At 70.3% G+C, this 183,300-nt stretch carries 178 protein-coding genes and 6 pseudogenes; 90 read left to right on the top strand and 94 right to left on the bottom strand.

The window, feature by feature from the left end:
• From ACFC51_RS30780 to ACFC51_RS30770, 3 genes are all read left to right on the top strand, one after another.
• A partial coding sequence (locus tag ACFC51_RS30780) for a tetratricopeptide repeat protein (RefSeq protein WP_376531967.1) occupies positions 1 to 1,200 on the top strand: 1,200 nt, incomplete at its 5' end.
• Positions 1,201 to 3,207: 2,007 nt separating this feature from the next.
• Positions 3,208 to 3,597, top strand: coding sequence for an RNA polymerase sigma factor (locus ACFC51_RS30775; RefSeq protein ID WP_376531965.1), 390 nt, complete (start codon positions 3,208 to 3,210; stop codon positions 3,595 to 3,597).
• Between the two features lie 220 nt (positions 3,598 to 3,817).
• Entirely contained in the window at positions 3,818 to 3,967 is a 150-nt protein-coding gene (locus tag ACFC51_RS30770; protein WP_376377381.1) for a hypothetical protein, read from the top strand.
• Positions 3,968 to 4,386: 419 nt separating this feature from the next.
• On the opposite strand, the gene ACFC51_RS30765 is transcribed toward ACFC51_RS30770, so the two are convergent.
• Positions 4,387 to 4,803 carry a hypothetical protein gene (locus ACFC51_RS30765; protein ID WP_376377383.1) on the bottom strand — a complete coding sequence of 139 codons (417 nt, stop codon included), beginning with the start codon at positions 4,801 to 4,803 and terminating at the stop codon, positions 4,387 to 4,389.
• Between the two features lie 1,200 nt (positions 4,804 to 6,003).
• Between ACFC51_RS30765 and ACFC51_RS30760 the strand changes: the two genes are divergently transcribed.
• Complete coding sequence (locus tag ACFC51_RS30760) at positions 6,004 to 6,210, top strand: hypothetical protein (protein WP_376377385.1); 207 nt, start codon at positions 6,004 to 6,006, stop codon at positions 6,208 to 6,210.
• 230 nt (positions 6,211 to 6,440) lie between these two features.
• Here ACFC51_RS30760 and ACFC51_RS30755 read toward each other — a convergent pair.
• From ACFC51_RS30755 to ACFC51_RS30735, 5 genes and pseudogenes are all read right to left on the bottom strand, one after another.
• Positions 6,441 to 7,677: pseudogene (locus ACFC51_RS30755) on the bottom strand (IS701 family transposase).
• A gap of 139 nt (positions 7,678 to 7,816) precedes the next feature.
• Positions 7,817 to 8,317: a GNAT family N-acetyltransferase gene (locus ACFC51_RS30750; RefSeq protein ID WP_376531963.1), complete on the bottom strand. Its 501-nt coding sequence runs from the start codon at positions 8,315 to 8,317 to the stop codon at positions 7,817 to 7,819.
• A 118-nt stretch (positions 8,318 to 8,435) separates the two neighbouring features.
• A protein-coding gene (locus ACFC51_RS30745; protein WP_376531961.1) for an IS5 family transposase occupies positions 8,436 to 9,244 on the bottom strand; the annotation gives its coding sequence in 2 pieces (ribosomal slippage) (positions 8,436 to 8,924 and positions 8,927 to 9,244; 807 coding nt in all).
• Positions 9,245 to 9,387: 143 nt separating this feature from the next.
• Positions 9,388 to 9,615: pseudogene (locus tag ACFC51_RS30740) on the bottom strand (transposase); the annotation flags it as partial.
• Positions 9,590 to 10,078, bottom strand: coding sequence for a DUF4265 domain-containing protein (locus ACFC51_RS30735; RefSeq protein WP_376531959.1), 489 nt, complete (start codon positions 10,076 to 10,078; stop codon positions 9,590 to 9,592). The gene ACFC51_RS30735 and the pseudogene ACFC51_RS30740, both read right to left, overlap by 26 nt.
• Positions 10,079 to 10,236: 158 nt before the next feature.
• On the opposite strand from ACFC51_RS30735, the pseudogene ACFC51_RS30730 reads away from it, so the two are divergent.
• Positions 10,237 to 10,939, top strand: a pseudogene (locus ACFC51_RS30730) (IS5 family transposase); the annotation flags it as partial.
• A 713-nt stretch (positions 10,940 to 11,652) separates the two neighbouring features.
• Here ACFC51_RS30730 and ACFC51_RS30725 read toward each other — a convergent pair.
• Positions 11,653 to 11,787 (bottom strand): hypothetical protein, encoded by a 135-nt coding sequence (locus ACFC51_RS30725; protein ID WP_376531957.1) that lies wholly within the window; start codon positions 11,785 to 11,787, stop codon positions 11,653 to 11,655.
• 391 nt (positions 11,788 to 12,178) lie between these two features.
• Between ACFC51_RS30725 and ACFC51_RS30720 the strand changes: the two genes are divergently transcribed.
• The 3 genes from ACFC51_RS30720 to ACFC51_RS30710 all read left to right on the top strand — a co-directional run bounded on the left by ACFC51_RS30720 (position 12,179) and on the right by ACFC51_RS30710 (position 14,663).
• Positions 12,179 to 12,586: a PRC-barrel domain-containing protein gene (locus ACFC51_RS30720; protein ID WP_376531955.1), complete on the top strand. Its 408-nt coding sequence runs from the start codon at positions 12,179 to 12,181 to the stop codon at positions 12,584 to 12,586.
• A 135-nt stretch (positions 12,587 to 12,721) separates the two neighbouring features.
• Positions 12,722 to 12,988, top strand: a complete 267-nt coding sequence (locus ACFC51_RS30715) for a GlsB/YeaQ/YmgE family stress response membrane protein (RefSeq protein ID WP_376381176.1) — start codon at positions 12,722 to 12,724, stop codon at positions 12,986 to 12,988.
• 151 nt (positions 12,989 to 13,139) lie between these two features.
• Positions 13,140 to 14,663, top strand: a complete 1,524-nt coding sequence (locus ACFC51_RS30710; protein ID WP_376381179.1) for a catalase — start codon at positions 13,140 to 13,142, stop codon at positions 14,661 to 14,663.
• A gap of 877 nt (positions 14,664 to 15,540) precedes the next feature.
• Here ACFC51_RS30710 and ACFC51_RS30705 read toward each other — a convergent pair.
• Positions 15,541 to 15,957 carry an SRPBCC family protein gene (locus ACFC51_RS30705; protein ID WP_376531953.1) on the bottom strand — a complete coding sequence of 139 codons (417 nt, stop codon included), beginning with the start codon at positions 15,955 to 15,957 and terminating at the stop codon, positions 15,541 to 15,543.
• 173 nt (positions 15,958 to 16,130) lie between these two features.
• On the opposite strand from ACFC51_RS30705, the gene ACFC51_RS30700 reads away from it, so the two are divergent.
• The gene (locus ACFC51_RS30700; RefSeq protein ID WP_376381185.1) at positions 16,131 to 16,649 is read left to right on the top strand and encodes a hypothetical protein; all 519 of its coding nucleotides are present in this window, start codon (positions 16,131 to 16,133) and stop codon (positions 16,647 to 16,649) included.
• 1,000 nt (positions 16,650 to 17,649) lie between these two features.
• Here the strand turns inward: ACFC51_RS30700 and ACFC51_RS30695 are convergent.
• Positions 17,650 to 18,540 carry a LysR family transcriptional regulator gene (locus ACFC51_RS30695; protein ID WP_376531951.1) on the bottom strand — a complete coding sequence of 297 codons (891 nt, stop codon included), beginning with the start codon at positions 18,538 to 18,540 and terminating at the stop codon, positions 17,650 to 17,652.
• Positions 18,541 to 18,675: 135 nt separating this feature from the next.
• Here ACFC51_RS30695 and ACFC51_RS30690 point away from each other — a divergent pair, with 135 nt between their 5' ends.
• Together ACFC51_RS30690 and ACFC51_RS30685 are read left to right on the top strand one after the other, a co-directional pair.
• Positions 18,676 to 19,227, top strand: coding sequence for a nuclear transport factor 2 family protein (locus tag ACFC51_RS30690; protein WP_376381190.1), 552 nt, complete (start codon positions 18,676 to 18,678; stop codon positions 19,225 to 19,227).
• Complete coding sequence (locus tag ACFC51_RS30685) at positions 19,224 to 19,607, top strand: DoxX family protein (RefSeq protein ID WP_376381192.1); 384 nt, start codon at positions 19,224 to 19,226, stop codon at positions 19,605 to 19,607. The genes ACFC51_RS30690 and ACFC51_RS30685 overlap by 4 nt, the downstream gene beginning before the upstream one ends.
• A gap of 839 nt (positions 19,608 to 20,446) precedes the next feature.
• On the opposite strand, the gene ACFC51_RS30680 is transcribed toward ACFC51_RS30685, so the two are convergent.
• The 4 genes from ACFC51_RS30680 to ACFC51_RS30665 all read right to left on the bottom strand — a co-directional run bounded on the left by ACFC51_RS30680 (position 20,447) and on the right by ACFC51_RS30665 (position 24,910).
• A complete protein-coding gene (locus ACFC51_RS30680; RefSeq protein WP_376531949.1) occupies positions 20,447 to 20,881 on the bottom strand; it encodes a DUF2267 domain-containing protein in 435 nt (144 codons plus the stop codon).
• 414 nt (positions 20,882 to 21,295) lie between these two features.
• Complete coding sequence (locus ACFC51_RS30675; RefSeq protein ID WP_376531947.1) at positions 21,296 to 22,192, bottom strand: sucrase ferredoxin; 897 nt, start codon at positions 22,190 to 22,192, stop codon at positions 21,296 to 21,298.
• Entirely contained in the window at positions 22,189 to 23,397 is a 1,209-nt protein-coding gene (locus tag ACFC51_RS30670) for a cupin domain-containing protein (protein ID WP_376376787.1), read from the bottom strand. The genes ACFC51_RS30675 and ACFC51_RS30670 overlap by 4 nt, the downstream gene beginning before the upstream one ends.
• 973 nt (positions 23,398 to 24,370) lie before the next feature.
• Positions 24,371 to 24,910 carry a 2'-5' RNA ligase family protein gene (locus ACFC51_RS30665; protein ID WP_376376785.1) on the bottom strand — a complete coding sequence of 180 codons (540 nt, stop codon included), beginning with the start codon at positions 24,908 to 24,910 and terminating at the stop codon, positions 24,371 to 24,373.
• Positions 24,911 to 25,259: 349 nt separating this feature from the next.
• On the opposite strand from ACFC51_RS30665, the gene ACFC51_RS30660 reads away from it, so the two are divergent.
• The 4 genes from ACFC51_RS30660 (at position 25,260) to ACFC51_RS30645 (ending at position 28,485) form a co-directional block, all read left to right on the top strand.
• The gene (locus ACFC51_RS30660) at positions 25,260 to 25,823 is read left to right on the top strand and encodes a dihydrofolate reductase family protein (RefSeq protein WP_376531945.1); all 564 of its coding nucleotides are present in this window, start codon (positions 25,260 to 25,262) and stop codon (positions 25,821 to 25,823) included.
• Positions 25,824 to 26,926: 1,103 nt separating this feature from the next.
• Positions 26,927 to 27,154, top strand: a complete 228-nt coding sequence (locus tag ACFC51_RS30655; protein ID WP_376376781.1) for a DUF2945 domain-containing protein — start codon at positions 26,927 to 26,929, stop codon at positions 27,152 to 27,154.
• Positions 27,155 to 27,371: 217 nt separating this feature from the next.
• Positions 27,372 to 27,506 carry a hypothetical protein gene (locus tag ACFC51_RS30650; protein ID WP_376531943.1) on the top strand — a complete coding sequence of 45 codons (135 nt, stop codon included), beginning with the start codon at positions 27,372 to 27,374 and terminating at the stop codon, positions 27,504 to 27,506.
• A gap of 610 nt (positions 27,507 to 28,116) precedes the next feature.
• Entirely contained in the window at positions 28,117 to 28,485 is a 369-nt protein-coding gene (locus tag ACFC51_RS30645; RefSeq protein ID WP_376376777.1) for a VOC family protein, read from the top strand.
• Between the two features lie 154 nt (positions 28,486 to 28,639).
• Here ACFC51_RS30645 and ACFC51_RS30640 read toward each other — a convergent pair whose 3' ends face one another.
• Complete coding sequence (locus ACFC51_RS30640; RefSeq protein ID WP_376531941.1) at positions 28,640 to 29,170, bottom strand: transposase family protein; 531 nt, start codon at positions 29,168 to 29,170, stop codon at positions 28,640 to 28,642.
• Between the two features lie 242 nt (positions 29,171 to 29,412).
• Here ACFC51_RS30640 and ACFC51_RS30635 point away from each other — a divergent pair, with 242 nt between their 5' ends.
• From ACFC51_RS30635 to ACFC51_RS30620, 4 genes are all read left to right on the top strand, one after another.
• Positions 29,413 to 31,833 carry a glycoside hydrolase family 9 protein gene (locus tag ACFC51_RS30635; RefSeq protein ID WP_376531939.1) on the top strand — a complete coding sequence of 807 codons (2,421 nt, stop codon included), beginning with the start codon at positions 29,413 to 29,415 and terminating at the stop codon, positions 31,831 to 31,833.
• A gap of 668 nt (positions 31,834 to 32,501) precedes the next feature.
• Positions 32,502 to 33,041, top strand: a complete 540-nt coding sequence (locus ACFC51_RS30630) for an FABP family protein (protein WP_376376771.1) — start codon at positions 32,502 to 32,504, stop codon at positions 33,039 to 33,041.
• A 660-nt stretch (positions 33,042 to 33,701) separates the two neighbouring features.
• Positions 33,702 to 34,835: a cellulose binding domain-containing protein gene (locus ACFC51_RS30625; protein ID WP_376531937.1), complete on the top strand. Its 1,134-nt coding sequence runs from the start codon at positions 33,702 to 33,704 to the stop codon at positions 34,833 to 34,835.
• 239 nt (positions 34,836 to 35,074) lie between these two features.
• Positions 35,075 to 36,163: a lytic polysaccharide monooxygenase gene (locus ACFC51_RS30620; RefSeq protein WP_376376767.1), complete on the top strand. Its 1,089-nt coding sequence runs from the start codon at positions 35,075 to 35,077 to the stop codon at positions 36,161 to 36,163.
• A 314-nt stretch (positions 36,164 to 36,477) separates the two neighbouring features.
• Here the strand turns inward: ACFC51_RS30620 and ACFC51_RS30615 are convergent, their stop codons facing one another.
• A complete protein-coding gene (locus tag ACFC51_RS30615; RefSeq protein ID WP_376531935.1) occupies positions 36,478 to 37,050 on the bottom strand; it encodes a rhodanese-like domain-containing protein in 573 nt (190 codons plus the stop codon).
• A 69-nt stretch (positions 37,051 to 37,119) separates the two neighbouring features.
• Between ACFC51_RS30615 and ACFC51_RS30610 the strand changes: the two genes are divergently transcribed.
• A complete protein-coding gene (locus ACFC51_RS30610; RefSeq protein ID WP_376376763.1) occupies positions 37,120 to 37,398 on the top strand; it encodes a metal-sensitive transcriptional regulator in 279 nt (92 codons plus the stop codon).
• 73 nt (positions 37,399 to 37,471) lie between these two features.
• Here ACFC51_RS30610 and ACFC51_RS30605 read toward each other — a convergent pair whose 3' ends face one another.
• From ACFC51_RS30605 to ACFC51_RS30570, 8 genes are all read right to left on the bottom strand, one after another.
• Positions 37,472 to 38,221: a sulfite exporter TauE/SafE family protein gene (locus ACFC51_RS30605; RefSeq protein ID WP_376531933.1), complete on the bottom strand. Its 750-nt coding sequence runs from the start codon at positions 38,219 to 38,221 to the stop codon at positions 37,472 to 37,474.
• Positions 38,218 to 38,580, bottom strand: coding sequence for a rhodanese-like domain-containing protein (locus ACFC51_RS30600; protein ID WP_376531932.1), 363 nt, complete (start codon positions 38,578 to 38,580; stop codon positions 38,218 to 38,220). Before ACFC51_RS30600 ends, ACFC51_RS30605 begins: the two co-directional genes overlap by 4 nt.
• A 69-nt stretch (positions 38,581 to 38,649) precedes the next feature.
• Positions 38,650 to 40,023 carry a rhodanese-like domain-containing protein gene (locus tag ACFC51_RS30595; protein WP_376531930.1) on the bottom strand — a complete coding sequence of 458 codons (1,374 nt, stop codon included), beginning with the start codon at positions 40,021 to 40,023 and terminating at the stop codon, positions 38,650 to 38,652.
• A gap of 906 nt (positions 40,024 to 40,929) precedes the next feature.
• On the bottom strand, positions 40,930 to 41,394 hold the full coding sequence (locus ACFC51_RS30590) for a hypothetical protein (RefSeq protein WP_376376755.1): 465 nt from the start codon (positions 41,392 to 41,394) through the stop codon (positions 40,930 to 40,932).
• A 157-nt stretch (positions 41,395 to 41,551) separates the two neighbouring features.
• A complete protein-coding gene (locus ACFC51_RS30585; RefSeq protein WP_376376753.1) occupies positions 41,552 to 41,905 on the bottom strand; it encodes an STAS domain-containing protein in 354 nt (117 codons plus the stop codon).
• The gene (locus tag ACFC51_RS30580) at positions 41,902 to 42,987 is read right to left on the bottom strand and encodes a B12-binding domain-containing protein (RefSeq protein WP_376376751.1); all 1,086 of its coding nucleotides are present in this window, start codon (positions 42,985 to 42,987) and stop codon (positions 41,902 to 41,904) included. Before ACFC51_RS30580 ends, ACFC51_RS30585 begins: the two co-directional genes overlap by 4 nt.
• Complete coding sequence (locus ACFC51_RS30575; protein ID WP_376376749.1) at positions 42,984 to 44,651, bottom strand: PP2C family protein-serine/threonine phosphatase; 1,668 nt, start codon at positions 44,649 to 44,651, stop codon at positions 42,984 to 42,986. The genes ACFC51_RS30580 and ACFC51_RS30575 overlap by 4 nt, the downstream gene beginning before the upstream one ends.
• 181 nt (positions 44,652 to 44,832) lie before the next feature.
• Positions 44,833 to 46,032: a PP2C family protein-serine/threonine phosphatase gene (locus tag ACFC51_RS30570; protein WP_376376747.1), complete on the bottom strand. Its 1,200-nt coding sequence runs from the start codon at positions 46,030 to 46,032 to the stop codon at positions 44,833 to 44,835.
• A gap of 97 nt (positions 46,033 to 46,129) precedes the next feature.
• Here ACFC51_RS30570 and ACFC51_RS30565 point away from each other — a divergent pair, with 97 nt between their 5' ends.
• Positions 46,130 to 46,618, top strand: a complete 489-nt coding sequence (locus ACFC51_RS30565; RefSeq protein ID WP_376376745.1) for a MarR family winged helix-turn-helix transcriptional regulator — start codon at positions 46,130 to 46,132, stop codon at positions 46,616 to 46,618.
• A 307-nt stretch (positions 46,619 to 46,925) separates the two neighbouring features.
• Here the strand turns inward: ACFC51_RS30565 and ACFC51_RS30560 are convergent, their stop codons facing one another.
• Positions 46,926 to 47,918, bottom strand: a complete 993-nt coding sequence (locus tag ACFC51_RS30560) for a LacI family DNA-binding transcriptional regulator (RefSeq protein ID WP_376376743.1) — start codon at positions 47,916 to 47,918, stop codon at positions 46,926 to 46,928.
• Positions 47,919 to 48,251: 333 nt separating this feature from the next.
• On the opposite strand from ACFC51_RS30560, the gene ACFC51_RS30555 reads away from it, so the two are divergent.
• From ACFC51_RS30555 to ACFC51_RS30510, 10 genes and pseudogenes are all read left to right on the top strand, one after another.
• Positions 48,252 to 49,970 carry a discoidin domain-containing protein gene (locus ACFC51_RS30555; protein ID WP_376531928.1) on the top strand — a complete coding sequence of 573 codons (1,719 nt, stop codon included), beginning with the start codon at positions 48,252 to 48,254 and terminating at the stop codon, positions 49,968 to 49,970.
• Between the two features lie 175 nt (positions 49,971 to 50,145).
• A complete protein-coding gene (locus tag ACFC51_RS30550) occupies positions 50,146 to 51,516 on the top strand; it encodes a DUF1996 domain-containing protein (RefSeq protein ID WP_376531926.1) in 1,371 nt (456 codons plus the stop codon).
• A 76-nt stretch (positions 51,517 to 51,592) separates the two neighbouring features.
• A pseudogene (locus tag ACFC51_RS30545) lies at positions 51,593 to 51,709 on the top strand (HNH endonuclease); the annotation flags it as partial.
• 767 nt (positions 51,710 to 52,476) lie between these two features.
• On the top strand, positions 52,477 to 52,962 hold the full coding sequence (locus ACFC51_RS30540; RefSeq protein ID WP_376531924.1) for a hypothetical protein: 486 nt from the start codon (positions 52,477 to 52,479) through the stop codon (positions 52,960 to 52,962).
• Between the two features lie 358 nt (positions 52,963 to 53,320).
• Positions 53,321 to 54,259: a DUF3048 domain-containing protein gene (locus tag ACFC51_RS30535; RefSeq protein ID WP_376531922.1), complete on the top strand. Its 939-nt coding sequence runs from the start codon at positions 53,321 to 53,323 to the stop codon at positions 54,257 to 54,259.
• Positions 54,260 to 54,480: 221 nt separating this feature from the next.
• Positions 54,481 to 54,891: an NAD(+)--rifampin ADP-ribosyltransferase gene (gene arr, locus ACFC51_RS30530; RefSeq protein WP_376376734.1), complete on the top strand. Its 411-nt coding sequence runs from the start codon at positions 54,481 to 54,483 to the stop codon at positions 54,889 to 54,891.
• 329 nt (positions 54,892 to 55,220) lie between these two features.
• Positions 55,221 to 57,449 carry a telomere-associated protein Tap gene (tap, locus tag ACFC51_RS30525; RefSeq protein ID WP_376531920.1) on the top strand — a complete coding sequence of 743 codons (2,229 nt, stop codon included), beginning with the start codon at positions 55,221 to 55,223 and terminating at the stop codon, positions 57,447 to 57,449.
• Positions 57,450 to 57,456: 7 nt separating this feature from the next.
• Complete coding sequence (tpg, locus tag ACFC51_RS30520; protein WP_376531918.1) at positions 57,457 to 58,014, top strand: telomere-protecting terminal protein Tpg; 558 nt, start codon at positions 57,457 to 57,459, stop codon at positions 58,012 to 58,014.
• A 247-nt stretch (positions 58,015 to 58,261) separates the two neighbouring features.
• Positions 58,262 to 59,140: a sigma-70 family RNA polymerase sigma factor gene (locus tag ACFC51_RS30515; protein WP_376531916.1), complete on the top strand. Its 879-nt coding sequence runs from the start codon at positions 58,262 to 58,264 to the stop codon at positions 59,138 to 59,140.
• Positions 59,141 to 59,568: 428 nt separating this feature from the next.
• Positions 59,569 to 60,402, top strand: a complete 834-nt coding sequence (locus tag ACFC51_RS30510; RefSeq protein WP_376531915.1) for a PIG-L family deacetylase — start codon at positions 59,569 to 59,571, stop codon at positions 60,400 to 60,402.
• Between the two features lie 296 nt (positions 60,403 to 60,698).
• Here ACFC51_RS30510 and ACFC51_RS30505 read toward each other — a convergent pair whose 3' ends face one another.
• Together ACFC51_RS30505 and ACFC51_RS30500 are read right to left on the bottom strand one after the other, a co-directional pair.
• On the bottom strand, positions 60,699 to 61,718 hold the full coding sequence (locus ACFC51_RS30505; RefSeq protein ID WP_376531913.1) for an aldo/keto reductase: 1,020 nt from the start codon (positions 61,716 to 61,718) through the stop codon (positions 60,699 to 60,701).
• 25 nt (positions 61,719 to 61,743) lie between these two features.
• Positions 61,744 to 62,637 (bottom strand): helix-turn-helix domain-containing protein, encoded by an 894-nt coding sequence (locus tag ACFC51_RS30500; protein ID WP_376531911.1) that lies wholly within the window; start codon positions 62,635 to 62,637, stop codon positions 61,744 to 61,746.
• A 541-nt stretch (positions 62,638 to 63,178) separates the two neighbouring features.
• Here ACFC51_RS30500 and ACFC51_RS30495 point away from each other — a divergent pair.
• The 4 genes from ACFC51_RS30495 to ACFC51_RS30480 all read left to right on the top strand — a co-directional run bounded on the left by ACFC51_RS30495 (position 63,179) and on the right by ACFC51_RS30480 (position 69,480).
• Positions 63,179 to 64,063: an aldo/keto reductase gene (locus ACFC51_RS30495; protein WP_376531909.1), complete on the top strand. Its 885-nt coding sequence runs from the start codon at positions 63,179 to 63,181 to the stop codon at positions 64,061 to 64,063.
• A gap of 507 nt (positions 64,064 to 64,570) precedes the next feature.
• A complete protein-coding gene (locus tag ACFC51_RS30490; protein WP_376376718.1) occupies positions 64,571 to 66,631 on the top strand; it encodes a phosphocholine-specific phospholipase C in 2,061 nt (686 codons plus the stop codon).
• Positions 66,632 to 66,907: 276 nt separating this feature from the next.
• The gene (locus ACFC51_RS30485; protein WP_376531907.1) at positions 66,908 to 68,365 is read left to right on the top strand and encodes a Gfo/Idh/MocA family protein; all 1,458 of its coding nucleotides are present in this window, start codon (positions 66,908 to 66,910) and stop codon (positions 68,363 to 68,365) included.
• 113 nt (positions 68,366 to 68,478) lie between these two features.
• Complete coding sequence (locus ACFC51_RS30480) at positions 68,479 to 69,480, top strand: NEW3 domain-containing protein (RefSeq protein ID WP_376381039.1); 1,002 nt, start codon at positions 68,479 to 68,481, stop codon at positions 69,478 to 69,480.
• Positions 69,481 to 69,720: 240 nt separating this feature from the next.
• Here ACFC51_RS30480 and ACFC51_RS30475 read toward each other — a convergent pair whose 3' ends face one another.
• Together ACFC51_RS30475 and ACFC51_RS30470 are read right to left on the bottom strand one after the other, a co-directional pair.
• Complete coding sequence (locus tag ACFC51_RS30475) at positions 69,721 to 70,446, bottom strand: dienelactone hydrolase family protein (protein ID WP_376381036.1); 726 nt, start codon at positions 70,444 to 70,446, stop codon at positions 69,721 to 69,723.
• Between the two features lie 156 nt (positions 70,447 to 70,602).
• Positions 70,603 to 70,782 (bottom strand): hypothetical protein, encoded by a 180-nt coding sequence (locus tag ACFC51_RS30470; RefSeq protein WP_376531905.1) that lies wholly within the window; start codon positions 70,780 to 70,782, stop codon positions 70,603 to 70,605.
• A gap of 235 nt (positions 70,783 to 71,017) precedes the next feature.
• Here ACFC51_RS30470 and ACFC51_RS30465 point away from each other — a divergent pair, with 235 nt between their 5' ends.
• From ACFC51_RS30465 to ACFC51_RS30445, 5 genes are all read left to right on the top strand, one after another.
• Positions 71,018 to 72,586, top strand: coding sequence for a glycosyl hydrolase family 65 protein (locus ACFC51_RS30465; protein WP_376531903.1), 1,569 nt, complete (start codon positions 71,018 to 71,020; stop codon positions 72,584 to 72,586).
• A 265-nt stretch (positions 72,587 to 72,851) separates the two neighbouring features.
• A complete protein-coding gene (locus ACFC51_RS30460) occupies positions 72,852 to 73,298 on the top strand; it encodes a TIGR03618 family F420-dependent PPOX class oxidoreductase (protein ID WP_376531901.1) in 447 nt (148 codons plus the stop codon).
• Between the two features lie 234 nt (positions 73,299 to 73,532).
• Entirely contained in the window at positions 73,533 to 73,763 is a 231-nt protein-coding gene (locus ACFC51_RS30455) for a hypothetical protein (protein WP_376381027.1), read from the top strand.
• Positions 73,753 to 74,010, top strand: a complete 258-nt coding sequence (locus ACFC51_RS30450) for a hypothetical protein (RefSeq protein WP_376381024.1) — start codon at positions 73,753 to 73,755, stop codon at positions 74,008 to 74,010. Before ACFC51_RS30455 ends, ACFC51_RS30450 begins: the two co-directional genes overlap by 11 nt.
• Before the next feature lie 94 nt (positions 74,011 to 74,104).
• Positions 74,105 to 75,010 (top strand): NAD-dependent protein deacetylase, encoded by a 906-nt coding sequence (locus ACFC51_RS30445; protein WP_376531899.1) that lies wholly within the window; start codon positions 74,105 to 74,107, stop codon positions 75,008 to 75,010.
• Between the two features lie 261 nt (positions 75,011 to 75,271).
• Here ACFC51_RS30445 and ACFC51_RS30440 read toward each other — a convergent pair whose 3' ends face one another.
• Together ACFC51_RS30440 and ACFC51_RS30435 are read right to left on the bottom strand one after the other, a co-directional pair.
• Entirely contained in the window at positions 75,272 to 75,688 is a 417-nt protein-coding gene (locus ACFC51_RS30440; RefSeq protein WP_376531897.1) for an SRPBCC family protein, read from the bottom strand.
• 53 nt (positions 75,689 to 75,741) lie between these two features.
• Positions 75,742 to 76,755, bottom strand: coding sequence for an aldo/keto reductase (locus ACFC51_RS30435; RefSeq protein WP_376531895.1), 1,014 nt, complete (start codon positions 76,753 to 76,755; stop codon positions 75,742 to 75,744).
• Positions 76,756 to 76,910: 155 nt separating this feature from the next.
• On the opposite strand from ACFC51_RS30435, the gene ACFC51_RS30430 reads away from it, so the two are divergent.
• Positions 76,911 to 77,807, top strand: a complete 897-nt coding sequence (locus tag ACFC51_RS30430; RefSeq protein ID WP_376379168.1) for a LysR substrate-binding domain-containing protein — start codon at positions 76,911 to 76,913, stop codon at positions 77,805 to 77,807.
• Between the two features lie 132 nt (positions 77,808 to 77,939).
• Here the strand turns inward: ACFC51_RS30430 and ACFC51_RS30425 are convergent, their stop codons facing one another.
• The gene (locus ACFC51_RS30425) at positions 77,940 to 78,533 is read right to left on the bottom strand and encodes a hypothetical protein (protein WP_376379165.1); all 594 of its coding nucleotides are present in this window, start codon (positions 78,531 to 78,533) and stop codon (positions 77,940 to 77,942) included.
• 180 nt (positions 78,534 to 78,713) lie between these two features.
• On the opposite strand from ACFC51_RS30425, the gene ACFC51_RS30420 reads away from it, so the two are divergent.
• Positions 78,714 to 79,352 (top strand): hypothetical protein, encoded by a 639-nt coding sequence (locus ACFC51_RS30420; RefSeq protein WP_376531893.1) that lies wholly within the window; start codon positions 78,714 to 78,716, stop codon positions 79,350 to 79,352.
• A 328-nt stretch (positions 79,353 to 79,680) separates the two neighbouring features.
• On the opposite strand, the gene ACFC51_RS30415 is transcribed toward ACFC51_RS30420, so the two are convergent.
• Complete coding sequence (locus ACFC51_RS30415; RefSeq protein WP_376379159.1) at positions 79,681 to 80,478, bottom strand: helix-turn-helix domain-containing protein; 798 nt, start codon at positions 80,476 to 80,478, stop codon at positions 79,681 to 79,683.
• Between the two features lie 70 nt (positions 80,479 to 80,548).
• On the opposite strand from ACFC51_RS30415, the pseudogene ACFC51_RS30410 reads away from it, so the two are divergent.
• A pseudogene (locus tag ACFC51_RS30410) lies at positions 80,549 to 80,771 on the top strand (transposase); the annotation flags it as partial.
• 50 nt (positions 80,772 to 80,821) lie between these two features.
• On the opposite strand, the gene ACFC51_RS30405 reads toward ACFC51_RS30410, so the two are convergent.
• The gene (locus tag ACFC51_RS30405) at positions 80,822 to 80,941 is read right to left on the bottom strand and encodes a TipAS antibiotic-recognition domain-containing protein (protein ID WP_376531891.1); all 120 of its coding nucleotides are present in this window, start codon (positions 80,939 to 80,941) and stop codon (positions 80,822 to 80,824) included.
• Positions 80,942 to 81,488: 547 nt separating this feature from the next.
• On the opposite strand from ACFC51_RS30405, the gene ACFC51_RS30400 reads away from it, so the two are divergent.
• Together ACFC51_RS30400 and ACFC51_RS30395 are read left to right on the top strand one after the other, a co-directional pair.
• A complete protein-coding gene (locus ACFC51_RS30400) occupies positions 81,489 to 81,839 on the top strand; it encodes a nuclear transport factor 2 family protein (RefSeq protein ID WP_376379154.1) in 351 nt (116 codons plus the stop codon).
• Between the two features lie 360 nt (positions 81,840 to 82,199).
• Positions 82,200 to 82,694 carry an NUDIX hydrolase gene (locus tag ACFC51_RS30395; protein WP_376379152.1) on the top strand — a complete coding sequence of 165 codons (495 nt, stop codon included), beginning with the start codon at positions 82,200 to 82,202 and terminating at the stop codon, positions 82,692 to 82,694.
• A gap of 39 nt (positions 82,695 to 82,733) precedes the next feature.
• Here ACFC51_RS30395 and ACFC51_RS30390 read toward each other — a convergent pair whose 3' ends face one another.
• Complete coding sequence (locus tag ACFC51_RS30390) at positions 82,734 to 84,353, bottom strand: protein kinase (RefSeq protein WP_376531889.1); 1,620 nt, start codon at positions 84,351 to 84,353, stop codon at positions 82,734 to 82,736.
• Positions 84,354 to 84,783: 430 nt separating this feature from the next.
• Between ACFC51_RS30390 and ACFC51_RS30385 the strand changes: the two genes are divergently transcribed.
• Positions 84,784 to 86,841, top strand: a complete 2,058-nt coding sequence (locus ACFC51_RS30385) for a DUF4139 domain-containing protein (RefSeq protein WP_376531887.1) — start codon at positions 84,784 to 84,786, stop codon at positions 86,839 to 86,841.
• Between the two features lie 8 nt (positions 86,842 to 86,849).
• Positions 86,850 to 88,412 carry a DUF4139 domain-containing protein gene (locus ACFC51_RS30380; RefSeq protein ID WP_376531885.1) on the top strand — a complete coding sequence of 521 codons (1,563 nt, stop codon included), beginning with the start codon at positions 86,850 to 86,852 and terminating at the stop codon, positions 88,410 to 88,412.
• A gap of 32 nt (positions 88,413 to 88,444) precedes the next feature.
• Here the strand turns inward: ACFC51_RS30380 and ACFC51_RS30375 are convergent, their stop codons facing one another.
• A complete protein-coding gene (locus ACFC51_RS30375) occupies positions 88,445 to 89,221 on the bottom strand; it encodes a DUF427 domain-containing protein (RefSeq protein ID WP_376531883.1) in 777 nt (258 codons plus the stop codon).
• Positions 89,222 to 89,413: 192 nt separating this feature from the next.
• Complete coding sequence (locus tag ACFC51_RS30370; RefSeq protein ID WP_376531881.1) at positions 89,414 to 91,504, bottom strand: FUSC family protein; 2,091 nt, start codon at positions 91,502 to 91,504, stop codon at positions 89,414 to 89,416.
• Between the two features lie 319 nt (positions 91,505 to 91,823).
• Between ACFC51_RS30370 and yhfZ the strand changes: the two genes are divergently transcribed.
• The 8 genes from yhfZ to ACFC51_RS30330 all read left to right on the top strand — a co-directional run bounded on the left by yhfZ (position 91,824) and on the right by ACFC51_RS30330 (position 99,603).
• Positions 91,824 to 92,762, top strand: coding sequence for a GntR family transcriptional regulator YhfZ (gene yhfZ, locus ACFC51_RS30365; protein ID WP_376379137.1), 939 nt, complete (start codon positions 91,824 to 91,826; stop codon positions 92,760 to 92,762).
• 95 nt (positions 92,763 to 92,857) lie between these two features.
• On the top strand, positions 92,858 to 93,244 hold the full coding sequence (locus ACFC51_RS30360; protein ID WP_376531879.1) for a transcriptional antiterminator: 387 nt from the start codon (positions 92,858 to 92,860) through the stop codon (positions 93,242 to 93,244).
• Positions 93,245 to 93,326: 82 nt separating this feature from the next.
• Entirely contained in the window at positions 93,327 to 93,683 is a 357-nt protein-coding gene (locus ACFC51_RS30355; RefSeq protein WP_376379133.1) for a DUF2620 domain-containing protein, read from the top strand.
• A 42-nt stretch (positions 93,684 to 93,725) separates the two neighbouring features.
• Entirely contained in the window at positions 93,726 to 95,063 is a 1,338-nt protein-coding gene (locus ACFC51_RS30350; RefSeq protein ID WP_376379131.1) for a YhfT family protein, read from the top strand.
• 48 nt (positions 95,064 to 95,111) lie between these two features.
• The gene (locus ACFC51_RS30345) at positions 95,112 to 96,068 is read left to right on the top strand and encodes a phosphotriesterase (RefSeq protein ID WP_376531877.1); all 957 of its coding nucleotides are present in this window, start codon (positions 95,112 to 95,114) and stop codon (positions 96,066 to 96,068) included.
• Position 96,069: 1 nt separating this feature from the next.
• Entirely contained in the window at positions 96,070 to 97,185 is a 1,116-nt protein-coding gene (locus ACFC51_RS30340; RefSeq protein WP_376531875.1) for an aminotransferase class V-fold PLP-dependent enzyme, read from the top strand.
• Positions 97,186 to 97,187: 2 nt separating this feature from the next.
• On the top strand, positions 97,188 to 98,351 hold the full coding sequence (locus tag ACFC51_RS30335; protein ID WP_376531873.1) for an alanine racemase: 1,164 nt from the start codon (positions 97,188 to 97,190) through the stop codon (positions 98,349 to 98,351).
• 10 nt (positions 98,352 to 98,361) lie between these two features.
• A complete protein-coding gene (locus ACFC51_RS30330; protein ID WP_376531871.1) occupies positions 98,362 to 99,603 on the top strand; it encodes a phosphopentomutase in 1,242 nt (413 codons plus the stop codon).
• Positions 99,604 to 99,753: 150 nt separating this feature from the next.
• On the opposite strand, the gene ACFC51_RS30325 is transcribed toward ACFC51_RS30330, so the two are convergent.
• On the bottom strand, positions 99,754 to 100,203 hold the full coding sequence (locus ACFC51_RS30325) for a spore-associated protein (protein ID WP_376379861.1): 450 nt from the start codon (positions 100,201 to 100,203) through the stop codon (positions 99,754 to 99,756).
• Positions 100,204 to 100,530: 327 nt separating this feature from the next.
• Between ACFC51_RS30325 and ACFC51_RS30320 the strand changes: the two genes are divergently transcribed.
• Positions 100,531 to 101,079 carry a tellurite resistance TerB family protein gene (locus tag ACFC51_RS30320; RefSeq protein WP_376379858.1) on the top strand — a complete coding sequence of 183 codons (549 nt, stop codon included), beginning with the start codon at positions 100,531 to 100,533 and terminating at the stop codon, positions 101,077 to 101,079.
• Positions 101,080 to 101,206: 127 nt separating this feature from the next.
• On the opposite strand, the gene ACFC51_RS30315 is transcribed toward ACFC51_RS30320, so the two are convergent.
• On the bottom strand, positions 101,207 to 101,617 hold the full coding sequence (locus ACFC51_RS30315; RefSeq protein ID WP_376379855.1) for a thiol-disulfide oxidoreductase DCC family protein: 411 nt from the start codon (positions 101,615 to 101,617) through the stop codon (positions 101,207 to 101,209).
• Between the two features lie 288 nt (positions 101,618 to 101,905).
• Complete coding sequence (locus tag ACFC51_RS30310) at positions 101,906 to 102,355, bottom strand: HIT family protein (RefSeq protein ID WP_376531869.1); 450 nt, start codon at positions 102,353 to 102,355, stop codon at positions 101,906 to 101,908.
• A gap of 167 nt (positions 102,356 to 102,522) precedes the next feature.
• Here ACFC51_RS30310 and ACFC51_RS30305 point away from each other — a divergent pair, with 167 nt between their 5' ends.
• The 3 genes from ACFC51_RS30305 (at position 102,523) to bla (ending at position 106,242) form a co-directional block, all read left to right on the top strand.
• Positions 102,523 to 103,314, top strand: coding sequence for a class I SAM-dependent methyltransferase (locus ACFC51_RS30305; protein ID WP_376531867.1), 792 nt, complete (start codon positions 102,523 to 102,525; stop codon positions 103,312 to 103,314).
• Between the two features lie 513 nt (positions 103,315 to 103,827).
• Positions 103,828 to 104,943 carry a YncE family protein gene (locus ACFC51_RS30300; RefSeq protein ID WP_376531865.1) on the top strand — a complete coding sequence of 372 codons (1,116 nt, stop codon included), beginning with the start codon at positions 103,828 to 103,830 and terminating at the stop codon, positions 104,941 to 104,943.
• Between the two features lie 360 nt (positions 104,944 to 105,303).
• Complete coding sequence (gene bla / locus ACFC51_RS30295; RefSeq protein ID WP_376379864.1) at positions 105,304 to 106,242, top strand: class A beta-lactamase; 939 nt, start codon at positions 105,304 to 105,306, stop codon at positions 106,240 to 106,242.
• Here the strand turns inward: bla and ACFC51_RS30290 are convergent.
• The 3 genes from ACFC51_RS30290 to hemC form a co-directional block, all read right to left on the bottom strand.
• The gene (locus ACFC51_RS30290) at positions 106,199 to 106,585 is read right to left on the bottom strand and encodes a VOC family protein (protein WP_376379843.1); all 387 of its coding nucleotides are present in this window, start codon (positions 106,583 to 106,585) and stop codon (positions 106,199 to 106,201) included. The two genes, bla and ACFC51_RS30290, sit on opposite strands and share 44 nt — an antisense overlap.
• Before the next feature lie 66 nt (positions 106,586 to 106,651).
• Positions 106,652 to 107,095, bottom strand: a complete 444-nt coding sequence (locus tag ACFC51_RS30285) for an SRPBCC family protein (RefSeq protein WP_376379840.1) — start codon at positions 107,093 to 107,095, stop codon at positions 106,652 to 106,654.
• Positions 107,096 to 107,574: 479 nt separating this feature from the next.
• A complete protein-coding gene (hemC, locus tag ACFC51_RS30280) occupies positions 107,575 to 108,510 on the bottom strand; it encodes a hydroxymethylbilane synthase (RefSeq protein WP_376531863.1) in 936 nt (311 codons plus the stop codon).
• 399 nt (positions 108,511 to 108,909) lie between these two features.
• On the opposite strand from hemC, the gene ACFC51_RS30275 reads away from it, so the two are divergent.
• Positions 108,910 to 109,725: an SAM-dependent methyltransferase gene (locus tag ACFC51_RS30275; RefSeq protein ID WP_376531861.1), complete on the top strand. Its 816-nt coding sequence runs from the start codon at positions 108,910 to 108,912 to the stop codon at positions 109,723 to 109,725.
• Positions 109,726 to 109,768: 43 nt separating this feature from the next.
• Here ACFC51_RS30275 and ACFC51_RS30270 read toward each other — a convergent pair whose 3' ends face one another.
• Together ACFC51_RS30270 and ACFC51_RS30265 are read right to left on the bottom strand one after the other, a co-directional pair.
• Positions 109,769 to 110,677, bottom strand: a complete 909-nt coding sequence (locus tag ACFC51_RS30270; protein ID WP_376531859.1) for a helix-turn-helix domain-containing protein — start codon at positions 110,675 to 110,677, stop codon at positions 109,769 to 109,771.
• A 108-nt stretch (positions 110,678 to 110,785) separates the two neighbouring features.
• Complete coding sequence (locus ACFC51_RS30265; RefSeq protein WP_376531857.1) at positions 110,786 to 111,022, bottom strand: DUF397 domain-containing protein; 237 nt, start codon at positions 111,020 to 111,022, stop codon at positions 110,786 to 110,788.
• A 239-nt stretch (positions 111,023 to 111,261) separates the two neighbouring features.
• Between ACFC51_RS30265 and ACFC51_RS30260 the strand changes: the two genes are divergently transcribed.
• Both ACFC51_RS30260 and ACFC51_RS30255 read left to right on the top strand, forming a co-directional pair.
• Positions 111,262 to 111,468 (top strand): hypothetical protein, encoded by a 207-nt coding sequence (locus tag ACFC51_RS30260; protein ID WP_376531855.1) that lies wholly within the window; start codon positions 111,262 to 111,264, stop codon positions 111,466 to 111,468.
• Positions 111,468 to 111,635: pseudogene (locus ACFC51_RS30255) on the top strand (ATP-binding protein); the annotation flags it as partial. The gene ACFC51_RS30260 and the pseudogene ACFC51_RS30255, both read left to right, overlap by 1 nt.
• Positions 111,636 to 111,733: 98 nt before the next feature.
• On the opposite strand, the gene ACFC51_RS30250 reads toward ACFC51_RS30255, so the two are convergent.
• From ACFC51_RS30250 to ACFC51_RS30240, 3 genes are all read right to left on the bottom strand, one after another.
• The gene (locus ACFC51_RS30250; protein ID WP_376379828.1) at positions 111,734 to 112,366 is read right to left on the bottom strand and encodes an SGNH/GDSL hydrolase family protein; all 633 of its coding nucleotides are present in this window, start codon (positions 112,364 to 112,366) and stop codon (positions 111,734 to 111,736) included.
• 104 nt (positions 112,367 to 112,470) lie between these two features.
• Positions 112,471 to 112,632, bottom strand: coding sequence for a hypothetical protein (locus tag ACFC51_RS30245; protein ID WP_376379825.1), 162 nt, complete (start codon positions 112,630 to 112,632; stop codon positions 112,471 to 112,473).
• Between the two features lie 186 nt (positions 112,633 to 112,818).
• On the bottom strand, positions 112,819 to 113,229 hold the full coding sequence (locus tag ACFC51_RS30240; protein ID WP_376531853.1) for an organic hydroperoxide resistance protein: 411 nt from the start codon (positions 113,227 to 113,229) through the stop codon (positions 112,819 to 112,821).
• A 109-nt stretch (positions 113,230 to 113,338) separates the two neighbouring features.
• On the opposite strand from ACFC51_RS30240, the gene ACFC51_RS30235 reads away from it, so the two are divergent.
• The 3 genes from ACFC51_RS30235 (at position 113,339) to ACFC51_RS30225 (ending at position 115,810) form a co-directional block, all read left to right on the top strand.
• Entirely contained in the window at positions 113,339 to 113,818 is a 480-nt protein-coding gene (locus ACFC51_RS30235) for a MarR family winged helix-turn-helix transcriptional regulator (protein ID WP_376379819.1), read from the top strand.
• Positions 113,819 to 113,922: 104 nt separating this feature from the next.
• Positions 113,923 to 114,756: a PP2C family protein-serine/threonine phosphatase gene (locus tag ACFC51_RS30230; protein WP_376531851.1), complete on the top strand. Its 834-nt coding sequence runs from the start codon at positions 113,923 to 113,925 to the stop codon at positions 114,754 to 114,756.
• Between the two features lie 64 nt (positions 114,757 to 114,820).
• A complete protein-coding gene (locus ACFC51_RS30225; protein WP_376531849.1) occupies positions 114,821 to 115,810 on the top strand; it encodes an MASE1 domain-containing protein in 990 nt (329 codons plus the stop codon).
• A gap of 39 nt (positions 115,811 to 115,849) precedes the next feature.
• Here the strand turns inward: ACFC51_RS30225 and ACFC51_RS30220 are convergent, their stop codons facing one another.
• Both ACFC51_RS30220 and ACFC51_RS30215 read right to left on the bottom strand, forming a co-directional pair.
• On the bottom strand, positions 115,850 to 117,139 hold the full coding sequence (locus ACFC51_RS30220; protein WP_376531847.1) for an FAD-binding protein: 1,290 nt from the start codon (positions 117,137 to 117,139) through the stop codon (positions 115,850 to 115,852).
• Positions 117,140 to 117,172: 33 nt separating this feature from the next.
• Positions 117,173 to 117,979, bottom strand: a complete 807-nt coding sequence (locus tag ACFC51_RS30215; protein WP_376379809.1) for an SAM-dependent methyltransferase — start codon at positions 117,977 to 117,979, stop codon at positions 117,173 to 117,175.
• Positions 117,980 to 118,283: 304 nt separating this feature from the next.
• Here ACFC51_RS30215 and ACFC51_RS30210 point away from each other — a divergent pair, with 304 nt between their 5' ends.
• The 3 genes from ACFC51_RS30210 (at position 118,284) to ACFC51_RS30200 (ending at position 122,252) form a co-directional block, all read left to right on the top strand.
• On the top strand, positions 118,284 to 118,478 hold the full coding sequence (locus tag ACFC51_RS30210) for an antitoxin (protein ID WP_376379806.1): 195 nt from the start codon (positions 118,284 to 118,286) through the stop codon (positions 118,476 to 118,478).
• 208 nt (positions 118,479 to 118,686) lie between these two features.
• Positions 118,687 to 120,279 carry a sigma-70 family RNA polymerase sigma factor gene (locus tag ACFC51_RS30205; RefSeq protein ID WP_376531845.1) on the top strand — a complete coding sequence of 531 codons (1,593 nt, stop codon included), beginning with the start codon at positions 118,687 to 118,689 and terminating at the stop codon, positions 120,277 to 120,279.
• Positions 120,280 to 120,416: 137 nt separating this feature from the next.
• Positions 120,417 to 122,252, top strand: a complete 1,836-nt coding sequence (locus ACFC51_RS30200) for an FUSC family protein (RefSeq protein WP_376531843.1) — start codon at positions 120,417 to 120,419, stop codon at positions 122,250 to 122,252.
• Positions 122,253 to 122,329: 77 nt separating this feature from the next.
• Here the strand turns inward: ACFC51_RS30200 and ACFC51_RS30195 are convergent, their stop codons facing one another.
• From ACFC51_RS30195 to ACFC51_RS30185, 3 genes are all read right to left on the bottom strand, one after another.
• Complete coding sequence (locus ACFC51_RS30195) at positions 122,330 to 122,671, bottom strand: hypothetical protein (RefSeq protein WP_376374577.1); 342 nt, start codon at positions 122,669 to 122,671, stop codon at positions 122,330 to 122,332.
• A gap of 34 nt (positions 122,672 to 122,705) precedes the next feature.
• Positions 122,706 to 124,436 (bottom strand): cytochrome c oxidase subunit I, encoded by a 1,731-nt coding sequence (gene ctaD, locus ACFC51_RS30190; protein ID WP_376374574.1) that lies wholly within the window; start codon positions 124,434 to 124,436, stop codon positions 122,706 to 122,708.
• Between the two features lie 208 nt (positions 124,437 to 124,644).
• Positions 124,645 to 125,196, bottom strand: coding sequence for a glycoside hydrolase family 25 protein (locus ACFC51_RS30185; protein ID WP_376374590.1), 552 nt, complete (start codon positions 125,194 to 125,196; stop codon positions 124,645 to 124,647).
• Positions 125,197 to 125,386: 190 nt separating this feature from the next.
• On the opposite strand from ACFC51_RS30185, the gene ACFC51_RS30180 reads away from it, so the two are divergent.
• On the top strand, positions 125,387 to 126,043 hold the full coding sequence (locus ACFC51_RS30180; protein ID WP_376374571.1) for an NADPH-dependent F420 reductase: 657 nt from the start codon (positions 125,387 to 125,389) through the stop codon (positions 126,041 to 126,043).
• Between the two features lie 56 nt (positions 126,044 to 126,099).
• Here ACFC51_RS30180 and ACFC51_RS30175 read toward each other — a convergent pair whose 3' ends face one another.
• Positions 126,100 to 126,801, bottom strand: coding sequence for an SDR family oxidoreductase (locus tag ACFC51_RS30175; protein ID WP_376374568.1), 702 nt, complete (start codon positions 126,799 to 126,801; stop codon positions 126,100 to 126,102).
• 132 nt (positions 126,802 to 126,933) lie between these two features.
• Entirely contained in the window at positions 126,934 to 128,283 is a 1,350-nt protein-coding gene (locus ACFC51_RS30170; protein WP_376531841.1) for a radical SAM protein, read from the bottom strand.
• Between the two features lie 145 nt (positions 128,284 to 128,428).
• Between ACFC51_RS30170 and ACFC51_RS30165 the strand changes: the two genes are divergently transcribed.
• Together ACFC51_RS30165 and ACFC51_RS30160 are read left to right on the top strand one after the other, a co-directional pair.
• Positions 128,429 to 128,974 carry an SRPBCC family protein gene (locus tag ACFC51_RS30165; RefSeq protein ID WP_376531839.1) on the top strand — a complete coding sequence of 182 codons (546 nt, stop codon included), beginning with the start codon at positions 128,429 to 128,431 and terminating at the stop codon, positions 128,972 to 128,974.
• Positions 128,967 to 129,503, top strand: a complete 537-nt coding sequence (locus ACFC51_RS30160) for a GNAT family N-acetyltransferase (protein ID WP_376374561.1) — start codon at positions 128,967 to 128,969, stop codon at positions 129,501 to 129,503. Before ACFC51_RS30165 ends, ACFC51_RS30160 begins: the two co-directional genes overlap by 8 nt.
• 10 nt (positions 129,504 to 129,513) lie before the next feature.
• On the opposite strand, the gene ACFC51_RS30155 is transcribed toward ACFC51_RS30160, so the two are convergent.
• Complete coding sequence (locus ACFC51_RS30155; protein WP_376531837.1) at positions 129,514 to 130,377, bottom strand: pentapeptide repeat-containing protein; 864 nt, start codon at positions 130,375 to 130,377, stop codon at positions 129,514 to 129,516.
• A 196-nt stretch (positions 130,378 to 130,573) separates the two neighbouring features.
• Here ACFC51_RS30155 and ACFC51_RS30150 point away from each other — a divergent pair, with 196 nt between their 5' ends.
• Both ACFC51_RS30150 and ACFC51_RS30145 read left to right on the top strand, forming a co-directional pair.
• A complete protein-coding gene (locus tag ACFC51_RS30150) occupies positions 130,574 to 131,053 on the top strand; it encodes a hypothetical protein (RefSeq protein WP_376531835.1) in 480 nt (159 codons plus the stop codon).
• Between the two features lie 86 nt (positions 131,054 to 131,139).
• Positions 131,140 to 131,367: a hypothetical protein gene (locus ACFC51_RS30145; RefSeq protein ID WP_376374554.1), complete on the top strand. Its 228-nt coding sequence runs from the start codon at positions 131,140 to 131,142 to the stop codon at positions 131,365 to 131,367.
• 170 nt (positions 131,368 to 131,537) lie between these two features.
• Here ACFC51_RS30145 and ACFC51_RS30140 read toward each other — a convergent pair whose 3' ends face one another.
• Positions 131,538 to 132,296: an ArsR/SmtB family transcription factor gene (locus tag ACFC51_RS30140; protein ID WP_376374552.1), complete on the bottom strand. Its 759-nt coding sequence runs from the start codon at positions 132,294 to 132,296 to the stop codon at positions 131,538 to 131,540.
• Between the two features lie 213 nt (positions 132,297 to 132,509).
• Here ACFC51_RS30140 and rhaI point away from each other — a divergent pair, with 213 nt between their 5' ends.
• The 3 genes from rhaI to ACFC51_RS30125 all read left to right on the top strand — a co-directional run bounded on the left by rhaI (position 132,510) and on the right by ACFC51_RS30125 (position 137,346).
• Entirely contained in the window at positions 132,510 to 133,676 is a 1,167-nt protein-coding gene (rhaI, locus tag ACFC51_RS30135; RefSeq protein ID WP_376531833.1) for an L-rhamnose isomerase, read from the top strand.
• Positions 133,677 to 133,737: 61 nt separating this feature from the next.
• A complete protein-coding gene (locus ACFC51_RS30130) occupies positions 133,738 to 135,783 on the top strand; it encodes a bifunctional aldolase/short-chain dehydrogenase (protein ID WP_376531831.1) in 2,046 nt (681 codons plus the stop codon).
• A gap of 81 nt (positions 135,784 to 135,864) precedes the next feature.
• Entirely contained in the window at positions 135,865 to 137,346 is a 1,482-nt protein-coding gene (locus tag ACFC51_RS30125; protein ID WP_376531829.1) for a rhamnulokinase family protein, read from the top strand.
• A 155-nt stretch (positions 137,347 to 137,501) separates the two neighbouring features.
• On the opposite strand, the gene ACFC51_RS30120 is transcribed toward ACFC51_RS30125, so the two are convergent.
• Positions 137,502 to 138,560 (bottom strand): enoyl-CoA hydratase/isomerase family protein, encoded by a 1,059-nt coding sequence (locus ACFC51_RS30120; protein ID WP_376531827.1) that lies wholly within the window; start codon positions 138,558 to 138,560, stop codon positions 137,502 to 137,504.
• Positions 138,561 to 138,739: 179 nt separating this feature from the next.
• Between ACFC51_RS30120 and ACFC51_RS30115 the strand changes: the two genes are divergently transcribed.
• A complete protein-coding gene (locus ACFC51_RS30115; RefSeq protein ID WP_376374538.1) occupies positions 138,740 to 140,830 on the top strand; it encodes a SpoIIE family protein phosphatase in 2,091 nt (696 codons plus the stop codon).
• Between the two features lie 130 nt (positions 140,831 to 140,960).
• On the opposite strand, the gene ACFC51_RS30110 is transcribed toward ACFC51_RS30115, so the two are convergent.
• The 9 genes from ACFC51_RS30110 to ACFC51_RS30070 form a co-directional block, all read right to left on the bottom strand.
• Positions 140,961 to 141,602 (bottom strand): LAETG motif-containing sortase-dependent surface protein, encoded by a 642-nt coding sequence (locus ACFC51_RS30110; RefSeq protein WP_376531825.1) that lies wholly within the window; start codon positions 141,600 to 141,602, stop codon positions 140,961 to 140,963.
• A gap of 203 nt (positions 141,603 to 141,805) precedes the next feature.
• Complete coding sequence (locus ACFC51_RS30105) at positions 141,806 to 142,294, bottom strand: GNAT family N-acetyltransferase (RefSeq protein ID WP_376374532.1); 489 nt, start codon at positions 142,292 to 142,294, stop codon at positions 141,806 to 141,808.
• A 40-nt stretch (positions 142,295 to 142,334) separates the two neighbouring features.
• Entirely contained in the window at positions 142,335 to 143,324 is a 990-nt protein-coding gene (locus tag ACFC51_RS30100) for a DUF6397 family protein (RefSeq protein ID WP_376531823.1), read from the bottom strand.
• A 108-nt stretch (positions 143,325 to 143,432) separates the two neighbouring features.
• Positions 143,433 to 143,843 carry a roadblock/LC7 domain-containing protein gene (locus tag ACFC51_RS30095; protein ID WP_376374587.1) on the bottom strand — a complete coding sequence of 137 codons (411 nt, stop codon included), beginning with the start codon at positions 143,841 to 143,843 and terminating at the stop codon, positions 143,433 to 143,435.
• Positions 143,844 to 144,022: 179 nt separating this feature from the next.
• Positions 144,023 to 144,658 carry an ATP/GTP-binding protein gene (locus tag ACFC51_RS30090; RefSeq protein ID WP_376374528.1) on the bottom strand — a complete coding sequence of 212 codons (636 nt, stop codon included), beginning with the start codon at positions 144,656 to 144,658 and terminating at the stop codon, positions 144,023 to 144,025.
• A gap of 172 nt (positions 144,659 to 144,830) precedes the next feature.
• Positions 144,831 to 145,259 (bottom strand): DUF742 domain-containing protein, encoded by a 429-nt coding sequence (locus ACFC51_RS30085; RefSeq protein ID WP_376374525.1) that lies wholly within the window; start codon positions 145,257 to 145,259, stop codon positions 144,831 to 144,833.
• Between the two features lie 103 nt (positions 145,260 to 145,362).
• The gene (locus ACFC51_RS30080; protein WP_376374523.1) at positions 145,363 to 145,800 is read right to left on the bottom strand and encodes a roadblock/LC7 domain-containing protein; all 438 of its coding nucleotides are present in this window, start codon (positions 145,798 to 145,800) and stop codon (positions 145,363 to 145,365) included.
• Positions 145,797 to 148,379 carry a nitrate- and nitrite sensing domain-containing protein gene (locus ACFC51_RS30075; RefSeq protein WP_376531821.1) on the bottom strand — a complete coding sequence of 861 codons (2,583 nt, stop codon included), beginning with the start codon at positions 148,377 to 148,379 and terminating at the stop codon, positions 145,797 to 145,799. Before ACFC51_RS30075 ends, ACFC51_RS30080 begins: the two co-directional genes overlap by 4 nt.
• A gap of 74 nt (positions 148,380 to 148,453) precedes the next feature.
• Positions 148,454 to 149,251: an MHYT domain-containing protein gene (locus ACFC51_RS30070; RefSeq protein ID WP_376374517.1), complete on the bottom strand. Its 798-nt coding sequence runs from the start codon at positions 149,249 to 149,251 to the stop codon at positions 148,454 to 148,456.
• 197 nt (positions 149,252 to 149,448) lie between these two features.
• Between ACFC51_RS30070 and ACFC51_RS30065 the strand changes: the two genes are divergently transcribed.
• A complete protein-coding gene (locus ACFC51_RS30065) occupies positions 149,449 to 150,048 on the top strand; it encodes a class I SAM-dependent methyltransferase (protein ID WP_376374514.1) in 600 nt (199 codons plus the stop codon).
• Positions 150,049 to 150,072: 24 nt separating this feature from the next.
• Here ACFC51_RS30065 and ACFC51_RS30060 read toward each other — a convergent pair whose 3' ends face one another.
• Positions 150,073 to 150,978 carry an oxygenase MpaB family protein gene (locus ACFC51_RS30060; protein WP_376531819.1) on the bottom strand — a complete coding sequence of 302 codons (906 nt, stop codon included), beginning with the start codon at positions 150,976 to 150,978 and terminating at the stop codon, positions 150,073 to 150,075.
• Between the two features lie 208 nt (positions 150,979 to 151,186).
• On the opposite strand from ACFC51_RS30060, the gene ACFC51_RS30055 reads away from it, so the two are divergent.
• Entirely contained in the window at positions 151,187 to 152,065 is an 879-nt protein-coding gene (locus tag ACFC51_RS30055; protein WP_376531818.1) for a hypothetical protein, read from the top strand.
• A gap of 42 nt (positions 152,066 to 152,107) precedes the next feature.
• Here the strand turns inward: ACFC51_RS30055 and ACFC51_RS30050 are convergent, their stop codons facing one another.
• From ACFC51_RS30050 to ACFC51_RS30040, 3 genes are all read right to left on the bottom strand, one after another.
• Entirely contained in the window at positions 152,108 to 152,650 is a 543-nt protein-coding gene (locus ACFC51_RS30050) for an MOSC domain-containing protein (RefSeq protein ID WP_376374584.1), read from the bottom strand.
• Positions 152,647 to 152,829 carry a hypothetical protein gene (locus ACFC51_RS30045; protein ID WP_376374507.1) on the bottom strand — a complete coding sequence of 61 codons (183 nt, stop codon included), beginning with the start codon at positions 152,827 to 152,829 and terminating at the stop codon, positions 152,647 to 152,649. Before ACFC51_RS30045 ends, ACFC51_RS30050 begins: the two co-directional genes overlap by 4 nt.
• Positions 152,830 to 152,933: 104 nt before the next feature.
• A complete protein-coding gene (locus ACFC51_RS30040) occupies positions 152,934 to 153,998 on the bottom strand; it encodes a fatty acid desaturase family protein (RefSeq protein WP_376531816.1) in 1,065 nt (354 codons plus the stop codon).
• Between the two features lie 258 nt (positions 153,999 to 154,256).
• Between ACFC51_RS30040 and ACFC51_RS30035 the strand changes: the two genes are divergently transcribed.
• From ACFC51_RS30035 to ACFC51_RS30025, 3 genes are all read left to right on the top strand, one after another.
• Positions 154,257 to 157,133: a DEAD/DEAH box helicase gene (locus ACFC51_RS30035; RefSeq protein WP_376531814.1), complete on the top strand. Its 2,877-nt coding sequence runs from the start codon at positions 154,257 to 154,259 to the stop codon at positions 157,131 to 157,133.
• Complete coding sequence (locus ACFC51_RS30030) at positions 157,130 to 158,419, top strand: SWF or SNF family helicase (protein ID WP_376531812.1); 1,290 nt, start codon at positions 157,130 to 157,132, stop codon at positions 158,417 to 158,419. The genes ACFC51_RS30035 and ACFC51_RS30030 overlap by 4 nt, the downstream gene beginning before the upstream one ends.
• A 101-nt stretch (positions 158,420 to 158,520) precedes the next feature.
• Complete coding sequence (locus ACFC51_RS30025; protein WP_376531810.1) at positions 158,521 to 159,105, top strand: N-acetylmuramoyl-L-alanine amidase; 585 nt, start codon at positions 158,521 to 158,523, stop codon at positions 159,103 to 159,105.
• A 400-nt stretch (positions 159,106 to 159,505) separates the two neighbouring features.
• On the opposite strand, the gene ACFC51_RS30020 is transcribed toward ACFC51_RS30025, so the two are convergent.
• The 15 genes from ACFC51_RS30020 to ACFC51_RS29950 form a co-directional block, all read right to left on the bottom strand.
• On the bottom strand, positions 159,506 to 160,015 hold the full coding sequence (locus tag ACFC51_RS30020; RefSeq protein WP_376374493.1) for a hypothetical protein: 510 nt from the start codon (positions 160,013 to 160,015) through the stop codon (positions 159,506 to 159,508).
• Positions 160,016 to 160,037: 22 nt separating this feature from the next.
• Positions 160,038 to 161,108, bottom strand: coding sequence for a MerR family transcriptional regulator (locus ACFC51_RS30015; RefSeq protein ID WP_376531808.1), 1,071 nt, complete (start codon positions 161,106 to 161,108; stop codon positions 160,038 to 160,040).
• Between the two features lie 77 nt (positions 161,109 to 161,185).
• A complete protein-coding gene (locus tag ACFC51_RS30010; RefSeq protein WP_376531806.1) occupies positions 161,186 to 162,850 on the bottom strand; it encodes an MFS transporter in 1,665 nt (554 codons plus the stop codon).
• A gap of 195 nt (positions 162,851 to 163,045) precedes the next feature.
• On the bottom strand, positions 163,046 to 163,720 hold the full coding sequence (locus tag ACFC51_RS30005; RefSeq protein WP_376531804.1) for a lytic polysaccharide monooxygenase: 675 nt from the start codon (positions 163,718 to 163,720) through the stop codon (positions 163,046 to 163,048).
• Positions 163,721 to 163,827: 107 nt separating this feature from the next.
• Positions 163,828 to 163,983 carry a DUF6131 family protein gene (locus ACFC51_RS30000; RefSeq protein ID WP_376531802.1) on the bottom strand — a complete coding sequence of 52 codons (156 nt, stop codon included), beginning with the start codon at positions 163,981 to 163,983 and terminating at the stop codon, positions 163,828 to 163,830.
• A 126-nt stretch (positions 163,984 to 164,109) separates the two neighbouring features.
• Entirely contained in the window at positions 164,110 to 164,388 is a 279-nt protein-coding gene (locus ACFC51_RS29995) for a gas vesicle protein K (RefSeq protein WP_376374482.1), read from the bottom strand.
• Positions 164,385 to 164,612, bottom strand: a complete 228-nt coding sequence (locus ACFC51_RS29990) for a gas vesicle protein (protein WP_376374479.1) — start codon at positions 164,610 to 164,612, stop codon at positions 164,385 to 164,387. Before ACFC51_RS29990 ends, ACFC51_RS29995 begins: the two co-directional genes overlap by 4 nt.
• Before the next feature lie 2 nt (positions 164,613 to 164,614).
• A complete protein-coding gene (locus ACFC51_RS29985) occupies positions 164,615 to 165,433 on the bottom strand; it encodes a GvpL/GvpF family gas vesicle protein (RefSeq protein ID WP_376374476.1) in 819 nt (272 codons plus the stop codon).
• Positions 165,434 to 165,455: 22 nt separating this feature from the next.
• Positions 165,456 to 165,794 carry a gas vesicle protein gene (locus ACFC51_RS29980; RefSeq protein ID WP_376374474.1) on the bottom strand — a complete coding sequence of 113 codons (339 nt, stop codon included), beginning with the start codon at positions 165,792 to 165,794 and terminating at the stop codon, positions 165,456 to 165,458.
• A complete protein-coding gene (locus ACFC51_RS29975; RefSeq protein WP_376531800.1) occupies positions 165,791 to 166,864 on the bottom strand; it encodes an SRPBCC family protein in 1,074 nt (357 codons plus the stop codon). Before ACFC51_RS29975 ends, ACFC51_RS29980 begins: the two co-directional genes overlap by 4 nt.
• A 6-nt stretch (positions 166,865 to 166,870) precedes the next feature.
• Positions 166,871 to 167,749 (bottom strand): histone protein, encoded by an 879-nt coding sequence (locus ACFC51_RS29970; protein ID WP_376531798.1) that lies wholly within the window; start codon positions 167,747 to 167,749, stop codon positions 166,871 to 166,873.
• A 13-nt stretch (positions 167,750 to 167,762) separates the two neighbouring features.
• Positions 167,763 to 168,011: a gas vesicle protein GvpG gene (locus ACFC51_RS29965; RefSeq protein WP_376374467.1), complete on the bottom strand. Its 249-nt coding sequence runs from the start codon at positions 168,009 to 168,011 to the stop codon at positions 167,763 to 167,765.
• 1 nt (position 168,012) lies between these two features.
• Positions 168,013 to 168,762 carry a GvpL/GvpF family gas vesicle protein gene (locus ACFC51_RS29960; protein WP_376374465.1) on the bottom strand — a complete coding sequence of 250 codons (750 nt, stop codon included), beginning with the start codon at positions 168,760 to 168,762 and terminating at the stop codon, positions 168,013 to 168,015.
• A 3-nt stretch (positions 168,763 to 168,765) separates the two neighbouring features.
• Positions 168,766 to 169,218, bottom strand: a complete 453-nt coding sequence (gene gvpJ / locus ACFC51_RS29955) for a gas vesicle protein GvpJ (protein WP_376374462.1) — start codon at positions 169,216 to 169,218, stop codon at positions 168,766 to 168,768.
• 32 nt (positions 169,219 to 169,250) lie between these two features.
• Positions 169,251 to 169,571, bottom strand: a complete 321-nt coding sequence (locus tag ACFC51_RS29950) for a gas vesicle protein (protein WP_376374459.1) — start codon at positions 169,569 to 169,571, stop codon at positions 169,251 to 169,253.
• A 126-nt stretch (positions 169,572 to 169,697) separates the two neighbouring features.
• Between ACFC51_RS29950 and ACFC51_RS29945 the strand changes: the two genes are divergently transcribed.
• The 5 genes from ACFC51_RS29945 to ACFC51_RS29925 all read left to right on the top strand — a co-directional run bounded on the left by ACFC51_RS29945 (position 169,698) and on the right by ACFC51_RS29925 (position 173,146).
• Positions 169,698 to 170,141, top strand: coding sequence for a hypothetical protein (locus ACFC51_RS29945; RefSeq protein ID WP_376374456.1), 444 nt, complete (start codon positions 169,698 to 169,700; stop codon positions 170,139 to 170,141).
• Positions 170,142 to 170,143: 2 nt separating this feature from the next.
• The gene (locus tag ACFC51_RS29940) at positions 170,144 to 171,163 is read left to right on the top strand and encodes a PHP domain-containing protein (RefSeq protein ID WP_376531796.1); all 1,020 of its coding nucleotides are present in this window, start codon (positions 170,144 to 170,146) and stop codon (positions 171,161 to 171,163) included.
• A gap of 108 nt (positions 171,164 to 171,271) precedes the next feature.
• The gene (locus ACFC51_RS29935) at positions 171,272 to 172,234 is read left to right on the top strand and encodes an iron-containing redox enzyme family protein (RefSeq protein ID WP_376374451.1); all 963 of its coding nucleotides are present in this window, start codon (positions 171,272 to 171,274) and stop codon (positions 172,232 to 172,234) included.
• A 44-nt stretch (positions 172,235 to 172,278) separates the two neighbouring features.
• Positions 172,279 to 172,962 (top strand): HemK2/MTQ2 family protein methyltransferase, encoded by a 684-nt coding sequence (locus ACFC51_RS29930; protein WP_376531794.1) that lies wholly within the window; start codon positions 172,279 to 172,281, stop codon positions 172,960 to 172,962.
• The gene (locus ACFC51_RS29925) at positions 172,946 to 173,146 is read left to right on the top strand and encodes a CDGSH iron-sulfur domain-containing protein (RefSeq protein WP_376531792.1); all 201 of its coding nucleotides are present in this window, start codon (positions 172,946 to 172,948) and stop codon (positions 173,144 to 173,146) included. Before ACFC51_RS29930 ends, ACFC51_RS29925 begins: the two co-directional genes overlap by 17 nt.
• 6 nt (positions 173,147 to 173,152) lie before the next feature.
• On the opposite strand, the gene ACFC51_RS29920 is transcribed toward ACFC51_RS29925, so the two are convergent.
• Positions 173,153 to 174,391: an aromatic acid exporter family protein gene (locus tag ACFC51_RS29920; RefSeq protein ID WP_376531790.1), complete on the bottom strand. Its 1,239-nt coding sequence runs from the start codon at positions 174,389 to 174,391 to the stop codon at positions 173,153 to 173,155.
• 129 nt (positions 174,392 to 174,520) lie between these two features.
• Here ACFC51_RS29920 and ACFC51_RS29915 point away from each other — a divergent pair, with 129 nt between their 5' ends.
• Positions 174,521 to 174,703, top strand: a complete 183-nt coding sequence (locus ACFC51_RS29915; RefSeq protein ID WP_376374441.1) for a DUF6480 family protein — start codon at positions 174,521 to 174,523, stop codon at positions 174,701 to 174,703.
• The gene (locus tag ACFC51_RS29910) at positions 174,700 to 175,314 is read left to right on the top strand and encodes an endonuclease (protein WP_376531788.1); all 615 of its coding nucleotides are present in this window, start codon (positions 174,700 to 174,702) and stop codon (positions 175,312 to 175,314) included. Before ACFC51_RS29915 ends, ACFC51_RS29910 begins: the two co-directional genes overlap by 4 nt.
• A gap of 6 nt (positions 175,315 to 175,320) precedes the next feature.
• Here the strand turns inward: ACFC51_RS29910 and ACFC51_RS29905 are convergent, their stop codons facing one another.
• From ACFC51_RS29905 to ACFC51_RS29870, 8 genes are all read right to left on the bottom strand, one after another.
• Positions 175,321 to 176,070 (bottom strand): hypothetical protein, encoded by a 750-nt coding sequence (locus tag ACFC51_RS29905; protein WP_376374436.1) that lies wholly within the window; start codon positions 176,068 to 176,070, stop codon positions 175,321 to 175,323.
• Positions 176,071 to 176,231: 161 nt separating this feature from the next.
• Positions 176,232 to 176,426: a hypothetical protein gene (locus ACFC51_RS29900; RefSeq protein WP_376374433.1), complete on the bottom strand. Its 195-nt coding sequence runs from the start codon at positions 176,424 to 176,426 to the stop codon at positions 176,232 to 176,234.
• A gap of 136 nt (positions 176,427 to 176,562) precedes the next feature.
• The gene (locus ACFC51_RS29895; RefSeq protein ID WP_376374430.1) at positions 176,563 to 177,444 is read right to left on the bottom strand and encodes a phosphatidylinositol-specific phospholipase C/glycerophosphodiester phosphodiesterase family protein; all 882 of its coding nucleotides are present in this window, start codon (positions 177,442 to 177,444) and stop codon (positions 176,563 to 176,565) included.
• Positions 177,445 to 177,677: 233 nt separating this feature from the next.
• Complete coding sequence (locus tag ACFC51_RS29890; protein ID WP_376374428.1) at positions 177,678 to 178,796, bottom strand: acyl-CoA dehydrogenase family protein; 1,119 nt, start codon at positions 178,794 to 178,796, stop codon at positions 177,678 to 177,680.
• Complete coding sequence (locus ACFC51_RS29885) at positions 178,793 to 179,983, bottom strand: acyl-CoA dehydrogenase family protein (RefSeq protein WP_376374425.1); 1,191 nt, start codon at positions 179,981 to 179,983, stop codon at positions 178,793 to 178,795. Before ACFC51_RS29885 ends, ACFC51_RS29890 begins: the two co-directional genes overlap by 4 nt.
• Complete coding sequence (locus ACFC51_RS29880) at positions 179,980 to 180,948, bottom strand: NADPH:quinone oxidoreductase family protein (protein ID WP_376374423.1); 969 nt, start codon at positions 180,946 to 180,948, stop codon at positions 179,980 to 179,982. Before ACFC51_RS29880 ends, ACFC51_RS29885 begins: the two co-directional genes overlap by 4 nt.
• A gap of 102 nt (positions 180,949 to 181,050) precedes the next feature.
• Positions 181,051 to 181,650, bottom strand: coding sequence for a helix-turn-helix domain-containing protein (locus ACFC51_RS29875; protein ID WP_376374420.1), 600 nt, complete (start codon positions 181,648 to 181,650; stop codon positions 181,051 to 181,053).
• A gap of 88 nt (positions 181,651 to 181,738) precedes the next feature.
• Positions 181,739 to 182,470: a PIG-L deacetylase family protein gene (locus tag ACFC51_RS29870; protein ID WP_376374417.1), complete on the bottom strand. Its 732-nt coding sequence runs from the start codon at positions 182,468 to 182,470 to the stop codon at positions 181,739 to 181,741.
• A 212-nt stretch (positions 182,471 to 182,682) separates the two neighbouring features.
• On the opposite strand from ACFC51_RS29870, the gene ACFC51_RS29865 reads away from it, so the two are divergent.
• Positions 182,683 to 183,255 (top strand): rhodanese-like domain-containing protein, encoded by a 573-nt coding sequence (locus tag ACFC51_RS29865; protein ID WP_376414790.1) that lies wholly within the window; start codon positions 182,683 to 182,685, stop codon positions 183,253 to 183,255.
• The last annotated feature ends 45 nt before the right edge of the window (positions 183,256 to 183,300 follow it).

The following is a 183,300-nucleotide window of genomic DNA, read 5'->3' as shown; positions in this document are numbered from 1 at the left end:
GACGAAGCCCTCCACGCCCACGAAACCGCCCGCACCCTCTACCAGCAGACCAAAGACACGCGCGGCGAAGCCAGCGCCTGGAACAACCTCGGCGGGGCACTCCAGGAACTACGGCGCTTCGACGAAGCCCTCCACGCCCACGAAACCGCCGGCACCCTCTTCCAGCAGACCGGCGACGCCAACGGCCAAGCCACCGGCTGGAACAACCTCGGCGGGGCACTCCAGGAACTGCGGCGCTTCGACGAAGCCCTCCACGCCCACGAAACCGCCCGCACCCTCTACCAGCAGACCAAAGACACGCGCGGCGAAGCCAGCGCCTGGAACAACCTCGGCGGCACACTCCAGAAACTACGGCGCTTCAACGAAGCCCTCCACGCCCACGAAACCGCCCGCACCCTCTACCAGCAGACCGGCGACGCCCACAGCGAGGCCAACGCCTGGAACAACCTCGGCGGCGCACTCCAGGAACTACGGCGCTTCAACGAAGCCCTCCACGCCCACGAAACCGCCCGCACCCTCTACCAGCAGACCGGCGACGCCCACAGCGAGGCCAGCGCGTGGGACAGCCTCGGCGGCGCACTCCAGGAACTGCGCCGCTACGACGAAGCTGTCCACGCCCACGAAACCGCTCGCACCCTCTACCAGCAGACCGAAGACACGCGCGGCGAAGCCAGCGCCTGGGACAGCCTCGGCCTCACACTCCAGGAACTGCGCCGCTACGACGAAGCTGTCCACGCCCACGAAACCGCCCGCACCCTCTACCAGCAGACCGAAGACACGCGCGGCGAAGCCAACGCCTGGAACAACCTCGGCCTCACACTCCAAGAACTGCGGCGCTTCGACGACGCCCACGACGCCCACGAAACCGCCCGCGACCTCTACCAACAGATCGGCGACACCCATAGCGAAGCCATGGCCTGGAACAACCTCGGCACCGCGTGTCGAGGGCTGAGCCGTTTCGAGGAGGCTATGGCGGTCGGCCGACAGGCTGTTGAGATGCTGGTCACGGCTGAGGATTGGTTCCGGACCGGTGAGGCGTGGGGTGAACTGGCCACGACCCTGACCGCGGCAGGTGGCGATTCGGGGCAGGTGCGTGACGCGTGGAACGAATCGGCAGCCGCGTATGCGCGGGCGGGCGCGGACGAGGAAGCGGCCGCCTCCCGTGCCCATACGGATAGCCCGGAAGTCCTGGAAGAGTAGGTGCTGTCGGCCTTCTGCGTAGTCGTCGGTGGTGCTGGGAGGGCCGCCGGGTGCCCGTCTTCCAGCGGGAGGCGGCTGCTGCGAGCGGTGTGAGCCGTACGAGCGCGGCCCTCGCCACGCAGGCGGCCCGTTCGCACCACGGTGGTGGATGGACGCCACCGAGTGGAAAGCGCAGCGGCCGGCCCCGCAGCCGGAGCAGGACAACCACCACCGCCGCTTGGTCGCCGGTCCGGAGCTCCGCGACGGGCCGGGAGCCGGGCCAGCGCAGCGCCGCCCGGTTCCCCGAGACCGCGCCCAACACCAGCCACCACCCCATAGCCAGGCAGCCGGGTAGAAGAGGGGAAGTCTGAGCACTCACCGCCCAAGAACCGGGGCCTGAACTGCCCTTATGCAGAGGCCCGCTCCCGAGAGGTGTCGGCCATGTTCTCGGTCATACCGTCGGTCATGGTGTCGGGATTGCTGTCGAGCTCCACGCCGGCTGCGCTTGCAGCCGACCGACGGACCCCTCACCAGCCGATGCACTGCGCAGCGACCCGTCCGGCGCTGCAGCGGCGGTGCTCGAGGAGCAGGAGGAGCCGCTGCGCGGGGGACGCCGCGGTTGTCGTGTGCAAGGGTGTCGGGGCCTGGAGCGGGTGGCTGGTCTCTGGCACCAGCAACGGAACTCCCGCCCCGGGCACCCTGACGGTCTTTCGCTAGGCCGTCGCTTTCGGGTCTTGCCGCGGAGACCCCTGCGGGCAGGCGGGATCACATGAAGCCGAAGTACCGCGTCCACCACGTGGGCCGCGCCACGAAGTGCTCCAGGGCGGTGGGGCCCTCGTAGTCACTTTCCAGCAGTTCCTCGGGGACGCTCACGTAGCCAAGTTCGGCCAGCGCCCGCTCCACGGTCGCGAGGTCGGCAGGGTCCAGCGCGCCTTCCTCTCGGGCGTCGTCCGTGCCGAAGTAGGCCCCCGGGATTGTCGGCGCAGACCTCGGCGAGGGAGCCGAACTTGCTCACGCAGACCACGATCCGCGTCCCGCAGACGGTCGCCTCGGCCGGCACGCGGACACGCCCGTACTCACTGGAATCCTGCGTGTCCTGCTCGAACTCGCACTGGACCCCGAAGTCCGTCTCGAGCCGGCGCACCAGCCCGCCGAACGCGAGACTGACCACGGCACGGTCGTAATACAGCGGCCACTCCAGCCGCTCGGGATCGTCGAGTTCACGCAGGAGGACCAGCAGTTCCGTCTCTCCCATCGACATCCGCCCATCCTGCCGCCCGGCGGGTGAGCACAGGGAGGCGGGGGAAACCAGCGACAAGATCCGAAACACAGTAGTCCTTAATGTCGCAATCTTGTCGTGGTGAGTGGCCGCGCACGCATCTGACCTGCGGTGGTAAGTTTCTGGCCGGGAAACTCACCACGGTCCAGGGGCCTACTCACCACGGCGGAATCAAATCACCGCGAAAACTCACCACGGCTCGGCCGGACTCACCATGGAAACTCCCCATGGCAGGTCAGAGGCTTGCCAGGGTCAGTTGACGGCCTGGACCTCGTGGACGTCGGCGGTGAACTCCGTCGCGCGTGTCTCGGTGAAGGTCCCGCCGTCGTTGAGGGCGGGTGCGGTCCAAGTCGCGGTCGAGGTGGCCTGGTAGCGGCCGTCCGGCTGCCCGTAGGAGGGACGTTCGTAGAGGTGCCCGCAGTCCGGCGAGGGTGTCGCGCCCCGGGACTTCGCATACGGGGGGGGCCGCGGCAGGTGACCGTGGTGCCGTCGCCCATCGCACCCTGGTGACCTTCGCCGTGGCGGTGACGCCGCCGGCTGTGGCTGAAGCGGTCGCCGGGCCGAGCGTCGACCGGGACGGCGTGGCCCACATCCACATCGGCATCCCCACCACATAGATCCCGGCCGCCCGGGGGCTGGCCACGGCCGGGCCCTCCAGGCACATCGAGGCCGTTGCCCGCCGCGCGACGAGCTCGGGGTCGATGGTTGGCGTGGCCGGGCCGTCCTGGCCTTTCAGCACGAAAACGACGATGATGCACAACTGGGAGCGTCTTCTCGCCGACGAGGTGCCCCTGCGCCCCTACGTGTACCGCGTCGTCAAGAACATGGTCGTCACCCAGGCACGCCAGCGACAGCGCAAAGAAGCCGTACACCTCGACGTCCAGCCACTGGACAACCACACCCAGGAGTCCGCCGAGCAGAGCGTCATACGAAGCATCGACCACGACAACATCAGAGCCGCCTTCCTCTCTGCACTCACCCCGCACGAGCAGCAGGTGGCCCTCCTCGGCTACGCGGAAGACCTCAGCTCCCGGGCCGCAGCGGAACGACTCGGCATCAGCTCATCCGGGATCCGCAGAACACTCGCCCAGATCAAGCGCAAACTCACCCGCAGCCTCGGCTCCGCCATCCCCGCCTGAACCTGCCGCACCCGGCCAAGCGGCCGAGCTCGGCGTCAGCCTCACCGACGTCGGCCGCCCGTGGAGCATGACCGTGCCACGCCGAACGGCCGGGAGGGTGAGGCTGCCAGCGCAGTGTCGTGGGCTACCGGCCCGGTGGTGGTGCAGGACAACGCGCACGGCAGGTCAGCGGGACAGCCGCCGAACTCACCACGGCAGGTCAGAGCCCTGCCAGAGTCAGTTGACGACCTGGACCTCGTGCACCCTGGCGGTGAACCCGGTCGCGCGGGTCTCGGTGAACTGGCCGCCGTCGTTGAGGGCGGGCGCCGTCCAGGTGACGGTCCAGGCCGCCGTCGCGGTGCCCTGGTACCGGCCGTCCGGCTGCTCGTAGGAGGGGCGCTCTTAGAGGTCTCCGCAGTCCGGCGACAAGGTCACCTCCTGCAACTTTCTGTAGGGGGTGCCTGGGCCGCGGCAGGTGACGGTGGTGCCGTCGCCCATCGCCCACCGCCGGTCGTCACCTTCGCGGTGGCGGTGACGGTGACGCCGCCGGCCGTGGCCGTAGCGGTCGCCGGACCGATTATCGACGTCGAGGGCGTCGCCCACATCGGCATCCCGACCACATACATCCCCGCGGCCCGGGGACTGGCCACGGCCGGGCCCTCCAGGAGCATCGAAGCATCCGCCCGCCGCGCAACCAGCTCCGGGTCGATGGTCGGCGCGGCCGGGCCGTCCTGGCCGGACGGGACGAAGGTTGGACTTCACCACAGGCTGGGCCCGACCATGCCGGAGATCAATCTGCGCGACTATGAATTAGGCGTACCAGTTGCTCGTGCCGTTGACACTCAGCCGCACATTGATGGTTCCACCGCCCGACGAGGGAACGTTGACTGTCGGTGCGTAGCAGCCGCGGGTGAATCCCGGGTTGAGGGTGGAACTGTTGCACAGGGTGTTGCTGCCGAAGCTCGATATGACCTCACCAGCGATGACGGCAGCGGCAGTGCCTGAGTGCTGGACGACGAGAACGACCTGCGTGTCGTTGTTGGCATTGGTGACGACACACGGCTTGAACTTGATGTTCGCGGAGATGGTGTGCGTCTTGTAAGGGAGGCAGTTCCAGTTGCTGTTCGTGTTTACTTCCTGCCAGTTCGCTGCAGCGCTGGCAGGTGAGGCGGCGAGCGCGAGGGCACCCGCAGTGGCGGCAGCAACCGTCAGAGCTTTGAAGCGCATAGGAATTTCATCTCCTCAATCGATTTCCCGCTGCGGGATTGCGAGGCGGGGTATCTATTCCCAGACTGATTCCAGCGACCCGGAATAATCTAGTTGATCTTATAAAGACTTCTCTCGGACTGGAAAGGAATAAACCAGCCACGAAATCTTCACACATGGCTGAAAGTCGAGTTCCGGTCGATTCCTCGCGAAAATCCGCCGACTCATCCCGGAACCGCAGTTGACCGGGCCCATGGGGGCAGCGCTCGCGGATCGGAACAGATACGGGTCGTGGGCGAGTTGCGGGCGGAGAACCAGACGGGGCGGGTGCGGCGTACCCGAGCAGGACTCCCGCCTCGTCACGCCGCTCCCCGTACGCGGCGTCGCCTGCAGGCCCCTGCCGGTCACAGAGCTCTTCAGGGGCCCGTGCCGACTGTCGCCCCCTTATCCGCCTGGACAGATCCTACGCAGCGGCAGGTGGTCCCGGACTGCATGAGCAGGCGGTGTCGATGGCGAGGAGCTCCAGGCCTCGCCGCTGCTTGATGCGCCGGGCCGGGAGCGGATCTCCATCATCGACAGGTCGGCGGAGTCGTCCACGAACAACGGCGCTTATTGGATGGCCGGGGTCTGGTTGGCCATGCACGTCAGGCCCTCGGGGGTGACGATGCCGGAGCGGCCTCCGGGCAAGACGGGTTCTCGCCCACGAGCTTCGCGCGCTTGCTTACGCGTCGTTTGATGGAATTGAGGGCCTCAGGGGCGCCCGGGGTGGGGTCGTGCGCGGCTTCTTCGGGCCCGCGGACATGTTCTGGGCGTGATGTAGGGCACCTGGGCCAGTTGCTTCCCGGCAGGTTCTCACGCCCCCGCCCGCAGCTTCGCAGGCATGCCTCTGACCTGGCGATTTCCGTGACCTCGCATAGGCTGCGGAGGTCTGCCGGGCACCATGAGAGGGGTCTTCATGAGTGGGAAAAGGATGGGGTACGACACTGTCAGGATCGACGAGGAGAGGACACCGTCGATGTCACGCTGACCCACGACAGCGGCGTGCGGGTCGTCGGCAATGGACCTGATGGCCCCTTCGCGGCCGACAACAACACCGGAGGCCGGTGGCCTCTTCGCCCAGGCCGGCTCCGACGCCGTGATCACACCACCCACACCAATCTCATCCCAGTAGCCATATCATCCGATCCATAGAGATGATCACCGTTGATGGGGCCGATAGAGATGACCGCAGCACGTACGGCAGTCGCCGTGCTGGCCACATGGGCCACGCTGATCTTGCTTCTACTTGCACCGTCACCCCTGCCAGAGCGCTGGCGCTACTACATCTACTCTCCAACGAGCCTGGGCCTGTGGCTGCTGACCATGCTCGTCGCCCCAGTCGTGGTCTGCATCGTGAAATGGCCATGGATCAAGTCGGGCGGCAGGTGACCCTCTCCTTGGCGTACGAGTCCGTGGACTACCCCGTAACGCCTGGTCATCATTTACGGAACGGCCCTTACGACTTCGTGCACGATAGCGCTGACCGTCATATCGTTGCGGTCAGGGGCTCGGGCACCAAAACGCCACAAGCCCCTGACCTGCAAAAATTCTTATCGTGCACGAGGTCGTTAGTGAGGGCTCATTACTTGGCCTAATACTCCAGCCGTAGATCGTGATCTTCAAGTCTGATTCGCGGGTTGTCGGTGGTAATGGCTGGCCTGGGGATCGGGCCTGGTGACGGCGTCGCCAGGCGGACCGGCGGAGCCGGTGGAGCGCGTCGCGCATCGGCCGGACGAATGCTGTGAACAGTCGCTGGATCTCGTTGCAGGTGAGCGGGATCAGCCCGTCTGGGGCGGGGTGGCGGGCGTGTTCATCGGCGCGGACGACGGCGAGGAAGGCGTGAGCGAGCATGGCCAGGGTGACCCAGCGGGACCATGAGGTGAAGCGTCGGACCTGGTGCTCGTCCAGTCCGGCCAGGCCCTTTCCGGCCTGGAATGTCTCCTCCACCCGCCATCTCGACCCGGCGACGCGGACGAGGGTGGTCAGGGGCACCGGAGCGGGCGAGTAGCAGCGGTAGTAGGCGAGTTCACCTGTGGTGCGGTTGCGGCGGATCAGCAGCTGGTGACATCCGGGCCGCGGCTCGGCCAGGTCGATGACGGCCCAGTCGTAGAAGCGGTGGCCCTTGGCCCCGGCCCCGGCTGACAGCTTCTGCCAGGCCCGCTTCGGTAGCCTCGTGGCCAGGGCGTCCGCGCGAAGCTTCCCGGCGCCGGTGGTCACTTCGGCCGAGCAGGCGACGGCGAGCACGTAGCCCACCTGGCGCTCCTCCAGCGCGGACCGCAGCTTGGGGTTGCCGCCATAGACCTCGTCCCCCGCGACCCAGCTCACGCGGTGCCCGGCGTCCAGGAACCGGCCGATCATGCGAGCGGCCAGCTCCGGCTTGGTGGCGAAGACGGTGTCCTGGACAAGGCCCGCGGCCCGGCAGCGGTCCGGGTCGCGCGTCCAGGAGCGCGGAATGTACAGCTCCCGGTCCACCGCCGCGTGCCCGCGGCTGCCCGCATAGACGAGGTGGACGGCGACCTGCGCGTTTTCGATCCTCCCGGCGGTGCCGGTGTACTGGCGCTGGACACCGACGGTGTGCGTGCCCTTCTTCACATCCCCAGTCTCGTCGACCACCAGCACCGCATCCTCGTCGCCCAGATGCTCCAGCACATACTCACGCACGTCATCACGCACGCGGTCGGCATCCCACCTGGCTCGGGCGAGCAGGTGCTGCATGCCGTCCGGCCTCTTCTCCCCGGCCCACTCGGCGATCGACCAGCAGTTCTTGCGCGGCAGGTCCGACAGCAGCCCCAGCACCAAGTCCCTCACCCGGCGCCGGGGCTCCACCCGCGCGAACCGGCCCGCTATCCGGCCCATCAGGACCTCGAACGCCTCCTGCCAGCGGGCAGGGTCCACCCTGGGACCTGCGGCCACGGCACGATCGTTTGTCTTCACACATCGATGATCAGCGGTGGCCGCAGCCTTCCCGCAATCGGTACACCAGCAAGATCACGGTCTACTGCTGCAGTACCAAGTCGCGCTGAAACCAGGGGCCTGACTCACCACCGAGGTCGGCCGGGTTGGCCGGGCTGACCAGGACGAACCCGGCCTTGATCAGCACCCTCTGGGACGCGACATTCTCGCGGGAGGTGCCCGCCCGCAGGGTGCGCAGCCCGTGCCGCGCCACCGCCAGCCGGGACAGCTCCCGGATGGTCGCGGTCGCCACGCCGCGGCCGGCGATGTGCTGCGCGACCCGGTAACCGAGCTCAGCAGTGCCGTTCTCGAGGTCGTACAGGTTGAACCGGCCCAGAACCGAGCCGTCCTCGGCAACGAGCAGGTAGAAGGCGCAGATCCCGGCCTCCTGCTCGGCCAACAGGGCGCTGTACCGGTCAGTGAACTTGTCGAAGAAGTCGTCGCCGCGGTCGGAGACCGAGGCAGCGAAGTAGGCACGGTTCGCCAACTCGAAGGCCAGGACCGCCGGGGCATGGCCGGCATGCAGCCGCTTCAGCTTGGACACCGCCCGACCCTAACCGGATGGTGGGCTCAGATCATCTGAGTTTCCGCCAGCAGCAGACGACCCCAAGACCAGCGCACATAACGATCTACGGCTGGAGTACTAAGAGCTCGTAACACGATCATGACCGGGCCTTCTTGAGGCGTCGGTAGCAGATGAGGCTGCAGGCGAGGGAGACGAAGGCGTCGTGGAGTTCGGTGCGGCGTTCCCAGCGCACAGCGAGGCGTTTGAAGTGGTGGAGCAGGGCGAAGGTCTGCTCAACGACGTAGCGGATCTTGCCGATGCCCTTGATGTTGGGTGATCCCTTGCGGGAGATGACCGGCAGGATTCGTCGGCGACGCAGCTCGTCGCGGTTGGGGTTGGAGTCGTAGCCTTTGTCGCCGAGCAGGGCCTCTGGTCGTCGGCGGGGCTGGCCGGGGCGGCCTGCGACGGGTGGAATGCCGTCGACCAGGGCGAGGGTCTGGGTGACGTCGTTGACGTTTGCCGCGGTCGTGATGACCTCGAGCGGGGTACCGCGTCCGTCGCAGATCAGGTGGTGCTTGCTGCCCGTCTTCCGCCGGTCGACCGGCGACGGACCGGTATCGGCGCCCCCTTTTTCGCGCGCATGTGGGAACCGTCCACACACGCACGCGACCAGTCGAGTTCGCCGGCCGCGTTCAGCTCGGAGAGCAGGACCCGATGCAACTGGTCGAAGACCCCTGCCTCCTGCCACCGCTCAAGCCGGCGCCAGCACGTCTGCCCCGAGCCGAAACCCAGCTCCAGCAGCAGCAGTTGCCAGGCTATGTCGTTGTACAGGATAAACAGGATGCCCTGGAGGCAGAGCCGGTCCGACACCGGCCTCGGCCCCGGAAACCGCTCCCGCCACGGCGGCAGCAACGGCTCGACCAGCGCCCACAACTCATCGTCCACGATCCACGGTCGGGTACCCACACCCTCACGAACGGCCGAATCATCACACCGGTAACGGCCTACCAGGACGATTCAGCAAGATCGTGTTACGACCTCTAAGGGCTGTCCCGTAAATGATTCTTGCGTCGCCTCGGTCTGGGGTGGCCGCGGTGTGGCCCGCTGGTCTATCCGGCAAGTACAAGGTTGTGCACCCGGGCGATGCCGAGCATGGCATGGTGGACGCCGTCGCCTTTGAGGCGGCAGTCGCGGAGGATCTTCCAGGTTTTCATGCGGGCGAAGACGTGCTCCTTGCGGCGGCGGTGGGGCATGACGAGCCCGGTACCTGGGTAGCCGCCGTCCAGGCCGCAGGACGGGGCACCGCTGCCCTCACAGCCGCGCAGTGGCTTCCCAAGCGGTAGTGACGCACCCTTCTTCCCAGTGCCACCATTCCTTCGTCTCGCCGTGCACCAACAGCTGGCGGATTTTCAGCAGGTCTGCCTGCGGCGGGACCTGCAGGGCCACCATCCCGAACCGCTCGATGCCTTCGCCCGTCGCGCCGAGGCGATGGAATACTTCCAGCACGCTCTGCCGGGCAGCGGCAGAGCCGTCGTCCTTCAGCACAATGAGCCGGATGGTGCAGTTCTGCGAAGGCTGCACCGTTTCACCGGCCCAGAGAATACCGTCATCATCCGGTTGAACCCTGATGACGTCACCACTGGCGACTCCGCGGACAAACCAGGGAGTGTTGTATAGCCGCATCCTTTCATCACCGAGGTCGACAGCCCACAGGCTCTCGACACTCCCCGGCGGCCAGCCGTCCTGGTCCATCTCCATGCGGAAATGGACCTTCACGTGGTCGTCACTGATTTTCGTCACCGACCCATCATCCACTTCGCATCCACCAGACCAGACTACGGAGCACGGAGAGGCGTGCCCCCGGCCCCGACTGGCAGGTCGCGACGATCGCCGACCGTCGCCAGATGATGGGCTTCCAAGAAGCCATCTCATGTGAGTGACTCGGTATTCTGGGAGCCATGGTGGGGATCGTGGAGCGGCTGGTGCCAGACGAATTATGGGAGTCGTTCCAGCAGGTGATGCCGGAGGCGCCATCGCGGCCGCAGGGAGGCGGCCGAAGTCGGCACGGCGACCGGGAAGTGCTGGCCGCGATCGTCTTCGTGGCTACGTCGAGTTACCTGGCGGCAGCTGCCGTGGGCATCGTTCGGCCCGTTCGAAGCGACCGCCCACCGGCAGTTCTCGGAGTGGTCGAAGGCCAGGGTATGGGCAAGACTCCATCGCCTGGTCCTCGACGAACTCGGTACTCGCGGCGAGCTGGACTGGTACATGCGGTTCCTGAAAAGGGGGACCTGACAGGTCCGAATCCTGTCGACCGGGGCAAGTACGGCTCGAATATCCACCTGATCACGGAACAATCGAGTCTGCCCTTATCCATCAGCATTTCCGGGGCCAACCTGCACGACAGCCAGGCCCTGCTCCCACTGGTGAGGGACATACCCCCCGATCCGCTCGCGCCGAGGCCGCCGACGGCGCAAGCCCGGCAAACTCCACGCGGACAAGGGCTACGACTACGCCCACCTGCGGCGATGGTTACGCGCACGCGGCATCACCCACCGCATCGCCCGCAAGGGAGTCGAATCTTCGCAACGGCTGGGTCGCCATCGCTGGACCGTGGAAGGCACCGTGGCCTGGCTAGCCGGCTGCCGCCGCGACCTCAGGCGGCGGCCTGCCCGGGGCGGTTCGTGCTGTGGCACAGAGCCTGAGTTGACCAGGTCGGGCAGACGGTGACCGGCGCAGTCCAGCTGGCGCGCGAGCCAAGAGGGACGCACCACGCAGTCGGCGTCCGTCGTCGCAACCCAGGTGGTTCGGGACGGGCACCGCAGGAGCGCAGCCTTTTGGCGACGGCTGCAGCCCGTGCTGCTCCTGCCGTCCGATGCCCTCCCTCCACGACGTCCGCACCCCAGCGTCCGGGCATCCGAGCGAGTGATGTCGGTGCAGGAGTCGGCCGCCACCAGGAGCCGTATCGTCAGTGCACCGCGCTCCGGGACTCCAGCAGGGGCCTTTCGCGACGCCGCGAAGCCTCCACCAGCACGTCCGTCAATCCCCGCGCTGCCGCCCAGCCAGCACGCCGCGACTCCGCCACTGATGGCTCGACGGGGTGTAGGCGTTCTGCTCGGGGCCCACAGTTGCACGCACACACAGGTCACGGCCAAGACTGAGGCAGGCCGCCGGCTGTTCGCGGTCGCCACCGACGGCGCCGGGTACTCGCCGGTCCCCGGGGCCCGGCAGGCCCTGGGAAGCCCGCACCTGCGCCGTCCGGACAATTACGCGCTCTCGGGCAGGGGGCTGCCTCGTTGTGTGCAGGTACGGCAATACAAACGCCTCGACCGTGCTGTTCGTACCAGGCCCTCGGCCTTCGCAGCGGACCGAGGCGGTCAGCCGTCCGGCAGCGGGCGCGTGAAGGCGTGGAGGGCGAAGTCGGGGTCGTGGACGCCCGCTCCCGCCGCGAGTCCCGCCTCCGCGTGAAACAGCAGGGTGCGCTCGGAGCCGGTCAGGCCGTCCTCGGGCATGAGGTGATCCCGGTGTCCGCGTGGAGTACGAATCGAGGGCGGCACTGTTCAACTCAACGGTCTCGTCGTATCGGGCGCTCAGCCACCCGGGCGCAGGAGCCCCGAACTGGCCTTCGGCGTGAATCGATCCGAGGGCGAGGACGATTCCACTTCCCGCACCTTGCCGACGCCGGCACGAGCAGCACAGCCCCGCTTCGTTGCCAGATTCCCACTAATCGGTTCGAAAAACGATCGATGTCACGAGCATAGCCAGGACGCGGCGGGGCACGAGGCTGTCAGCGCTTACCGAGGTAAAAGGCCGCACAGTCGGGTGACAGAGCGCAAGGGCTCCAGCATCCCTTGGGGCCACCTCAAACAAGTTTTTCCTTTCAACGTGACAAGGGAGTTTTTCATGAGCGACAACCTGTGGGGTTACCAGCCGAGCGTCGGCCACACCGCCGGAACCGACCTGATCGGCTACAAGGTCGAGGCGACGGACGGCAGCATCGGCAAGGTCGACAAGCACTCCGACGACGTCACCTCGTCGTATCTGGTGGTCGACACCGGCGTGTGGATCTTCGGGAAGCACGTTCTGCTTCCCGCAGGCACGGTGAGCCGGATCGACACTGATGACCAGAAGGTCCACGTCGACCTTACGAAGGACCAGATCAAGAACTCCCCCGAGTTCGACAAGGACAAGCACGTGGGCGATGCGGACTTCCACCGCACGACCGGCGAGTACTACGGCCGCCCCCTGCCCATACGGTACGGAGTTCCCTCCGGTCCTGCAGTCACTGAGCCTTTTCCGATGAAAAATTGAGGCGAGCTGAAGGATAAATAACCTCACCATCTCGGTGTGGTTGATGCGGCCGCACGTGTGGGAGATTCGACTACAGGTATACGTAGAGGGTTCCTGGCGAGATGTCAGGCGCCGGCAACATAGAGGGAGATTTTCGTGGGCATCATCGCCTGGATCCTCATCGGCCTTTTCGCGGGGCTCATCGCAAAGGCGCTGACTCCCGGCAAGGATCCCGGGGGCTGTCTCGTCACCATCGTCATCGGCATCGTGGGCGGGCTGCTCGGCGGCTGGCTCGGCAAGGTGATCTTCGGCGTCGACTCGATCGACGGATTCTTCAGCCTGTCGACGTGGATCGCCGCGGTCGTCGGTTCGGTCCTCGTGCTGCTGGTCTACCGGCTGATCGCGGGACAGCGCTCCCGCTGACCCGGCCCACGCCCTCGGGCGGCCGCACAGCCGACTTCCCGGCGGGTCGATTCGGGAGTTTTTGCCTACATTGGTGTAGGTCCAGTAGGGCAGCCGTAGCAGGAGGCATCGCCGACGCGTCCGCAGAAGACAAAAAAGAGGAAACGATGACATGACTGACATCTCGCGCAAGCCGACCACCTCCGACTCCGGCGCCCCGGTGGAGAGCGACGAGCATTCCCTCACCGTCGGCCCCGGCGGGCCGATCCTGCTCCAGGACTCCTACCTGATCGAGCAGATGGCCCAGTTCAACCGCGAACGCATCCCCGAACGCCAGCCACACGCCAAGGGCAGCGGCGCCTTCGGAAAGTTCGAGGTGACCGCCGACGTCTCCGCGTACACGAAGGCCGCTCTCTTTCAGCCCGGCACCACGACCGACCTGGTCATCAGGTTCTCCACCGTCGCCGGGGAGCGGGGCAGCCCGGACACCTGGCGGGACCCGCGCGGTTTCGCGGTGAAGTTCTACACCAGCGAAGGCAACTACGACATGGTGGGCAACAACACCCCCGTGTTCTTCGTGAAGGACCCGATGAAGTTCCAGCACTTCATCCGGTCCCAGAAACGCCGGGCGGACAACAACCTCCGCGACCACGACATGCAGTGGGACTTCTGGACTCTCTCGCCCGAGTCGGCCCACCAGGTCACCTGGCTGATGGGCGACCGCGGCATCCCGCGCACCTGGCGCCACATGAACGGCTACACCTCGCACACGTACATGTGGATCAACGCGCAGGGCCAGCGGTTCTGGGTGAAGTACCACTTCAAGACCGACCAGGGCATCGAGACGTTCACCCAGCACGAGGCCGACCAGATGGCCTCCGCGGACACGGACTACCACACCCGTGATCTCTTCGAGCACATCCGCGACGGGGAGTACCCGAGCTGGACGCTGAAGGTCCAGGTCATGCCGTACGAGGACGCGAAGGACTACCGGTTCAACCCCTTCGACCTGACCAAGGTGTGGCCGCACAGCGACTACCCACTGATCGAGGTCGGCCGGATGACGCTGGACCGCAACCCGACGGACAACCACGCCGAGATCGAGCAGGCGGCCTTCCAGCCGAACAACTTCGTACCGGGCATCGGTCCGAGCCCGGACCGCATGCTCCTGGCACGGCTGTTCTCCTACGCGGACGCGCACCGTCACCGCATCGGCGGCAACTACCAGCAGATCCCCGTCAATGCCCCCGTAGTCCCGGTACACACGTACTCCAAGGACGGGGCCATGGCGTACCGGAAGACCTCCGACCCGGTCTACGCCCCGAACTCCAAGGGGGGCCCGGCAGCCGACACGGAGCGCTACGGCTCCCCGCCGAGCTGGTACGCGGACGGCGACATCACCCGGGCGGCGTACGTCGACCATGCCGAGGACGACGACTGGGGCCAGGCGGGCACGATGGTCCGCGAGGTCCTGGACGACGCGGCACGGGACCGACTGGTGGACAACGTCGTCGGCCACCTCCTCAACGGCGTGAGCGAACCGGTCCTCCAGCGGGCGTTCCAGTACTGGTCGAACATCGACAGCACGCTCGGCAAGCGCGTCGAGCAGGGCGTCCGTGCGAAGGCCGGCGAGAAGGATCCGAAGGCGGGCGAGCAGGGGAACCCGGCCCGCTCGTCGATGCAGCACAAGGCCTGAGGCCCGGCCGCCGGCCCCCGGGAGGGGGCCGGCGGCCCGTCCCTTTCAGTGCTGGACCAGACACCACCGATCGGGACGAGATCACCTGGCTGCAGACAAGCAGGGGCCGCGCCAGGTCGAGCCGATGCCCACCAGCAGGACGGGTATCTCACCGCAGACGGGCACTGCTGCTCTCGGGAGAGCTGCCCGAACATCAATGGCCTGGGCACGCTCCACCAGGTCGGCGAACGGACCTTCGCCTAGCCACAGCCTTCCGCGGCCTGTACCTGGCCAGCAGCGACACGGAACCGAGGATGCCGACCGACGGACGCCGGCCCCGCGCCGCGCTCCCATGCCTGGACCTCGAGCGCATCACGTTCGGCCGGACAGAAGCACTGGTGCTGCGCCAGTGCAGCCGGCGCCTCACCGCCGACCGCCTCCCCAGCACGTTCATCGCCGAATCCGAGCTCCTCACCGAACCCACCGGGCTCTGGGCTCGAGCCCGCCCATGCTGTGAGCCGTCCCGGACGAGACGTAGACCGGCTGGGACGACACCTTGCTCTCAATGGCTGGCCTACGCGCTCTTGGCCTCGGGGTGGGTGCTGACGACCGCGGTCGTCGCGGACGTGACCCACCCTGTAGAAGAACTGAGAACGGCTTTGCGCAGGCGCCGACCCAGCGGCGCCTGCGCAAAGCCGCTGAAGGCTGGACGTTGAGGGGAACTACAGCTCCGACCACGCATGGGGCTCCGTGCAGGCATGCCGTCCCAGGAGAATGCGATCCGCGAGGCACGGCAGCCGCTCGATGCAGGCGTCGTAGTACTCCCGCGGCTGCGGCCGTGGAAGGTGGGGTCGCTCGTCCGAGCGGGCACCTCAGTGAGAGTCCAGGACAGGATCGATCAGCGTTCCGCATCCTCGACGGCGGACTTGATGCCGCCGAGAGCTTCTTGAAGGCCTTCTTCGATGTGCTCTCCCTCAGCGCTCTCTGTATGCAGTTCGACGGTGAGCTGTGACTCGGCGTTGCTGTCGGCGCCCGGTGCTACGTGGAGTGCGCCGTGGTAATCGTGTGGGCCGGGTGCGCCCCAGGTCAGACTTTTGCCTTCTTCGAATACGCGGATCCAGGCTTCGCTGGTGACGTCCTGTTCAGGACCGTCGGGCGGGTCGATATGGGCGGTGACAGTGACCTGCTCGCCGCCGTGCGGGCGCGCGGAGGTCAGCCTCGGCATGTAGGCGGGAAGGTTCTGCACGTCGGCGAGATAGGTGAAGAGACGTGTCGGCGGCACCGCCACAGTGATCGATTTTTCGTAGTTGCCCATGCCTGTCGCTCTGCCCTTTCAGAGGTATCCGCAAAACGCACTGTCCCAGGCGTCGCCCAGGTGGGCGCAGCTGCTGTGGAGACCGTTGATCAACGCCTGTGACCCCAACACGGTGAAGCCTGGGCTCCACAGTTCCCTTCCCTCGTGCGGCAAGGGTGCTGGAGCATGCACGCATGAATCCGAAATCGAGCGGACCGACCGCAGACGCGGCGGACGCATACCTGATGGCACTACAGGAACGGCTCACCCGTGACGGCTGCACGGTGATCTCGCCGCACTGGAAGGACCGCCCGGTGGTGATCGGCCGCCGCGCCGACCGAAAGGCCCGCTGGTTCGGGACGAAAACCGAGTTGTTCGTCTTCGCGGCGGTCGTGCCCGAGATCGACCTGGTCACCCTGGCGGACTTCACCGGTTGGTCCATGAGCTACGCCAAGAGCTTACGCAGAGGGATACCGGGGGCCCGCAACGCGGCCATGGTGCTCCCCGCTCTGGTCAGCGCGCGTGTCCACACGGAGGCAGCTCAATGGGCCGCCCAGGATGCCCGAACCGTCGGCGCGACACTGATCGGCCGGCCCCTCACGGTCGAGACCTTGCCTGAGGGAGTGCGCGTCACGATGTACAGGGGCCAGGTCCCCGTAGGCGGCCTGTTTACCAACCATGTACTGGAGAAAGCGGCCCTGTACTTCCGCTGAGAAAACACGTGACCGAGCCACGTGGATCGCGGACCCCACGCCCCTGCGCCCACCGAGGCAAGCACACCCTGCCTGGCCCACTCAGCACCAGCGAGAAGGCCTTCGACATCCCTTTCGGTTGTACCGGCGACCGCTCCCCGCCGGTACAACCGCACCACAGCGCAGGGCATCTGAGCTGCCGTGGTGATGCCTCGCGCCAGCACTGACTCCCCTTGTCGGCGGCTGTCACCGGTGAGGCTTGGCCTACTCGTGATCAATGCAGGGGTAGGCAGTGAGGGCCGCGCAGGCCCACTCCTCCCAAGCTTGCGGGGACCGGCCCCGGTCGCGGACAAGGATCAGGTACAGCTCCGGGCTGAGTAGCCCGTACAGCAGATCGGCAGCGCGGGCGGTATCGACGCCGGGACGCGCGTCGGGCTAGGAGGTCAGCGCCTTCGCTGCGGCGTGCGCGACGGTGTAGCGCGGGTCGGGACCGGCGGGCCACAAGCAATGCCCCCTCATCTCGGTACGGCAGTGTTGGCCGGCTCCGCAGTCGCACTCGTAGATCCCGCTTTCAGGTACAACCTCGCCCGGCTGCCATGACCTCCGTTCTTCGCTCACGGCCCCTGTGCACGACTTCCGCCCTGAGGCACGACCGCGGGAGCGACCACGTGCTGTGACGACGTCGGGTCCGCATCCTGGAAATGAGCGCGCCGAAGTCATTCACCACCCTTCCCTACGGGGAGCCGGCAGGTCACCATCCGCGAGGGATCGCCGCGTCCTCGCCTATGACGATCCGGATGTCAGTTCCGGCATCGGGCGAGGCTGCAGGAAGCGGAGGAGTTGTTCGACCGGCCGGAAGCGGAGGGAGTGACGGGGTGGGCGGACGCATACGTGCATAGCGGCACAGGAAGGGCGCGTCGCGGTGCCTGGATGCGGCTCGCGTCTGGGCGAGGGCTTGCAAGAAATCCGGGTTGCCGCGAGCGGGGAGCGTGGCAGACGGGGCAGGTGGCCGGTGCCGCGCTCACAGGGTGATGGGGCCGATCTCGGCAGCGGTCCGGGCCAGTGCGCGGAGGGGCGGGGTGTCGGCGGTGGTGCGCCAGGTGAGTGCCCATTCAAGGACAGGGGCGTCGTCGAGCGGAAGGAAGACGATGCCCGGGGGCTTGTTGTAGCGGGCGGCGATCTCGCCCAGCACGTGGACGCACTGCCCGGAGGCGACCAGGGTCAGGATCTCGTGGAAGGTCCGCGCGGCGGGCCCGCGGGGGATGCGCCGACCGAGCGGGGTACGGGTGGGGACCATGGATGCGACCCAGTACTCGGGGGCTTCGGGGCCGAGGTCGACCACCAGGTTGTCGCCGAGGTCCTCCAGGGACGCGGAGCCGCGCCCGGCGAGCGGATGGCCGGCCGACACGGCCAGTACGCGGCCCCCGGTGAGGACGGTGGGGCCGACAGTGAGGTCCGGTTCGGCGACGGGCAGCCACAACACGTGCGCGTCGTGCTCCCCGGCACGCAGGGCGGTGAACGCGTCATGACCGTTGATCTCGCCGAACTGGATGTCGCTGCCTGGGTGGCGGGCGCGGAACGCGTCGACGAGAGGCCGGAGTTCGTGTCCGGCGTGGCCGAAGACGCCCAGCCGCAGGGTCCGGCCGGCACCTGGGCCGGCCGCCTCGGCTCGGGCGAGCCCTGCGTGGAGGAGATCGACGGCCTGTTGAAGGTCCTCGCGCAGGCGTCGGCCGACAGGAGTCAGGGCCACGCGACGGCTGGTGCGGTGGAACAGGGCTACGCCCAGGCGCCGTTCCTGCTTGCTGATCGCCTGGCTGACGCGAGCCTGGGACACATGGAGTCGCTCCGCCGTACGGCCGAAGTGCAGCTCTTCGGCCAGCGTCAGGAAGATGTCGATGTCCCGGAGCTCCATGGATAACCCTCACGTTATGGAAAGCCCCACGGACTCTCCCTTGTTCCGCCCCTGACCTGCATCGAAGCTGGATCCATCAGCCGGCGGAAAGGCGACCGACACCGTGCCGGCGGATCGATGAGGCAGGGGAATCCGATGATCACTATGCAGGCTGTCGCTGATCGCGTCGAGATCGAGGCGCTGCGCGCGGAGGTCATCGACGCGGTGATGATGCGCGATTTCGACCGCTTCACCTCGCTGTTCACACCCGACGGCGCCATGCGGTGGCCGCACATCGGCAAGGAGTTCGTCGGCCGCGAGGAGATCCGCGCAGGGATCGAGTGGGGCCAGGGGCTGTGGGATTTCTTCGTGCAGAACGTCCAGCCCGGTGCGGTCCGGCTCGACGGAGACACCGCGGACGGGCGCGTGTACATCGAGGAGTTCGGGCGGTTGCGCAACGGCAGCTCGCACCTGAACCACGCGCTGTACCACGACCGCTACCGGCGCACGGCCGACGGCTGGAGGTTCAGCGAACGCGTCTACGAGGTCAGATACGCCGATTCCGCCGCGCTCGCCGGGGCGCCGCCCCCGGCAGCCGGGACACGGACCCTGATGGAGACCGGCAGTCCGCCCTCGGCGTCCCATCGCGGGCCGGGTGGGCGCGCGCACCCGACGCCCTTCACACGAGACCAGGAGTCCCACCGATGAATCTCACCCTCTGGATCGCCACCGGACTGCTGGCCGCGGTGGCTCTGGCCGGCGGCGTCAGCAAGAGCCTGATACCCAAGGCGAGACTGGCCGCCCAGCACGGCGGGGAATGGACGCAGGGGGCGAGCCCCGCCTTCATCAGGACCCTGGGAGTCCTCGAACTCCTCGCCGCGGTCGGCCTGATCCTGCCGGCCGTGCTCGACGTCGCGCCGGTCATGGTGCCGGTGACGGCGGCCTGCTGGGTCGCCCTCATGGTCGGCGCGATGATCACACACGGCCGACTCGGCCAGTACGGACTCGTGGTGCTGAACTCCGTGTACCTCGCGCTGGCCGTCCTCATTGCCTGGGGCCGATTCGGGCCCTGGTCCTTCGTCGGCTGAGGGAGGTGCCGGGCCGTGTCTCCGTCAGGAGGTCCCAGCGGGCGGCGGACGCGTGAGCACCTGGGGTCCGGCTCCAAGGAGCCGGACCCCAGGTGCTCACGTACGTGCCCGGGCCTTGTGCGGCTGCACCGCACGGGACCTGCGAGACCCGCGCTCAGAGGAGCCGCTCGCGGCACCGGAGGATGATGTGACCGGCAACGACGGCCGCGGCCGTGGGGCCGTAGACGCTGGGCCGTAGACGTAGCGGCCGGCTTGATGCCTGCTCCGAGCTACTGCGTCGACTGCATCCAGCAGACGGGAAGGCGTCCACGGACCAGCCGACGTGTGCCGGGCGTCAGGCAGGCGGTACGCGCCCGGGCGAGGCGGAGGTGCGCAGCCGGCGGGACAACTGGCCGCCTCTGTCCGGAGCGCAGCTGCGGGCGGGGGCTCCGGGGACGACGGCGCCCGCACGTCCCACCGGGCGGCGTCGCGTGAGTTGAGCAATTCTTACTCACGACGGAGCTTCGGGCAGGCAGACTCAAGACCAAGATCACTAGCGTCTGTCCCGGCACGGATCAGCGGCTGAGTCGTCACGCCCTGTTGATCACATCGTGAGGAGAGGTCGTGACGAACGCCGCCGGCAGTGCTCCGAGGATCCTCAGCCTGTCGCTGCGGCGTTCATACGGGGCGCAGGAAACCGTCCGGCCCGGGAATCGCAGGGGAGCAAGATCCAGTCGGAGAGCGGAGGAGGTTCCGGTGCCGGGAGATGATCGAGGACTGTTCCGTTGGACACGTCGGCACGGACAGGGCCTCTTGCGGTCCGGCACCGCGGAGTCGGAGCGTGCTTCCGGACATGCGGTTCATGCAACCTGGACAAGCTCCGCTCGGCCGAAGAGCAGAGCATATCCGGAGGGCAACTGCGCCAGAATGCGTCCGAGGAGCTCGGGCCCTGCGAGTTGTCCGACAGCGGCGAGGACGGCTCCGGTGTCCCACCGTGCGGTCGCGAGTGTTCCACCGTGGCGAGCTGCGAGATCCTTGACGAACCCCCAGCCGGTGAGCAGATCGGGGACGGGGATCTGTGCGGTGAGGATCAGGGCGGCTTCGACGGGCAGACGCGCGGCAAGGTCGGCACGCTCGTCCCCTGTCAGCTGCCGACCCAGAGCGGACAGCACGGCGTGGGCGACGTCCTCGGCTCGCTCGAGCGCGGGGTACGCGCCCTCCGATCTGATCTTTTCGAGCATCTGATCGAATGTGACGCTTGTTGCGGGACGCACCGGTTCGTGGAGAGAACGCATCGGTGGAGTGCCTTTCTCGACGGCGGCTGAACGGAAAGCGTGGCTTGGCGACAGCCGCGCTGCTGATCTCGGGGAAGTTCGTTGCGTCAGGTGCCCGGGGCGACGAGGGCCAGTCCCGAGTTCGGCTGTCGTATCCGTTTCGTGACTACTCCGCTGTGAGAACGGCAGCGCAGCCCGCTCGAAGGACAGATCCGCACGGGTCTGCGCTGCGGTCGCGCCCCGCCGAAAGGAGCGCGTGGGACAGCTCAGCGCGACAAGGCCCCAGAGGGCTCGCGGAGAGCTCCGTCCGGATCCGTACCGTGGGCGCGAGAGCTGGTCAGATGTCCTGGGGTTGTGTGCGCATCCCGGACCATGCCAGGTGCCGGTGCTTCCTGGTGACATCCCCCTGGTCCAGAGTTGGAATCCGGTGCGGCGTCATCCGTCACGGACGGAGACCACTTCGTAGACGAGAGCAGAGCTGTCCTCCGGCCCGCGGCAGGTCAGCCGATTGGGGGGCGTGCGCCTGGCCCGGACCTCGACATCGAGCACTCGTCCATCCGTCCCCACTCGGCTGATCCTGACGTTCCACGCATCGTTGTCGCGAACCGTCCCGACGATTGCGTAGTCGCCCAGGCCTGCGGGACCGAAGCGATCGAGCATCGCCGCCACCGCTGCCTGCTGCGGCGGGTGCAGGGTCGTGAAGCCTCGAAGGTGGGCGGCGTGGATGCGGGCGGCCAGATGCTCCTCCACCACCGTGAGCGAGGAAGTGGCGTCGAGACCGCCGTAGTAGACGCCGTCGGGTACGACGATGACGTTGGCGGCGAACCGGTCCCCGCCCACGTGCGTGCACTCCCACACCAGATCCGGCCAGCGCTCACTGAGGACCCGGGCCACGGGCCTGCCGCGGACAGCGCAACAGGCATCGTGGACGCCGTGGGCGCAGACGAGGACGACGGGCGGTCGGCCTCGCTCCCCCGGGGTTTGCAGGGCGTGCCCGATCTGGGCCAGGTCCTGGTCCAGTCGCCAAGTGCCCCATTGCTGGCGCAGGGCGCCGGAGTCGTCGTGGCGCAGCACCGCCCAGCGGTCACCTCCGTCGGCACGGCGGCGTCCGGGACGTCTGACCAGAAGCACCCTCGCCCGGGTCGCCCGGGCCGCCGAGACGACGAGCGCCTTGATTTCAGGGTCGAGGTCGAGACCGTCGAAGCCGTTGGCAGGCCAGCTGCGTCTGTACTCGATGAGCACCCAGACCCGACTGTAGGGAGCGGTTCCCCTGAACGCATCGCCGCGTGCGCGGGCGGCATCGGAGCAGAAGAACCGCGCCCCGGAGGTCACCGTGTTCCGGGCAGCAGCATCCCGGCGCGCAGCAGCCGCCCGGCGAGGGTGAGCCCGAGGTCGCCGGCCGTGCGAATGCGGCCGTCGAGCAGTCGAACCACGGGTGCGAGGTCGGATTCCGGCAAGTCGACGTAACCCACCCGGGTCAGCAGCCGTGTCCCCGCCAGCCGTGCCTCCAATGCCTCCCGCAGCCGCACCGGTGACATCGGGTGCAGGCCGTTCACCGCAGACAACTGGGCCAGCGGTCCCAGTGGTGCTGGTCTGCCTTGAGCCCGTTGTGCGCGCTCGAACGACGGAGCGGGGTCGGCCTGCGCCACGGCAGCCAGCAGATGCTCACGGACCAGTTCCCTCTCGGCCTCAGGGCAACTGCTCCCCAGAGGGAGGGAACGGCGCATCGAAGGGTCCTCGCGCAGCACCGCGAGTGCGGCCCGGGTCAGTTCCTCGGCCACGGCGTAGCGGGTCCAGGTGTGGACGCCCAGAGTCAGATGGATCGAGACCTCTCCCTGCGCTTGTGCGGAGTGCAGCCAGCCACGCGGCAGGTAGAGCACATCGCCAGGACCCAGCAGCGTGTCCAGATGCGGCCTGCCGTGTGCTGCCTGGTCGGCGACGGCCGATCGGTGATCGGTCCAGGGTTGGTCGCGCAACGGGTCGGGCAGCACGGGCTCATGGATGGTCCACCGCTTCGACCCTTCGATCTGGAGGACGAAGACGTCGTGCACGTCGTAGTGCGCGTCGAATCCGCGGTTCTGCGGAGGCGTGACGTAGGCGTTGGCCTGCACGGGATGACCCAGTTCCGTGCTCAGAGCGGACACGAGGTCCGCGACTGGCTCCCAGGTGCGGTGCAGCGCCTGGAGAACGAGCGTGGCCCCGTCGGCGAAGGCGCGCCACAGCGCGGTGTCATCGACCTGGTCGGCGATGGTGGCGCCGACTCCCCCCGGTGCGGTGTACGACGCCGGTGGAAGTGTCGAGCCGTCCTTGGCCACACGCAGGAAGGGCGTGCGCAGTCCGCGGCGGGAAACCAACTCGTCCACGGCAGACGGGGAGAACACGTCCGAGAAGTCACTCACACTCCGGGTGAGCGCTGCGGTCCGCGCCCATACATCACGGGCGAACTCCTCCCGGCTCAGTCCGGTCAGACGAGACTCGAGGACGCCGACACCCTGCTTGGCGCCGGCGTCCTGAACTCGGGTCCGGAACACGCTCAAGAGCCGCTGCCAGCGCCACCGTCGGCACCGCCATCGGCACCACCGTCGTGAACACCAGGAGCACCCGCCGCACCACCGTCCGCAGGACCCTCAGCCCCGCCATCGGCACCACCGTCGGCACCGCCGTCGTGAACACCAGGAGCACCCGCCGCACCACCGTCCGCAGGACCCTCAGCCCCGCCATCGGCACCGCCGTCGTGAACACCAGGAGCACCCGCCGCACCACCGTCCGCAGGACCCTCGTTCTCGTTCGCGTCGCGCTCGGGGTAGGCCATCGTTCCTCCAGGGGTCGCGGCGTGCAGCGGGGCTTCCGATGCACGGAAGCCTTATCACCAGATACGTGGCTTTGTATCCATCTGGTCCTCAATCACCGTATCTCTGTAGTCAGAAAACCTCGATTCGGGCACTGGAGGTCTCGCCGACTGCCGGAATATTTGAGGCGAGCAGGCCTCGTTCGTCAGCCGGATACACGGCGGCCTGTGAGGGAGATCCTCGGCCTGCCCCGCCGACCGCGCCCGGCCGGTACTCGTTTTCGGCCGACCCGACCGGTCGAGCCGGGCGCCATCGCCCTGATGCTTCACGGACTCCACCGCATGGAGCCACTCCTGCGAACACGGGCGCCCGCGGTGGGCACAGCCGGTTGTGCGCACAAAGCTGTGTGCGGAGTCCCTGAAATTCCCATCTGGAGCGGCGGTTCGGCGGCGCGGGCGTAGGTCCTCCGAGCCGGTGGCTCAGGGCCTCACCTCCGTCGCCACGGGAGGATGGACATGCGCAGGAGACTCATCCGAACCGTCGCGGCGCCGACCTGTGGTCACCGTCGCCGATGGTGTCGCACCGGTGGCCACGCGCACAGCCTGCGCCGCACCGCGTCCACGCCCGCCGGCGGCGCATGCCGCCTGGGATCGAGGCCAGAGGGCACGGGTGGGTGGTCAGCGGTGCTGCCTGTCGCCGGACCGGGAGGACGTCCCGCTCCTCAAGGGCCCAGGCAGGCAGTGGTGCGAGCGATCGAGTCGTACGTGCGAGCGCCCACCCATCGCCCCAGCAGAACGTGCTCGGGCCCTCCGGACGCCTCGGGCAGAATATCTGCGTCGACGCCCGGCCAGTAGGCACTGCGTCCGCGGCCGAGGGTGATGTGCGGCTTCCAGCGCTCCGGGTTCTGCAGGGGATTCAATCGTCCGCAGGCCGGGGCGCAGGCCAGCGCCTCCCACACCCTCTCCTGCAGGCGCAGCAGGTCCGGGTCAGGCAGGACGGCCCACGCCAGCACGTTGATCCGGCCGGTGAATCGCACTGTTCCGCCCAGGCGCAACGGCACCGGCAGAACGGTGAAGGCATCTTGAAGCTGCACGCGTATCTCCGCTGGGCAGTCGTCGGCGGTGACGAGAGTGAGATGCGGGCGATTCGTAGGATGCCGGTGTGCGGCCTGGCTCGGGAGGCCGGCATCCAGTAGTCGACGCCAGACATTGCCGACGGCCCTCTCGGTCGCCTGGTCAGGCAGTAGCTCGATGCCTTGCACCGCACAAGCGTACGACTGCCCCTGGCGCGCGGCTCGCCAACACTGGAACGGGTGCGGCCGGCCCCCGCAGGCGGCCCTGGACTCGTACGCCACCGCGTCGGTCTCGCCGGACTCCACCTCACCGCCGATCTCATCCGGTCGGCAGGATCCCGTGACCGATTCCGAGGAGTCGGTGATCGCCGTGCAGACGGGCGCGTACACCTCCGAAGCTGCAGTGACAGATGAGCGCCGGAGGACGGGGACAGGGGCGATATCGAAGATGTGAACCTGCGCTCGGATTGTGCACCGATGACTCTGCCGCCGCGCGCCGGTCTGTACATCTGAGACCGACTCGCGGAAGGCTGACGCCATGCGGAAACTGATCTACGGCATGAACCTGAGTCTGGACGGCTACATCGCCGCGCCCGGCGACGACATCGGCTGGAGCGTGCCGAGCGACGAGCTGTTCCAGTTCTGGTCCGACCAGTTGCAGGCGACCGATCTGTCGCTGTACGGGGGCAAGCTCTGGCGGACGATGAGTTCCTACTGGCCGACCGGCGACCAGCAGCCCGAGGCAACCCCTGCGGAGATCGAGTTCGCGCGCCGCTGGCGGGACATGTCGAAGGTGGTCTTCTCCTCGACGATCGACCGCGTCGACTGGAACACCCGCTTGGTCGGCGGCGACGCGGTCGCCGAGATCAGCCGGCTCAAGGCCGAGGACGGCGGCCCGATGGACATCGGCGGCGCCACGCTGGCCGGGGCGGCCATGCGGGCCGGGCTGATCGACGAGTACGTGCTGGCCACCGCACCGGTCCTGGTGGGCGGCGGCACACCGTTCTTCACCGCGCTCGACAGCTGGGTGAACCTGCACCTGGTGGAGACGCGGACACTTCCCTGCGGCGTGATCCTGACCAGGTACGAGACGAAGCGCTGAGTACCCTTCACGCGATGCGACCGCCAGCCGAACTCGGTCCGGAATGAGGTGCAGGGCTACCTCGCGAGTGGCGGTCAGCAGCCGATGGGCGGTCTCGCGGAAGCCGGTTCCGAGAGAGGGAACCGACGATCGAGTGGCTGCGGCGCGGCCAGCACGTGCCTGAGTGACGCCGAGGCGCGGGTTCCTGCACCCGAAGGCCGGGACAGAAGGGTCTCGTCTGCCGCAGGGCATGACCATGTCGACGACGTGCTACTGAAACGGTCGGGCGAACGCCACAGCTGTGACGCGTGCCCCGGGCGCGGTGGCTCGGCGACCCGGACCGTTGATCCCCCGGTGCGAGCATGAGTAATCCGTACCGTCCGCGCGGGCGGGCCGTGCCTGTGCAGGCAGGAACGTTCGAGAAGTCGGCGGTGCGGCTCTGTCCGTTCGCGGCCAGGTTTCGGACGGGCCGCTGTCCGGTGGTGGGGCCGTACAGTGACGATCTCCTTTCTGGCGCGCACAACGCGCTCCTGTTTCAGGACACCTTCCAGCTGCCGGTGGGCCGCCGCTTTTCAGGACACCTTCCAGCTGCCGGTGGGCCGCCGCTTCCGGGCCGACGCCCTCAGTGGTGTTTGTCCATCCGGCTGGGCAGGCTGAGGCCCGAGCCGCCTCCACCTCGGCGCTGACGATCGGTTTTCGTAAGCCGCGATTGCCCCGCACACCACCGGTGGCCGACCACGAGCGAGGTGGTCGCTTGGGCGCTGCTCCCCCGCAGGCCCCGCGTCGGCAAAGCCCGGCCGCTGCCGCCGCTTCCTCCACGAGCCGGGGCGCGACAAGCTCGTGCAACGCGTTGGCGGGGGCGCGGCCACCAGCCACCTTCGTCCCGGGCGAGGACGTCACTCCGACCGCGCAGCGGCTTCCTTGTGAGCGACGTCCGGTGAGGCGCCGTATGGGGTGGTGGGGCCCGCCCGCACCGGCCGGCGGCTCATCTGCACGCCGGCGCAACGGCTCCCGCCGCCGTGCGCACCGCCCGCGCAGCCCTGATCCTGGCTGGGGCGGGCATCCGGACCACGGTCCCGTAAGTAGCTCGGCAGGCCCAACTGGCACAGGAAAGGAAGATCATCATGGCTGAAAAGGACAAGAAACTTGCCAAGGGTGACGACGTCACTTGGAAAAGTCATGGTCAGGAGGTCAAAGGCTCCGTCACCCGGAAGATCGATGAGCACACCGAGGCCGCCGGCCGGACCGTGGACGCCTCGGACGACGAACCGCAATACGAGGTGCGAAGCGACAAGACGGGCGCGAACGCCGTTCACAAGCCGGAGTCGCTGCACAAGAAGAAAGGCAGCTGACGAGTAGCGGAAGCGACGAGCGTCGTCAGACAACGCTTGACAACTTCAGCGAATCGGTCAACATGACCGCCGGTCAGCTGGATGAATGGCTCGGTAATTGCCAGCCCGCGATGCTGGGCAGAGAACCGCTCCGGGGACACCGGTCACGCCTCCGGCCGCCGGATCGTGGACTGCTGCGCACCCGGAAAACGATCTCATCGACTGCGACCTCACCCACATGCGCGTGGTCACCGGCTACGCACGGTGGCATGTCGAGCAGCGTCCCGACGGCGACGTCCACAACACCCGCCGGCGCCACTCGCTGATGAACTGGGCCATGCCTCCGAGAGTAGAGAGATCCGCTCGACGATGAGTGCCGCGTCAGCTTCGCATCCCCACAGCAGTGTCGGACGCAGCCGTTTCATCGGATCTTCTGATCGGTGACGGTGACGGTGACGAGGATGCCCGGTCCTCGCCGTCTGCTCCGTTGCCTGGATCAAGGCACCGGCTACAGGAGGAGTCGCTCCGCCTCCATCGGCGCCGAACCCTCGTCTGCGAGCGGCTGCCGAGTGGCCTCCCCCAGGCGCCCGGCCGCGCACCGGGCTCCTCGATCCAGTGGCAGCGGGGGCACGGAGGAGCGAACGCACGATGAGCCACTGGGCGCGGACGCTCCCCCGAGCCGGAGTGGATCCCGAGCCGCCCCGTCCCTGTCGCCGCAGGGTGTGGTGGCTGTGACGCAGATCCCGATCTGTGCCGCGCCGACCGTATCTGTCGAGCGCTCGTGTGTGAGGCCCAGTGAAGCATCGCCATCTTGAAGTACCTGGTCAGCGGGATGGCGTGACCTCGTTTCGGGGTGCTCGTGCTCGTGCTGGTCGTGGGCGGCAGTCTGTGGTGCAGATCGTCCGGCAGGGTGGTTTCTGCCGATGAGTTCACCGTTCGAGAACGGTCTACCCAGCGACACGACCGTTCTCGACAGGAGTGCCATGTCCACCATCCAGCCCGTGATCCTTACTGCCGACCAGGACGTTCTGCTCGGCTTCTATACGAAATTGTTCGGCGCTGAGGAGATCTTCCGGGTACCGGAGCAAGGCACCGCCTTCTACCTCGGCCTGCGTATCGGCGACACCGACCTCGGGCTGGTGGCCAAGGCGATCCCGGGCTCCGGGGCGGCGCCGCGGATCCTGCTCAGCATCGGTGTCGACGACGTCGATGAGACGCTCGCCCTGGTGGAGGCGCTCGGCGGCTCGGTCAGCGGCGGCCCCAACGACATGCCGTGGGGACAGCGCGTCGCCCACATCAAGGACCCCGACGGCAACCCGGTGAACCTCACTCAGCCGATCCCTGCCCGGTGACGCGGTTCCGGGGGCGTGAGCTGATCGTGGGCTACCTGCGGTAGAGATCAATTGTCGGTAGTGGCCTCGATGTTCGTCAGGACGAGCAGCGCGCGAAAAAGGTGGGTGGCGCGCCCTGGGGCAGTACGGGAATCGGTGAGAATCCGCCAGTTCTTCAGACGGGCAAAGCTGCGTTCAGCGGAAACGCGTCCGGCGGCAAGTGCCGGTTGGCGTCCTTCTGGCCGGGGGTCAGCTTGCGGGCGCGGGTGGCCTTGAATCCGGTGACGACTACAGGGTTGTCCGGATCGTCTTTAAGGCCGAGGAAACCCCGGTCGGCCAGGGCGCCGAGGCCGGCAGCGCGCAGGTGGGCCAGCAAGTGGCTGCGGCGGGCGGCGGTGACGTCGTGGGGGCGGCCGGGCCGGGCAGCGGACATCCAGATCAGCCGGCCTTTCTCATCGGTCAGGGTAAGGACGTGCAGGCCGTGACGGGGGTGCTTGCCGGAGCAGTTCGGCCGGTTCGCCTTCCCGGTGCGGCGCTGGATGGGGATGAGGGCGCCGTCGATCAGGACGACCTCGCCGCCTCGCCGGGCGATCTTCTTCAGTTGCGCGGTCCAGGGGTGGGGCCTTCGCGGCCAGCCCACGATGCCCTTCTTCCTACGCGCCCCGTTGACAGGGCGGGCCCGCGCTGGCTTCATGAGCACGTCCATGGAAGCGCTCCCACACCCATCGTGTCGGACGTCCTCCGGGCTGCCGACGCTTCCGCGCGGGCCGGTGTCACCCTGCACCGGCCCCGTCGTACGAGCCGCACATCTGCACCGTTCAGCACCCGCGCACGCCGCACTTCCGCTCGAGCCGCACCACCGCCCGTCGGCCCTGTCCGGCATGTCACCCGCCGGTCCGGTACGACCACGGGCACCACACGCCGCCCGCCGCACCGAAGGACGATCCGTTGCGACTGCCCTCACTCCCCCGCGCGTTCCACACATCGATGTCCCGCCCCACTCCGCCGAGCACCACCGGCCGCTCCCGCCTGGGAGTCGCCCTCGCCGGCGTGGCCGCGCTGCTCGCCGCCGGGTTCATGCCCCTGGCCGCCACTCCGGCCCAGGCAGCCCCGGCGTTCGCCTACGGCGAGGCCCTCCAGAAGTCGCTCTTCTTCTACGAGGCCCAGCGCTCGGGCAAACTTCCCCAGGACAACCGGGTCTCCTGGCGCGGCGACTCCGGCATGAGCGACGGCAAGGACGTCGGGCTCGATCTGACCGGCGGCTGGTACGACGCCGGCGACCACGTGAAGTTCGGCCTGCCCGTGGCCTACAGCGCCACGGTGCTGGCCTGGGGCGGCATCGAGCAGAAGGCCGCCTACGCCGCGTCCGGGCAGCTGGCTCGTCTGAAGGACAACCTGCGCTTCGTCAACGACTACTTCGTCAAGGCCCACCCCTCCGCCGACGTGCTCTACGGGCAGGTCGGCAACGGCGGCGACGACCACAAGTGGTGGGGCCCCGCCGAAGTGATGTCCATGGCCCGGCCCGCGTACAAGATCGACGCCTCCTGCCCCGGCACCGACCTGGCCGGTCAGACGGCCGCCGCGATGGCGTCCTCCTCGATGCTCTTCGCCGACGACGATCCGGCGTACGCGGCGAAGCTCCTCACCCACGCGAAGCAGCTCTACTCGTTCGCCGACACCTACCGCGGCAAGTACAGCGACTGCATCACCGACGCGAAGTCGTACTACAACTCCTGGAGCGGTTACCAGGACGAGCTGGTGTGGGGCGCGATCTGGCTCCACAAGGCCACCGGTGACGCCTCCTACCTGGCCAAGGCCGAGACGTATTACGACGGCCTGTCGACGGAGCCGCAGACCTCCACCCGCTCATACCGGTGGACGCTCTCCTGGGACGACACCTCGTACGGCTCGTACGTGATGCTCGCCAAGCTCACAGGGAAGCAGAGGTACATCGACGACTCCAACCGCTGGCTCGACTGGTGGACGACCGGGGTGAACGGCGCCAAGGTGGCGTACTCCCCCGGCGGCCAGGCCGTGCTGGACTCCTGGGGGTCGCTGCGTTACGCGGCGAACACAGCCTTCGCCGCGCTCTCCTACAGCGACTGGCTCTCCGGTGACACGACCCGCAAGGCCCGCTACCACGACTTCGCGGTACGCCAGATCAACTACGCTCTCGGGGACAACCCGCGCAAGGCCAGCTATGTCGTCGGCTTCGGCGCCACCCCGCCCACCAAGCCGCACCACCGGACCGCGCACGGGTCGTGGACCGATCAGATGACCAACCCCGTCGAGACGCGCCACGTCCTGTACGGCGCACTCGTCGGCGGGCCGGGCGCGGCGGACGACTCCTACACCGACGACCGGCAGAACTACGTCAACAACGAGGTCGCCACCGACTACAACGCCGCCTTCACCGGCGCCCTCGCCCGGCTGTACGCCGAGTACGGCGGTGCCCCGCTCGGCTCGTTCCCCAGGGCCGAGACACCGGACGGGCCCGAGGTGCTGGCCCAGGCGTCGGTGAACGCGTCCGGGGCGAACTTCACCGAGATCAAGGCGTACCTGGTCAACAAGTCGGCGTGGCCGGCCAGGCCGCTGGCCAAGGCCTCGCTGCGCTACTACTTCACCCTGGAGCCCGGGGTCTCGCCGGCGGACATCACGGTGACCACCAACTACAACCAGTGCGGCACGGCCTCCGGCCCCAAGCAGTACGAGGGGAACGTCTACTACATCGCCGTGGACTGCTCGAACACCGTGATCGCCCCGGCCGGGCAGTCGGCCTACCGCAAGGAGGTGCAGTTCCGGGTGGCCTCCGCGGGCGCCTGGGATCCGTCGAACGACTGGTCGTACGCGGGTCTGCCGACGACACCGGGCTCCACCCCGGTGGACGCGGCGAGGCTGGTGCTGCTGGACGGAACGTCACAGCAGTGGGGTGAGCTGCCCGACAGCGGTCCCGGTGAGTCCCCCTCCCCGACCCCGACTCCCACGCCGACCCCGACTCCCACGCCGACCCAGCCCCCCACTCCTACGCCTACGCCTACTGCGACTCCGTCCGCCGGTTCCGCCTGCTCGGTGACCTACAAGGTCGGCTCGTCGTGGGGCAGCGGGTTCACCGCCGACGTGACCGTCAAGAACACCGGCAGCACAGCTGTGGACGGCTGGCGCCTCAACTGGACCTTCAGCGGTCCCGAGAAGGTGGCCAGCGGCTGGAACGCCACCGTCACCCAGTCCGGAGCTGTCGCGACCGCCACCGACGCCGGTCACAACGGGAAGGTCCCGCCCGGCGGTTCGGCCTCGTTCGGCTTCCAGGGTTCGGGGGCACCCGGCTCCGCGCCCACCGGGTTCACCTTGAACGGCGTCAGCTGCTCCTGACGGCCTGAACAGTGCGGGGCCGGGGCCGTTCCCTCGGCCTCCGCCCCGCACGAGCGCGGTCTCAGGGCATGCGGTGCCCTGAGACCGCGCAGTTCCCTGCCCGTGACCGGGCTCCGCTCCCAGGTCTCGTAGCGTGCCTCCGGGAGGAGTCCGGCCGCGTCGCCCGCGCGGCGGACCTCGGTGCAGCAACCTCCCGGGCACAGCGGGAACCCGGCCGTGGGGGGGGGCCGGCGCCGCGGGGGGCGGGCGGGGCGCCGGGCCCCACCCCCCGCGCCGCCACGCCCCGCGGCCCGCGGGGGGGGGGGGCGGCGGTGTGTGGGGGCCCGCGGGGTCGTGCCGGCCCGCGGGCCCGGGGCGCGGCCCCGGGGGCCCCCCCCCCCCGGCCCAGGGGGGCCCCCCGCCGGCCGGGCCCCCCCGCCCGGGGGGGCCCGCGCCACGGCCGCTACCACCTCGCCCAGGCAAGCGTCCCGGCAGGGCCAGGCGGAGAGGGAACAGCCGGCGGGTGACAGCGCGCACGCTGCGCTCACCCCGGCCGGCGCAGCTGAACCGGTCTCCCGGCGGGGGCGTGGACAGGGGCCCGGGGGTGGTCACGCGCGTGTGGGCCGGTCACCCCACTCCGACGTTCTAGGCTGCCACACGGCCCCGACATCGATTCAGGAGCGTGTGTCATGTTCGACCCCGCCGGAAGTCTCCCGTACCCCGACGCTCTCCGACCGGACGCGCTCCCGGCGCCCCACGCTCTGCTCGCGCCGCTGACCGGGCTGCTCGGCACCTGGGCGGGCCGAGGGCGCGGCGGGTATCCGACGCTCGACGAGGAGTTCTCTTACGCACAGGAGATCACCTTCAGCCATGACGGGCGGCCCTTCCTCCACTACGAGGCGCGTGCCTGGCTGCTCGACGCCGAGGGTGTTCCGCTGCGTCCTTCGGCCCGGGAGAGCGGCTGGTGGCGCGTGCAGCCGGACGGTCGCGTGGAGGCACTGATCACTCAGCCCACAGGTGTGGCAGAGATCCTCACCGGCCGTGCGGGTGGCGGCGCGGCCGACCTCGCCAGTCAGCAAGTGGCCCTCGCTCCCACCGCGAAGGAGGTCGAGGCCACCCGTCGCCGGTACGCATGGACGGACGACGGCACACTCGACTTCGTCCATGATCTCGCTGCGGTCGGCCGGCCGCTGCAGCACCATCTCTCGGCGCGGCTTCGACGCCGGTGAGGCCCTGGTGCCGTAGGACAGATACGAGTTGACTCCTGAGGCCGTCGATCCGCCGACCCGGCTGGAAGATGCCCTCGGGCAGGATCACCGCCTCGCCCCGGACGACTCGCTGGGCCGCGTGATCACCCGGGAGCGCCTCGGCACCGGGTGCAGACACGCACGCCGGAGGTGGATGCCAAGATCGCTGGAAGCACGCTCGGCCACCAGCGGCGGGGCTGCATGCCGACGCACTGGGGGCACGGCAGCCCAGCCGTGCCCCCAGTGCGTGCGGCTGGCTCACGCGCTGTTCCGGGTCGCGACGGGACCGGTGACGGCGGCTCCACGTGATCCTGCTGACCCGGCTGGTGGCGCGTGAGTCGGCCTGAGCCGCCCTCGCACACCTGGCCGGTGGCCGACGGACCGCCCGGTGCAGAGGCGTCGCAGCGCCTCAGGACTCATCACACCGGGAGCGCTCCCAAAATCGCGCTGCTCAGCCCCTGTCCCTGACCTGCATCTTCGGAATTCGTCTGCCGTATTCCGTCCCAACAGGTTGTCAGGGACACACCGGCACTCCTACAGTCCCCTGAACCAGAGGGTGGGAGCGCTCCCAGATCGAGACGGCTGGGCGCTTCCCGATTCCCTGATCGCCCCACCCGGTCATCCCTCCTGGAGAGGCCCCGCATGCGAGCGTCACCGTACGGACCCAGAACCTCGCGCAGCGTGCTCGGCGCGCTGCTCCTCGCCCTCGCCACCGTGGCGGCCGTCCTGGGCGCTGCTCCAGCGGCCCACGCGGACACCCTGATCTGCGGACAGTACGGTTCGACGACCATACAGAGCCGCTACGTGGTCCAGAACAACCGCTGGGGCACCAGCGCCCCCCAGTGCGTCACCGCTACCGACAGCGGTTTCAGGGTGACCCAGGCCGACGGCTCCGTCCCCACGAACGGCGCCCCGAAGTCCTATCCTTCGGTCTTCAATGGCTGTCACTACACCAACTGTTCGCCGGGGACCAACCTCCCGGCGCAGGTCAGCGGTATCGCCAGCGCCCCCACCAGCATCTCCTACGGCTATGTCGGCGACGCGGTCTACAACGCGTCGTACGACATCTGGCTGGACCCAACGCCCAGGAAGGACGGGGTGAACCGCACCGAGATCATGATCTGGTTCAACAAGGCCGGCCCCGTCCAGCCGATCGGCTCGCAGGTCGGCACCGCCTCCGTGGGCGGGCGCACCTGGCAGGTGTGGACGGGCAGCAACGGCTCCAACGACGTCATCTCCTTCGTCGCCCCGTCGGCTGTCTCCAGCTGGAGCTTCGACGTCATGGACTTCGTCCGGAATACCGTCTCCCGCGGCATGGCCCAGAACAACTGGTATCTCACCAGTGTCCAGGCCGGCTTCGAGCCTTGGCAGAACGGCGCCGGGCTCGCGGTGAACTTCTTCTCCTCGGCCGTGAACCTCGGGGCTCCGGGCACCGGCGATCCGGGAGGGCCCGGGAGCCCGGTGACGGCCTGCAAGGTGACCTACGCGACGAACGTCTGGACCGACGGCTTCACCGCCGACGTCACGGTCGCCAACACCGGTTCGACGCCCGTCGACTCCTGGCAGCTGTCCTTCACCCTGCCCTCCGGACAACGCGTCACCAACGCGTGGAACACCACCGTCAGCGGGGTGTCCGGAGCGGTGACGGCAACGGGCCTCGCGCACAGCGCCCGGATGGCGGCCGGCGCCGTCCAGACGTTCGGTTTCCAGGGGACCTACAGCGGCACGTTCTCGCAGCCATCCGGATTCAGCCTCAACGGCGTCCGCTGCGCCTGAGTCCGGCGTACGACCTCGGCCCGCCTGTCACCCCTCCGCACGTACGGGGCGGGCACCGCTCTCCCCACCTGCCGCACCGCCTCGGGCCTACTGCCTCCCCGGTCCTTGCGCAGCACCCCCCAGATTCCTCGCCCCTCAAGGCGGCGTCCCGCCCGCAGGTCGAGGGTCCCCTCACCGGACAGTGACAGCAGGAGACAGGCGCAATCGGAAGAAGCCCCCACACAGGTACAGGAGACACCATGGCTCGACGTAAGAGACACCTTGTTTCCCTGGCAGCGGTGTTCGCGACATTACTCGGCGGTATCGCCCTGACCCTACTGGGCCAGGGCAACGCGCAGGCCCACGGCGTGACGATGACTCCGGGCTCGCGTACCTACCTCTGCTGGCTGGACGCCAAGACCAGCACCGGCTCCCTGGACCCGACCAACCCGGCGTGCAAGGCCGCACTCAGCGAGAGCGGCCCGACGGCGCTGTACAACTGGTTCGCCGTGCTCGACTCCAACGCGGGTGGACGAGGCGCCGGTTACGTCCCGGACGGAAAGCTGTGCAGCGCCGGCGACCGGTCGCCGTACAACTTCACCGGATACAACGCCGCCCGCTCCGACTGGCCTCGGACGCACCTGACGGCCGGCCGGACGATCCAGGTCAAGCACAGCAACTGGGCCGCGCACCCGGGGTCCTTCCGGGTGTACCTGTCCAAGCCCGGCTACTCGCCCGGCACCGAGCTGGGCTGGGACGACCTGGACCTGATCGAGACCGTCACCAACCCGCCCCAGACGGGCTCCCCGGGCACGGACGGCGGCCACTACTACTGGGATCTGGCGCTGCCCTCGGGACGCTCGGGTGACGCGGTGATGTTCATCCAGTGGGTGCGCTCGGACAGCCAGGAGAACTTCTTCTCCTGCTCCGACATCGTCTTCGACGGCGGCAACGGCGAGGTCACCGGCATCCGGGGCTCGGGCAGCACCCCGAACCCGACACCGACCCCGGACCCGACACCCACACCGACCGACCCGCACAGCGGGTGCATGGCCGTCTACCGCGTGACCAACGAATGGAGCGGTGGTTTCCAGGGATCCGTCGAGGTCATGAACCACGGCACGACGGCGCGTGACGGCTGGGCGGTGAAGTGGACACCCGGCGCCGGAGCCAAGATCAGCAGCGTATGGAACGGCGCACTGACCACCGGGTCCGACGGCACGGTCACGGTCAGAAGTCTCGACTACAACCGGTCCATCCCACCGGACGGCAGCGTCACCTTCGGATTCACCGCGACATCCACCGGCAACAACGTCCCGGTCGGCTCGATCGGCTGCGTCAACCCGTAGTCGCCGGCAGAGGCAGCGTCGGCTCCCGTACCTGAGGGAGCCGGCACTGCCGTACCGTCCTGCCGGCTGAGCCACCGTGGTGGCGGACGCCACCGCCGGCCAGTTGTGCGTGAAGCTCCCGGTGGCCATCAGGAGCGGGTCCCGAACAAGGCCAGCCGGTGGGAGGGCTGCTGCCCGAGCAGCAGCAGCGGCTGGACCGTCCCGGCCTGACGCCTCTGCCCGCGGCACGGCCGAGAAGACGAAGCCGGGCGGAGTTCGTCGCGTTCTGCTCCGCCGCGGACACCTCCGTGGCCGATCGGGGTGCCCCTGCGTGGTCAGGCGTCCAGGCGCAGCAGGGTTTCTTCGAGCGGGACCGTGTTCCTGGGGGGCCGGTTGTGGGGAAGCTTGGCCAGGGCGGCGGCCATGCCGCAGGTGTTGGTCATGCCGGAGAAGACGAGTCCGGCGCCTACGGCCCCGGACACCCAGTGTCCGGGACGCCGGGCGAGACCGGCCAGGAAGCCGGCGAGGACGAGGGCGCCGGCGGCGAGGCGGACCTGGCGGTCCATGGGCCAGGCCGCTCGGGCGCCGACAGAGCGTTCGACCGTGCGTCCCGAGGCGGCCCAGGCGCTGGTGCCGCCTTCGAGGGTGGCGGCGTCGATACCGTGGGCGGTCAGTTGCTCGCAGCCCTGTGCGGAGCGGGTGCCGGAGGCACAGACGATGAGGAGCGGGGACCGGTGTGCGGCCCTCTTCAGGACGGCTGCGGCTTCGTTCAGGCGGTCGAGGGGGATGTTGTGGGCGCCGGGGAGGTGGCCGGCGGCGTACTCGCCGGGAGTGCGGACGTCGATCACGGTGAACTCCCCTATTCGTGCAGCGGCCTGGGAGGGGGTGAGAGCGGTGGAAGTGGTCACGGAGCAGATGCCTTTCCGGGGAGTTCGCACCAAGGTGCGATACCCATGGGGGTATATGAGGAGGTTGGTGTGCAGCTCGACATGAGTGCCGAGGAGCTGAAGTCGGCGCTGAACCGGCTGCGACGGGCGCAGGGTCAGCTCGCCGGCGTGATCAGGATGATCGAGGAGGGCCGGGACTGCGAGGATGTCGTCACGCAGTTGTCGGCGGTCTCCAAGGCGCTGGACCGGGCGGGATTCTCGATCATCGCGACCGGCCTGCAGCAGTGCATGACCAGCGAGGATCCCGAGGTGCGGGACTCTGCCCAGATGCGGGCCCGTCTGGAGAAGCTGTTCCTTTCACTGGCCTGAGAGCTTTCGTTTCCGTGGGGCCTGCCGCGGACGCACCGAGCTCCGGGGTGTACACGACAGCCCTCACGCTGGGTCACAGCAGGGCTCCTGTGGCCATCACCGCGGCGACCGTCAGCAGCAGGGTGCCGAAGAGCCCTTGCAGCACGGCGGGCCTGACCTTCGTGGACAAGCGTTTGCCGTCCCAGGCTCCCAGGACGGCTGTCGCGATGAACGGCATGATCAGAGCCCAGTCGAGCGTGACGTCGGTGGATGCACGGGCCGCGAGAGCGACCAGGGCGTTGGCGATGATGACGAGCAGGCTGGTGCCGACGGCTGCGCCCATGGGCACGGCGAGTGCCGCCACCAGGGCAGGGACGGCGAGGAATCCGCCGCCGACCCCGAGGAATCCGGTCACGGCGCCCATGGCGGCACCCGCCCCTGCCGCGCGGGACCCTGAGGCGGTTACCGCCACGCTGTCGGGCGGTGTCCGCCGCCGCAGCATGCGCAGCCCGGCGAGCGCCGAGAGGGCAGCGAAGGCCAGGGTCAGGACGGTGGCGGGAAGCTGTGCGGACAGCAGGCCGGCCGCTGCGGCGGGCAGCAGTCCGGCTGCTGCGAACAGCAGGCCGGCCCGCCAGCGCACCGCGCCGGCCCTGGCGTGGGCCACCAGGGCGGTGAGCGAGGTGGCGATCACGATGATCAGGCTGGCGGTGGTGGCCTCGGCCGGGCTGAATCCGAGCAGGTGGATCAGGGCGGGGACGGCCAGGATGCTGCCGCCCGCCCCGAGCGAGCCCAGGGCGAGGCCGACCAGCGCCCCCGCGAGCAGGGCGAGAGCGAACGCGGTCATATGACGGTGCCTGCCGCTCCGACCGGGTCCTGCACGGGCAGACCCTCCGCGGCCCGGGCGCGCATGCCGCCGGTGACGTCGAGCGCCGTCAGACCGCGCTCGGCGGGCAGTCGGGCGGCCACGCGGGAGCGGTGTCCCGAGCGGTAGATGAGCACAAGGCGACGGCCGTCCTCGCGGCCGGGCATCGTTCCTGAGCCTTCGGCCGGCCGCGACAGCGGGATGAGGACGGCCCCGGGAGCGTGACCGGCCTGGTACTCGTCTTCCTCGCGGACATCGGCGAGGAGGACGGAGCCGTCCTCGGCGGAGTGGTGGGCCTGTGCCGGTGTGAGGCGGCCGGTGCCACATTCGGGCGTGGACATGATCGTTCCTCTGCTGCCTCTGCCCCGCCGGCCGCCGAGGTGGCCGGCCGACGGGATCAGCTGGTGCGGTCAGTGCTCGGCGGGCGTGACAAGGGCGAGGCCGGCGTCGGAGGCGGCTGCGTAGCCGTCGTCGACGGCGACGACCTCACGTCCGGCAGCGTCCAGGACGGAGGCGGCGATCGCCGCCCGCATACCGCCCGCGCAGTGCACCCATACGGTCCCGGCGGGCACCTCGCACAGGCGCTGGTGGATCTGGTGGACGGGGATGTGCGCGCTGCCGTCGATCCAGCCCGCTGCGCGCTCGCCGTCGCGGCGCACGTCCAGCACCACCAGGTCCTCGCCCCGTGCCTGCGCGGCGGCCAGGTCGGCGAACGTGGCCCGCGGGAACGACGCGAGCGGCGCTCCCTCACCGGCCCAGTCGGCCGGGGATCCCACGGCCGCAGCGGCGGGGCGGTCGATTCCCACCCGGGCGAGCTCACGCTGGGCACGCGCGATGTCCTCGGCGCTCTCCGCGAGCAGGGTGACCGGCTTCCCCCAGGGCATCATCCACGCCAGGTAGATGGCCAGCCGGCCCTCGACCTCGAAGTTGAGCGAGCCGGCCACATGACCCTGGGAGAACGCCACACGGTTGCGCAGGTCGACGACCCACTCCCCGGCCGCCAGACGCCGTGCTGTCTCTCCGGCGTCCGCACGCTCCGGTGCGGTCAGATCCACCGGCGCGGGACCGGCCGCATTGGCCGGGCCCATGTGTGTGTAGTAGGCGGGAACGTCGTCCAGGCCGGTCAGCAACTCCTGGACGAATGTCTCCACGTTCTGCAGGAGCGCCGGGTTGGTCACCTTCTCCAGCCCGATGGTGCTGTGATCGCCGTCGGCCTGACTGGCGGAGCAGAAGCTGCCGAACCCGTGCGTCGGCATCACCGCCACGTCGTCGGCCAGCTCGGAGGCGAGCCGGTGCGCGGAGGCGTGCTGCGCGCGGGCCAGCTGCCCGGTGAGCCGCGGCTCCACCAGATCAGGACGGCCCACGCTGCCGACCAGCAGCGAGCCGCCGGTGAACGCGGCGACCGCTCGCCCGTCCTCCTCCAGCACGTAGGAGGTGTGGTGCGGGGTGTGGCCGGGGGTGGCGACAGCCCTCAGCGTCAGGCCCCCGTCGATCTGCTCGACATCACCGTCGGCCACCGGGACCCGGGCGTAGGCAACCGACGCGCCGACGGGCACCAGATAGCGGGCGCCGGTCATCCGGGCCAGCTCCAGCCCACCGGTGACGTAGTCGTTGTGCACGTGCGTCTCTGCGACGGCCATGATCCTGACTCCACGCCGGGCCGCTGCGGCGATCACCCGGTCGATGTCCCGCGGCGGGTCCACGACCACCGCCGCCCGGTCCCCTCCGGCCAGATAGCTGCGGTTTCCCAGACCTTCCGTCTCAAGGACGTCGACAAAGAACACGGCTCACACTCTCCTCACGAACAATTACCCCCCGGGGTATTCAATTCCACCGTAACAGATATACCTGGGGGGGTATCTGAGCTGGTGCGCACCTCAGTCGCGAGGTTCTCGCGTCCAGGCGACTGCGCCCGCCTCAGGATTGCGGCGCGACTGGTGCATCCGGTGCAGCTCGTACAGCGATCGCCACCCCGAGGTGATCGACAGCTGGGCCCTCCGGGCGCGATTGCGCGGCGCCGGACGGGGAGACAACGGACGGCGCGGTCCACCCCGGCCACGAGGTCGGGGACGGGAATGCCGTGGTGGACGGACAGCTGGTCGACGTCCGCCCAGGAGGCCGCCGGACGCGAACACGTCGAGCAGCCGAGGGAACGGCCGACTGCCGTTCAGACGTCGACATGCCCGACCGGACACAGATGTCCCGGGGCCCGCCGTTCTCCCCCCCTGCCCGGGTTTCCACGAGTCGGATCGATTCCGGGAGCGGGCGTCCCGTCGATGTGCTGGTTGACCATGTGCACGAGGTGCCGGTGAAGGGGCGGCGGCCGCTGCCCCTCTCCGTGGAGCACGCAGCCGAGGCGATACAGGTCGGAGCAGAGTGGAGAGTGCCGTCGAGCGCTTCGGGCGCCATGCAGGCCAGGTGCCGATCAGGACACCCGGTGGTGGCCCCGTCGCACGCGTCACGGTCCAGGGGTTGTTGATCCAGATCCGCTCTTCCTCCCAGCCGTGGAAGTCGAGCGCGAGGCCGTCGAAGGCCTCGCAGCATTCGGAGGCCCACCAGTGCTCTTCGCTCCGGCCTGCGCATCCGCCATCACGAAGGGCGGCCACGGACGGCACTCGCACCGGCAGGCCTTCACGGGGTAACTCCCCCATGACATCGCAGTCATCACCGAGTGTCCGTGGCCAGCGATGTCAGGTCAGGCTACGGCGGGCAGTGGCGAGATACTCGGCTTTGAACGGCTCCAGACGTTCGGCCAGGCTCTCTTCGCCACGCTCCTGCCAGACTGCCTGATTGAGCGCGCGGGCATAGGCGGTCGTCGGTGTGCGCATGCCGGGGGCGCACAGGAGCTCGACGCCCTTTTCGGCTATACGCAGCCCGTCCATCGCCGGCCTGGCCGTCACGTACCAGTCGTCGCCGACCTCCCACTGTGACGGCCGCGCATGTGCCACCCCCTCAGCCTCCAGCGCGCACCGGATGAACTCCAGCAAGGTCGCGATCTGTTCGGCACGTCGCTCCTCCGTCAGCGCCGCGGCGCGTCGCCGTTGCTCAGCCAGGTCGGCTGTGCGCTGGGTGGTGCGTTGTGTCAGATACGTCAACGCACCACCCACAGCCACACCGGCCATCGAAATCACGGGAGTCCACACGTCTGCTGCCATGACCGACTACTACCAGCACCTGCCCACCGGCCGCTCCAGATCCTGCGCGCAGCCTCGTCCGTGGTCCTCCGAGGGGGTGCGCCCGTGGTCGTGCGCCCTCGGTCGTGCAGGTCGCTTCGACAATCGGGCCTCTCGCCCTAGTCCAAGGCCAGCACCGTCATTCGGCCTGCTGGGTGGTGTGCGGTTGGGTGAAGAGCTGCTGGAGTCCGGTGATGGCGAGGATGCGATGGAGGAACGGGGGCTGGTTGTCCAGGTGGAGGCGTACGGAGTGCGCGGTGGTCTTGCGATGGATCATCAGGAGGGAGGAGACGCCGACGGAGTCGCAGAAGGTGAGTTCACGGCAGTCGAGGCGCAGCTCGTACAGGCCGCCGGGGTGCTCGGTGAGGCAGCGCGCTGCCCGCTCGACCAGCGCGTCGCCCGTGCTGTGGTCCAGGTCGCCGGCGAGACGGAGGCATGCGCTGCCCCGGCAGGTCTCGACGGTCAGGGTGAACGAGGAGGGATGCGAAGTCATGCGGGCGCTCCGGGGTGCGATCCGGTGGTGGCGGGTGCACGGTCCAGCGCGAAGCGCGCCTGGTCGAGCAGTCGTGTGGTGCGGGGGAAGTCCTTGAGTTCGGTGGCCAGGATGTCCAGGACGGAGTACAGGGACCGGCCGGGGACGTGGCGTGCGGTGAGAATGTCCGCGGTCCAGGTGATGAACGTGGTGAACAGGTCGTCATCGTCGGTGTAGAGGGCGACGGTGAGGAATTCGACGATGTGGGCGATGTCCTCGGCGGTGCGCTCACGCTGGTGGGCGGTGTAGGCCACCATGGCGGGGAAGCGGTTCTCGAGCTGGGTGAGAATCGTTTTGATCAGCTGGGACTGGGTGCGGGCGACGAGCGTGTACTCCTGGTCGGTCAGGTGGGGAAGGTCGTCGGCCTGCTGGTGCCCGCTCGCGAGGTCGGGGGCGGGGATGCCGTCGGCGAGCCGGCGTACCGCGGTGCGCGCGTCGGGGGCCCAGGCGTTGGCACCGAGGAGGCGGGCGTATCGGCCGTCGGGGCCGAAGGCGGCACCGCCTGCAAGTACGGGGACTCCGATGGCCTGACAGGCGGTGATCGCCGCGTGGGCGGTGGGCAGCCGGGTGGGGAGGGAGGAGGAAAGGGCCACCGCGTCCGCACCGCTGTTGTGGAGGTGGGCGATGAGGTGGTGGGTGGGGACATGGGCGCCGAGGAAGTCGACCCGCCAGCCGCGCAGGGTGAGAACCTCGGCCAGCAGGCGGGCCGGCAGGGAGTGCCACTCCTGGTCCACGCAGGCCACGGTGATGTGACCGAGGGTGAGGGGGGTTCTATGGCCGGGGTGGTGGGCGAGCGCAGCGATGACCCGCTCGGTGATGGCACTGGCCGCGTGCTCCTGCGCGACGCTGAGCCGGTTGGCAGCCCATTCGGTGCCCACCTTCGCCTGAACCGGGGCGATGAGATCCAACAGGACCGTCTCCGCGTCCAGGCCGTTGTCGAGAGCGCTGAAGACGACCCCGGCAGCGCGGCCCTCGTCGCGGGACGTGACCGCCTCCCACAGCTGGTCACGCATGCCCAGGGCGTCGGCGGTTCCGGTGTTCATGCGGTGTACCTGCCTCGCGTACGGCCGTTCACGGCGCTGAGGTGGTGGGTGTGGGGTGCGCTGATGGCGATGAGGGCCATGTCGTCGTGGGGGCCGTTGCGCACCCACTGGGAGGCGAGCATCTGGATCCGGTCGACGACGGCTTCGGCCGGCATGTCGGCGCACTCGGACAGGGCCATGCGCAGGCGTTCGTCCCCGAACAGTTCGTCGCCCATGGGGCCGCCGCGGGCTTCGGTGAATCCGTCGGTGTAGAGCAGGCAGGTGTCGCCCGGCCACAGGACGGTCTCCACGGAATGGGCCTCGATCGTGGGAAGGACGCCGACCAGGGAGCCGTACGTGGGAACCTCTTCGATTCTTCCGTCTGCTCGGACCACGAGTGGGCAGGGGTGGCCCGCCGAGGTCAGGCGCAGCCGCACCTGGTTCCCCGCACGTTGCGCCGAGGCCAGTACGAGCGTGGCGAAGCGGGTGTGGTGGGAGTTCAGCAGTGCGCCGTTGAGGAGTCGCAGTACTCGTTCGTGGTCGTCGGCCATCGGCAGCAGTGCCTGCAGGGTGTTGCGGATCTTGCCGGTGAGGACTGCGGCTTCGAGTCCCTTGCCGCACACATCTCCGAGGACCACCAGAGACGCGTCCGTCCCGGTGTCGCCGGGGTGAACGTCGTAGAAGTCGCCCCCGACCTGTTCGGCGGCGCCGGCGGGCCGGTAGCCGCCGGCGATCTCCACTCCCTCCAGGCGTTGCAGGGTCGGCGGAAGCAGGTCGCGCATCAGGGTCTGGGTTATGGCGCTCTGTTCGCTGTAGAGGCGGGCGGCGGACAGCGCCGCGCCGGCCCGGGCGGCGAACAGGCGGGCGAAGACCTCTTCGTTCTCACTGAACTGAGCGCGACCGCTGCAGCGGAGCAGGATCAGCGCTCCTGCCGGAACTCCGTGGCCCGGCAGGGGGGTGACGACGACCGAATCGACCGAATCGGTGAAGTCCTGCGGGAGGGTCCAGGCGGGCAGAGCGGCGGGGTCGATCCAGCGGGACGGTACGGGCGGGAACCCTTGCAGCGCTTCCGCCAGCCCGGGGAGGCCGGACGGGTCGGCGACGAGCAGGGACCGGTCGGCCTCCTGCCCGGCGAGGGCTCGGGCGACGGGCAGTCTGCCGCTCTTCGCGGGGGCGACGACGATGGCGACGTCCGCGAGGTACTCGGCGGCAAGTTGGGCAATCGCGGCCATGCACCTGTCGGTGTTCAACGAGGACAGCAGGACATTGGACGCCTCCGAAAGGAACCTGGTGCGTTCACGCTCCGTGTCGAGCGCCTGTTCCGCGAGTCGCCGGTCGGTGTCGTCGACCAACCACCACACCACACTTCGGTCCGGCGTGGGCGTGGCGTGTGCCTCGAAGCTCTGGGCTCCGATCCGCCCCGACACCGACGTCGGCACGGCGGAATGCCCCTCGGCCCGTTCGGTGGACCCGCTGTGTGCCGCCGTCACGCGCTGGTGGGCGTCGGCCAGCCAGCCCGGAGCCACATCCCGCATGCTCGCCCCGGGCACGGCACCTCCCAGGAGATGACCGGCCACGCCGTTCAGGTCAAGCACGGTGCCGGCCGCGCCCGCCACGATGACGGGGTAGGGGGCCATGCCCCACAGACTGGTCCGGGTAGCGGTGGTTTCCCTGGTTGAGGCCATAAAGAGGGCCCGCCCTGGGCGAACCGCACCAACTTCCCCTGCTCGACGAAAAATTATTTGCCGCACGGCAAATATCCTCCAGAGCGGCCTCCGATAGCAACCCGCCCCCGCGTACCGTGCGCCCGGCAGCGTGTGCTGCACGCAAGGCACACGTCGCGGGGCCGGAACCTTCACAGATCGATCACAGGCGGATGCGCTCCTGTTCGACGGCAGGGCGTCCGTGCCAGTCCAGGCACATCACCAGGGAGTCGTCGGCGGCAGGGCCGGAGCCGCGGTGTCCGAGGAGCTCCTGCAGCATCGCCCGGGGCACCTGGGAGGCCGGGAGCAGCCGTGTGCTGGTGATCGACTTGGCCAGGGCGCGCAGACTGTACTTCTCCCCGCCGGGTGACAGGGCATCGTAGACGCCGTCGCTGATGAAGAACAGTCGATCGCCGGGTTCGACGGCGAAGGGCTGGGGGACGTAGGCCGTGTCCTCGAACATCCCCAGAGGATTCTGAGCCTCCAGTTCGATCATCTCGACCGTGCCCGCACGCAGCCGCCAGATCCGCGGCGAGCCGGCGTCGATGATCTCCACCGCTCCGGTGGGGAGGTGGAATCGGAGCAGCAGTGTCGCAAGGTACTTGGCGCCCCCGTGCTGCCCGTGGACGGCCTGGTCGGCGAGGTAGGCCTGGTCGCTCAGACTCAGTCCGGCGCGGCGGGCGTTGCGCAGGGCGTTGACGGCGAGGTTGGTCAGCAGTGCGGCGTCGATCCCCTCGCCCATGCCGTTGCTCACGGTCAGGTACAGGTCGTCGGCCGAGGCGGACCAGTCGAAGCTGTCACCGAAGATGGCATAGGCGGGCTCCAGCTGGGCTCCGAGGCTGTACTCGGGGCGGGCGCACGAGCGTCCGGGCAGCAGTTGCCACTGCATCTCGGCGGCCAGGGTCAGGCGCTCGGCCCGGCGGGCCTGGAGGAACACGTCGGTGTCGCGTTCCGCCACGACCACTTCATGCGCCAGCGCGTCCGCGCACAACTGGAGTTCCGCCACCACGTCGGTCTCCACCTTGTCCCCGGTTCGCGGCACGGTGACGCTCAGCACGCCGAGGCGGTCCCCCCGGACGCTGACCGGAAGGTGCACCGCTACCGTGGATGCAGGGGCGTCGTACACGCAGTGCGGCTCCTGGGCGCCGAACGCGCGGCCCGCGGCGCTCTCATGGACCGGCAACGGCCTCAGGGTGTGAGGCAGCACTCCGACCGGCTGCAGCCTGGTCATGGCGTAGTCGGCCATCAGCAGTTCCACCGCCCGGGCACGGAAACGGTCCTCGATCAGGGAACGAAGCACGTCGAAGATCTCGTGGGGCGCGGCCTCGCGCAGGGCGCGCTCAACCGCGCTGGGTCTGTCCACCGGTACCGGTCTCTCTTTCCTTCACATATCTTCATCTATGCGACTGCTCATATCGACCAGCCGGAACAGGCACAAACGGCCCACTCGGGAGTGTCACATGCGCGAGGCCCGCGCCTCTCACGACCAGCACACCTCCCGAGCCGTACCCGATATCAGCGAGGTGCTGGAGCACCTCGAACTGGCGTGGGAACACCACCGCGGCATGCTCAGCACCGCGCCGCTCTCCTCGGCCCAGACTCGTGTGATGTACATCATCGAACGCGAACCCGGCATCAATCTGAGCGCGCTCGGCCGTCACCTCTCCGCAGCCGCGCCGTCCGTCACTCGCCTGTGTGACCGCCTCCAGGCCGCCGGTTTCCTCCGCCGCATCCCCCACACCGAGGACCGGCGGGCCACGCAACTGGAAATCACGGAAGCTGGCAGGACCCACCTCCACGGCATCCGGGCCCGCCGGGAACAGGTCCTGCGCCAGGCAGTGGACCGTATGAGTCCCGACGCCCAGCACGCCCTCGCCACCGGCCTCAGCGCTCTGTGCGGCGCCGTAGGCGAACCCCTGCAACAATCCGAGCACCGCGAATCGGCCTGAGTCGCACCCCCTCGGACTGAGCCCGGCACCAGCGTCACCGACACGCCCGTCTTCACCGGCGTGCGAGGACCCCGGCTCGCCGGACGCGCCGCCCCCGTCGGCCGAGGACCGCTTCCTGCCCGCCACGGCACCCGTTCCCCGACGTCGACACCGACATGGAGGACGACCTCGACAGCAATCGTCACGACCACCTCGCCGAACCCACCACCACCCGACCGTGACCGGGCGGACGAGCAACTCCGGCGTGCGAGTGGAGTGCTGTCGGCGCCAGCACTCCACTCGCACCGTGAAGCAGACTGCTGAGCGATCAGGTCGACTCGCGCACGACGAGCTCGTTCGGCATGATCACCGGTCCGGTGGGGCCTCCGTCGATCAGGCCGAGGAGCAGGTGGACGGCGGCGGTCGCCTGGTCAGCCATCGGGCTGCGCACCGAGGTGAGCGCGGGACTGGTGTAGGACGCGGCTTCTATGTCGTCGAAGCCGATGACCGCCACGTCTTCGGGGACGCGTCGGCCCGCCTGATGGAGGGTGCGCAGGGCTCCGATGGCCATCAGGTCGTTGGCTGCGAACACCGCGTCGAGGTCGGGATCGTCGTCCAGGAGCTGTCGCATGGCTTCGGCGCCGGAGGCTCTGGTGAAGTCGCCGAGGGCCACGATGGAACGACGGCCGGTGTCACGCAGCGTCCGACGGTACCCATCGAGGCGCTCACGCGCCTCGTACAGTTCGAGCGGCCCGGTGATGGTGGCGATCCGACGCCGACCACGTGCCAGGAGATGACGCACGGCCAGAGCCGCTCCGCCGGCGTTGTCCAGCGCGACATACGGGACGTCCTGTGCGGAGGTGCGGTTGAAGGACACGACGGGCAGGCCCTGCCGCGCCAGTGCGGCCGGCAGCGGATCCGTACCGTGCAAGGCGACCAGGAGCACACCGTCCACATGGCCGCCCGCGATGTACTGCACGACTCTGGTCCGGCTCCGGTCCGATTCCGCGAGCATGAGCACCAGCCGTTTGCCCGCCGTCTCGAGCTCTCTGCTGACGGCGCGGACCACGGCGGAGAAGAGGGGGTCGTCGGAGACGACTCCTTGAGGCGGGTCGGACACCACCACAGCGACGGTGTCCGTGCGGCGGGTGACGAGGTTGCGTGCCGCACCGTTGGGCACGTAGCCCAACTCGTTCACGGCGCGCATGACAACGTCTCGGATCCGCGGGGCCACTGTCGTCTCGCCGTTGATGACCCGGGAGACACTCGATTTGGACACGCCTGCTCGAGCAGCCACCACATCGAGAGTGGGGCGTTTCATACCTGTCCGTCCCCTGTGCCGCCGCCCGGATCCGTGCGCAAGGCGGGTTTTCTCATCAGGGCAACCTCCGGCTCGTCGTCATGGCGATGCGAGCAGCGTATCCGCAGGCCGGGGCGACATGAGCATGCCCGGAAAGGCGCCTCCTCCCGCGCCACCGCCGCTTGTTCCGGCGTGCCCCGTGAGCCACGAGAGACCGCTCCCTTCATGTGTCGTAGGTGTTTCGTCACTGTTTTTTTCGAGGTGAAGGAGCTCTTGACAGCCTTGACCAGCCCCTCCATCCTCCCTCTCAGGGAGCGCTCCCTGACCTCCCCTCCCCCACACGAGGAGTCGCCCATGCAAGCGCCGCTGCGTCGCTTCAGCTTATTTTTGGCCCTCGCGGCCGCACTGCTCGCTCTCGTCTCTCTGCCTGTCCCTGACGCGCAGGCAGCGGAGGTACTGCTCTCTCAGGGAAAGCCCGCCACCTCCTCGAGTACCGAGGGAAACTTCAGCGCTCGTAGCGCCGTCGACGGCGACCCCGGGACGCGCTGGTCCAGCGCCTTCGCCGACCCGCAGTGGATTCAGATCGATCTCGGTGCGAGTGCCGGGATCAGTCGAGTCGTTCTCAACTGGGAAGCCGCTTACGGCACGGCGTTCAGGATCGAGGCATCGAGCGACGCGGAGAGGTGGACCGTCCTCCACCAGACGGCCGCGGGCACGGGCGGCACCCAGAACCTGACCGTTTCCGGTACCGGCCGCTATGTGCGCATGTACGGGACGCAGCGCGCCACCTCCTACGGCTACTCGCTGTGGGAGTTCCAGGTGTACGGCACCGGTGGCGCTCCCGGCGGTGACGCCTCCAGACTGCTCTCCTACGGCAGGCCGGGCGCGGCTTCCTCTTCCCAGAGTGACCAGAACTGCTGGGAGTGCACGCCGGCCAGGGCTTTCGACCGGGATCCGGCCTCCCGCTGGGCCACAAGCTCCACCACGGGATGGACCGATCCAGGCTGGATCTCCATCGACCTCGGGGCCACGGCACAGATCGACAAGGTAGTCCTGCAGTGGGATCCCGCCTACGCCAAGTCCTTCCAGATCCAGGTCTCGTCGAACGGAGCCGACTGGACACCGATCTATTCGACGACCTCCGGCACCGGCTTCAAGCAGACACTGGCCGTCTCCGGCACCGGCCGCCATGTGCGCATGTACGGGACGCAGCGCGCCACCCCTTACGGCTACTCGCTGTGGGAGTTCCAGGTGTACGGCACCGGTGGCGCTCCGATCCAGGCTCCGCCTCTGCCCAGTGACCCCGCGAACCCCCCGAGGCTGGTGTGGAGCGACGAGTTCGACGGCGCCGCAGGCGGCAAACCGGACTCCGCGAAGTGGAGGGCCGACCCGGGCACGGGGCCGAACAACGAGCTGGAGAACTACACCGACCACCGCAACGCCGCGCTGGACGGAGCGGGCCACCTGGTCATGGAAGCACGCAAGGAGGTCACGGCCGGCTCGTCGTGCCCGCGTGACCCGCTGAGCGGCAGCACCACGTGTCAGTACACCTCGGCGCGGATGAACACCGGCGCGACCTTCCAGTTCACCTACGGGCGCGTCGAAGCGCGCATCAAGGTGCCCAAGGGCAACGGTCTGTGGCCCGCCTTCTGGATGATGGGCGGCGACTTCCTGACGGGCCGGCCGTGGCCGTACAACGGCGAGGTCGACATCATGGAAATCCTCGGCAAGGACGTGAAGACCGCGTACTCGACCGTCCACGCGCCCGCCTACAACGGCGGGGGTGGAATCGGCGCGCCGTACACACTGCCCGGGAACGCCGACTTCTCCGACGACTTCCACACCTGGGTCGCCGACTGGAACAGCAAGGGCATCACCTACAGCCTGGACGGCAGGACCGTTCTGACCCTCGACAAGGAGCAGGTGGAGCAGACACGCGGCCCGTGGATCTTCGACCACCCCCACTACCTGATCCTCAACCTGGCAGTCGGAGGTGACTGGCCCGGCCCGACGGACGCCAGCACCCCCTTCCCCGCCAAGATGCTCGTCGACCACGTGCGCGTCTACCAGTGATCCCCAGAGCCGCCCGGCGACCGCGAAGGCCCCGGGCGGCAATTGCGCCCACATCCCGTGGGCGGCACTGGACACCCGGCCCCCTGCGGACACACCGCGCTGCCCGTCATCCGCCCTCCCCTCGCTCCGCTTCGGCAAGCAGACCCGTCATCCCTGAGGCCCGTAAGGAAGTGAAATGCGCAGATACTCCGTCCATCTGTACACACTCTTAGCCAGCACGCTGGCGGTCGTACTGGCCGCCGCCCTGAGCCTGACCGTATCCACCCAGCAGGCCCAGGCCGCGACGGTCACCGTCCAGGCCGAGTCCTACGCGGCCCAGTCGGGCGTCGCGTCCGAGGCAACCGGGGACATCGGGGGCGGGCAGAACGTCGCCTACCTCGCCAACGGCGACTGGATGCGCTTCGACAACGTCGATCTCGGCACAGCCGGCCGACTGACAGTGTCCGCCCGGATCGCGTCCGCCGTCGGCTCAGGCACCGTGGAATTCCGCACCGGCAGCCTGACCGGCCCCCTGCTCGCCGTCATATCGGTCTCCCCGACCGGCGGTTGGCAGACCTGGACGACCCAGACCACCGACGTCACCACCCATCCCACCGGTCCGCAGACGGTGTTCACCGTGCTCCGCAGCGCAGACGCGGGTGACTTCGTCAACATCAACTGGTTCTCCTTCGTCGGCGCGGGCGACAGCCCGGCAGCCGGATGGGTCCCCGTGGACCGAGCCAAGTGGGACGCCCAGCTGGCACAGTTCCGTGCGATGACGCCCGCCGCCGTACCTGCCGGCATCGTCCGGGTCCCGGAGTTCAACGCCACCTGCTCCTACAGCCACTCCAAGCCGGACGACCCCATCGTCCTGCCGGGTCTTCCGGGTGCGTCCCACATGCACAGCTTCTTCGGCAACAAGAGCACCGACGCGTTCTCCACACCTCAGTCACTGCTCACCAACACACCCACCAGTTGCACCCCCGCCAACGACCTCTCGGCCTACTGGATCCCGACCCTCTACGAGGGCGACAAGGCCGTCGAAGCCGAAAGCATGATCGTCTACTACGGTTCCCGGCTCATCGACCCCTCGGCGACCGTGCCCTTCCCGCAAGGGTTCCGCATGATCGCGGGCAACGCCAAGACCCAGACACCCACTCCAGCGGGCTCACCGGGCCAGTACTGGTGCGCCGGCCAGGGCGGTGAGATCGGCCGCAGCGCCGACGGCAACTGGCCTCGCTGCGCACCGCAGGCCCACCTCACCCACCAACTTGTCTTCCCCGACTGCTGGGACGGCAAGAACCTCGACAGTCCCGACCACAAGTCGCACGTGACGACCACCTACGACGGCAAGTGCAGCGGCGCCTACCCTGTCGCCATCCCCAACCTCTCCTTCGTCGTCAGCTATCCGACCAGCGGCAGCACGGCGGGATTCCGGCTGGCCTCGGGCATGGCATCGTCCATCCACGGCGACTTCTTCAACGCCTGGGACAACGCCGGTCTCGGGCACCGCGTGAAGGACTGCATCAACCAGAAGGCCAAGTGCAACTCCGCCGGCGGATTCTGATCCTGGCGGCACCGTCGACGAGACGGTGCCGCCCTGCCTGATCGCCGCCCCGGACCTCGTCTTCAACGCACTCGGCCTCGGCGCCGAGCGGTCCCTGGTGGCAGTCACCGCGAAGAGCAACCGGTCCAAGTCCGACAAGGACCCCGCCACGTGGCTGCCACCGGCCGACTCCACCCACTGCGTCCACGGAGCCGGCTGACCCTGTACCAAGGCTCCGCCAGGGCCTGACCGCCGCCGCCGGATCAGCCGCTCTGTCGGCGTGCAACTCTGCTCCTCATCAGTGCCTGACGAAGACGGTGTGCAGTGCACCGCCGAGGGCGGATTCCCCGCCGCGGCGTATGCGGCGCACACGGTCACCCGCAGCGTCGGCACTGAGCCCCACGCGTGCGCCGAGAAACACCGGACGTGCCGGCGCGGGTCTCTGGGAAGAGGACCGGAGGGCTGCACGAAAGCAGCCACGGAGGGGGCGCACCTCGGCTTGGTGCTGACGGCTTCGGCCCTCGGCGTGGTCGGGGCCGCAGGCCACCACACCGAGCCCGGTGTGCACAAGCCGACCGGGCCAGCCGTGTTGCGGCCCGTCGTCCCGGGTGTCGTCGAAGGCTTTGCCTGCTTTGATGAGCGCTCATTCCGTTGCGGCGGATCGTCCGCCTGGCGGCGCGCCAAACCCGCCCGGCCCACGCTCATCGCAACTCCCCTCAGCCGAGCCGTCCTGCGGGAAGGCATCCCGCCCGCAGACCGCGCACCGCCCGCGCCAGAACGGACCCCCACAAGGGCTCTCGACACGGGCCGCCGACGGGAGAACCTCGTGAGCCCTGACACGGTGGCAACCCTCGGCGTGCGTGCATCTGTTCGCCTGCCCGTGGTCTCCGTGATCAGTTGCTGATCGATTGCCGTTGCCGAGAGACGTCACGGTGGGCGCTGTCCCCTGTCGGACTCCGATGCAGCATGGAAGAGGACCTTGTGAAGAACGTTCGCCGTGGGGCTGCCGCCCTCGCCATCGCCTTCGCCGTCGGCACCGGCATCGTGATGCCGACCGGTGCGCAGGCAGCGACCACCTACTGGACCTTTCACAACTTCAGGTTCGGCACGTGTCTGACGGGCGGTGACAGCGGCACAGCCTTCGGCACGGTGTGCAACGGTGCCGACCGCCAGGACTGGGACTGGGTCGGAAGCGGCTCCTGGAAGCAGCTCAAGAACCGCGAAACCGGGCTCTGCCTGATGACCGACAACAAGACCGACGTCAACGCCGTCTGGACGAGCAGCTGCAACAGCTCTGCTGACGGCCAGCGGTGGTACTACACAGCCAACTTGTTCCGGCTGCAGGGCATGCTCGGCGGCGGCAACGAGTCCCTGGTGCGGACGAGTGACGTGAAGGACGCGATCTACGCCACAGATGACGGACAGGTCGCAGAGACGTACTACCAGTGGGACGGCCTTCACAACTGAAGCAGCCGGCGTACGAACCCCGGCCGAGGTCCTGAAGGCCGTCTGCCCGCGCAAGACCGGTTCGGTGTGCTGAGCGTCGTGCAGCACACCGGACACGGGTGGGAGAGCGACCGGGCCTGGACCGCGGCAAGACACTCCGCCCGGACGGGGCATCACGGTATGGTCAGCCACGTCCTGGCGACACGGGCACTCGCCGGGCCGCACCGGACGAGACATCCTCGGACGACTCCAACTGCGGCGACGCCGCGCCTGAGGCGCTCCACCCGGTCCTGTACGTGATGATCGACGCGAGAGTCATCACCGCAGCAGGGATGAGCCGGGGCCGTTCCACCGAACCGGCCCGGAAAGGGCGGCAGCCATGTCCACCTCCGGCACGAAGAGATCGGCCACCGCCGCACTGGCCGTGCTCACGCTCGTCCTCACCGCGGCCTGCGACAGCACGGGCATGGGGGAGACACGTCCCACGAGCGCGTCCACGTCCCGCGCCGACGTCCTCGCGGTGAAGATCGACAATGTGGCCGCGGCCCGTCCTCCGACCGGACTCGAGAAGGCCGACATCGTCTACGTGGAGCAGGTGGAGGCAGGACTCAGCCGCATCCTCGCCGCGTACTCCTCCCAGGTGCCGTCCGTCATCGGCCCCGTACGCAGCGCCCGCGAGACGGATCTGGAGCTCCTCCGACAGTTCGACAAGCCCACGCTCGCGTACTCGGGCGCCCAGTCCGCCCTCCGGCCGTCGATCGACACCGCCCCTCTGGAGGCCCTGCCGCCGTCGAAGGCACCACGTGCCTATTTCCGCAGCGGGGACCGCTCCGCACCGCACAACCTGTACCTGCGTCCAGAGAAGATTCCGCACCCCGCGACCGGGGTGAACGCGGCCGAGGGCCTGGGCCTCCGCTTCGCTGCGGCGCCCCCGGGCGGCACCCCCGCAAGCCGGCGCACGGCGTCCTACCCGTCGGCACGGTTCACCTTCACCTGGTCCGCGGACAAGGACAAGTGGCTGGTGGGCATGGACGGCGCCCCGGCCCGTACGTCCTCCGGCGACCAGCTCGCAGCGGCCACAGTGATCCTGCAGGAAGTGGACGTGCGGGATACACGCTTCCACGACCGAGGAGGAAACACCTCCCCGTTCAGCTCGACAGTGGGGTCCGGCCCGGCAGCCGTCCTGCGCGGAGGCAGGGCGTACGACGTGACGTGGGAACGGAGCACCGCCGGCTCGGCGACCGGCTTCACCACCGACGACGGCAAGGCGATGACGTTCGCGACCGGCCAGATCTGGATCGTGCTCGTCCCGAAGTGACACGAGGCCTGCCGAGACCCCGCCCGCAGGCGCCGGGCGCAGCCGGCAGTACCTGCTCACCGTTCCCACGCCCCGGACGTACGCCGAGTTCCGGCTGGATCGCCCAGGGCTGTCCACACCCCCCGGCCAGGCTAGATGATCTTGATCGGGCCGCTCCGGTCACGGCGTCCGAGCGTCCCGGATCACGCCGTCGCGAGAGCGTGGCTTGATAGCCTGTGCCGATGGACAAGGTGCTGGACGAGGGGCCGTTCTTTCACGGCACAAAGGTCGAGCTGCAGGTCGGCGATCACCTCACCGCAGGGTTCCGGTCCAACTACCGGCCCGAGATCGTGATGAACCACATCTACTTCACCGCGTTGCGCGACGGGGCGGGACTCGCCGCCGAGCTCGCCGCCGGCGACGGGACCCCGCGCGTGTACGTCGTCGAACCGACCGGGGCGTTCGAGAACGATCCCAACGTCACCGACAAGAAGTTCCCCGGCAATCCCACCCGCTCCTATCGCAGCAGGGAAGCGCTCCGGATCACCGGTGAGGTCACGGACTGGACGCGACAGACGCCCGAAGCACTCCAGGTGTGGCGAGACCGGCTGGACGCGATCCGGCTGGACGACCGCGCCGAGATCATCAACTGAAGGCCGCCCGGCAGAAGAGCCACACACCACACCTCCCGTCAGCAGGTCACAGCTTGCGTGGACGACGACTTCCGAACACGGTCGCCAGAGCAGAACACCCTTCGATCGGGCGTACAGGCGGTCGTCCCCGCACTACCGCACCCCTCGTCCCCCTTCTCCGAGTAGGCGCGAGCAAGATGTTCCTGCAGTCGGACATGCCGGAACTGGTACACGGCATCGGGCGCCGGCGACGACCCGGCCTTCGACTGCGTTCCATGTGCGATTCATGAGCGATTCGGTGCGCGAAACGGAGGGTGGTCGGCGTAGGCTACCTGGCGGAGGTGTCCTCGGTGTCCACGGAGAACGAACTGTTCAGTGCGGTCGACGCGCTGCTGGAGCAGGTCGCTCAGGATGAGCTTCCGGCCCCTGCGGAGCGTAGGCGTCTGCGGGAGGCGGCAGGCCTGAGCCAGGCTCAGATCGCGAGTGCGCTGGACGCGCGCCGGGAGGCGGTGGGGAACTGGGAGACGGGGCGGACCGAGCCGCGGTCACCGAAACGTTCCGCGTACGCACGGCTGCTCGAAGGCCTCGCCGCACGGTTTCCCGCCCCGGCTCCCGGCGCCGGGTCCCCGGACGTGGAATCGAGGCCCCCGGAAGGAGACGTGCTTGCCGCGAACGCACCGGTGGCCCCACCCGCCTTCACCGGCACAGCAGCGGAGTCCGCTCCGGCACCCGCCTCGGACCAGCAGCCGCGCCAGGACACTCCGGCCAGCGACGGGACCGGGCCGGCTCCCAGGTCGCGGCGTCCCGGCGCGAGGAACGCGGCTCCGGCTGCCGCCCCACCGGACACCGATCCGCGGTTCGAGAACGGGCCGCTCGCAGTCGTCGACGTCGAGGACGAACAGGCGGTGGCGTACTGCGTCGGCGGCCTGGTCCTGGACGTGCCGGCGACGTCGATCGCGGCTCTGGTGGAGTGGACCCTGCGCGAGGCGAAGCTCGGGCAGCCGAAGATGTCCGGGCCGGGCAAGGACGCCGACCCTCTGATCGTCCTCACCGGGGCGGCCTGCGAACGCTTCGGTCTGCCCACCACGCTCACGGACGAGGAGCGGATCACCGGACGGCTGCCTGAGGGCCACACGGTACTCGAGCAGCTGGCCCGCGCGGAGTGGCGGCTGACGAAGCGCGGGTTCGGTCCGTGGGCGCGGATCTACCGCCCGGCACAGGGCTCGGTGCGGGCCTGCGTCCAACTGTGCATCCCGTCCTGGAACGCCCTGGACGCCCGCCACTGGGGTGGCGCGGGGCAGCTCCCCCCGGCGGAACTCGCCCGCCTCCTGGGCACGTACGCGTCCCGGGTGATGACGCCGCGCGGCTCGACGGCGGTGACCGGCCTGGAGCTGATGACCACGCTGCACCCGGCGACACGGGCTTCCGAGCCGGACTCCGACGGCACACGGCACTCCGAGCGCAACCCTGGTTCGCTGGGGAGGGAGCCGGTGGACTGCGCGCCGTGCGAAGCCCCGGACGGCCACCCGCTGCTCCGCTCCCTGCCGCGCTTCCACGTCCGCGGCCCGGCGGAGAAGCTGTTCGAGGAGGCCTACGACTGGGCCCGCCCGCTCACGGACGCCGAATGCATGCGCCGTCACCTCGTCGGCATCGACGTGAACATGGCCTTCGCCGCCGGAGCGAACGGCCTTGCCGTCGGTCTCGGAGCGCCCACACACGTCCGGAACCCGGCCTTCGACCCCAAGCTTCCGGGAAGCTGGCTGGTGGACCTCGCGCACGTCGACCTGTCCCGGGTGAGGCTCGGCAAGGACAGGTGGACGGAGCTGGAGGGGGATCTGCTTCCCAGCCCGTTCACGCCGAAGGGCGACCGTCCCGAAGGGCCCGCCTGGTACGCGACGCCGACCGTCGCCTACGCCCAGGAGCTGGGCTACGAGGTACGCCCGTCGGAGGCGTACGTCCGGTACGAGAACGGCCGCTACCTGGACGGCTGGTACAACCGGCTGCGCGATGCCTACCTCGCCACGATGGCCGATCTCGGTGTCGGCACCGAGCTGTCGCCGGAGGAGTTCCTGACTGCGATGGACGGCTACCGCAGCCGTGACCCGGAGCTGGCGATCGTGGTGTCGGCCGTCAAGGCCACCGTGAAAGGCGGGCTGGGCAAGCTGCGCGAACGGCCACGGGGCGAGGGCTGGCGGCCCGGCGAGCCGTGGCGCGCCCTGTCCCGTCCCACCTGGCGGCCGGACATCCGTGCCGCGGTCATCTCCCGTACCCGGATCAACCTGCACCGGAAGATCGTGAAGCACGCGGCGTTCACCGGCCGGTATCCGGTCGCGGTGCTCTCCGACTGCGTCGTGTACGCGGACGACGGCGGCAGCCCGCTGGACTTCCTCCCGTACCGGGAGGGCAAGCCGCTGCCAGGCGGCTTCAAACTCGGGGTGAACCCGGGTTTGGTGAAGCACGAGGGCACCCAGACCGTCCTGTGGGGCGAGGGTGTGCGGGAACGGTTCGAGGCACCGGAGCTCAACCTCGCCCGGTACATCAAGGACGGCAGTGTGACCGACCAGGACAACGGGGAGTAGGCGGGCGATGAGCACGATCGGGGACGGCCTGGACCAGGCGGTGCAGAAGGCGTTCACCCGCCCGGTGCCGAAGTCGGCCGGCGCGCAGATGCGGTACCTCGTGAAGCAGTACAAGGGCACACGGGCCGTCGCCCAGATGCTGCGCGTGTCCCGGCGCACCGTGGAACGGTATGTGAAGGACCAGATCAGGACCCCCCGCCCGGACCTCGCGGCACGTCTGGAGCGCGAGGTGAAGGCGCGTTGGCAGCCGCAGATCCGGGCGAGGGCCAAGGAGAAGGCCGTGACCACGGGCGGCATCGTCATCGACACCAGGGCGCGGCTCGGCTACGTCGCCCCGATCGGGTCGACGGACGAGGACCGGATCCGGCACCTGACCGTCGCCCTGCCTCCGCAGCACGCCGCCCGCCTCTTCGAGGCCCAGGCCCAGGGCGCCGGGGACGACCGCTTGAGGGAGATCACCGCCGAGGCCCTCAGGGAGACCTACTTCCAGGACGGCGGCCGCCGTGCAGGCTCCCTGGAAGAAGTCCGCTTCACGAACATCGAGCACCTGGAGTTCGACCTGTAGCACCCCACGGCAGCTGTTGATCCGGCTGCTCGCGCAGGTGTACCAGCGCGAGGAGCTTCGGGTCCACGCGTTCGGCGGCGAGCGCCCTGTGGAGGTACTGGTATCGCGGTCCGCACAGCGGCGCTGTTCGCTTTCCGGTTCTCGAGTCGGTTCTCCCTGAGGAAGGTGCGCTCCTTGATCGGAGTTACGTTCCGGGGCCGGAGCCCGTCACCCCTCTGACGGAACAGTTTCGAGGAAGGCGAACACCATGGCCCAGGCACACCCCACGGATCCGGTCGTCGCTGCCTTCGAGTCCCACCGTGGTCGGCTCCGAGGAGTCGCCTACCGGGTGCTCGGTTCGCACGCCGACGCCGAGGACGTGGTCCAGGAGGCGTGGCTGCGTCTCTCCCGCCAGGACACCGGGGCCATCGACAACCTCGGCGGCTGGCTGACCACGGTGGTCGGCCGCATCAGCCTCGACGTCCTGAGGTCGGGCCGGACCAGGCCGCACGTCCCCCTGGACGACGGGTTGCCGGAGTCCACCGTGACGCTCGACGAAGCTCCGGGGCCGGAAGACCTCGTGGCACTCGGGGACTCCGTCGGCCTCGCCCTCCTCACGGTCCTTGACACGCTGCGCCCCGACGAACGGCTGGCGTTCGTGCTGCACGACGTGTTCGCCGTTCCCCATGGGGAGATAGCCGAGATCATCGGCAAGTCCGCGGACGCGACCAGGATGCTCACCAGCCGCGCCCGCAGGAAGGTGCGGACAGCGCAGCAGCCGACGGCCGGCGTGCGACAACAGCAACGCGAGGTGGTCCAAGCCTTCCTGGCCGCTGCCGGCGAGGGCCGGTTCGAACGGCTGCTGCAGGTGCTCCACCCCGAGGTGAGGTTGACCGTCCATGCTCCGGACGGTCGCTTCGTCACGCTCGGAGCCACCGAGGTCGCCACTCGCGCGCGGGTCGCCGCAAGCGCGGCGCGCGGACATGCGGCGACGGTCGACGGTCGCCCCGGCGTCATCTCCTGGAGCGAGCAGGGCACCCCTCTTTCGGTCCTCACCTTCACCGTCGCCGATGGCCGCATCACCGAGATCACCGCAGTGATCGATCCGGCCGAGCTGGCGCTCATGAGCCTGCCGGACCCTGTATGACCTCACGCAGGCGCAGGCCGATCGTCATCGACACGATCCGTGCCCGGACGTCCTGTGCTCACCCGGTGTCCCCGGCCGCTCACGGCTCCCTCCGCGGTGTGGCGTCCGGCGGGACGAGCCGGGCGGTGTCGCCCGCAGCGCCCTCACCATGCTCGCCCACATGTACCCGGCAGTCGCCGCTCATCAGGACCGGGCCGAAGCCGGCCCCGTCGGCATCCGCGGTCGCGGTGCCGGTGGCGACCGGTCCGGACCTGTGAAGGTGAAGAAGAACGGCCCGGCGCAGAACCAGCCGTCCCACCGGGAACAGCCGGTCCGGCCTGCGATGTTGCACCGACCGGGGTACCGGAGTCGCAGATCCGGGCCCCGGGATCGCGGAACACCCGCCCGCGTACTCGTACCAAGGCACATTGATGCAGGAGGACCTACTCATGACTGACCGGCCTTTGACCCTCATGGCAGTGCACGCCCACCCCGACGACGAGGCCACCGGGACCGGTGGAGTCCTCGCACGGTACGCGGCGGAGGGCATCCGCACGGTTCTCGTGACCTGTACCGACGGCGGTTGCGGCGACGGGCCGGGAGGTGTGAAGCCGGGCGAAGCCGGGCACGACCCGGCCGCCGTCGCCACGATGCGCCGTCGGGAGCTCGAGGCCAGCTGTGAGGCCCTGAAGATCAGCGACCTGGAGATGCTCGACTATGCCGACTCCGGGATGATCGGCTGGCCGAGCAACGACGCCCCGGGATCGTTCTGGCAGACCCCCGTGGAGGAAGGCGCCACCCGGTTGGCCGAAATCATGCGGCACTACCGGCCCGACGTGGTCGTCACCTACGACGAGAACGGCTTCTACGGCCACCCCGACCACATCCAGGCCCACCGCATCACCATGGCCGCCCTGGAGATGACGTCGCTGACGCCCAAGGTGTACTGGACGACCATGCCGCGCTCGATGATGCAGCGCTTCGGCGAGATCATGGGCGAGTTCCACGAGGACATGCCGGAGCCGGATCCCGCCGAGGCCGCCGCGATGGCCGAGATCGGCCTCCCCGACGACGAGATCACCACGTGGGTGGACACCACCGCGTTCAGCGGCCAGAAGTTCGACGCCCTGGCCGCGCACGCCAGCCAGGGCGAGAACATCATCTTCCTCAAGATGGGCAAGGAGCGGTTCGGCGAGTTGATGGGCGTCGAGACCTTCCTCCGTGTCCAGGACACCACCGGCGCGACCGTACCCGAGAACGATCTCTTCGCCGGCCTGCGCTGATCCAGACGTCCAGGAGGACGGGACCGGAGGCCTCATCGGCTGCACGGCACGACACCCGACCCGGCGGTCCGCGTCTGTCCGGGCGGACCGCCGACGGAACCGGAGCCACCCGGGCCGTCGCGCGAACCGGTGGAGCACGGGGGCGCCGGCTCCGTACCGGGCGCGTCGGCCCGTTCCATCGGCACCGGATCGGTCCGAAGGCCGGCCGTGACCGGACCGATCGGGCCCTCCACCGGCCTCGGCGGGGAGGGAGGGCCGGACTCACGGGGTCGCCGCAGATGCGGATACGCGCGACGTCAACGACGCCGCTGGTCCGGTCGCAGCTCGAAGTCGCCGTAGCTGTTGTCGACCGGGTTGACCGTGACTCCGGGGGCGACGATCTCGTCGACGGCGTCGAGCACGTCCGCCGGAAGCGTGACGGCGGCTGCGGGCAGGAACGCCTCCAACTGCTCCATGGTCCGGGGTCCGATGATCGCCGAGGTGACGCCGGGGTGGTTGATGACGAAGGCGACGGCGAGCTCGATCAGCGTCAGGCCGGCCTTCTCCGCCAGGACGGCGAGTTGTTCGGCGGCGTCGAGCTTGCGCTGGTTGGCGGGTACGTCCATGTCGAAACGGGCCTGGGGGCGTGCCGCCGAGGCAGGTCCCCCGGAGGCGTTCTTGCGGTAGCGGCCCGAGAGCCATCCGCCGGCGAGCGGGCTGTAGGTGAGGGTGCCCATCCCGTGGCGGCGTGCCGTGGGCAGAACGTCCTCCTCCACGCCGCGGACCAGGATCGAGTACGGCGGCTGCTCGGTCACGAACCGCTCCAGGTGACGTTCCCGGGCGGCCGACTGGGCCTCGACGATCCGGGAACCGGAGTACGAGGAGGAGCCGATGTAGCGGACCTTTCCCTGGTGCACGAGGTCGGAGAGTGCGCCGAGGGTCTCGGAGACGTCGGTGTCGGGGCTGGGGCGGTGGACCTGGTACAGGTCGATGTGATCGGTGCGCAGGCGGCGCAGGGAGTCCTCCACCGCGCGCATGATCCAGCGCCGTGAGCCTCCTCGCCGGTTGGGGTCGTCCTGGTCCATCGGCATGAAGAACTTGGTCGCCAGGAACACGTCCTCACGCCTGGCCTCGATCGCCTTTCCGACGATCTCCTCCGAGACGCCGCCGGAGTAGACGTCCGCGGTGTCGACGAAATTGATGCCCGCGTCGAGGGCGCGGGTGATGATCCGTACGGAGTCGGCCTCGTCCTCGTTGCCCCAGGGGCCGAACATCATCGCGCCCAGGCAGAGCGGGCTGACGTGGACACCGGTGCGGCCGAGCGGTCGGTACTGCATGGAGTGGTCCTCCTCGTTCGTGCGGTCAGTCGGTTCCGGACGGGACGACCGTGCCGGTGGTCGTCCAGCCGGCGAGGAGGCCGAGGGCCTCCCGCTCCGGGGAGTCGGGTTCGGGCGTGTAGAAGGTGAGCCGGAGTCCGGGGTCGTGCGGCAGGTCCATCGCCTCGCAGGGCAGGACGAGTCCGCCGACGAGAGGGTGGTGGAGGTTCTTCACCCCGGAGCGGTGGAACTTCACGTCGTGGCGTGCCCACAGGCGGGCGAAGTCACCGCTCCGGGTCGTCAGTTCTCCAGGTCGGTCAGGCCCTTGTCGTGCGGAGCCCGGCCCGTCTCGGTGCGCAGGAAGGCGACCGCGTCGTCGGCCCCCTTTGTCCCAGTCGGCCCGGAACTCCTTGCTCGCGGCGTCCAGGAACATGAAGCGGGCGCTGTCGACCGGCCCTCGCTGGGCGAACAGCGGCAACTCGAAGACCGGGGCGCACAGTGCGCGGCCCAACGTGTCTGCGGCCACGATGTCGAGCCGGGCGTTGCGTACGAACGCCGGCACGCCCGTCATCGAGTCCAGCAGCCGCAGGATCGTGGGGCGGACCCGCGAGGAGGTCACCGTGGTCCGCCGGCCGGACGGTGTCGATGCTCGGTCCAGGTCGTAGAGGTGCGTGAGCGCGGCCTCGCTGAGATGGAGGGCGTGTGCGAGGGACTCGAGCACCGGATCCGAGGCCCCGGAGAAATTTCCGCGTTCCAGACGGACGTAGTAGTCCACGCTCGTGCCCGCGAGCAGCGCGACCTCCTCACGGCGCAGACCGGCGACGCGGCGGTGTTCGCCGTAGCCCGGCAGTCCGGCCTGTACCGGGGTGATCCGTGCCCGCCGGGTGCTCAGGAACTCGCGGACCTCGGCCGCCGGCCCCTTCTTGTCAGGGCCGGGCATCGTCGGACTCCGCCGGGGTGTGCCGCGGAGCCGTGCGAGGGCATGCCGCGGGATGGACGACGGATTCGGCGAGGGCCAGGGACACCGGGACTCCTCCTGATCGGCGTGCATCGTGTGCTGGTCGTTCCACGGTAGGCCGGGGGGCCAGGGCCTGCGAGGTACTGCCGGTACCTGGAAGAGCAGTGACTCCCACGTGCGGGCCGGCACAGGGCTGCCTGAAGGGTGAGGGGAGCGGTCCGGGAAGGAGTCCGGTCACCCGCTCCCGAAGCGATCCGGCCACGGACGGTGTGGCTCAGCTGCTCCGGCACGGGGACTCCCCATCATCGGACGGGAGCGGCGCTGCCGATGGTGCTCCTCGGCGTCGGCGCGTCCTCTCCCCGAGGACGCCGGCGGTCTCCACGGCTCCGCCTCCCCGGAAAAGGGCACCGTGTCGGGCGCAGCGCGCTCAGGCACGGGACCCGACCAGCTGCACCGTACTGAACGCACCGGCTCCCCTGGCAGCCTCGGCCCCGCGTACTCCCCACCACGGAAGGACAACCTGATGCAGACTCTCACCCTCAACAACGGCGTGCAGATGCCCGCCCTCGGCCTGGGCGTGTTCCAGACCCCGCCGGAAGAGAGCCGGGCGGCCGTAGCGGCGGCCCTCGAACTCGGCTACCGGCACATCGACACCGCCGCCGCGTACGGCAATGAGCGCGAGGTCGGGCAGGGCATCCGTGACTCCGCGGTCGCCCGCGACGACATCTTCGTCGAGACGAAGATCTGGATCAGCGACTACGGCTACGACGAGACCCTGCACGGCTTCGACAAGAGCGCCGCGAAGCTGGGCGTCGACCGTATCGACCTGCTCATCCTGCACCAGGCCCTGCCGTCGGAATTCGACAGGACCCTGGCTGCCTACCGCGCTCTGGAGAAGCTCCTGGCCGACGGCAAGGTCCGGGCCATCGGGGTCAGCAACTTCATGGTCGACCATCTGACCGCGCTGCTCGACGCCACCGGCGTCGTCCCGGCCGTCAACCAGCTGGAGATCCACCCCTATTTCCAGCAGGGTGCCGTCCTCGACTTCGACGACGAGCACGGGATCCTCAACCAGGCGTGGTCGCCCATCGGCGGTATCACGTTCTACCCGGGGTACGGGGAGAACCGCAGGAGCGTCCTCGATGACGCCGTCGTCACCGGCATCGCCGAGGCCCACGGCAAGAGCCCGGCGCAGGTGCTGCTCCGCTGGGGCCTTCAGCACGGCCGATCCGTGATCCCCAAGTCGACCAAGCGCCACCGGATCGCCGAGAACATCGACGTCTTCGACTTCGAGCTCACGGCGGACGACATGGCGGCTCTCGACGCCTTGGAGACCGGTAGGCGCGGCGGCCCCGAACCGGAGGCGGTCACCCTCGCGGACTTCGGCCGCGCCATCCCGGAAGCCTGACGCCCTCCTCCCTCGCACCTGCGCGGAAGGATCGCCGTACCCTCTTCCGGCGAGCTGCTCACCCCGGGTCCCGGTGCCTGTGTCGTCCTCTGCCGGGACACGGTCGTACCTCTCGTTCCGGTGCGCGCCGGCCGCGCATCCGGACGGGTCAGGGCGGTGCGGACGGGAGAGGGCGGGCGTCCGCCGGTCCGGCCGGCCGGACCGCGGGAAGACGTCGGCGGCGGGGCGTACGGGCGGGTCGGGCTCACGGCGTCGTGGCGGGCCGGCCGGGTGGGGCGGGATCAGGCCGTCGGGCGATCTGCGTGCCGCCGGGGCCTGTTGTGCGTCGGGGTCCTGCCCTTACCCTCCCACCAGTCGCCGGCATGGGCAGGGTCCGTGACGTCCGGAAGAGCTTTCGTTCTCCAGGTGTACGGCGTGGCGTCACGGGCCCATCCCCGTCCGGTACCCCGGGACCGCTGTCCTTGGGGCCGCCCCTGACACTCCCCCACCATCCAGAGGTCGTCACCCATGACAGAGCTCGACCGTCGCAGGTTCCTGCAGATCGCCGGAGGCACCGCGGCCTTCGCGATGCTGAACGAGAGCATCGCGCGGGCCGCCGCCATTCCCGCGCAGGGCAGCACCGGAACGATCCAGGACATCGAGCACATTGTCGTCCTGATGCAGGAGAACCGTTCCTTCGACCACTACTTCGGGGCGATGAAGGGGGTGCGAGGCTTCGGGGATCCCAGGCCGCTGCTCCAGGACAACGGCAAGCCCGTCTTCCACCAGTCCGACGGGAAGAAGGACGTCCTCCCCTTCAACCCGCAGGTGAACGACCTCGGGATGCAGTTCCTGGAGGGGCTCGACCACGACTGGGCGGGCGGCCACCAGGCCTACAACAGCGGCAAGTACGACGCGTGGGTGCCGGCCAAGACGGCCACGACCATGTCGTACATGACCCGGAAGGACATCCCCTTCCACTACGCCCTCGCCGACGCCTTCACCGTCTGCGACGCCTACCACTGCTCCTTCATCGGAGCCACCGACCCCAACCGCTACTACCTCTGGTCGGGCCACACCGGCAACGACGGCACGGGCGGCGGCCCGGTACTCGGCAACCAGGAGGCCGGTTACGGCTGGAAGACCTACCCGGAGCGGCTGGAATCGGCCGGGGTCTCGTGGAAGGTCTACCAGGACATCGGCGACGGCCTGGACGCGGCCGGGTCCTGGGGGTGGATCAGCGACGCCTTCCGCGGCAACTACGGTGACAACTCGCTCCTCTACTTCAACAGCTACCGCAATGCCCGGCCCGGCAGCGCGCTGTACGAGAAGGCTCGCACCGGCACCGACGTCAAGGCGGGCGGCACGTACTTCGACCGCCTGCGCGCGGATGTGGCCGGAGGTACCCTCCCGAAGGTCTCCTGGATCGCAGCGCCCGAGGCCTTCAGCGAGCACGCGAACTGGCCCACGAACTTCGGCGCCTGGTACATCTCGCAGGTCCTCGACGCGCTGACGGCGAACCCGGCGGTGTGGGCGAAGACCGCCCTGTTCCTCACGTACGACGAGAACGACGGCTTCTTCGACCATGTGATCCCGCCGTATCCCCCGGCCTCCTCCGCCTGGGGCCTGTCCACGGCGGACGTGTCGAAGGACCTGTACCCGGGCGGCGGAGGTTACGCGGCGGGCCCGTACGGGCTCGGTCCGCGTGTGCCGATGATCGTGGTCTCCCCGTGGAGCAAGGGCGGCTACGTCTGTTCCGAGACCTTCGACCACACGTCGGTGATCCGCTTCATCGAGAAGCGCTTCGGAGTGGGGGAACCCAACATCTCACCGTGGCGTCGCGCTGTCTGCGGGGACCTGACCTCGGCCTTCGATTTCGCGAAGGCCGACGCCGCCCCCGCCGTGCTGCCTTCCACGGCGCAATACGTGCCACCGGACAAGAACCGCCACCCGTCCTACCACCCGACCCCGCCGGCCTCGGGCATCCTCCCGAAGCAGGAGGCTGGTTCCAAGCCGACCCGCGCCCTGGGCTACAGCCCCTACGTGGACGGCCGGGCCACCACATCGACCGGCCAGTTCACCCTGACCTTCTCCAGCGGCCCCACCTTGGGCGCCCACTTCCACAGCACCTCGGGCAACCGCACGGACGGCCCCTGGCCCTACACCGTCGAGGCGGGCAAGACCCTCTCGGACACCTGGAGCACCAGCAGTTCCACGGGCAACAGGATCGATCTGACGGTCTGGGGCCCGAACGGCTTCCTGCGCACCTGGCGGGGCCCGGCGAAGAAGGCCGGTCCCGAGGTCACCGCCCGGCACGTGGCAGCCGGTGGCAGCCTGAATCTCAGCATGACCAACGCGGCCTCGGCAGCGGTCAACCTGACGGTGACCAACGCCTACGGCGGCGCGGCTCAGACCTTCAAGGTCAACCCCGGTGCAACGGTCTCGCACACGGTCGATCTGCGCACGACAGCGCGCTGGTACGACGTCAAGGTCCTCTCCGACTCCGACACCACCTTCCTGCGCCGCTTCGCCGGTCACGTGGAGACCGGCGCGCCGGGCGTTTCCGACCCGGCCATCAGGACCGCCTGACGCCTTCCTCGCACCGCCTTGCGGCCGCCGTCGCCCGCACCACCAGGTCCGGGCGACGGCGGCCGTCTGCCATCGGGACGGCCGCTGCCGTCGAGGGGAGAGTCTGCCCTTCGGAGGGCTACCCCGGAAAGACAGTCAGCACGCAGCCGCACACAACTGATTGATTCAATTTGCTCGTAACACGCTTCTTTCGAGCATCTATTGACATGTGACTGGCGTCACGGCCAGAGTCGTCCCCGCCAGTGCTGCCGGTCACGCATCGAGGAGTGTCTCGCCATGCCCGAAATCCCTGCCGTCTCACGCCGCTTGTTGCTCGGAGGAACCCTGGCCACCGGAGCCGTCGCAGCCGGACTCGGATCGGCCACCGGCGCGGCAGCCGCCACTGGCACGACACCCTCGGGGGTGAACACGGAGGGGGCGGTCACTCCCCCTGCCCGCCGCTCTGGCCAGAAGTCCATGATCAACGTGCCGTTCGAGCCGTACGAGGTCGTCCGCGTCGGCGTGATCGGACTGGGCAATCGGGGTTCCGGCATGGCCACGGGCTGGTCCGTCATCCCCGGTTGCGCCGTCACCGCGGTCTGTGACATCCGCGCCGACCGCGCCAAGCGCACGGCCGACGCTCTGGTCTCCGCCGGAAAACCCCGGCCCGCGGAGTACGGCGGATCGGCCGACGCCTACGGAAAGATGCTGCGGCGCGACGACATCGACCTCGTCTACATCGCCACGCCGTGGGAATTCCACTACGAGCAGGGCAAGGCCGCGCTCCTCGCCGGCAAGCACGTCGTCGTCGAGCTGCCCATCGCGACCGAGCTCCGCGAGCTCTGGGACCTCGTGGACACCTCGGAGCGCACCCGCAGGAATCTGATGCTGTCCGAGAACTGCAGCTACGGCCGCAACGAGCTGGCCATGCTCAAGATGGCCCACGAGGGCCTGTTCGGAGACGTCACCAACGGCCACGGCGGGTACCTCCACGACCTGCGCGAGCTGCTCTTCTCCGACACGTACTACACCGACGCGTGGCGCAGGCTGTGGCACACCCGCAGCACCGCGTCCTTCTACGCCATGCACGGCTTGGCCCCGATCGCCGCCGCGATGGACATCAACCGGGGCGACCGCATGACGACGCTGAAGGCCACCGCGACGGCGCCGAAGGGGCTCGCCGACTACCGGGAGCGCTTCGTGCCCAAGTCGCACCCCTCCTGGCGCGAGACGTACGTCAACGGCGACCTGGTGAGCTGTGCGATCGAGACGGCCAAGGGCCGGACCATCAGGGCCGAGCACGATGTGAGTTCACCTCGCCCGTACAGCCGCATCAACACGCTCGCCGGCAGCCGGGGCATCTTCGAGGACTACGCCGGCACGTCGACGACCGGCGGACGCATCTACGTCGAGCCGGACCACAGCGGCCATTCCTGGAGGGACTTCGACACGTACCTCAAGGAATTCGACCACTGGCTGTGGAAGAAGATCGGCGACGACGCCGCGAACAACGGCGGCCACGGTGGCATGGACTACGTCCTCCAGTGGCGCACGGTGCAGCTGATGCGCGCGGGACTGGTGCCCGACATCGACGTGTACGACTCCGCCTCGTGGTGCGCCCCGGTCCCACTGAGTGTCATGTCCCTGGAAAAGAAGGGGCGTCCGGTCGCCTTCCCGGACTTCACGCGAGGCAGTTGGGTCAACCTGCGCTCCGGCCTCGACTCTCGCAGCACGGACATGCCGCCGGTCGCCTGACCTCGCGAGAGCCCTCAGGGCCACCCGGCCCACCCGGCCCACCCGAAGGTTCGGCCCTTCCACCCGGCAGTCACCTTTCGGCATTCGGCATTCGGCATTCGAAGGAGTACGCGTTGAGACCAGCACAGCGGATCGGTGCCCTCAGAGCCCTGGCCGTGGCACTCGCCACGGCCGGCGCGTCCGTTCTCGTCCCCGCCACGGCAGCCGGGGCTGCGTCCGCGGCTCCGGCGGCGGTGGCCGAGGTCAGCATCTCCCCCGTGGACCTCGACGGTCCGGCCATCTCCGCCGTGAAGGTCACCGTCAGGAACGGTGGTCCTCAACGGCTTCGTTCGCTCAAGGTCAGGTTCGCCGGCCCGACCGGCTGGGCGGTACAGCCGTCCGTGCAGGACGTGGGCGGCTCCCTCGCGGCCGGAAGGTCGACCGACGCGACGTTCCGGATCCAGATCCCGGAGAGGCGCCCCGGCTTCGTCATCCGGACGTTCACGGCGACCGCGACCTACCAGGGCGGGGACGGCCGGGGCACAGCCTCCGGGACCCGCACCGAGCGCTCCGGGTCTCCGCTGGAGAATCTGGAGTCGGCGTACAACAACGTCGCCGTCACCGACGAGTCGGCGACCGGTCCAGGGGACTTCGACGGTGAAGGCAACAGCTTCTCCGCGCAGCAACTGGCAGCGGTCGGCCTCCGACGCGGGGCGGCGGTCGAAGCCCTGGGTGCCAGGCTGACCTGGCCCGACGTGGCAGCCGGGACCAAGGACAACGTGGCAAGCTCGGGACAGGCGGTGAAGCTCGCCGGGAAGGGCAGCAAACTGGTCTTCCTCGGCTCGGGCGTCACGAGCGGCGCCACGGGGAGCGCCACCGTGTACTACACGGACGGTACGGCCGACACCGGCACGTTCGGGTTTCCCAACTGGTCCTTCGACCCGGCCGACGCCCACGGCGCGACGCTGGTGAAGTCGACGGACGGACGCAACCGCCCTGACGGCTACGGCAACGCCACGGTGCAGTACCGGGTCTTCGCCCATGCGATCCCGCTCGATCCGGCCAGGACGGTCGAGTTCGTGGTTCTGCCCGCGAACGCGAACATCCACATCTTCGCCATGGCGACGGCGCCGTGACTGCGTAGGGCTCGGTACGGGGCGGGCCCGCCCCGCCTCGTACCGGGGACCCGGCCCGGCACGGCTCCTCGGGTCCAGGGATCTCACCGCTCGAGCACCATGACCTGAACCTGCTCGGCCGCCACAGCTTCACCACCCGGGGGCCGGCCAGTCGGCCTTACGCCCTTGGGCGACCCGGGCGCGCCGAAGCTGGACGAGCACGAGAAGGCGGACAGGAACGAGCGCCGACGGCCGGCCGGATCACAGCATGACGGGGACGCACTCGGCGAGCAGGTCGACGACGTCGCGCCACGCTCGCTGCGCGTGCCGCGGATGGTGGCCGACACCGGGGGGCGCGGCGTGGTCCACCGGCGGGTGGTGGAAGGCGTGCAGGGCCCCGCCGTAGACCGTGAGGCGCCAGTCGACGCCTGCGGCCTGCATCTCGGCGGTGAACGCCTCCCGCTGTGCGGGCGGCATGATCGGGTCTTCCGACCCGACGCCGACCCACACCGGGCAGCGGATGCGTGCCGCCTCGTCCGGTCGTCCCGTGGTCACTGCGTTGACGGTCCCGATCGCGCGCAGGTCGACGCCGTCGCGCCCGAGTTCCAGTGCGATGGCACCCCCGGTGCCGTAACCGACAGCCGCAATGCGGTCAGGGTCGACCCGCGGTTCGGCGCGCAACACGTCGAGCGCCGCGTGGCCGATGCCTCGCATCCGGGCAGGATCGGCGAGCAGCGGCATGCAACGGGCCAGCATCTCCTCGGGATCGCTCAGATAGCGCCCGCCGTGGAGGTCGAAGGCCAATGCCACGTACCCCAACTCCGCGAGGGCCTCTGCCCGGCGGCGCTCGACGTGGCTGGGCCCCATCCCCTCGGGTCCGATCAGGACCGCGGGCCGGCGACCGGTACCGGCCGGGAGCGCGAGGTACCCGGTCATCGTCAGGTGGTCGGCTGGATACTCCACTGCACGCATGGTGACCGTCGTCATGCCTCCGGACTGTAGTGACCGTCCCGTCCGCCCGGGCGGGAGTTCGCCACTGGCAGACAGCGGTTTGTCCCTGCTGCGCCTGCAGGGCTGCGGGGCTGCGACCCGACGGTGCCGCCCCGCCTGTGGGTGGCGGGGCGGCACGAGGTGCTCAGGGTGTCACCAGTTCTTGTGCCGGACGTCTCCGAGGGTGCAGAAGGTGCAGGTGGTGCTCAGGAAGTCCTGTGCGCGCCGGAACTCCTCGTCGGCCAGGTGCCGGCGGAGCCAGGCGGTGATGACATGCTGCCCGTTGCGGGTCGCCATGATGTGGTCGGTGTCGGCGAGGACGTTGAACCACACCGGACGTCGGTGGTGCCGTAGTCACGCTCCACGGTGGGGGTGGCGAAGTCCTCGTCGCCGCGTGGGGTGGACCAGCCAGCCGTCGCCGCGGGGTCCGGAGGAACTGTCCCGGTGTCCCCGACAGCCTCCCCCGGGCCTGGGTAACAGCCTTCCCCTACCTCATTGACAGCGCTTTCCGAGGGGACGAGTATCCCTCCGAACAGTCTTGACAACGTTGTCCTAGGCGGGAGAGTTCATGCAACCGCAGGAGCACCAGGGCGGACTGCCACGGCGGAAGCTGCTTCAGGCAGGCGCCGCACTCGGTCTGGCCGCAGCCGGAACGGCCACCACCTCACCTGTCCGCGCGGCCACGCGGAGCGCGGCGGGACCTCCCGGCATCGAGCGGCCCGGCATCGAGTTCGGCGGTGCACAGGACCAACTGCTCGGCGGCGCGTACCGGTCCGCATGCAAGAACCTGTTGGACATCAACACCGTCCCGTACGACCCGGTGGAGTACAACCAGACGGGGCTCATGACGGACTCGCCCGGCACCTTCATCCGTGCGGGCGGCGGATACGAGCAGCCGTGGACCCGGGACGCGTCGGTCAACTCCTGGAACGCCGCCAGCCTTCTGACACCGGACGTGGCGCGCAACACCCTGTGGGCGGTGTGCAGGCGGCAGGACGACGGCACGCTGATCGTGCAGCAGGACAACCAGTGGTGGGACCAGATCGTGTGGACCGTCGCCGCCTGGAACCACTACCTGGTCACCGGAGACCGCGAGTTCCTCGGCAACGCCTGCCAGGCCGCCGTCAACACCCTGCGCGCCGACCGGGAGCAGCACCACAACGAGAGCTACGGGCTCTTCGAGGGCCCCGCCTTCCTCCAGGACGGGATAGCCGGCTACCCCGCCCCGCCCGCCGATCCGGACAATCCCTCCTCGTTCGTGCTCGACCATCCGGGCACCGACACGATGATGTGCCTCTCCACCAACTGCCTGTTCCACGCCGGCTACCTGGCAAGTGCCGAGATGGCGGAGGAGACCGGCGACCGGCGCACCGCACGGGAGTTCCGGTCGGCCGCTCGTCGGCTGCGCGCTGCGATCAACGCCCATCTCTGGCGGCCGGAAGCCGGTACGTACGGCTACTTCATCCACGGTGCGGGCGAGCGCGCGGGCAGGCTGGAGACGTACCAGGAGGCCAACGGCCTCGCCTTCGCCGTACTGTGCGGGGTCGCCTCACCCACCCAGGCGCGTACGGTCCTCGACCGCACCCACCACGAACCGCGCGGCGTGGTCAACGTGTGGCCGCACTTCGAGCGGTTCGACGACGCGCACCCCGGCCGCCACAACGCGATCGTGTGGCCGATGACGGTGGGCATGTGGGGGCACGCGGCAGCTGTCGGCGGCCGGACGGACCTGCTGGCCCGTGCTGTCACCGACATCGCCGCGCTGGAACACCGGGACGGCCATTTCTGGGAGATCCACAACGCCCGGACGGGTGCGGTGGACGGCGGCTGGCAGAACGCGCGGCAGTGGGGGTCCGAGCCGGACCAGACCTGGTCGGCAACGGGCTACCTCCGCCTCGTCCACCAGGGCGTGTTCGGCGTGCGGCACCAGAGGGACGGGATCCGGTTCGCCCCGCACCTGCCGCCCGGCTGGGGTCCGGTCACGCTGAACGGCGTGCCGTACCGCGGCATGACCCTGGACATCACCCTGACCGGCTCCGGCCACCGGGTGGCCGGAGCCACACTGGACGGGCGTCACTGCACCCTGGTCCCCGCCGGCCTCCGGGGCCGGCACCGGGTCCGTATCGATCTGCGCTGACCCCAGGAGACGGTTGCGGCTGAACACGCGGCCGGACATTGCCACCTGGTCGACCGTCGAGGTGTGAAGGAGCGGCGGGCAGCCACGGGCTGCCCGCCTTCTCGCAGCACGTGCGGGCACTGTTCCCCAGCGTCACCGTCGAGAGGTGCGCGAGGACGCCCACCGGGCAGCCGGCGCCGGACGACCTGTGTGCGTCCTGTGCCGGAACGTGCGCACGGACCGAGCGCCGACCGGCCCCGCCGATCGTGGTTGCTAGCCTCGCGGAATGACTGTGATCTTTGACGAAGCCGTCCGCGCCCGGTTGCTGGCCCCCCATATCTGGTACGTCGGAACCGTGTTCGCCGATGGTGCTCCGCAGGTCAGCCCGATGTGGGTGGACCTGGAAGGCGACGGGGAGCTGACCTTCAACACCTCGGTGGGCCGGGTGAAGGAGGAGAACCTGCGCGGCGACCCCCGCGTCTACCTCTCCCACGCGGACACCGCCGATCCCTTCGACCGCGTGCAGATCAGTGGTGTGGTGTCCCGCTTCATCGAAGGCGAGGAGGCGCACGCACGGATGGACCGCCTGGCCCACAAGTACCTGGGCAGCGAACGCTTCGAGTGGACCATGCCGGGCGAGCAGCGGGTCGCGGTGGTCGTGCGTCCGCTCAAGGTGCGGCACATCGTCGGCGTGGAGCGGTTCCGGCCCGGCGGTCCCGTCCCCGCTCCCTGAACGGCACGGCGCGGGCCCACCGCTCCGTCCCGACGGACTGCCACGGCCGGTAGGGCTCCCGGGCCGCGTGGCCGGAGCCGTACGGTGCCCGCCGGGCCGGCCTGGGGAGCCCGGCGCCCGCAGCACGACGGTCCTCTCTCCTGGCTGAGCCCCTGTTCGTCGTACCGGTCCCGGGAGACCCGCCCCGGCGCTACCGTGGTGGGAACGATGCCAGTTGACAGCCAGGAGCACCGGATGAGCCAGCAGCCGGCCACCTCGCCCGACCGCCAGCCGCTCGACGGGCCCGCCGCCGAATCGGTCCGCGCGTACGCCGCCGCCGAGCGGGCCAAGGCCGACCTTCTTGCCACGGTGCTCGAGGACATCGCAGCGAACGGCTATCCGGCCCCGGAGACAGGGGTCCCGTGGGAGACGGCCCGCGACGCGCACCTCGCCCGCCTCGCGGACGAGCAGCCCCGTGTCGCCTGAGCGGGGGCCGCGCCGTTCACGCGTCGTCACGGTGGAGCCCGCGCTCACCCAGTTGTCCAAACTGACCGCGTCCGAGACGCACCGCCTGGACCGTGCGATCGTCGCGATCAGCGTCAATCCCCAGCTGGGCGCACCGGTGCCCGGCACTCTGCTGCGCGACTACTCCGACGAGATCGACGGCGTCCGGATCATCTACTACGTGACCGCCCTGCAGACGATCACGATCGTCGCGTACGTGGAGGCGTGACGCCCCGCGGCCCCGGCGGGCGGGGATCCCGTCCGCCCTGGTCCGGCGTCGTCGGCGGAAGCGGGTACGGGCAGCGTTTCCGTACCCTGGGGGCATGCGTATGCGCCCTACCCTGAGCTGGACCCCCGCCGAGGACCTGCCGCCGGGCACCACGGATCTGGAGCCTCTCGCGGATGCGCTGGTCTCCCGCGGTGTGCTGGTGCTGAGCGGTGCCGGCATCTCCACGGAGTCGGGCATCCCCGACTACCGGGGCGAGGGCGGGAGCCTGAGCCGGCACACCCCGATGACCTACCAGGACTTCACCGCGGACGCCCAGGCCAGGCGTCGGTACTGGGCACGCAGCCACCTGGGCTGGCGCACGTTCGGCCGGGCCCGGCCCAACGCCGGGCACCGGGCTGTGGCCGCGTTCGAGCGGCACGGCCTGCTCTCGGGCGTCATCACTCAGAACGTGGACGGCCTGCACCAGGCTGCGGGCAGCGAGGGCGTCGTGGAGCTCCACGGAAGCCTGGACCGGGTCGTCTGCCTCACCTGCGGAACGTTCAGTCCACGCCGCGAGCTCGCACGGCGGCTCGAGGAGGCGAATGCGGGCTTCGCCCCGGTGGCCGCCGCCATGAACCCGGACGGTGACGCCGATCTCACGGATGAGCAGGTGGGGGATTTCCACGTCGTGCCCTGCACGGTCTGCGGCGGCATCCTCAAACCGGACGTGGTGTTCTTCGGCGAGGCCGTTCCGCCGTCGCGGGTGGAGCTCTGCAGGAGCCTGGTCCGTGAGGCGTCATCGCTGCTGGTTCTGGGATCCTCGCTCACCGTGATGTCCGGGCTCAGGTTCGTTCGCCAGGCGGATCAGGCCGGAACGCCGGTGCTCATCGTCAACCGGGACCCGACCAGGGGTGACCGGCACGCCCTCACCCGCATCGCGCTCCCTCTGGGCGCGGCCCTCAGCACCGTGGCCGGCCGGCTGGGCGTCCCCGTCGGCGACGGGACGGCATGCTCCCCCTGAGAGGGGGCACGCGGCCGGAGCCCATCGCGACGGCCGGTCCCGCCGTCCTGCGCGCCGGCGAGATCCCGGCTCCGCGCCTTCCTGCGGGACTCCCACGCGGTTGCGTGCACCATCGCCTCCGGCGTCGCTGCCGGTGAGCACGGCCGACGTGACGCCCTGAGCCGGTACGGACAGGGCGCCGCCCCGCCAGGTGCCCGCCCGGCGGGGCGGGTGCCCGGAGCGCGACGGGCGGGGCGGCCGCCGTCCCTGTTCCGGCGCCGGTCAGGGGGCGAGGGTGCGGTGGAGCGCCGCGAGTCCGTGGCTGTAGATGGTGTGGAACAGGGTGATCGCCTCGTCCTCGGTGATCCCGTCCGGTGTGAAGGTGCCGCTCCACTCGACGCGGGACCACGCCTCATCGGGGTCGTGGTGCACGGCGATGGTGGAGAGGTAGCCGGTGACCGGGAAGGGGGCCCTGAGTATGGAGTAGCTGTAGGTGCGGGCCCTGTCGTCGAAGGTTTCGAGGCGCTCGACGATCACGCCGCCTTCGTCGTTGGTGAGGCTGCGGACGCGGCCTCCTTCGCCGAGCTCGCTCGTGGGGATGTAGGGCAGCCAGTCGGGCAGGGTGTCGAACCCACCGATGAGCTGCCAGACCCGGTCCGGTGGTGCGGGCAGGCGGACGGATGCGGTGGTGGTGGCCATGGGAGTTCTCCTTGCGGGTGGAGCGGGAAGCAGGGTGTTCTCCGTACCGGAGGTCAGCGGGCGCTCGGTACGGGGGCGTCGGGGGCGATCAGCTGCTCGTCGCGCAGCGCATTCCAGAAGCCGTCCGGGATGCGCTCGCCCAGAGCGGCGACGTCCTCGGCGATACGGCTCGGCCTGGTGGCGCCGGGTATGACGGCGGCGGTGGCGCGGTGGGCCAGGGAGAACTGCAGCGCGGCGGCCTTGATGCCGACGCCGTGCAGTTCGGCAAGGGCCTTGATGCGCTCCACCCTGTCGATGATCTCGGCGGGCGCGTCCTGGTACTCGAAGTGTCGGCCGCCGGCCAGGATCCCCGAGCTGTAGGGCCCGCCGACGACGATGTCGACGTTCTGCTCGGCGGCGGCGGGCAGCAGGCGCTGGAGGGCGCGGCTGTGGTCGAGGAGGGTGTAGCGGCCTGCGAGGAGGAAGGCGTCGGGCGTGGGCTCGTCGAGACCGAGGGTGAGCTCGAGCGGCTCCACCCGGTTCACGCCCAGGCCCCACGCCTTGATCACGCCTTCGTCCCGCAGCTTCTCCAGGGTACGGAAGGCGCCGGTGCGGGCGGTCTCGTACTGGGCGAGCCACTCGTCGCCGTAGAAGTCCTGCGCGACGTCGTGGACCCAGACGATGTCGAGGCGGTCGGTCTTCAACCGGTCGAGGCTGTCCGCGATGGAGCGCATCGTCGCGTCGGCGGTGTAGTCGTTGACCATCTTGTTGGGGCGGCCGTGTTCGAAGAGGCCGCCCTTCTCGCCGAGGTCACGGGTGGCGGGGTCTTCGGCCTCGTCCTGGATGACGCGGCCGACCTTGGTGCTGAGCACGTACGCGTCGCGCGGGTGGGCGGCGAGGACCTCGCCCAGGCGGATCTCCGCGAGCCCCGCACCGTAGAAGGGCGCGGTGTCGAAGTAGCGGATGCCGTGGTCCCACGCCGCCTCGACCGTGGCTGCCGCCTCCTCGTCGGGAATGGCACGGAACATGTTGCCCAGGGGTGCGGTGCCGAAGCCGAGCTGTCCGGGCAGGAGGGGTGAAATGGCCATGAGTACTGCTCCTCGAGAAGAAAGAGAGAGAAGGGGGCAGACCTCGCTTTCACGAGCATTGCGAGGTCTGTCGGGTGGACGTCTTCGAGGTTAGGATCAACACTTGAGACTGTCCAAGACTCGCTTGGACTGAGTTGAGTCCCCCGAGGTCTTAGATGCTTGACCTGCGACAACTGCGCTATTTCATCGCCGTGGCCGAGACGGAGCACGTCGGCCGGGCCGCCGAGGAGCTGCACATCTCCCAGTCGCCCCTCAGCCGGCAGATCGCCCAGCTCGAGAAGAACCTGGGCCTCACCCTTTTCGAACGCACCCAGCAGCGCATCCGGCTGACCGCCGACGGGCGGGTCTTCCTCACCGAGGCGCGGGCGCTGCTACGGCACGCCGACCGGCTGGAGAACCTCGGCCGCCGCCTGGGGCGCGGAGAGGAAGGGGGGCTGTGCATCGGGTACGTCACGGACGCCATGCACACCGGCGTCCTTCCGGCGGCGCTGCGCACCCTGCAGGAGGACCGTCCCGGCATCCATGTGGCGCTCTACAGCCTGGCCCCGGAGGAACAATTCGTCGGTCTGCGGCAGCGGAGCCTGGACATCGCCCTGGTCCAGCAGCCTCCCGCGGAGAACGATCCGGATCTGCTGGCGGCTCCGCTGCTGGAGGACCCTCTCCTCCTCGCGGTGCCTGCCGGTCACGAGCTCGCGGGCCGTGACGTCGTCACCGCGCAGGATCTGGACGGCCGACCGTGGATCGCCGTCGACAGTTCCCATGAGCCGGCCACCAGGGATGCGTTCATCGCCGCGTGTGTGGAATCGGGCTTCACCCCGGACATCCGGCTCGACGCGCCGGAACCCCTGACGGCTCTGGGACTGGTCGCCTCGGGCCTGGGGCTCGCACTCGTCCAGAAGAGCATGGTCCGAGGGACCACCGAAGGCGTCGAGATCCGTGAACTGCCCTGGCACCAGGCGTCGGTACACCTGTGGGCGGCCTGGCACCGCACCGATCTGCGTCCCGTGGTCGCGTCGTTCCGCGAAACGGTCCTCAGTCATCGCACGGCGTGACCACGCGCAGGCGAGGCTCCAGGGAGCGCCTCGGCCCGTCAGCTCAGGGCCGAGCCGGGGCACGCCCCACACGGGTGCGGCGCCGGTGTGGTCGACGCCGTTCCGAGGCTGCGCGGGTGGCAGGGCCGGGTTTCAGCAGGCGCGTGACCTGTCCGGGAGGTAAGCGGTGACGGTCCACCGCCCACCGTCCCCGCGCTGCAGCTCCGCCGTGGCCCGGTGACGCACCGGCTGGTCTCCGGGGAGCGGGAGGGGCCAGCCCGTCGTGATGTCCAAGGGCTGCCACTTCGACAGATCCAGGCAGTCCTCGACCGTCGCCCGCGACCCCCGCACTCCCTCTCCTGTGTCCAGCACGGCGACCTCCGGCTCGTGACCGACCCGGCCCCGGACCACCATGCCGTCCTTCTTCAATCGGGCCAGCTCCCTCTCGAACGCCCTCAGGACGCCGGGCGCCACGTACCGCTCCAGGTCGGTCCCCTCCGCGGACGCCACCTGCAACGCCTTCATCCGCTCCGACCACATGGCCCGGTACACCTCCCGCACCGCTTCGGCCGGGTCCTTCGGGGGCTTCCCCGCGGTCGGCGCCGCCGGGCTCACCACCGCAGGCGCACCGGCAGGTGCTTTCCCGTCCTCCGTGTCCCCGCCGCAGCCTGCGACACCACCGCAGAGCAGAACCGCTCCGCACACCGCCACCGCACGCACTCCAGGCCGCACCTGTCGATCCGACACCTCAGGCTCCACGTCACTCGCAGTCCGATACAGGTCAACAAGCCAACGACCCTCGGACCGCGACGTCACCGCGCATCACCCGTCTCCCCCGGATCTTCGGCGGGGCGCCCGTCCCGGCCTGGTCCCGGGGCAGGAGACATACGGCCTCACCGCTCCACGACGAACAGTAGGCTCACCGTCATGCATGGTGCGCGGGTGGTGCTGATCGGGGGAACGTCGCATGCCGGGAAGTCGACGGTGGCCCGAGCGGTCGCGGACAGGCTCGGGTTCACCTGCCTGTCGACGGACGGCCTCGCCCGTCATCCGGGGCGCCCCTGGCGGACTCCTGAGCGGGAGGTGCCGGTGCACGTCGCCGAGCACTACGGGTCACTCGCGCTCGATGAGCTGATCACGTCCGTTCTCGACCACTACGAGCATCTCTGGCCACGCGTGGAAGAACTGATCACGTCCTACGCGTGCGCTGACGTCGGCGGGCCCGGACTGGTCCTGGAGGGCTCCGCGCTCTGGCCCCCCCGCGTCGCGGCGCTGACCCTCCCGCGCACGGCGGCCGTCTGGCTCGTCGCGGACGATGATCTCCTGCGGACCCGGATGTACGCAGCCGGCCGGTACGTGGAAGCGACGGATCAGGAGCGGCATCTGACGGACAAGTTCCTGGCCCGGTCCGTGCGCTACCAGGTGTTGATGCGGGATGCCCTCTCCGAACTCGACCTGGATCGCGTGGATGTCGGCGGCGGTCGGCCCGTCGCGGAGTTGGCCGACTCGGTGCTCTCGGCCGTGCGAGCTCAGCACGCGGTGGGGCGTTCGTCGGCCGGTGCGTGACTCCGAAGGTACGTGCAACATGTCGGCAGGGCCGGCGTCGAGGAACTGCCGGACGACGTCGGCTCCGCCGCGGAGCCGAACATCGTTGCCCTGCGCACTCTCGTGGTCCGGCCCGTGGACTCGGCGCCGATGTTGCGGACGTGCACCCTCGTGAAACAGTAGTCAAGGCCCCGGCTCCCTCCTGGAACCGTGCGCGAACGCCGGCTCACCGTGGCACCGGCCCACGCGGCGGTCCTGTCGCCTGGTGGCGCCACGCTCCCGCACCCCTCGTCGTTGGACGCTGCGTTCGTCCCCGGCCGGAGCGGCAGTTGGATCACCTGCCCGTCCGTCACTCCACAGGGCCGGTCGGCCCCTGGGCGAAGCTGTGCCGGGTCGGAGCGTCTGCCGGCAGGAACGTCTCCAGGTGCAGTCCCTCGAGGGCTGCGTCGGTGGCCGTGCTGAGCGTGGCCGAGGTGCTGAAGAAGCGCAGCGGGTGGCCGTCGACGTCGATTTCGAGAGTGACCACCGGCCCCGTCGGGGCGGTGGTGGCGTCGGGGCTGTCCACGTACCCGGCGATCTCCGCGGCGAGCTCGCTGTGGCGGCGGTCATGGGTGCGCTCGGCGCGGTGGCTCACCTGCCGGAGCAGATGGGCGCCCCACACCTCGCGATTACGGATCCGGCGGGCCAGTCCGTCCGGATGCAGGCAGACCCTGACGACGTTGACCGGAGGTTCCAGCAACTCCGGCGCGCAGCCGCTCAGCAGTCGGTCGACGGCGGCGTTGGCGTCGACGATGTCCCAGTGATCGTCCAGCAGCAGGGCCGGGTAGGGAAGGTGGGCGTCGAGAAGTCGGCGCAGGCCGTCCATCACCACGGAGATCGACGCGTCGTCCCATCCGTGGTCCTGGTAGCGCGGTGCGTAGCCTGCCGCCAGCAGGAGCCTGTTGCGCTCCCGCAGAGGTACGTCCAGGTTGTCGGACAGATGGATGATCATCTCCGGCGTGGGGTGCGCCTTGCCGGTCTCCACCCGGCTGAGGTGCCGGGTGGAGACCCGCGAGAGGTTGGACAGCTCCTGCTGGCTGAACCGGCGTCGTTCACGCCAGGTCCGCAACAGCGCTCCGACCGGCGGGGCTTCGAGTGCAACGCTCATGGGGATGAGGCTAGAGCGTGTCCGACGGGTCATGTGACCGGCGGTCGGCGAAACTGCTCCGACCGGTGCGGGGCGAGGGGATCTCCCCGACGCGCAGTGGGCTCGGTTCGGCCCCGCACCTTCCGAGGAACGGGGGGCGGGGCGGGCGGTGGAAGCGTCGTCGCCAGGTGACCGACGGCATGCTCTTCCGCCGGCGCACCGGTATCCCCTGGCGCGACCTGCCGACGCGCTTCGGTAAGGGGAAGACCTGCCACGACCGGCATCGGCGCTGGTCGGCAGACGACACCCTGGAGGAGGCCAGGCTGCGCTCATGACCCGCCGCACGGCCATCAGGAACGTGCGGTCAGCGCAGCCGGGCATCGGCGTACGCGGTCATCGCATCGCGCTGGTGGACGGCGAGACCGTCGGCGGTCCTGTCGAAGGTCGCCCGCATCCGCGGGTCGTCGACACAGGTCTGCCCCACGCCTCGGTACGCGGCCGCCTTCGGGTCCAGAACTGCCAGATCTGCCGGTAGTCGGCGTCCACCTCGGCCTGCACCGCGGGGTCGGAGACCGGCGTACCGGCCACCATGAACCGAAAAGGTTCTCCGGCTTGTTGATCTTGGCCATCTTCCCGTTGTCCCTGGCTTCTTCCAGTTCGGCGATGGTGCGGCCGACCGTGCGGGCCAACGTCTCCAGCCGGTCCCGTCCCGCGAGCAGCCGTCGGTGGTGCTCACGGAGCACGGCCACCCCGTCGAGCCTGCTGTCCAGGACCGCCTGGATCCAGCGCAGCCCCAGGTCCAGCTCCCGCAACAGCAGAATCTGCTGCAACCGCAGCAGGTCGGCCTCCTCCTAGGAGCGGTGCCCGTTGCTTCCGATCCATGCGTGCGGCAGCAGGCCGATCTCGTCGTGCCATGTTCTGGCGCATCGTGTCCGGGCAGCCATGACCTGTGAGGTCATGGATCGGCGCCCGGTCCGCGGGTCAGGATTCTCGCACCAACCGGTCGATACGAGCGAAGGAAGTCAAGAATCATGAAGGGCATCGTTCAGCAGTACCTGGCCACCTGGAACGCCACCGACGCCGAGCGGGCGGCTTTGATCTCCGAACACTGGTCGCCCGAGGTGACCTACACCGACCCGATGGCCGAGGTCTCCGGTCACGACGGGATCGCCGCGGTCATCGAGGGCGTCCACCAGCAGTTCCCGGAGTTCGTGTTCACCCAGGTCGGTGAGGAGGACGCCCACCACCGTCAGGTGCGCTTCCGCTGGGGCCTGGGCGCGGAAGGTGCCGAGCCGCTGGTGATCGGATTCGACGTCCTGGTGACGGACGACTCGGGCCGCATCCAGGACGTGCGTGGCTTTCTGGACCAGCTCCCCGTGTGACGGCGGGCTCCGGCGGTCGCCGCCGCCGGAGCCTGCCCCGTCGAACTGCGGTGGCGGGCCGACAGGGCCGGTGTCTGCCCGGCGGCCGGGCGTCAACCTCGCGCCTGTCCGGCGTGCACCCTTTTCGTGGTCATGGTCGTGTCGTCCTGGCAGTCCGTGAACGCCACCCGATCCGAGGGCTGCCCCCTGAGCGCAGGGGTCTCGTCGATCACCGGGCGCGGGACGGCCGCACGGACGGGCTCGCTCCCGGGCGAATCCTGCCGCCCGCGCCCCTACGCTGAGGTCCGAGTCACTGGACAGCTGTCGGGGGCACGGACGGGGACCGGCCATGAGCTCCGGCAGGGCGGGAAGGGGAACCGGATGACCACCTGGATGCCGCGCGAGGAGTGGGTCAAGACACTCCCTCAGGCGATCGCCGCTTCGTGTGTCGTCCTGCAGGACGACGAAGGGCGCGTGCTGCTCCTGCGGTACGGCCCGGGCGGCCCCTGCGCGGGTACGTGGTGGCTTCCGGGCGGAATGCTCGATCCGGGGGAGGACCCGCTCGCCGCCGCGCGGCGGGAGGTGTACGAGGAAACGGGAATCACGCTCGACGGCCCCCTCTCCTTCCTCGGTACGGACTACCGGTCGGACGTGGAGAACACCGGACCCGTGATCGACTTCTTCTTCGGTGCCCGTGCCCTCACGGAGCACCCGGACGTCAGGCTGAGCCCCGAACACGACCGCTTCGCCTGGATGCACCTGGATGAGCTGCAGGCGGCGATGTTCACCGCCGATCCGGACATTCTCGCGGCTCTGTGCCGTATGGCGACGAGTGGTGACAGCGCCGTCTACCTCAGTGAGGGGAAGTCGGCCTGAAAGCAGGAGCCTGCGTCGCCCGTTCACTCCGGGGCGGGGTCAGGAAGGCGCACCGAGCGCGCCGGCGAGGAAGTGCGCCTCGTTGCGTTTGAGACGGGTCGCGATCACCGCTTCGCCGCCCGTGATCGACTCGTTGACCCCGACCGAGACCAGCAGACGGTCGTCACCCTGGACGATCGCCACCGAGTCCGTGGGTGAGGGCCGGCCCGCCACATCCCCGGTGAGCTCGGCAAACGCCTTGGCGTCCTTCTCACCGAACCTGACCCGCACCGACCATCCTCCCTGCCCGCCCTCCCCCAGGTCCTCGAAGGCCGCGACCTCCTCGAACCTGTTCACCGTCATCCCGGGCTCGGTGGACACGACGACACACCGTTTGCGGTCGTCAGAGGTGAAGCCCCGCCCTGACGGAACTGCGGGCCGGGGGCTGACGGGATCGATGTCGGACGCCTTGCCGTCGGGGCAGACCCCCGGCTGTTCCTCGGAGACAGGAAGGATGCGCACCGGCTCGTCGGGGACGCCCGCCCGGGCCGCATCACCTCCGGCCCAGGGCCTGAGCACGAGCACCGTGACCAGCACACCGACCGCGACCGCTCCCGCGGCGAGCGTCCACCACTGCCGGCCGGGCCTCCGCCCCCCTGTGCGTGGTCCGGCAAGACGAGCGGTCGGGGGCACGGCGACAACTCGTGTCGGTTCGTCCGGCCCCGCCCGGCGGCCTGCGGACGTGCTGCCGTCGTCGTCACCGATGTCACGGATCGCGGCACGCAGGGCGTCCGTGCGCTCGGCCCGGTGACGCTCGATGGAGGCGGTCCAACGGGCGTCCAGCACGCTGCCGCCGGATCGGCCCGCCTCCACGCCACCGAGGTGGTCCGCACAGTGGGCGATCACCTCGGCCGGCGAGGGCCGCCTTCCAGGGTCCTGTTCGAGGCACGGCAGGACAAGGGCGTCCAGCGTCGGCGCAAGACCGGAGACATCGGTCTCGCCGTGGGCGGCCCTCAGAAGCAGCTCCAGTGGGGCGAGTTCCTCCATGTCCGTGTAGGGAGGGCGACCGGTCGCCAGATAGAAGAGAGTCGCTCCGAGGGAGAACACGTCGGACGCTTCCGTGGTCGGCTCCCCCCGGGCCTGTTCGGGCGCGGCATAGGCGACGGTGCCGAGCGCCGAGTGCGTCCGGGTCAGGTCGTGCGCCTGTGAGATACCGAAGTCGATCAGGCGCGGTCCTTCGACCGGCAGCAGCACGTTCGACGGTTTGACATCCCGGTGCACGAGGCCCGCGGTGTGGAGGGAGGCCAGCGCTTCCGCCATTCCGGCGGCCACCCAGTGCAGTGCGTCGGCTCCCAGCGGGCCGCAGTCCTCCACCAGATCCTTCAACGAAGGTGCGGGCACGTACTCCTGTGCCATCCACGGCACGGGCGCCGCAGCGTCCGCATCGACGACGCTCGCCGTGTAGACGCCACGTACCCGCTGTGCGCAATCGATTTCACGGGCGAAGCGTCTTCGGTCGTCCGCGCTGTCGGTGATCAGCGTCTTCAGCGCGACCGTGCGTCCCGCGGGCGAACGCGCCAGGTACACCCGGCCCATTCCTCCGCTCGCCAGTTCCGTCAGAACCGTGAAGCGCCCGATCCGCTGTCCCGGACGTATCGCCCCTGCTCCGCCCCACCCCATGTCCTGTGCCCCTTGTCCCGTGACGACGCGGGAGACGCCCCCCCCCCCCCCGGCGGCCGCTCCCCGTGCGGCCGCTCTGTATCGTCGCCCACCTGGCGGGGCGCCCGCATGCAGTTCACCGAGCCAGGACGAGGTCGTCGCGCAAGCACGTCACCGTCACCGCGCCCGGCCGCCGGATCACCGCACCTCCCTCCGGAGCGGCGGCAGTCCGTACGCGTGGAGAGCTCGGCCGTCGAGCGGCTGACGCCGGGCCGATGCGGCCGTGACACTGCCGCGGATGCCACGCCCCGCCGAGCGGGGTTCCGCGAAGTCGCCCTGGGGCACCGAACGGAGGGCGACGTCTCCGGATGGCGGTCGGTGGATGCCACCACCGACCGCGCGGCGGCACCCGGGCGTAAACTCGGCTCGGCGCGGATGGGGGGCGGAAGAGATGACGACCGAAACAGTGCAGAGGTGGGGCTCGACCCTCGATTCTGTGGTGGTGTACGAGCGGGGTGCGCTCTGCCGCCGACTGGCGCAGGGCTGCGTGCCACCGGACGGCAGGGTGCGGGTGACGGGGCTTCCCCGCTCTCTCGATCCGGGCTCGCTGAGGGCCCGCGTCCCGGGCGACCCCGGAGTGCGCGTCAGCGAGGCCAGGGTGGAGGTCGAGGCCGAGCCGCTCGGCAGTACCGCGCCCGACGGGCTGCGGCACGAGGTCGAGCGGTTGACCGAGGAGCTCATGGCGGCGCGGTGCCGCCGGGACCACCTGCTATGCCTGATCGGGGAGGTCGGTGCGCTGCGTCCGGTGGCGCCGCCCCGCAGACGCGACGACCCCCACCGCCGCACCCCGGTCGACGCGTGGCTGGAGCTCGCCGGATTCGTGGACGAGCGGATGACAGGCCTGCACTCCCGTCTCACCGAGGTGGAAGAGGTGTTGAGCCGGACGGAACACGAACTCGAGGTCGCCGAGGACGAGCTCGCCCGCGCCTCCACCGACTCGCCCGCGGCGCACGTGGCGACCACGGTGTCGGCGCTCCTGACCGTCGACACCTCGGGTTCCACCGCTGCGGATGGCGGCGCGGAGATCGGGATCGAGGTGGAGTACGGGGTGCCGGGGGCTGTCTGGGTGCCCACCTACCGTCTCGGTTTCCGCCACGGGGACAGCAGCGGCCGGCTGGTGCTGCGCGCCTCGGTCGCCCAGCGCACCGGTGAGGACTGGAACGGTGTGTCCGTCGGGCTGGCCACGGCCGACCTGCGGCGCGGGACCGAGCTTCCGAAGCTCCGGTCGATACGCATCGGACGCCGGCAGCCCGCTCCCGCCCCGTCCGGCTGGCGTGAACCGCCCGCAGGTCTCGCAGGCCTGTTCACCGGATACGACGCGGCGGGCGCCCGCCCTTCCACCGCGACCGCCGCGCCCGTGCCCGCCGTGGGCGGTCCGGTCCCTCCGCCGCATCCCGCCCCGCAGGGCTACGGCGCGCCGCCCGGCCCGGCCCCGGCCCCGGGCGGGCCCTCCCCCGAGTCCTTCGCCGGCGCACCCGCACCGCAGGCCCGTGCCCGTACGGGCGCCAGGCGGGGGCCCGCCGACAGGTCGTTCGCGGCGGCCCCCGCACCGATGGCCCCAGCTCCTCCCGGCGGAGCCGTTCCGCCGCCGCCGCCCGTACCACCGTCCGGGCCGCCGCAGCCGAGCGGCGCCGAGCTCGACTACACGGACCTCGTCCTGTGCGGCCCCGAGGCTCAGGGCGCTCGCCGGGGCCGGCTGTTCCCCGGCTCGCCCTTCGACGCCGTGGCGGCCGAGTTCCGGGCGCGCGCCGACGCGGTGGCCGCGCTGCCGCTGCCCGGGTACGCCGTGCGGCCCCGCGAGTCGGCGGGCTCGTTCGATCATCGCTTCGACGCAGCGGCCCGCGCCGACATACCGTCGGACGGCACCTGGCACACCGTCACCGTCGGTGAGATCGCTGTCGGCACGCACACCGAGTACCTCTGCGCGCCGTCGGTGGAGCAGACGGTGTACGCGACGTCGGTGCTGTCCAACACCACCGGCCAGGCTCTGCTCGCGGGCCCGGTGGAAGTCACCGTCGACGACGACTTCCTGCTGACCGCAGCGCTGCCGACGCTCGCCCCCGGCGCGGTCCGGCGGGTCGGGCTCGGACCGGCGGAGGGTGTCCGGGTCACCCGCCGCACGAGCGGGCGCGAGTCCACTTCGGGTCTCCGCAACAACATCACCGTGCTGGAGCACGAGGTCCACGTCGAGCTGGCCAATCATCTCGCCGGGCCCGTCACGATCGAGGTCCGTGAGCGGGTGCCCGTCAGCTCCGAGGCGGATGTGCGGATCGAGGAACGGGCCGGCTGGACCACACCCGACGAGGGCCAGGGGCCCGATCACCACGCCCCCGGCACCCGTGTCCGGCGGGTGGATCTGCCCGCGGGAGGCACCGCCGTGCTCGAAGGCGGCTACGAGATCCGCATGCCGGCCGGCAAGGCCCTCGCCGGCGGCAACCGCAGGAGCTGAGAGACATCATGAGCACACCCTCGGAGCCGATCGCGCTTCCCGTCACCTCCGTGACCTGCCTGGAGGACCGCGCGCACGTCGAGCGTGCCGTCGTACTCGATCTGGGGGCGGGGGTGCAGCGGCTGCGGCTCGGGCCGATCAGCGCGCTGGCTGTCGACCGGTCCCTCCACGCGGAACTGACCGCCGATCACCCGGCGACCGTGCTCGACGTGCGGATCACCCGCACCTGGTCCCCGCGAGGACCGTTCCCCGACGCCGACGACGACTCGGCGCTGCGTCTGCGTGCGCATGCCCTTGGGCGGGAACAACTCACCCTGGAACGGCGGCGCGACCGGCTGCACGCCCGCCGTGACCTTCTCGCCGGACTCGCCGCCGACCTGCTGCGGGAGGTCGCCGAGGGGTCCGGCTCCGGGGAGACCGACCGGTCGCGCTGGGCCACGGAGCTGGACCGGGTCGACGACGAGCGGGCGACGTGCGGCGAGGAACTGCGTTCGGTGGAGGCCGGGTTGTCCGGTCTCCACGACGAGCTCCGGCAGGTCGAGGACGCGCTCCACGACGGCGAGGAGGAGCCCGCCGAGCTCGTCGGCCACATCGAACTGACGGTGGAGGCCGCGGCAGCCGGACCGGCCGGTCTGCTTCTGAGCCATCTCGTGCCGTGCGCGCTGTGGCGCCCCGCCTACCGGGCCGCGCTCGGCGACGGCTCCCTGACGCTGGAGACCGACGCCGTGGTCTGGCAGCGCACCGGGGAGGACTGGCGCGACGTGCGACTGACGCTGTCGACGGCCCGCTCGGCGCTCGCCACGGATCCGCCCCGTCTGGAGGAGGACCGGCTGACGCTCACGGACCGCACCGTGGCGGAGCGCCGGGCGGTCGACGTCGAGATGCGCGAGGAGGAGATACAGACCCTCGGACCTGCCCCGGTGCTCGGTCTGCCGGGGGTTGACGACGGTGGTGAGGCACGGGTCCTGCGGGCTCCGGCTCAGATCTCCGTCCCGAGTGACGGCCGCGCACACCGCGTACCGCTCTCCACGTGGACCACGCCCGCACGCACCGAGTACGCCTGCTCGCCCGAACTCTCTCCCCTGGTCACCCGACTCGTCCGGTTCGACGGTCCGCCGGGCCACGCCCTGCTCGCCGGTCCGGTGGATCTGGTCCGTACCGGTGGTTTCAGCGGTCGCGGCGCCTTGGACTTCACCGCCCCCGGCGCCTCCGTCGAGCTCGCCTTCGGCAGTTGCGACGACCACCGGGTGGTGCGTCACACCGAGGAGACGCGGGAGACCGGCGGGATCACCCAAAGGACCCTCCTCACCCGCACGGTCACGGTGAGCCTGTCCCGGTTCTCCGCCCCCGGCGAGCAGGACGACCGGATCGTCACCGTGCGGGAGCGCATTCCGGTCTCCGAGGTCTCGGCTGTGGAGATACGCCTGCGGAAGGACCTCTCCTCCCCCGCCCCTGACGCGGTCGACGCCGACGGCATCGTCCGCTGGGACGTCACGCTTCCGCCGGACGGCCGGCGGACTCTCACCCTGGTCCACGAACTGTCCGCGACGGCCAAGGTGAGCGGGCTCTGAGGATTGCCGCTTCCGGGCCCGCGCCGATCGCCCTACGCGCCCATGGGCGCCGGCCTCGGCAGCAAGGCACCGTCCACGTACAGGTCGACGTGTTCGTTGTAGAACGCGACCAGGCCTGCGATGCGGTTGACGTGGACCGTCGGGAAGTCGTACGCCCAGGCGATGTCCTCGTGGGCGGCCGCATCGCTGTCGAAGGACCAGTAGCCGCTGGTCGTGCCCTTGTACGGGCAGCGGGTCACCGTGTCGGAGTGCCGCAGCCCGGCCAGGTCGACATGCACGCGGTCGAGGTAGTAGCGGGTCGGCAGGCCGGTCTCGAACAGCTTGACGCAGTGGGGCGCGTCCGCCAGCACGACGCCGTCGATCTCCACGCGGACACTGCTGGAGGAACGCAGCGCGTCCACGCGGGAGTAGGGGCTCCTCGGGTGGACGAAGACCGGCTCGTCCTCCTCGAACCAGGAGTCCAGCGCGTCCCACTCGAAGCGCACGGTGCCGTGGAGCGGAGCGGGGGCACCGTCGTCCCACACCCATGCCGCGCCTTCACGGACCTCTGAACCGACCCTCAGTGTGTGGCGCCGCGCCGGCCCGGCACCCCTCTGCTCCACATGGCCGTCGTCGGTCAGCACCCCTTCGGCCACGTCCTCGACCGGGATGCTGAACTGTGGGTAGGGAGGCCGCTCCCACACGTACAGGGCACGCCGGGTGTCGAGGACGACGCGGCCGCCGATCGTCGCCCGGACGCGGCGCGGCACCGGCTCGACGTGCCCCACCGGGACGATGAGACCCGGGTGCTGAACGCTTTCGTCCGCCATCGGTGGCCACCTCTGTCCACTCGTCGTCCGTACGCCGGGGTCTTCGGGCGGATGCCCTGTCCGGGTACCTTCACCGTTTCGTCCCGAATGCTACAGAAAGCAGGACGGTCACCACCGGGCCCGGCAACACGTGGCGCCGCGCCATGGGGTGACGGGGACTCGGACGCCCGGCCCACAGCATTCATGGCCTTGTCACTGCATCCGGTGCGACGACCGTGCCGCCGAGGCCTCGATCCGGGCGAACTGGTCACGGAGGCTCGTCATCCACACCTCAAGGTCGACGGACAGGGACGCCGGGGACCAGGCGTCCGGGGCCGGCGTGGGTGCCGGCGCGGAACCCTGCGGGCCGCCGCCCGTGAGCAGGCGGGCGATGCGGTGCGCGTCCGCGTCCAGATCGGTTGCGGCGGCGCGGGCCCAGGCTGCGGCCGGGCCCTCCGGACTGCTCGGGCGGAGGCCGAAGAGCGGCAGCCGGTGCGCGCCCTGGAGCACGTGGTTGGCGACGATGAGCACCGCGTGCCAGTCGGGCTCGGCGCCCTCCGAAGGGGTCCGTGCCTCGGTGCGGTACTGGGCATATGCAGCCTCGGCGAGGCGCATCCGGTGCAGGGTCGGCAGGGTCTGCGGCACGGCCCGCGGTCCGGGCCCGGGAGTCACCAGCACCTCCGCGGTCGGCGGGATCAGCCCCCCGCCGGCACGCAGCAACGCCGCCATGGCGCGGCGGACCTCACGACCGGCCCCGGCCGGCCAGGCCAGGAGCCCGCACAGCAGGCCGATGGCGCTGCCCGTGGCGACGTCGATGATCCGTGCCTCCGACAGCCTCCAGGTGGCGGGGGCGATCTGGGCGAACGCGGTGGCGACGACGAGGGTGAACAGCCCCTGCGTGCAGGCGATCCCCAGCATGGGTCCCACGGAGAATCCCACGAGCATCGCGGGAGCCAGGAGTGCGGCGTACGCGTCGGTGTGCGCGCCGATGCCCGTCAGGAGCGCCCCCGCCACCAGGGCACCGACCGCGTTCCCGATCACTGCCCGGCGTACCGCCTGCCAGGTCTCGCCCACGGTCGTGCGCCCGAGGGTCAGGACGGCCAGCAGCACCCAGAACCCGTGGTCCAGGTCGAGTGAGCCGGCCACCAGCCGGGCGGCCGCCAGGCCGAGTGCCGTCCGAACGGCGTTCTGGAAGAGCACCGATCCGAGCGTCACGTTTCCGAGGGCGCGCCGTGCCCACAGTCTGGGTGTGGAGAGCTCCGCGTACCAGAAGAGTTCGGCCGGGGCAGGCGGTTCCCCGGGCCGTCCGTTCGCGGCGATGTCGACGGTGATCTCGACGACCCGCGCCGATTCCGCCAGGGCCAGGACGCGTGACTGCCGTCGGAGTGTGGCCTTAGACGGAGGGGTCTCCGCCGGAGTGGGCTGCCCGGAGTACGCGCGGGTGCGTCGTTCCGTCTGGAAGTGCCGCATCGCCCGCTCCAGTCCCCCGGGTACGGGCGGGCGGCAGCCCGTGCGCAGGGAGTGCGCGCAGGCGTCGCTCGTCTCCGCGACCTTGCGGAGGAGGGTGGTGGACGCCGGATCGGGGGACGCCGGTGACGTCTCGGAGAGGGTTGCCAGCTGCTCCAGAAGGCGTCTCACCGCACGCCCCGCCTGTTCCAGTGAACGGTCCGTCCTGCCCGCACCGGCCGGGCGTTCGGCCGGCGGTACATGGGACAGGCGCATGCTCGATCCGGCCTCGCGCAGAGACCCCGGTGACACCTCGCCGGTGGCGGCCGCACGGGCCGCGACACCGAGGGCGTTCGCGAGCCGCTGCCGGTAGGAGGCGACGGACGGGTCGGGCAGCAGGACCTCGCCCGCTGCGAGGAGCAGCATTCCCAGGGCCAGGCCGGCGAGGCGTTCTCCGAGGGTCTCCGGTGCGTACGGCGGGAAGCAGGCGAGGATGTAGAAGAGCTGGAGGCCGGGAGCGGCGCCCGCCGGGCGGGGACCGGCCACGGCCGCGAAGGCCAGCAGGAACCCGACGACGAGCATGCCTCCGGTCGCCGCCCAGGTGTCCACCGCGGCCAGTGTGCCGAGCGTCGCGAGGACCAGGGCCGGGGGGAGCGCGCGGAGCGTCACGAAGGCTTGCTGACGTCCGGAGCCGGGGATGGCGGAGAGCAGGCCGATGGCGATGGGCGCGAAGAGGGCGTACAGGGCGGCGACCGGCAGCTCGGCGGCGTACCGGAGGGTGTAGAAGCCGGCGCTCGCGGCCAGGGACACCCGCAGGGATCTGCGCAGGATCGCCGCCCGGCCGGTCCCGGCGCTCACGTACGCGTTCCCGTGACGCGCCTCGCGGAGGTGGCAGCCCTCGTACGGCGGCTGCGCCGGTACTCGTCGGCCGGTGGCGGCTGGGCGTCCATGTGCCGCGCACCTCCCGCTCGACGGCGGCCGCAGGCTCCGTTCCTGCGCCTGCCGCCATTGTCGGCCGACGCCGTGCCGCCCGCTCGCGGTGGCGGCCGTCGGCAGCACGGCCCACGGGCCTGGATTCCCCCTTCCGTAGGGGCCGGATTCCCGGCCGGTGAGGTTCCCGATGTCCGCCCCACCGGACTCCTTGTCAATATCCAGAATCCTGTTTACTGTTTGATTCGTGAACGACCTGGACGACCGCTTCCTCACCCGTAACGGCCTCGCCGCACGGCAGCTCGCCGCTCTGCTCCTGCACCACGAGCCGGAGACGCGCCTGCCCCGCGTGCGGGACTTCGCCGAGCAGCTGGGCTGCGGGAACGGCACCGTCCAGGCCGCCCTTCAACTGCTGGAGCAGTCCGGGGCGATCGCCACGACCGCGCGCGGCCACCTCGGCACGTTCCTCGTCAGCTCCGACCGCACCGTCCTGTGGCGGCTCTCCGGGCTGGGCACCCTGCTCGCGGCCATGCCGCTCCCCTACTCCCGGCGTTACGAGGGCCTGGCGACGGGGCTGCGCGGCGCCTTCGAGGAGGCGGGCGCACCGTTCGCCGTGACGTTCATGCGCGGCGCGGGCGCCCGTACGGCGGCACTGCTGGAGGGCAAGGTCGATCTGGTCGTCCTGTCGCGGTTCGCCGCCGACCAGCTGATCGCCGAGCACCCGGTGGAGCTGGTGGCGGACCTCGGCCCGGCGACCTATGTCGGCGCGCACGGCATGCTCGTACGCCGCGGGACCGACCTCGACGCGCCGGGCCTGCGGGTGGCGGTCGACCACACGTCGGAGGACCTGCGGATGCTCGTGGAGCGGGTCTTCGCCGGCCGCCCGGACATCCGGTGGCGGGAGGCGTCGTACATGCAGCTGCCCGATCTGTTCGCCCGCGACGAGGTGGACGCGACCGTCTGGAACCTCGACGAGGCCCAGGACCGGATCGGGCTCGGTGTCGAGGTGCTTCCACTCGGCGACGAGGTGACCCGGGAGCTGGCGCTGCGCAACTCGAGCGCCGCGGTGATCTGCCGGACCGAGGGGGCCAGGGCGCTGGCCGCGGTCCGCGCCTCGCTCGACCTCTCCCTGGTCACGCGGCTGCAGGGTGAGGTCCTGAGGGGGGAGCGCATCCCCTCCTACTGACCCGCGGGCACGGTGACCGGGATCTCATGTCTCCGGAGCGTCGCCCGGCCTCAAAATACAGAATCCTGGTTACTGTTGTTTTCTGGAGGATCACCATGGACGACCAGCTCGCACTGCGGCTCCGGCTCTTCCGCGAGGGCGGTCAGGTCCGGCCCGAGGTGGCCGACTTCGTCACCGCCGAACTCGCTTCGCTGGAGTCCGAGGGTCTCACCGTCACCGAGGCGACGGCCGGGATGCTCACCAGCCATCTGATGATGGCACTCGGCCGGCTGGTGGACGGAGAACCGATCGAGGCGTTCCTCACCGACGACCAGGTGGCCGCGGAACTGGCGGGGCATCCCGCCGCCGTCGCCCGCGCTCGCGCCGTCTCGGCCCGCGCCGAGAAGGAGCTGGGGTCCGCGCTCCCCGAGTCCGAGGTCAACTTCCTCGGCATGCACCTGGCCGTACTGGCCCAGCAGCCCACTCCCCCACCCGCGTCCTGACCGGCCACGGCCGACGGCACGGAACCACCACTGCGGGGACGACCCGCCGCGTGGACGAACCGACACAAGGAGAAGAACAGCCATGACGAAGATCCTCACGGGCGGAGTCGGCAAGGTCGAGGTCACCCGGGCCGTCGGCGCACTCGGCCTCGACGGACTCGACATCGTCCCGTCCAGCGACATGGACGCCGCGATGAAGCTCCGGGTGGGCCAGGCCGACTACTACCTGGGCACCTGCCACACGGGCGCCGGCGCCTCCCTGGGCGTGCTCGTCGGCCTCATGGGAAGCGCCGCCTGTCACACCTTCGGGCGCGGAGTGCCCACGGAGGAGGAGGTCACCGCCCTGCTCGCCGACGGCAAGAAGGTCTTCGGATTCTCGATGGACCAGATCGACACCATCGCCCCCCTCATGGCGCGCGCCATCGCCGCCCGCGGCTGATCACAGCCTCTTCGCATCATCCCGGGCACGAAGGAGTGACTCGTGAGCACCACACTCGCCGCAGGGACCAGCCTTGACTTCACGCTGGCCCAGCAGCTGACCGTCATAGCCCTCTGTGCGCTGACGGCCTACATCTCGCACATGGCCCTGGCCGTCTTCAACGACGGAGTACGTCCCTTCCTGCTGGACTTCATCCAGGGGCGCACCACCCGCAGCGCGACGACGGCCGTCTCCTTCGGTCTCTCCGCGGGCTTCATCTTCGGGCTGGGTGCCCCGATGGCCCTGTCCACCGGCGTGCTGAACCCCTGGCTGGTCTTCCTGCCGACGGACATCCTCGGGATGCTGGCACCCAGGAAGTGGCTCGCCCCGATCCTCGGCGCCGCCTGGGGTGCCGTGGTCGTCTTCGGCCTGAACGGCGCGAACAACGTCGCCCACGACCTCCCGGTCGACTTCCTGACCGCGATGCAGCAGATGTCGACGCCGATCCTGTTCCTCTTCACCCTGTTTCCGGTGCTCGCCATCACGAAGCAGTTCGGCCGCAGGTGGGGCGGCGTCGCGGGCGTCCTCGAACTGGTCCTCGTCGTCATGACGATGAAGCTGTGGCCCAACATGTTCGCGGGAGCACTGGCCATGGCCGTCGGCGTGCTGATGCTGATCGGGCTGGCCGTCTCCAAGGACGTCAGGCAGCGCCGGGCCGACCGGGCGGCGGGCGTCACCGACGACGTCCCGCCGGACGACGACCCGATGGCATCCCTCTTCAGCGCCAGCGCCGCCCGCCTGCGCAGGTACCTCCCCCTGTTCATGGTCCTCGGCGCAGGGGTCTGTGTGCTCGCCCAGATGCACATATTCGGCGGGGGCGAGGCGACGAGCTTCCTGATCGCCAAGGGGCAGTACTCCGAGGCCGCTCAGGTCGACTTCTACCGGGTGTTCGGCTTCATCCCGCTGATCGCGACGACCGCGCTGGCCTCCGGCGCGTACGGGATCGCCGGATTCACGCTGGTGTACCCCATCGGCTACCTCATGCCGAACCCGTTCGTGGCGGCGCTGGTCGGGGCCCTCGTGTTCGCCGTGGAGGTGCTGGCCCTCTCCTGGATCGGCAAGCTGCTCGGCAAGCTGCCGAGCGTCCGGGACTCCTCCGAGCATCTGCGCAGCGCCATCGGGGACACCCTTCAACTGGCGATCCTCTTCGGGTCGCTGATGGCTGCCAACGCCATGGGCGGCGGGCTCGGGATCCTCGTCGTGGGCGGTCTCTACCTGCTGAACGAGGCGATGGGCCGGCCGGTGGTGAGGATGGCCGCCGCCCCCGCGGCCGTGATCGTCGGCGGGATCCTGCTGAACGTCCTGTACTGGCTCGACCTGTTCACTCCGGTCAAGGGCTGACCCCCTTCACCGATCGGACCGGGCCGTACGCGAAAGAAGGACCCCCACATGAACCGCCCCGCACCACACACCCTGCGCACCGTCACCGGGGAGCTGTCCGCCGGCTCCGTACGCGGCCCCGTCCTGGCCCACGAGCACCTCGTCCTCGATCTGGACCGGCGGGGCGACCGCGCGGCCGTCCTCCATCCGGAACACCACGCGGCAGCCGTGACCGCCGAGCTGGCCACCCTGCGGGAGGAGTCCGGGCTCGCCCTCGTCGTCGAGCTGACCTGCCGGGGCATGGGGCGCGACGTCCGCGCCCTGGCGGAGATCTCCCGGGACTCCGGGGTCGCCGTCGTCGCGGCGACCGGCTGGTACTACGAGCCCTTCCACACACCCGAGATCGACGCGGGCGACGTGGAGCAGCTGACCGGGGTCCTCGTCCGCGAGATCGAGGACGGTATCGCCGGGACCGGCATCCGGCCCGGGGTCCTCGGTGAGATCGGCAGTCACGGCGACGTGCCGACGGCTTCCGAGGCCAAGGTGCTCCGGGCCGGTGCACGCGCCGCACTGGCCACGGGTCTCTCCGTCGCCACCCACGCGCAGCTGGGCCGCGGCGGCCCCGCCCAGTTGGAACTGCTCACCGGTGAGGGGCTGCCCGCCCATCGGGTGAGCATCGGCCACCAGGACCTGCTCGACGACCACGGCGTCCACCGGGAACTCGCGGCGGAGGGGGCGTACGTCGCCTTCGACACCGTGGGCAAGTCGTCCTACCAGGACGACCGGACCAGGCTGGAGCTGCTGCTCGCCCTCGTGGAGGCCGGTCACGCCGACCGCGCCCTGCTCAGCTGCGACATCTCCCGCCACGGCTACCTCATGGGCGAGGGAGGCCAGGGCTACGGCCACCTCTTCCGGAGCTTCCTGCCCCGCCTCCGGGCGGCGGGCGCCGACGACGACCTGGTCGACCTGCTGACCCGCCGCAATCCGCTGCGCTTCCTGACCGGCGCGAGCGAGGAGGACCGCTGACATGGACCCCGTGCTTCCCCCCACCTTCCCCCTGGCGACGGTCGGCCTGGACGACGCCGTCGCCAAGCAGTTCCGGCTCCTGGAGGCCACCGCCGCCCACTTCGAGGGGGACCAGCTCTTCTCGGCCGACGCCGGGGTCGTCCCGGGCCTCGGCCGGCCCGGTACCACCGCCCGTGTCGAGGCCGTACTCGCCGACTTCTTCGGGGCCGAGGACGCCGCCTTCGTCCAGGGCGCGGGAACCGGTGCGATCCGGGCCGCCCTGAACGCCGCCGTCCGGACGGGCGACCCGCTGCTCATCCACCGGGCCCCCGTCTACCGCACCACGGAGGTGACCCTGCGGGGCATCGGGGTGCGGACCGTCGAAGCCGACTTCAACGATCCCTCCGAGCTACGCGAGGCGCTGGCGTCGGGGCAGTTCAGGTGGGCGTACGTCCAGCACACCAGACAGCGGCTCGCCGACTCCTACGATCCGGCCGAGGTCCTCGCGGCCTGCCGCGCCGCCGGGGTCCGCACCCTCGTCGACGACAACTACGCCGTCATGCGCACCCCGGCCGCCGGGGTGGAACTGGGCGCCGACGCCTCCTGTTTCTCCCTCTTCAAGCTGCACGGGCCCGAGGGCGTCGGACTCGTCGTCGGGGCCCGCGACCTCGTGGCGCACATCCGCCGTGACAACTACTCCGGCGGTGGACAGGTGCAGGGCCACCAGGCGCTCGATGCGCTGCGCGCGCTCACCCACGTCCCCGTCATGTGGTCCGTGCAGTCCCGGGTGGGTGCCGAGGTCGCGGAGCGCCTGGCCGCCGGGGAGGTGGACGGTGTCGCGGAGGTGCGCATCGCCAACGCCCAGGACCGCTGCCTGCTGGTCCGCCTGGACCGGCCGGTCGCCCGGGACCTGCCCTCCGCCGCCGCACGCCTCGGTGCCGCCCCGTACCCCGTCGGTTCGAACTCCCGCTACGAGATCGCCCCGCTCTTCTACCGCATGTCCAGCTCGGCGCTGGACGACTCGCCCGAGCTCGCCGACTGGACCGTCCGCATCAACCCGATGCGGGCCGGTGCCGACCTCGTCGTCGACATCCTGCGCGGCTCGCTCGCCGCTCTGGACGACCGTAAGGACGACTGACCGTGTTTCTCGACACCCTGCTCACCCGCAACCCCGGGCTCGTCGATGCCGCGGCCGCCCTGCACCGGGACGGTGTGATCCCGCCCGACACCTACGTGATGGACCTGGACGCGGTCGAGGCCAACGCCGCGCTGCTGGCGGCCGAGGCCGGACGCCTCGGCCTCGGTCTCTGGTTCGTCGTCAAGCAGCTGGGCCGCAATCCCGAGCTGATCCGGGCCATCGCCCGGCACATCCCCCGTTCCGCCGCCATCGACCCGGCCGAGGCCCGCACCCTGCACGCCGCCGGAGCGCTGCCCGGCAACGTCGGCCACCTCGTCCAGATCCCCCGGCGCACCCTGCCGGAGGTCCTGGCGCGACGCCCGGAGACCGTCACCGTCTTCGACCTGGCCAACGCACGCGCGGTCTCCGACACCGCGCGGGAACTCGGCTTCGTCCAGGACGTCCTGATCCGTCTGGAAGGTGCCGACGGCTCCGTGTATCCGGGCCAGGAGGGCGGTGTACCGCTGGACCGGCTGGACGCCTTCGCCGAAGCTGCGGAAGCGCTGGACGGGATCCGGATCGGCGGCGTCACTGCCTTCCCCTGTGTCCTGTGCGACCCGGCGACGGGCGCACCGGCCGCGACCCCCAACTTCAGGCTGGCCCTCAAGGCGCGCGAGCTCCTCGCCTCGCGCGGCCACCACGGCCTCCGGCTCAGCGCGCCGAGCGCCACCTCGATGGCCTCCCTCCCCCTGCTCGCCGAACTCGGTGCCACCCACGGCGAACCGGGGCATGCCCTCACCGGCACCACGCCGCTGCACGCCGTCGATCCGACGCAGCCCGAGACACCCGCCTACGTCTACGTCAGCGAGGTCGCCCACACCCTCGACGACGGCCGTCCCGCGGTGTTCGGCGGCGGGTTCTACGCCCGGTCCCACATCCGCAGCGCTCTCCTGCCCCGGACCGGGACGCGTCTGGGCGTGCAGGACGCACCCGCCGAGAACATCGACTACTACCGGCTGCTCGACACGCCCGCCCCGGGTGCGGACGTGGCGATCGGCGACACCGCGCTGTTCGCCTTCCGCACCCAGATCTTCGTCACCCGTTCGACCGTTGCCGTCGTCTCCGGACTCGCCTCCGGCTCTCCCCGGCTCAACGGCCTGTACGACGCCCAGGGCCGCGCCCTGTAAGGAGCACCTCATGGCCAAGACCGTCATCGTCGTCGTCGACGGATTCGGAGTCGGCGCCATGCCCGACGCGGGCACCCTGCGTCCAGGCGACCTCTCCGCCGACACCTGCGGGCATGTCCTCGACCACGCGCGCACCGCGTTCGGCCGGCCGCTGCGGCTGCCGGCGCTCGGTGCTCTGGGACTCGGGCTGGTCCATCCGCATCAGGACCTGGCGCGCCGGACCCACCTGCCCGTGGCCGCGGGAAGGGCCGCCCTCGGCTATCCGGGCGCGGACACCTTCGCCGGACATCAGACCATGATGGGCGCCGACTTCACCCGGGTGACGGTGGCCCGGCTCGGCGATCACCTCGCCGAGGTGACCGCCGCGCTGGAGACCGCCGGCCATCGGGCCGAAGTGGTCGACGGCAAGCCTCTGCTCGTCGTCGACGGCGTGGTCCTCGTCCACGACAACCTGGAGGCCGACCCCGGGATCAACTGGAACGCGTCGGGCCGCCTCGACGACGTCCCCTTCGACGGGCCCGGCGGGATCCTCGCCATCGCCCGGACCGTGCGAACCGTCGCTCCGGTCGCCCGCGTCATCGCGGTCGGGGGCCACGCGGACGGCCCCCTCGGCGCGTTCGTCCGCGACGGGGACGGCGGGACGACCGGGCTCGACACCCCGGCCAGCGGCTTCTACCGCAACGGTGGGCTCCAGGTGCAGCACCTGGGCGCCCCGCTCGACCACACCCGCCAGCTGCCCGGCCTGGCGTCCCGCGCCGGCATCCCGGTCACCCTGGTGGGCAAGGCCGCCGACATCCTGGTGTGCGAAGCGGCCGAACGCCATCCGGCCGTGGCCACCGCCGATGTCCTGTCGCACACCATGGAGGCCGTGCGGACGGAAGGGGACGCCCTCGTGGTCGCGAACGTGCAGGAGACGGATCTGGCGGGGCATCAGCAGGACGCCGGACGGTACGCACGTCTGCTGGAGCAGGTGGACGCCGGCCTCGCCGGCCTCGTCGCGCTCCTCTCGGAGCCCGGTGACCGGCTGATCGTCACCGGCGACCACGGCAACGACCCCACCATCGGCCATGCGAACCACACCCGGGAGTACGTACCGGTCCTGATCCACCGTCCCGGCTCGGACGGGGTGGAACTCCTGCCGGACGCGCACAGCCTGGCCGACGTGGGCGCCACCGCCGCGGCGTCACTGGCACTGGATCCCGAGGAGCTGGCCGGCGGCACGCCGCTGCACGCGGGCCGCCGGGCGGCCTGAGGAGCACAGGGCGGAACGTAAACGGAGGCGGGCCGGGCAGGAGATCCTGCCCGGCCCGCCTGCGGTTCGAGACACACGCCGGCCCCGGGCTGCAGCCGGAGGCAGGCGGGCCTGTCACGCGCGTGAGCGCGTCGCGGACGAAGGTGCGGCTCAGCGGATGGTGGTGACCCGCTTCTCCTTCAGGGACGCACAGTTGGAGTTCTCCACCGAGACGTACACGTTGCTGATCTGGCCGCCCCAGCTCACGCAGTAGCCCTTGCCGTAGACGTAGCCCGGTCCGGCGTACGACGTGAAATTCCCGTCGTCACCGGCCCACTCGTCGGTGGCGGGCACGTAGATGTACACCGACATGGCCTTCGCCGACCCGGGGTTGGCACGGATGGTCGCGACGCAGTTCCTGCCGTTGGCGGAGTTGTACGTCAGGTAGACGGTGCCCAGCGAGCCGACCGGCACGGAGTTCACGGTCTTGTAGGCCTTGCCGCAGACGGCCTGCGGCGTGACGTTGGGTGCGGCGGAGGCTGTCGTGCTGAAGGCGACCGTGCCGGCCACCGCGAGTGTGGTGGCCGCCCCGAGCGCCGCGACATTACGTGCGATTCTCATATTTCCCCCTTGTGTCCCTGAGAGCTGTTTGCTCCTGCTTGATGTGACCCCCGAACGGCCCCGATGGTTGCACGCACGTTACGCAGAGATGCTGAACGATCACACAGACGCGTCGGGCCTGACGGCACGGCCGGACGAGCGGTCCGTCGATCGGCGACAAACACAGCCCGGCCACCACGCGCTCGACGCGCCCGTCGGGGTCGGGCCGGCCGAGACGTCGCCGCACCGTCGGGCCACTTTGCGGAACCTTTACCCGCATCGGCCCGTTGACCGGATGAGCGCACGGGCTCGTGAACGACAACTCAGACGAAGACCGAGGTGACCTCGATGGCAGTGTGGGACCGGCTCAAGGATCAGGCCAGGACTCTCCAGCAGTCCCAGGGCGCGCGCGGGTCGGCCGCCGGCAGAAGCGGCGGGCAGGGGGCCGGGGGTGGTTCGCGCGCCCAGTTGGTCAGCACGCTGAAGTCACAGCTCGCCTCTCTCAAGACGGAGCTGAAGAGCGGGGCCTACCGGGACGCGAGCATGGCGATGTGCGCGCTGGTCGCGGCTGCGGACGGGCGGGTGGACCCTGCCGAGCGTCAGCACGTGGAGTCGATGATCCTCGGCAACGACGTACTGCAGAACTTCCCGGCCGAGCAGTTGCGTCAGCGCTTCAACAAGCACGTGGACCAGCTGAGCCTCAACTTCCAACAGGGCAAGGCGGAGGCACTGCAGGAGATCGTCAAGACGGCCAAGAAGCCGACCGAGGCGAGGGCCGTGCTCCAGACCGGCATCGTCGTCGCCGGCGCCGACGGCACCTTCTCCCAGGCAGAGCACATGATTCTCCGGGAGGCCTGCACCGCGCTGGGGCTGTCCCCTGCGGAGTTCCAGCTCTGATCCCGGGGAAGGTCCGGTCGTGCCCTTCCCCGGCTGCACCGCCGTCCCCTGTTCGGACGCGCGCGTCCGCCGGATCACATTCGGAGCAGCTCGCAGCAGCCGGCGCGCGGCCCCGGACGGCTGCGGGTCACGCCTGCGACGACGGTGGCCCGGACGCGGGCCTGCGCTCCGCGGGGAGGGCGCAGGCCGGTGTTCCGCCCGGCATCCGCTGCCGGTTGTTCGCGATCAGCCGGTACACGCCGTGGGCGATCCATCGGAGGGGTGGCAGGGTGAGCAGGACCCCGGGGACGGCCCAGCCCTTCCCCGCGCTAAGCAGCAGCTTGGCGACGGCCTGCGCACCTCCGTGGACCGCTCCGGTGGGCGTGATCCACAGCAGTTCGTACTCCGCCCGCTCGCGGGCGGTGCCGAGGGAGCCGAGATCGGCGAACTGCCAGGGCGTGATGTCGCAGCGTGGGCGGACATGGCGCTCGGCGAACAGGACGGAAGAGGTGCAGAAGGCGCAGTCTCCGTCGTAGATGAGTACAGGTCGCGTCTGCATGCCCTCATCATGCAGCAGGGGCGCATCGGACGATCGCCCCCTCGGGTGAGCACACGCGTCGCGGTGCCGCCCCGGCCATCCGCAACCTGGCTCGGGCGGCCGGGGTGGCCGGCCCTTGCTGACCCACCGGCAGCTCGTGGGGGTGCGGACGGGGGTGGCGTCGATGTACGGGGCGGGCGCACCGACGGCTGTGATCTTGTCCGGCGGGAGGTGCGTGGGACGCCACCCTCACGGCGACGTGACAGTGGCCGGCGCCTGCGCAGTCGGACCGGGAAAGCCCAGGCGCTGTCACGAATCGCGTTCTGGCTCGACTTCACGGTGAGCCTTGCGGTCGCGGTCGAGTGCGTCGGCAAGCCGGGTGCCGGGGTCACCGGTGAGATGGTGACGAGACCGCCCGGTCGGCCACGTGGAGATTCCGTCGTCCGCCCACCGGGGAACGACGTGGAAGTGCAGGTGGGGCACCGACTGTTCCGATCCGGGTCCGCTGGCGCTCAGAATGTTGACGCCTGAGGCGTCCAATTCGGTCCTCATGGCTGCCGCCACGCGCTGGACCAGCGACATCAACTCGTTCAGCACGTCGGACGGGACGTCGAAAACATCCGCGTAATGACGGGTGGGAACCACGAGGGTGTGCCCCGGCCCGAGCGGGTTCAGCGGAGTGAAAGCGCAGACCTCGGCCTCGCGGGCCGTCCAGCGTGCGGTGCCTTCATGGATGAGTTGGCAGAAGACGCAGTCCATGCACCCGACCCTGTCAGAGCACTGCGCGGTCGCAGCAGGGTGCGACAGGTCCCGCACGAGATGCGGCCCACAAAAGTCGTTGAGCCCGCACCCTGCAGTCGTGTTGTCTGGCGGCACAAGGGATTCAGTGCCGTAGGGGCCCGCTCGGCTCCAGCAGGGAGTGAGACGTGCAGGACGTCGCCGGCGACCCGGCTGCCCACAATCGGGCAGCCTGGGACAGGTATGTCCAGGAGGGCAACGAGTGGTCGAGGCCGGTGAGCGCCGAGGAGGTCGCGCGCGCCCGGAGCGGCGACTGGTCGGTCGTCCTCATCGGCCATGAGCCGGTGGACCGCTCCTGGCTTCCGGCGGACCTGGCCGGTAAGGACGTGTTGTGCCTGGCCTCCGGCGGTGGCCAGCAGGGCCCGATCCTCGCCGCCGCAGGGGCGCGGGTCACCGTGTTCGACAACTCACCGCGCCAGCTCGGCCAGGACCGGATGGTCGCGGCGCGCGACGGCCTCGACCTGCGCACCGTCCTCGGCGACATGCGCGATCTCAGCACCTTCGGCGACGCCACGTTCGACGTCGTGTTCCATCCGGTCTCCAACCTGTTCGTCCCTGACGTGGCGACGGTGTGGCGAGAGTGCTTCCGCACCCTGCGGCCAGGCGGCACTCTGCTTGCGGGCTTCCTCAACCCTGACGCGTACCTGTTCGACCACGAGGCGCTCGACGAGCGCGGCGAGCTGGTCGTCGTCCACACGCTGCCCTACAGCGATGTCACGCACTACTCCGCCGAGGAACGTGCCACAAAGTTCGGCGCGGACGCCGCGCTTGAATACAGCCACACCCTCACCGACCAGATCGGCGGGCAGCTTGCCGCGGGGTTCGTCCTGACCCGCTTCGCGGAGGCTCCGCACCAATCCAACGCATCCGCTCCCTACCTGTCGAACTACTTTGCGACCCAGGCGGTCAAGCCGGGCTGACCTCCACAGCCCACTCACCCGGCTACGGGTCTCGCACCCCTGCTCGATCGGGCACACGGTATGGGCTCCGCGTTCGACTCGCCGCACCACTGCGCCCGGCCCTCCGACCTCGACCTGACGGCCCTGCTCGCCGGCCTGGAGACGCGCGCACACCAGGCGGGCCGGGGCGAGTCGCCGCGCACCGCCACCAGAACGTCATACGTATCTGCGAGGAAGAAGCCGTCCCGTCCCGGCACACCGCCCTGGCCGGGAGGGGAGCACACAACGTCCAGGCTCCTGCAACTCCACGCTTGCCCCTTGGTCAAACATTAGCTTAGGCTTACCTAACTTTTACCGAGGGCGTGAGTCGCCGACGGTCTGCGCGCTGAAAGTACGTCACCGCGCGTGCCCGGCCGCCGGTTGCGAGCGCTTCGGGAAGCTGACCGACAGCGGACGGAAGGGCGCGGTCATCCGACCCGCGCCCCATACCTCGTGGGCCTCCCCGGAGGCACACGTCCAGGGAGAACAGCACACATGGCCCTGCTCAACCGCCGTGTCCCCCGCACAGCCGCGATCGCCGTGGCGCTCACCTCCGGTTGCGCACTCGCACTGACCGGGACCGGGACCGCCACAGCCGGCAGCGGCGATGTCACCGGTACCCGGGACGGTTCACACGTCACGTCGCTGCCGCTCGCGAAGGGGCTCTACCAGTCCGCGTACTCCGAGCGCAACGACGTACTCTGGGCCACCGCCTCCGTGGGACAGCCGCCTGCCCCCGTCACGGGATCGCAGTTGCTGCGCATCGATCCCGAGACCCTGGAGGTGGAAGCTTCCTACACGCCTCCCGCGAACGGCACGGTCGAAGCCGTCTACGGCATCGACGTGGACGACGAGCACAACACCGTCTGGGTGACCAACACCCGGGACAACTCGGTCGCCGTCTACAGCCAGAGGACCGGACGGCACATCGTCACCCTGCCCGACGTGAACCACTCACGCGAAGTCGTGGTGGACGAGAAGCGCGACGTCGTGTGGGCCAGCTCTTTCAGTGACGGCGCCCTCGTGGCCTTCGACAGCCGTACGTTCGAGGAGATCAGGCGCGTCACCGTCCAGGGGAGCGGGCCGACGGGGCTGACGGTGGACGAACGGACCGGGACGGTCTACGCCGCCGACCACACCCACAGCCGGATCATCGAAGTCGCTCCTGGTTCCCGCACGCCTCGCCTCATCCCCACGGGCGGCGGACCGCTCTCGATCGCGCTCTCCGCCGACGGGCGCAGCGCCTACACCGCCGACCAGACTTCGGGAACCTTGTCGGTCGTCGATCTGCGGAAAGGCACCGTAGCCCGGTCCGTGGAGACGGGCGGAGGTGCGAAGTCGGTCGCCGTCGAACCGTGCTCGGGCCGGGTACTCGTCGTCAACCGGCTGGCCGGAAGCCTGTCGGTGGTCGATCCCCGCGCCGGGAGGGTCGTGGAGACCGTCGCCACCCGGGCTCTGCCCAACCACGTCAAGGCAACCGGGGACGGCACCGCCTTCGTCGTCGACAAGTCCGGCTCGGGTCCCGCGGGAGAGGACGGACTCACGCGGATACGGATCAGCCCTGAGACCCCCCTCCGCCACGGCCCCACCGGCCTGCGTCCCGGATGCTGACCTGACCGGTGCCCCGGCCGGTGCGGCGGACGGGGCCGAAGGCTGACGGCTGACCGCACACCGGCGGCGGGCGGCGGGCTGCGGGCGGCCGACCCTGCTCCCCCGACTCCTCCACCTCCTGCACCGGACGCCCGCGGCGACACAGCGGCACAGCAACACGGCGACACGGCCCGGAACAGCGCAGGTCGAGGGCAGTCCCCGCCCTACCCTGGACAGGTCAGGTCGCCGACAGCCGGGTGCGCACCGACCGCCCTCGCAGTCCTGGGCGATCAGCGGACGGCTGTGCGGCAGGTACCTTCGGACCCAGGAAGTCTCCGCCCCGTGCCCACACCCCTCCCCCGCCGCGCGGCGTTCTCCGCGCTGGCCGGTCTCGCAGCCCTTCCGCTCACCGGGTGCGGCACGGCCGCACCGGCCGCCGCGCCCCCGGCCCCCTCCGGGGCAGCGTCCTCCCGGCCCCAGGGAACACCGCCGGGTACCCGACGCGCCTTCGCCGATCTGGAACAGACGTTCGACGCCCGACTGGGTGTGTATGCAGTGGACACCGGAAGCGGCGGGTTCGTCGCCCACCGCGCCGATGAACGCTTCGCCTACGCTTCGACCTGCAAGGCACTGCTGGCCGGCGCCCATCTGGACAGATACACGCTCAGGCAGCTCGGACGGCGCGTCCGGTACGGCACCGGTGACCTCGTCCCCAATTCCCCCGTCACCGAACAGCACGTGGACGACGGCCTCACACTGCGCGACCTGTGCGACGCCGCCATCCGGTACAGCGACAACACCGCGGCCAATCTGCTCTTCCGCGACCTCGGTGGCCCCCGGGGCCTGCAGGACGCGCTCGCCGCCCTCGGCGACCGCACCACGCAGTGCGACCGGTACGAGACGGAGCTCAGCGAAGCGGCGCCCGGCGACCCTCGCGACACCAGCACGCCTCGCGCCCTGGCTGCCGATCTGCGTGCCTACGCGCTCGGCGACGTCCTCGGCCGGGAGAAGCGGGCCGTGTTGACCGACTGGCTCGACCGGAACACCACCGGTGACGCCCTCATCCGCGCGGGCACCCCGGCCGGTTGGACGGTGGGCGACAAGACCGGCCTCGGTGGCTACGGCACCCGTAACGACATCGCCGTCGTCAGGCCGCCGACTTCCGCGCCGATCGTCATCGCCGTGCTGACCCGCCGCGACACCCAGGAGGCGGAACCGCAGGACGCCCTCGTCGCGCAAGCAGCCCGTCTCACCTTCGCCGCCCTCACCGAGAAGGTCAGGGACGGTAGCGCAGCGGATGGTCCGCGGGCACCTCGGTGAGGACGATGCGGTGTCCGTCAGGGTCGGCGATCCACATCTCGATCAGCCCCCACGGCTCCTGGAGGGGCGGGCGCAGGACACGCGCCCCTCGCCCCGCAATCTCTTCGTGCGCGGCCGCGCAGTCGTCGACCTGCATCCAGAGCTGAACCGTCTCGGTCGGCGGGAGATCCGAGCGCCCCGAGACCTCGAGGAAGCCCCCTCCGAGGAAGTACACCGTCCCCCGTTCGGGTCCCGTGCCGAACTCCCGGTAGATCGGCAGTCCGAGCGTCCGTCCGTAGAAGTCCCGCGAGACCTCCGGGTCGCCGGGCCTCAGCAATACCCTGCTGCTCAGTACATGCACCATGGTCCGACCCTACGCGGACCGCCACGGCGGAACGAGATCCCTCGCGCCCGTCCGGCCCCCTGCGACTCAGGACGCCTCCACCGCGGCCTTGATCCGCCGGCCGAAGTCCGGGGCGTCCTTCCGGGCGGCGGCGACGGCGAGCCCGACGAGGAGCTTGCCCACACCGTGGCCCTCCAGGTCGTTGAAGATGCGTACGCGCGTTCGACCGTCCGCCAGGGGCTCGATGTCGTAGCCACCCTCCCGCGCCGTGACGAGGTTGGTGGACAACTCGTTCCAGCGGATGCGCGTCGGGGCCACCAGTTCGCTGATCCGGAATTCGCGCCGGGTCTTCATGCCGGCGTCCTTCACCGTGCTGCGGAACACGGTGCCCACCTCGGTCGGGCCGGGCGGAGTCCTGACGATGTCCTGGACACGCGGGCTGAACTTCCGGTCGTTCTCACCGTCCGCCAGGAAGGCGAACACCTCTGCAGCAGGGCGATCGATGTCGACCGTCGCCTCGAACCGGCCCATGGGGGTCTCCTCTCCTACGACGGGCGTGGCCCGCGGCGCGGCACGCCCTTGGTGACACTGCCTCTCAGCATCCGTGTTCCGCAGCCGGTCGGCAGCCGGACGGGCGCATCGGGGAGGCAATCGGGTGCCTGCGCCCGCCCGGCGAAGCGACATCCCCGCCCTCCGCCTCGCGAGTCCCTGCCCGCGCACCACGTGTGCAGCCGGACGGCGGGGGCCGGGTGACGGCGCCCTTCTGCTCGCCTCCTCGGCCCACCGGGGCCCGCACGGTTCCGGGCCGTGCGGGCCCCGGAGTCATGGAAGCCCAAGTCGCCTACTGGACATCCGAGTTCATGGGGCAGTGATGCTCATGCTCAGCCGCAGGTAGGACACGACCGGCCGACACCGCGGACACCTGAGCACGAGGTCCGGCGGAGTCGTGCGCCGCCGGACCACTCGTCCGTCACCTCCGGGCGCGCAGATGTGCTCCCGACACCCCGGGTTCAGTGCGCGATGGAGTCGATCAGCTCACGGGCACCCTGACGCAGCAGGGTGACGGCCACGGACGTTCCGAGCGTGGCAGGGTCGAGCGGACCGGCCCACTCGTGGGCGTTGAGTACGGTCTTGCCGTCAGGGGTGAACACACAGGCGCGCAGGGAGAGGTCACCGTTGCGGTGGGCCGTCGCATAACCGGCGATCGGAGAGTTGCAGTGCCCCTGGAGGACGTGGAGGAACATGCGCTCGGCCGTGGTCTCCCGGTATGTCCCCGGGTGGTTGAGCACGCTCACGGCGTCGATCGTCGCGGTGTCCTCCTCGCGGCATTGCAGGGCCAGGACGCCCGCACCGATCGGCGGGCAGATCGTCTCGGGGCCGAGCACCTCGCTGATCACATCGGGCCGGCCGATGCGGTGGAGGCCGGCGACGGCCAGGAGGAGCGCGTCCGCCTCCCCCTCGGCAAGCTTCGCGAGACGCCGGTTGGCGTTCCCGCGGAACGGTACGCAGTTCAGGTGGGGGTGTGAGGAGGCAAGTTGAGCGACCCTGCGCACGGACGAGGTGCCGACGCGGGTTCCGTCGGGCAGCTCGTCGAGCGTGAGCCCGCCCGGATGGACCAAGGCGTCGCGGATGTCGTCGCGCTCGAGGAACGCGGCGAACGTCGTGCCTGCGGGCAGCGGCCGGTCGGCGGGGATGTCCTTGACGCAGTGGACGGCCAGGTCCGCCTCCCCGGCGAGCAGGGCGGCGTCCACCTCCTTGGTGAAGGCCCCCTTGCCCTCGACCTGGGAGAGGTCTCCCATCCACTTGTCGCCCGTCGTCCGGACGGGAACGACCTCGGTGACGGTGGCGGGGTGGTGGGCCGCCAACTCGGCGCTGACACGCGCGACTTGGGCGAGGGCCATGGGTGAGTCGCGCGAGACGATACGGATCAGCTCAGGGGCGGACATGGCACCCACGATAGACGCCCCGCCCGAGCGGCGGACGTCCGACGCGGTTCGACCGCACACTTCCTCGGCGCAGCGACTCGGGGCCACGAGGACAGCCACCGTCGAAATCCAGCCGCGTTGAATTCCTCCGCGCAGGTCATTGGACGGATGTCACACCGCCCCTCCGAGGCGGACGACATTCACCCTTCCAGCAGGCCGAGTTGACGTACAGCCATCCGGATTCCGGCATGTCGGCCCGCACAGGCGCGTACCGACCCGTCCCACCCCCACCACTCCGTGGCCAGATCGAGCCCCCACGGTCCCGACTCACTCCCCCGAGGACTGTCAGCCCTCCGGTGAGATCCATAGCATGAGCCTTCAGGACGATTGATTTCACTCTCTCCGAACCGCGAGGGCTGGATGAGCAACGGGGACACCTCCATTCCGAAGAACATCGACGTGAACGTGCCGAGCGTCGCGCGGATGTACGACTACTACCTGGGCGGCAAGGACAACTACCCCGCTGACCGGGTCGCGTGCGAGCAGCTCCTGGAGGTCGTGCCGAGCACCAAGGTCCTGGCGGTCAACAACAGGCGATTCCTCCGGCGCGTCGTCCACCACCTGGCGTCCGAGTACGGGATCCGCCAGTTCATCGACCACGGATCAGGCTTGCCGACCCAGGACAACGTCCACCAGGTCGCACAGTCGGTGGATCCCGGCGCCAGGGTCGTCTACATAGACAACGACCCCATCGTCCTGGCACACGGCAAGGCCATACTCGAGGAGAACGACAGGACCGCCGTGATCCAGGCGGACATGCGGGACACCGCCGGGATCCTCGGTCATCCGGAGACGACGCGGCTCATCGACTTCGACGAGCCGGTTGCCGCCCTGTTCGTGTCGGTGCTGCACTGCATCCCCGACGAGGACGATCCCGCGGGCCTGGTGCGCCGGGTCGCGGAGCGCCTGGCACCGGGCAGCTTCCTGGTGGTGTGCCAGCTGGTGAGCGAGGACGCGGCCACCCGCGACTTCGTCACCGGCTTCATGGCCAAGAGCACCGGGAACCAGTGGGGACGGGTACGTCGCGAGGAGGACGTGCACGGCTTCCTCGAGGGCCTCGACGTGTTGGAGCCCGGCCTGGTGGAGGTCTCGACCTGGCGGCCCGACTCGGATCTGGCACCGAAGCAGGCCACGCGGGAGTGGATCGAATACGGCGGTGTCGGCCGCAAGTGGTGACGGGGCGCCGTACCGCGGGACGTACGGCGAGGGGGGCGGGGGCTCAGCGGTACCGCTCGAGCGCCTCGCCCAGCATGCCCCGGCTCTCCGCCGGACTCGGCGACTGGGCACTGAGCGAGTCCAGGATCCAGCGGTACTCGTCCGTACTCTCCTGCTTGTTCACGGACGTGGCGTTGGTCAGGTGCTCGATGTACGCGACATCCGGAAGCCCTTCCATGGCGAACCGCAGGTACGTGATGGCGTTGCCCGGCGACGTGTGGGCGGTCACCTCGAAAGGGGCCACCTGAACGATCACATGGGGCAGCTCCGTCATGTCGAGGAGGTGGGCGAGCTGCTCCGCCATCACCCGGGCGCCGCCGGTCGGACGCATCAGAACCGCCTCGTCCAGCAGCACCCAGAGCTTGGGTGCGTCAGGGCGCTTCAGCAACTCCTGCCGTCTGAGGCGGAGTTCGACGCGGCGCCGGGTGATCTCCTCCGACTCGAGGGAATGTCCGGAACGCACCACCGCATGGGCGTAGTCGGCCGTCTGCAGAAGGCCGGGGACGTAGTGCCCCTCGTAGGTACGGATGGAGGCCGCGGCCTCCTCCAGCCCGACCAGGGGCTCGAACCAGTCCGGAAGGACATCGGCGTAGTTGCGCCACCAGCCGCGCCGCCCGGCCCTGCGTACGAGTTCGATGAACTCGGCCGTCCTGGCGGCGTCGGTCACCCCGTAGAGGGCGAGCAGATCGGAGGCGTCGCGCTCCTTGCACGGAGAGTGCCCGGTCTCCATCCGGCTGATCTTGGCCGTCGAGCACCGGATGCGGTCCGCGGCGACGTCCGGAGTGATGCCTGCTTCCCCTCGCATGCGCCGAAGTTGTGCCCCCAGGACCAGGCGCAGCGCCGTGGGACTCGCCCCTGCGGCCGGGGCGAGCGTCGGCTTCCCTGGATACTGAAGCGGTTCGATGCCAGGCATGCGGACTCCTGAGGACGGGCGTCGTGACGCCAGTGTGCCATCAGGAGCCCCATGAGGACCCGGCATATGCGGGAGTGCCGTGCCTTTTCGGCCCGCTCCGCCGTGAGTTCAGCCGGCCATGGTGTCGAAATCGCCGTCCCTGACACCCGCGAGGAACGCGCATACTTCGTCCCCGGTGTAGACGAGGGCGGGCCCTTCGGGGTGCCTGGAGTTGCGTACGGCCACATCTCCGCCGGGGAGCAGGGCCATCTCCACACAGTTTCCGCTGGGGTTGCTGTGATGGCTCTTCTTCCACACCACGCCCGTAAGGGAGTCGGCCGGTACACCGTTGTCGAACTGCTGCATGCGTTCTGTTCCTTGTCGTCGCGCTGATACATCCTGGTGCGCCACCAGGGCCCGCACCGGGTGAACAGGTGTCTCCTGCCCACACCGTCGGGTGCAATTCCGGATGCAATTGCAGCCGGTGGTCGGACGGCGGTGATACTAGTGGCCCCCGGGGTCGACGGCACCACCGACCGGCCTTCAGCAAAGGGTGACCAGGACTCGTGCCCGCGCAGAGACCGCCACCTCACGAAGTGGCAGTCATGCTTCCCGAACCGGCGGGAACAGGTGCGGATCCGCACAAGGAGCCGGCACGCGACCTCGGCATCGGGACCCCGGGATTCGCCACGCGCGAGGTGGACACGGATCCCGAGAGCCTCAGGCAGGCAAGGGCGTTCGTGCGTGAGGCGCTCGACCCGTGGGGCTGCGATCCTGCGCGGACGATGTCGTTCTGGTGGCGGATGAACTGATGAGCAACGCGGTCTGCCATGGACTGCGGGACGACGGGCGGTGCACGGCGCACCTCGGCCTGGCGCGGCAGGACGGCACGCTGGTGTGCGCGGTGAACGACCCCAGCCCCGACGTCCCCGTGCTGCGCCGGCCCGACGGGTCCCTCGAGCGGGGCCGCGGTCTGCGCATCATCGACGCACTGAGCAGCTCCTGGGGCTGGTCCCGGCCCACGGGCAGAGGCAAGACCGCCTGGCCCAGGATTCCCGTCCGGCGGCCCTCCGCGTGCTACAGCCCGGCCAGCGCGGTCCACGCCTCGGCCAGGACCGCATGCCCGAGGGGTGTGGGGTGGACGCCGTCACCCGCGATGTACTCGGCGCCGCCGGCGGCGCGCGCCGCCTGGTTCAGCAGGCCGTCCGCCGCCAGCAACGCGGCGCCGAACTCCTCGGACAGCCGCCGGACTGCGTGAATTCTGGGGTCGAGGTCCTCGCGCCAGGCCCACTGCTCGGCCCGCACCGGTACGAGGAAGGGCTCGATGAGGATCAGCTGGGCGTCCAGCTCGTCCCGCACCTGGGTGAGGATGGCGCGGTAGTCCTCTTCGTACGCACGTGCCGTGGTGACGGCCCCGGAGTCGTAGCGGCGCCAGGTGTCGTTCACGCCGATCAGGATCGAGACCACATCGGGCGCAAGATCCAAGGCGTCCTCACGCCAGCGGGCCCGCAGGTCCGAGACGCGGTCTCCAGCGATCCCCCGGTTGAAGAAGGTGATGCCGCTGTCCTGCCGCGCGGACCTGACGCGGTCGGCCGCCAGCCGGGCGTACCCGTTGCCCATGGGGCTGTCCGGTTCCACCAGCCGGCCCACATCGGTGATGCTGTCGCCCTGGAACAGGACGGTTGCCGAGGGGTTCAGGCTGATGGTCACGCGGTGCTCCGTACGGTGAGGATCCAATGGGACGCCGGGGATGATCCTGCCCACACAGACGCAGGGCATGATCCCTGCCGGGCCCGCGTCCCTTCCGGCCCTGTCTAACGGGCGGCGGCCGGGGCGTGGACCGCGCTGAAGTCCATCACGCTCTCCACCTCCAGCAGGGTCGCCTCCGCCACCCGCCGCACCTCGGCCGGAACGTCGCCCTGCTCCTCCACCAGACCGGCGTAGATCGGCGCGTCGGATGCCTCTGCGAAACTCACGTGAACTGCCTAACGATCGGTTATGCCCGCCAATCAGCGGAAACGGGAGCCGAGTGTACGCGGTCCCCTCCGGCCGCCTGGGAGCGGACCCGCAGAACCGTCCGTGGGCGCCGGAGGGCCGGCCGCCTGCCCCGCCCCCCGGCGTGATCGGTTTCCCACCCGCAGCCGGGCGGGGAACCCGGTCCGTTACTCGATGACGAGCTCGACGTCGATGTTGCCGCGCGTGGCCTTGGAGTAGGGGCAGTAGGCGTGCGTGGCCTCGACCAGACGCCGGCCCGTCTCCCCCTCGAGCTCCTCGGGAAGCTCGACGCGCATGACGACCGCGAGGCCGAAGCCGGTGTCGTCCTTGCCGATCGACACCTCGGCCGTCACGGAGACGTCCTTGGTGTCGACCTTCATCTCGCGTGCGACCGCACCCATGGCACTGGCGAAGCACGCGGCGTAACCGGCGGCGAAGAGCTGTTCCGGGTTGGTGCCCTCCCCGTTGCCCCCGAGAGCCGGCGGCATCGCGAGCGCGAGGTCGATCTGTCCGTCCGAGCTCACGGCCCGGCCTTCACGGCCGTTCGCGGTGGCGGCAGCGGTGTAGAGCGCGTCCATGGGTGACCTTCTCTCGTCGTCGGTGACCGCGGACCGGCCACACCCAAGATGGTTGCACACAAGTGAATTGCACACAACTTAATGATGGGCGGCACGCTACTCTGGACCCATGACGTCTCCAACCACCCCGGCCCCCGACCTCGCCGGCCTGCCGGACGCCGAGCTCCTCAAGCTGGACCACCAGGTCTGCTTCTCGCTGCAGGCGGCGTCCCGGGCGTTCGGCGGTGTCTACCGTGAAGCGCTGCGGGACCTCGGCCTCACCTACCCCCAGTACCTGGCGATGATGGTCCTGTGGGAGCACGGCCCGCTGCCCGTCAAGACCATCGGCGAGCGACTGCACCTGGACTCCGGGACTCTGTCCCCGCTGCTCAAGCGGCTGGAGTCGGCCGGACTCGTCAGGCGCGAGCGCAGCGTGGAGGACGAGCGGTCGGTCACCGTCCACCTCACCGACAGCGGGACCGCGCTGCGTGAGCGCGCCCTGCCCGTCCCCCGCTCGATCCTTCGGGCTACGGGCATGTCGGTCCAGGAGGTGCTCGCTCTGCAGGAGACCCTGGGGCGGCTCACCTCGTCGCTCGGGCGCGCCGGCTGACCCACCTCGCCCGCAGGGCGGCAGCCGCGTCCGGACGGTTGCGCACTCGCCGCAGCCCGGACGCCGAAATATGATGCAGGAACTATCGCAACGCGGAGCGGCCCATGAACCGGCGTCGAACTCCCCGGTCCGCGAGCGCCGAGGACCTGCTCAGCACCTTGCAGCACCTGACTGCCCGAGCCCGGCAGGAGGTGGAACTGCATCAGGCTCGCGTGGAGCTGGCCCAGGCCCTGCAGCGCAACATGCTCCCGGCGGCCCTGCCCGCCTTCCCGGGCCTGCAGACCGCCGCCCGCTACGCTCCCGCCCGCGACGGGCTGGACATCGGCGGCGACTGGTACGACGGCTTCATGCTCCCGGACGGATCACTGGGCCTGGCCATCGGCGACGTCCAGGGGCACGACGTGGAGGCCGCCGCCTTCATGGGCCAGATCCGGATCGCCATGCGCGCGATCGCCAGCTCGGCCACCGATCCCGGTGAGGTGATGGGCCGCACGAACGACCTGATCCTGTCGATGGACTCCGCCCTCTTCGCCACGTGTTCCTTCCTCCGGCTGGATCCGCTCACCCGGGAACTGCGGAGCGCCCGCGCGGGTCATGTCGCCTCCGTGTGGGCGACCACCGACGGACGCTCGGGCATCACAGCCGACGCCGGGGGTCTCCCGCTGGGCATCGAGCTTCGTCAGCACTACCCCGTCACCCACCGGGATCTGGACGTCGACGGCGCGTTCGTCCTGCTCACCGACGGAGTCATCGAAGGGCCGTCGCTCTCGATCGACGACGGACTGGACCGGATAAGGCGCCTGGTGAGCGCCCACGCCGGCGCCGACGCCGAGGAGCTCGCGGACCGGGTACTCCGTGCCGCGGTCTTCACCGGGCACGAGGACGATGCGGCCGTGCTCGTCCTGCGCCACGACGGCACCCCCTCCGGACCCGGGTGAGCACGGACCCCGGCACGCGTGTCACCCAGGGCGGGGCCACCGTGGGCGGTGTCTTATGAGACGCGTGATCCGCAGCGAGAAGACCAGACGCCGAACCGTGATCGTTCTGCAGATGCTGGGCATCGCCGCCGCCTACTACGTGTCGGGGCAGATCGGTCTCCGCAGGCAGGTCGAGGTGGAGGGGGCGATCGTCACCCCGCTCTGGCCGCCGTCCGGGATCGCCCTGGCATCGCTGTTCTACCTGGGTGCCCGCGTCTGGCCCGGCATCGCACTCGGCTCCCTGTGCACCGTCATCTCGATGAGCGACGGCTTCTCCTTCTGGGGCCTCGCTGTCGCGACGGGCAGTGCCGTGGCGCCGCTCGGCTCCTATCTGGCCCTGAGGGCGGTGGGATTCCGCATCGAACTGGACCGGCTCCGGGACGGGGTCGCCCTGGTGTTCCTGGGGGCCCTGGCCGGCATGGTCATCAGCGCCACCACGGGTGCGGGCGTCCAGTTCCTGAGCGGGGCGCTTCCCGCCGGGGACTTCTGGCAGGTGTGGTCCGCCTGGTGGGCGGGCGACGCGATGGGCGTGCTGGTGGTCACCCCGCTCCTGTTCGTGCTGCGGAGGGCGCGCCTGCCGCGGCTGGACGACCGGTGGGCGGAGGCTGGGGGACTCGCGGTCGTCACCGTGGTGGCGGCGATCGTGGCGACCAGAAGTCCGCTGTCCATGATCTATCTCGTCTTCCCGGTCCTGATCTGGGCGGCACTCCGCTTCCAGCTGGCCGGCAGCGCTCCGTGCGCTCTCTTCATGTCCGTCATGGCGATCATCGCGGGCACCGACGGGGTGGGCCCGTTCGACGGGCATTCGGTGCTCGAGGTGACGGTCAACCTGTGCATCCTCAACGGGTGCGTGGCGCTGACCGCGCTGCTGCTCGCCGCGATCGTGACCGAGCACAACAACATCCGCCACGAGACGGAGGTGGCCTGCGAGGAGCTGGCCGCCCTGGTGGAGGAGCTCGCCCCGCGGCCGTCGGCGGGGGGCTCCTCCGACGGGCCACCGGGCGCGCAGGACTGAATCCGTCCGTCCGGACCGGACCCGCCGGGCGGTTCGTCCTCAGTCCGTACGGGGGAAGTGCCGCTCCAGGAAGTCGTTCCGGAAGGTGCCGGCCGGGTCGAGACGGGCCGTCAGCCGCTCGAAGTCGGCGTAGTGGCCGTACAGCTCACGCAGGGTGTCCGGCGGTGTGGTGAAGACCTTGCCCCAGTGCGGCCTGGCTCCGAACGGGGCGAGAGCCTCCTCGATCGCTCCGAGCACGGGCGTGACGGCTGCGGTGTCGGGCACCCAGGTGAAGTGGAACGCCACCGAATCCCTGCCCTGGGCCGGGCTGAGCCACAGGTCGTCACCGGCCACGGTGCGGATCTCCCCGATCTGGAGCAGGGGCGAGATCTGCTGCCGGATCCGGTCGAGTGCCTGGTAGGCGGCGACGGCGTCGTGCCGGGAGACGAAGTACTCCGACTGCAGTTCCTCCCCGTTGCTCGGGGTGAATTCCAGGCGGAAGTGGGGCAGCCTGGCGTGCCAGGGGCCCGGGAGGCCCTGCTGCCGGGTGCAGTGTTCGGCCGCCACACCGGGGACCGGGTGCCTCGGTCCCTCCGCGAGCGTCGCCCCGTGCCACCGGTGCGGGGCCGTGCCGGGGCCGTCGGCCCCGACACGCCGCTTGAGCCACGCCTGGTCGATGGGGCCGCCGTGCCAGCCGGTGAAGAGACTCACGCTGTAGGCCTCGGACATGATCTCGTCGAACCGGTCGAGCAGCGGCTCCTGCGGGAGCCCCTCGTACACCCACTGCTGGATCTCGAACGCAGGCACGAGATCCAGGGTCAGCCGGGTGACCACTCCCAGCGCGCCCAGGGAGACCACCGCACCGTCGAAGTCGGCGTCGCCCCGCTCCAGCCGCGCGAGTCCGCCGTCCGCGGTGACGAACTCAAGCGCCCTGACGGCACCGGCGAGGGAGCGGTTTCCCACGCCGGATCCGTGCGTGCCGGTGGCGCAGGCACCCGCGACGGAGATGTGCGGGAGCGAGCCCAGGTTGTGCAGTGCGAACCCGCTGCGGTGCAGCGTGCCGGTCAGCTCGCCGAAGCGGAGCCCGGCGCTCACCGTCGCCGTCCCGGCTTCCCGGTCGATCTCGACGGAGCGGGGCAGCCCGGCGACGGATATGAGGGCGCCACGGGTGTCGGCGACGGTGTTGAAGGAGTGGCCGGTACCCAGTGCTCTCACGGCCGTGCTCGCGGCCACGACGTCCTGGAGCTCGGCGACCGAGGAAGGGGTGTGGAGCTGCTTCGCGCCGAAGGTGATGTTGCCCGCCCAGTTCGTCAGGCGTGCGGACGGGGCGGGCGCGGAATGGTCGATCATGCTCCGGAGCTTACGCTCCGGCCGCCCGCGGGATCAGGGCTTGCGTCCCACTCCGCTCATGGCGGGGCCGGGCGGTCCTTCCCGCCCGCTCCCGCCGGGTTCGGGACGCCAGTCCGACGTCATGACGACGCCGGGCTCGACCAGCTCGAGTCCGTCGAAGAACGCGGCGACCCGGGCCGGGCCACGCAGGTGGTACGCGCTCGGGGCGTGGGCGTTGTACGCCTCGATCGCGCGGTTCATCGTGTCGCTGGTGTCCGTGCCGTCGGCGAGGGCGAGGTGGCTTCCGGAGGGGAGCGCCGCCATCAGCCGGCCGGCCAGGGCCCACGGATCCTCCTCGTCGGACAGCTGTCCCATGATTCCCAGGAGCATCAGACCGACGGGCCGCCGGAGATCCAGGGTCCGGGCGGCCTCCTCGATGATGCGGCCGGTGTCGCGTACATCCGCGTCGACGTACGCGCACGCACCCTCCGGGGTGCTGCTCAGGAGGGCGCGGGCGTGCGTCAGTACGAGTGGGTCGTTGTCGACGTAGACGACCCGGGATTCCGGGGCCAGCCGCTGCGCGACCTCGTGGGTGTTGTCGGCCGTGGGCAGTCCGGTACCGATGTCGAGGAACTGTGTGATCCCCGCCTCGCCGGTCAGGAAGCCTACGGCGCGGGCGAGGAAGGCTCTCTGGTCACGCGCGACATCCGCGATGTCCGGGAAGGCATGGATGATCGTCTCGCCGGCCTCGGCGTCGGCGGGGTAGTTGTCCTTGCCTCCGAGCAGGTAGTTCCAGACCCGGGCGGAGTGCGGCACGTCCGTCCGCAGCCGGTCGGCGGCGGGCTGTCGGTGATCGCTCATGTCGGAAGCCTCACCCCTCGTACGGGCGGAGCCGTGCGTGCGCGGGGGTCAGTACGGCAGAGGACGCCCGGAGGGCGTTCGCAGGTCCAGCGGGGGCGGCCCCGCGGGGGGCTGCGGACGGCGGACGATCTGGATGCGGCCCACGGCCACCACCTCCTCCTGGTAACCCGGTATCTGCCCATCCAGGCGCCCTTCACACGTGCGAGGGCCGACCGGACCGCCCGGACCCGCCCGCGGATGCGGACCCGGCGATGTGCGGTGACCCTGGACGGGTGGGGGAAGCCGAGGGCGAGGAGGATCAGCCATGTCCGCGATGGACAAGATCAAGAAGATGCTGAAGGGCCACGAGGACCAGGCCGGGAAGGGCGTCGACAAGGCCGGCGACATGGTCGACGACCGGACGCAGGGCAAGTACGCCAAGCATGTCGACACCGGTCAGGACAAGCTCAAGCAGCAGCTCGGCTCGGACCGGGACACGGACGACCCGCCCCGTCGCTGATCATCGGACGGGCCGGCTCCTCCGGTCCCGCGCGCCCCCGGACCCGGCGGCGGACCACGTCCGCCGCCGGGTCCGGCATGTCCGACTGCGGTCCGTATCCGGGAGCGGATATCGAGCACACGGCCGGATTCCTGTTATCGTCCCCGCCGCACAGCGTCTCCCGAGTGTGGGAAGTGACGGAACAGGATCCCGGAAGAGTGAGCACAGCATGGGCGAGGCACGCGAGACGGCGTTGATCAAGGCGGCGCAGAAGGGCGACACCGAGGCGCAGGACCGGCTCGTCGCGTCGTACCTGCCGCTGGTCTACAACATCGTCGGCCGTGCGCTGAACGGCCATGCCGATGTCGACGACGTGGTCCAGGACAGCGTGCTGCGCATGCTCCGCGGCCTGCCCTCGCTGCGGACGCCCAAGAGCTTCAGGTCATGGTTCGTGGCCATCACCATGAACGAGATACGCGGACACTGGCGCGAGCGCAGGACCGGGGAGATGTCCGCGGACCGTATGGAGGACGCGTACGACGTGGTCGACCCCGCCGCCGACTTCGTCGAGCTGACGATCGTACGGCTGGGCCTGACGGGCCAGCGCCGGGAGGCCGCCGAGGCCACCCGGTGGCTGGACGACGAGGACCGCGAGCTGGTGTCGCTGTGGTGGCTGGAGACGGCGGGCGAGCTGTCCCGCGCCGAGGTCGCGAGCGCCCTGGACCTGTCACCCCAGCACACCGCGGTACGCGTCCAGCGGATGAAGGAGCGGCTGGAGGCGGCGCGGGTGGTGGTGCGCGCCCTGGCGGCGGACCCGCGCTGCGTCCTGCTGGAGGACCTGACCGCCCGGTGGGACGGTGTGCCGTCCGCGCTGTGGCGCAAGCGGCTGGTACGCCACGCGCGAGAGTGCACGGTGTGCGCGGGGCACCGCTCCGGCCTGGTGCCCGCGGAGGGGCTGCTGGTGGGGCTGGCCCTCGTGCCGGTGGCGGCGGCCGCGGCCGGACCCACGGCGGACATCCTGCCGACGGCGTTGCTGCCCGCCGCCCACGGCTCCGCGTCCGGTGCGGGACGCGCCGCGCGACGCCGTGAAGGGGCGCGGCGCCGACGCCGCACCACGGTCGTCGCCGGGCTCGCGGCGGTCGCGGTGCTGGGCGGCGGCGGAGCCGTCGTGCACCTGTACACGGACGACGCGGGCGAGGATCCCGCGACCGCCGTCGAGCCTCTCACCGGGCCGTCGGCCCCTGTGAGCAGATCGTCCTCCCCGTCGGCGTCGCCCTCCTCCGCCTCCCCGTCGGCGTCGTCCGCCTCACCGACACCCTCCGCGAGCGCCTCCCCGTCCGCCTCCAGGAGCCGCAGCGCCTCCCCCGGGCCCAAGCCCACGCGGAAGTCGCATGGACCGTCCTCCGCACCGGCCGCCGCGCCCGAGCCCTCGTCGCCCCCGACAGCGGCCGAAGAGGTCATCGCGCTGGTCAACGCCGAGCGGTCCGAGGAGGGGTGCGGCCCGGTCAGGGCCAACAGCCTGCTGGCGACGGCCGCGTCACGGCACTCCGCCGACATGGCGGCGCGGGACTACTTCTCCCACACCTCCCCCGACGGCACGGATCCCGGCGCACGCATCACCGCCGTCGGGTACAGGTGGAGCACGTACGGCGAGAACATAGCGAAGGGCCAGCAGACCGCCGCGGCGGTGATGGACTCCTGGATGAACAGCCCCGGCCACCGGGCGAACATCCTCAACTGCGCCTTCAAGGAGATCGGGGTGGGCAAGGAGGACTCGTCCGGCGGACCTGTCTGGACGCAGAACTTCGCCGCGGCGCTCTGACACCCGCGGTCCGGATCACCGTCATACGGCGGAAACGATCAGGTAGCACTCCCTCCATGCAAGGGATCTAGGCTGGGTCCGAGCCCAGGCCGAAGGCGTCCGCCGGCGACACGACGTCTTCTCCCGCGGACAGGAGCATGGTGACCACACCTACTCGTCCCACCGATCGGCTTCCCCCGTGGCTCGCGCATGTGCTGCGGGCCCAGCGCGGTCCCGTCCCGTGGAACGCCGTCCTGCGCGGGGCGCTGGCGGCCGCGCCGCTGCTCGTGACCGTGCTCTCCGAGCGGCCGACCGCGGGTGTCCCCGCAGCACTCGGCGCCATGCTGGCCGGCATCAACGACCGGCCCGGCAGCCGCCGCGCCTCGGTGGCGAGGCTGGGACTTCCCGCCCTGGCGGGGGCGGCGGGTCTGCTGCTGGGCACGATGATCGCAACCGCCGTGGGCGGGGGCCGGTCCCTGCTCGTCCTGCCGGCCGTGTTCGGAGCACTGGGTCTGCTGGCCGGTGCGCTCAGCTCCACGGGGCCCGTCGCGTCCGCGTGCGGCACCCAGGTGATGGTCGCGGTGGTGATCGGGGCCGGCATGCCCTTGCCCGAGCCAGGCCCGCTGCGTGCGCTGTTGTTCCTGGCCGGCGCGGGATGGCTCCTCCTGCTGCGACTGCTCCTTCCCTCTCCGGGTGGCCGCGGCACCGGGCCGTACCGGCTCGACGGGGAGAGGGAAGCCGTCGCCGCCGTCTACGAGGCCGTGGCCCGGCTCCTGGAGGCCACCGGGGGCCCCGGTGCGCGCGCCGGGCGCGCGGCGCTGAGTGCCGCGCTCGACCAGGCACAGGACGCGCTGGCCGGACCACGGCTGCGCCGTTACGCGAGCTCCGCTGCCGAGCGGCGGCTCCACGCCCGGTACGCGGCGGCGTACCCGCTCGCCGAGGCCGCCACCGCGCTGGCCTGGGCCGGGGTGCCCCTGCCCGCCAGGGTCGTGGAGGGCCCTCGGGTGCTGGCGGCCGCCGTGCGGACCGGCGGACCCTGCGGACCGCTGCCGGCCCCGGCCCGCGCGGAGGCCGGATCGAGGGCGCTGGACGACGCGCTGCTGCGGGCAGCGACCGCGTTCGACCGCCCCGCGGGCGCACAGCCCGGCAGGCGCGGGATCCGCTCGTACGCCGCCGTGCTCGGCCGGGCCCGGAGTGCCGCGGGGCGTGAGTACGGTCTCCGGGTCGGCTTGTGCTGTGCGACGAGCACGGTGGTGGCGCAGTGGCTTCACCACGCACACTGGTACTGGCTGCCCGCCACCACGGTCTTCCTCGTCAAGCCCGATCTCGGGCCGCTGGCCTCACGGGTGGTGTGCCGGGCGGTGGGGACCGTCGTGGGCGCGGCCTTCTTCGGCCTCCTGGCCCTGCTGGTCTCCGGACCGTATCCGCTGGTCGTGGCGGTGGCGTGCTGCGGTGCCCTCCTCCCGGTCGCCACCCGGCACTTCGCGGTGCAGACCGCGGTGGTCACCGTGCTCGTCCTGTCCCTGGTCCTGCTGGGCGGTGAACCTCCCGCCTCCTGGAGCCGGGTGGTGGAGTCCCTCCTCGCCTGCGCGACGGTGCTGCTCGTGGGACACCTCCCCTTGCCGGGCCGGCGCGGCCACACCGTGCGGGCCGCTCTCGACACGGCGGTGGGAGCCGCACACCGGTATCTGGGACACATGCTCGACGCGCCGGAGGACCACACCGGGCGGGGGGCGCTGCGTCGTGACGCCTACCGGTCACTGGCTGCCGCCCGTACGGCGATCGACCTGTCCTCGGCCGAACTCCCCGCGGTGGCCCGGCACTCCGCCGGGTCGGAACGTGTCGCGGGCGCGCTGGAGCGGCTGATCGACACCACGACGGCATGCGCGGTGCAGTTGCACCGTCCCACCGCCGGACTGCCCCGCTCGCACGCCGATGTGCTGGCCGCTCATCTCTCCGAGCTGGACCGCGCGTGGGCGGCCCCGTCGCGGTGAGCCGTCGCGTCCGCGCCCTTCAGGGGATGGACGCGCCCCGGGTGCCCGGACTCCGGTCCGGCCACCCGGGGCGGTGGTCAGCGGCTGATCAGGGACACGGCGGCGCAGGCTCCGGCCACCGTACCGACGGTCAGCACGGACGCGGCGACGCAGCGGGCCCTCAGCCGGTCGTAGCGTGCGGTGTACTCGCCCCGCAGCTCCACGGCCCGGCCCGCGATCCGGGTGAGCGTCTCCCGGCAGATCTCCACCCTGTCCGCGACATAGACGCGCTCGACGTCGTCCCGCTGGGCTGTGGTGAGCCAGGGCAGGGCGTCGGTGAAGCGGCGGGCCTGTCGGCGGGCCTGCTCGACCTCGGCGTTCCAGAGCAGGTAGCCCTCGACCTGGGCCACGCCCCGGGTGCTCTCCTTGTCCGGCTTCACACGGTCCTCCTCTCCTCGATGCGTCGTCCCGGAGCTATTCCTGCTTGTCCCCGGGTGCCACCGTGACGGACTCGTGAGGACGGTTCTCCGCGTCCTCGAGCGCGCGGATCGAGGGGTAGTGCAGGTCGAAAGCCGGCGATTCGGAGCGGATCCGCGGAAGTGTCAGGAAGTTGTGACGCGGGGGCGGGCAGGACGTCGCCCATTCGAGCGAACGGCCGTAGCCCCACGGGTCGTCGACCTCGATCTTCTTGCCGTACTTGGCCGTCTTCCACACGTTGTACAGGAACGGAAGCATGGACAGGCCGAGCACGAACGAGGAGATCGTCGAGATCGTGTTCAGGGCGGTGAAGCCGTCCGCGGCGAGGTAGTCCGCGTAACGACGCGGCATACCCTCGGCACCCAGCCAGTGCTGCACCAGGAACGTGCCGTGGAAGCCGAAGAACAGCGTCCAGAAGGTGATCTTCCCGAGCCGCTCGTCAAGCATCTTTCCGGTGAACTTCGGCCACCAGAAGTGGAATCCGGCGAACATCGCGAAGACCACGGTGCCGAAGACGACGTAGTGGAAGTGCGCGACGACGAAGTACGAGTCGGAGACGTGGAAGTCCAGCGGCGGCGAGGCCAGAAGGACACCGGTGAGTCCTCCGAAGAGGAAGGTGACGAGGAATCCGATGGACCAGAGCATCGGTGTCTCGAAGGACAGCGAGCCCTTCCACATCGTGCCGATCCAGTTGAAGAACTTCACCCCGGTGGGCACCGCGATGAGGAACGTCATGAAGGAGAAGAACGGCAGCAGCACACCGCCGGTGACATACATGTGGTGCGCCCACACCGTCACCGAAAGACCGGCGATGGCGATCGTGGCGCTGATGAGACCGACATAGCCGAAAATCGGCTTCCGGCTGAACACCGGGAAGACCTCGGTGACGATGCCGAAGAACGGCAGGGCGATGATGTACACCTCTGGATGGCCGAAGAACCAGAAGAGGTGTTGCCAGAGCAGTGAGCCGCCATTGGCCGGGTCGAAGACGTGTGCGCCGAATTTCCGGTCGGCCTCCAGCGCGAAGAGCGCGGCGGCCAGGACCGGGAAGGCCAGCAGGACCAGGACACCGGTCAGCAGGACGTTCCAGGTGAAGATCGGCATGCGGAACATCGTCATGCCGGGGGCGCGCATGCAGATGATCGTGGTGATGAAGTTGACCGAACCGAGGATCGTCCCGAAGCCGGAGAAGGCGAGGCCCATGATCCACAGGTCGGCACCGATTCCGGGTGAGCGGACCGCGTCGGTGAGCGGGGAATAGGCGAACCAGCCGAAGTCGGCCGCACCCTGCGGGGTCAGGAAACCGGACACCGCGATCAGCGACCCGAAGAGGTACAGCCAGTACGCGAACATGTTCAGCCGCGGGAACGCCACGTCGGGCGCACCGATCTGGAGCGGCATGATCCAGTTCGCGAACCCTGCGAACAGCGGCGTCGCGAACATCAGCAGCATGATCGTGCCGTGCATCGTGAACGCCTGGTTGTACTGCTCGTTGGAAATGATCTGGTCACCCGGACGGGCCAGTTCCGCACGCATGACGAGCGCCAGGACGCCACCGACGATGAAGAAGGCGAACGAGGTCAGCAGGTACATCGTGCCGATCGTCTTGTGGTCGGTGGTGGTCAGCCACCTGATGACCACGTTCCCCGGCTGCCGACGCCGTACAGGCAGTTCGTCCTGATAGGCGGCATCGGCTTCCGCCGATACTGAGGGACCCCTCGTCGTCACTGCGGCACTCCTTCGGTCGACGGCCGGTTGCGGACTCGGCGACCAGGATGGACTCCCTGCGGCGGGACCGCAGGTCATCTCCGTGCGCACTGCACCAGTGGCTGGCAAAGGACACTCCACTGGCCGATCGCCATGATGTCCGTGTTGACGACCGCACCACTCACTCAGGAGCGTGCCCGCTCTCTCCGGGAGCGCGTCCTCCCCTCTCTCAGGCCGTGGCCCAGTCGCGCAGCGCCGTCCGCGAGGGGAAGTCGGCCACGTTCTTGTCGATCGGGTCGTCGGTGTACTGGTGGATACGCCAGTCGGCGTCGATACGGGGCGCCGCCGCCTTCCCGTAGTCGGCGATCCAGAGCCCGTCGCCGGCGTACGCACTCGTGTCGTGGTTGATCCAGAACGAGCGGTTGCAGTAGAGAAGGACTCGGTGGTGCGGCCTCAGTCTTTTCACCTCACGGATGAAGCGGTCCTTGTCCGCACTGCTCGCGCGGGTCCCGTCCCCCGTCTGTTCCCAGTCGACGGCGAGGAGGTCGCCCTCCTTCTCCGGCGTGTTCTCCAGGAAGTACCGGGCCTGGTCCTTCGCATGGCCGGGCCAGAGGAAGTGGTAGAAACCGACGACGCATTCGGCGTCCCTTGCACGTTTCACCTGGTTCTTCAGCTTCGGATTGACGTAGGAGCGGCCTTCGGTCGCCTTGACGAAGACGAAGTCCAGGCCGTCCGTGTCGAAGTCCGTCTGGTAGGTGCTCACATCGACGCCGTGCAGCACGGGCGCCACCTCCAAGTGGGGCATTGAGGTTCCGCTTGTCTCCCCGAATACGTGCCCACAGGGAACCGCCTCATCCTCCACGGAACGGCTGAACCGTTTCGGCGGACGCGGAATAGCACCTGCTCCCCCGGGGTTGGTGATCGGTCGAGTCCCCTTACTCCCGCACACGGCATCGGAAGGTCGGATTTTCATGAAGATCGGCATCATCGGCGCGGGGAACATCGGCGGCAATCTCACGCGGCGGCTCGCCGCGTTGGGACACGATGTCTCCGTCGCGAACTCCCGAGGGCCCGAGACGCTCGAAGCACTGGCCGAGGAGACCGGCGCGACCGCGGTGACATCCGTGGAGGCGGCACGAGGGGCACGCGTCGTCGTGGTGACCGTCCCTCTCGGAAAGGTCCCGGACCTTCCTCCGGGGTTCCTGGACGGAGCAGCGGAGGACGTCGCCGTCATCGACACGGGCAACTACTACCCGCAGCGTGACGGCCGTATCGCCGCCATCGAGGACGGGCTGACGGAGAGCGGGTGGACCGAGCAGCAGATCGGGCATCCGGTGATCAAGGCGTTCAACGGCACGTACGCCCAGGACATCCTCGACAAGGGACTCCCCGAGGGGACACCCGGGCGCCAGGCGCTTCCCGTCGCGGGCGACGACGAGGCGGCCAAGCAGGTGGTCAGGGATCTGATCCACGCACTGGGCTTCGACACCGTGGACGCGGGCGGAATCGACGAGTCCTGGCGCCAGCAGCCGGGCACACCGGTGTACGGCAACCGCGGGGACGCCGACTCCATCGCGAAGGCACTGGGCGACGCCTCCCCCGAGCGCACCGCCGAGTGGCGCGCCTGACTCCCTGCGGACCGCGCCGCGCCGCGCCTCGCCCCGGCCGGGGCGAGGCGCGGCAGTCATACGGGCTGGCCGACAGGGCGTACGACGACGGTGTTGATGTCGACGCCCTCGGGCTGTCCGAGGGCCCACACGACGGAGTCGGCGATCTGCTCCGCCGTCAGCAGCAGACCGTCAGGAAGACTGCCCAGGCCGTCCCAGAAGGGCGTCTCCACCCGGCCCGGCGCCACCAGGGTCACGCCCACGCCGTCGCCCGTCACCATGCGGCGGGTGTTCTCGGCCAGGCCGGTGACCGCCCACTTGGTCGCGCCGTAGATGTTCCCCGGCGTGTGGACGAAGCCCGCGACGCTGCCGATCAGGACGATGCGCCCGCCCGTCTCGCGCAGTGCGGGCAGTGCCGCCCTGATCAGCAGAGCGGGGCCGAGCACGTTCGTCAGGACCATCTCCCGCCAGCCCTCGGGGTCCCCGTCCGCCAGGGTGTCGTGGGTGGCGAATCCCGCGTTGGCGACCACGGCGTCCAGCCGGCCGAACCGTTCGAGCGTGGCGTCGACAGCCGCCTGCACCGCCACGTGGTCGGCGGCGTCCCCGGTGAGCGTCAGCAGTCCTTCGGGCTTGCCGGCTTCCTCCGCGAACACGCGCAGACGCTCCTCCCCTCGTCCGGTGACCGCCACCCGGTGTCCCCTGTCCAGCAGTTGACGCGCCGTGGCCGCCCCGATCCCGCTGCCACCCCCCGTGATCAGTGTCACCGGAGTTCCGCTCATGGTCTTCTCCCCCTCGTCGGCGTTCCGCGGGTCCGCACTCCGCCGGACCCCGGCCCGGCGGCGATTGCATCACTTGGAGCGCACTCCATGTCAAGGAGCGCTGTCGCACGGGCAGGCTGCCGACTCACCGTTTCACCGGTCGGCGGAAAGACTGTCCATGAACGAACTCACGGAGAAGACCGCGCGTCCCGGGCCCGCAGGACCGTATCCGGGCGGTGAGGACAGGCCGTACTCCTCCATCGTCGAGCGGTAGGCGTCGAGCAGCCTGATGTGGTACTCCAGCGGCGCTCCGTCGGGGTTGGTCCTGCCCAGGGGCGTCGTGGGCTCGGGACACCAGGTGGTGAAGCGCGGGGTGATGCCGTGCGACATGAAGAAGCGCAGGCCCTCGGTGGTCGACGCGATGGCCTCGTCCACGGTGGTGAAACCGAAGGGCTCGGCCATCTCCACGCCTGCGACGAAGTTGGGGATCACGTTGCGGGACCCGAACACCTCGGCGGAGTCCAGGATGCGGCGGTGCCATTCGTCACGGCCCACGTAACGCTCCTTGCCGGGGCAGTACAGCTCGAACAGGCGGCGGTCCCACACCTCGTAGTTGGGGTGGTAGATCTGCACGCCGTAGTCGCGGAAGCGCTGGACGTCGGCCTTCGGGAGCGCCTGGGCGACGACCTTGCCGGTCCAGCGGCCGGGGAAGCGCTCCTCGATGGCCTTGGCGTACATCCCGTAGAAGTCGGCCTCGTCCCGCCCCTGGAGGTGGGAGGTGATCGCTCCGCCGGTGAGGGTGTACGCGGTGGTCGTCCCCGCGGTGTCGTGGCGGTCGATGATCTCGAGAGCCTCCAGGACCTCCTCGACGTCCTTCACCCCCGTGTAGGGGCGGCCAGCCGCCTTGTGCTGACGCCAGTTGTGGTTGATGTCGCAGTACTGGCACTCCTCCTTGGCGCCGAAGTACTGACAGACACGGAAGACCGTGAGGTAGATCAGGTAACCCCATTGGATGGTGGGCGCCACCTCCATGACGGACTTCCCGTTGGCCAGTGTCCGCCGGTAGTAGTCCGGCATCGGGGGCAGTCCCACGTCGGAGATCCGGACGCCGTCGAGGTAGAGCCCGAGGGAGCCGTCAGGGCCGGCAGCGACGCGGTACGGCGAGGCCGGGTTGACCCTGACCGAAACCACGGTGCGGCGGAGGTCGTAGGGACCGCCGGTGAGCACGATCTCCTCGGGCGGGCGGCGCAGAGCGGCGGCGCCCAGTTCGGGCAGCGTGCCGTGGTCGAAGGAGAAGATGAAGTACGACTTGGGCTTGATGTCCCCGTGCTCGTTGTCGCTGAGGGCGGACTCGTCGAACGCCATGCCCCCGCGCAGCAGGTCCTCCTTGAGGACGGCCTCTCTCGGCACGTGGGGGAACTGCTCCATGAGCCGCTCGACCAGGCGCGTCCGCTCACCGGTGGCGGCGGTGCGGGTGAGGCCGGGTTCGCTGGGGCTTGGCATGTGCGGGCTCCTCGGGGTCCGGTGTCCTGGACACTGCTGCGTGTACGCCACACTGTCCAACGAACCAGACACGCCGACCGTTCGCACATGATCCGTCCGGTTTCCACGTGACGCCCCGGCCGGCCCAGGACGAGGAGTACCTCTCATGCCCCGCACCATGTCCGTGTCGGACACCATCCTGATCCGGGCGACACCTTCGGCCGTGTACGAGCAGGTCAGCGACCCCACCGCAATGGGGCGCTGGAGTCCGGAGAACCGGGGAGCGACGGTGCTCGGGGAGGAGCGGCAGGCTCACGTCGGGATGGTCTTCGAGGGGCGCAACAAGCGCGGCTCGTTCCGCTGGACGACGAGGTGCACGGTGACGGCGGCCGACGCGGGCGAGCGGTTCGCCTTCCGCGTGCACGCGATCGGGGTGCGCCGCCCGCGGCTGCCGGGTGCCATCGCGCTGTGGGAGTACCGCTTCGAGCCGGTGGACGGCTGCACCCGTGTCACGGAGACCTGGACGGACAACCGACGGGCATGGCCCGACCTGCTCGCCAACGCCTTCGACCGTGTGGCGACGCGTGGGCACACGTTCGCGGAGTTCCAGCGCGGGAACATCCGTACGACGCTGGAGCGGCTCAAGGCGGCGCTGGAGCAGGACGGCTCGGACGAGAGCGATCCCACGGCACACGGTCGACGCCGTGGGTGAGGCCTGGGTGCGGCTGGAGTTGGACGTGCGGACGTTCGACGCCGGCCGGTGGACCTCGTACACCGAGCGGTGCCGGGCCTCAGGGCTCCGGCTGACCACCTTCGCCGAGCTGGGCGACGTTCCGGCCCACCGCCGCCGGCTGTACGAGCTGAACAAGGAGTGCGCCGCCGACATCCCCGGCCGGGGGCCGTTCTACTCGTACGAGGCGTACCTGCGCGAGCGCGTCGACGTGCCCTCCTTCGACCCGCGCGGGGTCGTCCTGGCTCTTTCCGGTGACGCATGGGTGGGGATGGCCGCCACCTCCGACCGCCGCGCCCAGGGGTGCGTGTTCAACGAGATGACCGGGGTACGGCGTGGCCACCGGGGCACAGGGGTGGCCGTCGCCATGAAGGTGTACGGCATGGGCTTCGCCGGGCTGTGCGGGGTGCACCTCGTCCGTACCGTCCACCATGCTGCGAACGCACGGGTCATCGCCATGAACCGCATGCTCGGCTATGCGGACGCGGAGTGGGACGAATCCATGCTCTGAGGACCGGCGTTCAGGACGGACCGGGTGCGCTCGGCGTCCAGTGCGACGGCCGGGTCAGGGACTCCGGCAGCCGCGTGGCGCTGTTGCCCTTCGCCGCGTTCAGCTGGGCCTGGGTGAGGAAGAGGGCACCGGTGAGGTCGGCGTCGGACAGGTCGGCGTCACGGAGGTCGGCGCCGATGAGCTCGGCGCGGTGGAGGTCGGCTCCGCGGAGGTCAGCCGCGATGAGGTACGCCCCGCGGAGCTCGGCCCCCCGGAGGTCGGCACCCTTGAGCCGGGCCCCCATGAGGTCGGCGCCCCGTCGGCTGCGCCGCGCGCGCCGGGGAAGCGCAGCACGTTCGAGCTCACCGGCCCGCAGGAACAGGGCGGCGGTCCGGTCCCTGTGCGCCGACACGTCCAGCCCGGCCAACTCCTCGGCAGGCAGACGGGTCAGGCGTTCGGTAGCCTCGAGGGCGTCGCGGAGCACCCCGTACATCACGGCGGCGGCCGGCAGCGTGAGCGCCTCGGTCAGGTACCGGAGCAGTTCGTGCAGCTGCCGCATCACCGGGAAGACCTGGAACATCTGCTGGGCGGTGCCGGGGGACGAACGCCAGTCTCGGCCCGAGTAGGTTTCCTGGGAGACCTTCTGGCCGGCGCCGAAGCAGTCGTACACGGTGCAGCCGGAGAAGCCTTCCGGCCGCAGCCGGTCGTGTATGCCACAACGGAAGTCGTCCGCCAGGTTGGGGCAGGGGGTGCCCGCGTCCTTGCTGATCGCGAAGTCCGCCGATGCGGTCAGGGTCAGCGCGACGCAGCAGAGGCCGAAACAGTTCGCGCAGTCGGCGCTCAGCGCTGTGCGCCCCGTACCGGCCGGTGCGCTCATCCGCTCGTTGTCGGGCATGTGCTGGTTCCCCCTGCGGTGCGACGGCGTCCACCCAGCCTATCGAGGGGTGGAGGGAGCGGACGCCGCTGCCCCGGCCGGTGGTCGAGCGCACCTCGTCCGCGAGCGGGTCGGTCCCGCGGTGGACGGGACGGCCCCTGTGTCAGTGGGTGGGCGCACACTGGGCAGATGTGAAGACCGGTGGAGGAGGCGGTACATGAGTGCGTCGCGGGACGAGGGGTTCGAGCCGGCGACCGGTGACGGTCCAGCGGCCCCCGATGCCGCGGGTGTGCGTGCCGGGGAGGTGCGTGCCGCCTTCGAGGGGATGCTGCAGATCAGGCGGGTGACGCGCCCGGAGCATCCGGATCCCGAGAGCGTGCCGGCCTCGTGGGAGGTGAGACGGCCGCTGCGTGCGGTGGCCTTGGCCCTCGAGGCATCCGGGACGGCCGCGTCCGCGGTCGGCCCCTCCGGCGAGCGCACGGCCACGGGCTACCGCGTGTGCGAAGGCGCGGCTCCCGGATCGGTGCGGGTGGAGTGGGCCGGTCCGCCGGGCAGCGGGGCGGCCCACGGCGAGGAGGAAGCGCTCGCGGGCTGCGCCACGGTCCTCCGGCGGCTGGGCTGGACGGCGCTGCTCTACCGCGGGCCACGCCGTCGGCGCTTCCTCGAGGTCGAAGGGCCGCCGGGTATGCGCTCCTGACCACCTCTCCCCCGACGGCCGGGGAGCATTGTCAGACCCATGAGGAATGCTTGACGGTCCGACACCTCTGACCGGGAGATGCTGAGATGCACCAAGCCGAAATCGCCGCGGCCCAGGCATACATCCGTTTACTGGCGGCCACACGCGCCGCGCTCTCCGACCCGGACGACGCCCCGCTGTACATGCCGCTGCTCGCCTCTCCGATCGAGGAGGCCGACGAGGCACTGCGGAGTGCGGGGCTCGCGGGCAACGAGGACAGGTTCTTCGCACTGGTGCGGCAGCTCCAGCCGAGTCTGTCGGGCTCCGGCCGCTGACGGGTTCCGGCGACTGACGGGCTCCCGTGACGGGTCCGGCGGCTGACGGGTTCCGGTGACGGGTTCCGGTCCCTACAGGCTCCGGTCGCGGTGGACGTCCACTCCCGGTGAGGAGGCCGCCCAGCGCGGGCTGGCGCTCACCCGGGGCCTCCACCGCGGCCGGCCGTCGCCTACTGGTCGCTGTACATGAGCGAGCCGGGGGTGGTGAGGAGCTCGCCCGTCTCCAGCCAGGTCTTCAGGCCGGAAAGGATCATCGGCCAGCCGCCGTACAGCTCCTCGTTCGCGCCCTCTCGCAGTTCGTCGTGGGTGACGGTCAGCCGGCAGGAGTCCCCGACGGGCTCGATCTCCCAGGTGACGCGGGTCGGGCCCTCGCTCCGAACCGCGTCGCTCCAGAGCGCGACCATGCTCTGGACGAGCCTGCGGGGCGGGTCCACCTCCAGGTTCTCCCCCTCGCCGAGCGGGCCGGGTGCGCCGGGAGCGCCCATCTCGAAACGGGAGCCCTCGGTCCAGTCCGACGTGACGCGGGCGCCGAAGTTGTACTTGCTTCTGATCTCGGGATCGGTGATCGCCTCCCAGAGGCGCTCGGGAGTGGTACGGATGTAGATCTCGAAGATCTTCTCCATGGGATTCTCCAGTCGGCTCTTGAGGTCGCTGAGCCCGGCCGCCCAGGGCTCCGCGTACTTGCTCACCCACCGGTCGTGGACGAGCCGGATGGGCACCGGGTTCAGATGGTGGAGCTTCTCCCGCCCACGCCGTCGCGTGACGACCAGGCCCGCCGCCTCCAGCAGCCTGAGGTGTTTCATCACGGCGAACCGCGTGATCTCGAAACGGGCCTCCAGCGCACTCAGTGTCTGCCCGTCCTCACGGAACAGCTCGTCGAGCAGGCTGCGCCTCGTCGGGTCGGCCAGAGCTTTGAACACCGCGTCCATACATCCAAAATATGTGACCTATAAGTCACATGTCAACGACGGCACCCTGATCCGGGCGAGCCCGGAAAGGCTGGATGAATTGATTCAAATCGTCAAGAAGATTGACTGGCTGCTTGACTAGGCGCGACGCCGAAACCTAGCGTACGTTCCGGATGAAACGATTCACATCCCGATCCTGACAGGTCGCCGGATGACTCTGCTTACGAGGTGTTCATGTCTGATGTGTCGGCCGTCAAAGCAGCCCTGAAGTCTCAGGTCATCGAGACGCCCTCCTGGGGATACGGCAACTCCGGGACCCGCTTCAAGGTCTTCGCCCAGCCCGGTGTCCCGCGCGACCCCTTCGAGAAGCTGGCGGACGCGGCGCAGGTGCACGCGTACACCGGAGTCGCCCCGAAGGTCTCCCTGCACATCCCCTGGGACCGGGTGGAGGACTACACGGCGCTGACCCGGTACGCCGAGGAGCTCGGGCTGCGGATCGGCGCGATCAACTCCAACGTGTTCCAGGACGACGACTTCAAGCTGGGCTCGGTGACCCACCCCGACCCGAAGGTCCGCCGCAAGGCGACCGAACATCTGCTCGGGTGTGTCGACATCATGGACGCCACCGGCTCGCCGGATCTCAAACTGTGGTTCTCGGACGGCACCAACTACCCCGGCCAGGACGACATCGCGGGAAGGCAGGACCGTCTGGCCGAGGCGCTCGCCGAGGTCTACGAACGCCTCGGCGACGACCAGCGGATGCTGCTGGAGTACAAGCTCTTCGAGCCCGCCTTCTACACCACCGACGTCCCGGACTGGGGCACCTCGTACGCCCACTGCCTCACACTCGGACCGAAGGCCAAGGTCGTCGTGGACACCGGACACCACGCGCCGGGCACCAACATCGAATTCATCGTGGCGTTCCTGCTGCGCGAGGGAAAGCTCGGCGCGTTCGACTTCAACTCCCGCTTCTACGCGGACGACGACCTGATGGCGGGCGCGGCCGACCCGTTCCAGTTGTTCCGGATCATGCACGAGGTGGTCAAGAACGGCGGTCTGGAGCCCGAGACCGACGTCAACTTCATGCTCGACCAGTGTCACAACATCGAGGCGAAGATCCCGGCCGTCATCCGCTCGGTCACCAATGTCCAGGAAGCGACCGCGAAGGCACTGCTGATCGACGCCGAGGCACTGGCCGATGCGCAGCGCTCCGGTGACGTCCTCGCCGCCAACGGCGTGCTGATGGACGCGTTCAACACGGACGTGAGGCCGCTGCTCGCGGAGGTCCGCGGGGAACTCGGCCTGAGGCGCGACCCCTTCGCGGCCTACCTCGCCTCCGGCAACCAGGAGCGAATCGCCGCCGGCCGCGTCGGCGGGGAGCAGGCGGGCTGGGGCGCCTGAACCGCTCCCCCGTCCCCGCACGGTCCCACTCCGTCCGACACCTCTTCCCGAAGGAACCCTCATGACGTCCGCGACGCACTCCGAGGTCGCCGCGCTCCTGGAACGCGCGCACCGGATCGGCTCCGACCCCCGTAACACCAACTACGCGGGCGGCAACGCCTCGGCCAAGGCGACGGCGACCGACCCGGTCACCGGCGGCGAGGCCGAACTGCTCTGGGTGAAGGGCTCGGGCGGCGACCTCGGCACGCTGACCGAGGCGGGTCTCGCCGTGCTCCGGCTGGACCGGGTGCGCGCACTCAAGGACGTGTACCCGGGCGTGGAGCGCGAGGACGAGATGGTCCCCGCGTTCGACTACTGCCTGCACGGCAAGGGAGGCGCGGCTCCCTCGATCGACACCGCGATGCACGCGCTGGTCGAGGCGGCGCACGTCGACCACCTGCACCCGGACTCGGGGATCGCGCTGGCCTGCGCTGCCGACGGCGAGAAGCTGACCGCCGAGTGCTTCGGGGACAAGGTGGCCTGGGTGGGATGGCGCCGGCCGGGCTTCCAGCTCGGTCTCGACATCGCGGCCGTCAAGGAGGCCCATCCGCAGGCCGTCGGCGTGGTCCTGGGCGGGCACGGCATCACGGCCTGGGGCGACACCTCCGAGGAGTGCGAGCGCAACGCCCTCTGGATGATCCGCACCGCCGAGACGTTCCTCGTGGAGCACGGCCGCGAGGAGCCCTTCGGCCCCGTGCTCCCCGGCCGGGAGGCCCTGGAGGAAGGGGCGCGCCGGGAGCGGGCCGCCGCGCTCGCCCCCGTGATCCGCGGGCTGGCGTCCACGGACCGGCCCCAGGTGGGGCACTTCACCGACGCGGCGCCCGTGCTGGACTTCCTGGCGCGTGCCGAGCACCCCCGTCTCGCCGCGCTCGGCACGTCCTGCCCCGACCACTTCCTCCGTACCAAGGTCAGCCCGCTGGTCCTCGACCTGCCGGGCGACGTGCCGCTGGAGGAGGCGGTGGCCCGGCTCCGGGTGCTCCACGAGGAGTACAGGGAGGCGTACCGCGCGTACTACGAGCGTCATGCGGCCCCCGACTCGCCGGCTATGCGCGGGGCGGATCCGGCGATCGTTCTGGTGCCCGGTGTCGGCATGTACTCGTTCGGCAAGGACAAGCAGACCGCCCGGGTCGCCGGCGAGTTCTATCTCAACGCGGTCGATGTGATGCGCGGTGCCGAGGCCGTCTCCACGTACGCGCCCATCGAGGAGTCCGAGAAGTTCCGCATCGAGTACTGGGAACTGGAGGAGGCGAAGCTCCGCAGAATGCCGAAGGCGAAGGCACTGGCTACGCGGGTCGCGTTCGTCACCGGCGCCGGGTCGGGGATCGGCAAGGCCATCGCGCACCGGCTCGTCGCGGAGGGGGCCTGCGTCGTCGTCGCCGACCTGGACGCCGAGAACGCGGCGGCTGTCGCCGAGGAGCTCGGCGGTCCGGACAAGGCCGTGGCGGTGACCGTGGACGTCACGTCCGAGGAGCAGATCACCGAGGCGTTCAAGGCCGCCGCGCTCGCCTTCGGCGGTGTCGACCTGGTCGTGAACAACGCAGGGATCTCGATCTCCAAGCCGCTGCTCGAGACCACGGCCCGGGACTGGGACCTGCAGCACGACATCATGGCGCGGGGTTCGTTCCTGGTGTCCCGTGAGGCGGCGCGCGTGATGCGGGCCCAGGCTCTCGGCGGCGACATCGTCTACATCGCCTCCAAGAACGCCGTGTTCGCGGGCCCGAACAACATCGCGTACTCGGCGACCAAGGCCGACCAGGCGCACCAGGTGCGCCTGCTGGCGGCCGAGCTCGGCGAGCACGGCATCCGGGTCAACGGGGTCAACCCGGACGGGGTGGTGCGCGGTTCGGGAATCTTCGCGGCGGGCTGGGGGGCCCAGCGCGCCGCGACGTACGGCATCGAGGAGGAGAAGCTCGGCGAGTTCTACGCCCAGCGCACCATCCTCAAGCGCGAGGTGCTCCCGGAGCATGTGGCCAACGCCGTCTTCGCACTGACCGGTGGGGATCTCACCCACACCACCGGCCTCCACATCCCCGTCGACGCCGGTGTGGCGGCGGCTTTCCTGCGCTGACCACGCACCGACCCGTCGCGCCCCGGACGGCTCTCCGCGACTCCCGGGGCGCGGCTCCGCCCTGATCGGATGAGAATTTCCATGTCTGCGACTTCACCACACGACCCGGTGTTCGCCGCGGTGGACCTGGGCGCCACCAGCGGCCGGGTCATCACCGGCAGGGTCGGGCCCGGCGTACTGGTGCTGACCGAGGCGCACCGCTTCGCCAACACTCCGGTCCGGCTCCCCGACGGGCTCCGCTGGGACGTGCTCGCCCTCTACCAGGGCGTCCTGGACGGTCTGCGCGCGGCGGCGCGCAGTGGTCCTGTCACCTCGGTGGGCATCGACACCTGGGCGGTCGACTACGGGCTCCTGGACTCCGACGGGGCGCTTCTGGGCCTGCCCTTCCACTACCGCGACGGGCGCACCACCGAGGCGGCCGAAGAGGTACTGGCCCGTTTCGCGCCCCAGGAGCTGTACGCCGTCGGCGGACTGCAGCACCTGCCGTTCAACACGGTCTTCCAGCTGGCCGCCCACCGCTCGACGGCTCAGTGGAAGGCGGCCCGGACGCTTCTGCTGATGCCCGATCTGCTGGTGTACTGGCTGACGGGGGCGGTGGGGGCGGAAGCGACCAACGCGTCGACGACCGGCCTGCTCGACGCACGTACGGGCCGCTGGTCCGACGCGCTGATCGAGCGGATGGGGCTGGAGCGTTCCCTCTTTCCCGCCGTGCGGGAACCCGGCGGGCGCGCGGGCACCCTCCTCCCGCACGTGGCCGGGTTCACCGGGCTCCCGGAGGACACACCCGTGACGACTGTCGCCTCGCACGACACCGCCTCGGCCGTGGCCGCGGTTCCGGCCACGGAGCCCGGATTCGCGTACGTGTCGTGCGGGACCTGGTCGCTTGCAGGGCTCGAGCTGGACGCCCCGGTGCTGACCGAGGAGTCGAGGGCCGCCAACTTCACCAACGAACGCGGGGTGGACGGCACGGTGCGCTACCTCCGCAACATCATGGGGATGTGGCTGCTGGAGGAGTGCCGCCGTACCTGGGAGCAGGGCGGCACGTCGGCGCGGCTCGCGGATCTCCTCGCGGACGCGGCGCGGGCCCGGCCCTTCGGTGCCCTGATCGACCCGGACGATCCGGTGTTCCTGGCGCCCGGGGACATGCCGTCACGGATCGACGACGCTCTGGTCCGGACGGGGCAGGCCGTGCCGGAGGGACCAGGGGGATATGTGCGGTGCGTCCTGGAGAGTCTGGCGCTGGCCCACCGCCGGACGCTACGCGAGGCAGCCGTCCTGGCGAAGCGCGAGCTGACACGGGTCCACCTGGTCGGCGGTGGCTCGCGCAACGAGCTGCTGTGCCAGTGGACGGCGGACGCGACGGGTCTGCCGGTCACCGCGGGGCCCGCCGAGGCGACCGCGCTGGGCAATGTGCTGCTCCAGGCGCGGGCCCACGGTCTGGTGGGCGGCCTGACGGACATGCGCGGGCTCGTCGCACGGACCCAGCGGCTGCGGCACTACTCCCCGCAGGGTGACCCAGGAGCCTGGGACCGCGCGGCGGACGGACTGGGGGCGCGCACGTGAGCGGGCCCCGGGGCTCTCGGCCGGCCCGGACGGCGGCCCGGGCCTCCGGGCAGGGGCCCGGGTGCTCCGGGCAGGGGTCACGGCATCGGGCACCCGCCCGGCCGGGAGCAGCCCGGCACGGGCGGGAGCAGCCCGGCACGGGCGGGTGGGAGAAGTCAGGCCGAGGCCAGGCCCAGTTCCTGGTCGCCGAGCGGCTCGAAGTGGCGGGCCACCTCGGCGTCGGTGACACCGCTCGCGTTGGCCGGACTCCACCGCGGCGTACGGTCCTTGTCGATGATCCGGGCGCGCACCCCCTCCACCAGGTCGTGCCCGGTGAAGGCCCGGCAGGAGACGCGGAACTCCTGGTCCAGGACGGCTTCGAGACCGCCGAGCCGCCTCGCCCGGCGCACCGAGGCCAGGGTGACCTTGAGTGCGGTGGGTGAGAGGCCGAGAAGCTCGGTGGCGGTCTCCTTCGCGGCGGGTACTCCGCTGTCCACCAGCCGGTCGACGATCTCCTCGACGGTGTCGGCGGCGTAGCAGCTGTCGATCCATCCGCGGTGCTCGGTGAGTTCGCCTTCCGGGGCCTCGGTCGCGTACCGCTGCACGATGTTCCTCGCACCGGCGGGTTCCGCGCTGCGGGCGAGCTCGGTGGTGAGGTCGGCGAGACGGTGCGAGGGGACGAAATGGTCGGCGAGTCCGCACAGCACGGCGTCCGCCGCGCCGACGGACCGGCCGGTCAGTGCGAGATGGGTACCGAGTTCGCCGGGTGCCGCGCCCAGCAGGTAGGTGCCCCCGACGTCGGGAACGAAGCCGATGGCGGTCTCGGGCATCGCGACACGTGAGCGCTCGGTGACGATACGCACATCACCGTGGGCGGAGACGCCCACCCCGCCGCCCATCACGATGCCGTCCATGAGCGCCACGTACGGTTTCGGGAACCTCGCGATCCGGGCGTTGAGCCGGTACTCGTCGCGCCAGAAGTCCACGGAGGCGCGACGGCCGGCCCGGGCGTCCTCGTAGATCGACCGGATGTCCCCTCCGGCGCAGAGGCCGCGGTCCCCCGCTCCCCGGATCACGACGGCGGCGACCGTGTCGTCGCCGGCCGCCAGGGTGAGCGCTTCGTCGATGCGGCGGACCATGGCGTGCGTGAGGGCGTTCAGAGCCCGGGGCCGGTTGAGGGTGATGTGCAGGAGGTGACCCTCGGTGTGCAACAGGACGGGTTCGTCGTCGTTCATCGTGTGCGCTCCGGTCAGCCGTGGACGATCTATGCCTGCCATTCTGCGACGGCCGACGCAGGCTCCTGGCGCCGGGGCCGTCGCGACACCGCTGTGGCAGTACCGCATCACGGGCTCGACAATTGGGATCGACGGGCCGCGACGTCCAGCAGCCCCGCCGGACGACCTCCGGAGCAGGCATGACCGACTCTTCACGGCGAGACGACGACCCAGCGTCGTGGCTCCGGCTCGAACGGCTGCACACCGGCCGGACGAGGCCCACGGAGCGCCTCGCCATGAACCGGACCGGCAGCTTCGAATGGGACCTGGACGCCAGGACCGTGGACGTCGACGAGGCCGGGCTGATGGTGTTCGGCCTGGATGCGGCGGCCTTCGAGGACTCCCCCTCGTCCGTGATCGACCGCTTGGACGCGGCGGACCGGGCGCGCCTGGAGGCCACCATCGGCGAGGCGATCTCCGGCGGGAGCAATGCCTACAGCGTCCACTTCCAGGTACCTCTGGAGGACGGCAGCCGCCAGTGGACCCATGTCCAGGCGCAGATCCTGCGGTCCGAGGACGGCCGGGCGCATCGCGTCATCGGCGTGGTGCGGGACGCCACGGCCGAGGTCACCCATTCGGCCTTCGCACTGGATCTGGAAAAGCGCCGTCGCCGCCACACCAACATCGTCGAACGCACCACTGCCGCGATGTCACGCGCTGTCACCGTGGACGACGTCACCGCCGCGCTCACCGGCCCGGGCGGGCTGGTGGGGATCGGCGCGGACGGGCTGGCGCTCGGTCTGGTGGAGAACTCGGCGCTGAGGATCATCGCGCTGAGCGGGGAGTCGGTGGAGGTACTGGAGGGCTTGGGTTCCGGACAGCTCGACGCGACGCTGCCGCTCGGGGACACCATCCTGAGCGGACGTCCCCGGTTCATCAGCTCGCTCGGCTCGTTGATCCGGCGGTATCCCGTGCTCGAACCGCACATCGGCCGGCTCAATTTCCGCGCCGTCGCCTATCTGCCGCTGATAGCCCAGGCACGGTCGCTGGGCGGACTCGCGCTCTTCTACCGGGAACGCACGGCGTTCAGCGCGGACGAGCGGATCCTCTGTCTGGGGCTGGCCGCCATCGTGGCCCAGTCGCTGCAACGGGCGATCCTCTTCGACGAGGAGCGCGAGTTCGCCACCGGACTCCAGTCGGCCATGCTCCCACGGCGGATCCAGGAGATCGAGGGCGGCGAGATCGCGGTCCGCTACCACGCGGCGTGGAGCGGACGCGAGGTCGGAGGCGACTGGTACGACGTGATCACCCTCCCCAGGGGCCGTATCGGCATCGTGGTCGGCGACGTGCAGGGGCACGACACCCATGCGGCGGCGATCATGGGCCAACTCCGCATCGCCCTGCGCGCGTACGCCGCCGAGGGGCATCCCCCGGCCACGGTTCTGGCACGGGCCTCCCGTTTCCTCGCCGAGCTGGACACCGACCGGTTCGCGACGTCGACCTATGCGCAGGTGGACCTCGCCACGGGGGCGGTGCGGGTGGCGCGTGCGGGACACTTCGGGCCTCTGATCAGGCACACCGACGGCCGGGTCGGCGTTCCTCAGGTACGCGGGGGTCTGCCGCTGGGCATCTCCACCGACTTCCGGGACGAGGAGTATCCGGAGACCCGCCTGGACCTGGTGCCCGGCGAGACTCTCGTCCTGTACACGGACGGACTCGTCGAGGAGCCGGGAGCGGACGTGGACGCGGGTGTAGCGGCCTTGATCCACGAGGTGAGCGACGGGCCCGACGGTGCGGAGGCGCTGGCCGACCATCTGTCCGACCGGTTGTGGGAGCGGTGGGGCTCGGGCGACGACGTGGCACTGCTGGTCCTGCGGCGGAGCCCGGACCTCGGGTCGCCGCGCGCCCCTCGTCTGCACCAGTACATCCACCAGGCGGATCCGCAGGGGCTCTCCGAGGCCCGGTCGATCGTGCGCCAGGCCCTGACGGACTGGGACCTGGCCTCTCTGGCGGACGACGCGGAGCTGGTCACCGGGGAGTTGCTGGTCAATGTGCTGCTGCACACGGAGGGCGGGGCGGTACTGACGCTGGAGGTGCTGCCGGAGCCCGTGCGGCGCATCAGGCTGTCGGTCCAGGACCGCTCGAGTGTCTGGCCTCGACGCCGGACGCCGGGCGAGACCTCGACCTCGGGGCGCGGCCTGCTGCTTCTCGACGCCGTCGCCGAGAGCTGGGGCATCGAGCCCAGGGGTGAGGGCAAGGCCGTCTGGTGCGAAATCGGTCCCACGGCCTGATCCGGGGTGCGCCTCCGGTGATTACGGCGGGGGCGAACGACACGGGGGCGTACCGCGACGCATGCGCCGCGGTACGCCCCCGCCCGGCCTACGGGTGTTCAGTCACCGTCGGCCGGAGAGTCTGGACGCGTCAGTGCTGCGTGCTGCGGCGCTTGCGTACGGACCACAGGATGCCGCCGCCGGCGAGGAGAACCGCGAGAGCGGCTCCACCGATGACGGGCGTGGCGGACGACGAACCGGTCTCCGCCAGGTCCGGCGCGCTGCTGCTCGGCTCGGCCGGGGCGGGCGCGGCCTCCGTGGCGGTCTCGCTCGGCGTCTCGCTGGGCTCGGGGGCCGAGGTCGGCGGCTCGGTGCTCGGAGCCTCCGAAGGCGTCTCCTCGGTCGGGGTGGGCGACGGGGTGTCGTCCTCGCAGACCGGAGCCGTCTTCGTGTCCTCGACGGAGTACCGGGCGTTGTCCCCGGCCTTGACGACCAGGCGGACGGTCAGCTCCTTGTCGTGCTTCGGGAGCTGGAGCGGCGACTTCGTGCTGAATTCCCGGCCGAACTGGGTCGTCGGAAGCAGCACGTCGCCGCCGTCGACGGAGACCGTCACCTCGTTGGTGGCGTTACCCGAGTAGGCCGTCAGGTTGAGCGTCACTTCGGAGCAGGTCACGGCCCAGGTGGGGGTGTGAGCTGCGGCCGGACCGGCGGAGATGACCCCGCCCGCCAGGCCGACTACCGCGGCGGCCGCGAATGCTCCCGCGCCACGCCACGATCTCCTGGGTATGGCCATGGATTCTTCCTCCATATGAGTTCACCGCTGGAATGGCGGTGGGGCGCACAGTACTGCCCCCTGCCTCATGGGACTCACTCGCCCCATGTCTCAGCGATGCACCAACCGTGCGCAGATTACCGCCACTTGGGACATGCCGGACACATCAGGATGGCCGGAAGCCACCGTCCTCACCGAAAGCTCCAGCCGGCTGTGAGGTGCGTTCAGAGACGCTTGTGCATGATGTGCAGTCCCACATAGCCCTCGGTGGGGTGGTTGAATCCCTCGGGCAGGGTCCCGATGACGTCGAAGCCGAGGGACTTGTACAGCCTGACGGCGTGGGTGTTCGTCTCCACCACGGCGTTGAACTGCATGGCGCGATATCCCTCCGTACGGGCCCAGTTCACGGTGTACTCGCACAGCGCCCGGCCCACGCCCCGGCCGGAGTGCTCCGGAGCGACCATGTAGCTGGCGCTGGCGATGTGCGAGCCGTTGCCCATGTGGTTCCTGTTCATCTTGGCCGTGCCGAGGACCGTCCCGGCGTCGTCGACCGCTACGACCGTACGGCCCGGCTCCGGGAGGAGCCACCAGCCCGGGGCCACGTCCTCCCCGAGCTCCGTCGGAAAGGTGAAGGTCTCGCCCGCGGCGACGATCCGGTGGAAGAAGGGCCAGATGGCGGGCCAGTCGTCGGCGGTGGCTTCTCTGATCAGCATGGACCTCAAGATGCCTCGTCGCTCACCAGCACGCAATGCTTCACTGTTCTCCGCGTACGGGCCTTCGGAGTCCGACCCGGGCCAGCAGCGCCCGTCCCGCACCGGGGCGCGCACCAGGCCGCGATCCGGGGCGAGCAGCCGAGCGGTCCGGCAGGCGGCCGCGTCGCCGCCCAAAAGCGGTCGTCGTTCCGCCCGGTACCGCCCCTTCGGGCTCCATACGGAGGAACACGGGGTCACCACCTGGGCGCGGGGCGCCGCGGATCGCACGCGCCCGTTCCAGCTCCAGTGTCAGATTCACCCGACGCCAGAGGATTTCATCCGGATCGTCCGCGAGCATCAGCCTCGCCATGGCCTCCCTACCGGCCGTCGATCCAGGTCGGCCGAGGGCGGCATCCGGCTGCACCCGCGCCAGATAGGCGCGCTCGTAGGGGTCCTCCACCACCTCCGCGAGCTGCACCGGGTCGAGGGCCGACGCCTGGAGGGCCGCGCGTGCCCAGGGGTCCGCCGCGCGGCCCAGCAGCCGGTCGAGCCTGCGCGAACGCCAGTTGCGCGCACGTCGGTCGGTGCCCGCGTCCAGCATGGTGCGCATTCCCGCCGGGCTCTTCCCCGCGAGCAGGCCGGGCTCCCGCGCGGCGAAGGCGAGCAGCTCGTCCACCAGGTAGAGCCAGACCACAGCGCGATAGCGGTTCAGGCAGAACGCGACCGGTGAGACGCACCCGATGCGGGCCAGTCCCGTGAAGCGCACGGCGCTGACTCCGAGCAGCGTGGCGCCTTCCGCCGTGCCCGCGGTGCGCACCTGGTCGCGGAGCGTGTCCGGGAAGCCCGGCCGGGCGCGCAGCCGCTCGATCTCCTGCCGGCGGATCCTCGGCCTCACCCCTCCCACGGCGGGCTCCGCGTCGATCAGGCCCAGGTGGACGGCGAGATCGAACTCGCCTCGCTTCAACGTCAGTTCCTGGGCCGCACGACCTGCCGACACACACTCCGCAGCCGCGTCGACGGCCGGCCGACGGGCATCTTCCGTCAGGGTCATGGCTTTTCCTCCCCCGTGAGTCGAATACTCTGTGTGACCACGGTAGCCGGGGGAGGAAACTCTCGCGGAGCCTGTGGAAAACTCCTGGCGGCGCACAGAAGGAGCAGGTCAGAGGCGGTCGATACTCTCCACGCCCTGCCGTGCCGTGACCCCGAGGTGTTCGCCCACGCGATTGACCAACAGGGTCATCTCGTAGGCGACCTGGCCCACATCGGCCTCGGCCGCGGTCAGGACGCAGAGGCAGCTGCCGTCCCCGGCCGCCGTCACGAAGAGCAGCGCCTCGTCGAACTCCACCATGGTCTGGCGTGCCTTCCCGGCTCCGAAGTGCCGCCCGGAGCCTCGGGCCAGGCTCTGCAGACCGGAGGAGACCGCCGCCAGGTGTTCCGCGTCCTCCCGGGCCAGGCTCGTGCTGGCGCCGGTCACCAGCCCGTCGTTCGAGAGCACCAGCGCGTGCCGGATGTGCTCCACCCGGCTGGTGAGATCGTCGAGCAGCCAGTCAAGTCCCCGGTCCAGCGCCATGTGCTCGTCCTCCCCGTTCATCTGTTCCCCACGTCCGCGCAAGCCTTGCGCACGGCTCCCCTGCGGGCAAGCGCCGCCCTGCCCCGGAGGCGCTGCTTCGCGCCACGGCCGGCCCGCCGCCGAGGACGCGCCTCCCGCGCGTGCACCGGGCGGGGGCGGCCCGGCCGACCGCCCCGTCCTCATACCGGATCCGACGCCTGCGCGACCGAGTCGAGCAGCCGCGCCGTGTGGACCCGCCCGGCGTACTCGACCATGCGGATGAGGACCTCCTTGCCCGAGGCGCGGTCACGCGCGTCGCACAGGACGACGGGAGTGCCCCCGTCGAGATCCAGTGCCCGGGAGACGTCGTCCTCGGCATAGGTCCGTGCGCCCGTGAAGCAGTTGACCGCGACGACGAAGGGGATGCGGCGGTGCTCGAAGTAGTCGACGGCCGGGAAGCAGTCCTCCAGCCTCCGTGTGTCGGCGAGGACGACCGCTCCCAGCGCGCCCTGCGAGAGTTCGTCCCACAGGAACCAGAACCGGTCCTGTCCCGGGGTACCGAACAGGTAGAGCGACAGACCGGAGCGGATGGTGATCCTTCCGAAGTCCATGGCTACCGTGGTCGTGGTCTTCTGGTCCACGCCCCCGGTGTCGTCGACGGACTGGCCGGCCTCACTGAGGAGTTCCTCGGTCCGCAGCGGCCGGATCTCGCTCACCGCACCGACGAGTGTCGTCTTGCCGACGCCGAAGCCGCCGGCGACCAATATCTTCAGGGCGAGGGCTCCGGACTCGCCCGAATCGTCCGCGTCTGCGCTGTCCACATGCTCGGAGGACATCGATCACTTCTCTCACGAGTGCCGTCGGTAGGGGCGACAGCATGGCAATCAGAGGCAGTCGCCGAAGGAGGTGAACGAAATGTGACTCATGTGTCCGTACGGGGTCGTTCAGTGCCCGGCCGGAGTCGCAATCCTTCAGGAGTAGGCCATGAGGACGACCGGTACCGGACGCTCAGAGGGCCCGGAGGCCGTCGATCACCTCACGCAGGATCCGCTCGTCGGGCAGTTGTGCGGGCGGGACGGGCCTGCTGACCCGCACGCAGCCGGCCTCCAGCAGGTCGCCCAGAAGCACCCGCACGACGCCGACGGGCAGATCGGCGTCCGCGGACAGCTCCGCGACCGACTGGATCTCCGCCCTGCACAGAGCGAGCAGCGCCCGGTGCTCGGGGCCCAGCAGTGCCTCGCCCTGCCGCTCCTCCGCGCCGTCGTCCGCCGCCACCAGGGCGATCAGGTCGAACCGCACTCCGGTGGGCCCCGGCTGCGTCCGGCCGCCGGTGACCGCGTAAGGGCGGACCAGCGGTCCCGCCTCGGCGTCGTACCACTGGGTGCCGGGAGGCAATCCGTACGCGGCACGGGAGAGGTCCTCACCGACGGCGGGCACGCCGTGTCCGCCGCCCGGTGGCCCACCGTCCGCTCTCCCCGGAGGGGGGCCCTCCGTGCTTCCCGGCGGCACGCCGCCCTCGCTCATCCGCACGTGCCCGTCCTCAGCCCGTCGCCGGTGGTCCGGCGAGCCTCACCGGGGAGGCGAGGTGTTCGCCCACCCGCTTCACCAGGCGCGCCATCTCGTACGCCACGAGGCCGATGTCCGCGAACGCCGTGCTCAGCACGGTGAGGCAGGAGCCGTCCCCCGCGGCCGCGACGAACAGGAACCCGTCGTCCATCTCGACCATCGTCTGGCGTACGCTCCCTGCACCGAAGTGCCGTCCCGTGCCTTTCGCCAGGCTGTTGAAGCCCGATGCCACGGCGGCGAGGTGCTCCGCGTCCTCGCGGCTCAGTGCGTGGGACGCGCCGACGGCGAGGCCGTCGTTGCTCAGTACGACGGCGTGCCGGATGTCGGCGATCCGTGCGACGAGATCGTCCAGCAGCCAGTCCAGCTCGCCGGAGCCTCGGGAAGCCCTGTCGGGCCTCTGGTTCACGATCATGTCTGGTCTCCTTCGGTGTGCCGGCGGAAAGGTGACGGAGGCGCGGGGCGTCCCCGGGTGTTCCCCCCGGGTGTCGCCCCACCGCCACGGACCCATCCGTCCCTGTAGGCGGTCATGCGGTCGCGTGCCTGCTCGGGGGTGCGTCCGGCGGGGGGCGCGGCGCCGTCCGGCCGGTGCCCGTCTTCCTCACCGCGGCGCTGCTCGCGCAGCTGGGGGACGAGGCTGGCCTGTCGTACGCGGCGAGGGAGCTCGCCGTCCTCCTCCGCGGACCGCGGCCGCCGGTTGAGTGTGGTCACGGGGGCGGTACCCGGACGGAGTTCAGTCCGTCCGCCGGACTCCGCGCCCGGTTCGAGGGCCGGTACGGCGACCGGTGCAGGGAACGGGGAGGGACGCTCCCGCGCCGGGCGCGGGCCGGCGGCGTGTCCGGGACGGGCGTCGTCCCGGGCCGGCGTCGTCGATCCGGTGGCGGCATCGGCCGGGCCGGCAGGTGCGCCTTCCGGGAGGCTGCTCCGGAGGCAGGCGGTCGGCACCAGGACGACCGCGGTCGTCCCGCCGTACGCGGAGGTGCGCAGCTGGACCTTGATGTGGTGGCGTGCGGAGAGCCTGCTGACGACGAAGAGGCCGAGCCGGTCGCTGTCGAAGAGGTCGAGGGTCTCGGACTGTTCGATGCGCCGGTTGGCCTCGTCGAGCAGTTCCTTGCCCATGCCGAGGCCGCGGTCCTCGATCTCCAGGGCGTACCCGTTGCCCACGGGCTCCCCGGTGATCCGCACCTTGGTATGGGGCGGTGAGAACTGCGCTGCGTTCTCGACGAGTTCGGCCAGCAGGTGGGTGAGGTCGGCCACGGCCACGCCGTTCACACCGGCGTCCGGCAGCGCCCGCACCTCCACGCGTGCGTAGTCCTCGATCTCCGAGACCGCGGCGCGGACGACGTCGGTGAGCGGGACGGGCATCCGCCAGGCGCGGCCGGGGGCGGCGCCGGAGAGGATGATCAGACTCTCGGCATGCCGTCTCATGCGGGTCGTGAGGTGGTCGAGGCGGAACAGGTCACCGAGTTCGCCCGGGTCGTCGGCACGGCGCTCCATGCCGTCGAGGAGGGCGAGCTGGCGGTGGACGAGGACCTGGCTGCGGCGGGCGAGGTTGACGAAGACCCCGGAGATGCCGCTGGCCAGTTCGGCACGTTCGACGGCGGCGTCGAGGGCCGCACGGTGCACGGTGTGCAGGGCCTCGCCCACCTGCCCGATCTCGTCGTGGGACGCCCGTCCGGCCGGTGCCTCGGCCCGCACGTCGATCTCCTCACCCGCGCGCAGCCGCCGCATGGCGTGCGGCAGTTTGCGCCACGCGATCTCCAGCGCGCTGTCGCGGAGGCCGACGAGTTCGACGACGAGCGCACGGCCGATCCGCACGGAGATCACCAGGGAGGCGGCGACCGCGAGGAAGCCGAGGAGGACGGCGGAACCGGCGGGGCTGAACAGCGCGCGTGCGAAGGGGCCCGCCCCGTCGGCCGCCCGGTCACCGGATTCCGTCCCGACGGCACGCAGCGCCGCACGCACCGTGGCCGCGTCCCGCTCCCAGGTGGCGGGCACCGCCTTCGCAGCGCGGCGGCCGGGGGGCGCTGCCAGCACCGCGTCCTCCGCCTCGGTGAGCCGCCGGTAGGCGCCGTTCTCCCCGAGGGCCCGCAAGGCCTCGCGCCCTGCGGCCGGCAGGTCGCCCCCTGCGGATCCGGCCAGCGTCCGGCGGGTCTCCACGGCTCCGGTGAACTGGCGGAGCGGTTCCCCTTCGAGCGTGCCGGCCGGTACGGCCGACGCCAGCAGCGCCTCTTCGCGGGCCAGCATCTCCCCGCTCCGGGCCAGTTCGAGCAGGACTCGGGACTCGGAGCCGATCTCGGCGTCCTGAGTGCCTGTCAGGGCCCCGGAGACGCCGAGGGCCGCGGTGACGGTCTCGGTGTACTCCGTGAACGCGGTGCGCGTATCGGCGTCCGGGGTCCGGGTCGTGCCGCCCTCCTTCCTGGGGGTGCCCAGGAGCCGGGTGCGCAGACTGTCCAACTGCTGCACGCGGTCCAGGAACGTACCGAGCCGGGCGGCTGCCCGTCCGGGAAGGAGGCCCGCGTCGGCGACGGTGTGGTCGTCGTCCAGGCGAAGGACGTCGAGCGCCGCGTCCGTGCGCGCGGCCCGTTCCCTCAGGGCTGCCGTGTGGGCGGCGCCGGGCTCCGCCAGCTGACGGAGCGCCGCCGTGCGTTCGCTCTGGAGCGCGCCGACGGCCGAGGTGACCGGAGCCCGCACCGCGACGTCCACGCGCTGGACCTCACGCAGGCGGGCCACGTCCTGGGCCGTCGTGACGGTGGCGAACCCCCAGAGCGCGAGGAGGGAGACCACGGGAACCATCAGCAGCGAGATGATCTTCGCCCGTACGGTGCGGGGGCGCAGGGACCTCCCCCGCACTCCGGACCCGGACGGCCCTGCCTCGTGCCCGTGGCTTTCGTCGGCGGGGGGTCCGGCGTGTGCGCGCCTTCCGCGCGGCGGTGTCACGGGCCCGTCGGCGTGTGCACCGGGGTCCGGGGTCGTCGTGCGGGGTCTGCGCATGGCCTCCTCGTTCCGGATGGGGAGCTCTGTGCCCCGAATGCTCTGTAGGACAGGGACCGCGGGTCCGTCGCGTCTCAGGGGGCCGCTGCCCTCGCCGGCCGGTCCACTCGCACCTCGCCCGAGACCGAGTCCGGCGCTTCGGCCGGGTGCTGCCGGGCTGCCGGAGAGAGCGCGACGAACGCCGAGGTGAGGAAGAGGTACGACCCGAGGCCGACGGCGAGGGGGAAGATGAACTGCATCACCGTCGCGCCGGGCAGCGCGGATCCCGAGGGTGCGACCCGGACACCGACGGCCAGCATGCCCGTGTAGTGCATGCTGCTCACCGCCGCGCCCATGACCAGCGACGCGAGGGCCACGGCCCCGGGCGACTTGATGTTCAGCGCCGCCCACAGCGCCGCGGTGGCCGCGATGACGGCGATGGCGACGGACACCCCGACCAGTACCGGGTCGTAGGTCACCGTGCCGTGGAGGCGCAGGGCTGCCATGCCCAGGTAGTGCATGCTGGCGACACCGAGACCGGTGGTGAGGCCGCCGGCGAGCAGGGCGCGCGAGCGGTCGCGGCTGTAGCCGACCGTGAAGACTCCCGCCCCCACCACCAGCATGGCGACCAGCAGGCTGAGAAGGGTGACGGGCACGTCGTAGCGGATGTCGGTGCCGGTGACCCCGAATCCGAGCATGGCGACGAAGTGCATCGTCCAGATGCCGGTGCCGAGAGCGGAGGCTGCCGTCAGGAGCCAGTTGCGGCGCGAACGGCCGCGGGTGCCGAGTGCGCGCACGGTGCAGCGCAGTCCGAGTGCGGCGCCGATCGATGCCATCGCGTACGACAGCACGGGTGTCAGCCAGCCGAAGGTGGCGTGGTCCAGGTGTCCCATGGGTCCGGGACGCTAGCCCGCGAAGGGGCGCACATCAGGGGCGCATTTCGAAAGGTGCTGGGATATGACAGAGAGATGTTCCGGAAGGATCGGACAGAGTTCGAACGTGTGCACCGCCTCGCGACGTTTGCAGCGCTCGAACGCCTGCACCCCCTCGCGACGTTCCGCTCGGGTGAGGTCTGAGCGATCATGTCCCCATGGCCGACGACCACACGCACGTCCAGGACTTCTTCGCCTCGCGGGCGGCGGACTGGGACAGCCGCTTCCCCGATGACGGCCCCGCCTACGCCGCCGCCGTCGGCGAGCTCGGGCTGCGTCCCGGGGGCGCCGTGCTCGACGCGGGATGCGGTACGGGGCGGGCCCTGCCGGCCCTGCGTACGGCGGTCGGTCCCGGTGGGCGCGTGCTGGGCGCCGATCTGACACCCGCCATGCTGGACGCGGCGCTGCACGCGGGGCGAGGGGCGAGCGGCACACTGCTGCTGGCCGACGCCGGGCGGCTTCCGCTGCGCACCGGGGCCCTGGACGCCGTCTTCGCCGCCGGTCTGATCTCTCATCTCCCGCACCCGGTGCGAGGTCTCACGGAGCTGGCGCGCGTGGTGCGCCCGGGGGGCCGGCTCGCCCTGTTCCACCCCGTCGGGCGCGCCGCGCTGGCCGCACGGCACGGCCGTGACCTCTCCGACGACGATCTCAGGGCCGAGCACCGCCTGGCCCCGCTGCTGGCCGACGCGGGATGGCGGCTGGACGCGTACACCGACGAGGACAGCCGGTTCCTGGCGCTGGCCGTGCGCACGGGCTGAGCGGCCTCCGGAACCCGCTCGGTCTCACTCGGCCTGTGCGTCCGGGGCCCGTCCGTGCGGTACGGGACAGCCTCGCACACCCGGAGTGGGGAACGTGCCGAGGCGGGCGACCTCGTACCCGTCCGGATAGCCCTTGATCTCGGGGTTCTGCCGGGCGAAACGGGCCGTGGAACGCGGTGGCATGAGCCGCACGGCACGTGCTCTCAGGCGCAGTACGCCGCGGGTCAGTCCCCGGGCGACCGGGCCCGGCCGCTCGTACCGGAACGCCCGCAGCAGCGAGTCGTCGAGCAGGGCGAGACTGGCCTTGCGCACGACGGGGGCGAGCGGCCGCGGGTACCAGGAGCCCATCAGGTCCAGGGTGGCGTCGGAGACGGCGCGGGCGCCTTCGTCCCAGCCGAAGTGCTCGTCCTCGTAGGAGTCCAGGGTGCTCTCGAAGTCCTCGTACGTCTGCGGCACGCCCTGGATGCCCATGCGGGCACCGAGCGTGCGGTAGTACGCCGCGAAGGCGCGCAGCTCGTGGGCCGACAGCTTCCGCCAGCCGTACGTGTCGAGCCAGCGCTTGGGGGTGACGACGAAGGTGCACAGCACGTACCGCATGTCGTCGTTGCTGATGTCGTAGCTGCGGTGCATCCCGTTGATCCGTCGCACGGCCGTGCGGCCGTCCTCGCTGTCGAAGCCGTACTCGACCACGGTGTCGAGGAGAAGTGCGGTGTCGTCGTACCTCTTCTGTGAACGTTCGGTCAGTTCCCCTGTCTCCGCCAGCAGTCGGCCGATGCTGGGGACCGCGTAGGTGCGGTACAGGGCGAGTTCGAGAGCGCGGGTGATGTCCCAGGGGAATTCGTAGGTGACGGTGAGGCGGTAGATCTCCAGGAAGTCCCGCTCCGGGTCCAGACGCTGGATCTCCTTCAGCCGCGCGTACCGCTCCACCATGCTGTCCCCCTCGTCGGCCGGTCACGCCACCTTACGGGTGACGGGCAGACCCGCACCACGGCTCGGGGGGGGTGTCGTGGCGTACCCGCGGGACGGCCCGCGCTCTCCGGTTACCTGGCCGTTATCCCTTGTCAGGGCCTCGACGACAGGGTTACCGAGTAGTTAAGGTGCGCCGACGGACCAACGATCTGGAATGAGGGTGGGTGCTGTGGCAGGGACGGACGACACGGTCGCCGATGACGACGCGCTGTTTGTGCTGACCGCGGTGCTGCTGACCCCCGCGCAGTTCCCCAGCGTCCTCGGCGACGACTACGTGGCCGCGTGTGCCGCGCTGGGCCTCGAACCGTACGCCGAGGGGTACGGCCTCGTTTTGGGCCAGGACAGCGGGGGCGCCCGTTGGACGGTGGTCGTCGAGGACGTCTCTCTGGTGGCCGTCGCCATCGCCTCGTGGGACTGCGGGATGGAGTACGACCTCTCCCCCGACGACCGCTCGGTCGTGTGCGCACTGCCGGGGTGGCCGCTCGCGCTCGCCGTCTCCGCGCCCGGCGTCCCCGAGCCGCACGACCCGTTGCCCGATCCCGGCGGCGAGGGCCCGGATCCGCTGACTCCACCGGACACCGAGGTCTGGGGTGCTCCGCAGCGGCGGCTCGGAGCGGACGAGATCGCCCTCCAGTGGGCCGCGTGGCGCGGGCAGATCGATGACGAGACGGCGTTCGGCACCGCCGGGGCGCCTTCGCCGGACGGTGAGCCCCGGGACGACGGGCCGTCGGACGGCGCCGCGGATGCCGGGAGCGCCGCAGGGACCACGGGCTCCGGGCAGCATCCCGGCGTGCGCATGGCGCTCGCAGCGGCCCGGGAGTACGTCAGCTCTCCGCCTCCGCCCGGCCGGATTCGCTCCGCCTTCGCCCCCGGGGGGGCACGGACGCTGCGGGCCGACGGCCCCGGCTGGTCCCTGGTGGCCAGGACCGACGACATCGCCTTCGTCCTCCTGGACGAGGAGCCCGGCGAAGTCATGCCGGTCGGCCGCGGCCCGGAGCTCCCGGGGCTGCTGAAGTCGCTCGACGAGCTGGCCGTACGGCCTTCCTGACCGCACGGCCCCACAGGGTCCGCGGACCGCCCTGACTGCGCCCTACACGTACTCCAGCGGACGATGCGGTCCGACGGGCAGCTCGGCCCTGATCGGGTCACCGGGCCGTACGGTTCCGCCGGCCGTGACGACGCCCATGATGCCCGCCCTGCGGACGACGGCGCCGTCGGCCGCGCGGCCGACGACCCGCTTGAGCAGGCCTTCCTGGAAGCGGTCGATCTGCAGGCACGGATTCCGCAGGCCGGTCACCTCGACGACGGCCTCGTCGCCGAGGTGGAGCAGGGTCCCCACGGAGAGGGCGAGGAGGTCGATCCCGCTGGTGGTGATGTTCTCCCCGAGATCGCCCGGCATGACCTCGAACCCCGCCGTCCTCAGCTCGGCGAACAGCTCCTGGTGCATGAGGTGGACCTGACGCAGATTGGGTTGCGTCGGATCCTTGGCGACCCGGGAGCGGTGCTTGACCGTGACCCCTGCATGGACGTCGCCCTCGACCCCGAGCCCGGCCAGCAGCCTCACGCTGTCCCTGTTCGGTTTGGTGAAGGAGTACTCGCCGTTGCTGCTGACCGCGGTGACTGTGCTGTTCAGCGCCCTATCTCCTTACGGCTGATCCTGCGGAGCCGGCGCCGCTGGGCCGGGTCGAGCATGAGGTACCCCGCTGTGGGTACGCCGATGAGAACCAGCAGCGACCACCAGAATCCGATGAACGGAATCAGGACGACTGCCGCGACGACTCCCCCGATGGCGATCTTTGCACCGTTCGACATGATCCGTGCCTCCTCCGCGGCCGGGGCCGCTCCTGATGAGAGAACGCCTGTGCCCCTCTGTCGGTTCCAGCCACGCGGCCGCATCGTGCGGCCGGCCGGCGGTGCTATCGGAGCGGTTCGCCGACCTCGTGCATGTGCTGCAGGGCCTGGCGGTAGGACTCGAGGAGGCCCGTCTCCGCGTACGGCATCCCGATGGACGCACAGTGCGCCTTGACCATGGGCTGGGCCAGTCGCAGGTGGGGCCTGGGCATGCTCGGGAAGAGGTGGTGCTCGATCTGGTAGTTGAGACCCCCGAGCAGCCAGTCGGTGAGGACGGCCCCGCGTACGTTCCGCGAGGTGAGGACCTGGCGCTGCAGGTGACCCCAGCGGTCGCCGTCGGGGTCGGGCATCTCCATCCCCTTGTGGTTCGGGGCGAAGGCCATGCCGAGGTGGAGACCGAAGAGCGCGTGGTGCACGAGGGCGAAGACGACGGCCTTGCCCGGGGACATGACGGTCAGGAGCAGCGTCGCGTACAGGGCGAGGTGCCCGGCCAGCAGGGTCCCGGAGAGTGCGCGTTCGCGGACGGGCTGACGACGCAGGAACTGGAAGCCGTAGATCTTGAGTGCGATGCCTTCGAGGAGCAGCATCGGGAAGAAGAGGCGGGCCTGGTTGCGGGTGAGCCAGCGGGAGAAGCCCTCGCGCCGGGCGGCCTGCTCCTGGGTCCAGACCAGGGCTCCGACTCCGACGTCGGGGTCCTTGTCCATGTGGTTCGGGTTGGCGTGGTGGCGTACGTGCTTGTCGTTCCACCATGCCTCGTTCATCCCGAGGAGGAGGTTGGCGTGCAGGAGGCCGACCGCCCGGCCCGCCGTGCGGTCGCCGGTTATCTGGGCATGGCCCGCGTCGTGCCCGAAGAAGGCCGTACGGGTCCACAGGACGGCCAGCGGCAGGGCGAGGAGCAGGTTCCACCAGGTGTCGCCGAGCATCACCATGGCGGCGATCACGGCACCGAGAGCGGTCAGGTTCACGGCGATGCCCGCCGCGTACCAGCCGGTGCGCCGTTCGAGGAGGCCCTGCCCCTTGACCGTCTTCAGGAGCGGTGCGAAATCGCTTCCCGGAGGCGGCGGGACGGCCGGACTCTCGGATCCGTCACGGGTGTTCGGCGCAACGGTGGCTTCTACCGCCTGGGGCATGGCGTCTCCGGTTTCTGGGCATCTGCGCTGACCTCGTCAAACGTACGGATGGCGGGCCTGTCGCAGCCATGGCGCCATCACCCCGGCCGTACGGGGGGATTCCCCCGTGTCCGAGGGTGGTGCGGGCTGTACCCCAGGCTTCAGAACGCAGAAACGAGTGAGGTGGATCACTGCTGATCTCTCCCGGAAGGGGCCGCGGGTGGAGTACCCTCGGCGACCCCGGGCTCACTAGTCAAATTTGAGGAATCTGACATCGCTGTGCACAGGCTCCCTGCGGCAACGCTCAACGAGATCTCCGAACTGTCCCGCTGCTCCGCAGTCTTCCTCCCAGCGGATCCGGCCCGCACCGGCCTGATCGCGTTCTGGAATGCGGACGGCAGCACCCCTCCCCCGTCTCCGGGGAAACCGACGGACATGGCGGTCGCCGGCACCGACGGCAGCCCTTACCTGGTCCCTGCGTCGCTGATGACGGTGCGCGAGGCGCTGCCCGTCCTGACCCGGGCACGCGCGGACAGCCTGGCCTCCCCGTCCGCCGCGTTCTGGGGCGCCGCCGGGGTCCTCGCCCTCCAACTCGTCGCGCGCGGGCTGCTGCTGCCGGGGCTGAGCCCTGGAGACCACGATGCCTGGCGGGCCGGCCCGCTGACCGCCGACGACATCGGGCGGATCCAGGTCCTTGCCGCCTCCATGCCTCCCGAGGCCCACGCGGTGCCGCTCGAACTCCGGGAGGAGGACGGCCCGGTGATGCTGGCCGATCCCGAACCGCTGCTGCGGTCGTTCCTCGACGCGGTGGTGGACGGCATGCCCCGCACGCCGGGGGCCGAGTTCGTCACGGGCACCCCGGTGTTCGCCTCCCACACCGCCCAGCACCGTCCCGGGCTCCGCCCCTGGGCGGCCGGTGTCGCGGCCGGCCACGATGCCGGCGTGCGGCTCTCCCTGCGCGTCGAGGTCTCCGGGCTCACCGGTGCGGACGTGGCGGACGCGTCCGGCCCCGCCCCCTCGTTCCGTGCGGTCCTCCAGATCCACAGCGTCCGGGATCCCGCTCTGGTCGCCGACGCCGCCGCTGTGTGGGCCGACCGATCCCCCGCCGCGTCCCTGTTCGGTCCGCGGGCCCGGATGGACGCCCTTCTCGCGCTGCGGCGCGCCGCGCGGGCCTGGCCCCCGCTGACCCCCCTCCTGTCGGCAGCCGTCCCGGACGCGGTCGAGCCCGCCGACGAAGAGATCGCGGAGCTGCTGGGCCCTGCCGCCGGGGCGCTGGCGGCGACGGGCGTCCAGGTGCACTGGCCCAGGGAGCTGGCGAGGAAGCTGACCACGCGAGCGGTGATCGGCCCGCGGGACGGCACCGGTACGGACCACGGGGCCGGGTCGGACACACCGTCCTTCCTGTCGGCCGGCTCCGTGCTCGCGTTCGACTGGCGGTTCGCCCTGGGCGACAGAGAGCTGAGCAGGGAGGAGATCGACCGGCTCGCCGAGGCCGGCAGACCACTGGTCAGACTCCGTGACCAGTGGGTGCTCATCGACCCCGAGGACGCCGGGCGTGCCCGCGAGACCCGGGACCGTACGGTCACTCCCATCGACGCGCTGGGTGCCGTACTGACCGGCACCGCCGACGTCGGTGGCCGCCGGGTGCAGGTGGCCGCCACGGGCTGGCTCGAGCAGCTGCGGGCCAGGATCGCCGACCCGGAGTCGGCCGACCACCGGACGGCCGGACAGCCGAAAGCCCTGGAGGCGACTCTGCGCGACTACCAGCTGCGTGGCCTGAACTGGCTGCACACCATGACGTCGCTCGGCCTCGGCTGCTGCCTCGCCGACGACATGGGACTCGGCAAGACCATCACGCTGATCGCGCTCCACCTGCACCGGCAGGGCGTCGCATCGGCCGCGGGGCCCACCCTCGTGGTCTGCCCGACCTCCCTGATGGGCAACTGGCAACGGGAGATCGAGAGGTTCGCACCCGGCACGCCCGTACGCCGCTTCCACGGCGCGTCGCGCTCGCTGGAGGACCTGGCCGACGGCGAGTTCGTCCTCACCACGTACGGCACGATGCGTCTCGACGCGGCCCGGCTCGCGCAGGTGCCCTGGGGCATGGTCGTCGCCGACGAGGCGCAGCACGTCAAGAACCCGCATTCGGCGACGGCCAGGCAGCTGCGGACCATCGGAGCGCGGGCACGCATCGCCCTCACCGGCACCCCGGTGGAGAACAACCTCTCCGAGCTGTGGGCGATCCTCGACTGGACGACACCGGGGCTCCTCGGGCGGCTCGGGACGTTCCGCACCCGCTACGCGAGCGCGGTGGAGGGCGGCAGCGATCCCGCGGCGGCCGAGCGGCTGGCGTCACTGGTCCGCCCGTTCCTCCTGCGCCGGCGCAAGTCCGATCCGGGCATCGCGCCGGAGCTCCCGCCGAAGACGGAGACCGACCGCACCGTCTCGCTCACGGCGGAGCAGGCCGGCCTGTACGAGGCGGTGGTGCGCGAGACGCTCGACGAGATCTCCGGCGCGGACGGCTTCGCACGGCGCGGGCTGATCATGAAACTGCTCACGGCGCTCAAGCAGATCTGCAACCACCCGGCGCAGTACCTCAAGGAGGAGCAGCCGCGGATCGTGGACAGGTCGGGGAAGGTGGAGCTGCTGGACGAGTTGCTCGACACGATCCTCGCCGAGGGCGCGAGCGTGCTGGTCTTCACGCAGTACGTGCAGATGGCACGCCTGCTGGAACTGCACCTGGCAGCGCGCGGGGTCCGCACGCAGTTCCTGCACGGCGGCACCCCGGTCGCCGAGCGCGAAGCCATGGTGAACCGCTTCCAGGCGGGCGAGGCGCCGGTGTTCCTGCTGTCCCTCAAGGCCGCGGGCACAGGGCTCAACCTCACCCGCGCGGGCCATGTCGTGCATTTCGACCGCTGGTGGAATCCAGCCGTGGAGGCGCAGGCCACCGACCGTGCCTACCGGATCGGGCAGACGCAGCCGGTGCAGGTGCACCGGCTGATCGCCGAGGGCACCGTGGAGGACCGGATCGCGGCCATGCTGACGCGGAAACAAGGACTGGCCGACGCGGTGCTCGGTGGGGGCGAGGCCGCGCTGAGCGAGTTGAGCGATGCCGAACTGGCCGAGCTGGTCGAGCTGCGAGGGGGCGCACGATGAACGAGGGTCACGAGCCGGAGCGTACGTTCGCACCGCTCCCGCCGGCACAGGGACGCGCGTTCGCCTCGTCCTGGTGGGGCCGGGCGTGGCTGAAGGCGCTGGAGGACACGGCGCTCGACGGCACGCAGCTCAAGAAGGGGCGGGCGCTGGCCCGGCAGGGAAGGGTCGGCGCGGTGTCGGTCCGGCCCGGCCGGCTCACCGCGGTCGTGCAGGACCGGGACTCGACGGCGTACCGCAGTGACGTACTGCTCCAGGAGCTGAGCGAGGAGGACTGGGACCGCTTCCTGGACATGGCCTCCGAACGGTCCGGGCACATCGCGGCCCTGCTCGACCGTGAGATGCCGCCGCACCTGGTGGAGGACGCGGCTGCCGCAGGTCTCGAACTGCTGCCCGGGATCGGCGACCTGGAGCCCGAGTGCAGCTGCGAGGCCTGGGACCACTGCCCGCACACGGGTGCCCTCTGCTATCAGGTGGCCCGGCTGCTCGACGAGGATCCCTTCGTGCTGCTGTTGTTGCGGGGCCGGGACGAGCGGCGGCTGCTCGACGAACTGCAGGCGCGGAGTGCGGCGCGAGCGGGCCGGGGGTCGGACGCGGCTGCGGCGGAGGACCACGCCGGCGGCCCGTCACCGCACGGCGTGCGGGCCGACGAGGCCTTCGCCGCGCGGGACATCCTGCCGCCGCTCCCTCCTCCCCCGCCGCTCCCCGCGGAACCGGGCCTGCCGCCGTCGCTCGACGCGGAGGGGGATCGGGAGGCCGGGCTCGACGCCGCCGCGCTGGAGTTCCTGGCGGCGGACAGCGCCGTACGGGCGTACGCGATGCTGGCGGAGGCACTCGGCCCGCGCCACGGACAGCAGCCCCCGGCAGCAGCACTGACGTCCGAGCAGGACGCGGTGCGCCTGGCCGCCGACGGCCGGGCATGCACCCGCGTCACGGCTCGGCTCGCGGCGGCGACCGGTCGCGGGCCGGCGGGTCTGGACGACGCGGTGCGGGCCTGGCGCCACGGCGGGGCGGCCGCACTCACGGTGTACGACGAGGAGTGGCAGCCGGGCCCGGACGAGCTCGCCCGGGCCCTGGCACAACTCGCCGCGGCGTGGGAGGAGGGCGAGGCTCCGCAGCTCGGCGCGGCCGGAAACCGCTGGACCCCGGCCGGTTCGGATGTGCAGCTGCGCCTCGGGCGTGACGGACGGTGGTGGCCGTACACCAGGGAAGCGGGCCGGTGGCTGCCGGCCGGACCCGCGGAGGACGATCCCGGGACGGCGCTGGCCGCGGTCATGTCCGGCAGCTGAGGGCAGGGCGTCACGTACGGTCAGCGCCCACGCGGAACCGTACGGCGGGACGGCGCGTGTTGTGCCGTAGACCGTACGACGTCCCACGCACAGGAGTGTTGATGCAGCGCAGGCGGATTCTCCAGGGCGCCGCGGTCACGGCCACCGCGGCGCTCCTTCCCGCGTCCGTCCGGGCCGTGGGGGCTCCGTCGGCGGAGACCGACTACGCCCAGGCGCAGACGTTCGTGGCATCGACGGCCAACTACACGCCGTCGAGCAGCCTTTCGCCGACGCGACGGGTCGACCTGATCGTCATCCACGTCGCGCAGCAGACGTTCTCGCAGACGGTCGGGATCTTCCGCAATCCGGCCAAGCAGGTGTCCGCGCACTACGTGGTGCGTTCGGGCGACGGCTTCGTCGCCCAGTGCGTGCGCGAGCGGGACATCGCCTGGCACGCGGGGAGTTGGGACCACAACACCCGGAGCATCGGCATCGAGCACGAGGGCTGGATCGACCAGCCCGCCTACTTCACCCCCACGATGTACGAGCGCTCGGCGAGGCTCACCGCCGACATCTGTGACCGCCACGGCCTGCCCAAAGACCGTGCGCACATCATCGGCCACCACGAGGTACCGGGAAGCGACCACACCGACCCGGGGCCTCACTGGGACTGGGTACGCTACCTCCGCCTCGTCAACCTGTCCTGACACCTGCCCACCGCTGAGCGGTACCCCCTAGCTGTAGGAGGTCATGACGTCGGTGGCGCCAACTGGTAGATGTGTTGCCGATGGTTGGCCTCCGGTCGCGGCGTGGGGTCGATGGTAGATTTCCGCGCCTGTCGGTTGGTTGCACCGTCGGAGGCGATGACTCGGCGTCGGTTGAGGCCGATCTCGGCCAGGTGCCTGCTCACGGCCCTTCGGCTGATCGGAGTTCCGGCCTGGGCCGGCTCGAAGGCGATCCTGGCCGCGGACCACTTGTGGGTGCGGCGCAGTGCTTCCGTGAGTTCGAGGATTTCGGACGCTGTCGCGGTGGGCTGGTGGCGCGGTGCAGAAGAGCGTTCGTCAAGCCTTCCACAGTGAGGGATGCATTCCTGTGGGTCACAGTGGGTCACGCAGCGGAACCAGGCGCAGAGGCTCGCCGTGACCGGTCCCGGCCGGCGATGGCCTCAGCGACCTCCTGGACGGCGCGGCGAAGAAGGTCACCGTAGGGATTCCGAGGAAGGCTGGGGGCGTGTGACTCGGCCGCGTTGATGTGTTCGGTGGCAGCTTCGAAGGAGCCGAGTCGGCGATAGTTGTCGGCGAGGTTGAGGTGCAAGGAGGGATAGAAACCGGCGATGTGGAGGCCGGCGTGGTGCTCCTGGACGCGCTGCTCGGTCACGGCGTCGGCGGCGTCCAGGGCCCGGATGTCCCAGGCGAGGGCCTGGGCGGGATCCTCGTGGAGATCTGCCAGGTAATGGGCGAGCGAGCAGCGGTGCAGCGGATCACCTGTGACACCGATCTCGGACCACAGGGTCAGCAGTTTCTGGCGGGCGGAGGTGCTGTCACCGGTGTGCCCCTCGGCGACGGCGTGGCCTATTGCTTCCATGGTCGGGTCGGGGCCGGCGGGTGCAGTGGTCATGGAGTGCTCCTCTTCGTCATTCTCAGGTCGAGTGGTCGGGCTTGATGGGCATGGCCAGGGTGGTGAGATCGCCGCGATCGGCAGAGCGGATCGTGACGGGCTGATCGTGTCCTCGCAGGTCGAGCAGTACGTCGGGGCCGATCGCGGTGCTCACGGCGGGATAGAGCGTGGTCAGCTCGAACCAGATCTGGACGGCCCGGCCCGCCACTGCGGCCGGGAGCGGGATGTCGGGGTGCCCGTCGTCCGCTGACACGACACTCACTCCGTCGTCAGCAACATGCAGCCCGATCCGCTCGCCGGGGTGCTCTTCCAGGGCTCGCAGGAGCAGATCCTTCGAGACCGTCGCACGCGTGCTGACCTCGCCCAGTGACGCGAGCATCAGCCGATGGTCGGGATACTCTCCGGGCAGCAACCGGCAGTGCCGGTCCTCTCGGTCGGCCATGCGGACCCAGATCCCGTTCGAGACCGCATCCAGTCGTACCAGCGGACTGCGGCGGATCGCCGCGACCGCGGCCCGCAGTTCGTCGCCGTTGACCGTGCCGGCCCATGTCTGGCTCGGTGGTTCAGCCGGCACCAGGGTTCGGGTGGAGAGCCGGTACCGGTCCGTCGCGGTCAGGGTGACCGACTCATGACCTACCTCGATGCGCAGACCGCCGACTGCCGGCATTCCGGGCTCATGCGCGGCTGCGGTCAGGACCTGCTCGACCGCATCCGCCAGCACGGGACCCATTACCGCCGCAATGGGAAGACCCGGCCCAGTGCCGAGCGCGGCCTTGATGACAGCAGCCTTCTGCTGCACGGCCGCCGCATCACCGACAATCTTGGCGACATGTTCATCGATCAGCCGGGAAGCCTCGTCGGCCCCGGAACCGAGTACAGCCTCGACAGCGACCAGGGGCATGGCTAGCTCGCGAAGTCGCCGCAGCACGCTCGCCCGAGCCACCTGGTCAGTGCTGTAGTAGCGGTAGCCCGAGACCGGGTCGACTTCGGCAGGGGGCAGCAGCCCGGAATCGGCATAGAACCTCAACGCGCTGGAGGTCAGACCACTGCGCTGGGCAAAGGCCCCGATCGGCATCAGCTCATACTTCGGCACCGGGCCATCATCAAGCTTCAACCAACTCGAAGGTCAACACCGACGAGCAGCGACACCAACCTCATGGCCGGCAACACCTAGCCGTGGGGCGATGGACCGTCGCCGTCTTTCCGTTGCCGTGTCGGCACCCCGGCGTCGCGCGCCCCTTCCGAGTACCCGTCCCCGGAAGGGCCCTCGGTCGTGTCCTCGTCCACCATCGGCGTCGCCATGGCCCCGCCGCCCCGCAGACGTTCGAGATCGGAGGAACGGACCTGGATGACCAGGACGGCTATCAGCGCGGCCACGACGGCGAAGATCGCCGCGGCGACGAAGGCGCTGGAGACGCCGGAGGCCAGCACCTGGTCGCCCCACGGGGCCGGGAGCTCTCCCGTCCTGCGGAATTCGAGCTGCTGGGCCGGGGTCGCCTCGGCCATGAACCGGGGTATCTGGTCCGTCGCCTCGTTGCGGCTGGCCGTGCCGAACACGGTGACCAGGATGGACAGCCCCAGGGAACCTCCGACCTGCTGGGTGGCGTTGAGGACTCCGGACGCGGCCCCCGCCTCCCGCGAGGCCACACCCGACACCGCCATCAGCGTCAGCGAGACGAACTGCATGCCCATCCCGAAGCCGAAGACCAGCACGGGTCCGAGAATGCTTCCGAGATAGGTGCTGTCGACATCGGTTCTGGTCAGCCAGCCGAGTCCCGCCGCGGCGAAGAGCGCACCGACCACCATGAAGGGTTTGGGCCCCCATTTGGGCAGCAGCTGCGAGGCGAGTCCGGCACTGACCGCGATGATCGCGCTCACTGGCAGGAACGCGAGACCGGCCTGCAGCGGGCTGAAGTCGAGGATGTTCTGCACGAAGAGGGTCAGGAAGAAGAACATCCCGAACATGGCCGCGGCCAGGCTCAGCATGATCCCGTAGGTCCCGGCCCGATTGCGGTCCCTGAACATGCGCAGGGGTGTGATGGGTTGTTTCGATCCGCGCTCGACGGCCAGGAAGGCGAAGAGGAAAACCACGGCGGCGACGAACGCCCCGATGGTCACGGCGTCGCTCCAGCCGTCCTCGGACGCCCGGATGAATCCGTAGACGAGCAGCACCATTCCCAGGGTGGACATGAGCGCGCCGAGCACGTCGAAGTGGCCCGGGTGCCGTTCGGATTCCTTGATGAAGCGCGGTGTCGCGAAGGCGATCAGCAGGCCGATGGGCACGTTGACGAAGAACACCCATCGCCAGTCGAGCCACTCCACGAGCACACCGCCGGCGAGCAGCCCGATCGCGCTTCCGCCCGCCGAGACGGCAGCGAACACACCGAACGCCCGGTTACGCGCGGGCCCCTCGTCGAAGGTCGTGGTGATGAGAGAGAGTGCGGTCGGGGAGGCGATCGCACCACCGACGCCCTGCAGCGCCCGCGCGGCCAGCAGTTGCCAGGACTCCTGGGAGAGCCCGCCCAGCAACGACGCCAGCACGAAGAGCAGGACGCCGAAGATGAAGACCCTCCGGCGTCCGAGGATGTCACCCAGCCGCCCACCGAGCAGAAGGAGTCCGCCGAAGGTCAGGGTGTACGCGTTGATGACCCACGACAGGCTCTCGGTCGAGAAACCGAGGGAGGTCTGGATGTGCGGCAGCGCGATGTTCACGATGGTGATGTCGAGAACCACCATCAGCTGGCACGAGGCGATGATGAGCAGGGCGATCCCATTGCCGCCGCCCCGCTTCGGGGAGCCGGCAATCGGCGCGGACTTCGCTCGGGAATCTGTCATAGCGGTGGGTGCCAGACGAGTCAGCAGTGAACAGAAACATTCACTCATCGACGTTAGGACGGACCCGGCTGGACCGCCAATCGATCACCGCTCGTCGTCGTTGAGCCTTCCTGGTCAACCGCCCGAAATCCCGCCGGACCTGGTGCGCTCCGGCGGGACGGGCCGCGATCGACCTTCAGCTCCGAGCCGCCGGCATCAGGTGAAGTTCACGTCGCTGCAGAGGAAGTAGGTCTGGTCCATGTGCGACGCCTGCCAGATCGTGTACACCACATGACGGCCGCCGAGGCCTGAGGTGGTCACCGGGATCTCGTAGTTCTGACTGGGGGCGTAGCTGCCCGTCTCGGCGACGAGTTGGAGATCGCTCCACGTCAGCGGCTCCGTGGCGGGATCGAAGCCCTCCCGGGTGACGTACACCTGGAAGTAGTCCGCTCCGTGGCTGGCCTGGTCGTACAACTTCACGGTGAAGTCGGCGGTGACGTCCGTGGTCCGCCACGCGCCGACGGCGTCGAGCGCGTCGTACCGGCCGCCCTCCGTCCGACCTCCGCTGCACAGCTGGCCGTCCGGCACGGCGGCCGGGAAGTCACCGCCGGAGCCGTTGCGGTACAGCCCGTTCCAGTTCCACATGGCGTTGGGATCGGCCTGCCAGGCCTGCCAGCACATGGGGTCCTCCTGCTCCATGGCCGGATTCTGGAAGTCGTCCCCCCAGCGCAGCCAGCAGCCGTAGTTGCGGGAGGCCGGGTCGACCACGGAGCCGTGGGCGTGTGCGGTCCCCGCCCATGGCAGCAGGCCGAGGAGGGTCGCGACGAGGACGCCGAGGAGACGTACACCCGGCCCGTAAGTGCGTAACTTGATGCGGTCATGACAATTCATGATGCGATCTCCGTTTCCGGGAGGTGGGGGGACACGCTGGCGTGGGAGCGCTCCCGCGCCCTTTTGGGCTCTGCCCCGTGCCCCCTTCTTCAAACACCTGGGCGACATCACCAGTAGTGACGGCGGCTCCCTACGGAGTGCCCCACGGTCCCCAGGATCCAGAGGACGAGTCCGATGACGAGCAGGATGATTCCGATGGTCCACAGGACGCCGAGACCGGTCACCAGGCCCAGGATCAGAAGAACGGCTCCAACGATGATCATGACAGCCTCCACAGTCGGCACCCCGACTGACCGATCGGGGTACATATGAGCATATGCCTGGTGAGCGTCCACGGCCGGATCCATGACCAGGAGCGTGCGGGTGCGGAGGACCGGTCCAGGCGTACGTCAGTCACGTGGCAGGAGAGTTCCCAGAGGACCCAGGTCGAGATTGAGGTCCTCGGGACGCACCCCGTGCTGCTCGCAGAGTTCCGCCATCCGCTCGTCGAGCAGCATGAGCGTGGTCCCGATCTCGTCCACCTGCCCGTCGGTGAGGTCCCCCTGGTCGATACGGCGCAGGGCCTGTCGCTCCATCAGCTGCCGCAGCAACTCCACCACGGTGAGCACGAGGGCCACGAGATCACGCCCCACCTGGTCCGCATCGACGTCCAGTCGCGTGGTCGTCACAACGGTCCTCCGTCCGCCCAGGGTGCCGGAACACGTTCGTTGACCGAGGAGAGCAGGGCATGGAGCGAGAGCCTCACGAGCGGAACGTCCGCGATCGCGATCACCAGATCACCACTGATGACCACACCTGTCGCCAGGACCCGGTCCAGCAGATCGACGAGGGGCACCCCGATGGGGCCGCTCAGAGGCTCCGGGTCGTCCCAGGGCACCACGTCACGTGCCATCTCTACGCCCCTCCGACGAACGAGTACGGCACCCAGGGCCCGGAGATCTCGATCCGGGCACCGGTCGCGTCACGGAGCGCCCGCGCGAGGGCTTCGAGGTCTGCCTTCCGGTGCTCCGCCACCAGGTACGTGGCGTTGAGCACCTGGACGCGGCCCTTCTCGCCGGGGACAGGCGCATGCACCCGCAGTCGGCGGTCGGCGGCGGCGAGGTCCCGGAATCCGGCGTCCACCGCCTCGGCGACCCGGAGGGAGTCCTCGTGCCTCTGTTCACGCCGTGCCCGCACCCCTCGCTTGCGTTCCAGGTAGGCGAGGCCGGCTCCTGGGGCCGGGCGGGTGCGCGGGGCGGCTCCGTCCGGCCGGAGGGGGGCCGGGTCCGGGTCCGCCGGCGCGGGTTCGGCCACGTAGACCTTGACCCCCCATTCGGCATGGCCCGCAGTGCGTTCCAGTGCGGCGCGGAAGCGGTCGGACTCGTCGAGGAGCGACTGCCGCGCCCGGGCCTCGCCGTGGTACAGCGTGGCCAGCGGGAGCGGGACGGTGGGGCACGATGCCGCCACCGCCGAAACCACCTCATGGTGCGCCCGGGCGTAGCGTTCGAGCTCGCTCCGGTCGGCCATGCGGGCCTGCCAGACCTCGTCGGTGAAGTCCGCGGCTCGGACGGTCTGGACGATCGCGGTCAGATCGCCGCACCGCAGGAGTCTCAGCGGCTCACCCGTCGCCATCCCCGGCAGCCCGGCGAACGCCGCCGGTTCCGGGGCTTCGCACACCGCGAATACGTAGAGGGCGCTCTCCCCCGAGGGCTGCCCGGGTTCCCGCTCCGTCATGTGGGTCGGTTCTCCTTCTCCGTCACTGCTCCGACGTCTCGTCCGTCTTCGCCTCGAGCGCCTCCAGGCGCTCGCGCAGTTCGCGGTTCTCGTCCAGGAGGGAGTTGCGGGCGGCACGCGAACTCAGCGCGGGGTCCGTCTCCCACCAGTCGATCCCCGCCTTCTTCGCGGTGTCCACCGACGCCACGAACAGGCGGAGCCGGATGGTGAGCAGCTCGATGTCGAGAAGGTCGATCTTGATGTCGCCCGCGATGACGATGCCCTTGTCGAGGACCCGTTCAAGGATGTCGGCGAGATTGGTGTTCGCGGGTCCTGGGACGGGGTACTGGTACGCGTCCCGCCCGAGGTCGAGATCAGTCACCTTGAGGCCCTCCGCGAACGCCGCTTCCTGGGGGCTGCTTCCTCTTCCTCTTCCTCTTCTTCCGGTTCCTCTTCCTCCGGCTCTTCTTCCTCTTCACCCTCCTCTTCCTCTTCGTCCTCGTACTCGGGCTCTTCCTCGTCCTCGTACTCCTCGTCCTCAGGTTCGGAGTCCTCGGCCTCTTCCTCGCCCTCGTCCTCTCCTCCAGCTTCGTACTCGGAGTCGTCGGACTCCTCGTTCTCGGCTTCCTCCCTCTCCACGGCCTCCTCGTGCGTCACCACGACTTCGCCGTCGCGAATCTCACCGCGCCAGCCTTCGGGCTCCTCGTCGGTGAGTGTGACGAACCGCTGGAAGAGCTTGAAGTCGAGCCGCATGCGGCGCCCCTGCACCCGCCACAGGTTCCCCGTCTTCTCGAAGAACCCCGAGGGGTAGTACTCCACCACCAGGACGATCCGGGTGAGGCTCGGCGCCAGTTCGTGGAAGCTGACGCATCCGCGCGTCGAGCCCTTCGCACCCTCGGAGGTCCACACGATGCGGTCGTCGGGGACCTGCTCCTGGACCGTCGCCTTGAAGCCGCGGGAGGAGGGACCGATCTTGACCTTCCAGTCGCTCTCGGTCTCCTCGTCCCCCATCGAGACGCTCTGCACGCCCTTCGTGAAGCTGCTGAACTCGTCGTACGCCGTCCAGTGGTCGTACGCGGTACGCAGGGGCACTCCCACATCGAGGACCTCGATGATGTTCATCGACTTGCCGCCGCTGGACTTGCGCTTGTTCTTGCCGCCGCCGAACACGTCCTTGGCCTTGTCCACGATGGTGTCCTTGACGCTCCCGGCCTTCTCCGAGGCGAAGGCCTTCAACGGTGATTCGCCCTGCATCACACGCGAGACGACCGAGGGCAGCGAGCCGCCGTTCTCGGCGATGTCCGTGAGCTGGCCGGTGAGCCCCGTCAGCTTGTCACCGGCTTTCTGCGCGAGCCGCTCCGACTGTGCGCCGAGGAAGTCGACGAGCTCCCCACGGAGACGGTCGATGCCGGACTCCTCCGCCGCTGGTTGGTCCTTGTCCGTCCTGGCCATGGCTGCCTACCTCCGCCGTTCGCCGCGCTGGGAAGCGGCTCGCTTCGATGACGTCGTCTTCTTCGCCGAAGTGGACTTCTTGGCCGACGACTTCTTCGCCGGTGCCGACTTCTTGGCAGGAGCCTTCCGGGCTGCGGCCTTCTTCGCCGGTGCCGACTTCTTGGCCGCCGCCTTCTTCGCCGGGGCGGACTTCTTCGCTGCGGCCTTCTTCGCCGGAGCCGACTTCTTCGCTGTGGCCTTCTTCGCCGGGGCGGACTTCTTCTTCGCCGCCGCCGTCTTCTTCGCGGGAGCCGACTTCTTCCTCGCCGCCGCCGTCTTCTCAGGCGCCTTCTTCGCTGCCGACTTCTTGGCAGCCGGCGGCTCCTCCGGTTCTTCCTCTTCCTCCGGCTCTTCTTCCTCCGGCTCTTCTTCCGGCTCTTCTTCCTCCTCCTCCGGTTCCTCGTCCTCTTCGTACTCCTCGTCCTCGTCCTCGTCCTCGTCCTCGTCCTCGTCCTCGTCCTCGTCCTCGTACTCGGGCTCCTCGTCGTCGTAAGCGCCCTCGTACTCCTCGTCCTCTCCGTCTTCCTCCGCAGGCTGTCCGAGCCGCGCCGTCCGGTCGCTGATGGCGTCGGCCAGGGAGTTCATGCCGCGATCGGCCGCTGCCGTCAGGGCCTTACGGCCCGAGTCGAGGACCTCGCCCTTCAGCTGGTCCTGCAACTCAGCGAACTGAGGCATCTCGCCCAGCCGGCGCATGCCTTCGGCGGCGAGCTGGCGGGGTTCCAGACCGAATCGCCTGCCTGCCAGATAGGTCGCCACGGAGAGCGCCAAGCGGCCCTTCTTGGTTCGGCCGAGCACGTATCCGCCCACCACAGCTGCTGCGAGCGTCACCTTCGTCTGTTCTTCCATGAGTGAGTCACCTTCAGTGGTTCGGCGCGGGGCGGACGCGTACGGCGTGGAGCCGGTCGAGCAGTTCCTCCTCTTCCCGTTCGAACTCCTCCAGGCTGACGACGCCGTCCTCGAGCTCCTGATTCAGCGCGGCGAGCTGCGCCCGGATCACGCCCGGGTCGTGCAGTTCACGCTCGGCGGCGTCGTTCGCCTTCTCGGCCACCCAGATCACTCCGCGGACCGGTGCCAGGGGCAGCAGGAGAAGGCCGCTGAACAGTCCCATGTCAGACCCCCGCACCCGTTCTCCGCGACCCGCGGGAGGGGACGAAGCTGTAGCAGGGCAACGGACCCGCGACCCGCAGCTCGACATGGTCCCGGTGGGTGTCGGCGAACCGCCGCACGGTGGTCAGGAAGGCATCGCTCCCCTGCTGTTCGACGAGGAACGAGACATTGAGCGCGCACCCTTGCACCTCGGGCCCGGCAGCGACCGCGCGAGCCAGGGTCGTCACCTTGCGGAGGAGCTTCTGGCCGGCGTCGGCCGCCCTGCGCGACAGCGCCGTGGCCACGGCCTCGCCCAGTCGGACGTTCGCCTCGTAGGTGGGGCGCCGGCGGACTTCCTCGCGCAGGCGCCGTACGTTCTTCTCCTCGGCGACGACGGCCGCGAGGGCGTCCTGGGCGGGCAGCGCCTTGACGTTGATCTCCACACTGCGGTCGAGGTGCCGGAGGGCCTCGAGGTGGTCGGACTCCGATCCGGCCAGCTGGGCACGGACCGATGCCTCGTCGGGCGCGATCACGCCGAACCGCATGGGCAGCACGGGACCGCCTCCCGAAAGGAGGAGCAACAGGTCCTGGTGCGCCATCAGGTCCCGGCGCCGTGCACGGAGTCGTGGTGGCGCGTCGCTCACGACGGCGGTGACTCTGCCGGAGCCGACCAGCCGCAGGGGGGCCGGAGGACCACCCACTCCGACCGCGCCGGCCGGAAGGGCCTCTGCCGCCGGGATGATCGCGTAGACGTACACGCCGTTCTCGGTCACGGCTCACGCCTCCACGCGTCGGCGTCGGCTGGACCCGTCGCGCGCGGGTGCCCGGCGCTTCCTGGGCCGCTCCTCCTGCTCGTCGCCGTCCTCGTCGTCGCCGTCGCTGCCCACCGCCTTGCGGACGGTGTCCCCGACGGACTCCGCCGCCTTGCGCACCTTGCGCTTGCCGACCGACTTGGCGACGCCTCCGCCGAGCAGCTCGGGGATGGTGGTGCTGCCCGAGTCACGCTCCAGGTCGAGCCGGTTGCACGCCTCGGCGAAGCGCAGGTAGGTGTCCACGCTCGCGACGACGATGCGCGCGTCTATCTTGAGGATCTCGATGCCGACCAGCGACACCCGGACGAAGATGTCGATGACCATGCCCCGGTCGAGGATGAGTTCCAGGACGTCGTAGAGCGTGCCCGCCCTGGGCGGGCACGGGGCGACTTCGTCGGCGTACATGGTCGTGGTCATGGAATGTCCTTCCGGATGAGGGGGCGAAGCGGTCACTCGTCGGCGGAGCCACGCCGGTAGCGGCGGACCCTGCTGTATTCCATGAGCTCGCCCCGCTCGTCGATCTGCACCTCGTAGGAGGCCAGCAGGCTCGTCGTGTCCGGGATGCGGGCCACTTCCAGCACGTCGACGACGACGCACCAGCCGTCGTCCTTCCGCCGTACGGCCGACACTCCCTCGGCGGGGTGGCAGATCAGCCTCTCGAGGCTTTCGCAGGCAGCACGGGCAGCGTGCTCGGGGCCACGTCGGGACGAGGAGCGGGGAGCTGCCGTTTTCGTTGTGTGCCCGGTCCGGGCACGACGATTCTCTGCCATGGAACCCAGTCTGATCAGAATCGGTTCCGGCGCATCTCGACGGGGAGCGCGCGGCGGGGGAAGGTCGCTCACCCTTTCGGCGTTCCGGCGGGACGCCGCTCCGGGTACGTGTGCACAGTCGTAGACATGAGTGAGAGCCGCGGCCCCGACGGGCCTGACGCAGACCACGTACGGCCCTCCGGGGCCGGCGACACGACCGTGGAGGCGCTCGGGGCGCTGTCGGAGGCGCTGGAGACCGTCGAGCGTGCCCGGGGGCAGTTGTACGGGTTCCATCAGCTCACGGGCGGTGCGGACCTGGCGCTGGACCGCGCACTCGAACTGCTCCGAATGGGGGGCCACACCGAGCAGGCCGACCTGGTGGAGCGGGAGATCGTGGGCCGCAACGTCATTCCCGGCCGGTGGACCTTCCAGGTCGTGGAGGAGTACGACGACACGTACTACCGGCCGTTCGTCGAGGTCGAGCGTCGGGTCAGGCAGGAGGTCCTGGGCGGGCGCCGCCATGTCTACGAGGCGGAGATGAAGGAAGCCCGGCGGACGCCCGGGCACCCCGGACACACGGCGCGGCCCTGATCATGGATCCGGCAGAGGCCCTGCGGCGGATCGCGTTCCTCCTGGAGCGGTCCATGGCGGCGACGTACCGGGTGAAGGCCTTCCGCACGGCGGCGGAAGCGATCGGCGGCATGGGCGACCAAGAGGTGGCCGAGCGGGTGGCGCACGGCTCGCTGGAGACCGTGCGCGGCATCGGACCCAAGACGGCCAAGGTGATCCGTGAGGCGGTCGGGGGTGCGACGCCCGGGTATCTCGCGTCGCTGGAGGCAGAGGCGTCGGCGCCGTTGGCCTCGGGCGGTGAGGCGCTCCTCGCGGCCCTCCGGGGCGACTGCCACCTGCACTCGGACTGGTCCGACGGAGGCAGCCCGATCGCCGAGATGGGCCGTACGGCGATCGAGCTGGGTCACGAGTGGGCGGTGCTCACGGACCATTCCCCGAGGCTGACCGTGGCCAACGGGCTCTCGACCGGGCGCCTGCTCGACCAGTTGGCGGTCGTGGCGGAACTCAACGAGCAGTGGGCGCCCTTCCGTCTGCTCACCGGGATCGAGTGCGACATCCTGGCCGACGGATCCCTCGACCAGGACCCCGACGTGCTGGAGCGACTCGACGTGGTGGTCGTGTCGGTCCACTCGAAGCTGCGCATGGACAGGGCGGCGATGACGGAGCGGATGCTCGCGGCCGTGCGCAGTCCGCACGCGGACATCCTGGGGCACTGCACGGGACGGCTCCTCGGTGGGAAGACGCGTCCGCAGTCGGAGTTCGACGCCGAGCGGGTCTTCGCCGCGTGTGCCGAGGCGGGCACGGCGGTGGAGATCAACTGCCGCCCGGAACGGCTCGATCCGCCGCGCGCTCTCCTCAGGCAGGCTGTCGACTCGGGAGCGCTGTTCTCGATCGACACGGACGCGCACGCCCCGGGTCAGCTGGACTGGCAGATCTACGGCTGCGCGCGGGCGGAGGAGTGCGAGGTCCCCGAGGAGCGGGTCGTCACCACCTGGCCCCTGGACCGGCTCCTGCGTTGGACGGCGGAGAAGGCGCGCTCGTAGGCCCGTTCCCGGGGTCAGCTGTGAGGACGCGCCGGACCCGGCCGTCCGGCGTACAGTCGATCACGGTCGTCCACGTGACTCCGGGCACGCCGGGGCAGGAGGAAGCCGATGTCAGCTCAGCGCACAGGCCCTTCTCTTCCGCGGGCCCGCGGGCCGCTCTCCGCAGGGGTGACCGGCCGTCTGCGGGACGAGGGCGCCCTGCCGGATCCTGAGGCCGCCGGGGCCGCCGACCCCTACGGCGAGGACCTCCAGCTCGCCCTCTACGTCTGCTACGAGCTTCACTACCGGGGTTTCGCGGGAGTGCGCCCCGAGTTGGAGTGGGACCCCCCGCTGCTGGCGGTGCGCGCGGCACTGGAGGACCGCTTCCTGGCCGCCGTGCGGCGCGACGCCCCCGTGGCCGCGGACCTCGACGAAGCGCTGGCCGCTCTCCTGGTGGAACCCGTCCACGGATCCGGCGTCTCCTGGTTCCTCCAGGAGCAGGGCGAGTTGCGCCATGTGCGTGACTACGCGATGCAGCGCTCGCTGTACCACCTCAAGGAGGCCGACCCGCACGCCTGGGTGCTCCCCCGGCTCAGCGGCCGCGCCAAGGCGGGCATGGCGGCGATCGAGTACGACGAGTTCGGCGCAGGACGCGCCGACCGCGTGCACGCCCAGCTGTTCGCCGGTCTGATGACCGATCTGGGCCTCGACGCCACGTACGGCCGCTACGTGGACGAGGGCCGCGCTCCCATGCTGGCCCTGGTGAACATGATGTCGATGTTCGGCCTGCACCGCGGGCTGCGCGGAGCGCTGGTGGGCCATTTCGCCGCCGTCGAGATCACCTCCTCCCCCGCATCCCGCCGTCTCGCCCACGCCATGAAACGCACCGGAGCGGGCCCGGCCGCGGAGTTCTTCTACACCGAGCACGTCGAAGCGGACGCGGTCCACGAGCAGGTGGTGCGCCGCGACGTGATCGGCGGCCTGCTCGACGACGAACCCGCCCTGGCGGCCGACATCGCGTTCGGCATCGGCGCCACCTCGTTCCTCGAGGACCGGCTCGGGGACCGGCTGTTGGCGGACTGGCGGTCCTGACCCCGCCCGGCCGCCCGCAGGATCAGCATCGAAGGGAAACGCAGATGTCCGCAGACATGACACAGGACACCCGTCCCACCCGGTTGATGACCCTTCCCGGGGTGTACGCGCCCCAGCACGACACCCGCCTGCTCATGGCCGCCCTGAACCGGGAGGACATCGGTCCGGGCACCGAGGTGCTGGATGTCGGGACCGGCAGCGGCGCGCTGGCCCTGCACGCGGCGCGCGTGGGTGCGCGGGTGACTGCCGTGGACATCGCCCGCCGGTCCGTCATGACCGCCCGGCTCAACGCCCTCCTGCACCGGCGGCGGATCAGCGTTCGGCGCAGTGACCTGTTCTCGGCGCTGCCGGGCCGGTCCTACGACCTGGTCATCTGCAACCCGCCGTATGTGCCGTCGCCTGTGGGGCGGCTGCCCGGACACGGTGCGGCGCGGGCCTGGGAGGCGGGTTGCGACGGCCGGGCGGTCCTCGACCGGGTCTGCGAGACCGCCCCGGCCGCGCTGCGCCCCGGCGGCCGTCTCCTGCTCGTGCACTCCGGCCTCTGCGACAGCGAGATGACCCTGAGCCGGCTCGCGTCGGCGGGACTGCGGGCCCGGGTGAGCGACCGGGCCCTGGTCCCGCTCGGACCCGTCCTGCGCTCCCGGCTGAGCTGGCTCAGGGAGACGGGCATGGTCGGCCGCGGGGAGACGGCGGAGGAACTGGTGGTCATCCGTGCCGAACAAGCCTGAACACCCCTGCCGGATCACACTCGGCGACGAGGGGCCGCTGCTCGTCGAGGGGCCGGTGGAGGTCGTCTGCGCGGACGGCAGTGCGGCCGTCTCCGACCGTTTCGTCGTGGCCGTCTGCATGTGCCGCCGCAGCCGTATGTACCCGTGGTGCGACACGAGCCACCGGCGCCGTTCACGGGACTGACGGCGCTCACTCGCCGAGCCGCAGGCGCGCCGGCGTCACGCCGCGGAGCCGGCGGGACATGGCCCGCAGACGCGGGTGGCGTTCGTGGGCCTCTGCGGAGCGGCGGTCCAGCTCCTCGCCCAGCCGTTCGGTGCGCTTCTCGATGTCGAGCTCGTCGAGGATGCGGTCCACCTCCGCGAGCAGTGCACCGTGCAACTGCCACTGCCTGGGGTGTTCCTGCACGTCCTCCAGCAGGAGATCCGCGATGTGGTCGCGCGCGGCGCGGCTGCGGGCGAGCGCGTCGGCCAGCACTTCCTCGGCCTCCTCGCCGCTCTCGGCCAGCGGGGTGGTGATCATGACGGCGAATCCTTCGATGGCGTCGGACATGTGACCGAACAGCTCCCTGAGGCCCCTGGCCACGTCCTCGGGGAAGAGCGCCTCGTCGGTGCGTGCCTTCGCGAGGTCGGTGAGGGTGCGGGTCAGGACGCGCAGTACCACGGCGCAGATCTCCAGCGTGTCGAGGCCGGTCCGCAGGACGACACGGGAGAGCAGCCCCTGTCTGACGCGGGGGTTGAGCATCAGGCTCTCCTCGGCCTGCCGCAGGGACGCGTCGACCTCGACGATGTCGTGGTCCAGCCGGCGTGCCTCGTGCAGACGCGCGGCGGCCTCCCTCACCGGGTGGTTGCCGCCGACCTCCTCCCCCAGGGCCCGGAACATCGTGCCCATCCTCTTCCCGAGTCCGCCGATGGAGACGCCGGCCGACTCGACCCAGACGGGCGGTGCCAGCAGGAGGTTGAAGAGTAGTCCCACCCCGGCACCGATGAGTGTCTCCAGCACACGCAGCCAGGCACTCGCAGCCACCTGCGAGACGCCGAGGACGAGCATCGCGCTGATCGCCACCTCGGGCACGAATTCGTTGACCCGGACCAGACGTCCGATCAGCAGGGAGGTGAAGATCGTCAGCCCCAGGCTCCACCAGCTCAGTCCCACCAGGGCACTGAAGCCGCCGGAGATCAGGACCCCGACGACGACGGCGTTCACACGGCGGATACCGGTGGTGAGCGTGGCGTAGAGCGTCACCTGGACCACGAGGAGGGCGGTGAGAGGGGCGGTCAGCGGTGAAGGGTGCGGATCGGGCAGGACCCACTGGGCCACCACGAAGGCGATGACGGCCGCCGCCGTCGACCGGAGCGTCTGGACCGCGGCCGGCTCGGTGGTGCGCTGGACGAGTTTGACGACGGGCTCGGGCGTGGAAACGGCAGGCATTCCTTGACGGTGCCCCGAAGCGCGGTGCCGCAGCGCTTCGGGGCCCGGTCGGACTCCGTACGGACGTACGCGGGTGCCGCCATCGGCAGCGGCCTCGCGGATACGGCCACTCGGGAGGATGGTTGACGTATGGCTATCTCACTCACGCCGCCCGGGGAGACGCCTCCCGCCGAGGGCTGCATAAGCGAAGCACACGTCGAGCGCCCCGACGGAGGGATCTGGGAACACCCTGGGGTCTGGGCGGCTGTGGTGCTGCTGGGCTCGCTCGTGGTCGCCGGTTACTTCATCGCCCGTGTCTTCGGCTTCACGTGAGCGCGCGCGGGACCCTGGAGGAGCTGCTGGAGCGGCACGGCACCACATACGCAGGCGAGGCCGGGATCCGGCTGCGGGACACCCCCCGGCCGCTGTACCAGCTGCTGGTCCTGAGCCATCTGCTCTCCGCACGGATCCGAGCGGAGATCGCGGTGGCCTCGGCGCGGGCGCTCTTCTCGCACGGGCTGCGGACCCCACGCCGTATGGCCGACGCCACGTGGCAGGAGCGCGTCGATGCGCTGGGCGAGGGCGGCTACCGACGGTTCGACGAGCGGACGTCCACCCAGCTCGGGGAGGAGGCTCTCCTCCTGCTCGACGCGCACGGAGGCGATCTGCGCCGCCTGCGCCGGGAGGCCCAGGGTGACACGGACATGCTGGGCGCGGGCCTCCGCCGCTTCCCCGGGATAGGGCCGGCCGGTGCCGACATCTTCCTGCGCGAGGTGCAGTCGGTGTGGCCGGAGACAGCACCGCACCTCGACGCCAAGGCCCTCCAGGGCGCGGAACGGCTGGGGCTGCCCACGGAACCGGACGAGCTGCTCCGGCTGGCGAACGGCGAGGATCCGGCCGTGCTGGCCGCCGCGCTGGTGCGGGGCGCGCTGGACAGTGGCTGAGAGGGTTCAGCCCGTCGGCCGCCGCTTGCCCGGCTTGGTGGAGCGGCCCTCCACGAGCGCCCGCCGGATCCGGGCCGCCGACGCGCGGGCGTGGTCCGTGGTCGCCGTGCGGTCGGCCACCGACGTGACGAAGCGGTGCGTCGGGCGCAGGCACTGGCCGCACGGTGTGTCGGTGGTGAGCAGGTAGCCGTCCTCGCACTGGGGATTCGCGCAGTGTCCTGGGCCCACGAGCGCCTCGGCGACCTCCTGCGGGGCCCAGCGGCGCCGGCCGTCCTCGTCCTTCTCGTGCAGGGCGTGCGACCAGCGGACGTTCCACCGGCGTTCGAGCCGCTCCAGGAGCTGGTCGGGGGTGCGCCGGCCGAGTTCCTGGTGGATCAGGTCGTGGACGGTGCGCGGGTGGCGGTGGCCGAGCGCCTGGACCAGCGGTTGCGGGAGCGCCTGGAGGATGTATCCGACCGGGTCTCCGCCCGCTCGCTGGCGCCACTCCCGGCAGGAGCAGGGACCCTCGGGGGGAAGTACCCGCTGGCACCGGCCGCACCGGCCCCGGCACTCCGCGCAGAGTCCGTCGTCGAGCCCGTCCAGGTGGGGTGCGGGCGCCCGGCCGCAGTCGCGACAGCAGGCGGCGCAGGGACCGCACAGGCGTTCGTCCCCGTACTTCGTCGTCCACTGACGCTGCTGGCAGCGGCAGCACAGGGCGTTGTTGCAGTACTCGTGGTGGGCGGCGCCCGACTGGCGTCCGGGGGGCGGGTATGACATTGCTGCGTTCTCCAGGTGCGTGGCGAGGAGCGGTCAGGTCCAAGCCATGTCGACGAAGCGCGCGCAGGGGCCCTCGGACGACGGTATCGCCCCGGCCGGGCCCCGTGCCGCGCTGTGCCACGATCGGTCGACATTCTCCCGCACCCGGACGGTGCGCGGTGTCAGGGCCGCAGGCCGCTGACGACGTCCGCGGTCGCGGTGATCCCTTCGTGGATGGTAGGAGCCATGCTGGTCCCCGCGAGGAGGAATCCCAGCAGGGCGCACACGATCGCGTGCGAGATCTTGAGCCCCCCGTTGCGCAGGAAGATCGCTGCGAGGACCAGCAGGAGCAACACCACTGAGATCGAAACGGCCATGGCCAACCTCCTCCGCCGCGCCGGAATTGCGGCATTCGGCGGCCAGTGTGGCGCAGCAGCCGGGCCGTTCGGCGCACTGGCGTGTCCGCCGAACGGGTGTTCACGCACGGTGACGGGGCTCGCCCTCCGACGCGGGTCAGCCGCGCGGGCGCCCGCCCCGCTCGCGGCGTCGGAGGAAGGTCTCCAGCCCTGCCAGATCGTCGGTGTTGAGGTGGTCGACGCCCGCTGCGACGAGCTCGGTCCACACGGCGTCCCGCTCCGGACCCGCGAGGTCGGGCGTACCCCAGAAACGGACCCGTTGCCCCCTCGCGTGGGCCGCAGCGACGGACGTACGGAGCAGGTCCCGCTCGGCGGCGGGGAAGGGGCCGGTCCCCCGCCAGCCGAAGATCGTGCTCCAGTTGCCGCTGATCAGCGGCATGAAGGAGGCAGGTGCCGCGGTGCCGAGGTCCTCCGGCCGGCCGTCGTAGAAGGCGTACCGGGTGGTCTGCGCCTCCATCGGGGTCCTGGCCGCGCGGTCTCCCGAGATGACGGGGGTGACCGCCCCGGTGCGGACCCGACCGTGGACGGAGCTGCTGAGGATCGCACGGTAACGGCGGAGCACCCGGTCGAGTGCGAGGTAGGTGGCGGCGCCGTCGGACTTGATGTCGATCAGCAGGTGCAGCGGATCGGGGTACCCGGCGTGGACGGTGCCGTGGTGGGCGCGGACCCGGGCCAGCAGGGGGTCGAGGTAGAGCGAGACGAGGGTGCGTGCGGGGTCCAGGCTCCCGGCCTCGTGGGCGACGAGCAGTTCGCCGTCGACGAGGAAGATGTCCGCCTCGACGCTGGTGAAGCCGTGCGCGAGCGCGTCGTGGAGCGGACGTGCGTGCAGGTAGTCGTTGTGGGCGTGGGCCCTTGCCAGCGGTCGCGGGCGATGAGGGCGCGCGGGCGTGGCGGCGGCGGCCTGGGCAGGGATGAACACGCCTGCTGCGGTGGTGGCGAGGGCGGTGGTGACGACTCTGCGACGGGTCAGGTGTGCCATGGGGTCTCCCTGAAGCGGTGGGGCGGGCAGAGCGGGCGGGGGGACGCGACGAGTATGGAGGCGCGGACGCAAGGAAAGGCAGGTACCTGCCAAGAGTTGGATCCGTCGTCGTCCGCGCGTCGGTTGTGCCCCGCCTGCTGTTCCCCTGCCCACCGCCCACTCCGGTGGGGCGCCGGACATGAGCGCGCGGGGGTGCACGCGATCGGTCACGTGCACCCCCGCCATGGCCCGCACTACGGAGCCGGGAGCTCCACCAGGCCGGCGACGGACTCCCGGTGACGTCCCGCGGTCCCGAACGCGATCGAGTCGGCCTTGGCCCGCTTCAGGTACAGGTGCGCGGGATGCTCCCAGGTCATGCCGATCCCGCCGTGCAGCTGGACGCACTCCTCCGCCGCGTGCACCGCGACCCCGGAGCAGTAGGCCTGTGCCACGGCCACCGCGAGCGGGGCGTCCGGGCTGCCGGTCGCCAGCGCGTCGGCGGCGTTGCGTGCGGCGGCGCGCGCGGAGACGACCTCCAGCCAGAGCTGAGCCATCCGGTGCTTGAGCGACTGGAAAGAGCCCACCGGCCGGTTGAACTGATGGCGTTCACGGGTGTGGCGGACGGTCTCGGTCAGACACCACTCGGCCAGTCCGAGCTGCTCCGAGGCGAGCAGCCCGGCGCCGGCGAGCAGTCCCCTGCCGACGGCCTCCCCCGCGGGACCCGCCTCGGCGAGCCGGGTCCCGGTGGCCCCGGCCAGGGTGATCTTCGCGAGGGGCCGGGTGAGGTCCAGCGCGACGAGCGGCTCGACGGTGACGCCGTCCCCTCCGGTCTCCACCGCGTACAGCCCGTCGGCGGTCGGGACCAGCAGGACATCGGCCGCCGCCGCCTCCGCGACGCCGGTCACGGTCCGCTCCAGGGTGCCGGTCAGCGTCGCGGCTCCGTCGGAGGGAGGTGTGGCGAACGGCAGGGCCAGGACCGCGGTCCTGCTGCCCGCCGCCAGCTCGCCGAGGAGTCCGGCGGCCGGACCGTCCTGGATGCCGAGCGCGAGGAGGATCTCGGTCGCGACGACGGCACTCGTCAGGTAGGGCGCAGGAGCGACGCTGCGGCCGAGCTCCTCCAGGACCACCGCGGCCTCACGGTGGCCGGCTCCCTGACCGCCGAGCTTCTCCGGCACCAGCAGTCCGGCCGCCCCGATCCCGGCGGCGAGTGATTCCCACAGCCGCAGGTCGTACGGCGTGTCGGACTCGATCCCGGCGATCACGGCCGGCGCGTCGGCGCGGTCGGCGAGCAGCGACCGCACGGCGGAGCGCAGGTCCTCCTCCGCCTCCGAGTAGAGGAGGTCGGGCGCCTGGCCTTCGGTCTGTGTGGTCATCGGGAAAGATCCTTCCAGGCGACGTCCTTGTCGTTACGCGGTTCGACGGGCAGACCGAGCACACGCTCGGCGACGATGTTGAGCAGGACCTCGCTGGTCCCGCCCTCGATGGAATTGCCCTTGGACCGCAGATAGCGATAACCGGCGTCGCGTCCCGTGAAGTCGACGATCTCGGGGCGGCGCATGGTCCAGTCGCCGTACAGCAGGCCTTCGTCGCCGAGGAGTTCGACCTCGAGGCCGCTGATCTCCTGGTTGAGGCGGGCGAACGCGAGCTTCATGCCGGAGCCCTCGGGGCCGGGCTGGCCGGCGACGAGCTGCTGGCGCAGCCGTTCGCCCGTGAGCCGGGCGACCTCGGCCTCGACCCACAGCGTGAGCAGCCGCTGGTGAAGGTCGTGGGTGCGCAGCGCGGGCTGTTCCCGCCAGGTCTTCGCGACGGTGCCGATCATGCCGCCCTCGCGGGGGATGCGGGCTCCGCCGATCGAGACGCGCTCGTTCATCAGGGTGGTCTGGGCGACCTTCCAGCCGTCGCCCACGGGTCCCAGCCGCCTGCTGTCCGGGATGCGCACGCCGGTGAGGAAGACCTCGTTGAACTCGGCCTCACCGGTGATCTGGCGCAGTGGCCGCACCTCGACACCGGGATCGGTCATGTCGCAGATGAAGTAGCTGATGCCGCGGTGCTTGGGGACGTCCGGGTCGGTGCGGGCGATCAGGATCGCCCAGCGGGCCACATGGGCGCTGGACGTCCAGACCTTCTGCCCGTCGACCACCCAGTCGTCGCCGTCCCTGACCGCGCGCGTACCCAGCGCCGCGAGGTCGGATCCTGCACCGGGCTCACTGAAGAGCTGGCACCAGACCTCCTCGCCGATCCACAGCGGCCGCAGGAAGCGCGCCTTCTGCTCGTCGGTCCCGTAACCGAGGATCGTCGGGGCGGCCATGCCGAGGCCGATGCCGATGCGGCGGGGGTCGTTGTCAGGGGCGCCGGCGGCCGCGAGTTCGGCGTCGACGACGGGCTGCAGGGAACGCGGCGCGTCCAGTCCTCCGAGCCCGACGGGATAGTGCACCCAGGCCAGGCCCGCGTCGAAGCGTGCCGCGAGGAAGTCCGCACGTCCGGTGGTCGCCGGCGGGTGGGCCGCCAGCAGCTCCTGGGTGAGACCGCGGATCTGTGCCGCGTCGATGGCGGTGCTCATCGGGTGCCTCCTGACGGCAGGACGACGATCCGGCCGGTGCTGGTGCCGTCGGCCACGCGCTGGACCGCTCGCGCCGCGTCGGCCATGGGCACACGCTCGCTGATCAGCGGCTTGATGACGCCCTGCGCGGCGAGCTTGGTGAGCTCGTCGTGGCAGGCACGTACGGCGGCGGGGTCCTTCGTGTTGTAGAGACCCCAGTGGAGTCCGGCGATCGAGTAGTTCTTCACCAGGGCGTGGTTGAGTCCGGGCGCGGGGATGGTGCCGCTCGCGAAGCCCACCACGACGACGCGGCCTTCGAAGGCGATGCACTTGACCGACTTGGCGTAGGCGTCACCGCCGACCGGGTCGTAGACGACATCGGCGCCGCGTCCGCCCGTGGCCTCCTTCACCGCCGCGACGATGTCCTCGCTCCGGCGGTCGATGACGAGGTCGCAGCCCAGTTCACGGGCGATCGCGGCCTTCTCAGGTCCGCCGACGACCCCGATGACGGTGGCGCCGGCAGCCTTGCCGAGCTGGACCGCCGCGCTGCCGACGCCCCCCGCGGCCGCGTGCACCAGCAGCGTCTCACCGGCCTGCAGGTGTGCGCGCCGGTGCAGGCCGAACCAGCCGGTCTGGTAACCGATGTGCAGTGCGGCGGCTTCGGCGTCGTCCAGGGCGTCGGGGGCCGGGAGCAGGGCAGCCTCGTCCGCGACGACGTACTCGGCGAACCCGCCCTGCGGGAGTGCGGGGGTGGCGAGCACCCGCCGGCCGTCCGACGTCTCGCCGCAGATCTCCACACCGGGGGTGAACGGCAGCGGGGGCCTCACCTGGTACTGGCCGCGGCAGAGCAGCGCGTCGGGGAAGTTGATGTTCGCCGCGCGTACCTCGAGCAGCACCTGCCCGTCCCCGGGCGTCGGCCGGTCCGTCTCCTCGAGCTCCATCACCTCGCTCGGCTCGCCGTTCCGGTGCACTCGCCATGCCTGCATGAGGGGCCTCCACAACACTGTCGGCATTACCACTGCTCCGGCGCATACTAAGCGGTCGCTTGCCGGTCTGGGAACACCTCTCGCCTGTCGGTCCGGCACCGGTCACGAACGTTTCGGCCTGGCCCTCACGTGCATGCGCTCCCCCTGCGGCCCGAACAGACTGATGAACTCGACCGGCTCGTCGCCCGCGGGGCCGAACCAGTGCGGCAGCCGTGTGTCGAACTCGGCGGCCTCACCGGGGGCCAGCACCAGGTCGTGGTCGGCGAGCTTGAGGCGCAGCCGGCCGTTGAGCACGTACAGCCACTCGTACCCCTCATGGGTGCGCTGCTCGGGGGTCTCCGTGCAGGGGGCCTCCTGGATGACCTTGTACGCCTGGAGCCCGCCCGGCCTGGCGGTGAGGGGAAGGGAGGTCTTCGCCCCCTGGACGATCGGCTTCGCCTTGACGCGCGGATCACCGACCGGCGGGGCACCGACGAGGTCGTCGAGCGGCACCTCGTGGGCCCGGGCGATCGGGAGCAGCAGCTCCAGACTGGGGCGCCGCCCACCCGATTCGAGGCGGGAGAGGGTGGAGACGGAGATGCCGGTGGCCTCGGACAGCGCGGCGAGCGTGACGCTGCGGTCCTTGCGCAGACGGCGCAGCCGCGGGCCGACCCCGGTGAGTACGGCGTCGAGCTCGGGGTCGTCCTGATTCTGTTCCTTCATGCCGTCCATTGCAGAATCGGCAAGGTCGTTTGTCAATCAGTTGCTCCCCGGCCGGCGGTCGGTCCACTCCGAGGAGCGACGGGGCGGCTCAGCGCGGGAAGACCTCGAAGGTGACCGCCGGGCGACCGCCGAACCGCTCGGCCGCCGCCGCGTTGAGGTCCGACAGGAAGGTGCGGCAGTACGCCTCGGGGTCCTCGTCCGTCAGCACCTCGATGTAGGTGCGGTGAGCCAGCAGCGACTGCACGGAACGCTCGAATCCCGGTGCCGCGTCGACGGCGTGGGTGGGCCGGTCGGTGCCCGCGACGGCGACCCAGCGCACCCCGTCCCACGGTTCGAGGCCCTGCTCGCCCAGCTCCGGGAAGATCCAGCGGTTCCCCGCGTCACCGGCGGCGTCCAGGGTCGCCCGGCCGACGGCGAGGTGGTCGGGCGTGTTCCAGGCGACGCCGCCCCAGGTGTCACGGTGGTTGAGGGTGATGAGAAGCTCGGGCCTGTACCGGCGGACGGCGGCGGCGATGTCCCGGCGCAGAGCCGTGCCGTACTCGATGACGCCGTCAGGGTGACTGAGGAACTCCACCGTCTTGACACCGACGACGGCGGCGCTCGCCCGCTGCTCCCGCTCGCGCAGCGGAGCACACTCGGCGGGGGCGATCGTGTCGATACCGGCCTCGCCACGGCTCGCCATGACGTAGATGACCTCGCGCCCCTCGTCGGTCCAGCCGGCCACCGCGGCGGCACAGCCGTACTCCAGGTCGTCGGGGTGGGCGACCACCGCCAGCGCCCGGTGCCAGTCGGTGGGCATGGATTCCAGCTGCTCAGTCATGCCCGGCAGACTATCCGGCGGAAGGTGACGGACGCCTGCATTCCGGAAGAGCTTCGGGGCAGGGGCATGGAGTTGCTCCGGCCGGAGGCGCCGTACCGTCAGCCGCACCGAACCGGAGCTTTATACCCCTAGGGGTATTGTTGACGTCGGGGCGCCGGGGTGAGCAGGACCCCGGCCGACCCCGCACCGGCGACCGAAAGGAAACCCCGCTCGTGATCAGCCCCGCCTCCCTCTCCCCCTCCGAGGCCGCGGCCCGCCTGGAGGAGTTCACCGTCATCGACGTACGGGCTCCCGGCGAGTACGCGTCCGGACACGTGCCCGGCGCCCTGAACGTGCCGCTGGACCGGCTTCCCGAGGCGGTGCCCGCCCTGAAGTCGGCCTCGGCCCGTGGCTCCCTGCTGGTGGTGTGCGCTTCCGGCGTACGGTCCACCCGGGCCTGCGAGATCCTCGCCGACGCCGACATCGACGCCACCGCCCTGACGGGCGGGACCTCCGCCTGGGAGGGCGACGGCCACGGGCTGGACCGTCCGTCGGGCGCCCGTGCGACCTGGCCGATGGAGCGCCAGGTGCGCCTCGCGGCCGGCTCCCTGGTCGTGGCGGGCCTGGTGGCAGGCCGGCGCCTCCCGGCGGCGCGATGGCTGTCGGCGGGCATCGGCGCCGGCCTCGTCTACTCCGCAGTGAGCAACACCTGCGGGATGGCGGCCGCCCTCGCGAAGCTCCCGCACAACCGCGCGCCGCGGTCGGCGGCCGGCCTGGAGGCCACGCTGGACACCCTCCAGGGCTGATCCCCCGCGGCCCGCGACCGCCCCGCCCGGGAGCCGGGCGGGGCG

The organism is Streptomyces sp. NPDC055962, from assembly GCF_042270185.1.
GTDB lineage: Bacteria > Actinomycetota > Actinomycetes > Streptomycetales > Streptomycetaceae > Streptomyces.
Note: the sequence above shows the minus strand (reverse complement) of the source record. Positions and strands in the feature narration are given on the sequence as shown.

Coding starts and splice junctions, on each gene's coding strand:
- ACFC51_RS30775 (WP_376531965.1), top strand. CDS start 3,208: ATGATGCACAACTGGGAGCGTCTTCTCGCCGACGAGGTGCCCCTGCGC.
- ACFC51_RS30765 (WP_376377383.1), bottom strand. CDS start 4,803: ATGCGCTTCAAAGCTCTGACGGTTGCTGCCGCCACTGCGGGTGCCCTC.
- ACFC51_RS30760 (WP_376377385.1), top strand. CDS start 6,004: ATGACCGCAGCACGTACGGCAGTCGCCGTGCTGGCCACATGGGCCACG.
- ACFC51_RS30725 (WP_376531957.1), bottom strand. CDS start 11,787: ATGCCCGAGGACGGCCTGACCGGCTCCGAGCGCACCCTGCTGTTTCAC.
- ACFC51_RS30720 (WP_376531955.1), top strand. CDS start 12,179: ATGAGCGACAACCTGTGGGGTTACCAGCCGAGCGTCGGCCACACCGCC.
- ACFC51_RS30710 (WP_376381179.1), top strand. CDS start 13,140: ATGACTGACATCTCGCGCAAGCCGACCACCTCCGACTCCGGCGCCCCG.
- ACFC51_RS30705 (WP_376531953.1), bottom strand. CDS start 15,957: ATGGGCAACTACGAAAAATCGATCACTGTGGCGGTGCCGCCGACACGT.
- ACFC51_RS30700 (WP_376381185.1), top strand. CDS start 16,131: ATGAATCCGAAATCGAGCGGACCGACCGCAGACGCGGCGGACGCATAC.
- ACFC51_RS30695 (WP_376531951.1), bottom strand. CDS start 18,540: ATGGAGCTCCGGGACATCGACATCTTCCTGACGCTGGCCGAAGAGCTG.
- ACFC51_RS30690 (WP_376381190.1), top strand. CDS start 18,676: ATGATCACTATGCAGGCTGTCGCTGATCGCGTCGAGATCGAGGCGCTG.
- ACFC51_RS30685 (WP_376381192.1), top strand. CDS start 19,224: ATGAATCTCACCCTCTGGATCGCCACCGGACTGCTGGCCGCGGTGGCT.
- ACFC51_RS30680 (WP_376531949.1), bottom strand. CDS start 20,881: ATGCGTTCTCTCCACGAACCGGTGCGTCCCGCAACAAGCGTCACATTC.
- ACFC51_RS30660 (WP_376531945.1), top strand. CDS start 25,260: ATGCGGAAACTGATCTACGGCATGAACCTGAGTCTGGACGGCTACATC.
- ACFC51_RS30655 (WP_376376781.1), top strand. CDS start 26,927: ATGGCTGAAAAGGACAAGAAACTTGCCAAGGGTGACGACGTCACTTGG.
- ACFC51_RS30650 (WP_376531943.1), top strand. CDS start 27,372: ATGCGCGTGGTCACCGGCTACGCACGGTGGCATGTCGAGCAGCGTCCC.
- ACFC51_RS30645 (WP_376376777.1), top strand. CDS start 28,117: ATGTCCACCATCCAGCCCGTGATCCTTACTGCCGACCAGGACGTTCTG.
- ACFC51_RS30640 (WP_376531941.1), bottom strand. CDS start 29,170: ATGGACGTGCTCATGAAGCCAGCGCGGGCCCGCCCTGTCAACGGGGCG.
- ACFC51_RS30630 (WP_376376771.1), top strand. CDS start 32,502: ATGTTCGACCCCGCCGGAAGTCTCCCGTACCCCGACGCTCTCCGACCG.
- ACFC51_RS30625 (WP_376531937.1), top strand. CDS start 33,702: ATGCGAGCGTCACCGTACGGACCCAGAACCTCGCGCAGCGTGCTCGGC.
- ACFC51_RS30620 (WP_376376767.1), top strand. CDS start 35,075: ATGGCTCGACGTAAGAGACACCTTGTTTCCCTGGCAGCGGTGTTCGCG.
- ACFC51_RS30605 (WP_376531933.1), bottom strand. CDS start 38,221: ATGACCGCGTTCGCTCTCGCCCTGCTCGCGGGGGCGCTGGTCGGCCTC.
- ACFC51_RS30600 (WP_376531932.1), bottom strand. CDS start 38,580: ATGTCCACGCCCGAATGTGGCACCGGCCGCCTCACACCGGCACAGGCC.
- ACFC51_RS30590 (WP_376376755.1), bottom strand. CDS start 41,394: ATGGCAGCAGACGTGTGGACTCCCGTGATTTCGATGGCCGGTGTGGCT.
- ACFC51_RS30585 (WP_376376753.1), bottom strand. CDS start 41,905: ATGACTTCGCATCCCTCCTCGTTCACCCTGACCGTCGAGACCTGCCGG.
- ACFC51_RS30580 (WP_376376751.1), bottom strand. CDS start 42,987: ATGAACACCGGAACCGCCGACGCCCTGGGCATGCGTGACCAGCTGTGG.
- ACFC51_RS30575 (WP_376376749.1), bottom strand. CDS start 44,651: ATGGCCTCAACCAGGGAAACCACCGCTACCCGGACCAGTCTGTGGGGC.
- ACFC51_RS30565 (WP_376376745.1), top strand. CDS start 46,130: ATGCGCGAGGCCCGCGCCTCTCACGACCAGCACACCTCCCGAGCCGTA.
- ACFC51_RS30560 (WP_376376743.1), bottom strand. CDS start 47,918: ATGAAACGCCCCACTCTCGATGTGGTGGCTGCTCGAGCAGGCGTGTCC.
- ACFC51_RS30555 (WP_376531928.1), top strand. CDS start 48,252: ATGCAAGCGCCGCTGCGTCGCTTCAGCTTATTTTTGGCCCTCGCGGCC.
- ACFC51_RS30550 (WP_376531926.1), top strand. CDS start 50,146: ATGCGCAGATACTCCGTCCATCTGTACACACTCTTAGCCAGCACGCTG.
- ACFC51_RS30535 (WP_376531922.1), top strand. CDS start 53,321: ATGTCCACCTCCGGCACGAAGAGATCGGCCACCGCCGCACTGGCCGTG.
- arr (WP_376376734.1), top strand. CDS start 54,481: ATGGACAAGGTGCTGGACGAGGGGCCGTTCTTTCACGGCACAAAGGTC.
- tpg (WP_376531918.1), top strand. CDS start 57,457: ATGAGCACGATCGGGGACGGCCTGGACCAGGCGGTGCAGAAGGCGTTC.
- ACFC51_RS30515 (WP_376531916.1), top strand. CDS start 58,262: ATGGCCCAGGCACACCCCACGGATCCGGTCGTCGCTGCCTTCGAGTCC.
- ACFC51_RS30510 (WP_376531915.1), top strand. CDS start 59,569: ATGACTGACCGGCCTTTGACCCTCATGGCAGTGCACGCCCACCCCGAC.
- ACFC51_RS30505 (WP_376531913.1), bottom strand. CDS start 61,718: ATGCAGTACCGACCGCTCGGCCGCACCGGTGTCCACGTCAGCCCGCTC.
- ACFC51_RS30500 (WP_376531911.1), bottom strand. CDS start 62,637: ATGCCCGGCCCTGACAAGAAGGGGCCGGCGGCCGAGGTCCGCGAGTTC.
- ACFC51_RS30495 (WP_376531909.1), top strand. CDS start 63,179: ATGCAGACTCTCACCCTCAACAACGGCGTGCAGATGCCCGCCCTCGGC.
- ACFC51_RS30490 (WP_376376718.1), top strand. CDS start 64,571: ATGACAGAGCTCGACCGTCGCAGGTTCCTGCAGATCGCCGGAGGCACC.
- ACFC51_RS30485 (WP_376531907.1), top strand. CDS start 66,908: ATGCCCGAAATCCCTGCCGTCTCACGCCGCTTGTTGCTCGGAGGAACC.
- ACFC51_RS30475 (WP_376381036.1), bottom strand. CDS start 70,446: ATGACGACGGTCACCATGCGTGCAGTGGAGTATCCAGCCGACCACCTG.
- ACFC51_RS30465 (WP_376531903.1), top strand. CDS start 71,018: ATGCAACCGCAGGAGCACCAGGGCGGACTGCCACGGCGGAAGCTGCTT.
- ACFC51_RS30460 (WP_376531901.1), top strand. CDS start 72,852: ATGACTGTGATCTTTGACGAAGCCGTCCGCGCCCGGTTGCTGGCCCCC.
- ACFC51_RS30455 (WP_376381027.1), top strand. CDS start 73,533: ATGAGCCAGCAGCCGGCCACCTCGCCCGACCGCCAGCCGCTCGACGGG.
- ACFC51_RS30445 (WP_376531899.1), top strand. CDS start 74,105: ATGCGTATGCGCCCTACCCTGAGCTGGACCCCCGCCGAGGACCTGCCG.
- ACFC51_RS30440 (WP_376531897.1), bottom strand. CDS start 75,688: ATGGCCACCACCACCGCATCCGTCCGCCTGCCCGCACCACCGGACCGG.
- ACFC51_RS30435 (WP_376531895.1), bottom strand. CDS start 76,755: ATGGCCATTTCACCCCTCCTGCCCGGACAGCTCGGCTTCGGCACCGCA.
- ACFC51_RS30430 (WP_376379168.1), top strand. CDS start 76,911: ATGCTTGACCTGCGACAACTGCGCTATTTCATCGCCGTGGCCGAGACG.
- ACFC51_RS30420 (WP_376531893.1), top strand. CDS start 78,714: ATGCATGGTGCGCGGGTGGTGCTGATCGGGGGAACGTCGCATGCCGGG.
- ACFC51_RS30415 (WP_376379159.1), bottom strand. CDS start 80,478: ATGAGCGTTGCACTCGAAGCCCCGCCGGTCGGAGCGCTGTTGCGGACC.
- ACFC51_RS30400 (WP_376379154.1), top strand. CDS start 81,489: ATGAAGGGCATCGTTCAGCAGTACCTGGCCACCTGGAACGCCACCGAC.
- ACFC51_RS30395 (WP_376379152.1), top strand. CDS start 82,200: ATGACCACCTGGATGCCGCGCGAGGAGTGGGTCAAGACACTCCCTCAG.
- ACFC51_RS30390 (WP_376531889.1), bottom strand. CDS start 84,353: ATGGGGTGGGGCGGAGCAGGGGCGATACGTCCGGGACAGCGGATCGGG.
- ACFC51_RS30385 (WP_376531887.1), top strand. CDS start 84,784: ATGACGACCGAAACAGTGCAGAGGTGGGGCTCGACCCTCGATTCTGTG.
- ACFC51_RS30380 (WP_376531885.1), top strand. CDS start 86,850: ATGAGCACACCCTCGGAGCCGATCGCGCTTCCCGTCACCTCCGTGACC.
- ACFC51_RS30375 (WP_376531883.1), bottom strand. CDS start 89,221: ATGGCGGACGAAAGCGTTCAGCACCCGGGTCTCATCGTCCCGGTGGGG.
- ACFC51_RS30360 (WP_376531879.1), top strand. CDS start 92,858: ATGGACGACCAGCTCGCACTGCGGCTCCGGCTCTTCCGCGAGGGCGGT.
- ACFC51_RS30355 (WP_376379133.1), top strand. CDS start 93,327: ATGACGAAGATCCTCACGGGCGGAGTCGGCAAGGTCGAGGTCACCCGG.
- ACFC51_RS30345 (WP_376531877.1), top strand. CDS start 95,112: ATGAACCGCCCCGCACCACACACCCTGCGCACCGTCACCGGGGAGCTG.
- ACFC51_RS30340 (WP_376531875.1), top strand. CDS start 96,070: ATGGACCCCGTGCTTCCCCCCACCTTCCCCCTGGCGACGGTCGGCCTG.
- ACFC51_RS30330 (WP_376531871.1), top strand. CDS start 98,362: ATGGCCAAGACCGTCATCGTCGTCGTCGACGGATTCGGAGTCGGCGCC.
- ACFC51_RS30325 (WP_376379861.1), bottom strand. CDS start 100,203: ATGAGAATCGCACGTAATGTCGCGGCGCTCGGGGCGGCCACCACACTC.
- ACFC51_RS30320 (WP_376379858.1), top strand. CDS start 100,531: ATGGCAGTGTGGGACCGGCTCAAGGATCAGGCCAGGACTCTCCAGCAG.
- ACFC51_RS30315 (WP_376379855.1), bottom strand. CDS start 101,617: ATGCAGACGCGACCTGTACTCATCTACGACGGAGACTGCGCCTTCTGC.
- ACFC51_RS30310 (WP_376531869.1), bottom strand. CDS start 102,355: ATGGACTGCGTCTTCTGCCAACTCATCCATGAAGGCACCGCACGCTGG.
- ACFC51_RS30300 (WP_376531865.1), top strand. CDS start 103,828: ATGGCCCTGCTCAACCGCCGTGTCCCCCGCACAGCCGCGATCGCCGTG.
- ACFC51_RS30290 (WP_376379843.1), bottom strand. CDS start 106,585: ATGGTGCATGTACTGAGCAGCAGGGTATTGCTGAGGCCCGGCGACCCG.
- ACFC51_RS30285 (WP_376379840.1), bottom strand. CDS start 107,095: ATGGGCCGGTTCGAGGCGACGGTCGACATCGATCGCCCTGCTGCAGAG.
- hemC (WP_376531863.1), bottom strand. CDS start 108,510: ATGTCCGCCCCTGAGCTGATCCGTATCGTCTCGCGCGACTCACCCATG.
- ACFC51_RS30275 (WP_376531861.1), top strand. CDS start 108,910: ATGAGCAACGGGGACACCTCCATTCCGAAGAACATCGACGTGAACGTG.
- ACFC51_RS30270 (WP_376531859.1), bottom strand. CDS start 110,677: ATGCCTGGCATCGAACCGCTTCAGTATCCAGGGAAGCCGACGCTCGCC.
- ACFC51_RS30265 (WP_376531857.1), bottom strand. CDS start 111,022: ATGCAGCAGTTCGACAACGGTGTACCGGCCGACTCCCTTACGGGCGTG.
- ACFC51_RS30260 (WP_376531855.1), top strand. CDS start 111,262: ATGCTTCCCGAACCGGCGGGAACAGGTGCGGATCCGCACAAGGAGCCG.
- ACFC51_RS30240 (WP_376531853.1), bottom strand. CDS start 113,229: ATGGACGCGCTCTACACCGCTGCCGCCACCGCGAACGGCCGTGAAGGC.
- ACFC51_RS30235 (WP_376379819.1), top strand. CDS start 113,339: ATGACGTCTCCAACCACCCCGGCCCCCGACCTCGCCGGCCTGCCGGAC.
- ACFC51_RS30230 (WP_376531851.1), top strand. CDS start 113,923: ATGAACCGGCGTCGAACTCCCCGGTCCGCGAGCGCCGAGGACCTGCTC.
- ACFC51_RS30220 (WP_376531847.1), bottom strand. CDS start 117,139: ATGATCGACCATTCCGCGCCCGCCCCGTCCGCACGCCTGACGAACTGG.
- ACFC51_RS30215 (WP_376379809.1), bottom strand. CDS start 117,979: ATGAGCGATCACCGACAGCCCGCCGCCGACCGGCTGCGGACGGACGTG.
- ACFC51_RS30210 (WP_376379806.1), top strand. CDS start 118,284: ATGTCCGCGATGGACAAGATCAAGAAGATGCTGAAGGGCCACGAGGAC.
- ACFC51_RS30205 (WP_376531845.1), top strand. CDS start 118,687: ATGGGCGAGGCACGCGAGACGGCGTTGATCAAGGCGGCGCAGAAGGGC.
- ACFC51_RS30200 (WP_376531843.1), top strand. CDS start 120,417: ATGGTGACCACACCTACTCGTCCCACCGATCGGCTTCCCCCGTGGCTC.
- ACFC51_RS30180 (WP_376374571.1), top strand. CDS start 125,387: ATGAAGATCGGCATCATCGGCGCGGGGAACATCGGCGGCAATCTCACG.
- ACFC51_RS30175 (WP_376374568.1), bottom strand. CDS start 126,801: ATGAGCGGAACTCCGGTGACACTGATCACGGGGGGTGGCAGCGGGATC.
- ACFC51_RS30170 (WP_376531841.1), bottom strand. CDS start 128,283: ATGCCAAGCCCCAGCGAACCCGGCCTCACCCGCACCGCCGCCACCGGT.
- ACFC51_RS30165 (WP_376531839.1), top strand. CDS start 128,429: ATGCCCCGCACCATGTCCGTGTCGGACACCATCCTGATCCGGGCGACA.
- ACFC51_RS30155 (WP_376531837.1), bottom strand. CDS start 130,377: ATGCCCGACAACGAGCGGATGAGCGCACCGGCCGGTACGGGGCGCACA.
- ACFC51_RS30150 (WP_376531835.1), top strand. CDS start 130,574: ATGAGTGCGTCGCGGGACGAGGGGTTCGAGCCGGCGACCGGTGACGGT.
- ACFC51_RS30145 (WP_376374554.1), top strand. CDS start 131,140: ATGCACCAAGCCGAAATCGCCGCGGCCCAGGCATACATCCGTTTACTG.
- ACFC51_RS30140 (WP_376374552.1), bottom strand. CDS start 132,296: ATGGACGCGGTGTTCAAAGCTCTGGCCGACCCGACGAGGCGCAGCCTG.
- rhaI (WP_376531833.1), top strand. CDS start 132,510: ATGTCTGATGTGTCGGCCGTCAAAGCAGCCCTGAAGTCTCAGGTCATC.
- ACFC51_RS30130 (WP_376531831.1), top strand. CDS start 133,738: ATGACGTCCGCGACGCACTCCGAGGTCGCCGCGCTCCTGGAACGCGCG.
- ACFC51_RS30125 (WP_376531829.1), top strand. CDS start 135,865: ATGTCTGCGACTTCACCACACGACCCGGTGTTCGCCGCGGTGGACCTG.
- ACFC51_RS30120 (WP_376531827.1), bottom strand. CDS start 138,560: ATGAACGACGACGAACCCGTCCTGTTGCACACCGAGGGTCACCTCCTG.
- ACFC51_RS30115 (WP_376374538.1), top strand. CDS start 138,740: ATGACCGACTCTTCACGGCGAGACGACGACCCAGCGTCGTGGCTCCGG.
- ACFC51_RS30110 (WP_376531825.1), bottom strand. CDS start 141,602: ATGGCCATACCCAGGAGATCGTGGCGTGGCGCGGGAGCATTCGCGGCC.
- ACFC51_RS30105 (WP_376374532.1), bottom strand. CDS start 142,294: ATGCTGATCAGAGAAGCCACCGCCGACGACTGGCCCGCCATCTGGCCC.
- ACFC51_RS30100 (WP_376531823.1), bottom strand. CDS start 143,324: ATGACCCTGACGGAAGATGCCCGTCGGCCGGCCGTCGACGCGGCTGCG.
- ACFC51_RS30095 (WP_376374587.1), bottom strand. CDS start 143,843: ATGGCGCTGGACCGGGGACTTGACTGGCTGCTCGACGATCTCACCAGC.
- ACFC51_RS30090 (WP_376374528.1), bottom strand. CDS start 144,658: ATGTCCTCCGAGCATGTGGACAGCGCAGACGCGGACGATTCGGGCGAG.
- ACFC51_RS30080 (WP_376374523.1), bottom strand. CDS start 145,800: ATGATCGTGAACCAGAGGCCCGACAGGGCTTCCCGAGGCTCCGGCGAG.
- ACFC51_RS30075 (WP_376531821.1), bottom strand. CDS start 148,379: ATGCGCAGACCCCGCACGACGACCCCGGACCCCGGTGCACACGCCGAC.
- ACFC51_RS30070 (WP_376374517.1), bottom strand. CDS start 149,251: ATGGGACACCTGGACCACGCCACCTTCGGCTGGCTGACACCCGTGCTG.
- ACFC51_RS30065 (WP_376374514.1), top strand. CDS start 149,449: ATGGCCGACGACCACACGCACGTCCAGGACTTCTTCGCCTCGCGGGCG.
- ACFC51_RS30060 (WP_376531819.1), bottom strand. CDS start 150,978: ATGGTGGAGCGGTACGCGCGGCTGAAGGAGATCCAGCGTCTGGACCCG.
- ACFC51_RS30045 (WP_376374507.1), bottom strand. CDS start 152,829: ATGTCGAACGGTGCAAAGATCGCCATCGGGGGAGTCGTCGCGGCAGTC.
- ACFC51_RS30040 (WP_376531816.1), bottom strand. CDS start 153,998: ATGCCCCAGGCGGTAGAAGCCACCGTTGCGCCGAACACCCGTGACGGA.
- ACFC51_RS30030 (WP_376531812.1), top strand. CDS start 157,130: ATGAACGAGGGTCACGAGCCGGAGCGTACGTTCGCACCGCTCCCGCCG.
- ACFC51_RS30025 (WP_376531810.1), top strand. CDS start 158,521: ATGCAGCGCAGGCGGATTCTCCAGGGCGCCGCGGTCACGGCCACCGCG.
- ACFC51_RS30020 (WP_376374493.1), bottom strand. CDS start 160,015: ATGACCACTGCACCCGCCGGCCCCGACCCGACCATGGAAGCAATAGGC.
- ACFC51_RS30010 (WP_376531806.1), bottom strand. CDS start 162,850: ATGACAGATTCCCGAGCGAAGTCCGCGCCGATTGCCGGCTCCCCGAAG.
- ACFC51_RS30005 (WP_376531804.1), bottom strand. CDS start 163,720: ATGAATTGTCATGACCGCATCAAGTTACGCACTTACGGGCCGGGTGTA.
- ACFC51_RS30000 (WP_376531802.1), bottom strand. CDS start 163,983: ATGATCATCGTTGGAGCCGTTCTTCTGATCCTGGGCCTGGTGACCGGT.
- ACFC51_RS29990 (WP_376374479.1), bottom strand. CDS start 164,612: ATGGCACGTGACGTGGTGCCCTGGGACGACCCGGAGCCTCTGAGCGGC.
- ACFC51_RS29985 (WP_376374476.1), bottom strand. CDS start 165,433: ATGACGGAGCGGGAACCCGGGCAGCCCTCGGGGGAGAGCGCCCTCTAC.
- ACFC51_RS29975 (WP_376531800.1), bottom strand. CDS start 166,864: ATGGCCAGGACGGACAAGGACCAACCAGCGGCGGAGGAGTCCGGCATC.
- ACFC51_RS29970 (WP_376531798.1), bottom strand. CDS start 167,749: ATGGAAGAACAGACGAAGGTGACGCTCGCAGCAGCTGTGGTGGGCGGA.
- ACFC51_RS29965 (WP_376374467.1), bottom strand. CDS start 168,011: ATGGGACTGTTCAGCGGCCTTCTCCTGCTGCCCCTGGCACCGGTCCGC.
- gvpJ (WP_376374462.1), bottom strand. CDS start 169,218: ATGACCACGACCATGTACGCCGACGAAGTCGCCCCGTGCCCGCCCAGG.
- ACFC51_RS29950 (WP_376374459.1), bottom strand. CDS start 169,571: ATGGCAGAGAATCGTCGTGCCCGGACCGGGCACACAACGAAAACGGCA.
- ACFC51_RS29945 (WP_376374456.1), top strand. CDS start 169,698: ATGAGTGAGAGCCGCGGCCCCGACGGGCCTGACGCAGACCACGTACGG.
- ACFC51_RS29940 (WP_376531796.1), top strand. CDS start 170,144: ATGGATCCGGCAGAGGCCCTGCGGCGGATCGCGTTCCTCCTGGAGCGG.
- ACFC51_RS29935 (WP_376374451.1), top strand. CDS start 171,272: ATGTCAGCTCAGCGCACAGGCCCTTCTCTTCCGCGGGCCCGCGGGCCG.
- ACFC51_RS29930 (WP_376531794.1), top strand. CDS start 172,279: ATGTCCGCAGACATGACACAGGACACCCGTCCCACCCGGTTGATGACC.
- ACFC51_RS29920 (WP_376531790.1), bottom strand. CDS start 174,391: ATGCCTGCCGTTTCCACGCCCGAGCCCGTCGTCAAACTCGTCCAGCGC.
- ACFC51_RS29915 (WP_376374441.1), top strand. CDS start 174,521: ATGGCTATCTCACTCACGCCGCCCGGGGAGACGCCTCCCGCCGAGGGC.
- ACFC51_RS29905 (WP_376374436.1), bottom strand. CDS start 176,070: ATGTCATACCCGCCCCCCGGACGCCAGTCGGGCGCCGCCCACCACGAG.
- ACFC51_RS29900 (WP_376374433.1), bottom strand. CDS start 176,426: ATGGCCGTTTCGATCTCAGTGGTGTTGCTCCTGCTGGTCCTCGCAGCG.
- ACFC51_RS29895 (WP_376374430.1), bottom strand. CDS start 177,444: ATGGCACACCTGACCCGTCGCAGAGTCGTCACCACCGCCCTCGCCACC.
- ACFC51_RS29890 (WP_376374428.1), bottom strand. CDS start 178,796: ATGACCACACAGACCGAAGGCCAGGCGCCCGACCTCCTCTACTCGGAG.
- ACFC51_RS29885 (WP_376374425.1), bottom strand. CDS start 179,983: ATGAGCACCGCCATCGACGCGGCACAGATCCGCGGTCTCACCCAGGAG.
- ACFC51_RS29880 (WP_376374423.1), bottom strand. CDS start 180,948: ATGCAGGCATGGCGAGTGCACCGGAACGGCGAGCCGAGCGAGGTGATG.
- ACFC51_RS29875 (WP_376374420.1), bottom strand. CDS start 181,650: ATGAAGGAACAGAATCAGGACGACCCCGAGCTCGACGCCGTACTCACC.
- ACFC51_RS29870 (WP_376374417.1), bottom strand. CDS start 182,470: ATGACTGAGCAGCTGGAATCCATGCCCACCGACTGGCACCGGGCGCTG.